General features: G+C 70.7%; 202 protein-coding genes, 1 tRNA gene and 16 pseudogenes (1 of these 219 only partly in view). 114 read left to right on the top strand and 105 right to left on the bottom strand.

The features are described 5' to 3' along the window. Positions 1-45 precede the first annotated feature (45 nt). Positions 46-810 (top strand): SDR family NAD(P)-dependent oxidoreductase, encoded by a 765-nt coding sequence (locus BLV72_RS28605; RefSeq protein ID WP_093465817.1) that lies wholly within the window; start codon positions 46-48, stop codon positions 808-810. A gap of 81 nt (positions 811-891) precedes the next feature. On the opposite strand, the gene BLV72_RS28600 is transcribed toward BLV72_RS28605, so the two are convergent. After that, positions 892-1,095, bottom strand: a complete 204-nt coding sequence (locus BLV72_RS28600) for a hypothetical protein (protein ID WP_244321045.1) — start codon at positions 1,093-1,095, stop codon at positions 892-894. Positions 1,096-1,143: 48 nt separating this feature from the next. Between BLV72_RS28600 and BLV72_RS48860 the strand changes: the two genes are divergently transcribed. The 3 genes from BLV72_RS48860 to BLV72_RS51580 all read left to right on the top strand — a co-directional run bounded on the left by BLV72_RS48860 (position 1,144) and on the right by BLV72_RS51580 (position 2,674). After that, positions 1,144-1,557 carry a hypothetical protein gene (locus BLV72_RS48860; RefSeq protein ID WP_208906122.1) on the top strand — a complete coding sequence of 138 codons (414 nt, stop codon included), beginning with the start codon at positions 1,144-1,146 and terminating at the stop codon, positions 1,555-1,557. Further along, the gene (locus BLV72_RS48855; RefSeq protein WP_244321044.1) at positions 1,554-1,826 is read left to right on the top strand and encodes a hypothetical protein; all 273 of its coding nucleotides are present in this window, start codon (positions 1,554-1,556) and stop codon (positions 1,824-1,826) included. The genes BLV72_RS48860 and BLV72_RS48855 overlap by 4 nt, the downstream gene beginning before the upstream one ends. A 320-nt stretch (positions 1,827-2,146) precedes the next feature. Next, positions 2,147-2,674 carry an alpha/beta fold hydrolase gene (locus BLV72_RS51580; protein WP_342030679.1) on the top strand — a complete coding sequence of 176 codons (528 nt, stop codon included), beginning with the start codon at positions 2,147-2,149 and terminating at the stop codon, positions 2,672-2,674. Here BLV72_RS51580 and BLV72_RS28585 read toward each other — a convergent pair. The 3 genes from BLV72_RS28585 to BLV72_RS28575 form a co-directional block, all read right to left on the bottom strand. Beyond that, a complete protein-coding gene (locus tag BLV72_RS28585) occupies positions 2,577-3,377 on the bottom strand; it encodes an HD domain-containing protein (RefSeq protein ID WP_093465815.1) in 801 nt (266 codons plus the stop codon). The genes BLV72_RS51580 and BLV72_RS28585 overlap by 98 nt on opposite strands. Before the next feature lie 111 nt (positions 3,378-3,488). After that, the gene (gene budC / locus BLV72_RS28580) at positions 3,489-4,043 is read right to left on the bottom strand and encodes a meso-2,3-butanediol dehydrogenase (protein ID WP_244321042.1); all 555 of its coding nucleotides are present in this window, start codon (positions 4,041-4,043) and stop codon (positions 3,489-3,491) included. Between the two features lie 23 nt (positions 4,044-4,066). Then, positions 4,067-5,029 carry a zinc-binding dehydrogenase gene (locus tag BLV72_RS28575; RefSeq protein WP_244321040.1) on the bottom strand — a complete coding sequence of 321 codons (963 nt, stop codon included), beginning with the start codon at positions 5,027-5,029 and terminating at the stop codon, positions 4,067-4,069. A gap of 174 nt (positions 5,030-5,203) precedes the next feature. On the opposite strand from BLV72_RS28575, the gene BLV72_RS28570 reads away from it, so the two are divergent. After that, positions 5,204-6,103, top strand: coding sequence for a LysR family transcriptional regulator (locus BLV72_RS28570; protein ID WP_093465813.1), 900 nt, complete (start codon positions 5,204-5,206; stop codon positions 6,101-6,103). Positions 6,104-6,142: 39 nt separating this feature from the next. On the opposite strand, the gene BLV72_RS50195 is transcribed toward BLV72_RS28570, so the two are convergent. The 8 genes from BLV72_RS50195 to BLV72_RS28530 all read right to left on the bottom strand — a co-directional run bounded on the left by BLV72_RS50195 (position 6,143) and on the right by BLV72_RS28530 (position 14,235). Next, on the bottom strand, positions 6,143-6,343 hold the full coding sequence (locus BLV72_RS50195; RefSeq protein WP_342030678.1) for an SDR family oxidoreductase: 201 nt from the start codon (positions 6,341-6,343) through the stop codon (positions 6,143-6,145). 208 nt (positions 6,344-6,551) lie between these two features. Further along, entirely contained in the window at positions 6,552-7,112 is a 561-nt protein-coding gene (locus BLV72_RS28560; RefSeq protein ID WP_093465809.1) for a DNA-3-methyladenine glycosylase I, read from the bottom strand. Beyond that, a complete protein-coding gene (gene zwf / locus BLV72_RS28555) occupies positions 7,109-8,563 on the bottom strand; it encodes a glucose-6-phosphate dehydrogenase (protein ID WP_093465808.1) in 1,455 nt (484 codons plus the stop codon). Before zwf ends, BLV72_RS28560 begins: the two co-directional genes overlap by 4 nt. Next, positions 8,560-9,594 carry a phosphogluconate dehydrogenase (NAD(+)-dependent, decarboxylating) gene (gnd, locus tag BLV72_RS28550; RefSeq protein ID WP_093465806.1) on the bottom strand — a complete coding sequence of 345 codons (1,035 nt, stop codon included), beginning with the start codon at positions 9,592-9,594 and terminating at the stop codon, positions 8,560-8,562. Before gnd ends, zwf begins: the two co-directional genes overlap by 4 nt. Before the next feature lie 27 nt (positions 9,595-9,621). Continuing rightward, on the bottom strand, positions 9,622-10,413 hold the full coding sequence (locus BLV72_RS50190) for a transketolase-like TK C-terminal-containing protein (protein ID WP_244321448.1): 792 nt from the start codon (positions 10,411-10,413) through the stop codon (positions 9,622-9,624). Beyond that, a complete protein-coding gene (locus tag BLV72_RS50185) occupies positions 10,356-11,669 on the bottom strand; it encodes a transketolase family protein (RefSeq protein WP_244321037.1) in 1,314 nt (437 codons plus the stop codon). The genes BLV72_RS50190 and BLV72_RS50185 overlap by 58 nt, the downstream gene beginning before the upstream one ends. 839 nt (positions 11,670-12,508) lie before the next feature. Next, positions 12,509-12,736 (bottom strand): hypothetical protein, encoded by a 228-nt coding sequence (locus tag BLV72_RS28535; RefSeq protein ID WP_093465803.1) that lies wholly within the window; start codon positions 12,734-12,736, stop codon positions 12,509-12,511. A gap of 101 nt (positions 12,737-12,837) precedes the next feature. Continuing rightward, a complete protein-coding gene (locus BLV72_RS28530; RefSeq protein ID WP_093465801.1) occupies positions 12,838-14,235 on the bottom strand; it encodes an FAD-dependent oxidoreductase in 1,398 nt (465 codons plus the stop codon). Between the two features lie 246 nt (positions 14,236-14,481). On the opposite strand from BLV72_RS28530, the gene BLV72_RS28525 reads away from it, so the two are divergent. Continuing rightward, entirely contained in the window at positions 14,482-15,156 is a 675-nt protein-coding gene (locus tag BLV72_RS28525) for an HAD family hydrolase (protein WP_093465800.1), read from the top strand. A gap of 42 nt (positions 15,157-15,198) precedes the next feature. Here BLV72_RS28525 and BLV72_RS28520 read toward each other — a convergent pair whose 3' ends face one another. After that, on the bottom strand, positions 15,199-15,600 hold the full coding sequence (locus BLV72_RS28520) for a winged helix-turn-helix transcriptional regulator (protein WP_093465798.1): 402 nt from the start codon (positions 15,598-15,600) through the stop codon (positions 15,199-15,201). A gap of 236 nt (positions 15,601-15,836) precedes the next feature. On the opposite strand from BLV72_RS28520, the gene BLV72_RS28515 reads away from it, so the two are divergent. From BLV72_RS28515 to BLV72_RS28500, 4 genes are all read left to right on the top strand, one after another. Further along, the gene (locus tag BLV72_RS28515; RefSeq protein WP_093465796.1) at positions 15,837-16,697 is read left to right on the top strand and encodes an SDR family oxidoreductase; all 861 of its coding nucleotides are present in this window, start codon (positions 15,837-15,839) and stop codon (positions 16,695-16,697) included. Positions 16,698-16,798: 101 nt separating this feature from the next. Further along, a complete protein-coding gene (locus BLV72_RS28510) occupies positions 16,799-17,503 on the top strand; it encodes an ROK family protein (protein WP_244321036.1) in 705 nt (234 codons plus the stop codon). Positions 17,504-17,751: 248 nt separating this feature from the next. Further along, positions 17,752-19,254: a sensor histidine kinase gene (locus tag BLV72_RS28505; protein WP_093465793.1), complete on the top strand. Its 1,503-nt coding sequence runs from the start codon at positions 17,752-17,754 to the stop codon at positions 19,252-19,254. Between the two features lie 128 nt (positions 19,255-19,382). Then, positions 19,383-20,375 (top strand): LacI family DNA-binding transcriptional regulator, encoded by a 993-nt coding sequence (locus BLV72_RS28500; RefSeq protein WP_244321034.1) that lies wholly within the window; start codon positions 19,383-19,385, stop codon positions 20,373-20,375. 25 nt (positions 20,376-20,400) lie between these two features. Here the strand turns inward: BLV72_RS28500 and BLV72_RS28495 are convergent, their stop codons facing one another. Beyond that, positions 20,401-21,282, bottom strand: coding sequence for a LysR family transcriptional regulator (locus BLV72_RS28495; RefSeq protein WP_093470595.1), 882 nt, complete (start codon positions 21,280-21,282; stop codon positions 20,401-20,403). 79 nt (positions 21,283-21,361) lie between these two features. On the opposite strand from BLV72_RS28495, the gene BLV72_RS28490 reads away from it, so the two are divergent. Next, positions 21,362-22,315: an EamA family transporter gene (locus BLV72_RS28490; protein WP_093465791.1), complete on the top strand. Its 954-nt coding sequence runs from the start codon at positions 21,362-21,364 to the stop codon at positions 22,313-22,315. Beyond that, complete coding sequence (locus BLV72_RS28485) at positions 22,312-22,944, top strand: NAD(P)-dependent oxidoreductase (protein ID WP_093465790.1); 633 nt, start codon at positions 22,312-22,314, stop codon at positions 22,942-22,944. The genes BLV72_RS28490 and BLV72_RS28485 overlap by 4 nt, the downstream gene beginning before the upstream one ends. An 18-nt stretch (positions 22,945-22,962) precedes the next feature. Here the strand turns inward: BLV72_RS28485 and BLV72_RS28480 are convergent. Both BLV72_RS28480 and BLV72_RS52105 read right to left on the bottom strand, forming a co-directional pair. Next, positions 22,963-24,530, bottom strand: a pseudogene (locus tag BLV72_RS28480) (amidohydrolase). 524 nt (positions 24,531-25,054) lie between these two features. Then, positions 25,055-25,189 (bottom strand): annotated as a pseudogene (locus BLV72_RS52105) (SDR family NAD(P)-dependent oxidoreductase); the annotation flags it as partial. A gap of 99 nt (positions 25,190-25,288) precedes the next feature. On the opposite strand from BLV72_RS52105, the gene BLV72_RS28475 reads away from it, so the two are divergent. Further along, entirely contained in the window at positions 25,289-26,155 is an 867-nt protein-coding gene (locus BLV72_RS28475; RefSeq protein ID WP_093465788.1) for a helix-turn-helix transcriptional regulator, read from the top strand. A gap of 73 nt (positions 26,156-26,228) precedes the next feature. Here BLV72_RS28475 and BLV72_RS28470 read toward each other — a convergent pair whose 3' ends face one another. From BLV72_RS28470 to BLV72_RS28455, 4 genes are read right to left on the bottom strand one after another with little or no spacing between them, the layout of a single operon-like run. Continuing rightward, positions 26,229-26,789: a GNAT family N-acetyltransferase gene (locus BLV72_RS28470; protein WP_093470594.1), complete on the bottom strand. Its 561-nt coding sequence runs from the start codon at positions 26,787-26,789 to the stop codon at positions 26,229-26,231. A 13-nt stretch (positions 26,790-26,802) separates the two neighbouring features. Further along, positions 26,803-27,639, bottom strand: coding sequence for a MerR family transcriptional regulator (locus BLV72_RS28465; protein ID WP_093465786.1), 837 nt, complete (start codon positions 27,637-27,639; stop codon positions 26,803-26,805). A 31-nt stretch (positions 27,640-27,670) separates the two neighbouring features. After that, positions 27,671-28,477, bottom strand: coding sequence for an alpha/beta fold hydrolase (locus BLV72_RS28460; RefSeq protein ID WP_244321032.1), 807 nt, complete (start codon positions 28,475-28,477; stop codon positions 27,671-27,673). A 54-nt stretch (positions 28,478-28,531) separates the two neighbouring features. Continuing rightward, complete coding sequence (locus tag BLV72_RS28455) at positions 28,532-30,814, bottom strand: serine/threonine-protein kinase (RefSeq protein WP_167746411.1); 2,283 nt, start codon at positions 30,812-30,814, stop codon at positions 28,532-28,534. A gap of 187 nt (positions 30,815-31,001) precedes the next feature. Here BLV72_RS28455 and BLV72_RS28450 point away from each other — a divergent pair, with 187 nt between their 5' ends. From BLV72_RS28450 to BLV72_RS28410, 9 genes are all read left to right on the top strand, one after another. Next, complete coding sequence (locus tag BLV72_RS28450; RefSeq protein WP_093465782.1) at positions 31,002-32,366, top strand: ATP-grasp domain-containing protein; 1,365 nt, start codon at positions 31,002-31,004, stop codon at positions 32,364-32,366. A 97-nt stretch (positions 32,367-32,463) separates the two neighbouring features. After that, entirely contained in the window at positions 32,464-34,503 is a 2,040-nt protein-coding gene (locus tag BLV72_RS28445) for a CocE/NonD family hydrolase (RefSeq protein WP_093465780.1), read from the top strand. Positions 34,504-34,561: 58 nt separating this feature from the next. Then, positions 34,562-35,215: a HemK2/MTQ2 family protein methyltransferase gene (locus BLV72_RS28440; protein ID WP_093465779.1), complete on the top strand. Its 654-nt coding sequence runs from the start codon at positions 34,562-34,564 to the stop codon at positions 35,213-35,215. Positions 35,216-35,252: 37 nt separating this feature from the next. Beyond that, positions 35,253-35,423, top strand: coding sequence for a CDGSH iron-sulfur domain-containing protein (locus BLV72_RS28435; RefSeq protein WP_093470592.1), 171 nt, complete (start codon positions 35,253-35,255; stop codon positions 35,421-35,423). Positions 35,424-35,594: 171 nt separating this feature from the next. Then, complete coding sequence (locus BLV72_RS28430; RefSeq protein WP_093465777.1) at positions 35,595-36,617, top strand: Ppx/GppA phosphatase family protein; 1,023 nt, start codon at positions 35,595-35,597, stop codon at positions 36,615-36,617. A gap of 254 nt (positions 36,618-36,871) precedes the next feature. After that, entirely contained in the window at positions 36,872-37,624 is a 753-nt protein-coding gene (locus tag BLV72_RS28425; RefSeq protein ID WP_093465776.1) for an SDR family NAD(P)-dependent oxidoreductase, read from the top strand. A 185-nt stretch (positions 37,625-37,809) separates the two neighbouring features. Further along, positions 37,810-38,733, top strand: a complete 924-nt coding sequence (locus BLV72_RS28420; protein ID WP_093465774.1) for a DMT family transporter — start codon at positions 37,810-37,812, stop codon at positions 38,731-38,733. A 96-nt stretch (positions 38,734-38,829) separates the two neighbouring features. Further along, complete coding sequence (locus BLV72_RS28415; RefSeq protein WP_093465772.1) at positions 38,830-41,175, top strand: glycoside hydrolase family 65 protein; 2,346 nt, start codon at positions 38,830-38,832, stop codon at positions 41,173-41,175. Positions 41,176-41,769: 594 nt separating this feature from the next. Continuing rightward, complete coding sequence (locus BLV72_RS28410) at positions 41,770-43,809, top strand: glycoside hydrolase family 97 protein (protein WP_167746410.1); 2,040 nt, start codon at positions 41,770-41,772, stop codon at positions 43,807-43,809. An 8-nt stretch (positions 43,810-43,817) separates the two neighbouring features. Here the strand turns inward: BLV72_RS28410 and BLV72_RS28405 are convergent, their stop codons facing one another. Both BLV72_RS28405 and BLV72_RS28400 read right to left on the bottom strand, forming a co-directional pair. Beyond that, on the bottom strand, positions 43,818-44,801 hold the full coding sequence (locus BLV72_RS28405) for an NAD(P)H-dependent flavin oxidoreductase (protein WP_093465768.1): 984 nt from the start codon (positions 44,799-44,801) through the stop codon (positions 43,818-43,820). A gap of 26 nt (positions 44,802-44,827) precedes the next feature. Then, positions 44,828-45,940: an integrase core domain-containing protein gene (locus BLV72_RS28400; protein WP_093465766.1), complete on the bottom strand. Its 1,113-nt coding sequence runs from the start codon at positions 45,938-45,940 to the stop codon at positions 44,828-44,830. 104 nt (positions 45,941-46,044) lie between these two features. On the opposite strand from BLV72_RS28400, the gene BLV72_RS28395 reads away from it, so the two are divergent. Beyond that, positions 46,045-47,004 carry an NUDIX hydrolase gene (locus BLV72_RS28395; RefSeq protein ID WP_244321031.1) on the top strand — a complete coding sequence of 320 codons (960 nt, stop codon included), beginning with the start codon at positions 46,045-46,047 and terminating at the stop codon, positions 47,002-47,004. Between the two features lie 518 nt (positions 47,005-47,522). Continuing rightward, positions 47,523-48,224: an integrase core domain-containing protein gene (locus tag BLV72_RS50175; RefSeq protein WP_244321029.1), complete on the top strand. Its 702-nt coding sequence runs from the start codon at positions 47,523-47,525 to the stop codon at positions 48,222-48,224. A gap of 49 nt (positions 48,225-48,273) precedes the next feature. Here BLV72_RS50175 and BLV72_RS28385 read toward each other — a convergent pair. The 3 genes and pseudogenes from BLV72_RS28385 to BLV72_RS28375 all read right to left on the bottom strand — a co-directional run bounded on the left by BLV72_RS28385 (position 48,274) and on the right by BLV72_RS28375 (position 51,114). Further along, positions 48,274-48,881 (bottom strand): annotated as a pseudogene (locus tag BLV72_RS28385) (LuxR C-terminal-related transcriptional regulator). A gap of 68 nt (positions 48,882-48,949) precedes the next feature. Next, entirely contained in the window at positions 48,950-50,275 is a 1,326-nt protein-coding gene (locus BLV72_RS28380; protein WP_093465765.1) for a sensor histidine kinase, read from the bottom strand. Next, a complete protein-coding gene (locus BLV72_RS28375; RefSeq protein ID WP_093465763.1) occupies positions 50,272-51,114 on the bottom strand; it encodes a CPBP family intramembrane glutamic endopeptidase in 843 nt (280 codons plus the stop codon). The genes BLV72_RS28380 and BLV72_RS28375 overlap by 4 nt, the downstream gene beginning before the upstream one ends. 282 nt (positions 51,115-51,396) lie before the next feature. Here BLV72_RS28375 and BLV72_RS28370 point away from each other — a divergent pair. The 5 genes and pseudogenes from BLV72_RS28370 to BLV72_RS28345 all read left to right on the top strand — a co-directional run. After that, positions 51,397-52,481 (top strand): annotated as a pseudogene (locus tag BLV72_RS28370) (integrase core domain-containing protein). 796 nt (positions 52,482-53,277) lie between these two features. Further along, complete coding sequence (locus BLV72_RS28360) at positions 53,278-53,478, top strand: hypothetical protein (protein WP_244321028.1); 201 nt, start codon at positions 53,278-53,280, stop codon at positions 53,476-53,478. A gap of 101 nt (positions 53,479-53,579) precedes the next feature. Beyond that, positions 53,580-53,897: a PIN domain-containing protein gene (locus BLV72_RS28355; RefSeq protein ID WP_244321026.1), complete on the top strand. Its 318-nt coding sequence runs from the start codon at positions 53,580-53,582 to the stop codon at positions 53,895-53,897. Between the two features lie 17 nt (positions 53,898-53,914). After that, the gene (locus tag BLV72_RS28350; protein ID WP_093465757.1) at positions 53,915-54,223 is read left to right on the top strand and encodes a helix-turn-helix domain-containing protein; all 309 of its coding nucleotides are present in this window, start codon (positions 53,915-53,917) and stop codon (positions 54,221-54,223) included. Between the two features lie 184 nt (positions 54,224-54,407). Further along, positions 54,408-55,117, top strand: a pseudogene (locus BLV72_RS28345) (transposase); the annotation flags it as partial. Positions 55,118-55,268: 151 nt separating this feature from the next. Here BLV72_RS28345 and BLV72_RS52485 read toward each other — a convergent pair. The 4 genes and pseudogenes from BLV72_RS52485 to BLV72_RS28330 all read right to left on the bottom strand — a co-directional run bounded on the left by BLV72_RS52485 (position 55,269) and on the right by BLV72_RS28330 (position 59,542). Continuing rightward, entirely contained in the window at positions 55,269-55,934 is a 666-nt protein-coding gene (locus BLV72_RS52485) for a transposase (RefSeq protein ID WP_483153934.1), read from the bottom strand. Further along, positions 55,931-56,713: a transposase gene (locus tag BLV72_RS52480; protein WP_483153943.1), complete on the bottom strand. Its 783-nt coding sequence runs from the start codon at positions 56,711-56,713 to the stop codon at positions 55,931-55,933. The genes BLV72_RS52485 and BLV72_RS52480 overlap by 4 nt, the downstream gene beginning before the upstream one ends. Positions 56,714-56,932: 219 nt before the next feature. Next, positions 56,933-58,033 (bottom strand): annotated as a pseudogene (locus BLV72_RS51575) (integrase core domain-containing protein); the annotation flags it as partial. A 513-nt stretch (positions 58,034-58,546) separates the two neighbouring features. Then, a complete protein-coding gene (locus BLV72_RS28330; RefSeq protein WP_093465756.1) occupies positions 58,547-59,542 on the bottom strand; it encodes an amidohydrolase family protein in 996 nt (331 codons plus the stop codon). A gap of 97 nt (positions 59,543-59,639) precedes the next feature. Between BLV72_RS28330 and BLV72_RS28325 the strand changes: the two genes are divergently transcribed. Next, complete coding sequence (locus BLV72_RS28325; protein ID WP_093465755.1) at positions 59,640-60,266, top strand: TetR/AcrR family transcriptional regulator; 627 nt, start codon at positions 59,640-59,642, stop codon at positions 60,264-60,266. 247 nt (positions 60,267-60,513) lie between these two features. Here the strand turns inward: BLV72_RS28325 and BLV72_RS50160 are convergent, their stop codons facing one another. The 4 genes from BLV72_RS50160 to BLV72_RS28310 form a co-directional block, all read right to left on the bottom strand. Next, positions 60,514-60,966, bottom strand: a complete 453-nt coding sequence (locus tag BLV72_RS50160; RefSeq protein ID WP_342030723.1) for a zinc-binding dehydrogenase — start codon at positions 60,964-60,966, stop codon at positions 60,514-60,516. A 33-nt stretch (positions 60,967-60,999) separates the two neighbouring features. Continuing rightward, positions 61,000-61,449, bottom strand: coding sequence for an alcohol dehydrogenase catalytic domain-containing protein (locus BLV72_RS50155; protein ID WP_244321020.1), 450 nt, complete (start codon positions 61,447-61,449; stop codon positions 61,000-61,002). Positions 61,450-61,610: 161 nt separating this feature from the next. Beyond that, a protein-coding gene (locus BLV72_RS28315; protein ID WP_425288537.1) for an IS5 family transposase occupies positions 61,611-62,374 on the bottom strand; the annotation gives its coding sequence in 2 pieces (ribosomal slippage) (positions 61,611-62,071 and positions 62,071-62,374; 765 coding nt in all). A 254-nt stretch (positions 62,375-62,628) separates the two neighbouring features. Further along, positions 62,629-63,558: an alpha/beta fold hydrolase gene (locus BLV72_RS28310; RefSeq protein WP_093465753.1), complete on the bottom strand. Its 930-nt coding sequence runs from the start codon at positions 63,556-63,558 to the stop codon at positions 62,629-62,631. Between the two features lie 156 nt (positions 63,559-63,714). Between BLV72_RS28310 and BLV72_RS28305 the strand changes: the two genes are divergently transcribed. Then, on the top strand, positions 63,715-64,482 hold the full coding sequence (locus BLV72_RS28305; RefSeq protein ID WP_093465751.1) for an IclR family transcriptional regulator: 768 nt from the start codon (positions 63,715-63,717) through the stop codon (positions 64,480-64,482). A 223-nt stretch (positions 64,483-64,705) separates the two neighbouring features. Here the strand turns inward: BLV72_RS28305 and BLV72_RS28300 are convergent, their stop codons facing one another. Further along, positions 64,706-65,032 (bottom strand): hypothetical protein, encoded by a 327-nt coding sequence (locus BLV72_RS28300; protein WP_093465749.1) that lies wholly within the window; start codon positions 65,030-65,032, stop codon positions 64,706-64,708. A 152-nt stretch (positions 65,033-65,184) separates the two neighbouring features. Here BLV72_RS28300 and BLV72_RS51570 point away from each other — a divergent pair. After that, positions 65,185-65,286, top strand: a pseudogene (locus BLV72_RS51570) (hypothetical protein); the annotation flags it as partial. Between the two features lie 56 nt (positions 65,287-65,342). On the opposite strand, the gene BLV72_RS28290 reads toward BLV72_RS51570, so the two are convergent. Next, entirely contained in the window at positions 65,343-65,771 is a 429-nt protein-coding gene (locus BLV72_RS28290; RefSeq protein ID WP_093465748.1) for a MarR family transcriptional regulator, read from the bottom strand. 14 nt (positions 65,772-65,785) lie between these two features. On the opposite strand from BLV72_RS28290, the gene BLV72_RS28285 reads away from it, so the two are divergent. Together BLV72_RS28285 and BLV72_RS28280 are read left to right on the top strand one after the other, a co-directional pair. Next, a complete protein-coding gene (locus tag BLV72_RS28285) occupies positions 65,786-66,595 on the top strand; it encodes an SDR family oxidoreductase (RefSeq protein WP_244321018.1) in 810 nt (269 codons plus the stop codon). Between the two features lie 176 nt (positions 66,596-66,771). After that, positions 66,772-67,998 (top strand): cytochrome P450, encoded by a 1,227-nt coding sequence (locus BLV72_RS28280; RefSeq protein WP_093465746.1) that lies wholly within the window; start codon positions 66,772-66,774, stop codon positions 67,996-67,998. A 430-nt stretch (positions 67,999-68,428) separates the two neighbouring features. On the opposite strand, the gene BLV72_RS50145 is transcribed toward BLV72_RS28280, so the two are convergent. Both BLV72_RS50145 and BLV72_RS28270 read right to left on the bottom strand, forming a co-directional pair. Next, positions 68,429-68,875 carry a hypothetical protein gene (locus BLV72_RS50145; RefSeq protein WP_093465744.1) on the bottom strand — a complete coding sequence of 149 codons (447 nt, stop codon included), beginning with the start codon at positions 68,873-68,875 and terminating at the stop codon, positions 68,429-68,431. A gap of 41 nt (positions 68,876-68,916) precedes the next feature. Further along, positions 68,917-69,915, bottom strand: a complete 999-nt coding sequence (locus tag BLV72_RS28270; RefSeq protein WP_244321016.1) for an integrase core domain-containing protein — start codon at positions 69,913-69,915, stop codon at positions 68,917-68,919. A gap of 583 nt (positions 69,916-70,498) precedes the next feature. Between BLV72_RS28270 and BLV72_RS28265 the strand changes: the two genes are divergently transcribed. The 5 genes and pseudogenes from BLV72_RS28265 (at position 70,499) to BLV72_RS28245 (ending at position 74,298) form a co-directional block, all read left to right on the top strand. Further along, positions 70,499-70,768, top strand: a complete 270-nt coding sequence (locus tag BLV72_RS28265) for a hypothetical protein (protein WP_093465743.1) — start codon at positions 70,499-70,501, stop codon at positions 70,766-70,768. After that, the gene (locus BLV72_RS28260; RefSeq protein ID WP_093465741.1) at positions 70,765-71,118 is read left to right on the top strand and encodes a hypothetical protein; all 354 of its coding nucleotides are present in this window, start codon (positions 70,765-70,767) and stop codon (positions 71,116-71,118) included. The genes BLV72_RS28265 and BLV72_RS28260 overlap by 4 nt, the downstream gene beginning before the upstream one ends. Before the next feature lie 219 nt (positions 71,119-71,337). Then, on the top strand, positions 71,338-71,802 hold the full coding sequence (locus tag BLV72_RS28255) for a PLP-dependent lyase/thiolase (protein ID WP_244321014.1): 465 nt from the start codon (positions 71,338-71,340) through the stop codon (positions 71,800-71,802). 78 nt (positions 71,803-71,880) lie between these two features. Then, positions 71,881-72,325, top strand: a pseudogene (locus tag BLV72_RS50140) (integrase); the annotation flags it as partial. Positions 72,326-72,465: 140 nt separating this feature from the next. Next, positions 72,466-74,298, top strand: coding sequence for an IS481 family transposase (locus BLV72_RS28245; protein ID WP_107417457.1), 1,833 nt, complete (start codon positions 72,466-72,468; stop codon positions 74,296-74,298). Between the two features lie 216 nt (positions 74,299-74,514). Here the strand turns inward: BLV72_RS28245 and BLV72_RS28240 are convergent, their stop codons facing one another. Continuing rightward, positions 74,515-75,189 (bottom strand): lytic polysaccharide monooxygenase auxiliary activity family 9 protein, encoded by a 675-nt coding sequence (locus BLV72_RS28240; RefSeq protein WP_483153933.1) that lies wholly within the window; start codon positions 75,187-75,189, stop codon positions 74,515-74,517. A 144-nt stretch (positions 75,190-75,333) separates the two neighbouring features. Then, a complete protein-coding gene (locus tag BLV72_RS28235; protein ID WP_244321011.1) occupies positions 75,334-76,017 on the bottom strand; it encodes an integrase core domain-containing protein in 684 nt (227 codons plus the stop codon). A 97-nt stretch (positions 76,018-76,114) separates the two neighbouring features. Here BLV72_RS28235 and BLV72_RS28230 point away from each other — a divergent pair, with 97 nt between their 5' ends. Continuing rightward, positions 76,115-77,206, top strand: coding sequence for an integrase core domain-containing protein (locus BLV72_RS28230; protein WP_093465735.1), 1,092 nt, complete (start codon positions 76,115-76,117; stop codon positions 77,204-77,206). Between the two features lie 327 nt (positions 77,207-77,533). Here BLV72_RS28230 and BLV72_RS28220 read toward each other — a convergent pair whose 3' ends face one another. From BLV72_RS28220 to BLV72_RS28200, 5 genes and pseudogenes are all read right to left on the bottom strand, one after another. Further along, complete coding sequence (locus tag BLV72_RS28220) at positions 77,534-78,130, bottom strand: hypothetical protein (protein WP_093465733.1); 597 nt, start codon at positions 78,128-78,130, stop codon at positions 77,534-77,536. Then, positions 78,130-78,666: an RNA polymerase sigma factor gene (locus tag BLV72_RS28215; protein ID WP_342030677.1), complete on the bottom strand. Its 537-nt coding sequence runs from the start codon at positions 78,664-78,666 to the stop codon at positions 78,130-78,132. Before BLV72_RS28215 ends, BLV72_RS28220 begins: the two co-directional genes overlap by 1 nt. A 115-nt stretch (positions 78,667-78,781) precedes the next feature. Further along, on the bottom strand, positions 78,782-79,567 hold the full coding sequence (locus BLV72_RS28210; protein ID WP_093465731.1) for a hypothetical protein: 786 nt from the start codon (positions 79,565-79,567) through the stop codon (positions 78,782-78,784). Between the two features lie 32 nt (positions 79,568-79,599). Beyond that, complete coding sequence (locus tag BLV72_RS28205) at positions 79,600-80,280, bottom strand: hypothetical protein (RefSeq protein ID WP_244321010.1); 681 nt, start codon at positions 80,278-80,280, stop codon at positions 79,600-79,602. 136 nt (positions 80,281-80,416) lie between these two features. Next, positions 80,417-80,726 (bottom strand): annotated as a pseudogene (locus BLV72_RS28200) (transposase); the annotation flags it as partial. Between the two features lie 127 nt (positions 80,727-80,853). Here BLV72_RS28200 and BLV72_RS52100 point away from each other — a divergent pair. The 9 genes and pseudogenes from BLV72_RS52100 to BLV72_RS28155 all read left to right on the top strand — a co-directional run bounded on the left by BLV72_RS52100 (position 80,854) and on the right by BLV72_RS28155 (position 89,976). Further along, positions 80,854-81,162: a hypothetical protein gene (locus BLV72_RS52100; protein ID WP_208905759.1), complete on the top strand. Its 309-nt coding sequence runs from the start codon at positions 80,854-80,856 to the stop codon at positions 81,160-81,162. 1,143 nt (positions 81,163-82,305) lie between these two features. After that, positions 82,306-83,595: a helix-turn-helix domain-containing protein gene (locus BLV72_RS28190; protein ID WP_244321008.1), complete on the top strand. Its 1,290-nt coding sequence runs from the start codon at positions 82,306-82,308 to the stop codon at positions 83,593-83,595. A 14-nt stretch (positions 83,596-83,609) separates the two neighbouring features. Then, positions 83,610-83,798, top strand: coding sequence for a hypothetical protein (locus tag BLV72_RS50130; protein ID WP_244321006.1), 189 nt, complete (start codon positions 83,610-83,612; stop codon positions 83,796-83,798). An 86-nt stretch (positions 83,799-83,884) separates the two neighbouring features. Next, entirely contained in the window at positions 83,885-84,358 is a 474-nt protein-coding gene (locus BLV72_RS50125; RefSeq protein WP_244321005.1) for a hypothetical protein, read from the top strand. Further along, positions 84,355-86,343 (top strand): hypothetical protein, encoded by a 1,989-nt coding sequence (locus BLV72_RS28180; RefSeq protein WP_093465727.1) that lies wholly within the window; start codon positions 84,355-84,357, stop codon positions 86,341-86,343. The genes BLV72_RS50125 and BLV72_RS28180 overlap by 4 nt, the downstream gene beginning before the upstream one ends. 208 nt (positions 86,344-86,551) lie before the next feature. Then, entirely contained in the window at positions 86,552-87,418 is an 867-nt protein-coding gene (locus BLV72_RS48830; RefSeq protein ID WP_208905757.1) for a hypothetical protein, read from the top strand. A 114-nt stretch (positions 87,419-87,532) separates the two neighbouring features. After that, a pseudogene (locus BLV72_RS28165) lies at positions 87,533-88,347 on the top strand (integrase core domain-containing protein); the annotation flags it as partial. After that, positions 88,344-88,628, top strand: coding sequence for a hypothetical protein (locus tag BLV72_RS50120; protein WP_244321004.1), 285 nt, complete (start codon positions 88,344-88,346; stop codon positions 88,626-88,628). The pseudogene BLV72_RS28165 and the gene BLV72_RS50120, both read left to right, overlap by 4 nt. Positions 88,629-89,367: 739 nt before the next feature. Then, positions 89,368-89,976, top strand: coding sequence for a hypothetical protein (locus BLV72_RS28155; protein WP_093465725.1), 609 nt, complete (start codon positions 89,368-89,370; stop codon positions 89,974-89,976). Between the two features lie 480 nt (positions 89,977-90,456). Here the strand turns inward: BLV72_RS28155 and BLV72_RS28150 are convergent, their stop codons facing one another. Together BLV72_RS28150 and BLV72_RS51120 are read right to left on the bottom strand one after the other, a co-directional pair. Beyond that, positions 90,457-91,029 carry an integrase core domain-containing protein gene (locus tag BLV72_RS28150; protein WP_093470586.1) on the bottom strand — a complete coding sequence of 191 codons (573 nt, stop codon included), beginning with the start codon at positions 91,027-91,029 and terminating at the stop codon, positions 90,457-90,459. Positions 91,030-91,125: 96 nt separating this feature from the next. Then, a pseudogene (locus BLV72_RS51120) lies at positions 91,126-91,260 on the bottom strand (IS3 family transposase); the annotation flags it as partial. A gap of 160 nt (positions 91,261-91,420) precedes the next feature. On the opposite strand from BLV72_RS51120, the gene BLV72_RS28145 reads away from it, so the two are divergent. Both BLV72_RS28145 and BLV72_RS28140 read left to right on the top strand, forming a co-directional pair. Continuing rightward, positions 91,421-92,500 (top strand): integrase core domain-containing protein, encoded by a 1,080-nt coding sequence (locus BLV72_RS28145; RefSeq protein WP_093465723.1) that lies wholly within the window; start codon positions 91,421-91,423, stop codon positions 92,498-92,500. Between the two features lie 82 nt (positions 92,501-92,582). After that, positions 92,583-93,893 carry a recombinase family protein gene (locus tag BLV72_RS28140; protein WP_093465721.1) on the top strand — a complete coding sequence of 437 codons (1,311 nt, stop codon included), beginning with the start codon at positions 92,583-92,585 and terminating at the stop codon, positions 93,891-93,893. Here the strand turns inward: BLV72_RS28140 and BLV72_RS28135 are convergent. The 4 genes from BLV72_RS28135 to sucC form a co-directional block, all read right to left on the bottom strand. Beyond that, positions 93,858-93,942 (bottom strand) — tRNA-Leu (locus tag BLV72_RS28135). The genes BLV72_RS28140 and BLV72_RS28135 overlap by 36 nt on opposite strands. Before the next feature lie 144 nt (positions 93,943-94,086). Then, complete coding sequence (locus BLV72_RS28130) at positions 94,087-95,631, bottom strand: aldehyde dehydrogenase family protein (RefSeq protein WP_093465719.1); 1,545 nt, start codon at positions 95,629-95,631, stop codon at positions 94,087-94,089. A gap of 190 nt (positions 95,632-95,821) precedes the next feature. After that, positions 95,822-96,727 carry a succinate--CoA ligase subunit alpha gene (gene sucD / locus BLV72_RS28125; protein WP_093465717.1) on the bottom strand — a complete coding sequence of 302 codons (906 nt, stop codon included), beginning with the start codon at positions 96,725-96,727 and terminating at the stop codon, positions 95,822-95,824. A 12-nt stretch (positions 96,728-96,739) separates the two neighbouring features. After that, positions 96,740-97,879 carry an ADP-forming succinate--CoA ligase subunit beta gene (sucC, locus tag BLV72_RS28120; protein ID WP_280143058.1) on the bottom strand — a complete coding sequence of 380 codons (1,140 nt, stop codon included), beginning with the start codon at positions 97,877-97,879 and terminating at the stop codon, positions 96,740-96,742. A 175-nt stretch (positions 97,880-98,054) separates the two neighbouring features. Here sucC and BLV72_RS28115 point away from each other — a divergent pair, with 175 nt between their 5' ends. The 4 genes from BLV72_RS28115 to BLV72_RS28100 all read left to right on the top strand — a co-directional run bounded on the left by BLV72_RS28115 (position 98,055) and on the right by BLV72_RS28100 (position 104,636). Further along, entirely contained in the window at positions 98,055-99,770 is a 1,716-nt protein-coding gene (locus BLV72_RS28115) for a thiamine pyrophosphate-binding protein (RefSeq protein ID WP_093465713.1), read from the top strand. 12 nt (positions 99,771-99,782) lie between these two features. Further along, positions 99,783-101,030 carry a formyl-CoA transferase gene (gene frc, locus BLV72_RS28110; protein WP_093465711.1) on the top strand — a complete coding sequence of 416 codons (1,248 nt, stop codon included), beginning with the start codon at positions 99,783-99,785 and terminating at the stop codon, positions 101,028-101,030. A gap of 2 nt (positions 101,031-101,032) precedes the next feature. Further along, entirely contained in the window at positions 101,033-103,168 is a 2,136-nt protein-coding gene (locus BLV72_RS28105) for an acetate--CoA ligase family protein (RefSeq protein WP_093465709.1), read from the top strand. Positions 103,169-103,244: 76 nt separating this feature from the next. Beyond that, a complete protein-coding gene (locus BLV72_RS28100) occupies positions 103,245-104,636 on the top strand; it encodes an OFA family MFS transporter (RefSeq protein ID WP_093465707.1) in 1,392 nt (463 codons plus the stop codon). A 22-nt stretch (positions 104,637-104,658) separates the two neighbouring features. On the opposite strand, the gene BLV72_RS28095 is transcribed toward BLV72_RS28100, so the two are convergent. The 16 genes from BLV72_RS28095 to BLV72_RS28015 form a co-directional block, all read right to left on the bottom strand. Beyond that, positions 104,659-105,708 carry a sugar phosphate isomerase/epimerase family protein gene (locus BLV72_RS28095; protein WP_093465705.1) on the bottom strand — a complete coding sequence of 350 codons (1,050 nt, stop codon included), beginning with the start codon at positions 105,706-105,708 and terminating at the stop codon, positions 104,659-104,661. After that, positions 105,705-107,129 carry an alkaline phosphatase family protein gene (locus tag BLV72_RS28090; RefSeq protein ID WP_093465703.1) on the bottom strand — a complete coding sequence of 475 codons (1,425 nt, stop codon included), beginning with the start codon at positions 107,127-107,129 and terminating at the stop codon, positions 105,705-105,707. The genes BLV72_RS28095 and BLV72_RS28090 overlap by 4 nt, the downstream gene beginning before the upstream one ends. Then, positions 107,126-108,304, bottom strand: coding sequence for a metabolite traffic protein EboE (gene eboE, locus BLV72_RS28085; RefSeq protein WP_093470585.1), 1,179 nt, complete (start codon positions 108,302-108,304; stop codon positions 107,126-107,128). The genes BLV72_RS28090 and eboE overlap by 4 nt, the downstream gene beginning before the upstream one ends. 10 nt (positions 108,305-108,314) lie before the next feature. Continuing rightward, complete coding sequence (locus BLV72_RS28080; RefSeq protein WP_093465701.1) at positions 108,315-109,202, bottom strand: TatD family hydrolase; 888 nt, start codon at positions 109,200-109,202, stop codon at positions 108,315-108,317. Continuing rightward, positions 109,202-109,915 (bottom strand): EboA domain-containing protein, encoded by a 714-nt coding sequence (locus BLV72_RS28075; RefSeq protein WP_093470584.1) that lies wholly within the window; start codon positions 109,913-109,915, stop codon positions 109,202-109,204. The genes BLV72_RS28080 and BLV72_RS28075 overlap by 1 nt, the downstream gene beginning before the upstream one ends. Then, entirely contained in the window at positions 109,912-110,796 is an 885-nt protein-coding gene (locus BLV72_RS28070) for a sugar phosphate isomerase/epimerase family protein (RefSeq protein ID WP_093465699.1), read from the bottom strand. Before BLV72_RS28070 ends, BLV72_RS28075 begins: the two co-directional genes overlap by 4 nt. Then, on the bottom strand, positions 110,793-112,583 hold the full coding sequence (locus tag BLV72_RS52095; protein ID WP_107417454.1) for an SCO3242 family prenyltransferase: 1,791 nt from the start codon (positions 112,581-112,583) through the stop codon (positions 110,793-110,795). The genes BLV72_RS28070 and BLV72_RS52095 overlap by 4 nt, the downstream gene beginning before the upstream one ends. Then, positions 112,580-113,755, bottom strand: a complete 1,176-nt coding sequence (locus BLV72_RS28055) for an inositol-3-phosphate synthase (protein WP_425288404.1) — start codon at positions 113,753-113,755, stop codon at positions 112,580-112,582. The genes BLV72_RS52095 and BLV72_RS28055 overlap by 4 nt, the downstream gene beginning before the upstream one ends. Before the next feature lie 441 nt (positions 113,756-114,196). Continuing rightward, positions 114,197-115,624: a ThuA domain-containing protein gene (locus BLV72_RS28050; RefSeq protein ID WP_093465695.1), complete on the bottom strand. Its 1,428-nt coding sequence runs from the start codon at positions 115,622-115,624 to the stop codon at positions 114,197-114,199. 78 nt (positions 115,625-115,702) lie between these two features. After that, positions 115,703-118,156 carry a carbohydrate-binding protein gene (locus tag BLV72_RS28045; RefSeq protein ID WP_093465694.1) on the bottom strand — a complete coding sequence of 818 codons (2,454 nt, stop codon included), beginning with the start codon at positions 118,154-118,156 and terminating at the stop codon, positions 115,703-115,705. Positions 118,157-118,441: 285 nt separating this feature from the next. Continuing rightward, positions 118,442-119,449 (bottom strand): sugar phosphate isomerase/epimerase family protein, encoded by a 1,008-nt coding sequence (locus BLV72_RS28040; RefSeq protein WP_093465692.1) that lies wholly within the window; start codon positions 119,447-119,449, stop codon positions 118,442-118,444. A 14-nt stretch (positions 119,450-119,463) separates the two neighbouring features. Further along, positions 119,464-120,654 (bottom strand): Gfo/Idh/MocA family protein, encoded by a 1,191-nt coding sequence (locus BLV72_RS28035; RefSeq protein WP_093465690.1) that lies wholly within the window; start codon positions 120,652-120,654, stop codon positions 119,464-119,466. 60 nt (positions 120,655-120,714) lie between these two features. Further along, complete coding sequence (locus BLV72_RS28030; RefSeq protein ID WP_093465688.1) at positions 120,715-121,770, bottom strand: substrate-binding domain-containing protein; 1,056 nt, start codon at positions 121,768-121,770, stop codon at positions 120,715-120,717. Further along, entirely contained in the window at positions 121,767-122,753 is a 987-nt protein-coding gene (locus tag BLV72_RS28025; protein WP_244321445.1) for an ABC transporter permease, read from the bottom strand. Before BLV72_RS28025 ends, BLV72_RS28030 begins: the two co-directional genes overlap by 4 nt. A gap of 86 nt (positions 122,754-122,839) precedes the next feature. Further along, positions 122,840-124,369 carry a sugar ABC transporter ATP-binding protein gene (locus tag BLV72_RS28020; protein WP_093465685.1) on the bottom strand — a complete coding sequence of 510 codons (1,530 nt, stop codon included), beginning with the start codon at positions 124,367-124,369 and terminating at the stop codon, positions 122,840-122,842. Positions 124,370-124,728: 359 nt separating this feature from the next. Beyond that, on the bottom strand, positions 124,729-125,910 hold the full coding sequence (locus BLV72_RS28015; RefSeq protein ID WP_093465683.1) for an ROK family transcriptional regulator: 1,182 nt from the start codon (positions 125,908-125,910) through the stop codon (positions 124,729-124,731). Positions 125,911-126,141: 231 nt separating this feature from the next. Between BLV72_RS28015 and BLV72_RS28010 the strand changes: the two genes are divergently transcribed. Continuing rightward, positions 126,142-126,432, top strand: coding sequence for a hypothetical protein (locus BLV72_RS28010; protein ID WP_093465681.1), 291 nt, complete (start codon positions 126,142-126,144; stop codon positions 126,430-126,432). Between the two features lie 33 nt (positions 126,433-126,465). Here the strand turns inward: BLV72_RS28010 and BLV72_RS28005 are convergent, their stop codons facing one another. Beyond that, positions 126,466-127,143, bottom strand: coding sequence for a GntR family transcriptional regulator (locus BLV72_RS28005; protein ID WP_093465680.1), 678 nt, complete (start codon positions 127,141-127,143; stop codon positions 126,466-126,468). A 142-nt stretch (positions 127,144-127,285) separates the two neighbouring features. Between BLV72_RS28005 and BLV72_RS28000 the strand changes: the two genes are divergently transcribed. From BLV72_RS28000 to BLV72_RS27950, 12 genes and pseudogenes are all read left to right on the top strand, one after another. After that, a complete protein-coding gene (locus BLV72_RS28000; RefSeq protein ID WP_093465678.1) occupies positions 127,286-128,674 on the top strand; it encodes an L-lactate MFS transporter in 1,389 nt (462 codons plus the stop codon). Then, a complete protein-coding gene (locus tag BLV72_RS51115) occupies positions 128,671-128,793 on the top strand; it encodes an MFS transporter small subunit (RefSeq protein ID WP_280143017.1) in 123 nt (40 codons plus the stop codon). The genes BLV72_RS28000 and BLV72_RS51115 overlap by 4 nt, the downstream gene beginning before the upstream one ends. Before the next feature lie 313 nt (positions 128,794-129,106). Beyond that, the gene (locus tag BLV72_RS27995) at positions 129,107-131,056 is read left to right on the top strand and encodes a molybdopterin oxidoreductase family protein (protein ID WP_093465676.1); all 1,950 of its coding nucleotides are present in this window, start codon (positions 129,107-129,109) and stop codon (positions 131,054-131,056) included. A gap of 2 nt (positions 131,057-131,058) precedes the next feature. Then, positions 131,059-132,897, top strand: a complete 1,839-nt coding sequence (locus BLV72_RS27990; protein WP_093465674.1) for an NAD(P)H-dependent oxidoreductase subunit E — start codon at positions 131,059-131,061, stop codon at positions 132,895-132,897. Beyond that, positions 132,894-133,766: a 2Fe-2S iron-sulfur cluster-binding protein gene (locus BLV72_RS27985; protein WP_093465672.1), complete on the top strand. Its 873-nt coding sequence runs from the start codon at positions 132,894-132,896 to the stop codon at positions 133,764-133,766. The genes BLV72_RS27990 and BLV72_RS27985 overlap by 4 nt, the downstream gene beginning before the upstream one ends. A gap of 5 nt (positions 133,767-133,771) precedes the next feature. Beyond that, complete coding sequence (gene fdhD, locus BLV72_RS27980) at positions 133,772-134,647, top strand: formate dehydrogenase accessory sulfurtransferase FdhD (protein ID WP_093465670.1); 876 nt, start codon at positions 133,772-133,774, stop codon at positions 134,645-134,647. A 181-nt stretch (positions 134,648-134,828) separates the two neighbouring features. Continuing rightward, positions 134,829-135,413 (top strand): TetR/AcrR family transcriptional regulator, encoded by a 585-nt coding sequence (locus tag BLV72_RS27975; RefSeq protein ID WP_093465668.1) that lies wholly within the window; start codon positions 134,829-134,831, stop codon positions 135,411-135,413. A 196-nt stretch (positions 135,414-135,609) separates the two neighbouring features. After that, a complete protein-coding gene (locus BLV72_RS27970; RefSeq protein ID WP_093465666.1) occupies positions 135,610-137,022 on the top strand; it encodes an MFS transporter in 1,413 nt (470 codons plus the stop codon). Then, on the top strand, positions 137,019-137,777 hold the full coding sequence (locus BLV72_RS27965; protein ID WP_093465664.1) for an SDR family NAD(P)-dependent oxidoreductase: 759 nt from the start codon (positions 137,019-137,021) through the stop codon (positions 137,775-137,777). The genes BLV72_RS27970 and BLV72_RS27965 overlap by 4 nt, the downstream gene beginning before the upstream one ends. Before the next feature lie 210 nt (positions 137,778-137,987). After that, positions 137,988-139,274: a serine hydrolase domain-containing protein gene (locus tag BLV72_RS27960; RefSeq protein ID WP_093465663.1), complete on the top strand. Its 1,287-nt coding sequence runs from the start codon at positions 137,988-137,990 to the stop codon at positions 139,272-139,274. Between the two features lie 72 nt (positions 139,275-139,346). Continuing rightward, positions 139,347-139,712, top strand: coding sequence for a MerR family transcriptional regulator (locus tag BLV72_RS27955; protein ID WP_093465661.1), 366 nt, complete (start codon positions 139,347-139,349; stop codon positions 139,710-139,712). 330 nt (positions 139,713-140,042) lie between these two features. Then, positions 140,043-142,015: pseudogene (locus BLV72_RS27950) on the top strand (exo-alpha-sialidase). Positions 142,016-142,040: 25 nt separating this feature from the next. Here the strand turns inward: BLV72_RS27950 and BLV72_RS27945 are convergent. Further along, complete coding sequence (locus BLV72_RS27945; protein ID WP_093465660.1) at positions 142,041-142,499, bottom strand: VOC family protein; 459 nt, start codon at positions 142,497-142,499, stop codon at positions 142,041-142,043. Positions 142,500-142,592: 93 nt separating this feature from the next. Here BLV72_RS27945 and BLV72_RS27940 point away from each other — a divergent pair, with 93 nt between their 5' ends. Beyond that, positions 142,593-143,387: a class I SAM-dependent methyltransferase gene (locus BLV72_RS27940; protein WP_244321002.1), complete on the top strand. Its 795-nt coding sequence runs from the start codon at positions 142,593-142,595 to the stop codon at positions 143,385-143,387. Here the strand turns inward: BLV72_RS27940 and BLV72_RS27935 are convergent. Then, positions 143,326-144,438 (bottom strand): bile acid:sodium symporter family protein, encoded by a 1,113-nt coding sequence (locus BLV72_RS27935; protein ID WP_244321000.1) that lies wholly within the window; start codon positions 144,436-144,438, stop codon positions 143,326-143,328. The genes BLV72_RS27940 and BLV72_RS27935 overlap by 62 nt on opposite strands. 181 nt (positions 144,439-144,619) lie before the next feature. Between BLV72_RS27935 and BLV72_RS27930 the strand changes: the two genes are divergently transcribed. The 9 genes from BLV72_RS27930 (at position 144,620) to BLV72_RS27890 (ending at position 154,398) form a co-directional block, all read left to right on the top strand. Next, entirely contained in the window at positions 144,620-145,513 is an 894-nt protein-coding gene (locus BLV72_RS27930) for a LysR substrate-binding domain-containing protein (RefSeq protein WP_093465659.1), read from the top strand. Positions 145,514-145,698: 185 nt separating this feature from the next. Further along, a complete protein-coding gene (locus BLV72_RS27925) occupies positions 145,699-147,525 on the top strand; it encodes an AMP-dependent synthetase/ligase (protein WP_093465657.1) in 1,827 nt (608 codons plus the stop codon). Positions 147,526-147,544: 19 nt separating this feature from the next. Beyond that, the gene (locus BLV72_RS27920) at positions 147,545-148,225 is read left to right on the top strand and encodes a hypothetical protein (RefSeq protein WP_093465656.1); all 681 of its coding nucleotides are present in this window, start codon (positions 147,545-147,547) and stop codon (positions 148,223-148,225) included. Positions 148,226-148,277: 52 nt separating this feature from the next. Next, a complete protein-coding gene (locus BLV72_RS48060) occupies positions 148,278-149,093 on the top strand; it encodes an effector-associated domain EAD1-containing protein (protein ID WP_093465654.1) in 816 nt (271 codons plus the stop codon). 88 nt (positions 149,094-149,181) lie between these two features. Beyond that, complete coding sequence (locus BLV72_RS27910) at positions 149,182-150,012, top strand: aldo/keto reductase (RefSeq protein ID WP_093465653.1); 831 nt, start codon at positions 149,182-149,184, stop codon at positions 150,010-150,012. A 232-nt stretch (positions 150,013-150,244) separates the two neighbouring features. Next, the gene (locus BLV72_RS27905; protein ID WP_093465652.1) at positions 150,245-151,420 is read left to right on the top strand and encodes a S1 family peptidase; all 1,176 of its coding nucleotides are present in this window, start codon (positions 150,245-150,247) and stop codon (positions 151,418-151,420) included. A 196-nt stretch (positions 151,421-151,616) separates the two neighbouring features. Then, entirely contained in the window at positions 151,617-152,201 is a 585-nt protein-coding gene (locus tag BLV72_RS27900) for a sigma-70 family RNA polymerase sigma factor (RefSeq protein ID WP_059141979.1), read from the top strand. Next, on the top strand, positions 152,198-152,974 hold the full coding sequence (locus tag BLV72_RS27895) for an anti-sigma factor (RefSeq protein WP_093465651.1): 777 nt from the start codon (positions 152,198-152,200) through the stop codon (positions 152,972-152,974). Before BLV72_RS27900 ends, BLV72_RS27895 begins: the two co-directional genes overlap by 4 nt. 59 nt (positions 152,975-153,033) lie before the next feature. After that, positions 153,034-154,398 carry a cryptochrome/photolyase family protein gene (locus BLV72_RS27890; RefSeq protein ID WP_093465649.1) on the top strand — a complete coding sequence of 455 codons (1,365 nt, stop codon included), beginning with the start codon at positions 153,034-153,036 and terminating at the stop codon, positions 154,396-154,398. 46 nt (positions 154,399-154,444) lie between these two features. Here the strand turns inward: BLV72_RS27890 and BLV72_RS27885 are convergent, their stop codons facing one another. Then, positions 154,445-154,756, bottom strand: coding sequence for a 4a-hydroxytetrahydrobiopterin dehydratase (locus BLV72_RS27885; RefSeq protein WP_093465648.1), 312 nt, complete (start codon positions 154,754-154,756; stop codon positions 154,445-154,447). A gap of 79 nt (positions 154,757-154,835) precedes the next feature. Between BLV72_RS27885 and BLV72_RS27880 the strand changes: the two genes are divergently transcribed. Next, positions 154,836-155,639, top strand: coding sequence for a helix-turn-helix domain-containing protein (locus BLV72_RS27880; RefSeq protein WP_093470583.1), 804 nt, complete (start codon positions 154,836-154,838; stop codon positions 155,637-155,639). Here the strand turns inward: BLV72_RS27880 and BLV72_RS27875 are convergent. Further along, positions 155,626-155,997, bottom strand: coding sequence for a nuclear transport factor 2 family protein (locus tag BLV72_RS27875; protein WP_093465646.1), 372 nt, complete (start codon positions 155,995-155,997; stop codon positions 155,626-155,628). The genes BLV72_RS27880 and BLV72_RS27875 overlap by 14 nt on opposite strands. A gap of 167 nt (positions 155,998-156,164) precedes the next feature. Then, positions 156,165-157,628: a glycine betaine/L-proline transporter ProP gene (proP, locus tag BLV72_RS27870; protein ID WP_093465645.1), complete on the bottom strand. Its 1,464-nt coding sequence runs from the start codon at positions 157,626-157,628 to the stop codon at positions 156,165-156,167. A 252-nt stretch (positions 157,629-157,880) separates the two neighbouring features. Between proP and BLV72_RS27865 the strand changes: the two genes are divergently transcribed. The 3 genes from BLV72_RS27865 to BLV72_RS27855 are packed head-to-tail and all read left to right on the top strand — an operon-like array spanning position 157,881 to position 160,237. Next, entirely contained in the window at positions 157,881-158,744 is an 864-nt protein-coding gene (locus tag BLV72_RS27865; protein WP_093465643.1) for an isocitrate lyase/PEP mutase family protein, read from the top strand. Positions 158,745-158,760: 16 nt separating this feature from the next. Continuing rightward, a complete protein-coding gene (locus tag BLV72_RS27860) occupies positions 158,761-159,198 on the top strand; it encodes a hypothetical protein (protein WP_208905751.1) in 438 nt (145 codons plus the stop codon). Positions 159,199-159,202: 4 nt separating this feature from the next. Further along, positions 159,203-160,237, top strand: a complete 1,035-nt coding sequence (locus tag BLV72_RS27855) for a bile acid:sodium symporter family protein (protein WP_244321444.1) — start codon at positions 159,203-159,205, stop codon at positions 160,235-160,237. Between the two features lie 37 nt (positions 160,238-160,274). Here the strand turns inward: BLV72_RS27855 and BLV72_RS27850 are convergent, their stop codons facing one another. The 4 genes from BLV72_RS27850 to BLV72_RS27835 all read right to left on the bottom strand — a co-directional run bounded on the left by BLV72_RS27850 (position 160,275) and on the right by BLV72_RS27835 (position 166,016). Beyond that, positions 160,275-161,381: a PP2C family protein-serine/threonine phosphatase gene (locus BLV72_RS27850; RefSeq protein WP_093465640.1), complete on the bottom strand. Its 1,107-nt coding sequence runs from the start codon at positions 161,379-161,381 to the stop codon at positions 160,275-160,277. A gap of 65 nt (positions 161,382-161,446) precedes the next feature. Then, on the bottom strand, positions 161,447-162,850 hold the full coding sequence (locus tag BLV72_RS27845) for an amino acid permease (protein WP_093465638.1): 1,404 nt from the start codon (positions 162,848-162,850) through the stop codon (positions 161,447-161,449). 37 nt (positions 162,851-162,887) lie between these two features. Next, on the bottom strand, positions 162,888-165,230 hold the full coding sequence (locus tag BLV72_RS27840; protein ID WP_093465637.1) for a phage holin family protein: 2,343 nt from the start codon (positions 165,228-165,230) through the stop codon (positions 162,888-162,890). A gap of 165 nt (positions 165,231-165,395) precedes the next feature. Further along, positions 165,396-166,016, bottom strand: a complete 621-nt coding sequence (locus BLV72_RS27835) for a methyltransferase domain-containing protein (protein WP_167746409.1) — start codon at positions 166,014-166,016, stop codon at positions 165,396-165,398. Between the two features lie 79 nt (positions 166,017-166,095). Here BLV72_RS27835 and BLV72_RS27830 point away from each other — a divergent pair, with 79 nt between their 5' ends. The 3 genes from BLV72_RS27830 (at position 166,096) to BLV72_RS52090 (ending at position 167,811) form a co-directional block, all read left to right on the top strand. Next, positions 166,096-166,809: an AAA family ATPase gene (locus tag BLV72_RS27830; protein ID WP_093465636.1), complete on the top strand. Its 714-nt coding sequence runs from the start codon at positions 166,096-166,098 to the stop codon at positions 166,807-166,809. A 109-nt stretch (positions 166,810-166,918) separates the two neighbouring features. Continuing rightward, positions 166,919-167,317 carry a DUF3592 domain-containing protein gene (locus tag BLV72_RS27825; protein WP_093465635.1) on the top strand — a complete coding sequence of 133 codons (399 nt, stop codon included), beginning with the start codon at positions 166,919-166,921 and terminating at the stop codon, positions 167,315-167,317. 50 nt (positions 167,318-167,367) lie between these two features. Then, complete coding sequence (locus BLV72_RS52090; protein WP_425288403.1) at positions 167,368-167,811, top strand: transposase; 444 nt, start codon at positions 167,368-167,370, stop codon at positions 167,809-167,811. On the opposite strand, the gene BLV72_RS27815 is transcribed toward BLV72_RS52090, so the two are convergent. Beyond that, positions 167,808-170,219, bottom strand: coding sequence for an Orn/Lys/Arg family decarboxylase (locus BLV72_RS27815; protein ID WP_093465634.1), 2,412 nt, complete (start codon positions 170,217-170,219; stop codon positions 167,808-167,810). The genes BLV72_RS52090 and BLV72_RS27815 overlap by 4 nt on opposite strands. Positions 170,220-170,398: 179 nt before the next feature. Between BLV72_RS27815 and BLV72_RS51110 the strand changes: the two are divergent. Next, a pseudogene (locus tag BLV72_RS51110) lies at positions 170,399-170,506 on the top strand (Scr1 family TA system antitoxin-like transcriptional regulator); the annotation flags it as partial. A gap of 77 nt (positions 170,507-170,583) precedes the next feature. Here the strand turns inward: BLV72_RS51110 and BLV72_RS27805 are convergent. The 7 genes and pseudogenes from BLV72_RS27805 to BLV72_RS50095 form a co-directional block, all read right to left on the bottom strand. Then, complete coding sequence (locus BLV72_RS27805) at positions 170,584-171,753, bottom strand: HTTM domain-containing protein (protein WP_208905749.1); 1,170 nt, start codon at positions 171,751-171,753, stop codon at positions 170,584-170,586. A 1-nt stretch (position 171,754) separates the two neighbouring features. After that, entirely contained in the window at positions 171,755-172,342 is a 588-nt protein-coding gene (locus BLV72_RS27800; RefSeq protein WP_143059813.1) for a DUF5819 family protein, read from the bottom strand. A gap of 70 nt (positions 172,343-172,412) precedes the next feature. Continuing rightward, positions 172,413-172,691: a hypothetical protein gene (locus tag BLV72_RS47405; RefSeq protein ID WP_143059812.1), complete on the bottom strand. Its 279-nt coding sequence runs from the start codon at positions 172,689-172,691 to the stop codon at positions 172,413-172,415. A gap of 146 nt (positions 172,692-172,837) precedes the next feature. Further along, positions 172,838-174,052 (bottom strand): sugar ABC transporter permease, encoded by a 1,215-nt coding sequence (locus tag BLV72_RS27795; RefSeq protein WP_093465632.1) that lies wholly within the window; start codon positions 174,050-174,052, stop codon positions 172,838-172,840. A gap of 2 nt (positions 174,053-174,054) precedes the next feature. Continuing rightward, positions 174,055-174,837: an ATP-binding cassette domain-containing protein gene (locus BLV72_RS27790; protein ID WP_093465631.1), complete on the bottom strand. Its 783-nt coding sequence runs from the start codon at positions 174,835-174,837 to the stop codon at positions 174,055-174,057. Positions 174,838-174,849: 12 nt separating this feature from the next. Then, positions 174,850-176,210, bottom strand: a pseudogene (locus BLV72_RS50100) (sugar ABC transporter substrate-binding protein). A gap of 66 nt (positions 176,211-176,276) precedes the next feature. Then, a pseudogene (locus BLV72_RS50095) lies at positions 176,277-178,653 on the bottom strand (SpoIIE family protein phosphatase); the annotation flags it as partial. Positions 178,654-178,914: 261 nt separating this feature from the next. Between BLV72_RS50095 and BLV72_RS27775 the strand changes: the two are divergent. From BLV72_RS27775 to BLV72_RS27760, 4 genes are all read left to right on the top strand, one after another. Then, positions 178,915-179,403, top strand: a complete 489-nt coding sequence (locus BLV72_RS27775) for a GNAT family N-acetyltransferase (protein ID WP_093465629.1) — start codon at positions 178,915-178,917, stop codon at positions 179,401-179,403. 186 nt (positions 179,404-179,589) lie between these two features. Continuing rightward, positions 179,590-180,249 (top strand): cinnamyl alcohol dehydrogenase, encoded by a 660-nt coding sequence (locus BLV72_RS27770; RefSeq protein ID WP_093465627.1) that lies wholly within the window; start codon positions 179,590-179,592, stop codon positions 180,247-180,249. A 12-nt stretch (positions 180,250-180,261) separates the two neighbouring features. Further along, positions 180,262-180,870, top strand: a complete 609-nt coding sequence (locus tag BLV72_RS27765) for a hypothetical protein (RefSeq protein ID WP_093465626.1) — start codon at positions 180,262-180,264, stop codon at positions 180,868-180,870. Continuing rightward, positions 180,867-181,613 (top strand): fibronectin type III domain-containing protein, encoded by a 747-nt coding sequence (locus tag BLV72_RS27760; RefSeq protein WP_244320998.1) that lies wholly within the window; start codon positions 180,867-180,869, stop codon positions 181,611-181,613. Before BLV72_RS27765 ends, BLV72_RS27760 begins: the two co-directional genes overlap by 4 nt. Positions 181,614-181,647: 34 nt before the next feature. Here the strand turns inward: BLV72_RS27760 and BLV72_RS27755 are convergent, their stop codons facing one another. Further along, a complete protein-coding gene (locus BLV72_RS27755; RefSeq protein ID WP_093465624.1) occupies positions 181,648-182,394 on the bottom strand; it encodes a TetR/AcrR family transcriptional regulator in 747 nt (248 codons plus the stop codon). A gap of 145 nt (positions 182,395-182,539) precedes the next feature. Here BLV72_RS27755 and BLV72_RS27750 point away from each other — a divergent pair. Next, positions 182,540-183,716: pseudogene (locus BLV72_RS27750) on the top strand (FAD-dependent oxidoreductase). Then, the gene (locus BLV72_RS27745; protein WP_093465623.1) at positions 183,713-184,489 is read left to right on the top strand and encodes an alpha/beta fold hydrolase; all 777 of its coding nucleotides are present in this window, start codon (positions 183,713-183,715) and stop codon (positions 184,487-184,489) included. Before BLV72_RS27750 ends, BLV72_RS27745 begins: the two are co-directional and overlap by 4 nt. 77 nt (positions 184,490-184,566) lie before the next feature. Here the strand turns inward: BLV72_RS27745 and BLV72_RS27740 are convergent, their stop codons facing one another. From BLV72_RS27740 to BLV72_RS27730, 3 genes are all read right to left on the bottom strand, one after another. Next, positions 184,567-185,592: a dipeptidase gene (locus BLV72_RS27740; RefSeq protein ID WP_093465621.1), complete on the bottom strand. Its 1,026-nt coding sequence runs from the start codon at positions 185,590-185,592 to the stop codon at positions 184,567-184,569. A 160-nt stretch (positions 185,593-185,752) separates the two neighbouring features. Beyond that, positions 185,753-186,658: a DMT family transporter gene (locus tag BLV72_RS27735; protein ID WP_093465620.1), complete on the bottom strand. Its 906-nt coding sequence runs from the start codon at positions 186,656-186,658 to the stop codon at positions 185,753-185,755. Continuing rightward, complete coding sequence (locus tag BLV72_RS27730; RefSeq protein ID WP_093465618.1) at positions 186,651-187,214, bottom strand: MarR family winged helix-turn-helix transcriptional regulator; 564 nt, start codon at positions 187,212-187,214, stop codon at positions 186,651-186,653. The genes BLV72_RS27735 and BLV72_RS27730 overlap by 8 nt, the downstream gene beginning before the upstream one ends. A gap of 91 nt (positions 187,215-187,305) precedes the next feature. Here BLV72_RS27730 and BLV72_RS27725 point away from each other — a divergent pair, with 91 nt between their 5' ends. Together BLV72_RS27725 and BLV72_RS27720 are read left to right on the top strand one after the other, a co-directional pair. Next, positions 187,306-188,088 carry an MBL fold metallo-hydrolase gene (locus tag BLV72_RS27725; protein WP_093465616.1) on the top strand — a complete coding sequence of 261 codons (783 nt, stop codon included), beginning with the start codon at positions 187,306-187,308 and terminating at the stop codon, positions 188,086-188,088. Beyond that, on the top strand, positions 188,088-188,750 hold the full coding sequence (locus BLV72_RS27720) for a DedA family protein (RefSeq protein ID WP_093465615.1): 663 nt from the start codon (positions 188,088-188,090) through the stop codon (positions 188,748-188,750). The genes BLV72_RS27725 and BLV72_RS27720 overlap by 1 nt, the downstream gene beginning before the upstream one ends. A gap of 179 nt (positions 188,751-188,929) precedes the next feature. Here BLV72_RS27720 and BLV72_RS27715 read toward each other — a convergent pair whose 3' ends face one another. Next, complete coding sequence (locus BLV72_RS27715) at positions 188,930-190,573, bottom strand: FAD-dependent oxidoreductase (RefSeq protein ID WP_093465613.1); 1,644 nt, start codon at positions 190,571-190,573, stop codon at positions 188,930-188,932. 165 nt (positions 190,574-190,738) lie between these two features. Between BLV72_RS27715 and BLV72_RS27710 the strand changes: the two genes are divergently transcribed. The 9 genes from BLV72_RS27710 to BLV72_RS27670 all read left to right on the top strand — a co-directional run bounded on the left by BLV72_RS27710 (position 190,739) and on the right by BLV72_RS27670 (position 197,725). Continuing rightward, positions 190,739-191,917, top strand: a complete 1,179-nt coding sequence (locus tag BLV72_RS27710) for a SchA/CurD-like domain-containing protein (RefSeq protein WP_093465612.1) — start codon at positions 190,739-190,741, stop codon at positions 191,915-191,917. 74 nt (positions 191,918-191,991) lie between these two features. After that, positions 191,992-192,399: a cupin domain-containing protein gene (locus BLV72_RS27705; RefSeq protein WP_093470580.1), complete on the top strand. Its 408-nt coding sequence runs from the start codon at positions 191,992-191,994 to the stop codon at positions 192,397-192,399. Next, positions 192,396-193,664 carry a beta-ketoacyl-[acyl-carrier-protein] synthase family protein gene (locus BLV72_RS27700; protein ID WP_093465610.1) on the top strand — a complete coding sequence of 423 codons (1,269 nt, stop codon included), beginning with the start codon at positions 192,396-192,398 and terminating at the stop codon, positions 193,662-193,664. Before BLV72_RS27705 ends, BLV72_RS27700 begins: the two co-directional genes overlap by 4 nt. Further along, complete coding sequence (locus BLV72_RS27695; RefSeq protein ID WP_425288402.1) at positions 193,661-194,911, top strand: ketosynthase chain-length factor; 1,251 nt, start codon at positions 193,661-193,663, stop codon at positions 194,909-194,911. Before BLV72_RS27700 ends, BLV72_RS27695 begins: the two co-directional genes overlap by 4 nt. After that, positions 194,911-195,168: an acyl carrier protein gene (locus BLV72_RS27690; protein WP_014055766.1), complete on the top strand. Its 258-nt coding sequence runs from the start codon at positions 194,911-194,913 to the stop codon at positions 195,166-195,168. The genes BLV72_RS27695 and BLV72_RS27690 overlap by 1 nt, the downstream gene beginning before the upstream one ends. Before the next feature lie 2 nt (positions 195,169-195,170). Next, entirely contained in the window at positions 195,171-195,635 is a 465-nt protein-coding gene (locus BLV72_RS27685; RefSeq protein ID WP_014055765.1) for an SRPBCC family protein, read from the top strand. Then, the gene (locus BLV72_RS27680) at positions 195,632-195,967 is read left to right on the top strand and encodes a TcmI family type II polyketide cyclase (protein ID WP_014055764.1); all 336 of its coding nucleotides are present in this window, start codon (positions 195,632-195,634) and stop codon (positions 195,965-195,967) included. The genes BLV72_RS27685 and BLV72_RS27680 overlap by 4 nt, the downstream gene beginning before the upstream one ends. A gap of 320 nt (positions 195,968-196,287) precedes the next feature. Continuing rightward, positions 196,288-196,860 (top strand): hypothetical protein, encoded by a 573-nt coding sequence (locus BLV72_RS27675; protein ID WP_093465609.1) that lies wholly within the window; start codon positions 196,288-196,290, stop codon positions 196,858-196,860. Between the two features lie 139 nt (positions 196,861-196,999). Beyond that, on the top strand, positions 197,000-197,725 hold the full coding sequence (locus BLV72_RS27670; RefSeq protein ID WP_093465607.1) for a class F sortase: 726 nt from the start codon (positions 197,000-197,002) through the stop codon (positions 197,723-197,725). Positions 197,726-197,819: 94 nt separating this feature from the next. On the opposite strand, the gene BLV72_RS27665 is transcribed toward BLV72_RS27670, so the two are convergent. The 4 genes from BLV72_RS27665 to BLV72_RS27650 form a co-directional block, all read right to left on the bottom strand. Beyond that, entirely contained in the window at positions 197,820-198,893 is a 1,074-nt protein-coding gene (locus BLV72_RS27665) for a methyltransferase (protein ID WP_093465606.1), read from the bottom strand. A gap of 11 nt (positions 198,894-198,904) precedes the next feature. After that, positions 198,905-199,981, bottom strand: coding sequence for a right-handed parallel beta-helix repeat-containing protein (locus BLV72_RS27660; protein WP_093465604.1), 1,077 nt, complete (start codon positions 199,979-199,981; stop codon positions 198,905-198,907). An 84-nt stretch (positions 199,982-200,065) separates the two neighbouring features. After that, positions 200,066-201,154 carry an MBL fold metallo-hydrolase gene (locus tag BLV72_RS27655; RefSeq protein WP_425288535.1) on the bottom strand — a complete coding sequence of 363 codons (1,089 nt, stop codon included), beginning with the start codon at positions 201,152-201,154 and terminating at the stop codon, positions 200,066-200,068. 336 nt (positions 201,155-201,490) lie between these two features. Further along, a complete protein-coding gene (locus tag BLV72_RS27650; protein ID WP_093465602.1) occupies positions 201,491-202,714 on the bottom strand; it encodes an aminotransferase class I/II-fold pyridoxal phosphate-dependent enzyme in 1,224 nt (407 codons plus the stop codon). 103 nt (positions 202,715-202,817) lie between these two features. Between BLV72_RS27650 and BLV72_RS27645 the strand changes: the two genes are divergently transcribed. Next, positions 202,818-203,228: a hemerythrin domain-containing protein gene (locus BLV72_RS27645; RefSeq protein WP_244320996.1), complete on the top strand. Its 411-nt coding sequence runs from the start codon at positions 202,818-202,820 to the stop codon at positions 203,226-203,228. Between the two features lie 54 nt (positions 203,229-203,282). On the opposite strand, the gene BLV72_RS27640 is transcribed toward BLV72_RS27645, so the two are convergent. After that, a complete protein-coding gene (locus tag BLV72_RS27640; RefSeq protein WP_093465601.1) occupies positions 203,283-204,071 on the bottom strand; it encodes an ANTAR domain-containing response regulator in 789 nt (262 codons plus the stop codon). A 146-nt stretch (positions 204,072-204,217) separates the two neighbouring features. On the opposite strand from BLV72_RS27640, the gene BLV72_RS27635 reads away from it, so the two are divergent. From BLV72_RS27635 to BLV72_RS27615, 5 genes are all read left to right on the top strand, one after another. Continuing rightward, a complete protein-coding gene (locus BLV72_RS27635; protein ID WP_093465599.1) occupies positions 204,218-205,414 on the top strand; it encodes a PAS domain-containing protein in 1,197 nt (398 codons plus the stop codon). A gap of 258 nt (positions 205,415-205,672) precedes the next feature. Then, positions 205,673-206,638: a TIGR03557 family F420-dependent LLM class oxidoreductase gene (locus tag BLV72_RS27630; RefSeq protein WP_093465598.1), complete on the top strand. Its 966-nt coding sequence runs from the start codon at positions 205,673-205,675 to the stop codon at positions 206,636-206,638. 108 nt (positions 206,639-206,746) lie between these two features. Next, positions 206,747-208,552: a thiamine pyrophosphate-requiring protein gene (locus tag BLV72_RS27625; protein ID WP_093465596.1), complete on the top strand. Its 1,806-nt coding sequence runs from the start codon at positions 206,747-206,749 to the stop codon at positions 208,550-208,552. A gap of 101 nt (positions 208,553-208,653) precedes the next feature. After that, a complete protein-coding gene (locus BLV72_RS27620; RefSeq protein ID WP_093465595.1) occupies positions 208,654-209,208 on the top strand; it encodes a type 1 glutamine amidotransferase domain-containing protein in 555 nt (184 codons plus the stop codon). Next, the gene (locus BLV72_RS27615) at positions 209,205-211,304 is read left to right on the top strand and encodes a catalase (RefSeq protein WP_093465593.1); all 2,100 of its coding nucleotides are present in this window, start codon (positions 209,205-209,207) and stop codon (positions 211,302-211,304) included. The genes BLV72_RS27620 and BLV72_RS27615 overlap by 4 nt, the downstream gene beginning before the upstream one ends. A gap of 117 nt (positions 211,305-211,421) precedes the next feature. On the opposite strand, the gene BLV72_RS27610 is transcribed toward BLV72_RS27615, so the two are convergent. From BLV72_RS27610 to BLV72_RS27600, 3 genes are all read right to left on the bottom strand, one after another. Beyond that, positions 211,422-211,604, bottom strand: coding sequence for a hypothetical protein (locus BLV72_RS27610; RefSeq protein WP_093465591.1), 183 nt, complete (start codon positions 211,602-211,604; stop codon positions 211,422-211,424). A gap of 1,291 nt (positions 211,605-212,895) precedes the next feature. Continuing rightward, positions 212,896-213,471 (bottom strand): TIGR03086 family metal-binding protein, encoded by a 576-nt coding sequence (locus BLV72_RS27605; RefSeq protein WP_093465590.1) that lies wholly within the window; start codon positions 213,469-213,471, stop codon positions 212,896-212,898. A 6-nt stretch (positions 213,472-213,477) separates the two neighbouring features. Continuing rightward, the gene (locus tag BLV72_RS27600; RefSeq protein WP_093465588.1) at positions 213,478-213,966 is read right to left on the bottom strand and encodes a phage holin family protein; all 489 of its coding nucleotides are present in this window, start codon (positions 213,964-213,966) and stop codon (positions 213,478-213,480) included. Between the two features lie 290 nt (positions 213,967-214,256). Here BLV72_RS27600 and BLV72_RS27595 point away from each other — a divergent pair, with 290 nt between their 5' ends. The 5 genes from BLV72_RS27595 (at position 214,257) to BLV72_RS27575 (ending at position 217,824) form a co-directional block, all read left to right on the top strand. Next, positions 214,257-215,456, top strand: a complete 1,200-nt coding sequence (locus BLV72_RS27595; protein WP_093465586.1) for a baeRF2 domain-containing protein — start codon at positions 214,257-214,259, stop codon at positions 215,454-215,456. Positions 215,457-215,533: 77 nt separating this feature from the next. After that, the gene (locus BLV72_RS27590; RefSeq protein ID WP_093465584.1) at positions 215,534-215,917 is read left to right on the top strand and encodes a DUF2795 domain-containing protein; all 384 of its coding nucleotides are present in this window, start codon (positions 215,534-215,536) and stop codon (positions 215,915-215,917) included. A 147-nt stretch (positions 215,918-216,064) separates the two neighbouring features. Next, entirely contained in the window at positions 216,065-216,448 is a 384-nt protein-coding gene (locus BLV72_RS27585; RefSeq protein WP_093465583.1) for a CBS domain-containing protein, read from the top strand. Between the two features lie 183 nt (positions 216,449-216,631). Continuing rightward, complete coding sequence (locus BLV72_RS27580; RefSeq protein WP_093465581.1) at positions 216,632-217,447, top strand: class I SAM-dependent methyltransferase; 816 nt, start codon at positions 216,632-216,634, stop codon at positions 217,445-217,447. Between the two features lie 23 nt (positions 217,448-217,470). After that, positions 217,471-217,824, top strand: a complete 354-nt coding sequence (locus BLV72_RS27575; protein ID WP_014055744.1) for a VOC family protein — start codon at positions 217,471-217,473, stop codon at positions 217,822-217,824. Positions 217,825-217,856: 32 nt separating this feature from the next. On the opposite strand, the gene BLV72_RS27570 is transcribed toward BLV72_RS27575, so the two are convergent. The 8 genes from BLV72_RS27570 to BLV72_RS27535 form a co-directional block, all read right to left on the bottom strand. Beyond that, a complete protein-coding gene (locus BLV72_RS27570) occupies positions 217,857-218,309 on the bottom strand; it encodes a DUF5709 domain-containing protein (protein WP_093465579.1) in 453 nt (150 codons plus the stop codon). 396 nt (positions 218,310-218,705) lie between these two features. After that, entirely contained in the window at positions 218,706-220,943 is a 2,238-nt protein-coding gene (locus tag BLV72_RS27565) for a DUF5107 domain-containing protein (protein ID WP_093465578.1), read from the bottom strand. Between the two features lie 117 nt (positions 220,944-221,060). Further along, positions 221,061-221,615, bottom strand: a complete 555-nt coding sequence (locus BLV72_RS27560; protein WP_093465576.1) for a GNAT family N-acetyltransferase — start codon at positions 221,613-221,615, stop codon at positions 221,061-221,063. Beyond that, on the bottom strand, positions 221,608-222,351 hold the full coding sequence (locus BLV72_RS27555) for a 4'-phosphopantetheinyl transferase family protein (protein WP_093465575.1): 744 nt from the start codon (positions 222,349-222,351) through the stop codon (positions 221,608-221,610). The genes BLV72_RS27560 and BLV72_RS27555 overlap by 8 nt, the downstream gene beginning before the upstream one ends. Continuing rightward, entirely contained in the window at positions 222,348-224,426 is a 2,079-nt protein-coding gene (locus BLV72_RS27550; protein ID WP_244320994.1) for a S9 family peptidase, read from the bottom strand. Before BLV72_RS27550 ends, BLV72_RS27555 begins: the two co-directional genes overlap by 4 nt. A 15-nt stretch (positions 224,427-224,441) precedes the next feature. After that, on the bottom strand, positions 224,442-225,782 hold the full coding sequence (locus tag BLV72_RS27545) for a M20/M25/M40 family metallo-hydrolase (protein WP_093465573.1): 1,341 nt from the start codon (positions 225,780-225,782) through the stop codon (positions 224,442-224,444). Further along, the gene (locus BLV72_RS27540; RefSeq protein ID WP_093465571.1) at positions 225,775-226,608 is read right to left on the bottom strand and encodes a M55 family metallopeptidase; all 834 of its coding nucleotides are present in this window, start codon (positions 226,606-226,608) and stop codon (positions 225,775-225,777) included. Before BLV72_RS27540 ends, BLV72_RS27545 begins: the two co-directional genes overlap by 8 nt. 182 nt (positions 226,609-226,790) lie before the next feature. Beyond that, on the bottom strand, positions 226,791-227,112 hold the 3' end of the coding sequence (locus BLV72_RS27535; protein ID WP_093465570.1) for a class I SAM-dependent methyltransferase. Its footprint extends 398 nt past the window's final position; the window shows 322 of its 720 coding nt (coding positions 399-720); its start codon lies off the right edge, out of view; it ends in the stop codon at positions 226,791-226,793.

Here is a 227,112-nt window from a genome sequence, read left to right as displayed (position 1 = left end):
GCGGGACCTCGATGGTGCGGGTAACGAGCGTGGCAGGAGCGCGTGATGAGTGGACGGCTGCAGGACAAGAGGGCTCTGGTCACCGGTGCGACCAGCAACATCGGACGGGCGATCGCGGAGATGTTCGCCGCCGAGGGCGCGCATGTGATCGTGTCCGGGCGCAGCGCCGAGCGGGGCGCCGAGGTCGTCGGCGCCATTCGCGCGCGGGGCGGCCGGGCCGACTTCGTACAGGCGGATCTGGACGGGAGCGCCGCGGCGTCCCGCGCCCTGGCCGAGGCGGCGACGTCCGCTCTGGGCGGGAACATCGACATCCTGGTCAACAACGCCGGTGTCTACCCCGGTGACAGCACCGTGGACACCGATGAGACGGCCTTCGACCGGGTCTACGCGGTGAATGTGAAGGCGCCGTTCTTCCTGACCGCCGCGGTCGCTCCGGCCATGGCCGAGGCCGGTGGCGGGGCGATCATCAATCTGGGGTCCTGGATCGCGCGGCTGGGCATCCCCGTCGGCGCGCTCTACAGCTCCTCCAAGGGCGCGGTGGAGACCCTGACGCGCGCCTGGGCGGCCGAGTTCGGCCCGCGCGGCGTGCGGGTGAACGCGATCTCTCCCGGAGTGGTCCACACGCCCGTACCCGGCGAGGTGCACCCGGGCGACGTCATGATGAACGGCACCCCGGCCGGGGGCGTCGGAAGTCCGCAGGCCATCGCGCACGCCGCGGTCTACCTCGCCGGTGACGAGGCCGCGTTCGTCCACGGCATCGTGCTGGACGTCGACGGGGGTCGCACCACGGCGGCCGTCATCGCGGCGTAGCGCCGCACGGTCGCGGCCCGGCGTACGCGCAGTGCCGCGACCCCGGTCCGACGAGTGGGCCCGGACCCACGGGGCGCCGCGCTAACCCCGCGCGGCGCCCTCGCTCGCTGTCCGGGCGAGGGTGTCCGCCACCGTCGCGCACGCGAGCCGGACCACGGAGCGCAGTTGCGCGTCCGGCGTACCGGCGCGGCTCAGCACGGCCAGCGACCGATTGACGGCGACGACGTACGTGGCGAGCTCGTCCAGCACCTGAGGGTCGGCCGAGGCCGCCAGCGCCTCGCGCACCCGACGCTGGTCTTCGCCGTCTACGCGTCGGGGACGGTGCTCGCCCTCATGGTGTTCGCCTCGCTGTCCGATGCCGCGAGCCTGGCGCCGGCCCTCCTCGCCCTCGTCGTCACCCCGGAGACCGTCACCGCGCGGCGCCGCCCCACGGTGTCCGTGCGCCGTCCGACCGTCCCCGGCCGACCGGCGGCGCGGGCCGAATTCCTGCGGGCCGCCACGGCCGTCCTCGCCGCGTTCGCGGTCAGCGGGCTGTTCTCGTCGCTGGTGCCGTCCTTCCTCCGGGAACGACTGCACGTCCACAACCTCGCGGCCGTCGGCGCGGAGGTCGGGCTGCTGTTCCTCATCGCCCTGGCCGCGCAGTGGCCGCCCCGGCACGGTGGATCTCCGGGCGCTGGGCGGCACCGGCGTTCCTCATGGCGGGCGGCGCGGTGTTCGAGACCGGGCTGTGGACACGGTCACTGGTGACGTTCGTCGTCGGCACGCTCCTCGCGGGTACCGGCATCGGCCTGGCGTTCCGCCGCGGCATCGCCGTCACCCAGCGGCCGGCCGATCCGCGGCGCAGGGCGGATCTGCTCGCGACGTACTTCCTGTCCGCCTACACCGGCACGATCGCGCCCACGCCGGCCCTGGGCCTCCTCGACCAGGCCATCAACCAGAACGTGGCGACCCTCATCCTCGCCATCGCCGTCGTCGCGACGACCCTCGGCGCCGCGCTGAGACGCCCCGCCACCTGAGCGACGGTCACCCCGCACACCCCCTCCCGTGCAAGGAATCATCGTGAGTTCCTCCCCCACTCCCCGGCCCACGCCCGAGGGCCCCCGCTCCGCCGCCCGGGCGCCGGGCCTTCCGGACGGCTTCACCGACACCTTCACCAGCCGCTACGTCGACACCGGGCGCGTGCGTCTGCACGCCGTCACCGGCGGTGAAGGACCCGCGCTGCTGCTGCTGCTGTGCGGCTGGCCCGGCTCGACCGGCTGGCCGTCGCCGAGGCCGCCATCCCGGGACTGTCCCCCTCACCGCCGCTTTTCGGCAGCGGGGACGCCAACGACCGCCTGTGGCACTTCGGCTTCAACCTCCTCCCCGACCTCAACGAGCAGTTGGTCAGCGGCCGGGAGAGCTCTACTTCGGCCACCAGTTCGCCACGAAGGCCGCGAAGGCACTGCCCGACCACACCGTCCGGCACCACGTCGACACCCTCGCGGCCGACCCGGAGGTCCTGCGCTCCAGCTTCGCGTTCTACCGTGCGCTGGACACGACCATCGCGCAGAACCAGCAGCGCAAGGCCCGGCGGCTGACCCTCCCCGTCCTGACCCTCGCGGGCGCGGAGAACCTGGGCGAAGCGGTCGGCAACACGATGCGGCTCGCCGCGGACGACGTGGAGAGTCATGTTCTGCCCGGCTGTGGCCACTACCCCGCCGAGGAGGTCCCGGAGGCGATGCCGGCCGCGCTGACCGCCTTCCTGGCGCCGTACCGGGACAGCTCCATCACTCCGCAAAGGGCGCGGCGAGCACCAGATCCTCCACGGTGGGCACCGAGAAGTCGGGGATATGACGGCGGCCGACCTCGGCGAAGGGATGCATGAGCTCCGCCATGGGCTTGGTGCGGCACAGCGAGAGGATCGTGTCGATCGCGTTCTTCTTGAACCCCTTCCTGGGGAAGGTGGTGAGCACGTCCTCGAGAGCGTCGGACGGGATCTGCTGGAGGTCGTTCCCGGCGAAATCCATACCGGAGCCGACGGAGACCATGGCGATCTCCGGCCTCTTCCGCGTCGCGATGCCGACGTTGGTGTGCAGGGCGATCGCGTCCCAGACCAGTTCCGCCCGCTCGGCCGGCACATGACGTTCCGTCAGGAACTTCCGTGCGGCGTCGGCGCCGTCGACCTCGAAGCGCTCGGTCGGGGTCCGGAACGCCTCGATCAGTCCGAGGTCATGCAAAACCGCGGCGACGAATACGAGTTCCCGGTCGTAGGTGACGCCGCGCCGGTCGAATACCAGAGCGCCGAAGAGATACGTCCGCAGGGAATGGTTGAAGATCGTCTCGGAGCACACTTTCTGTGCGTAGGCCGCGACTTCCCGGGCCAGTTGGCTGTCGGGAATGCGGACCCCGGCCACGGTCGAGGGCAGGGTGCGCGGGGTCGACTTCGCCCCCGTGGTGCGTGCGGCGGCAGGCGCGGTGGATACCGCGGTGGCGAGCGCGGATATCGCTCCCACCGCGGCGATACCGGCGCCGTGTTGCAGCATCGTACGCCGGGCGAATTTCTTTGCGCTCTTGTTCTCGTCGGTCATCCGAGGCGCTCCCTCATCGGCGGTTGATTAACCGAGAGCCTACGAATGCGTCGTCGAGTCACACAGCGGCGAGAATGCCAAACAGCTCCCGATTCTCGCCACCTGGGGTGCTCAGAACATGCGGGGCTGGCCCGAGGAGGCCCGGAGTCCGCCGTCGACCGGGATCTGGACGCCGTTGACGAACCGGGCATCGGCACTGGCCAGGAAGGCGATCACGTCGGCGACCTCCTCGGGCTCGGCCGCGCGCTGCATGGGGATGCGCTGGCGGAACGCGGCCATGGCGGTCTCGCTCTCCACCACGGGCGTGGCCATCTCGGTGGCGGTGAGGCTCGGGTGCACCGCGTTGACCCGCACACCTTCGGCGCCGTGGTCGAGCGCCATGGCGTGGGTCAGGTTGACCACCGCGCCCTTCGCGGCGTTGTAGGCGGCCAGACCCCAGTCCCCGCCGAGGCCGGAGACCGAGCCGACGTTCACGATGTTGCCGCCGACGGCACGCAGATGCGGCAGTGCGGCCCTCGACATGAAGAAGGTGCCGTCGGCGACGACGCTCATGACCTGCCGCCAGTCGGCCGTGCCGATGTCGCCCACGGTGCCGACCGCGGCCACCGCCGCGTTGTTGACCAGCACATCCAGACGGCCGTACTCCCCCGCCACGCCATACTTCATACCTAGTCCGCACACGGCGGCGGTCAGTCGAGGACGACCACCATCTTGCCCTTGCCCTCGCCCGCCTCCATCACGCGATGTGCTTCGTGGATGTCCTCGAAACGGAACACACGCGAGGGCTTCGCCTTGAGGCGGCCCGCCGCCACCTGCTCCGCGATTGCCTGGAGCGGCACATCGGAGAGCGGGAAACCGGGCGTCCCGAACACAAAGCTGCCGAAGAAGGTCAGATAGACGCCGCTTGCCATCTGCAGCAGCGGGTTGAAGTCCCCGATCGGGTCGAGCCCGCCGAGCCAGCCCGCCAGGCAGGCACGGCCGCCCCGGCGCAGCATGGCCAGCGAGTCGAGGATGGTGGTGTTGCCCACCAGGTCGAGCACCGCGTCGAGCCGCTTGGCTTCGGGGATCCGCTCGGAGAGGTGCGGCTCCTCCAACTCGGCTCGCTCCACGCCGAGTTCCTCCAGCAGGACGAAGCGCTCACGGTTGCGCGAGGTGCCGATGACGCGGGCACCGGCGTTCACCGCGAGGTTGACGGCGGCCTGGCCGAAGGCCGAGGTCGCTCCCCGGATGACCAGGGTCTGCCCCGGGGTGATCTCCAGATTGCGGAACAGGCATGTCCAGGCGGTCGCGTAGGTTTCCGGGATGACGGCCAGCTCGGCCCAGGGCAGGTCGGATTCGATGAGTGCCACATTCGACGCCGACGCCCGGGTGTATTCCGCGTAGCTGCCGTTGATGGTGCGTCCGAGGCCGCCCATCAGCGCGGCGACCTTCGCCCCGACGGGGAACTCACCGCCGGGGCACGATGCCACCAGCCCCACGCATTCGATACCGCTGACCTTGGCGGCCTCGGCCCACTCGCCCCTGCGCATATGCATCTCGGCGTGGTTGAGGCCGAAGGCCTTGATGTCGATGACGACCTGACCGGCCTCGGGCTCAGGATCCGGTAGCTCCGTGTAGACGAGGCTCTCCGGTCCTCCGAACTTCTCGATCACGATGGCACGCACCATATGGCTCCGGGTGTCGGCGAGACCCCTTTTCACCGTAGCCCCGCGGATGGCCGCTGGCGATCGGGCAAAACCCGGCGCGGTGGCGCCCCTTATGGGGCCCATAAGGGCAGGCTGTGGCCGGTCGTGGATCGAGCGTTCCCACCGTGGTGCGATAGGCACATGGACCTGCGGGAGTTGCATTCCTTTGTGGCAGTGGTCGAAGAGGGCGGTTTCTCGGCCGCGGCGCGGCGGCTGCACGTCAGCCAGCCGGCGCTGTCCCAGACGGTCAGCGCTCTGGAGCGGGAGCTCAGGGTGAAGCTGCTGGTGCGCAGCAGCACCGGGGTGCGGCCCACGGACGCGGGGGCCGCCCTGCTCGGGGAGGCGCGGGCGATGCTCGCCCGGCGTGATCAGGCGCTGCGGACGATGGCCCGGTACACCGGCGGGGGCGGAGGGGTGCTGCGGATCGGCATTCCGCTGGAGTTCCCCTCGCGCCTGCTCGGTCCCGCGCTCACCGAGCTGGCCGAGGCATGCCCCGACACCCGGGTCCAGGCCCGGCATCTGTCCACCTCCGAGCAGCTGGCCGCGCTGCACGCCGGCGAGCTCGAACTGGGGTTGCTGCGGGAGCGCCCCACCGGGCAGGAATTCGACGCGATGGTGGTCAACAAGGAACGGCTGGGCGTGCTGGTGGCCGCGGAGCAGGCGGCGGAGCTGGCCGGGCCGGAGGGCATCCCCCTGGAGGCGCTGGCCGGGCTGGAGTGGGTGTCCTTCCCGCGTGCGGACAGCCCCGCCTGGTACGACGAGCTGACGGCGATCCTGCGCAGCCACGGCCTCGATCCGGGAGTGCAGGCGCCCAAGGGACAGCGGCTGATCGCGGAGGTGAAATTTGCGGCCGTCAGCGCCGGGCGGGCCTTCGCGATGGCTCCACCGGACTGGTCGCAGCCCATTCCCACGGGAGTGGCGTGGTCGCCGCTGGTCGGCCATCCGCTCCTGCGCCGGACGTGGGCGGTGTGGTCGGCCGATTCACGGCGCCAGGATCTGGGGCGGCTCATCGCCGCGTTCGAGCAGCCGGCCGCCGGTTAGCCGACCCCGGACAGCGCCGACAGGGACCGGTGCCCGGAGTCAGACGGCGACGCGGCCGCCGTCGACGGGCACAACCGCGCCCTGGACGAAGCTGCTCGTCTCGTCGTCGGCCAGGTACACGATCGCCGCCGCGATCTCGGCGGCGGCCGCAGGCCGCCCTGCGGGCGCCTGGGCGGCCAGGCGCTGCAGGTTCTCCTCCGTCTGGGCGGTGGTCTCGGTCCGTGTGGGAGCGACCTGCACGGCGTCATAGCCGGATCCCTCCGCGACGGGCCAAGGGCGTTGCACACGCCCCGGCGGGCGCACACCGGCCGGGCCCCGCAGGGCCCCGGACGGCGCTCTGGTCCGCGCGGCCTTCTCCTCGGGGGCACGCCCACGATGGCCGCACGTCCACAGCAGCATCCGCGACCGGGGACCGCAACCGGTGTGGTTCAGGGCAGGACGGGCCGCTCTAACGGGATTTCGCGGGGCAGCCGTCGACATGGTCGTCGACGACCCCCACCGCCTGCAGATAGGCGTAGACGATCGTGGTGCCGACGAAGGTGAAGCCGCGGCGCTTGAGGTCCTTGGCGATGCGGTCGGACAGGTCGGTGCTGCTCGGCAGCGGATCGCCGGGCGCCGGGTGGTTCACGATGGGGGTGCCCTTCACCCAGTCCCACAGATAGGTGTCGAAAGAGCCGAAGACTTCCCGGATGCCGAGGAAGGCGCGGGCGTTTTTCACCGTCGACGCGATCTTCAGTCGGTTGCGGATGATTCCGTCGTTCGCGAGCAGGTCGTCCAGCCGTGACTGGCCGTAGGAGGCGATGATCTCGGGGTCGAATCCGTCGAGGGCGCGGCGGTAGTTCTCGCGCTTGGTCAGCACGGTCGACCAGGACAGCCCGGCCTGGGCCCCTTCCAGGAGCAGCATTTCGAACAAGTGCCGGTCGTCGTGCGCGGGACGGCCCCACTCCCTGTCGTGGTAGGCCGCCATCGCGTCGGAGCTCAGCGCCCACGCGCAGCGGCGGTCGGTCATGTGCCGGTTCCGGGGAACATCTGGACGGCTTCCGGCAGATGCCACGGGTGGGGTGCGATCAGGTCGCTGACGGCCGGTTCGGGGCCCCATGAGCCGGGGGCGTACGGCTGGACCGGCGGTGGGTTCTCGAGGAGGGGCGTCGCCGCCCGCCAGATGTGTTCGATGCCGGCGGACCGGGTGAACAGCGACTGGTCGCCCAGCATGGCGTCCAGAATCAGGCGTTCGTAGCCTTCGAGTCCGTTCTCCTCGCAGAAGGAGCCGGCGTAGCCGAAGGTCATCGTCGCCGGTTCGAGCCGCATGGCGGGGCCGGGCTCCTTGGCGAGGAAGGCGGCGGCGATCCACCCGGGGTCCCCGAAGTCGATCACGATCTTGTTGCCGCAGTCCTGCCGCTGATCGGCGGGGTCGGTGGCGAACATCCGCAGGGGCGGCTCGCGCAGTCCGAGGGTGATCACCTGGCGGCGCTGTGCGAGGCTCTTGCCGGAGCGCAGGTGGAACGGGACTCCGGCCCACCGCCAGTTGTCCACCTCCATCCGCAGCGCGGTAAAGGTCTCGGTCGACGAATCGGGGGCGACCCCCGGTTCGTCGAGGTAGCCCTCGTACTGGCCGCGTACGACATGCGCGGGTTCGATGGGGCGCAACGCCTCGAAGACCTTGTCCTTCTCGTCGCGCAACGGCTTGGCGGCGAGCGAGACCGGTGGGTCCATCGCCACGATGCCGAGCACCTGGATCAGATGCGTGACGATCATGTCGCGGAAGGCCCCGGTGCCTTCGTAGAAGTGGGCGCGGCCTTCGAGTCCGAGCGTCTCGGGCACGTCGACCTGCACATAGCTGATGTGGTCGCGGTTCCAGATGGGTTCGAACATCCCATTGGCGAAGCGGAGGGCGAGGATGTTGTCCACCGACTCCTTGCCGAGGAAGTGATCGATGCGGAAGACCTGGGACTCGTCGAACACGGTGTGGATCGTCTCGTTGAGCGCTTGTGCCGACGCGAGATCGGTGCCGAAGGGCTTCTCCACGATCACCTTCGCGTCCTTGGCCAGGTCCGTGTCGCCGAGCATGCCGATGATGGACGCGAACGCCGAGGGCGGGATGGCCAGGTGGAACAGTCTGCGTGACGGCCCGCCGAGGGAGTCCTCGGCCGCCCGTACGGCCGCGAGCAGCGGGCCCGGGTCCTGGGGGTCGGCCGCGCCGAAGGACAGCGACTCCTCGAAGGTCTTCCACACCGGCCCGGTCGGCTTGGACCGCCCGAAGGTGGCCACCGCGTCGTGCGCGAGGGTGCGGAAGGCGTCGTCGCTCATGGCCGAGCGAGCCGGTGTCGAGCCCACGATGCGGTAGCCGCCGGGGAGGAGGCCCGCCGTGGCGAGGTGGAACAGCCCGGGCAGGAGTTTGCGCTTGGCGAGGTCCCCGGTGGCGCCGAAGAGCACGATCACATGGTCGTCCGGCCCGCTCATCGCCCGCTCCGCTTCTCGGCGTGCCCACCGAACTCGCTGCGCATGGCGGACAGCACCCGGTCGGCGAACTCGCCGAGGCCCCGGGACGCGAACCGGTCGGTGAGCGCCGTGCTGATCACCGCGGCGGGTACGCCCTCGTCGACCGCGGCCAGTACCGTCCAGCGCCCTTCACCGGAGTCCGAGACGCGCCCGGTGAACCCGTCCAGCTTCGGCGACCGGGCCAGTGCGTCGGCGGTGAGGTCGACGAGCCAGGAGCCCACGACCGAGCCGCGACGCCACACTTCGGCGACCTCGCCGACGTCGATCTCGTACTGGTACGCCTCCGGCTCGCGCAGCGGGGTGGTCTCGGCGTCCGCGGAGCGCTTGCGGAGCCCGGCGTCCGCGTGCTCGATGATGCTGAGCCCCTCGGCGATCGCGGCCATCATTCCGTACTCGACCCCGTTGTGGACCATCTTCACGAAGTGGCCGGCCCCGCTGGGACCGCAGTGCAGATAGCCTTCCGGGGCCGACCCGTTGGCGTGTCTGCTCGGTGTGGGCTCGGCGGTGCCGGTGCCGGGCGCGATGGTGCGGAAGATGGGGTCGAGCCGGGTGACGGGCTCCTGCTCGCCGCCGATCATGAGGCAGTAGCCGCGTTCAAGTCCCCAGACCCCGCCCGAGGTTCCGCAGTCCAGATAGTGCAGCCGGTGCGGAGTGAGCTGTGCCGCGCGGGTGATGTCGTCGCGGTAGTAGGAGTTGCCACCGTCGATGACCGCGTCGTCCGGGTCGAGGAGGTCGGTGAGCTGATCGAGGGTGGACTGTACGACGGCGGCGGGCAGCATCAGCCAGACGGCCCGTGGCCGCTCCAGCTTCGTCACCAGGTCGCCGAGCGAGTGGGCGGCGATGGCGCCCTCGCCTTCCAGCTCCCTCACCGCGCTCTCGTTGACGTCATAGACCACACAGTGGTGGCCGTCGCGCGTCAGCCGGCGTACGAGGTTCGCGCCCATCCGGCCGAGCCCGATCATGCCGAGCTGCATGGGGGTGTCGGTAGCCATGTGCTCTCCTGTCACGTCATGGCCCGCTCAGCCCGAAGCCACCAGCTCGCGCGCCACGTGCGCGACGCGCTCGGGGGTGAATCCGAACTTCGTGAGCAGTTGTTTGAGGGGTGCGGAGGCGCCGAAGGTGTGCATTCCGACGATGGCCCCGCCGTCACCGACATACCGGTCCCAGCCGAAGGTGGAGCCCTCTTCCACCGCGACCCTTCGTGTCACCGCGGGTGGCAGCACCTGGTCGCGGTACTCCCGCGGCTGACGGTCGAACAGCTCCCAGCACGGCATGCTCACCACCCGGGAGGCGATGCCCTCGGCGGTGAGTTCCTCGTGCGCGGCCAGGGCCAGCGCCACCTCGGAGCCGGTGGCGAGCAGGATCACCTCGGGCTCGCCCCGATCCGCGTCGGCCAGCACATAGGCACCCCACGCGACACCACTGGCCGCCGCGAGCCGATCTCGGTCCAGGGTGGGCAGGGGCTGGCGGGAGAGGACCAGCGCGGCCGGTTCCCGGCGCAGGGCGGCGACCACCCGCCAGGTCTCGACGACCTCGTTCGCGTCGGCCGGGCGGAAGACCAGCAGCCCTGGCGTCGCGCGCAGCCCCGCGAGCTGCTCGACGGGCTGGTGGGTGGGGCCGTCCTCGCCGACCCCGATGGAGTCGTGGGTGAAGATGTGCACGGTGGGGATCTCCATCAGCGCGGAGAGGCGAATGGCCGCCTTGGCGTAGTCGGAGAAGATCAGGAACCCGGACCAGTACGGACGGAGCTTCGTCAACGCCATTCCGTTGGCGACGGCGGCGGACGCGTGTTCCCGGACGCCGAAGTGCAGATTGCGCCCGGACCGGGCCCCGGGCTGGAAGTCGCCCGTTCCCCGAAGGTCAGCCGGGTCTTGGTCGACGGGGTGAGGTCGGCGGACCCGCCGAGGATCCAGGGCACCGCCTTGGCCACGGCGTTCAGCACCTGGCCCGACGAATCGCGGCTGGCCAGGCCCTTGGGATCGGCCGGGAAGGTGGGCAGCGCGGTCTCCCAGCCGTCCGGGAGCTCACGGCGCTGGACGCGCTCCAACTCGTCGGCGAAATCGGGGTACGCATCGCGGTAGGCGTCGAACATCTTCTCCCAGCCGGTGCGCAACTCGGCGCCCCGGGCGCCGATGCCCCGCGCGAACCAGTCGGGCACACCGTCGGGTATGTGGAAGTCGGCGTCCGGCGGAATGCCGAGGACGCGCTTGGTGGCTCTGACCCCCTCCGGCCCGAACGGCGCTCCGTGTGCCTTCGGCGAGTCCTCGACCGGGGAGCCGTAGCCGATGTGGCTGTGCACGAGGATCAGGGTCGGGCGCGCGGCCTCGGCCCGGAAGGTGTGGAAGGCGCGGCTGATCCGGTCGAGGTCGTTGGCGTCGGCGATGCTGGTCACGTTCCAGCCGTAGGCCAGGAAGCGGGCGGCGACGTCCTCGGTGAAGGTGATGTCGGTGTGGCCCTCGATGGTGACCCGGTTGGAGTCGTAGATCCAGCACAGGTTGGACAGCCGCAAGTGTCCGGCCAGCGACGCCGCCTCGGAGGCGACGCCCTCCATCATGCAGCCGTCCCCGGCGAGCGCGTACACATCGAAGTCGAAGAGCGGGAAGTCCGGGCGGTTGAACCTCGCCCCCAGCCACCGGCCGGCGATCGCCATGCCGACAGAGGTGGCGACTCCCTGGCCGAGCGGGCCGGTGGTCGTCTCGACACCGCTCGTCCACCGGTACTCGGGGTGTCCTGGGCAGCGCGAGTCGAGCTGCCGGAAGGACTTGAGATCGTCGAGGGTCACCGCCGGACGGCCCAGCACCTCGTACTCGGGATCGACCGTACGGACACCGGTCAGGTAGAGGAGCGACCAGAGCAGGGCGGAGGCGTGGCCCTCGGAGAGCACGAAGCGGTCGCGGTTCGGCCAGATCGGATCGGCGGGGTCGAAGCGCAGAAACCGCTGCCACAGGGTGTACGCGACGGGCGCCATCCCCATCGGCGTTCCGGGGTGCCCCGAATTCGCCTTTTGCACCGCGTCCATGCACAGTCCGCGGATCGTGTTCACCGACAGCGTGTCCAGGTCGGTCATGGCTTCGCCGCCCTCCGTGCGCTTGATGGATGTCTGCGCTTGTGCACTGTGTCCACGGGCCTGGCCAAGAGGGGCCGGAGCTGAGCGGCGGCCGTGCGTTGGGCCGCGTCCGGTTCGGAAGCGACCGCCGTGCCAGACACGATGGTGGGGCGTTCGGCCGAGTGTGGGCCATCTCGTTTGCCCACTTCCACCAGCCTAGGCTCGCCCGTATCCACCCTCAACTTCGGCCGCCGGGGCTCCGGTGTGTCCGCGGGCGAATCCGGTGAGCCACGAACGGGGCGGGCACTGCTCCGAGGCCGCTCGTGCGGGCCCCAGGAGCACGGCCTGGAGGCGCTGGACGGCGTCGATGTGGGCCGCGGAACATTCCGATCGCCGCCGCGGCTCCGTGTGCGCCTGCGGTGGTTTCCCCGGCGTCCGTCGCGGTTCCGCCCGCGTCCGCCGCGCCGAGGTCGCGGTTCACCGCCTCGACGAGGCGGCCGGTCGCGAGCCCGGTGTCGACCGGGTCAGGGACCGGGCCCTCCCCGGCGAGCGCTCGGGCCGTCCGCTCGTACCAGTCCACCAGCGCCCCGCCGGCCCGGAGGAGCTCCGCGCGCGCCGCGGTGTGTTCCGCTGTGGGCGCGCGGGCGGCGCTCTGCCACAGCCGGAGGATGGCATCCGCCGTGAACCGGAGGACCACGACCGCGTTGACCAATCGCGTCATGCCCGCCGGCTCTCCTCGCGCGGTGCGGGAGCCGACGGAAGGGGCGCCTCTCCGCGGGTGAGCCCGTACGTACTCGACCTCCGCCCGCAGCCGTCTGGCCAGCAGCGCACACGCCCGGGCGGTCGAGCGGCGCAGTGGCTCACGAACCGGTGCGGGCCACAGGACGGTGATCGCGATCAGCGATGCCGCACCGGCCGGCAGCCGGCCCCCCGACCCGGTCCGGGAGGGACCCCACCGAGCCGGGCAGGGTGACCGGCAGGACAAAGCTGACCAGCAGCGATGTCGACGCACCGGCCGGCACCGAGCTGATGACGCCGGTGCACAGCACGAGCACCGCGATGACGAAGGTGGCGCCGCAGCGCCGCATGGCCGACGTCGCGCCCCCGCCACCAGCGGCTGCGCACGCTCACGTCCGGCGTCCCGGGGACGGCTGCCCGCCGGTACACGCCGGCAGCCTGGTCGGGGTGATCAGGTGTCGGATCGGACGATGGTCGCGAGGACGTCGTTGAAGGCTTCGGTGGAGCTGGGGTGGGTGTAGACGGCGTTGCGGAGCTCGGCCGCCCTGATGCCGTGCCGCATGGCGAGCGCGACGGTGTTGATGCTTTCCTGCGCGTCCACGCTGAGCAGGGCGGCGCCCAGGATCTCGTCGGTCTCGGCGTCGAGCACGAACTTCATCATCCCGCGGGTGTCCTCGACGATGTACGCACGCGGCATGGCGGCGATCTCGGCAACCGGCTGGCTTGCGACCTTCACCTGATGCCCCGCGGCCCGGGCCTGCTTCTCGGTGAGCCCGACGGAGGCCAGTGGCGGGGTGATGAAGACCGTGTACGGGATCGCGACCCGGTCGTCGGTGGAGCGCTTGCCCTCGCCGAGAAGCTGGTCGAGGACGATACGGCTGTCGTCGAGGGAGACATAGGTGAACTCCGGCCCGCCGTTGACGTCTCCGAGGGCGAAGATATGCGGCCGGCTGGTGCGCAGGTGTTCATCGACCTCGACCGCCCCGCGCTCGGTGGTGCGCACACCGGCGGCCTCCAGCGCCAGATCGCCGATGACCGGTGCGCGGCCGGTGGCGGCCAGGACCGCGTCGGCCTCCAGAGTGTGCTGTCGGCCGTCCTTTTCGTAGACGACGGTCGCCGAGCTTTCGCCGTCCCGGACTTCCGTGGTGTTCGCACCGGTCACGATCTCGATGCCCTCGTCCACCAGGATGCCCTCGGCGACGGCGGCAACGTCGTCGTCCACCAGGCCGAAGACCTTCGGGGCCGCCTCGAGCACGGTGACCTGGGATCCGAACCGGCGGTAGATCGAGGCGAATTCCATGCCGAGATAGCCTCCGCCGATGATCGCCAGCCGTCCCGGGAGGATGGTCGTGTCGATCAGGTCGGTGCTGGTCACGGTGTACTGGCTGGACCGCAGGCCGGGGATGTCGAGGACGATCGGCTCCGATCCGGTGTTGATCAGGATCGTCTCGGCGGTGATCGTCATGGGTCCGTCGGCGCACTCGACCCGCACGGTGTGCGGATCGGTGAACGCCGCGGCTCCGGTGAGCACCGTGACGGTGTCCATGCCGTCCAGCGCCTCGTAGTTCTCGCCGCGGAACAACTTGGTCAGCGCCTGCACCTCGGCGACGGAGCGCTCGTACCACTCCTGTGGCGCGTCCTCCGGCCGACGTTCATGGGAGTGGTGGACCAGTGCCTTGCTCGGCACACAGCCGACGTTCGGGCAGGTGCCGCCGTACATCTTCGCCGACCGCTCGACCATCACCACGCGCCGGCCGAGCTTGCCCAGCGTCGCGGCCACCGTCTTGCCGCCCTTGCCAAAACCGAGCACGAGCACGTCGGCTCGCAGGCTTCGGTTCGTGGTGCTCATGTCCGCTCCCCTTCTCGCCATGGAGGTGGAATCTCGAGGTGGAGTCTCGAGGTGGAATCTCGAGGTGGAATCTCGAGGTGGAATCTCGAGGTGGAATCTCCTCGCCATGGAGGCCATGGAGATGAAATCGGTTCGGGGGCGCTACCTCCGTCATGTCAACCGCACCACCAACACCGCGGTAACGCAACTGGCCGCCCCCGGCGCCATCGCGCACCCTGGAGGCAGGCGGAGCCGGAGGAGAATGCCATGGCCGGACCGATAGCAGCGCTCTTCGACATCGACGAAACGCTGGTGCACACCGGGGGCGCGGGAAAACGGAGTTGGGCCTGGGCGTTCGACCGGTTGCACGGTGTGGCCGCCGATATCGGGGACCACACGTCGGCCGGGGAGACCGATCCGCAGGTCGGCCGGAAGACCTTCCGGGCCGTGCTCGGCCGCGAGCCCAGTCACGATGAGATGGCCCGTCTCTACGCCGCGTATCTATGGCATCTGTCGGAGGACATCCGGGCGTCGGAGGGGTATCGCGTCCTGGACGGTGTCGAGGACACCCTGCGGCGGATCACGGACGCGGGGATCATCCTCGGGCTGATCTCCGGCGCGATGGAGGGCGCGGCCAGGCTCAAGATGGAACCGGGCCGGCTCGGCCGCTACTTCGTCTTCGGCGCCTACGGCTCGGACTCCCCGGACCGGGCGGAGATCACCCGCCTGGCGATGGCCAAGGCCGCCCGGCTGCACGGACACGAGCTGGGCCGCTCCGACGTCTACGTGGTCGGGGACACCCCTCGCGACATCGAGGCCGCGCGCGCGGCGAACGCGACCGCGGTCGGGGTCGCCAGCGGCCACTACACCGCCGAGGAACTGCGGGCCGCCGAGGCCGACCACGTACTCACCTCGCTGACCGAACCGTTCCCGCACATCTGAGCCGGGAACGAGCGGCCCGACCGTCGCTCCCCGCCCCCCGGTTCAGCCCGCCGACTCGTGCGCGGCTTCCTTGCCCTGGTCGTAGGCGGCCCGTGCCTCCAGCACCTCGTTCATATGCCGCATCGACCAGTCCGTCAGCGCCAGCAGCGGCCCGCGCAGGGTCACGCCCAGTTCGGTGAGCTCGTACTCGACCCGGGGCGGGATCTCCGGATGGACGGTCCGACGGACCAGGCCGTCCCGCTCCAGGGCGCGCAGCGTCTGCGTGAGCATCTTCTCGCTCACCCCGTCCAGCCTTCTGCGCAGCGCCGTGTACCGCTTGGCGCCGGAATTCGCCAGTTCACCGAGGACGAGCACGGTCCACTTGTCGCCGATGCGGTCGAGGACGTCGCGGGACGGACAGCCTCCGGCGTACGGGTCCCACTCGGTGCGCGGTGCTTTCGCCATGCCCGTGTTCTCCTCAACCTCGTTCACTGCCTCGTCTCGCTTCTCTCCGGCACGCCTCGTCTCGCTTCTCTCCGAGACGCCAGCCTACTCAGAGCGAGCAACCCGCCCGAAGGATAGCGACTCTCCATAAGGGAGTTGCCCAACCAAAAAGTGGTCACTTCCCAACGGGGAGTCTCTCGGATGTACTTCTGACGGGCGTTCGCCCCCTCTCGGAACTACGTACCAGGAGTAGAGACATGTCCATCGCCGTTACCGGAGCCACCGGCCAGCTCGGCCGACTCGTCGTGGAGGACCTGCTGCGCCGCGGAGTGGCGCCGCACGACATCATCGCCACCGGGCGGGACACCGACCGGCTGGCCGATCTGGCCGAGCGGGGCGTCCAGGCGCGGCGGGCCGACTTCGCCGACTCCGCGGGCCTCACCGAGGCGTTCACGGGTGCGCGGAAGGTCCTGCTCGTGTCGACGACCACCGTCGGCGAGCGGTTCGACAACCACACCCGTGCCATCGACGCGGCCAAGCGGACCGGTGCCCAACTGATCGCCTACACCAGCACGCTCAACGCACACTCCGCGAACATGATCCTCGCCGATGCCCACTCGAAGACCGAGCGGTATCTGCGCGACAGCGGCGTGCCCTGGGTCGTGCTGCGCAACGGCTGGTACCTGGACAATTACACGTCCCAGGTCCCGCTCTATCTGCAGACCGGAGCCGTGCCCGGCAGTGCCGGTACCGGCCGGGTCAGCGCCGCCTCGCGACGCGACTACGCGGAGGCCGCGGCCACCGTCCTGACCTCCGAAGGCCACGCCGGCTCCGTGTACGAACTGGGCGGGGACACCGCCTTCACCCTCGCGGAGCTGGCCGACGCGCTGTCCACCGCCTCGGGCCAGGGGGTGGTCTACCACGACCTCCCCGTCGAGCAGTACCGGAGTGCGCTGCTCGGTGCCGGGCTGCCCGCCGAAATGGCCGAGGTCCTCTCCGACTCGGACCTCGGGCTGGGGCGGGGCGAGCTCTTCACCGGCTCCTCGGACCTGCGCCGCCTGATCGGTCGGCCCACGACCACCCTGGCCGACGCACTCACCGAGGCTCTCCGCTCCTGACGCAGAGTTCCCACAAGAACGACTCCTCCGTTCCTGCCCCGAGCCTTCAAGCCTCCGGGAAGATCAGAGAAGGGAATGCGTCTTCCGCGATGTTGACACAGATGACGCGCCCTTCCGCCTCGGTCGGCAGGCCACGGCAGCCCGACCCCCTCCCCCGAACCCGCAGCGGCCACGAGGCGCTGGTGCCGCGTCTGCTGCGCGAGCACGATCCGCTGACGCGCGGTCAGTTGGGGCGCTGTGTTCTGCGGCTGCCCCATGGTGTCGGCGGCGGTCTCGTGATGGCCGGCACGCTGCACCGCGGCGCGCACGGGGTCTCCGGGATGTTCGGCCACATCACGGTGGACCCGGACGGAGCCCCCTGTGAATGCGGCGGGACCGGGTGCCTGGAGACGGTGGCCTCCATCGGGGCCGTACTGGACGCCTACCGGAACGCGGGAGGCGTGGCGGCAACCCAGATGGCGGAGCTGATGGCCGCACTGGCCGCGGGCGATCGGACCGCGCACGCGGTTCCGGCGCGGGTCGGTGCGCGTATCGGCAAGGTGCTCGGCGATGTGTGCCTCTCCCTCGGACCTGATGTGATCGTGGTGGGCGGTGAGCTGGTCGATGCCGGTCCGGCCCTGCTGGAGCCGATCGAACGCGAGCTGAACGCGGAGGTGAGGCGCGCCTCGTGGCCGCCATTGAGGGTGCGTCCGGCCGGGCTCGGCCACGCGGCCACCGCCCTCGGCGCCATCTCCCTGCTCCAGCGGCAGTCGCCGGTGCCGCCCCGCTACTCCGTCCATCGCACGGGGGTGGCCGCGCCCGGGTGAGGGCGCGGCGTGGTGGTCGCGCGGGCGGGTGCTCCGCATACGTCGCTCCGGGCGGTCCGTTCGGTGTGGAGACACGCGTCATGACGATGATTTGATCGGTCTCCTCGGACGGACTCGTTCGGACGCCGCGAGACAGGGGTGAGCATGGCAGGCAGGGGCGGGCGAGTGCCCATGGCCTACGACGACGCGGCCAGACGGCGGTGGCCGCAGCGCGCGGACGGCGAGCGCCCGCCTGCCGGGGAGGCGCCGTGAAGCTGTCCACCCGCATCGCCCTCGCGGTGGGCGTGAGCGTGCCCCTGCTGGTGCTGGCCTCCGGCTGGCTGCTGCTGCATCTGGTCACCGATGATCTGCGTGCGCGCCAGGACTCCCAGTTGCGCGCCCGCGCGACGGTCCTCGCCAAGAACGCCAAGGCGTACCTGGAGGTGGCCGGGAGCGACCGCCCGGTCATGGAGCAGGCCCGGCAGCGGCGGCTGGTCAACTCCGCGCGGGACGTGGGCGTCCGGCTGACCGCGCCCGGGGCCCCCGGGGGCACGATCACGGCCGGCCCGCAGCCCGATCCGTTCCCCTCGCTGCCCCGCAGTGCGCCGAAGCCGGTCACCGTGACCTCCGGCGACACGGACTGGCTGGCCCTGTCGCTGCGTGTCGGTGCCGCGAAGAAGGGCAACTCGCCGCCGAATCTGTGGCTGTTCTCGCCGGACACCGCCGAGGAGGAGCTGGCGCTGGTGCGCCGGCGGGTCGTGCTCGGGGCGCTGCTGGCCGCGCCCTTGGCCGGGGCCACCACCTGGGCCATCGCCACCCGGGCGGTCCTGCCGCTGCGGCGGCTGCAGCGGCGTACCAGCGGCCTGGACCCCAGGACCAGCGCCGCGCGTCTGGAGCACACCCCGACCCGTATCGCCGAGGTCGACGACCTGGCGTACACGGTGCAGACGGTGCTCGCCCGCTACGACGAGCAGGTCCAACGCACCGGGGAGGCGCTGGCCACCGCCCGGGCGTTCGCCGCGACCGCGTCCCACGAGCTGCGCACCCCGCTGATGAGCATGCGCACCAACATCGACATCCTCACCGACCACCCCGGTCTGGAACCCGGCGACCGGGCGGAGGTGCTCGAGGACCTGGGGCGCGAACACGCCCGGCTGCTCGGGTTGCTGGTGATGCTCAGGGCGCTCGCGCAGGGCGACCTGGTCGAGGCGGACGCGTTCGCGTCGCTGGACCCGGCGGAGCTGGTGGACGCGTCGGTCTCCGACCTGCGGCGCACCCACCCGGGCGCCGAGGTGTCCGTGCGCACCACCACCGGGCTGCTGGTGCACGGCTGGGAGGAGGGGCTGCGCTCGGCGGTGGACAACCTGCTGACCAACGCCTGGACCCACGGCCGCGCCGCCGACGGTACCGCCCGCATCGAGGTCACCCTGCGCGCGTCCCGCGACCCGCAGGAGCCGGCCGCGGTACTCACCGTGGACGACCACGGCCCCGGCATCCCTCCCGAGCGTCGCGAGGAGATCTTCCAGCGGTTCCGGCGGGGCCCGGACAGCCCCGGCTCCGGCCTCGGCCTGACCCTGGTCGCCCAGCAGATCGACCTGCACCGGGGTCGGATCGCCGTGCTGGACCGACCCGACGGACGGCCCGGCACCCGCTTCGAGGTGCGGCTGCCGGCCACCGACGTCCGGGACGTGGAGAGCACCCTGCTGCTCCTGCGCCGGGACTGGCTGACCGGCCGCCACCAGCCGGCGCCGTCCTCCGAAACCCAGGTGTGAGCCCGCCGCGATACCGAGCGCGGTCCCGATCAGGGCCGTACGGCCGCCATCTGCCGCCTCATGTCGAGGTCGGCGGCTCCCTGCGCCGGAGGCAGTCGAGGGTGGCGCGGGAGCGTATTCTGCCGGGCGTGTCCAAGGTGACGATCGCGGACGTGGCACGGGCGGCGGAGGTGTCGACCGCGACGGTGTCCAACGTGCTCAACGGCACGGGCCGGGTCTCGGAGCCGACGCGGGCCCGGGTGAAGGCGGTGGCCGGTGCGCTCGGCTACGGTCCGGCGGGTGGTGGCGCGCGCACCCTGGGGCTCGCGGTGACCGCTCATGGTGAGAGTGCGTGGGACTTCGCGAGCGTGCCGTACTTCGCCCAGGCCATCAGCGCGGCCACCATCGCCGCCCATCGGCGTGGCTACGCACTGATGGCGATGCCCTCGGGTCCCGCCGAACACATGTGGCGCACCCTGCCGGCCGCCGGGGTGGTGCTGGTGGACAGTCCGCCCAGCGACCCCGTGGTGCGGCTGCTGCGCGCTCGCGGTCTGCCGTTGGTGTTCGACGGCCGTCCCGGCGAGTTGCGGGCGCGGGAGACCTGGGTCGACACCGACCACGAGGCCATGACCCGCCGTGTCCTGGAGCATCTGGCCGGGCAGGGCGCGGAGCGGATCGCGCTGATCGCCGGGCCCACGCGGGAGTACTACACCCGGGCGAGCGTGACGGCCTATCGGCGATGGTGCTCGAGCGGCGGTGTACGGCCGTGTGTTGTCCCGTTCGCCGAGGACGGTTTGGCAGGACCGCGGCTGGACGCCCTGTTGACCGGGGACGGCAGGCCGGACGCGGTGTTCGGCCTGTACGACCCCTGCGGGCGTCAGGTCCTGGAGGCGGCCGCGCGATGCGGTCTTTCGGTGCCGGACGACCTGATGGTGGTGTGCAGCAGCGAGGATCCGGCGTACGGGCGCACCGCCCCGCCCGTGTCGACGGTGTCGCTGGCCCCGGAGCAGGCCGGTGCGGCGGCCGTCGACGCACTGGTGAGCCTGGTGGAGAAGCCGCCGCACACACCGCCGCCCGTGGTGATCGAGACCCGTCTGGAGGTTCGGGCCTCCTCGATGCGCCGATCCCGCCGGCACACGTGATGACGCAGGCGCCGCGCCCCGAAGGTCAGGCATCCGTTGCCGTGATGTCGAGGGCGGCGAGGAAGGCGGTCGCCGCCGGTGTGCGGCTGAAACGGCTCCAGATGACGTACTCGACGCGGGCCGGGGCGTCGGCGACCTCGATGGTGACCACACCGGCGAGATGGGGCACATAGGCGGAGGGGAGCATGGCCACGCCGAGGCCCGGCCCGACGAGTCGGGCGATGAAGTGCGCGCTGGTCACCTCGAACGCGACATCACGGTCGAGCCCGGCGGCCTCGAAGGCCAGGTCGGACTGGGCACGTCCGGCCGTTCCGGCCGGAAGGTCCACGAACACCTCGCAGGAGAGCCTGCGCAGGTCGACCTCCGATTCCCCGGCGAGTGGATGGTCCGGCGCGACCACGGCGACGAGCCGGTCCCGCGCGAGTTCGTGGGCGGCGACGCCTTGGGGTCGCGCCGTCGTGGGCAGCCCGAGGAACGCCACGTCGATGGCGCCTTCCTTGACCTGTTCGACGAGGTCGTCGCTGGCGGCCACCCGCAGGCTGATGCGCACCTGTGGGTAGCGCTCGCGGAAGTCGCGCAGCGCGCTCGGGATGTCGACCGCGGTGACAGTGGAGATCACGCCCACGGCGAGCCGTCCGCGTACCTCCCCGACGGCCGCGGCGACCTCGGCGGCCGCGCGCTCGGCGGCGTCCAGACACTGACGGGCGGCCGGGAGGAACGCCTCACCGGCCGGTGTCAGCCGCACCCGGCGGCTGGTGCGCTCGAAGAGTCTGGCGCCGAGTTCCCTTTCCAGGCGGGCGACTTGGTGGCTGAGGGCGGACTGGACGACCAGACATCGTTCGGCGGCCCGGGTGAAGCTGTTCGTCTCGGCGACGGCGACGACGTACCGCATCTGCTGAAGCTCCATGGATCCATCGTGAATGAAGATGGATGAGGTGAAAAACATGTATTGGACTCATTGATTGCCGCTCGACGAAACTCCAGGCATGACACGTCACATCACACGGGCGGTCTCCGGGGGAGCCGGCGGTATCCGCCACGGAAATCTGCCACGCACCGCCCTGACGGCGCTCGCGCCCTCGGTGTGGGGCACGACCTATGTCGTCACCACCGAGCTTCTCCCCCACGGCCACCCACTGTTCGCGGGACTCCTGCGCGCGTTGCCCGCCGGCCTGATCGCGCTGGCGATCACCCGCACCCTGCCGCGCGGAGCCTGGTGGGGGAAGGCCGCGGCGCTCGGGGTGCTGAACATCGGGCTGTTCCTCCCGCTGCTGTTCATCGCGGCCCAGCGCCTGCCGGGCGGCGTCGCCGCGACCCTGGCGGCGTCCCAGCCGCTCGTCGTCGCCGTCCTGGCGGTCACCGTGCTCCACGAGCGGCTGTCCGCCCGGCGGCTGGTGTGGGCTGTGGCGGGCGTCGTCGGCGTCGGCCTGGTGGTGATCGGACCGGACGCGGCACTCGACACCGTCGGAGTCGTGGCGGGCCTGGCCGGCGCGGTCACGATGGCGCTCGGCGTGACGCTCACCAAACGCTGGGGGCGCCCCGCCGACGTCGGTCCCACCGCTTTCGCCGGCTGGCAACTCACCGCCGGTGGTCTGTTCCTGCTGCCCCTCGCCTTCCTCCTCGAGGGATCACCTCCCGCGATCGACGCGGACGCCGCCCTCGGCTACCTCTGGCTGGGGCTGGTCGGCGGTCTGATCACCTACGCCCTGTGGTTCCAGGGCATCACCACCCTGCCCGTCTCCGCCGTCGCGGTTCTCGCCCTGCTCTCTCCGCTGGTCGCCGCCGTTCTCGGCGCCGCCCTGCTCGGCCAGACACTCGGCCCGATCCAACTGGTGGGGTTCGCGCTCTCACTCGCCGCGATCGTCGCGGGACAGCTTCCGCCCCGCGCCCGTTCGCACGACTCCGTTTCCACCCCCACACCGGAAGGGACACGTCAATGAAGATCGCCGTCGTCGGAGCCGCGGGCATGGTCGGCTCGCGCGTCGTCACCGAAGCCACGCGCCGGGGCCATGACCTGGTCGCGGTGTTCCGCAGAAAGCCGCCCGCCGCCCTGCCGCCCGGGTCGACCGCCGTCGAGGGCGACGCGAACGACCCCGGCCATATGGGCCGGCTGTTCGCCGGAACCGACGCGATCGTGGCCGCGACCCGCCCCGCCCCCGGCCACGAACACACCGCCGTCACGACCACGACGGCGCTGCTCGCCGCGGCCGAGGCGGCCCGGACCCGCATACTCGTCGTCGGCGGCGCCGCACCCCTGCGGATCCCGGGACACCCCGACCGGCTCGTGGTCGACAGTCCGGACCACGTGCCACCGGCGTACCGCGCCATCGCCGCCGCCAGCGCGGCGCAGTTGGACGCCTGCCGAGCGCACCCGGCCAACGGGGTCTACCTCAGTCCGCCCGCCGTCCTCGAACCCGGCGCGCGCACCGGAACCTACCGACGCGGCACCACGACCCTCATCACCGGCGTCGACGGCGCGTCCCATATCTCGGCCGAGGATCTCGCCGTGGCCGTCCTCGACGAGCTCGAGAACCCGAGCGAGGACGAACACTTCACCGTCGGCTACTAGTGACAGGTGGACAGGTGGTCAGTCCTGGCAGCCGCAGGCGGCATGGCGGCCGTGCACGGAGGCGAGGGAGGCGGGCCGGGCCGCGAACGAGGTGGCGGAGGCCGGGGCGCCCGGCTGATCGGCGTCCCAGATGCGCCTGCCGCCCGCCAGTGTCAGACGCACCTTCGTGCCGGTGATGTCCTTGACCGGCACCCGGGTCACATCCCGGTCGAGCACGATCACATCGGCGGCCCGGCCCGGGGTGAGCACACCGGTCTCACGGTCGATACGGAGCTGATGGGCCGAGCCCGCCGTGTGCATGCGCAGGCTGGTGGCGCGGCTGATGCCCTCCCGCTCCGGGTACAGCGCCCCGTCGTCGCCGTTGCGGTCGATGGCGGTGCGGATCTGGTTGAAGGAGTCGAGCGGGTCCACCGGCCAGTCCGACCCCCGGCCAGCGCCGCGCCGTGCCGCTCCAGGCTGCGCGCCGGATACATCAGCCGGTGGCGCTCCGGGCCGATGTAGGGCAGGAGGGCGTCCACCGTCCACACATCGCGCATCGCCCACTGCAACTGCATGCAGGCGACCACGCCCAGCGGCGCGAAGCGCCGGTAGTCGTCCGGGTGCACCAGCTGCAGATGGGCGATGGTGTGCCGGTTGCCACGGCGGCCGTTGGCCCGTATCGCCGCCTCGTAGCCGTCCAGCGCGGTGCGCACCGCGCGGTCACCGATGGCGTGCGCGTGCAACTGCCAGCCGGCCCGGTCCAGTACGGCCGCCAGACGTCCGTACTCGGTGGAGGTGACGTACAAGTCGCCGCGGTTGTCGGTGGGTTTGCCGTGGCCGTCGAGGTACGGCTCCAGCAGCGCGGCGGACTGCGCGGGGTTTTCGATCACCCCGTCGAGGAAGACCTTCGCGGTCCCGAAGCACAGGCCCGGCACCTCCGCGTACTTGGCGCGCTGCTCGTCGACGTAGGCCAGCGCGGCCTTCGGGTCGCGGATGAGGTCGAGGTCCAGGCGCAGCGCCGGGATGACCCGCTGGAGCAGCCGGCCCGATTCGGCCAGATCGGCATAGCTGCCGAGTCCTTCGGTCTGGGCGGCCGCGTCCATGTACGTGGTGATCCCGCTGGAGGCCGCCTGGCGGAGGGCCTTCGCCTCGGCGGCGAGCAGCCTGTCCCGGTCGGGCGGCGGAATCACCCCCTCGACGATGTCCTGCGCGGAGTCCTTCAGCAACCCGGACGGCGCTCCGGCCGAGTCGTGGACGATGCGGCCCCCGGCCGGGTCCGGGGTGCTCGACGTGATCTTCGCCAGCTCCAGGGCGCGCTGGTTGACCCAGGTGTTGTGGGCGTCCGAACCCCTGAGCGCGATCGGCCGACGGGTCGGCAGCGCGTCCAGGACGCGGTGGTGGGTCTCGGTCCCGGCGGGCAGGCCCACCGGGTTCCAGTCCTCCACCACCAGCCATCCGTCCGGCTCCTGGTCCTTGCTCGCGTTCAGGAACTCGGTGAGCTTCGCCTGGAGTGCGGCGACGGTGAACGACTCATTGCCCAGGGACGGGTTGAGGGTGCGCGACCCGGCCTCCAGGCAGTGTGCGTGCGCATCGATGATCCCCGCCATGACGGTGCCACCGCGGGCGTCGACGAAGTCGGTGTCCCTCCCGGCCAGCCGGCGCACCAGGGACGCCGGGCCGACCGCGAGGATCTTCCCGTCCCTCCCCAGGGCGATGGCCTCCTGCTGCGGCACATACGGCAGACCGGTCAGCACCCGCCCACCGTGGATGATCGTCGCGGCCGAACGGCGGGATCCCGACGAGCCACGGGATCCGGACGCGGGGCGGCCGGAGGCCGCGAACGCGTCGGAGGTACCCAGGCCGAGGGCGCCCGCGACACCCGCTGCGCCCACGGCCGACAGAAGACGACGGCGCGCCAGGTCAAAGCCCATGCTCACTCCCTGAGTGTGATGAGGTAATGACGCGTCAGCCTTCGTGATTAAGCACATAAGCACCAGCCGCCCACCACTGCGGATATGGCCCGTGGACGGGGGCATCGACAACGAATTCCGTCGTAGTCCGCCCGGTCGGACACACTGTTATGGCTGTTTCAGGACCAGGCCAAGGCGGTGTACAGCGGTGCGACGACGCGCGACACGCCCCGCTCGCGGTCGCGGGATCCGACGAGCACGGTGTGGCCGCACTCGATCAGACGGCGGGCGGTCTCACGGCCGAGACCCTTGTTGGCTCCGGTGATGAAGGTGATCGTCATGCGTTCGATCCTGATCCCGGCGGAGGAGGCGGGCCAGGGAGGCTTCGACGGTAGGAAGACCAGTACCACCCTCACGCCGAGCCACACGACCGGGGATGAAGGAGGATGGCGAGCATGCCGACGACCCCCGGAACCGGACTGGGCGCGATGATCCGCACATGGCGGGACCGGCTGCCTCCGTCGGCCGCCGGGCTGCCGGTGGCCCGCGGGCGCCGGGCGGCCGGGCTGCGGCGCGAGGAGCTGGCCGATCTGGCCGGGGTGTCGGTCGACTACATCGTGCGCCTGGAGCAGGGGCGGGCCACGACACCCTCGGTGTCGGTGGTGGCGTCCTTGGCGCGCGCCCTGCAGTTGTCCACCGCCGAGCGGGATCATCTGTACCGGCTGGCCCAGCTCGCCCCGCCGGAGGACGGCGCGATCTGCGACCACCTTCCGCCCGGTGTGCAGCGGGTGCTCGCCCGGCTCGGGGACGTGGCGGTTGCCGTGTTCGCGGCGGACTGGCAACTGATCTGGTGGAACGATGGGTGGGCCGCCCTCCTGGGCGACCCCTCCGCCTCGCCGCCGCGGCTGCGCAACTTCGCGCGCGACAGGTTTCCGGTGGACGCCGGTCCCGCCCACCTCGCGCGATGGCCGGTGACCGAGGCGGACCGCGCCGCCACCGACGCCGCCGTCGTCTCCGACCTGCGCCGCGCCACCGGCCGCTTTCCCCGGGACAGCCGCTTGGCCGCGCTGATCCGCGAGCTGAACGCGGGCAATCGGAGGTTCGCCGAGCTGTGGGCGACCGGAGAGGTGGCCGCGCACCGCGAGGACCACAAGACGATCGACCACCCGTCGGTGGGCCCGGTCACGGTGGACTGCGACACGCTGACCGACGGCGACTCCGAACTCAAGATCGTCATCATGACCGCCATGCCCGGCAGCGAGGACGAGACCAAGCTCCGGCTCACCACCATCGCCGGCCCACCGGCCACCACGCAGAGCTGATCCGGCCTGCGCGTCGACCGGCCGACCGCATGGGCGCGGCCGACCGACTGCATGTGCGCGGCGGGGCTGACGGCTATCGACGTTGCTCCCAGGCGGCCCGCGTGAGTTCGTACTCGACTTCGCCGTGCTCGGAGCCTTCGATCGCCTCCGGCCAGTCCCCGGTGAAGTTCCGGAGGAACGACAGGCCCGCCTTCTCCATCACCCGCCGCGAGCGGGTGTTCACCGCCATGGTGTCCGCGGTGACCCGCTCCACCCCGAGGTCCGTGAAGCCCTTGTGGATCAGAGCCCGCGCTCCTTCCGCGGCGTAACCCTTGCCCCAGGCGGCCTTGTTCAGCCGGTAGCCGAGTTCCACCACGGCGGGGCTGTGGTCGTCCAGGGGGCGGAACTCGAACCAGCCCAGGAAGGTTCCGGTGGCCTTCTCCTCGGCGGCCCAGTAGCCACGGGTGCCGAAGCACGGGTGGTCGTGGAGAAGGCGTGGCAGGATCTGGGCGTGGACCGTCTCGCGGCTCGTCGGCTTGCCGCCGTTGAGGAAGCGCATGACGTCGGGGTCGCCGTCCAGCGCGAAGAGGTGGTCGGCGTCGGCCTCGGTGAACGGGCGCAGCACGAGCCGTTCGGTCTCCAGGAAGACATGCATGCCGCGATCCTCATCACCGGTGGCCGGGCCCGCCACCGGATATTCGTGACGGGCTGCCTGCCGCCCGACCGTGGTCACGTGGCGCGGCCACGCGCTCGAGCTTGGTCCAGCCGGTCCAGCCCCGCTGCTTCAGCAGCTCGATCAGCCGGCGGGCCGATGGCACGGCGTCGAAGGCGAGGGTGTCCATCACCTTGGCGAGCGGTGGCTCGATGTCGGCATCGTCGATGTAGTCCTCGCCCCGCTCCTCGGCCATCTGCGTGAGGTAGGCGGCCAGTTGGTCGGCCAGCTCGACCAGCCGCGGGTCGTCGTCGGTACGGTCGAGTGCCTGGCCCAGGGTGAGATAGAAGGCGTTGAACCGCGGGTCGGCCATCTGCTCCCGTTTGCGTGCCATCCACTCCGGGACCCGCTCGGGGGCGCGCGCGGCCAGCGGGATCCAGCCGTCGCGTTCGACCTGGACGATCCGCTCGTCGACCCCGAGCGCCCGCAGTCGGTCGAGGAACTCGACCACCTCCAAGGGCAGCGCCAGACTGTCCCCGGAGGTGAGGCGGGCGATGCGCTCGCGGTGCCGCTGCCGCTGCCGGATCTCCGCCCACAGCCGCTTGTCGATGTCCGTGACCGCCGTGGCGAACTCCTCCTCGTCGGCCCGTAGCAAGTCCCGTACGCGCGCCAGCGGTACCCCGGCCTCGGCGAGGGTCCGGATCCTGATCAGCTCGACGACGGCGTCGGCGCCGTACCGCCGATAGCCGGAGTGGTCCCGCTCCGGCTCCGGCAGCAGCCCCTTGGCGTGATAGTGCCGCACCGCGCGCACTGTCACTCCGGCGTACGACGCCAGCTCGCCGATGGTCAGCATCGGGTCAGTCTCCTCGGAGTCGTTCGCGAAGTCAGCCCGTGGGCGGGGGGTGCGCGCTTCGGACGATCTCCGCGATGTCGGGGGCGTGGGTGAAGGCCAGGCGGTGGTCGGCGTCGAGCCAGGACGTGGAGATGTGCGGGCGCTCGCGGACGAGGCGGTCGATACCGTCACGCCAGAGCCGGTTGTGCCGCGGCGCACGCCCCTCGGTGCTGTCACCGGCGATCGACGTCGACATGATCATGTTGATGGGGCAGTCGATCTTCCGGTATCGGTCGAGGATTGCGGACCGCACCACATCCATCTCGAGCTGCAGGTCGAGGACGTGCCGGGCGGTGAGCAGCACCTGCCGCGCGGTGCCCATGGCCCGCTCGATCTCCCGTCGGGTCGCCGGATCCTCCGCCATGGCGCAAAACTCCGGCAGGTCGGCGTCGGTGATGAACGGTTCGGGCAGCGGGTTCGCCCCGTCGATGAGGACGAGCCCGGCCACGGCGTCAGGACACTCGGCCGCATAGTGCACGGCCAGGTCCGCGCCCAGCGAGTAGCCGACGAGCACGGGCGGCGAGGGCAGGTCGAGGCGTTCCCGTTCCGCCAGCACGGCGAAGAGATCGCTCAGGAACGCGTCGAAGGAATACCGGTCGGCGGCTGAGGCGAGGCCATGTCCCCTGAGGTCGAAGGTCACCACATCGTGGTCGCGTCGAAGGAGCCCGGTCAGTTCGTGCAGATCGGCCTGGGTGGAGTTGAGGCCGGGGCACAGGACCAGCGGTCGTCCCCGGCCGCCGCGGGACACCGGGATGGTGACCCCGTCGTGGTGGACCGTGAAGTGGCGCGTCGTCGTCATGCCGCCCATGCTGCGGGGTTGCCCCCGCGTCAGGGTCAACCGCCGCGGCGACTCTCACCGCGCGCTCTGTTTGGGGTTCTTCCACAGGTACACCTTGTGGTGCTCGGTGTCGTTGCCCGCGATGAGGCGGCCGTCCCGGCTGAAGGCCACGTCCCGGACCGTGCTCTCCGGCCCCTGCGCCCCGGTCACCAGGATGGCGCGTGGTTTGCGGGTGGCCACGTTCCACAGCAACAGTCCTCGTCCGGCGGGGGCGGCGAGTGTCTTGCCGTCCGGACTGAACGCCAGGTGGTCGACCCTCGCCTGGTAGGAGTCGCCGAGGGTGGCGCGCTGCCGTCCGGTCTTCGCATCCCACAGCCGCACCTTGTCGTCGTAGCTGCCGGTGGCGATGGTCTTGCCGTCCGGACTGAACGCCAGGCTCAGCACTCCTTGTGCGGGGGAGATGGTGAGCCGTGGATCGTCCTGGCCGTAGGGTTCCGGATCGCGGTGTGCCACGTCCCACAGCCGCACCGAGTGCTTCGGGGTGAGGTTGCTGCCGGAGTCGTCGCTCGCGGAGGCCAGCGTCCGGCCGTCCGGGCTGAAGGCCACGCCCGTGACCTTGGCCTCCTGGTCGTAGTAGGCGAGCTTGTCGTCCTTGCGGCTGTTGGTGCCGAACAGGAACACCGAACCGGCCTGACTGCCGGTGGCGAACAGCTTGCCATCCGGGCTGAAGGCCACCTTTTCGCCGCCATCGACCGTGGTGCCGAGGAAGCGAACCTGCCGGTGCTCGGCCACGTCCCACATGGTCAGCCAACCGGTCATATTGGTGGCCGCGAGGAGCTTGCCGTCGGGGCTGAACGTCACACTGCGGCCCCCGAACCCGTCATTCCCGACGCTGTCGCGCTGGATGAAGGTGGCGCGTGGCTTGCGGTCGGCGACATTCCACAGTCGCACCTTGCCATCGTCGCTGTTCGTGGCGAGCGTCTTGCCATCCGGGCTGAACGCCATGCCTTCGGTGTCCCTGGACTGCCCGGTGGGGCCGATGGCGGCCGTCGGCTCGAACGAGCGATAGGGGTAGCTGGGGCCGCGGTCGGGGGAAGAGCCGGGGAGGTAGACGGCGATCAGGACGACGGCGAGGACGAGGATCCCGACTCCACTGAGCAGCACGGGCAGCCCCGGGGCGGGCGTGGTGAGCGGGTCCGGGACCGGCGGGTTCGGCGAGGTGTCCGCGCTCGGTGGGGTCGCGGGACCGCCGGGGGCGGCGCCCCGTGCCGGGTCGTGCGCGGCCGGAGCGGACGGCGGCGGTACCGGGGCGGCGGGCCCGGACCCGCGCGGCGACAGTGATGTGCGTGTCTCGGCGTCGGGCAAGCCCAGGGCGCCCGGCGAACCAGGGGCGTCGAGCGGACCGGGTGTCACACGCTCGGGCCCTGACGGGGCCACCACGGTGCGTGGGTGGGCGTCGGCGATCCCCGCCGTGGAGGCCTGGCGGCACTGCTCGATGACCTCGGCGGGGGTCGGCCGCCGCTCCGGGTCCTTCTCCAGGCATCGCGCCGCGATGGCCCGGAGGGGCTCGGGGCAGCCGTCGAGGTCGGGCGTCTGTTCCAGGATGCGGTAGACCACGCCGTGGTCGGTGCCGCCGCCGAAGGCGAGCCGGCCGGTGGCGGCGAAGTGGGCGACGACTCCGAGGGCGAACACATCACCGGCCTCGGTGACGTTCTGCCCCCTGATGTATTCGGGCGCCATGTAGGCGGGCGTTCCGGTGCGCATTCCGGTAGCGGTCACCGTGGTGACGTCCGCGGCCCGGGCGATACCGAAGTCGATGACCTTGGGGCCCTCGGCGGTGAGGATGATGTTGGAGGGTTTCAGGTCACGGTGGATCACATCGGCGGCGTGGATGGACTGCAGGGCTTCCGCCACCCTGGCGATCAGCCCCAGCGCCGCGTCGGCCGCCAACGGCCCGCTGTCGGCGACCGCGTGCTGCAGGGACGGCCCGGGCACGTAGGCCGTGGCCAGCCAGGGCTCATCGGCCCGCAGATCCGCGTCGACGACCGGCACGGTGTACAGCCCCTGCACCCGCCGGGCCGCCGCCACCTCCTGCTCGAAGCGCTTGCGGAACGTCGCGTCGCCCGCGTATTCGCGGTGTACGACCTTGACCGCCACCGCACTGCCGGCCGGTGTCCGCCCCAGATAGACGCGGCCCATCCCGCCCGCGCCCAGAATCGCCTCCAGCCGGTACGGACCGGCCTGGGGAGGATCGGCATGCCCAAGTGGGCTAGGCGGTGGCGGAGATATCGGCCACCCCGGTTGTCCCCCCGCGTCAACAGGCGGTATCGCCGGTCGACCATGGTCCGATCGGGACATGCTCCCCGTCACCCCGTCTCTCACCGTTCGAGCGAGCGACAGCGTAAACGAACGCACCACCCCGTAACAGCTCTCCCCCTCGAGGCGGCGGGAAGTCGCTCCGGACTGCCACCTCACATCGGGATTGGCCGCCCGCTGGGGGGTACTCAGGACGCCGGAAAACGACGGACCAGGGAGGGACCACGCAGTGGACGAGAAGAACACGGCCGAAAAGAACACGGCCCGGAAGAACATCTTTGTGATCGGCCTGGACGAGGCCAATGAGCCCATTCTGGAGAGTGGCCCCGGTGCCGACCGGTACCGGTTCCACCGCCTGCTCACCATCGAGGATCTGCAGACCGGCGAGGTGTCCGTGGCGGATCTCCTCGCCAAGGCGGAGGGTGTGCTGGATACCTTCGAGGGCAGCATCGACGCGATCGTCGGCTACTGGGACTTTCCGGTGAGCACACTCATACCGATTCTCAGCGAGCGCTACGGCACCCGCAGCACGAGTCTGGAGTCGGTGGTCAAGTGCGAGCACAAGTACTGGAGTCGGCTGGAGCAGCAGAAGGTGATCGATGAGTGCCCACGGTTCGGCCGGGTGGATCTGGAGGCGCGGGACCCACAGCCACCGGAGGGTGTCCGCTTCCCGATGTGGCTCAAGCCGGCCCTCGCGTACTCCTCGGAGCTGGCCTTCTCCGTCAAGGACGAGGAGCAGTTCCGTAGGGCGGTCGGCGAGATCCGTGAGGGCATCGGCCGCGTCGGCAAGCCCTTCGAGGCCGTCCTCGAACGGCTGGAACTCCCCCCGGAGATGGAGGGTGTGGGCGGTCAGGTGTGCCTGGCGGAGGAATCGCTGAGCGGAGTGCAGGTCGCCGTGGAGGGATACGTCCACGACGGCGAGGTCACCGTCTACGGGGTGCTGGACTCCATCGACTACCCCGACAGCCCCTCTTTCCTGCGCCACCAGTACCCCTCGGCCCTGCCGGAGCCCGTGATCCAGCGGCTGCATGACGTCTCCCGGCGGGTCATGCGGCAGATCGGCATGGACGGGGCGACGTTCAGCATCGAGTACTTCTACGACGCCGGGACGGACGAGATCAATCTCCTGGAGATCAACCCCCGGCACTCCCAGTCGCACGCCGAACTCTTCGCCTATGTCGACGGGGTGTCCAATCACCACTGCATGCTCAGCCTCGCCCTCGGCGAGGACCCCGCCCTGCCGTACCGCGCCGGCCCCTACCGGATGGCCGCCAAGTGGTACTACCGGTGGTTCGCCGACGGCGTGGTCCATGACACCCCCGTGGACGAGGAGATCGAGCGGATCGAGCGCGAGATCCCGGGCGTACGGATCGACGTGGTCCCCGAGGAGGGGCAGCGGCTGTCGCAGATGGACCAGCAGGACAGCTACAGCTTCGAACTCGCCCACATCTTCACCGGCGGGGACAGCGAGGAGGACCTGCGCGAGAAGTACGACCGCTGTGTCGCCGCCCTGAACCGCCTCTTCGACGCCACCGCCCCGGACGGCCGGCAGGAGGAGAAGCGGAAGAAGGAGCAGGAGGGGGAGCGGGGCTGAGCCCCGGCTGCGACCGCCCACGGACACGGCCGGTGTGCCGGTGGCGTCCGTGGGCACCCGTGCATCTCCGCCACCAGGGAAGGAGCAGATCGGCCCTATGCGCCTCGTGAGCAATCTGCCGTGCGCGACAAAGGAAGAGGAACACGTCACGATCCCCATGTCCGACGGCATTCGCCTGTCGGCGCGCATCTGGCGTCCCACGTCCTCGGACGAGGAGCCGGTGCCCGCGGTGCTGGAGTACATCCCCTACCGGAAACGGGATCTGACCTCCGTACGCGACTCCATCCACCATCCGTACATCGCCGGTCATGGCTACGCCTGTGTCCGCGTCGATCTGCGGGGCACCGGGGAGTCGGAGGGAGTGCTGACGGACGAATACCTGGGACAGGAGCAGGCGGACGCCGAGGAGATCCTGGCGTGGCTCGCCGAGCAGCCCTGGTGCGATGGCGCCACCGGCATGATGGGCATCTCCTGGGGTGCCTTCGCCGCCCTGCAAGTGGCCGCCCGGCGGCCGCCGAGTCTGCGCGCCATCGTCATCGCCTCCTTCACCGACGACCGGTACGCCGATGACATGCACTACATGGGCGGTGCCCTGCTGTCCGACAACCTCGCCGAGGCGGGCACCATGTTCGCCTACGCCACATGTCCGCCGGACCCGGCGGTGGTCGGCGAGCGCTGGCGCGAGATGTGGCACGAGCGGCTGGAGAACGCCCGCCCCTGGGTGCTGGAGTGGCTGCGCCACCAGCGCCGCGACGACTACTGGCGGCATGCCTCGGTATGCGAGGACTATCAGGCCGTGCAGTGCCCCGTGCTGGCCTCCAGCGGCTGGGCGGACGGCTACTCCAACGCCGTGACACGGCTGCTCGGCGAGCTGGACGTACCGCGCAGGGGTCTGATCGGCCCGTGGTCGCACAAGTACCCGCACCTGGGCGAGCCGGGTCCGGCCATCGGCTATCTCCAGGAGGTGGTGCGGTGGTGGGACCACTGGCTGAAGGGCGTGGACAACGGCGTCATGGACGGGCCCATGCTGTGGACGTGGATGCAGGACAGCGTGGTGCCGTCCACCGCCTACGAGGAGCGGCCCGGCCGCTGGATCGCCGAGCCCCGGTGGCCCTCCCCCAACGTCGAGCCCGCCGTGCACCCGCTGACCGGCCGGCGCATCGGCGCCCCCGATGACACATCGTCCGGGCAGGAGGCGCAGGGCGAGCCGCTGACCGTGCAATCGCCGCTGTCCGTCGGCCAGTTCGCCGGCAAGTGGGCCTCCTACAACGCGCCGCCGGACCTGCCGTACGACCAGCGGGAGGAGGACGGCGGCTCGCTGGTGTTCGAGACCGATCCGCTCACCGAGCGGGTGGAGATCCTCGGCTCGCCCTCCGTCGAACTGGACCTGTCGGTCAATGAACCGGTGGCCATGGTGGCCGCCCGGCTCTCCGATGTGGCTCCGGACGGCCGCGCCACCCGTGTCACCTACGGTCTGCTCAATGTCGCCCACCGCGAGACCATCGGCGACCCCGAGCCGCTGGAGCCCGGACGGCGCTACCGCGCCCGTGTCCGGCTCAACGGCGTGGCCCAGGCGTTTCCGCCCGGTCACCGGATCCGGCTGTCGCTGTCCACGTCGTACTGGCCGCTCGCCTGGCCCCCGCCGAGGCCCGCGCTGCTGACCGTCTACGAGGCCACCAGCGCCCTCACACTGCCGCTGCGCCGGGCCTCGTCGGGCGAGGATCGGCCCCAGCGCCCGTTCGGGGAGCCCGAGGGCACGCCCCCCGTCGCCACCACCGCGCTCACCCCCCGCGAGGAGCGCTGGGACGTCAAGCGCGACCTGGTCGGCTACCGGTCCGAGCTGGAGATCGTCAAGGACGCGGGCACCCAGCGCTTCGAGGACATCGGGATGGATGTCGGCCGCCGGGCGTACGAGCGCTACACCGCGGTCGCGGACGACTTCACCTCGGTCGGTGGCGAGTCGACCTGGACCATGCGCTTCCACCGCGACGACTGGGACGTACGCGTGGTGACGAGCACGGTGCTGCGCTCCAGCGAGACAGAGTTCTTCGTCGATGCCACGCTGGACGGCTACGAGGGCGACCGGCGGGTGTTCTCGCGCACCTGGAACGAAACACTGCCCCGCGACTGTCTGTGACCGTCCTGCCACCGCACCGCACGCGCACACCACGGCCCTGTGGGGGTACTCGCCGCTGATGATGTTCAAGACGCCGCCGGGTGTGTACGCCCCGCAGGACGACACGTGGCTGCTGGCCGAGGCATTGCTGCGGGAGCGCATCACGGCCGGCACGGCCGTCCTGGATGTGGGGACCGGCAGCGGGGCCCTGGCCCTCGTCGCGGCCGGGCGCGGTGCGGCCCAGGTGACCGCGGTGGACGTCTCGCCACTCGCCGTGGGCGCCACCTGGCTGCGGGCCCGCCTGAGGGGGCTGCCGGTGCGTGTCCTCCACGGCGACCTGCTGACACCGGTGGCGGGCCGCGGGTTCGATCTCATCGTCGCCAACCCGCCCTATGTGCCGGCGGCGGGGCGAGGGGCCCGCCGGGGCCGCGGTCTGGCCTGGCGGGCCGGGGCCGACGGACGGGCGGTGCTCGACCGGATCTGCCGGGACGCGCCACCGTTGCTGCGTCCCGGCGGCGTACTGCTGCTGGTGCACTCGGCGCTGAGCGGGACGGAGCGAACCGTGGCGCAGTTGACTCAGAGCGGTCTGCGGGCGGCCGTGGCCGACCGCCGCACGGTCCCGTTCGGGCCGGTGCTGCGCGCGCAGGCGCCCTGGCTGGAGGCCCAGGGGCTGATCGCCCCGGGCGAGACGAAGGAAGAGCTGGTGGTGATCCGTGCCGAACGACGAACGTGACAGCGCGGTGCGGGTGCGGCTGGGGACCGACGGCCCGATGCTGATCGAAGGGCCGGTCGAGATCACCCTGCCCGACGGCAGCGTGGTGCGCTCCGACCGCTTCACGGTGGCCGTATGCCTGTGCGGCCGCAGCGCCCGCTACCCGTGGTGCGATACCAGCCACCGCCGCAGGCCGCCGAGGTCGCGGCGCGGATCGGAGGCGACGTAGCGGATCGGAGGCGACGTAGCAGAGCGCCGCCCGCCTCACCCGCGCCCCGCCGCTTCGCCGTCACCCCGCCGTCGCCTCCGGAGCATCGCGCAACCCCCTGTGCAGGTGTTCTCCAGGTGAAGCGCGATCAACGGAGGTCTGAACTCGCGGCGGGTGGGGCACTCAGGGCATATGCGCTGTGGAGTGATCGACATCGGATCCCGTACGGTCCACCTCATGATCGCCGAGCTGGCTCCGGGCAGGCCCCCGGAGTCGGTGGCCTCGTGGAAACAGCCGGTCCGTGTGGCCGAGGCGACCGATCGCCAGGGGGTGATCCGGCCTGACGCGATCCGGTCCCTGGTCGGCGCCGTGACCGCGAGTGCCGCGGCCGCTCTCGCCCACCATGTCGACCGCCTGATCCCCTTCGCCACATCGGCGGTGCGGGACGCCACCAACCGGGACGCCGTGCTCGGCGAGATCGAGGCCGCCACCGGTATCCGCGTGGGTTTCATGACCGGCGAGGAGGAGGCACGACTGACGTTCAGGGCGGCACGCGGCTGGCTCGGCTGGTCGGCGGGGCGGATCCTGCTCCTCGACATCGGCGGTGGCTCGCTGGAAATCGCCTGCGGCCCCGGCAGGTACCCCGACCTCGCCGTCTCGCTGCCCCTGGGCGCCGACCGGCTCACCCGACACCATCTGCCCGATGCCACACCGGTGAAGAAGCGGGACGTCCAAGCGTTGCGCCGGCACGTACGCTCCGTGCTCGGCCAGTGCACGGCCGAACTGCGCGCCCAGCCCGCGCCCGCCTCCTGCGTCGCCACATCGAGGGCCTTCACGCAACTGGCCCGCCTCGCCGGAAAGCCACAGCCCCACAACGGCCTGCCCGCGCCCCACATGCTCAGCCGGAAGGACCTGGGGCCCTGGGTGCCCCAACTCGCGGCCAAGACGGACGAGCAGCGAGCGAGGCTGCGCGGCATCTCCGCCTCCAGGGCGCATCAGTCCCTGGCCGGGGCGATCGTCGCGGAGGCCGTCATGGAGGTGATGGAGGTGGAGCGGCTCACCACGTGCCCGTGGGGCCTGCGCGAGGGCGTCCTGCTCGACTACGTCTCCGGTCTCGAAGGCGAGCCTCCCGCTCCCCCGGCACTCACCTCGCTCCCGGCCCCCGCCGACCACCGGCGGCTCCACGGGATCGAGGCGGTGTCGGCCGACGTATGAGAGATCGAGGCGGTGACGGCCGACGCATGAGAACGGGAGGCCGCGGCATCACCCGGACCGGCCGATCGGGCACGGGTTCCGGACCGGCCGATCCACGGATGATGGCCGCCATTGGCTTCTCCTATGGCCGAGCGACATCATCGGCAGACCACCCGCGCTTGTAACGGACATCGCCACGGCAATGAGCCGGCGATCGGCGGGGGAAGCGATATCGCTCCCGTGGAATACCCGTGATACAAGCGAAGGATGGGCTGATGAGTTCTGCATACCTTGCCGGGAGCGTCGCGTTGGTGACCGGGGCGACCAGCGGTATCGGTGCGGCCACCGCGGCGAAGCTGGCCGAACGGGGCGCGCATGTGCTGGTCGCGGGCCGGGACAGGGCGCGGGGTGAGGCAGTGGTCGGCTCCATCCGCGGCCGTGGCGGCAAGGCGGACTTCGTCGCCGCTGATCTGCGGGACGCCGAGTCCGTGCGCAAGCTGGCCCGCGAGGCCCGGGAACTGGGCGGCGGCCGGGTCGACGTCCTGGTCAACAACGCCGGGATCTTCCCGTTCGGGCCGACGGACCAGACGCCGCAGAGCGATGTCGACACCGTCTACGCGCTGAATGTGAAGGCGCCGTTCTACCTGGTGGCGGAGCTCGCCCCGGCGATGGCGGAGCGCGGCTACGGGGCGGTCATCAACGTGAGCACCATGGTCGCCGAGTACGGGGCGCCGGGAATGGCGCTGTACGGATCGAGCAAGGCGGCGTTGAACCTGCTCACCAAGTCGTGGGCCGCCGAGTACGGCCCGCGCGGGGTCCGGTTCAACGCCGTCGAGCCGGGGCCGACCCGCACGGAGGGCACCGCCGGTATGGGTGAGGATCTGACGGCTCTCGCCGCGCAGGCGCCCACCGGACGGCCCGCCGCGCCCGAGGAGATCGCCGAGGCCATCACCTTCCTGGCGAGCGAGGCGGCGAGCTTCGTCCAGGGCGCGGTGCTGCCGGTCGACGGCGGCCGCGTGGCCGTCTGACCCGGCGCGGGCGGTCGCCGCACGGCCCTGGGCCTCGCCCACCGGGAGGATCCAGGGCCGGTGTCCCTCTGATGGCCTCCGCCGGCAATCGGCGGAGGCCATGGCCGCGCGCGATCTGTGTAACCTGGCGGAAGGGCCCAGGGAGCGCACCAGGAGAGAAGCACGCGAGCCCAGGAGTGGTGCCCATGGTGACGATGACGATCGTGCTGTCGATCGTGTTCGCCCTGCTCGCGGCCGGCAGCAACGCCCTCGGGACGGTGTTGCAGCGCCGCGCAGCGCTCACCGTTCCCGCGTCACGATCATTGCGCCTCGGGCTGGTCCGCGACCTTCTGCACACTCCGGTCTGGTTCGGCGGAATGCTCGGAGTCGTCTTCGCCGCCCTCTTTCAGGCCCTCGCACTGGCCACCGGATCGCTCGCCACCGTGCAGCCCATCTTCATCCTCGAACTTCCGCTGGCGCTGGTGATCGGAGGGATCGTCTTCCGGGTCGGTGTGACGCGCAAGGCATGGATGTGTGTGGCCTGCATCGTCGGTGGGCTGGCTCTGGTCCTCTTCTCCCTGGCCCCCACCGGAGGGCGCGACCAGGTGCCCGGGATCTGGTGGGTGCCGGGGCTCGCGGTCACCGGAGGGATCGGCGCCGCCCTCGTTCTCGCCGGTCTGCGACGCCCCACCGGTCTGATGCGAGCGGCCTGCCTGGCGGCAGCGGCGGCCATCGGAAACGCCGTCACCGCCGCGCTGGTCAAGTCGGCCATGAACATTCTTTCCGATCAGGGCGCCGTCGCCTTTTTCGCCGCGTGGCAGACGTACAGCTTCGCGGCTGTCGGCGCCTTTTCCCTGTTCCTGCTGGGGGTCGCCATGCAAGGGGGCCCGCTGATCGGCTCGCAACCCGCTTTGACGCTCGGCGATGCCACGGTGAGCTTCTGTCTCGGTGTGACGCTCTACGGCGAGCAGCCGCGCGCCGGATTCTGGCTCGTACCGGCGCTGCTGGGACTGAGTGTGCTGCTGTACGGAATCTTCGGGCTGTCCCACACGCGGTGCCTCGCCCAGTGTGTCGACCGGAGCAGGGATGAGCTCGGTGGTCTCGGGGAGCCTGCGGCGGCGCGCGGGTGACGTCACCAGTAGAATCGTGGATACGGCGAAGTTGGGCCTCCCGGACACAATGAGCGTCGTGGCGTCGGACCTCTACGAGCTGTTGGAGGGTCGAAAGTGATCAGCCACCATGCCTACGCCGTCGAGCCGTGGTGCTTGCGCGAGACCGAGCTCAACCTGGACGTACTCGCGCAGAGCGAATCCGTTTTCTCCGTGTCCAACGGGCATGTCGGCTGGCGCGGCAACCTCGACGAGGGCGAGCCGCACGCCCTGCCCGGCAGCTATCTCAACGGAGTGCACGAGCAGCATCCGCTGCCGTACGCGGAAGCCGGCTACGGATTCCCCGAGTCCGGCCAGACGGTGATCAACGTGACCAACGGCAAGCTCATCCGGCTGCTGGTCGACGACGAACCGTTCGACTTGCGCTACGGGCGGTTGCGTTCACATGAGCGCGTGCTCGATCTGCGCACCGGCCTGCTCCACCGCGTCTGCGAGTGGACATCGCCGGTCGGCAGGACGGTACGGGTGCGCTCCACCAGGCTGGTCTCCTTCACTCAGCGCGCCATCGCCGCGGTCGCCTACGAAGTGGAGCCGGTGGACGCCCGGACGAGCGTGGTCGTCCAGTCGGAGCTCGTCGCCAATGAGCAACTGCCCGCGCTCGGCGGCGATCCCCGGGTCGGCGCCGCCCTGAAGTCGTGCCTTCGGCCCGAGGAGCACGCCGCGGTCGATACGCGGTTGCGCCTGGTGCACCACACGGCGGCGAGCAATCAGCGGATCGCGGCCGCGGCCGACCATGTGGTGCGGGGCCCCGGATCCACCCGGAGCTCCAGTGAGAGCGCGGACGACGTGGGGCGCTTCACCGTCAGCGCGGTCCTGGACCCCGGCGAGACGCTTCGCATCGAGAAGTTCGTCTCCTACGGCTGGTCCGGAATCCGCTCGCTGCCCGCCGTCCGGGACCAGGTCGAGGCGGCGCTCACCGGTGCGCGCAACACCGGCTGGCAGGGCCTGGTCGACCAGCAGCGCGAGTATCTCGACGGCTTCTGGCACCATGCCGATATCGAGGTCGACGGGGACGCGGAAATCCAGCAGGCCATCCGCTTCGCCCTCTTCCATGTGCTGCAGGCGGGCAGCCGAGCCGAGCAGCGGTCGATCCCGGCCAAGGGCCTGACCGGCTCCGGATACGACGGACACGCGTTCTGGGACACCGAGACGTTCGTTCTGCCACTGCTCACCTACGCCTCGCCGAACTGCGTCGCGGAGGCCCTGCACTGGCGGCAGAGCACCCTGCCGGCGGCGCGGGCGCGCGCAAGGCAGCTCGGACTGCGGGGCGCGGTCTTCCCCTGGCGCACGATCGACGGGGCGGAATGCTCCGGGTACTGGCCGGCCGGAACCGCGGCCTTCCACATCAACGCGGATATCGCCGCCGCTGTCGTGCGCTACATCTGGGCCACCGGCGACACCGACTTCGAACGCCGCACCGGTGTGGAACTGCTGGTGGAGACCGCCCGATTGTGGCATTCCCTCGGCCATCACGACTCCGGGGGCCGCTTTCACATCAATGGCGTCACCGGCCCCGACGAGTACAGCGCGCTCGCGAACGACAACACGTACACCAACCTCATGGCCGGGGCGAATCTGCGGGCCGCCGCCGATGTGGCCGAACGCCACCCGGAGCAGGCCGCGGCGCTCGGCGTCGACAAGGAAGAGGCCGCCGGATGGCGTGACGCGGCCAAGGCGATGTCCGTGCCGTATGTGAGCGCACTCGGCCTGCACGAGCAGTCGGCCGGCTACACCGGCCTCGACGTATGGGATTTCGCGGACACGCCACCCGAGCTGTACCCGCTGATGCTGCATTTCCCGTATTTCGACCTGTACCGCAAGCAGGTGGTCAAACAGGCGGATTTGGTGCTGGCGATGTATCTGTGCGGCGATGCCTTCGAAGCCGACCAGAAGGCGCGCAACTTCGCCTACTACGAGCCGCTGACGGTCCGGGACTCCTCGCTGTCGGCCTGTGTCCAGTGTGTGATGGCCGCCGAAGTGGGCCATGTGCGGCTCGCCTTCGACTACCTGGGCGAGGCCGCGCTGATGGACCTGGCGGATCTGGAGAAGAACACCCGCGACGGCCTGCACATCGCCTCCCTGGCAGGCACCTGGGTGGGACTGGTGGCCGGCTTCGGCGGCATGCGCGACCACGGGGACGTCCTGTACTTCGCGCCCCGGCTCCCCGAGAGCCTCAGCCGGCTGGCCTTCTCCGTAATGATCCGGCAGCGCTGTCTGCGGGTCGACATCACGGGCTCGCAGGTCAGCTACACCTTGCGGGACGGCGAGCCGCTCCGGATCAGCCACGGCGGCGAGGTCATCACCCTGTCCAAGGGCTCGCCCCAGACCCGCCCCGTCGAGCGCCCAGCGGCCCTGCCCGAGCCCGTCCAACCGCCGGGCAGACGACCCGAACCACGGCGCTGACCGCGCCGGTACTACCCGGGCTGCTGCGTGAGGGGCTGCTGCGTGAGGGGCTGCTCGGTCCAGACGGTCTTTCCCTGCCCGTTGTAGCGGATGCCCCAGTTCTGGGTGAGTTGGGCGCAGATGAACAGGCCAGCTGGCGAGTTGGGAGCGGGCGTGCCGGCGCGCGATCGCCGGGGCGGTCGCGTCGTCGTCCAGGGGCCAGGCGGCGGTGCGGTCGGCGGGGAAGGCTGCGTGCGGGCGAGGAGGACCGACCGCGCCCAAGCGGTGGGCTACGCCTACCTACCGGAACGACCTGGTGGCTGGCGGCTGAACCCGGGGCGCGTCCCATGGCGGGGCTCAGAGCCGGATACCTGAGGCACGCACATCCGGTTCGAGGCGGTGGCTCGGGGAAGGGAGACGACGGCACCGTCCTCACCACATCCCGAGCCATGGAACAACCCCGCACATCCGATCAGAACTCCTGACGCGCAAGACCGGCCGCGCAGCGCGGAACGTCAGGAGGCGCCTACGAAGCCAACGCCGGGCAGCCATGATCCGGGACAGGACGTATCCCGTCTGTTGTCCACGCCCCGGCCAGCCTTAATGGAGGGTGAAGTGGTCAGCAAGCCAGACCGTCGTACGGTTCTTGGCGCCACCGCCGGCGCCGCACTCACCGGGGCGTTCAGCGCCACCGCCACCACCTCGTTCGCCGAGACGCCCGGCCAGGTCACGGTCCACTCGCCCCATGGCCGGTTGCGGGTAACCGTCCTCACGGCGAACGGATCTCTTCGGTATCGGGTCGTGCGTGACGGCCGGGTCCTGGTCGCGCCCTCCGGGCTCGGGCTCGACCTGGCCGGCCGGCCATCGCTCACCGGCGGCCTGGTGGTGGAATCCGTCAGGCGCAGAACCATCAAGGAGTCATGGCGTCCGGTGTGGGGCCCCGACGCGCTCGTCCGCAACCATGCCAGGGAGTGCGTGCTGCGGACCGTGCAGCCGGCGAGTGGAATACGGCTGGACCTGGTCATCCGGGTCTTCGACGACGGCGTCGGATTCCGCTACCACCTGCCGGCGCAGACCGGGCTCGACACCTACACGGTCACCGCCGAGCGCACCGAGTTCGCGCTGCCGCCGACGGCCACGAGCTGGTCGCTGAAGGCGGGTACCGACTGGCGGGCCGACGAACAGCATTACCGGCGGGCCCCCTTGTCCGACGTGGACACCGCGCAGTCCCCGCTGACGTTGGCCACGACGGACGGTCAGTACGTCGTCGTGCACGAGGCGGCGCTGATCGACTATCCGAGCATGACCCTCGCCGCCGACACCACCCGGCCGGGTACGTTCACCAGTGAACTGATCAGCCTTCCCGACGGCACGAAGGCCCGGCTGTCGGGCGAGTTCTCCACCCCGTGGCGCACGCTGACCATCGGTGACCGTCCCGGTGATCTCGCCGAATCGCACCTGATCGAGAACCTGAACGAGCCGTGTGCGCTCACCGATACGTCATGGATCTCGCCCGGCACCTACGTCGGCGTGTGGTGGGAACTGCAGCGGCGCCACACCACCTGGACCGCGGGGCCACACCATGGGGCGACGACCGAACGTGTCAAGCAGTACATCGACTTCGCCAGGGAGGCGGGCGCGAGCAGCGTTCTCGCCGAGGGCTGGAACACCCATGCCGGCGGCCAATGGACCGGCCAGGACTTCCTGACGCCACAGCCGGACTTCGATCTGCCCGAGGTGCTGGGCTACGCACGGGCCAATGGCATCGGGTTCACCGCTCACAACGAGACCCGCGGCTTCGTCGACTACTACGAGCAGCACCTGGACACGATCTTCGCGCGGTACGCCGAGCTCGGCATCCACTCGGTCAAGACCGGCTATGCCACCAGGTTCGAGCTGGGCGGGGTGAACCGCAGCCACTTCGACCAGGAAGCCGTGCGCCACTATCAGCGGGTCGTCGACACCGCGGCCCGCTACAAAATCATGGTCGTCGCGCACGAGGCCATCAAACCGACCGGACTGGCCCGCACCTACCCGAACATGATGACCGGTGAGGGGGTGGCCGGGATGGAGCAGCAGAACTACATGGGGAAGCTCGGGAATCCGCCGGAGCAGGCCACCATCCTGCCGTTCACCCGGTTCATGGGCGGGCCGGCCGACTACACCCCGGGCGTGCTCAACGTGACGTGGGACCCGGCCGGACTCGGCACCCGCGTACAGACCACATCGGCCGCTCAACTCGCCCTGTACACACTGTTCTTCAGCCCGCTGCAGATGCTGGCCGACACCCCGGAGAACTACCGCTCCCACCCGGGTTTCGCCTATCTGAAGGACCTCCCGGCCACTTGGGACGAGACCCGGTTCCTCGACTGCGTGATCGGCGACTACACGGTCGCCGCCCGCCGCAAGGGCCACACCTGGTATCTCGGCGCGATCACCGACGAGCAGGACCGGATCCTGCGGGTGCCGCTGCGGTTCCTGGGACCGGGTCGGTACCGAGCCGAGATCTACCGCGACGCCGCTGACACCAGCTGGCACGACAACCCGCTCCCGATCGATGTCGAGACAACCACGGTGCGAACGTCCACGGTGCTCACCCTGCGACTCGTCGCCGGCGGCGGCACCGCGATCCGGTTCCGCCCCGCGCGGCATTAGCCGTCCATTCAAGAGCGGTCGTTCGGACGGAGCCTTCCGGCCCGGAGCAGTGCGTCCTCGGCCTGGGCCGCCAGCTCGGTGACGAGGTCGGCCGCGGACGGCACATCGGTGATCAGGTCGACGCCCTCGCCCGCCCAGATCGGCAGGGGCGGAATCACCCCTCGTGCCACATCGTCCTGGTAGTCCTGACGCGCCCGGGAGTCGCCGGCCAGCTCGGCCTCCCGGCCGCGCCAGCGGTCGAGATAGGGATGGCCGAGCGTACGGGCGGTGTACTTCTCGAGGGGCCAGCTCGCGCCGCGAGCGATGTCCAGCACGCTGTTGCGTTCGGTGTCCTGGCCGCGCCCTTCGACAAGGGCCTTGCTGACGGAGCGGTCGACCAGGGCTTCGGTCGTGGCCTGGAAGCGGGTGCCGATGAGAGCGCCGGCGGCGCCCAGGGCCAGGGCCGCGGCGACGCCGCGGCCGTCGGCGATACCGCCGGCGGCCAGGACCGGCACCGGTGCCGCGAGGTCCACCACGAGCGGCACGAACGGCAGCGTGGACCGCCCGCGACGGGCCCCGTGGCCACCGCTCTCGGTTCCCTGCGCCACGATGACGTCAGCGCCCACGTCCAGGGCCCGCTCGGCCTCGTCCAGATCGGTGGCCTGAACGATCAGAACCGCACCCGACCGGCGGATCCGGTCGGCGAACGGGCTCGGGTCCCCGAAGGACAACATCACCGCCGCGGGATGGAACTCCAGCGCCCGCTCCACCGCGCCGACATCGATCGCCCAGGTCAGAAACCCGACACCCCACGGCTGGTCGGTGCCTTCCGCGACGATCGCCAGCTCCCGCTCCAGCCAGGCCCGATCCCCGTACGCACCGCCCACCAGCCCGAGCCCGCCCGCCCGCGAGACGGCCGCGGCCAGCGCGCCCCCGGCCGCACCCCCCATCGGTGCCAGCACGATCGGATGCCGCAGGCCCAACAACTCCGTCAACTCCGTCGACAACGCCATGCCCCTGAAGGGTGTCAATATTCCATTTAGGCTGCTGAGCTGGGCGTTTCCTGTGGATGGTGAGGCAGCCGGGGTGACGTGCTGTGGTACTCGTTGAGCAGTCCGCCAAGTACCTGGCGGCGCCTGACCGCGGCAGCGGGCAGGGGGATGACGTTCGGGTCGTCGTCGGGTGCTCGTAGGCCAAGGCTTCGGTGGGCCCGTCCCGTGTTGTAGTGCTCTGCGTACAGGTTGAGGACCGTACGCAGGTGTCGTTCACCGGTGATCAGGAGTCGGTCGGTGCACTCGGCGCGGGCTGTACGTATCCATCGTTCGGCGCACGCGTTGGACCGGGGACTTTGCGGCGGAGTCGGTATGACGGCTGTGCCGTTGCCGACGAAGACGGCGTCGAACGCGGCGGTGAACTTGCTGTCCCGGTCACGGATGAGGAACCGGAAGCACCCAGCCCTGTCGCCGAGGTCCATGAGCAGATTGCGGGCGAGCTGAGTGACCCATACGCCGGTCGGGTGGGCGGTGACGCCCAGGACGTTCACGCGCCGGGTGGCAGTCTCCATGACGAAGAAGACGTAGAGACGTTTGAGGAAGACAGTGTCCACGTGCATGAAATCGCAGGCCAGAAGCGTATGGGCCTGGGCTCGGAGGAAGGTACGCCAGGTCTGCTGGGATGCGCGCTGCGGTGCAGGCGGTAGACCGGAGCGGCGCAGGACGCGCCGAATCGTGGCGGCGGCAACCCGATGGCCAAGCCGTCGCAGCTCACCTTGGATCCTGACGTACCCCCAGGTCGGGTTCTCTCGCGCCAGGCGCTGGATGAGCGCCGCAATCTCTTCTGCCAGCGGTGGCCGACCGGGTCTGACCGTCGTCTGACGCCACTTCCAGCGCACCAGACGACGGTGCCAGGCCAGCAGCGTCCCGGGGGTAACCAGCCGATGGCGGCGCACGACGGATGGCAGGTGCCGGGCGAGAGCGGAGAGCACGGCACGATCAGCCCATGAAAGCCGCGGCCGCACTACTTGCCGGCGAAGCACAGCGACCTCATGACGAAGCGCGAGGATCTCGGCGTTGTTCGCGGCGGTCGACCGGCCCAGCAAAAGAAGGCAGCCCAGTAGCCGGCAGAAGATCAAGTAGAGCAGTCGCAGACCCACAATCAGTGATCATGCCCATACGTGGACGATCACAAAGCCCCAGGTCAGCGACCGTGCGGCAATAAAGACACCCTTCAGGCATCGAGTGGCGTCCCGTGGACCGGGTGACCTCCCCGGCACTGCGCGAGAAGTTGCTTAAACTGCCGCTCCAGGTCGAACCGGAGACGGCCAACGCCTCGGCCCTGATCTACAACGACCGCGGCGAGTACCTGCTCCATCTCCGCGACTACTTCCCCGGTCAGATCTGGGAGCCGGGCATGTGGTCCCTGCTGGGCGGCGGCCGAGAGCCCCAGGACGCCACCCTGGAACACACCGTGCGGCGCGAACTGGCCGAGGAAGCCGGCCTCGATCTCGCCGACCTGTCCCCGTTCGGCACCGAGTACGCCTCCCACGACGACGGCACGACCGTACCCATTGCCATCTACGCAGGCCGCTGGAACGGCGACCCGCGCGAACTCCGCCTGACCGAAGGAGTAATGCTCGCCTGGTTCGCCCCCGACGACCTCCACCGCCTGCGCATCGCGGACACGACCAGCGACCTCGTACGGCGCCACGCCGCCAGCCTTCCGGCGGCGCAGAGCGGGCCGGAACCCGAGGAGGAACGTCTGGCTTCGCCGCACGGCACGGTCTCCAACATCATCGGCGTCCACCTCTACCTGGAACGCCCCGACGGGACGGTGCTGCTCGGGCTGCGCCACCCCGACTCCGCGTTCGCGCCATCCACCTGGCACGTCCTGGCTGGCCACTGCGAGCAGGAGAACGCCATCGCCTGCCTGATCAGGGAGGCGAGGGAGGAAGCCGGGCTGCACATCGAGCGCCAGGACGTGGAACTCGTCCATGTCGTCCACCACATCGGTAAGCCCAGGAACCCTCCCCTCCTGGGCCTGTTTTTCCGCGCCCGTACCTGGAGTGGCGAGCCGGTGCTGCGCGAGCCGGACAAGTGCACCCAGTGGAAGTTCTGGGATCCCGCCGCCCTTCCCGACGACCTCGTCCCCTATACCCGACTGGCTATCGCGAAGATCCAGAACGGCGAACTGTACAGCGAGACGGGCTGGCCCACATGACCGGCGCATCGACCGATGCATCCAGTCGCGTGCCCGCTGCGACAGCGGCCGGGCGTCCAGATACCCCGTAGCGTTCCAGAATGGCTTCACCGGACCTGACCTGGGGCAACATACGTGGCCACCTGGTGTCCAGCATGATCAGTCCTCATGCTGGTACGGCTTACCTACCTGATCGCCACGCGGATCTTCGCGTGGCTGTTCCTGATGACTCGATCCGCTGCGACCAAGAATGTAGAGATACTGATCCTGCGGCACGAGCTCGCGGTTCTGCGTCGGCAGGTCACCTCGCCCAAGCCCGGATGGCCGGACCGTGCACTGCTCGCCGCCCTGTCCCGACTGCTCCCCCGCCCCCTGCGCGAACACCGGATCGCCTCACCGCGCACCCTGCCGGCCTGGCACCAGCGTCTGGTGAAGCAGAAGTGGACGCAGTCGCCGTCTACCGGGCGGCCTCCGCTGCCCGAGGAGATCCGCGACTCATCCGGCTCGGCGCCGAGAACTCCCGATGGGGTTTCCGGCGCGTGCACGGCGAACTGCGCCGCCTCGGGTACAAAGTTAGCCCCACCACCGTCCGTCGGGTGCTGCGTGCTGCCGGTCTCGGCCCCGCGCCGCGCCGCCAGCCGGCGCGCGGTGAGTGGGCTGCCTTCCTCAAGGCCCAGGCCAACGGCCTGCTCGCCACCGATCTCTTCCATGTCGACACCATCAGCCTGCAGCGCCTCTACGCACTGTTCGTCATGGAGGTGCATACCCGCACCGTCCATATCCTCGGCGTCACCGCTCACCCCACCGCCGCATGGGTCACTCAGCAGGCCCGGCAGTTCCTGTGGCAACTTGGTGAGCACGCAGCAGAATTCACTCACCTCATCCGCGACCGGGACGCGAAATTCACGGCCGCTTTCGACGCCGTGTTCGCCAGCGAGGACATCACTGTGACCAAGATCCCTCCACGCAGCCCCAACTGTAACCCACACGCAGAACGCTTCATCCGCTCGGTGAGGGAAGAGTGCACCGACCGTGTCCTGCTCTTCGGCCGTGGTCACGCCGAGAAGATCCTCCACGACTACGCACGCCACTTCAACAGCCACCGACCCCTGAAGGGTGTCAATATTCCGATCAGGCTGCTGAGCCGTGCGTTTCCTGTGGATGATGAGGGGGACTGTAAAACGCTCGGCTGGGAAACCCCAGCCGAGCGCCTCGCTAAGCTACTGACAACAGCCGCATGACCAGCGGTGTTGCCACGACCGCTTGAATTCGCCCCAGGCCCGTGGGGGCTCAGCTCGCCAGGCCGCGACGGAACGCGTAGACGACCGCCTGGACGCGGTCGCGCAGGTTCAGCTTGGTGAGTATGCGGGAGACGAACGTCTTCACCGTCTCCTGGCTGATAACGAGGGCGGCGGCGATCTCGCTGTTGGACAGGCCGTCCGCGATCAGCCGCAGCACCTCCAGCTCGCGGGGGTGAGCGGAATGTCCTCGGGGGCGCTGTCGGTGGGGCGGATGCGGGTCGCGTACCGGCCGACGAGCTGGCGGGTGACCTCGGGGTCGAGGAGCGCCGCGCCCATGGCGACCGTGCGCATGCCGTGCAGCAGGTGGTCGGGCGGGGCGTCCTTGAGGAGGAAGCCGCTCGCTCCGGCGCGCAGCGCCTCGTAGACGTATTCGTCGAGGTTGAACGTGGTGACCACGAGGACCTTGACGGGATGGGCGACCCCGGCCCCCGCCAGCAGGCGGGTGGCTTCGAGGCCGTCGAGGACCGGCATGCGGATGTCCATGACCACGACGTCCGGGTCGAGCTCGCGGGCGAGGTCGACTCCTTTCCGGCCGTCACCGCACTCGCCCACCACCTCCATGTCGGGCTGGGCGTCGATGATGGTGACCAGGCCCATGCGGATCAGCGCCTGGTCGTCGCAGACGAGCACCCGGGTCGGCGCGGACCCGGACGGCGGAGGTGTGTTCACGAGCGGCCCCCGGCCGGTATCCGCGCCCGGACGACGAAGCCGCCGCCCGCGACGGCGCCCGCGCTGAAGTCCCCGCCGAGCACGTCGACCCGCTCGCGCAGACCGGCCAGCCCCCGTCCGCTGCCACCGACGGCGGCGGCCCGTGAGCCGGTGCCGTCCGTGCTGACCTCCACGGTGGTCTCCCTCTCGCCGTGCCGCACGGTGACCGAAGTGCGGCTGCCGTGAGCGTACTTGAGGGCGTTGGTGAGTGCTTCCTGCACCACCCGGTAGGCCACGAGGTCGGAACTGCCGGTGGACTCCGGCGGGGCGCCCTCCTCGGTGAACTCCACCGGCTGGCCCGCCCGGCGGGTCTGCTCCACGAGGGTCAGGACGCGGCCGACGGCCGGTGTCCTCGGCTCGGCCGCGGCATCGCCGCCATTCCCGGTGCCGTGATCGGGATTGAGCAGGTCCAGCAGATGCCGCAGATCGGTGATCGCCCGGCGCCCGGTATCGGAGACGGCGCTCAGGGACTGCTCCAGCCGCTCGGGCGCGGCGGTCAGATAGCGGGCAGCCTCCGCCTGCACCACCATCGCCGTCACGTGGTGGGTCACGACGTCGTGCAACTCCCTCGCTATCCGGGTGCGTTCGGCGTTCCGTGTCTCCACCGCGACCCGCTTGCGACGTTCGGCCTCCGCCTGCCGGGTGGTGCGGAGCCAGCTTCCGGCGCCCCAGGCCAGGCCCAGCGCCATGTAGAAGGTCGTGAACTCCGTGGCGGTCTCGCCCGTGCTGAGGTGGGAGAGGCCCACCGACAGCGCCACGTACGCCACGGTGAGGCCGGCCACGAAGCTCCGGCGGTGCCGTTCCAGGTGCGAGCCGGTGCTCACCAGCACGACGCCCATCGCGGTGGCCGCGAAGGTGTGGTAGCCGAGGAGCTGGTCGACGGCGAACCCGCCGGACACCAGGGTCAGGGAGAGGGCCGGCCACCGCCGGCGCACCGCCAGGGGCAGGGTCTCGAGGAGGATCACCACGACGGCCACCGCGTCGTGCGGGCGATCGGGGACACCCCCGATGACCGTTCCGTTGCTGCGGAGCGCCGGGAGGAAGGAACCGATCAGGAGGAGGAGTGCGAAGGGAAGGTCCCGGACGACGACGTCCAGCCGGTACCAGACTCCACCGAGCCGCTTCCGGGTGCTGTTCAGACGGTGTCGGATGCCGTCCAGGCGGGCCCGGTTCACCAACGGCCGGAGCCGGAGCCCGGTCGGCCGGTGCCCGCCACCGCTCTCGCGGTGTCCGGCTCCGTCCGTCCAGTGCTCCGGCGAACCGGCGGATCGCTGTTCCGTCATCGGGCGAGCGCCGCGAGGGTGTCGACGCGCTCGGCGCGGCGCCGGGGGACGATGTTGCCTCGGCGGTGGGCCACGACCAGGAAGCAGACCGCCAGCAGCATGCCGAAGACCACCGAGTAGATGCTCGCCTCGGGACCGAACTCGCCGCCCGTGATCAGATGGCTGCCCGACAGGGTGGCGTCCAGCAGACCGTGGGTGTCGCCGTTGCCCGAGACCTGGGTGCTGAAGACGCCGGACTCCATGAAGTTCCAGGCGAAGTGCACGCCCATCGGCAGCCACAAGTTGCGGGTGGCGGTGTAACCAGCGGCGAGCATGGCGCCGGCCTCTACGGCGATGGCCAGGGCGCCGGCGACGGTGGCGTCGTCGTTGAGGAGGTGCATGGCGCCGAACACGAGGCCGGAGAGTACCAGGGCGATGTACGTGCCCGTGCCGCGTTCCAGCAGCCGGAACAGCAGTCCGCGGAAGATGATCTCCTCCGTCGAGGCGGCGGCCGCCATGAAGCCGATCAGCCCGATGGCCCCGCTCACCGAGTCGATGCCGTGGACCTTGTAGTCACCGAGGAAGTAAATGTTGCCGATGACGCAGAGGAACATCAGCGTGCCGAAGACCAGGCCCCAGAAGGTCGCGCTCGTCGCTTCCTTCCCCCGCAGTTCGGTCACCTCGCGGTTCTCGGTGCGCCGCACGGCCCACCGGTAGACGAAGGTCATCACGGCCACGGTGAGGGCGCCCACCAGGAGCGAGAGCCAGGGGTTGTCCTTCACCCCGTTGGTGAGACCGCCGCACACCGCGTAGACCCCGAAGACGACGACTACCTGCAGGACTACCTTCCAGGCTTTCATGACGTGGACTCCCTTTGCCGGTTCCGACTCCGGTTCCTTCTCCGGTCCGCGGCCCGGCGTTCCGCGGCGATTCGAACACTACGGATTCGATGTTGGGGAATCGTCACCTTGCGGTGGACACTCGCTTGTCGCTCTCACGGGGGACAGAGGGGCGGGACGTCACCCAGAAGAGGCCCCAACCAATCGCTGGGGGGCTCCAGTTGGGCTTGCCGTTCGGAAACTCGTCCCTCCTGCTCGCGGGTGGTCTGGCGCGCCATCACCGTCTGCTGGAACCCTGTCCGGGTGATCGTTTCGCTCGTATACCAGATGACTCGGAAGCTGTTCAGGGTCCCGGCGGTGCTGCTACGCCGGGACACAGCCAAGAACGCGGAATTGCTCGTGCTCCGGCACGAGAATGCGGTGCTGCGCAGGCAGCTCACGAGGCCAGTGCGCTACGAGCATGCGGACCGGCTGTGGTTCGCAGCGCTGTCCTCGCTGGTCCCCCGGCGCCGGGGGGCGCAGGTGTTCCCGGTGACGCCCGCGACGCTGTTGGCGTGGCACCGCAGGCTGATCGCCCGGAAGTGGGACTACAGCAAGCATCGGCGCAGGCCCGGGAGACCTTCGACGGCGGGTGCGGTGAAGGCTCTGGTGCTGCGGCTCGCCAGGGAGAATCCGCGTTGGGGCTGTCGAAGAATTCAGGGCGAGCTGGTCCGGCTCGGACACCCGGTTGGCTCGACGACGATCTGGGAGATTCTCACCGCGGCGGGCATCGATCCAGCCCCACGCCGCAGCCGTCCGACATGGCGCGATTTCCTGACCGCGCAAGCCCAAGCCATCATCGCCCGCGACTTCGTCCACATCGACCTGGTCGATCTGCGCCGGGTGTACGCGCTGGTGTTCCTCGAGCACGGCACACGCCCACTGCACATCGCAGGAGTGACCGCCCATCCCACCGGACCCTGGACGGTGCAGCAGGCAAGAAACCTCGCCGTCGAGTTGGGTATCCGGGTGGACTCGCCGCGTTCCTGCTCCGCGACCGGGACGCGAAGTACACCGAGTCCTTCGACGCGGTCTTCAAAGCCGACGACATCCAGGTCATGAGGACCGCGCCACGGTCCCCACGGATGAACGCGCACCGCGAACGTGTCATCGGCACCATGTGCCGCGAGGCCCTCGACCACCTCTTGATCTGGAACGAGACGCACGCTCGGCAGGTCCTCGATACCTACGCCCAGCATTACAACGGTCATCGCCCCCACCAAGCTCGTGGGCAGCTCTCTCCCCTCCTCCAGGAGCACCCGACGTCCATGGTCGGCCTGTCCGCTCACCGGGTTCTGCGCACCCGAATACTCGGCGGCGTGATCAACGAGTACAGATACGCCGCCTGACCAGGAACGACGAGTTTCCGAACGGCACAGGGTGCAGACCTGCAGACACGAGCTCCTGGACCGGACCTTGATCTGGAACCAGCGCCACCTCCTCCACGCCCTACGGGAGTTCGAGGAGTTCTACAACTCCCATCGCCCGCACCAGGCCATCGCGAACGCCCGACCGCTACACCCACTACCCACACCAATCGACGACCCGGACAAGCTCAGCCACCTCGACATACGACGCCACGACCGCCTTCGCGGCATCCTCCACGAATACAGACGGGCCGCGTGACCTGCATGGACGAGGTATTCGGCAAGCGCAACCCTGGCGGCACCGCCCCAACGCTCACCGACTGTCATCACGTCGCCATCACGTGTCACACGAACGCAATCAGCGGGTCTGCCATCACTGGCAAACCCGCTGGTCACACCGCCGGGACGACAGGATTTGAACCTGCACCCCCTTGACCCCCGGCGGCAACTCTCCGCGACCATCCGTACCACTCTGTAGCAGTCCATTCAGGGCCATACGCCGCCGCACGAAGCCCGAGAAGTACGCACCCCGCACACTACGCGCCAGCCGGCGTCGCCCGGGGCGCAGTCGGGCGACGCATCTCTTCTTCAAATGACGCGGACCACGGTCCGGCGACTTCGACCGCGTGGGCCCGAGCCCCCTCCCCCGCCCATGGGAGCCGACGCGGAGCATCCCAGCCGAGGCGCCTTGACGTCGACCGCGCGACACCTGCGCCAGCACCATCGATAAGGGATTTATTATCATTGGTAAGGTGCCCAGGAATTCAGGGCGGACATGATGGCCAAGATCACCATTGAGATCGACGAGGAGCGCCTCGCCGAGGCCAAGCAACTCCTGCACACCGAGGATGACACCGAGGTCGTGGCCAAGGCGGTGGATATTGCGGTCGGTGCGATCTACCAGCGTCGCGCGGCCCGGCAGCGGCTGAGCGGGCTCGCGGGTGAGGGCGGCGCCTTCGGCGAGGCCCGCCCGGCGTGAGCGAGTCTTATCTGATCGACACCAGCGCCTGCAACCGCCTGTTCCGCAGCCCCGCCGTGGAACGACACTGGGCGGGCATCCTGGACGAGGGTTGAGTGGCCGTGCGCGAGATCACCGAACTCGAACTGGTCCGCGCCACCGGCGGCCGCGACGAGCGGGCCGTACTGGAGCGCTACCTCCACGACGCCTTCGGCTGGACCCCCGTACCCGACCGTGCACTCACCCGGGCCCGGCAGGTGCAAGATCTCCTCGTCGCCACAAGCTGGCACCAGGGACCAGGAACAGTCGACCTGATGACCGCCGCCACCGCAGAACTATGCGGACTGACCTTGCTGCACTACGACGCGGACTTCGAAACCATCGCCAAAGTGACCGGACAACCCCACCAGTGGACCGCCCCACGCGGCAGCGTCGACTGACAAGGACAACGGCCACCATGGACCACGCCACACACCCGGCCAAGCACACCGACACGGCACCGCCCGACAAAACCACCACCCACACCTGGGGGGCATTCCTGAAAAGAGCCCGGCGCAGCCGCGGGATGAGCCAGCGCGCGCTGGCCCGGGAACTGGGCGTCAGCCAGGCCCGGATCGCACAGATCGAAAACGGAGCCAGCACCCCACAGATCGACACCATGGCCGCTTACATCACCGCCCTCGGCGGCGAGCTGACCCTGCGAGCCGACTTCCACGACCACACCACCCACACCACATGGCCCGAACAACACCCCACAGAAAGCTGACACGCACACAGGCAGGCCTCTTCACGTGACGGTGGCACTCTCCACGCTGACGACCCTCGCACCCTGCCCGATCCTGTTGCCCATTTACTGTTTGTGCTGGTCGGGGTATTGATCGTTGCGGCAGGCTGGTCTGGTGGCCGGTCCTTTTCGTTCCCGGTCACGGAGCGGGAGGGGTTGCGTGTCGATGGAGCCGCGGTCGTGGCCGGAGCCGGCGCCGGAGGTGGCTCGGGCGGTGCGGGCAAAGTACCGGGGACGTCAGGTGCCACTGCCGGTCGTGGTGCGTGATCGGCTCGGTGAGTTGTTCGGGGATGCCGAGTTCGCGGAAGCGTTCGCGGTGACGGGGCCGCGTGGCTGGTCACCGGGCCGCTTGGCACTGGTCACGGTGCTGCAGATGGCCGAGAACCTGACCGACCGGCAGGCTGCCGAGGCGGTGCGGGACAAACTCTCGTGGTCCTACGCGCTCGGACTGGGCCTGGAGGATCCCGGCTTCGATTTCAGCGTCCTGTCCCAGTTCCGTACCCGGGTCGCCGCCCATGGCCTGGAAGAGAAGGTGCTGGACTTGTTGGTGGCCAGGCTGGTCGAACAAGGCCTGCTGGCCGCGGGAGGCAAGCAGCGCACGGACTCCACCCACTGCCGGACAGCAAGACTCTCCCCGCAGTCCACCACCGTCTCCAGCAACGCGGGCTGCTGCCCGATGAGCACTATCTCGACTCCGGCTACGCCACCGCCGAACTCATCCACGGCTCAGTGAAGACCTACGGCATCGCACTGATCACACCGGTCCTGCTCGACACCTCCCCGCAGGCCAAAGCCCAGACAGGCTTCGCCGCCACCGACTTCACCATCGACTGGGAAACCGAGAAGGCCACCTGCCCCGCCGGACATACCAGCACCTGAAGGACTCTGTTGGTCGATGTGATCTGGGCTTTTGTCGATCAGGCCGCGTGGCTGAGGGCAAGTTGTTCGTAGTGGGAGATTCGTGTCGTGCCCAGCGGGGTTCCGGTCCACCAGGCGTCGAGTCGGTAGAGGTTGAGTGCGGCCGCGGTCAGGACCTGGGCCAGAGAGGTTTTGGCGAGGCCGCGGTAGCGAGTACGCCGGTGCGCCGCACTGCCTGCGAGATGGTGCCCTCCACCCCGGCCCTGGTGTGGTAGCGCTTCTTCCATTCCTCGGTCTGCTGTTCTGCCCGACGTTGTTGGAGGAGTTCGTGCTCTTCGCGCGGGAGCAGTGTCAGGACGCGGTAGGCGGCCGTGGTGCAGGTGTCTTTGGCCGGGCAGCTGGTGCATCCGGCGCCGGAGAAGTCGATGTGGACGCGGGGTTCGCCGCCGATGACGGTGTCGCTCCAGCGGGTGCTGATCCGGCCCTGCGGGCAGGTCGCCTGCCGGGTCTGCCAGTCGATACGGAAGTCGGTGGCGGCGTAGCCGCTGGTGTGCAGGGCCGGTCGGCCGCCGGCCTGCTTGACCGGCCCGATGACCTCGACGCCCAGTGCCCGAGCCTCGAGGATGATTTTCGCGCTGGTGTAGCCGCTGTCCACGTAGTGTTCGGTCGGCTTCAGGCCCCGCTCGGTCAAGGACTGGTGGACGGCGGCGGTGAGCTGGTGGTCGTCTGTCGTGGCGGGTGTGGTGGCCGTGCATGTGATCAGGTGGGGGAGGTCGTCGTCGCAGCTTTCGGTGAGATGGGTCTTGTAGCCGTCCCAGGCGGATCCCCGCTTCACCCCGCAGCGCGCGTCCGCATCGTGTGGGGAGACGATGCGTGCCGCTCCCGGAGGGCGTTGTCTGTTCCCGCGCCAGCGCACTCCGCGGGCGTCGCGCTGGTACTCCTGGGCCCACACGGTGCGCAGGAGCACGACCGCTTCGAGGCGGGCGAGGTGGGCGGGGGCCGTGGGATCATCGAGGGTGTCGAGGAGTTCGTAGCCGTCGCCCCCGACGTTCTCGGCGACACGGTGCGCTCGGTCTCGCCTTTGGGCAGCCGGTAGGAGTCGGCGCGCTGCCGGTAGCGCGCGAGCCAGTCCGCGTTGAGCGCGTCGGTGCCGGCCAGCCAGGCGGGGGCGGCCACCGCCAGAGCCTCCAGGGCGCAGCGCATGGTCTCGGTGACGAACTCCAGCCGGTTCAGGTCACGGATGCAGGCGATGACGTGAGTGGAGTCGGTGCGCGCCCGGCCGCCGGCCCGCAGCAGGCCCCGCTCGTTGCACTGCACGAGGATGGCGTCGAGGATCTGCTGTTCCAGTCCGTGGGCGATCAGCCGGTCGCGGAACTCGCTGAGCACCGAGAAATCAAAGCCAGGATCGGCGAGTTGGAGGCCGAGGGCGTACTTCCAGTCGATCCGGCCACGCACGGCATCAGCGGCCTGCCGGTCGGTCAGCCGCTCGGCGTACTGCAACACGCTCACCAGCGCCAGCATCCCCGGAGACACGGACGGACCACCTCGATGTGCGAACGCCGCCACGAACCGCTCGCTTTCAAACACCGCCCCGAACTCGTCCCTGATCCGCATGGCCAGACACCCGCGCGGGAACGCAGCACGGGCGACCCTCGCCGTGGACTCAGGCACCGCGGGCGCAGGCAACGAACGCATCGACATGATCTCCCTCTCGCCCCCAGGAAACAGACCCGACAACGAGCAGTGTCCACCGCACCCGAAGGTCATTTCAGGTGAACCATCACATCGACCAACAGAGTCCTGAAGGGTGTCAATATTCCGATCAGGCTGCTGAGCTGGGCTTTTCTGCGGATGATGAGGCAACCGGGGCGACGTGGTGCGGTACTCGTTGAGCAGTCCGCCGAGTACCTGGCGGCGCCTGACCGTGGCGGCGGGCAGAGGAATGACGTTCGGGTCGTCGTCTGGGGCACGTAGGTCCAGGCCGCGGTGGGCTCGTCCGGCGTTGTAGTGCTCGGCGTACTGGTCGAGGACCGTCCGCAGGTGTCGTTCACCGGTGATGAGGAGTCGGTCGGTGCACTCGGCGCGGGCTGTCCGTATCCATCGTTCCGCGTAGGCGTTGGCCCGTGGGCTTTGCGGCGGAGTCGGGATGACGGCTGTGCCGTTTCCGGCGAAGACGGCGTCAAATGCGGCGGTGAACTTGCTGTCCCGGTCACGGATGAGGAACCGGAAGCGCCCCGCTCTGTCGTCGAGGTCCATGAGCAGGTTGCGGGCCAGTTGGGTGACCCATGCGCCGGTCGGGTGGGCGGTGACGCCCAGGACATGGACGCGCCGGGTGGCGATCTCCATGACGAAGAAGACATAGAGGCGCTTGAGGAAGACGGTCTCCACGTGCATGAAGTCGCAGGCGAGCAGCGTGTGTGCCTGTGAGCGCAGGAAGGAACGCCAGGTCTGCTGGGAGGCGCGCTGCGGGGCGGGCGGTAGACCGAGGCGGCGCAGGACGCGCCGGATCGTGGCGGCCGCGGCCCGATGACCGAGCCGCCGTAGCTCGCCTTGGATCCTGACGTACCCCCAGGTTGGATTCTCTCTCGCCAAGCGCTGGATGAGCACGACCGTCTCTCCCGGCAACGCTGGCCGACCGGGTCCGACCGCCGCCTGGCGCCACTTCCAGCGCACCAGACGCCGGTGCCAGGTCAGCAGCGTGCCCGGGGTGACCAGCCGATGGCGGCGCAAGGCGGAGGGCAGGTGCCGCGCGAGAGCGGAGAGCACGGCACGATCAGCCCACGAAAACCGCGGCCGCTCGACCTGCCGACGCAGCACAGCGACCTCATGACGAAGCACGAGGATCTCAGCATTGTTCGCGGCGGTCGACCGGCCCAGCAAGAGCAAGGAGCCCAGTAGTCGACAGAAGATCAGGTAGAGCAGTCGCAGACCCACAATCACTGATCATGCCCGTACTCGGGCGATCACAAAGCCCCAGGTCAACCACAGTACGGCAATAAAGACACCCTTCAGGCCTCATCCACGAATACACGCAGGTCGCATAGGGGTGACACAGTTTCCGGCACCCACAGGCCGTCGAGGACCAGAGCTTCGGTGCAGACCGCGAACACATCCGCGATCGGCCCTCTGCCCTGCCGGCAGAATCCTCCGCGGTCCACGGCGGACGCCCGGACTCGCTCACCACCAGCGATCAACTACTGGCGCAGGACACCAGCGAGTACGAGGCCTGCCTCGACGTGTTCCGCTGGCTGCACCGCTGCATCGTCGACGCCATTGTTCCCGTCTCGGACACCGCACCCCAATCGCTTGTGAAGCAGAGTTCGAAGCAACACTATTCTCGCTGGTGGCAGCCGCCTCACCAGTGTCCTCACTCGAGGCCAAGCCCTGGTGTCCATTCGTGATTCATGTCCCCGCCGCGGGTGCCCGCGTCATTGCGCAGGCGACGGATCACAGGCCCAGGAGCCGTTCGGCGGTACCGTGGGCTATGCGGTTCTTGTCCTCGATACTCAGGTCCGCCTCCTCGAGGAACGCTGCGGCGCCTTCGTTTCCCACGAACGGATAGTCGACCGCGAGGACGATGCGCTCGACGCCAAGCGTCTCCGCACAAAACCGGAGCTGCGCCTGGTTCCACATGCCACTGGGCGTGATGTGGACATTGTGCTTGAAGTAGTCCGCGAACGGTCGGTCGAGTTTCGTGATCCCCTGAGGCAGCAACTCCTCGATCCTGTCGAGATAGAACGGGATCATCTCTCCCCAGTGACCGAGAATGACCTGGAGGTCCTGGTACTTGTCGAAGACACCGGAGAGCACCATGTGGATGAAGTGCTCTGCAGTCTCCACGTGCCACCCCCACGCTGCGGTCTGGAGTCTGCTGGTCACAAGCGGGGGGAGGCCCTCGTAGCTGACCTCGGTGACCGCACGCGGCGGCATCGCGGGGTGCAGGTAGATGGGCACACCAAGGCGGTTGGCCGTAGCCAGGACGGGGTCGAATCGCGGAGTGTCCAGGAACTCGTCCTCTGTGCGCCCGTTGATCAGCGTGCCGACGAAGCCCAGTTCGCCGACGCAACGCTCCAGCTCACTCGCGGCGGCCTCAGGAGCGGCAGTCGGCAGAGCGGCGAACGCGGCGAAGCGCCCGGGGAACGCGTTGACCGCTTGTGCGGCGGTGTCGTTCGCGGCACGGACGAGTTCCGGCGCCACGCCGGCGGGGGCCTGCTGCGCCCAGAGGCAGGACAGGACCTGGGTGGTGATGCCGTTCCGGTCCATGTTCGCGATCCGCTTCTCGCCGAGGTCCAGCAGCATGGACTCACTCTGCAGCGAGCCCGCGAACCCGGTTCCGGCTGCGTAGGCCGCAGCGAAGTTCGGGGCGAGTCGGTTGATGGTCGCACTGCTCGCCGCCGTGAGCGCAGGGTCTGCGAAGTGCTCTTCAAGCGTGATGATCTCCATGCAGCCACCCGGATAGAGGACAATGTTGTTTCTTAAATCGACGGTACAGGAACGCTTGAGCTGACGCCATGCCGAGTGAGCGGCTATAAAGGACACGATGAGCCGCTCCTCAGCCACCCGTTCGAAGGTCCGCGCCCCTGTTGCCACGGAACGGCCCACGCGTCGGCGTGGCACGGAACTGACTCAGGCGATCTATGAGGCGACACTGCGGGAACTTGCGGACACGAGTTTCGAGGAGTTGAGCTTCGAGTCGGTGGCGTCGGCCGCAGGCACCGGTAAATCCGTGCTCTACCGTCGCTGGAACACCACCGCCGAACTCGTCCTGGCGGCGCTCAAGGACTGTGAGGTGGGTCTGGCCAAGCCCGTGGTGCCGGACACCGGCACGCTTCGCGGAGATCTGATCGTGATCCTCTCAACCCTCGCCCAGGTTCTGGACGAGCCGCGTGGACGTGCCCTGTGGCCGCTGCTCATCCAGCGTGCCCGCCATCCCGAACTCTTCCACCAGATCATGGACCAGGTCAGCCGTCCCCACCGGATCGCCCTCTTCGAGTGCATCCGCGGGTTCGCTGACCAGGGCGAAGTCAGCCCGGCCAGGGCGACGGAACGCATCGCAGCCGCAGGCCCGCGCCTGATCATCGCCGAGTGTCTCGAGACGGGGAGCGTGGCCTATGACGACGTGGTGTCCATCGTGGACGAGGTGCTGCTGCCTCTGCTGACGTCGTGACAGCCTCGAGATCGAGCTCTCTACCCGCTCAAGAGCTGCAGAAGGCGCTGCTGCCTGGCGGCCGTACCCGCCTCGTGTCACGCCGTCTCGGCAGGTGCGGCGGTTATTGGCTGCATACACACGGACGAAATGTGCCCAGCACAGCGAGGCGCATCCTCCACCGCCGCGCTGGACACGCTGCATGGGCCCGCCGCAGGGGAGCGAGGTCAGCAGCTTTGAGCCCCGGGCGCTCCTTCTGGTCCCGTTCCTATGTCGTGACGACGATCTTGCCGGTGTGAAGCCCCTTTTCGAGGTGGCGATGTGCCTCGACGACATCGTCGAGCGTGAACACCTTGTCGATGGCGGGCTGTAGGGCCCCAAGGCGCACACCGGCGTTCAGGAAAGCCGACATGCGCTTGACCACGACATCGTCGAGTGTGTGCTCGAAGCTCTCGTAGCTGAAGATCGTCAGAGGTGCGCCCGTCGGGAAGGGTACGGGCTGAGGGTCCAGGAAGCCCGCGGCGACCAGTGTTCCACCGGGGCCGGCCGCAGTCAGGAGATTTTGCTGGCCGGGGCTCATGACGAGATCGAGGAGGATGTCGGCGCCGGTTCCGCCGGTGCAGTGGTGGACGGCTTCGGCGATGTCCGTCTGATCGGTGGCGATGGCCGCGGCCGCGCCCGTTGCGAGCAGGTCGTCCTTCTTCGCGGCGCGCCGGGTGATGGCGATGGGAACAGCGCCGATCTGATTGGCGATCTATACCGCGGCCCGTCCGACGCTGCCGGACGCGGCTGTGATGAGGACGTGGTCGCCGGGCCGCATCCGCGCTTTCTCGACGAGCGCGCCGAAGGCGGTGGAGAAGGCTACCCAGATCGCCGCCGCCTCCGTGACCCCGAGTGAGGCAGGCCGGACGATGACCCTGCTTGCGGTGACCGTGGTGTAATCGGCGTAGCTGTCCCTGACGCTGGCGTCCGGGATGGCCGTGAGGATGACCGGGTCGCCTATTTTCAGCCCGGTGACCTGCGGACCGAGTGCGTCGACGACGCCGGTTCCTTCGATACCGAGGCGAGCATGTGGCAGAGGGATAGGTACGGGCGAGGTACCGGAACGCACCATCTGGTCGAGCGGGTTGACGGCGCAGGCTTCGATCCTGATCCTTACCTCGCTGGCATTGGGCTTGAGGACTGGCTCTTCGACGATGTGCATGGCTTCCGGCCCGCCGACTCATCGAAGACGACGACTCTTGGCATGTGACTCCTCCACTTTCCATGCTGGTTTGTTGCTCGCGGACGATGTTACGGAACCGCTGGTTACCTTTTGGTACCTTCGGTGTCATGCAGAACGTGGCCGGATCAGCCTTAAAGGCGCTAACAAAGACGTCTGACGTGTCGGTGGGTGATCAGGCAGGTGGCGAGGCCGAGGAAGGCCTCGTGGATGTCATCGCGCCGCTCCCATCGGATCCGAAGCCGACGGAAGCCGTGGAGCCAGGAGATCGTGCGCTCGACGACGTAGCGGAAGATGCCCAGGCCGGAGCCGTGTGGCTGGCCGCGCTCGGCGATCACGGGGCGGATCCCGCGCTGCCAGAGCAGGCGCCGGTACTTGTCATGGTCGTAGCCTCGGTCAGCCAGCAGCGCGTCCGGCCGCCGGCGCGGCCTGCCGACCCGGCCCGCAACCGCAGGGATCTTGTCGAGCAGGGGCAGGAGTTGGGTGACGTCGTTGCGGTTGCCGCCGGTCAACGACACCGCGAGCGGGATGCCCTGGGCGTCGACGATGAGGTGGTGCTTGCTGCCCGGCCGTGCGCGGTCGACCGGGCTGGGTCCGCTTTGGGGCCCCTTCGGGCAGCCCGCACGTGCGAGGAATCGATCACCGCCCGGGACCAGTCCAGCTGGTTCTTCGATCGCAGCTTCTCCAGCAGCACCACGTGCAGCTTGACCCAGGCGCTGGCCTCGTTCCACGCGGCCAGCCGCCGCCAGCGGGTCATGCCCGAGCCGAAGCCCAACTCCTGCGGCAGGTACTCCCACTGGATACCGGTATGCAGCACGAACAGGATCCCGCACAGCGCCTGCCGGTCCGGCACCCGAGGTCTGCCCTCCACCAGCTTCGGACCCGGCTCGGGCAGCAACGGCTCGATGAGCTACCACAGTTCATCCGACACGATCCACGGCCGCGACTGGCGCTTCCCCATAACCGGACCAACGAGCAGACAAGCCAACAGTCACATGATCAACCGCTTTTGTTAGAGCCAGTAAGAGACCCGCCATCTCCTGGCTGCGGGCCTGAGGCCCCGGCAGAGCGGCGGCCCGCTCGGTCACGCGTATCCGCCACCGGCCGGCCGTGGAGCTCCGGCGCTCGAGGCCCGACGGCGCCTGCCCGCGCGGCGCTCAGTCATGGGGCCAGTGCGGCCGCCCACCGCGTGAAGATCTCGGCGTACCGCGCCGGGTCGGACTGGTGCATCATGTGCGACGCGTCCGGCACCGACTCGTAGTCAACCCTCACCCCCGCCGACTCCATCAACAGCCGGGCCTGCGCGGCCTGCTCGTCGGAGAGTGCCCCGAGCAGGTTCCCGGTCTCCGGGTCGGTGCCGCGCATGTGGTGCGTGAGGAGCACCGGCGTGTTGACCCGGGCCAGCATGCGCTCGTGCGGGCAGTTCAGCCCGACGGTCCCCTCGTGGAAGGCCCGGGCCCATTCCGGGTCGTACTCCTTCAGGTGCTGCGGAATCCCGTCGGCCACGAAGGACCGCGCCATCGGCGACGCCGAGGCGCCGGCCGCGCGGCAGAACCCCTCCCAGTCACTCACGCTCCACTGGTCGCCGAGATACGTGCGGAACAGTTCGAACACCGGACCCGCCCCCTGCCGGACCGAGTGACCATGTGCGGGGACGAGTTCGGACGCGAAGAACGGCGGGTCCTCGCACAGGACGCCGCGGAGCTGACCGGGCATGGAGTACGCCGACAGCCACGCCGCGAGGACGCCGCCGGAGGAATTGCCCGCGACGACGACGGGCCGCTTCACCACCAGGGCGATGAACCGGACCAGGTCGTTGCCGAAGTTGTCGAGGCTGTACCGCTTCGGGGTCCAACTGCTGCGCCCCTGGCCCCGCAGGTCGACGGCGTAGACGTGGAAGTGCTCCGCGAGGAGGCCCATCGCCTCCTCGTACGACCACCAGGATCCCGTCTGCTCGGGGATCAGCAGCACGGCGGGCCGGTCCGGGTCACCGGCCTCGGCGTAGTTCATGGTGATCTCGCCGAGATCGACCTGCTGTTCGGGGTAGGCGTGCGGGACGTGGACGTCGCGCAGCGCGGGGCTGGTTACCATTGTGGTCTCCTCGGTCTGTGCTGCCCGTCGTTACGGGCGGACGGCGCTTCCCGCGGCCCGGCGCCGGTGATCAGAGCCGGCGCCCGCCCTCACCGGGTGGGCACGTCACTGAGCTATTATTCGAACCGTGGCAGACGACGCGCACCGACGATTCCGATGAGTGGAACACCGGTACAAGTCCCGCGCTCGGGCAGGCCGTTGCGCGGCGAGCCGGTCCTGGAGCGAGCCTTCCGGGTTCTGGGTGCCTTCACCGAGGCCGGCGAGGGCCTGGCACTCCACACACTCGCGGCCCGGGCGGGCCTTCCGAAGAGCACCATGTCCCGGATCGCGGCCCAGCTGACGGAGGTGGGAGCCCTCGAACGCCTCGACAACGGCGACTTCGTCGTCGGCCTGCAACTGCTCGAGATCGCCTCGCTGGCACCCCGCGGTCACGGACTGCGCGCCGCCGCTCTGCCGTTCATGCAGGACCTGCACCGGGTCACCGGCCAGCACATCCTCCTCGCCGTGCGCGACTGCGACGAGGCCGTTCTGGTCGAGCGGCTGTCCGCACGGGGCGCGGTGGCGGTCAAGTACCGGGTCGGCGGACGCCTCCCCCTCATCGGGACCGGCATCGGCATCGCCCTGCTGGCGCACGCCCCCGGGCGCATACAGAAGGAAGCGCTGGCCGGCGCGGACAACGCGGCCTGCGTCCGCCGGCTCCTGGCCACCGTACGCACGGACGGCGTCTGCGCCGTGACGGTGCCCAACCCACTGCGCTCCGGGCCCACCGCAATGTCGACCGTCGCCGCCCCGATCCTGAACCGCCGCGGCGACGCACTGGGCGCGTTGTCGTTGGTCGCACCCGATGAGGGCGGGCCCCGTACCGCGGCCGTGACGGCGCTGCGCAGGGCGAGTCTGGCGATCTCCCGGGCCGCGAGGCCGTGAACCACGCCTGCGCCGGACAGCAGACCGGCGCCCGTCGGCGGGAACGCCCACGGCCCGGTCCCCTGTCACCGTTCCGGCCGTCCACGGCACCACCACCGTGGACGGCCGGAACGGCACACCGCCCTCCGCCTGCTTCGGCCGCGCAGCTGCCGGCGCCTTAGTGGTCGGCTCCGTAAGCCCTTCGGGGGTTGACTGCGGAGGCGGTGCTGTGGGCTGCGTCTGGTCAGATGTCGGGGGCGGCGAGGTGGAGTCGGCAGGCGCGGTCGAGTGCGTCCGCGGGGGTGCCTGTGGCGCTGCCGGTGGGCAGCAGGGAGTCTTTGTAGCGGTCGCTGCTGGCCAGGTAGAGGGGGAAGCCCCACCTGCCGACGGCACCGGCATAGCGCAGCCGCATCAGCTTGCCCCGTGTGCCATGGGCCAGTTCCGCCTCGACGTAGGCGAAGGCTCCGCGATGGCGGACGTGCAGCTGATCGATCTGCGGCCAGGTGGTACGGGCGCGCTCGCCGAGGCGCGCCTCCACGGACAGGCGGGTGTGTTCCGAGGGCGTAAGCATGGCACCCATCCTGCCCGGCAAGCCGGGCCCGGGGACGCGGCAGGCTACGGCCTGTCCTTGATCCGCTTCTCTCGATCGGCCTGTCTGCCGTGCCTGTTGCCGCTGCCCGTCCAATCACCTTGCGTGCTGCCGAGCGCGAGCGGCTGGAACTGATGGCCTACGGCCACAAGACTGAGTACCGGCTGCGGATGCGCGCGCAGATCGTCCTGCAGGCCGCACGCGGACGCTCCAACGCGCGCATCGCCCGGGAGACCGGCCTGCATCCGGACACGGTCCGGTGCTGGCGCGGCCGGTTCGCCGACCAGGGCCATCAGTGTTTCGAGTTCGGTGCTGTTCCGGGGGTGAGTGCGGTTGCCAGGGCGGCGAGGCGGTCATGTTCCTCGGGTGTGAGACGGCTGAACCGGTCGGCGACCGATTCGGCGAAGCGCTCCCGTAGGCGCACAATCAGCTGTTCGCCCTCCTGGGTGGCCGTTACGCGATTCACCCTGCGGTCCTCGCTGTCGCGCTCTCTCGCCAACAGCCCCCGCCTCTCCAGCCGGTCGATCATGCCGGTGACATTGGTCCTGTCGCAGCCGAGAGTGGTGGCCAGTTCACTGAAGGACGGCCGATCGGACGTCAGGACGCACAGCAGCTGGGCCTGCTGAGTGGTCAGGCCGAACTCGCGCCCGATGAGCGCGTAGAGGGCGGCGGCCTCGCGGTGCAGCGTGGTTACGGCGGCAGCAAGGGCATGCGAGGTCATGAGGGACAGTCTAGATGATTGACCTCATCGACTATTTAGGAGAGCATCTCGCCTATCGATATCACCACCTTTTGAGGGGCTCGGACATACGCATGAACAGCAAGATCGCAGTCGTGACGGGAGCGTCCCGGGGGATCGGGCGCGCTGTCGCCGAACGGTTGGGGACGGATGGAGCGCGGGTGATCGTCAACTACCACTCGGACGCGGTCGCGGCGAAAGACGCCGTGGCCGCCGTCGAGCGTGCGGGCGGACGGGCCACCGCAGTGCGAGCCGATGTGCGCGACGCGACGCAACTGAGCTCTCTGGTCAAGGCGGCCGTTACGGAGTACGGCGGGCTGGACGTCCTCGTCAGCAATACCGGGATGGCGCGCCCCACATCCCTGGCGGACGCCACGGACGAGGACTTGGAGCGGCACTTCGCCATCAACACCCGGCCCGTCTTCAGAGCCCTGAAGGAGGCCGCACTCCACATGCGCCACGGTGGGCGGGTCGTCGTGATCTCCAGCGGTGCGACCGTCGTGGCGCATCCTGGCGCGGGCCTCTACGCCGCGAGTAAAGCGGCAGCCGAGCAACTGGCCCGGGCGGCGGCACACGAGCTCGGACCGCGCGGAATCACGGTGAACAGCGTGTTGCCCGGCGCTACCCGCACCGATGCCCTGCAAGCTCAGATGCCGGCTGACGTGGCCGCATCCATCCGTAGCCAGACGCCCCTCGGCCGCCTGGGCGAGCCGGCCGACATCGCATCGGTGGTCGCGTTCCTGGTCTCGGACGAAGGCGCATGGATCAACGGCCAGACCATCCACGCAAGCGGTGGCCTCTTCTGAGGTGCCCTGGCAGCTGTTGTCCTTCCGTGCCTGATGACGGCGTCTTCGCTGGTCAGGCACGGAGTCGCTGAACCGTGGAAGTCGTGGCCTGTGCGGCTTCACGGCGCAGCAGCACGTTCCCGCGCTCCGGCTCACCGACCCGCCCGCTGGAGTACTCCCTACCATCAAGGAGAGTCATGTCCGACCCCCTGGCCGGAAGCCCGGCCGAAGCGACCGCGTCGGTCCCTGCATACCCGATGCCCAGGGCGACGGGCTGCCCATTCGACCCGCCCCCGGCACTCAAAGCGATGCAGCGGAAAGGACCCCTCACCAGGGTTCGCACCTTGGACGGCAGTACCCCCTGGCTCGTGACCGGCTATGCCGATCTGCGTGCCCTGTCCCTCGATCCGAAGATCAGCGCCGACAACACTCGGCCCGGATACCCGCAGACCGTTCCCAGCGACGGCGAGGACGCCCTCAGCTTCATCGTGATGGACAACCCCGAACACGCTCGGCTGCGACGCATGGTGACCGCGCCGTTCACGGCGAAGAAGGTGGAGAAGCTGCGGCCCTCCGTGCAGAGGATCGTGGACGGCCTGATCGACGACATGCTCGCCGGGCCCACCCCGGTCGACCTGGTGGAAGTGTTCGCGCTGCCCGTGCCGTCGCTGGTGATCTGCGAGCTGCTCGGTATCCCCTACTCCGACCACCATTTCTTCCGAGAGAACACCCACGTCATAGCCAGGCGGTCGACGTCCCCCGAGGACCGGACGTCCGCCCTGGCCAGGCTGACCGACTACCTCGGCGACCTGATGGGTCAGAAGCTGTCCCACCCCGCCGACGACCTGCTCTCCGGTCTCGTGCCCAGGGTCAAGGCGGGCGAGCTGACCCGGCAGGACGCCGCCCAGATGGGCGTCTTGCTGCTGCTCGCCGGGCACGAGACCTCCGCCAACATGATCGCGCTCGGCACGCTCGCCCTCATGGAACACTCCGAGCAACTCGCCCTGCTGCGTGAGTCCGACGACCCGACGTTCATCGCGGCGGCCGTGGAAGAACTGCTGCGCTATCTGACCGTCGTCCAGGACCGTCCTCGGGTGGCGCGGGAGGACATCGAGATCGGCGGGCAGCTGGTCCGGGCCGGCGAGGGCCTGTTCATGTCCTACGACATGGCCAACCGCGACCCGGAGAAATTCCCCGACCCCGACCGCCTGGACCTCCGCCGTGACGCCCGCCGCCACGTCGCCTTCGGCCATGGGGCGCACCAGTGCCTCGGTCAAACACTGGCCCGGATCGAGCTCCAGGTCGTCTTCGGCACCCTGCACCGCCGCATCCCCACATTAGAGGTCGCAGCGCAGCTCAAGAAGCTCCCCTTCAAGCACGACGCGCTGATCTACGGCGTCCACGAACTGCCCGTCACCTGGTGACCCCCAGTCCCCCGTAGCCGACACGACGACACCTTCCGGCCCTGTCCGACCATCAACGAGTTGAGAGGTGCGTGTGGAGCTTGCCGAGCCGAGAGGCGAAGCGCCAGGGCAGTGTGCGATGGCGGCCCCCGAGGCGTTCGGCCAGCGCCAAATCGGCGTCGCCTTTCCTGCCAAATGAGGTGCCCGGCGCAGAGTGCGAGGTGGCCCTGGGCGGCCCGGCAAGCCTCACGAGAACACGGGCCACGAGTGAATCCGTATCGAGGCCGAAACCGCTGTCCAGGAGCCCGTTGCCCACCGCAACGTGAGTGAAGCCCAGATCTACGGCATGGCGTGCAGCGCTGAGCATGCTGGCTCCGTCGTCGAGCGGCCAGCGAGTTCACCCCGACCGGCTCATCTTAGTGGTCAGCTCCAGAAGCCCTTCGGGGGTTGATCAGGCTGCCAGCGCGACGGAGGATTCTTCCCGGTGATCGGTGGTGTGCCGGTCGAGTCTGGCCAGCAGATCGTCCAGGTCGGAGGCGGTGAACTTCCACTGGAACGGCTGTGCCGTGGCGTTGTAGCGGTCTTCGAAGGCGCGGAGCCGGTCTGCGACCTCGGTGAGGTCGGCGAAGTCGTTGGGCGAGACGACCTTGCGCTGGACGACGGAGAAGTAGATCTCCACGATGACCAGCTCTGCTTCGGTCCGCCCGGTGTGCAGCCGCCAGTAGGCGTCGGCGATCGTCTGCGGCTGGGAGTCGTGGCCCCCTTGGCCGATGTAGGCGGCGATCGCCACGTGCGCGGCGTAGACGCCGGTACCGGAGAGCGCCGCGTGCAGGTTGAGGATCCAGTTGCGCATCCCCCCGGTGGCGATCTGGACGTTCGCCACGTGCGGGGCGATCACCGGCCCCGATCCTGTGCCGCTCGAAAAGTCATCGCGGCTAATCACGCGGCATAACGGTACTCGTTGATGAGACCGCCGAGGATCCGAGTACGCAGGACTTTGTGAGTATTGAGGTCATGCGCCACGGCAGGTTGTTCAGGGACGTCGGGTGGTAACTGATTGCGCGCTTGGTGGGGCCGGTGCTCGTTGTAGTGCCGCTCGTAGGCCGCGAGGACGTGGCGGGCATGGGCCTCGTTCATGATGAGGACGTGGTCGAGGGCTTCACGTCGGATGCTGCCGATGATGCGTTCGCAGTGCGCGTTCATACGGGGAGCCTGTGGCGCACTCTTGAGGATCTTCATCTCCTCGGCCCGAAAGACGGCGTCGAAAGCCTCGCCGTACTTGCCATCGCGGTCGCGCAGCAGGAAGCGCAGAGTCTGGATGCGTATGCCCAGGTCGGCGGTGACATTTCGCGCCTGCTGCACCGTCCAGTCCCGTGTGGGGCGGGCGGTGACCCCGGTGATGTGCAGTCGCCGGGTGGCGTGCTCGAGGAACACCAGTGCGTACAACCGCCTGCCGAGGGCGGTGTCGATGTGGAAGAAGTCTGCCGCGATGATGCCCTCGGCTTGCGTGGTCAGAAACTCGCGCCAGGCGGGGCCTGAGCGACGTGGCGCGGGATCGATGCCGGCCGCGTTGAGGATCTCCCAGACCGTCGAAGCAGCGATCCGATGCCCAAGTCGGGTCAGCTCCCCTTGGACCCGCCGGTGTCCCCAATTCGGATTCTCCCTGGCCAACCGCAGGACGAGCTTCTTGACCGCTGCGGGGGTGTGTGGGCGTCCGGTGCGCCGGCGCGCGGTGTAGTCCCATTTCGCGGCGGTGAATCTGCGGTGCCAGGCGAGCAGGGTGCCGGGGGCGACAGGGAAGATCTCGCGCCAGTGGCGTCGGGGTATCAGCCCGGACAGGGCGGCGAACCAGAACCGGTCGGCAGGCTCGTAGCGGACCGGTCCGGTCAACTGGCGGCGCAGGACCGCGTTCTCGTGCCGCAGCACCAACAGTTCCACGTCCTTTACCGTCCCCACGACGGAGGAGTACCGACGGAACAGTGAGCAGCTTCCGGGTCACCTTGTACAGCAAGGACACGATCACGGAAGGCATCATCCCAGCGAACTGACTGCACCCCGCTCACCTGCGGCGATGACTTTTCGAGCGGCACAGGTTGACGGCACCGCGCAGGGGCGCGGTACGGCGCTGTAGGTCTACCGGATCGGGTGACGGACGAATCGGGCACCGTTGACACATGTGCGAGTTGGGAGCACGAGGGCTCCCAGAGGGCTCCCCATTGCTCCCAGCCCGGAAATGGTTAAGGCCGCCCACGCTACCCGCGGAAACGGCCTTCGACCTGCGAAAACGCTGGTCGGGACGACAGGATTTGAACCTGCGACCCCTTGACCCCCAGCGGCGTGGCAACTCTCCGCGACGATCCGTATCGCTCTGTAGCAGTCCGTCGGGGGCCGTAACCGGCCATACCAGGCAGGAGCGCGACGTCGTCAGTCACCACCCCAGAGAACGCCCATACCGCCAGCACACTCCTATATTCTGGCCACTGCCGACCCTGGTACCCAAGATCAAGAAGGAGGATGAGCTATGAGGCCAGCCACCGCCGCGAAGCTCCGCGCCAATGCCGCGACCATCCACCAGCTCGGGCGTCAGCACGGCTTGCACTCCTTCGCGCTCAGCACCGAACCCGGGGAACTCGTGGCAACCCTGGACGCCGACCGCTCTTATTTCGACATCACCAGCTTCGAAACAGATCTGTCCACCATCCTCGGCGCCCTCGTGGAGGTCGTCCCCCGAGGCCCCGGCGTGGACATCAACGAAACCGAACCTCTGAACGATCTGCGCGGGGCAGCGTGACCACACGCACCGACCGGGAGCGCCAGGAACTGCTTCGCCTGACCGACGCAATGGCAGCGCTCGACCAGGCTCGCTCAATCATTCGCAACGGAACACCCAAACCAGGCGACCAAGGCCTCCTCGCCCTGGCCTATTGCATGCTCACCTTCGGCGAAATGCTGAAACAGGCATCTCACGGCCTTGTCACACAGACATACAGCGGCCCCATCGCACTGCGCGACAAACTCGCTCACCTACCGCACCGCAAGCTCAACGCCGAAGTGCTCGCCGCCTCCGTCGAACGAGCCACCGCCGAGATCCTCCCCCTGATACAAGCCCGCATCCAGGACCTCAGCAATACCAGCGCCTGAGAGACCGTGAGTTCACAGTTGAGCATTCAGCCACGGGTCCCCCGTGGGCGACTCGCGACGCCTGCCGAAGCTGTATGAACTGCGCGGATGAGGTGTTCGGCAAGGGCAGGGGCCGCATGACCCTGTCGTCACCGCAGTTTCCGGAGACGAACGCCCGCAGGTTCGTCTCCCCTCCTATGGTGAGGGTGAGGTGCTGCCTTACGCCGAGGAGTAACCGACATGACGTACACGGATGACCGTGCGACGCGGGTGCTCGAGGTGCGTCGCCGACTCGCACGGGAGGGGCCGCCGCGGACGCGAGACCGAGGGGGAGACTTCGAGACCGTCACGGTGCCCGAGAAGCATTGCGACCAGCGGCGCGATCTGATGGTCTCCGAAGGGGCCGAGAAGGTTGTCGAGGTCGGTCTCGCCTACACCAGCTCTGCGCTCGCCATCGGTGAGGCCCTGGCGACCGTCAACCATCCGCTCCCCCGACACGTCATCACCGACCCGTTTCAAGGCCGCGAGTACTCCAACGCCGGCTGGGATCTGCTGCGCTCTGCGGGACTGGACTCGATCGCGACGCTCATGCTCACTCCTTCATCGATCGCGCTCCCGCGGCTCCTCACCGAAGGCTTCGTCGCCGACGCGGCATTCGTGGATGTGCGGGTGCCGATGCATCATCCACGCAGGTCGGGAGCCTGATCACGGATCTTCGGTTCTCCTCGACATTCGCCCAAGTGTCTTCACCTGCGCAGGGACCCGGCGGCATCATCGTCTGTCGTGCTGCTGCGCCTGGCCTACCTCGCCGCGACCAACGCCCTGGCGTTCCTACGCCTCCTGCCGATGAGCGACAGAGACAAGGACATCGAGATCCTCGTACTCCGGCACCAACTGCTGGTTCTACAGCGCCAGGTTGGCAAGCCGACCCTCACCGACAGCGACCGTGCCATCCTCGCCGGCCTGCTCCACCACCTCCCCAAAGGCAGACTGCGGCACCTTCTGCCGCTGGTCCGCCCCGACACGGTGTTGCGCTGGCATCGCGACCTGCTCAAGCGGCGCCATGCCGCATCCTGCGTACCCAGGCGACGCGGACGCCCACGCACCATCCGATCGATACGCCCTGGTCCTGCGCCTGACCAGGGAGAACACCTCATGGGGATACCGACGGATCCACGGCGAACTCACAGCGTTGGGAATCAAGATCGCCGCCTCCACGGTCTGGGAGTCTCAATGGCCGTTGAGTGCTGGAGTGTCGGTGTGAGGTCTCAGGAGATGCTTGACCGTTTGTGCTCAGGACATGGGTGACACGTTCGGCTGAACGTCCGCCGTCTCCCGTCCCTCGGCGGGGCACAGGTGCTTCGGTCGGTGGTCGTGGATATACAGCAGCTGGCCGAGTACCGCTACCGGGCCGTCCGCGAGGTGCTCGGCGGGTCTCCGATCGGGGAGGTCGCCGCCCGGTACGGCACCTCACGTCAGACCCTGCACACCTGGCGGCGGAGGTTCGAGAAGGAGGGCATGCCCGGTCTGCTGGACCGCTCGCGGCGCCCGCGGAACAGCCCCACGCGCCTGTCCGCCGAGGTGGAGGCCGAGATCTGCGGGCTGCGCCGTCGGCATCCGCGGTGGGGTGCCCGCCGGATCGCCCATGAACTCGTCGGCCGCGAACTGGAGTCGGCGCCGTCGCGGGCCACGGTCCACCGGGTGCTGTCCCGCAACGGCTTGGTCCGCGCCCAGGAACAGCAGCATTCGCGCAAGTACCGCCGGTGGCAGCGTGAGGCGCCCATGCACCTGTGGCAGATGGACCTGGTCGGCGGGGTTCCGCTGGCCGACGGCCGGGAGTGCAAGATGGTCACCGGCATCGACGACCACTCCCGGTTCGTCGTGATCGCTTCCGTCGTGGCCGTGCCCAGTGCCCGCGCGGTGTGCTCGGCCTTCACCGCCGCGATGCGCCGCTACGGCGTGCCCTTCGAGGTGCTGACGGACAACGGCAAGCAGTTCACCGGCCGGCATACCCGCCCCCAGCCGGTGGAGGTGCTCTTCGAGCGCATCTGCCGGGAGAACGGCATCGCCCCGCGGCTGACCAAGCCGCGGTCACCCACCACCACGGGCAAGATCGAACGCTTTCACCGCACGCTGCGCGAGGAGTTCCTCGATCACGTGGTGCCGTTCGAGTCGCTGGCCGCGGCCCAGGAAGCGATCGACGGCTGGGTGCACGCCTACAACCACCAGCGCCCGCACCAGGCCCTTAACATCGTCACCCCCATCAGCCTCTTCCGGCCCCACACTGCCGTCCACGTCCGCGGTGGTGATGAGCATCCTGCACAGGCAGTCGCGGAGTCGGAATTGTCCATCGAGGTCGTCGAACCGCCCGTTCTGCCGCCGCAGGGCACCGCGGTCGAGTTCAAAGTGCGGGTGCCGCCCAGCGGCGAGATCACCCTGGTGACGGGCAGACAGCGGGTGGGCATCCACCAGGCACTGGCCGGCAGGACGCTGACGGTCTGGGCGAACCACCGCAGCGTCCATTTCCTCCTCGACGGGCACCTCGTCACCACGGTCCCGTCCCGGCTGCGGCCGGAGGATCTTGCCTACCTGACCATGCGCTATGGCGCTCATCCGGCCGGTCCCGAGCCCGCACCCGCCGCCCTGCCCAGGGCCCGCAGCGGCACGGCCATCCTCGCCGCCGACGAACCGGTCGAGGTCGAGCGCAAGGTCCATCGAGACGGGATCGTCTGCCTGGCCGGAGGCCGCTACCAGGTCGGATTCGCCCTCGCTGGCCGCACGATCGCCCTCCGCCTCGACGGGCACCTCATGCACGCCATCGCCGACGACGCCCTGATGGGGACGTGGCCCTGCCCGGTTCCAGCCGACCGTCTCGGGCAGATCGACGGGGCACGGACGGCGACGTCCCCGCTTCCGCCTCCGCCCCTGCCAGCCGGTGCCATCCGGGCCCAGCGCAAGGTGCATGCGAGCGGCCGCTTCATGATCAACGGCCAGTTCATTAAGGTCGGTCCGCGGCATGCGGGAAAGATCGTCACCGTCGTCATCGAGGACACCCACTACCGGATCCTGCATGGCGAGGACGAACTCGCCGTCCGGCCGCGCAAAAGCCTCGGACCGATCACCAGGCTCTACGTCAAAGGCATGGGCACCCAGAAGGACCGTCAAGGATCTCCTGACGACAGACCGTCAAGGAAGTCCTGAGACCTCACACCGACACTGGAGTCGTACGATGGGATGGTGGGGAGCCGGCTACCGTGCGACTGCCGTGCGATCGGGCGCGTTCACACCAGGAGCGAAGGGAGCCCCCGTCGGGGCAGGGTGACCAAACGGGTCCCCTGCCCCGCCGGAGCTCGGCCGGCCGGGCGGCGGGTTACCGGCGCCCGGCAGAGACCGGTGCCGTGTGCGGCGCTCCCCTGCTCAGCCGAAGTTCACGTCGCTGCACCACATGTAGGCCTGGTCGAGGTGCGAGGCCTGCCAGATCACGAACAGGATGTGGTGTCCGGTGTAGCCGGAGGTGCTGACGTTGAACGTGTAGTCCGTCGCCGGGCCGAAGCGGCCGGTCTGCGTGATGAAGTCGAGGTTGCCCCAGCCCAGGGTCTGGGTCTTGGGGTCGAAGCCCTGCTTGCTCACGTAGGCCGTGAAGTAGTCGGCACCGTGGGACGCCTGGTCGTGCACGTGAACCGAGAAGTTGTTGCCGACGGTGGTCGTCTTCCACTGCCCGGGCTTGTTCAGACTGGCGTTCCTCGAGAGGTTGTTGCTGCAGAGCGTCCCGTTGGGGGTCTGCGACTGGAACTGGCCACCGAGGCCGTCACGGAGCGCGCTCATCCAGTTCCACATGGTGTCGGGGTTGGCCTGGAAGGCCTGCCAACACATGGGGTCTTCGGTCTGCATGGCCGGGTTCATGTGGTCGTTACCCCACCTTTCCCAGCAGTGGTACGCGCGGGAGGCGGGGCCGACGACGGAGCCGTGAGCCTGGGCGGGGGCCGACCAGGCCAGCGCGCCGACAACCACAGCGAACAGCATGGCGAGCGCCTGGAGAGGCCGGCGGAGGGCCGACCGGGAACGCCCGGTTAAAAAGCTCTGTTTGCGCATGTGGGAGGGAACTCCTTCCAGTTGAAAGGCACCGTGGGAGCGCTCCCAACGTACGACTTTTGAGTGAAATGTCAATGAAACAAACGGAGTTGATTACAGGGGTGGGCGGCGATCAGGGAATCTTGAAGGGTGTCAATATTCCGATCAGGCTGCTGAGCTGGGTGCTTCCTGCGGACGGTAAGGCGGCCGGGGTGGCGTCGAGTGGTAATCGTTGAGCAGTCCGCCGAGTACCTGGCGGCGCCTGACCGTGGCGGCGGGCAGGGGGATGACGTTCGGGTCGTCGTCTGGGGCACGTAGGTCCAGGCCGCGGTGGGCTCGTCCGGCGTTGTAGTGCTCGGCGTACTGGTCGAGGCACGTCCGCAGGTGTCGTTCACCGGTGATGAGAAGTCGGTCGGTGCACTCGGTGCGGGCTGTGCGTATCCATCGTTCCGCGCAGGCGTTGGACCGTGGGCTTTGCGGCGGAGTCGGGATGACGGCAGTACCATTGCCGGCGAAGACGGCGTCGAATGCCGCGGTGAACTTGCTGTCCCGGTCCCGGATGAGGAATCGGAAGCACCCAGCTCTGCCCTCGAGGTCCATGAGCAGGTTGCGGGCGAGTTGCGTGACCCATGCACCGGTCGGGCGGGCGGTGACGCCCAGGACATGGACGCGCCGCGTGGCGATCTCCATGACGAAGAAGACGTAGAGACGTCTGAGGAAGACAGTCTCCACGTGCATGAAGTCACAGGCGAGCAGCGTGTGGGCCTGGGCGCGGATGAACGTGCGCCAGGTCTGCCGGGAGGTGCGCTGCGGTGCGGGCGGCAGTGCGGGTGCCGATAAATCATCCACGCAGGTCGGACAGACTGATCACGGATCTTTGGTTCTCCTCGACGTTCACCCCCAGGGTCTTCACCTGCACGGGGCCCCGGCGGCATCATGATCTGTCGTGCTGCTGCGTCTGGCCTACCTCGCCGCGACCAACGCCCTGGCGTTCCTACGTCTCCTGCCGATGAGCGACAGAGAAAAGGACGTCGAGATTCTGGTGCTCCGGCACCAACTGCTGGTCCTGCAACGCCGGGTCGGCAAGCCGACCTTCACCGACACAGACCGTGCCACCCTCGCCGGCCTGCTCCATCACCTCCGCAAAGACAGACTGCGGCACCTTCTGCTGCTGGTCCGGCCCGACACGGTCCTGCGCTGGCATCGTGACCTGCTCAGGCGGCGCCATGCCGCGACCTGCGTACCCAGACGACGCGGACGCCCACGCACGATCCGATCGATCCGCGCCCTGGTCCTGCGCCTGGCCAGGGAGAATGCCTCGTGGGGGTATCGCCGGATCCACGGCGAACTCGCGGCGCTGGGTATCAAGGTTGCCGCCTCCACGGTCTGGGAGATCCTCCGCGAGCACGGCATCCCACCCGCACCCGAACGGCAAAGCACCACCTGGGCAGACTTTCTCCGCAGCCAGGCCAAAGCTCTACTGGCTTGCGATCTCTTCGAAGTCCGCACGCTGACCGGGGCACGCCTGTACGTCCTCGCCGTCATCGAGCACACCACCAGGCGCATCCGGATCCTCGGCGTCGCCGCACACCCCACCGCGGACTGGATCCTGCAACTCGGACGCAACCTCCTCATGGACCTCGATGACGCGGGCAGCAGGGCACAGTTCCTGATCCGCGACCGGGATTCCAAGTTCACAGCCGCCTTCGACACCCTGATGACCGATGCCGGTCTCAAGGTCGTCACCACCGGCATTCGGATGCCGCGGATGAACTCCCTCATGGAGCGCTGGATACAGAGCTGCCGCAGGGAGCTGCTGGACCGGACCTTGATCTGGAGCCAGAACCACCTTCTCCACGCCCTGCGCGAGTACGAATTTTTCTACAACGAGCACCGCCCGCACAGGGCTCTAAAGCAAGCCGCCCCCCGCCGCCCGCTACCCACACCCATCACCCAACAAGCCCGACTCGCCCACCTGGAAGTCCACAGACGAGACCGACTCAGCGAAACCCTCCACGCGTACCAGCACGCCGCCTGAGCTGCGTGGATGATTTATCGGCACCCGCACTGCCGAACGACCTCGACTGATTGCAATCCGGGCCAACTTGCGAGACCGCATCTCCTAAGCAGAGCGTGAAGGGTGGCTAGGAGAAGCAGAAGGACTGCGCGTCAGCCTCACTGCAGCCGATGAAAAAATCACCCAACTGGACGCCCGGAAAGAACGCAAGAAATCTCCAATATTTCTTGGAGTTCCCTCATTTGATCAGGTAGTCGGCCGCACAAGTGAAAGCTAAGAGTTTCACAAAACCAGTGATCCAAATAAGCGCCGAGTGACCAAACAACCCTGCCGGGACAACATTCTCTTTCACGTGTCCCCGCGGGGGCTCGCGGTCGGAGTGCGCCAGAAGTCCGGGCACGTGGAGCGCGAGGGCTTGGCCAGTTCATGCCTGATCTGGGAGCGGTAGTCGGTGAGTTCCCGTCCGGAGAAGTAGTCGACATCTCCCTCGGGGTCGTTGGCGTCGACCACCAGCAGCCGCTGGCCGACCTTCAGCGGCTCGCGCACCTTCGCCCATGCGGGGTCGACGGTCTCGATGTCGACGCGCTCGGCCCCGCTCGCCGGTTTGAGCCATTCCTCGACGGAGAGGGTCATCACCACTCGGTGTTCCTGCGGTGCGTCACGCACGGCGGTCACCTCACCGACCACGATCAGCTGGGCGCAGGCCACCCATTGCGGCACGGTCAGACCCTGACCGTCCGCATCGGCGGAGGGTCGCGATCCGCCCCCCAGCCCGAGTGTCAGGAACGCGACGCAGGCGGCGGCGAGCACGGCGGCGGCGACAAGCGGAAGGCGGCGTCGCCGCCAGGATGTGCCGGAGGCGGCCGGCCCTGGCCCGGGCATCGCCGCCTCGTCACCAATGAGCCGCAGTGCCCGGCGCAGCCGGTCGTCGTCAATCGCTGGCATCAGATCACCTCCGTGTCGTGCAGCCGGGTGCGCAGCGCCCCCAGCGCGTGGTGCAGCCGGCTCTTGACGGTGCCCGGTGGGATGCCGAGCAGTTCGGCGATGTCGAGCACGGTCAGGTCGGCGTAGTAGCGCAGGGCCAGTACCTGCCGTTGGGCGGGGGACAGTGCGCCGAGCGCATCGGCCACCGCGAGGGCCAGGGCACGGTCGTCGGGCTGTGCATGCGGCGGATCGCGGAGCCAGCGCGCTGCCAGGCGGGCGCGCAGACCGGCGTCCTTGGAACGCTCCCGCTGCCAGTCGGCGGCCACCCGGGAGGCTACGGTCGTCAGCCAGGCCAGCGGCTCGCGGATCGCGGTGCGGTCCGGCCGAGCCTGGTTTTCCAGCAGCTTCAGGCGGACCTGCTGGACACCATCGTCGAGCTGGTCCCAGGGCACGCCGCCGAGCACCAGCATGGCGCGGATCCGCCCGAGGTGCGCGGGGTCGGTGAGCGGTGCGGCCTGCCCGACGGGTCGGTCGCCTCCGGACGCCGTTGCCTCCATGCGTCTCCCCTCCTTGTCGCCTTACTGACGGAGCAGCGGTTCAAAACGTTCACCTCGCACCGAAGTTGATCTCACGGGCGGGCCGCACGACCCGCCCGTGAGAGGCGGCGTCAGGTCAGTCGCACACCGCGGTGAGGCCGGCCGGTGCCGGGTCGTCGTACGCCACCCGCTCGACGGGCTGTGCGGTGCCGAGCACCGCGGCCACCGCGGAGGCGTCCCGCCCGGCCAGCGCGTCCTCCAGGGCGGTGCCCCCATCGGCCGCGGCAGCGGTACGGGCTTGTCGGACGGCCTGCTGCGCGGACCTGACCTTTCCTTCGTACTCGCCGACGCCGATCGTGTCGTCGTCGTACGGAACCGTGGCGCCCTCGCCGAGCCCCAGCCACTCGCCGCCCACGGGCAGGCACGCATCGGGCTGCCAGTAGACGGCCATCAGATAGCTGTGTCCGGTTTCGACGCGGGGGCTGTCGGCCCGGACCATCTTCATCCGGTTGTCCGTGTCACCGTCGGTGAACTGCCAGCCGACCGAGGTCCGTTGCCATTGCGCAGGTGCCGGCGTCGGGGCGTCGTCCCGGGACCAGACGACCCGGTCGACGCGGAGCGTCACCTTGCGGGCGATCAGCCCCTCGCCACGCTCTACCTCCGTGTCGGTGGGCGGGCTCTCCGTCTCGTTGACGGCGGTGACCGCCAGGACGTGATCGGCGTAGGTGACCCAGTCGGTCGCGGTGCGGTTGGGCAGGTTGTCGCTGCCGTGGGCCACGATGACCTGCTCCGACAGGTGCTGCGGCCGGTCGACGGCGGCGATCACCGCGGTGGTGCCGACGGCCGCGCCAGCCAACAGTGCGGCCAACGCGGACCAGCGGCGGCGCCAGGTGCGCCGGCCGTTCTCGGTGGTACGTGCCATGTGCTGCTGCCCCCTCTGTTGCGAACGGCCGGTCACGGCGCCGGGTAGACGGCGTTGATGTGATCCTTGTTGTTGCTTCCGAGGTGGTCGCCGGGTGCGCTGGGCGTCTGGAGACAGCCGAGCCTGGTGTCCTGGTTGCCCAGACTGGGCTGAGAGGCTGAGCCGTGCTGCAGCCCCACGGCGTGCCCGGTCTCGTGGCAGACCCGGCCTTTGGTGTACGCGTCGTACCCGCGGATCCGGATGTACTGCTGATCGCAGTCGTAGCGACCGCTGCCGACTCCGTTGCACCAAGTGACGCCCGCCGAGTCGGCATCGAGGTTCTTGGAGCCTTCCTGGTAGACGATGTCCGTCTCGGCGGATCCCGAGAACACCGGGTCGGCGTCGTAGTGGATGGCCAGGTGGGTGGGGGAATACTCGGTGCTCAGCGCGGAGCGCACATTGGCCTTGTCCACGTCCTCGAGCCTGAATTCGCCGCCGGAGTCCATGTAGTAGTAGACGTTCGAGTTGTCGGTCCAGCAGTCGGTGCTGCCGTCGCCGCCGTCGGGGTCGACCCGGCAGCCCCAAGCACCGGCTCCGTCGGTGCCCACCGGCACCATGTTGTCGGTGACGATGGCGGCCCAGCTGATGCCGACCGCTGTCATCAGGCCCGCTACCGCCAGCGCGAGCAGGGTCAGTAATCGGTTGCGGGTGGTGCGGGGGTGGGGTCTTCGCATGGCGTCCTCCTGCGGATGCGATGTCCGTGAAATCGGCGTAAGCCCGGATTCCGGGTCGTGTGTCGACGTATATGTTGCAACAACTCGCCTACGGGGCACGGTTGTTTACTGTGTAAGGTCGTTTCATCCTGGTGTTTCATTCCTGGACGCGGCTTTGATGTACTGGTGTCGAGTCGCGCCAGGAGATGGGTTTTCTCGCCGGTGAAGCGGCTGGCCATCAGGTCGGTCATGGCGAGGTGGATCATGGCTTCTGAGCGGGCGGGCAGGGTCTCGTAGTCGCGGGCCAGGCGGCGGTGGAGCATCAGCCAGCCGTAGGTCCGCTCGACCGCCCAGCGTTTCGAGATCGGAGTGAAACCCCTGGTTGCGGGGGTGCGTTGGCTGATTTCGAGGTCGATGCCGAGGATGGCGGCGTGGTTGATGAAGTGTTTGCGGTAGCCGCCGTCGACCCTGCGTTTGCCGAGAATGCCATCCGCCCTGATGGGGCCAGTGCATGGGGTGCGGCGTGCATCGGTCGCGATGGCTCGAGTCGGCGCTCTCGCGCGCCCGACAGTCTGCGCGTCATGGTGATCGACCGTGCTGCTGCAACTGGCCTACCTGGGCATGACGGACGCGTTCGCGATGCTACGTCTGCTGCCGGTGAGCGACCGGGACACGGATGTGGAGATCCCGACCCTGCGCCACCAGCTCATGGTGGTGGCGCGGCAACTCGGCAAGGACAGGGTTCGGTGCACTCCGAGCGACCGGGCCTTCCTGGCCGGCGGCGCTGCTGCATCGGCCGCCACGGGAGATGCTGCGCGAGCCGCGTCTGGTGGTACGCCCCGTCACGGTGCTGCGCCAGCATCGCGGCCTCATGGAGCGGTGGATGCAAACCTGCCGGCGTGAACTGCCGGACCGGACGTTGATCTGGAACCAGCGGCAACTGCTCTACGCTCTGCGGGAGTTCGAATAGTTCTATCACTCTCATCGCGCGCCCACCAGGGCATCGCGAACGCCCGGCCGCCGCACCCGTTGCCCACGCCGATCACCGATCCGGAACAGAACACCGGCCCCGACATACGAAGACCCGACCGCCTCGGCGGCACCCTCCACGCATACCGGCATACCCCATGACCTGCACGGATGGGATTTCCGGCAAACGCTCGTTCGCTTGGCGCACTATTTTTCGCCGAGAAACCCCCGCCGACTGTCTCGCCACAGCGCTCCAGAGCCGGATACGGCACTCGCGCCCTGGGAGTGACCTATCTGCCAGCGGACGCCAAGGGGCATTGCCTCGCCTTGACGCAGGTCGCTCGCAACGACCAGGACGCCCGCGTGCGACCTGCCTGCGAAAACCGACTCAGCGACATCACCGACAGTCCCCCCATCCCTGTCGCATGGGGAGCGCGACTCCGTGCTCCCACCCTGAAAGGAGGTCGAGAGCCGACAAGGGTCCTTATGCCTCTCGATGCAAAGAGCATCCGAATCGACCGGGTGACCCCAGGGGCCTACGGTTGACAACGGCACACAGGGGCGCGGTACGGACCGCACGTCTACCGGATCGGGTGACGGACAAACCGGGCGGCGTTGACACGTCTGCGAGTTGGGAGCACGAGGGCTCCCAGAGGGCTCCCCATCGCTCCCATCCGGGAAACGGTTAAGGCCGCCTCCGCTACCCGCGGAAACGGCCTTCGACCTGCGAAAACGCTGGTCGGGACGACAGGATTTGAACCTGCGACCCCTTGACCCCCAGTCGCGCGGCAATTCTCCTTGTTTGCTCCACTTTAAGACTCTCGGGGACCTGGCGCGCCGTCAAGCTCCCAACGGCGCCATACACGACAAGCGCCAAGTGTCCTCGTTCGCCATGTAGGACGTGCCCTCACACGAGCCTGCCAGCTGGCGATGCCGTCTCGACACGTTGGACCGCTTCCGGTTGCCTCCAGAAGAGGAAACGGGAAACACCCGTGTTCGCCTTGTCCGTCCGATGAGCGCTGCCGCAGTCTGTGGTGCGGCATCCACGTTCACCGGGTGGGCGGTACGGAGGTGCCTGTGAGTAAGCCGTCCATTCCGTTCGCGCGAGAACTCCGGCAGCGACGCCTCGATGCCGGCCTGACCCTCACGGAACTGGCCCTGAGGGTCCACTACAGCAAGGGGCAGCTGAGCAAGGTCGAGCGTGGGATCAAGGCTCCCAGCCGTGACCTGGCTCGTCTGTGCGATGCCGTCCTCGAGGCCGGGGGCGCACTCGTGGCACTGCTGCCGGACCCGGCCACCGACGCCCGTACTGAGGAGCCAGATGGTTTCGAGGAGGAGGTATGGCTGATGCAGCTGTCCACTGACGGCGGGAGCTGGTTCAAGCCCGTGCCCCGCAGGCAGGTGGTGAGCGCGGGCGCCGCCTCACTGATGAGTCTGGGTGCGGGCAGCTCGGAAGCCTTGTCCACACCGGGTGGCGCGCAGGTGCTGGAGGTGTCCCGTTCGCTGTTCGACCACTATCGGCGCCTCGGCCAGACGGTCGGTCCGGGGTTCCTCCTCCCCGGTCTCATCGCGCAGACGCACACATTGCGTGAGACGTCCACCCACGCCGACCCTCGGACCCGCCAGCAGCTGCTCGCGCTCGGCTCCCGGTATGCGGAGTACGTCGGTTGGCTGGTGCAGGAGTCCGGCAACGAACGGGCGGCGTTGTGGTGGACACAGCATGCTGTCGACCTGGCGGCCGCTGGTGGTGACCGGCATCTGGCCGGGTACGCCCTGGTGCGCCGGGCCCTGATCACGCTGTACCGCGAGGACGCGAACGAGACCATCGCGCTGGCGCGGCAGGCCCAGGACAGCAGCCTTCCCCCACGCATTCGGGGGCTTGCCGCGCAGCGTGAGGCCCAGGGACATGCGATCGCCGGCGACCGGGACGGTTGTCTGCGCGCCCTCGACCGAGCCCGCGAGCTGCTCGACCGCCATAGCCCGGACTCCGGCACACCCGTCATCGGAACCATGCATCTACCCGATCCGGTAGGCATGATCACAGGCTGGTGCCTTTACGACCTGGGGCGTCCACGCGAGGCAGCCGAGACCCTCGACCAACGGCTGGCGCGAGTTCCCCCACACGCTCTGCGCACTCAGGTCCGCTACGGGGTGCGCCGCGCTCTCGCCCATGCGGCGGCTGGCGACATCGAGCATGCCTGTGACCTGACAGCTCAATTGCTCGGCGGTGCCGCCGCGGTGAGTTCCGCGACCATCTCAGCTGACCTGCGTCGTCTCGCACACACTCTGGGCCGCCATCCACGCAATCCGTCGGTCCGCGCGCTGGCACCGCAGCTTGGTACTTCCTTACGACTGATCGCCCCATGAGAGAGGAGACGATCATGGCCGAGGTATTCATCAACTACCGTACGGGCGACGGGGAGAAGACTGCCGCCCTGATCAAGAGGGAGCTGTCGTACCGCTTCGGGGAGGACAGCGCATTCCGCGCCTCGGAATCCATCCCACCCGGCATGCGCTACCCGAGGAGTTGCTCCGAAGCGTTCGGCGCAGCGCTCTGTTGCTGGCTGTGATCGGGCCGGCCTGGACACGTTTCTCCGAGCTGCGTCGGCAGGACGACTGGGTCCGCAGGGAAATCCTCGAGGCGTTCGAGTGCGGAGTGCCCGTCGTCCCCGTACTCGAGGGACGGAAGACGGAACGGCTGAATGGAGCCGATCTTCCACCCGAGCTGGAGCGGCTCGCTGAGGTGCAATCCGTCCGGCTGGACATGCAGAACGCCGTGGCGGATCTCAGGCGCCTCGGCGACGTGGTCGCCGACATGGTGCCATCGCTCAAGGCACACGAGCGCCACGACCGACCCTCCCCCGGTGCCGGCGCGGTAAGCAATGCGACGGGGGAGGTCAACGGCCCGGTGGTACAGAGCCGGGACATCACCGGGGATGTGGGCACCGTGATCAAAGACAGCGCGGGCCCGGTTCACACGGGGAAAGGCGACATCTACAACAACTCACGCCACGTCTCCGGCGGGCGGCACTTCTCCGGCGACGGTATGACGTATTTCGAGGGGGACAATCAGGGAGGCATTCACCAGCGCTTCGGTGAGGGCCCCCGCCGCGAGGACGACGACCGGTGAGCGATTCCGCCGCGTCGCGGATCCACAACCCACGCGGCCCGGTCCACAGTGGTTTCGGAGACCAGATCAACCTCATCTTCGAAGCGTTCGGGAAGGACCGCCAAGGCCGCGGTCCACGGCGCCTCGCCGAAGACCAACTTCTGTGGCTCTGGCAGCGGTTCGTCTATCCGAGTGGATTCGGCGAGGCACGCCGAATGCTGGCCGAGACCAGCACCGTACTGCTGGATGGCGCCCCTGGTAGCGGGAGAACGTCAGCGGCCCGCGTCCTTCTCCACGAGCTGCGCCGCGATGTCGGCTCATTCCACGAGCTGCTGCCCGATGAGGAGGGCGAATCCCTCCTCGATCCCGACCTGGTCGGGGATGAGGACCGACTGCTGCTGGACCTGGCGTCCGCGGACGAACCGCGATGGACGGAAGTGCTGGAGGAACTTCCGTCCTTCCGCAAGACGGTGCTCGACCACCGCGCTCACCTCGTGGTCGTCCTGCCCTTGCGTCGGACGGACCGCTTGCCGGTGGAGCTCGATCGGCACCGCGTGGAGATTATTCGCCCGCGAGGCATGGAGGTGCTGCTGCGCCACCTACGCCAAGACGGCCTTCCGCAGGCCGACCGGGTCCGTTCGGTTCCGGCCGTATCCGACTTCCTGGACATACCACGGCCGATGAGAGAAATCGCCGAATTCGCCGGCTTAATCGTGCGGGCACAGGCGGCCGCTCGAACCGGGGACAGCTTCATCGACTGGTGTGAAATCGCCCGCGGAGCCATGGCCGACCGAGGTCCGCAGGTCGCGAAGCATGTCGCCGCCATGACCGGAGGACCGCAGCGGGCACTGCTGCTGACCACGGCCATGCTGCACGGAGCCCACGCCGATGCCGTACACAGCGCCACCACCCTCCTGCTGCGTGCCGTCGACCATCCCAAGGACGACCGCCCGCTGCTGGAACACGCGGACCTGGCCATGCGGCTGGAAGAAGTGTCCGCCGGCCTCACCCAGCACGGGTCGGTGCACTTCAAGGAACTCGAGTACGACACCGCGGTCCGAACCCATTTCTGGGACCACAGGCCCGACCTCCGCGAGCACCTGGGTACCTGGGTAGGACGGGCCGTAGAGCTCACCGACCCGGTGCTGTCCCCGGACGACCGCCACCACGTGGTACGGCGCCTATCGGACCAGTACTTGCGCACCGGCCGGTGTGAGGAGTTGGCGTCACTCGCGGAGCAGTGGACTGCGGTGCCCATCACTGCGCAGCGGCTGCGGGCAGCCGCACAGGCACTGGAGCGCGGTCTTCTCGACGAACGGCACGGCCGCTCCTTCCGGGAGAAGATCTATGACTGGTCCAGAAACGACCGGCTGGGCGAACCACTCGCGCAGGTCCTGGTCGAGGTATGTGCCGAAGTGATCGCGGTACAACACCCAGACCAGGCGCTGGTCCGCCTCCATCACCTGGCCAGGCGGGAGCGCCGCACCACTCGCGCACGTGATGCTCTCTGCCGGCTGATGCAGGAGGACCACCGTCTGCGCCGACGCATGCTGCACCGGCTTGTCAACAGGCCCACCTCCTGGCCGGCAGACATTGACCTCTTCCTGCAGACTTCTGATCCCGCAGCCCTGACGCACCTGGGCGGACGCACCCGCTCCCTCCTTGATGAAACGGTCGTCCGTGATCAGCTGATCGCAGGATGGGGCATGGTGTTCGACCGACTCCCGCTATCCGCATGGGAGAAGCATGTGCGGCACTGGCTGCACACTGCATGTTCCGACGGACATCACACAGACCCACTCCTCGACATCCTGGTCAGCGGCGCAGCCGGTCGAGGAGAGGTGTTCGGAGCCCTGTACGCGACCGCACGGAGGGCAGAACTCACGGCTCCCGGTGGCAGAAAGCACGGCTCTGCCCTCACCGATCTCCTCCTCTGGAAGATCTCAACAGCTCAGGGCATACAGCAGCAGCCACCACGACACAACTCCGAGGAAACAACATCATGACATCCGGCGCCAAGACAGTGACCGTCTTCCTCACCGTCCTCTGTGGCCTGCTACTCACCATCGTCGCCATATGCGGCAACTGGCCATGGTGGGCCTGGTCCGCACTGGTTGCCCTGCTCCTCGGTGTCCCTCTGCTGATCACAAAGATCGCAGGCATCCGCCGTCGGTCCCTACCCCCGAGCTGACGCCCTACCTCCCTCCGATACCCGTGGAACGCAGGGAGGAGCAGATCTCACACGTCTCACTGCCGAGTGCTTGGGAGGACTACGACTTCCTGTTCTCTGCAACCGTCCGCTGGTGCCCTACGGGAAAGCCAGCGGAAGAACCGATCGTCAATCCTGCCGGACTGGCGGTCGAAGCAGTCCTCAAGCGCGCCCGCGCGATAACCAAGGATCGTGAACCCGGTTGGGCCTCGTTCGTCCAGCACGAACTCAGTGGTGCACTGAGCAGGATGCAACCGGAGCCCACGGGACACCTCCAAGCCATGGCCGAGGCCATCACGCTCACTCTCTCCGAACACGATCAGGAACGTCTGAGCAGTCTTGCCTCGGTACGCAAGGACAAGGCCGTCTGGGAGCATCAGAGGAAGTACGAGCAGAGCAAACGCGAATACTTGGGCGACGACGTGCTCAAGGACACCGGCAGCGCCGTCGTGTGGTGGCTGGCCAAGAACGACGATCAGGTGCACAAGGCCGTGGAGGACCTTGGTCTCCTCGCCCAGCTGACCTCAGCGGCCAATGACACCGACGTTCCTGAGCGCCTCCTGCACCTACTGTCACCGCCGAATGCCGAAGACGCGGAAACTGAAGAGGCAGACAGCCTTGGAACAGCCGGCCAGCCGCTGGGACAGACAGGCTCTACAGCAGACCACTTCGACACGTTTCTCCAGGGAATGGGGCTGGATGCCGACGATGTCCGGCGCGGAATCCTCACCCGGCAGATCGCCGAAATCCTCGTCACCCAAGGTCGCAACGAAACAGCGGAAGAGTTGTTACGTCGCTTCGACGCGCCCACGACCCCATTCAACGATGACTTCGACATGGACAGCGCAACGGGTGACAGTTCCGGACCCTGAGAGCGTTGCTTTGCCCACATCCCCCTCCCATGGGCACGACGATGCAGGCCATACCTGGAGGATATCGATGGAAGAGCTGGCCGCCCTAGCGGCATCCGGAGCCACATCCCTGGTCGGACTCATGCCGCCTCCTGCTGGCCCAAACGCCCGGGACGGCCACGCACCGTGCGCTCGATCCGCATCCTGGTGCTGCGGCTGGCGAAGGAGAACCCGAGCTGGGGTACAGGCGCCTGCACGGCGAGCTGCTTGTGCTGGGGGTGAAAGTGGGCGCGTCCACCGTCTGGGAAATCCTGAAGGAGGCAGGCATCGACCCAGCGCCCGAGCGGATCCAGTACCTGGGCCACCTTCCTCCGCTCCCAGGCTGATGCCCTGCTGGCCTGCGACTTCATGGAAACAGTCACCCTGTCGGGGATGCGGATGTACGTGCTCGTGGTGATCGAACACGGCAGTCGCCGGATCCGCATCCTGGGCACCACCACGCATCCGAGCGCCTCCTGGGTGGCGCAAGCGGCGAAGAACCTCGTCATGGACCTCGAAGACCTCGGCTGCCGGGCACGGTTCATGATCCGAGACAGAGACGGGAAGCTCCCCGACCTGTTCGATGCCGTCCTCAAGGACGCGGGGATCAAAGTCGTCCTCAGCGGCATCCAGATGCCAAGGATGAACTCGATCATGGAAAGGTGGATACAGACCTGTCGCCGCGAGCTCCTGGATCGGACGTTGATCTGGAACCAGCGACACCTTCTCCATACCCTGCGCGAGTTCGAGCAGTTTTACAACGGACACCGACCACACCAGGGCATCGCCAACGCCAGACCGCTGCACCCCTTGCCCCGTCGATCGACGATCCGGACACGTTAGCCCGCCTCGACATACATCGATGCGATCGCCTCGGCGGCATCCTCCACGAGTACCGGCATGCCGCGTGACCAGCACGGATGAGGTTTCCGGCAAGGGCAGGGCCCCGGCCGTCGGTGTGCAGGAGGTTCCGGTGCACGAGTTCGGTCCGCGGCAGGATCCGCGCCGTAGGGATCTCACCGACACCGTGCAGCACGTCCTGGCGTCACGAGGCATCGTCGAGCTGGAACGCGATGCCGTGATCGGCGGACACCTGGTCGACCTGCTGTTCACCTCGCTCGACGGCAACACAGCGGTCCTGGTCGACACCGGCCCCCATCCGGCCGTGACCCGGCACGACACCTCCGCCTGACGCACGGACGAGCCGGTCTGCTCATCGGGTTGCCCTCCGGCGGCCGGGGCACGAAGGCCGGACCCATCGCACGAGTCGTGCGTATCCCCGCCTGGCGCATTCTGGCCGGGCCGAACGCACTGGCGCCGCTGTTCGACTGAGTGACCCGGGTAGGTCAGAGATGATGCGTCGGCAGGCACGGGCAGTCCAAGGTCACAGAGCGTAGAGAACTCCATGATCGCGGACGTCCGTGCCTGCTGTGTACCGAACCCCGCCCAACATGACGAGACGTCAGCAATCGGGCGTCAGCCGACTACGCCGAAGTCCCGACCGAAGAGACCGCGGTAGTACGCGACTTCCGGTTCGCGCTCCATCCAGATGTTGCCGATGGGGGTCTCCGTTGTTGCGCTGTCGGACCATCCGGTTGGTTTCCGCTGCGCTCTTCGAGATGCACGACGAATAGATCGCCTTACCTCGCCGCCACCTCCCCGAAGGGGATATGGGTGATATCTGCCGTGAACTCTCTTTTAGTTCCTTCGTGCTACCCAACCCACCGCAATGCAACCGCCAGTTGATCCCCAACAGCATGACGAGGGACACTACCTGGCGGATGCGTGTTCCCGACCGAGTGGCACTCGCTTCGGCATCCTCCCGCGCAGGTCATCGAGGCCATTTACCCAAAGATTACTGGGCAGTTGGCCTCAGGGGTTTCGTGGTAGCGTCCTTGTTCGGAGGGACAGTGCAAGCTGAAAGAGAAATCGTGAACACGGAGAAGATCACCGCTCGCCGCCTCTCGCTGGAAGAGGTGACGAAGCTCGGCGTGAAGGACAGGCTCTTCATTTCCGCCGACACGGCAGAACTCAAGCTTCCCGACTGCTATGTCCCTGCTTTTCTGACCAAGTCCGGTGAGGATTTCGAGGGCGGCTCGATCACGGCGAGAACCGTATTCCAGGAAGAGGTCTCCTGCCTTCCCGACGACGAGAATGAAGCCGGAATCTACTTGGCTGACGAGAACGGCTCGGTGACCATCGAGGTCCTCCAGTCCGCCGGTCTCGTGCTGGACCTGGCACTTTTCGTCCCTGGTGGGGACAAGGGAGCCCTCACAGCCCTTTACGCTGCGGCCCGGCAGGCCTTCGGCGCCGACACCGTACAGATCTGGCGCCAGGGCCTCAAGGAGGTTCCCGACGTGAAGGTCGACATCTTCGAGGAGCAGATTCCCCGGGGGCGCAAGGGGACCGACAGCCCCAAACGTGACCGTCGCGCGTTCGACACCTACCCCACCCGTGCAGACTTCATCGAGTTCTCCGCGGGGTGGAAGCCGGCCATTGAGATTCACAGGCCGATTGTTGACGACACCCCGACCATCTGAGGCGGCGTTACCTCTCGTTCTCGGCCTGAGAGAACGCCGAGAACGCATGCGCCGGACCCGGTCGACCCCTGAGCGGCCCAGGGAGCCGTCGGAAAATAACTCACGAACGACGAAGCGCCGTTGCACTCGATGACCTCGCGAGACAGACCGCCTGACCAAAATCAAAGCCTGAAGTTATTCTGCGACAGCCCTCAGGGCTTCGCCGTAGTCGAGTGACGTCCACTTCGTGCTCAGGCGAGGCTTAGGAGCATGAGGGGGCAGGGCTTCGGCGTAGTGCCGTGACGTCTGGTTCGTGATCATCCGAGGCCGAGTAGCGCGAGGGGGCGCCGAGGGTCGCGGGCACTGTGGCGGAGGCCGGCCGCGATGTTCCTCACTCCGGCCGTGCGGAGGGCTCCGATGGCGAGGTTGCTCCAGGTGGCCATCGTGCGGGGCGCGTTGCCGGTCCGCAGCTGGGAGGCGTGAAGGGTGTCAATATTCCGATCAGGCTGCTGAGCTGGGCGTTCTCTGTCGATGGTGAGGCAATCGGAGTGGCGTGGTGTGGTACTCGTTGAGCAGTCCACCGAGTACCTGGCGGCGCCTGATTGTGCCAGCAGGTAGGGGGATGATGTTCGGGTCGTCGTCTGGGGCTCGTAGGTCCAGGCTGCGGTGGGGCCGTCCCACGTTGTAGTGCTCGGCATACGTGGTGAGGACGGTGCGCAGATGTCGTTCGCCGGTGATCAGGAGTCGGTCGGTGCACTCGATGCGGGCTGTGCGTATCCATCGTTCGGCGAACGCGTTTGACCGGGGGCTCTGAGGCGGTGTTGGGATGACGGCTGTGCCGTTGCCGGCGAAGACGGCGTCGAACGCGGCGGTGAACTTGCTGTCCCGGTCACGGATGAGGAACCGGAAACACCCGGCCCCGTCGCCGAGGTCCATCAGCAGATTGCGGGCGAGTTGGGTGACCCATGCGCCGGTAGGGCGTGCGCTGACGCCCAGGACATGGACACGCCGAGTGGCAATCTCCATGACGAAGAAGACGTAGAGACGCCTGAGGAAGACCGTCTCCACGTGCATGAAATCGCAGGCAAGCAGCGTGTGGGCCTGTGAGCGCAGGAACGAGCGCCAAGTCTGCTGGGAGGCGCGCTGCGGCGCGGGCGGTAGACCAGAACGGCGCAGGACGCGCCGGACCGTAGCGGCGGCAACCCGATGACCAAGCCGTCGGAGCACGCCTTGGATTCTGACGTACCCCCAGGTCGGGTTCTCTCGCGCCAAGCGCTGGATGAGCGCGACCGTCTCTTCCGGCAACGGTGGCCGACTGGGGCCGACCGCCGTCTGGCGCCTGTGGGTGCCAGAAACGCTGTCAACCTTGTGGGTGCCGGAAACTGCGTCACCCGAGGTGACCTGCGGGTTCGGAGCTACCCGAGCGCGGGAGGCTGGCGGGTGCTGTGCGGCATCATGCTGGGTCGTGGCGATACGTCTGATCTATCAACTAACGTGCCAGCTCTTCGGATGGCTTGTGCTGCTTGCCCGGTCGAGTGCGGCGAAGGACGTCGAGATCTTGACGCTCCGGCACCAGCTCGCTGTCGCGCAACGCATCCAGCCACGACCTCGCTTTTCCTGGAGCGATCGGGCTGTCATGGCAGCGCTGCTCCGGATGGTGAACAAGAAGCAGCGTGCACGGCTGGCATTGCTGGTCACACCGCGGTCGGTCCTACGCTGGCACGCACGCCTCGTCGCCCGAAAGTGGACCTATCCACACCGCCGCCCGGGCCGACCTCCGAAGCCGGAAGCACTGCGGCACCTGGTCCTGCGCCTCGCGCGGGAGAACCCGGGGTGGGGATATCGACGGATCCACGGCGAACTGCTTGGTCTGGGACGCAAGGTCGGCGCCTCCACCGTCTGGGAGATACTGAAGAAGGCTGGGATCGACCCATCACCGCAACGCGCGGACCGCTCATGGGCTGCTTTCCTCAAAGCCCAGGCCTCCGCAATCGTGGCCACCGACCTCTTCCACATCGACACCGTCCTCTTGCGGCGCTGGTTCGTACTGTTCTTCATCGACCATGGCGCCCGCCGCGTGCACATCGCCAGCATCACTCGACACCTGACCGGCCCCTGGATCACCCAGCAAGCGCGGAACTACCTCATGGACCTGGGCGACGGCGCAGAGTCGATCAAGTTCCTCATCCGGGACCGCGGCGCCTACTTCACCGACAGCTTTGACGCCGTCTTCCAAGCAGCCGGCGTACGCGTCATCCCCACACTGCCCGCTGTGCCACGGATGAACGCGATCGCCGAACGCTGGATCGGATCATGCCGACGCGAGGCCACCGACCGCATCCTGATCACCGGAGAGCGCCACCTCCGCCTCGTCCTCGACGAGTACACGGAGCACTACAACAGTCACCGGCCGCATCGATCCCTCGGACAACGGGCGCCAGGCCGACTCACCGAGTCCGAACCAATTATCGCCACTGGCAAAACCCGCATCTCCCGACGCGATCGACTCAGCGGCCTCATCCACGAATACTCGCAGGTCGCGTAGGGGTGACATAGTTTCCGGCACGCACAGGGTTCCGGAAATCGGCGGGCCGATCGATCCCGACAACGAGGCCCACGATCTCGTCATGTCCGTCTTCGGCGGCATGAGCAAAGGCGAACGCAATCGCGTCAAGATCCGCGTACGCACCGCCATGGGCTCTCAAGCCAAGATCGAAGGCCGCTTCCTCGGCGGCAGACCCCCATACGGCTACCGGCTCGCCGACGCCGGCCCACACCCCAACCCGGCCAAGGCCGCCGACGGCAAACGCCTCCACCGTCTCGAACCCGACCCCCAAGCCGCGCCCATCGTGGTCCGCATCTTCACCGAGTACCTTCGCGGAACCGGCCTATACGCCATCGCCGAAGGCCTGACCCGCGACAACATCCCCTGCCCCTCAGCCCACGACCGCGCCCGCAATCCGCACCGCGACGGCCGCGCCTGGTCCAAGAACACCGTCCGCGCCATCCTCACCAACCCCCGCTACACCGGCCACGAAGTATGGAACAAACAACGCAAGCAGGAAATCCTCCTCGACATCGACGATGTCACCCTGGGCCACCGCACCCAACAGACCTGGAACACCCCCGAACAGTGGATCTGGTCTACCCAACCCGTCCACGAACCCCTGGTCAGCAAGACCACCTTCACCCGCGCCCAAGCCAGGAGACACGACCGCCGCCAGCACCACCCCGCAGAACGCAGCCCCCGCACCACACCACGCACCTACGCCCTACGCGGACTCATCCGCTGCTCCCTGTGCGACCGCAAGATGCAGGGCACCTTCAACCACGGCCACCCCCACTACCGCTGCCGCTATCCCTACGAATACGCCAAGAGCAGCCCCCTCGACCACCCGCTCACCGTCTACATCCGGGAAGCCGCCATTCTCCCGGAACTCGACCGGTGGATCGCACAGGTCTTCGCCCCCGGACAGCTGAAGACCACGCTACAGGCCATGCAGCGATCCCAACGGACAGCAGCCACCCCCTTGCCCGGCCTCGAGGCAGCCCGCCGCACCATCACCGACTGCGACCGGCGACTGAACCAATACCGCGCCGCACTCGACGCCGGAGCCAGCCCCGCAACCGTCGCCAACTGGATCGGCCAGGCCGAGGCCGACAAAGCCGCCGCACAGCAACAGCTCATCACCGCCGGCGCAGCCCGGCGCACCGTCCTCACCGACGAACAGATCCACGGCATGATCAAAGACCTCGGTGACCTCACCGACCGGCTTGTCACCGCCCCCGCCGACCGCAAAGCCCCTCTCTACCAGGCTTTCGGCCTCACGCTCACCTACAACATGAAGAAGCGGGTCGTAACCGTTGAGTCACAACCCGCATCATCCGTGTACGTAAGAACGTGTCCGAGGGGGGACTTGAACCCCCACGCCCGATAAAGGGCACTAGCACCTCAAGCTAGCGCGTCTGCCATTCCGCCACCCGGACCAGGTGTGTCTCCGCGGCCCGCCGCGGCGACATGGACCACGATACCAAGGTTTCGGAGTGCGTTTCACCTGCGTACTCCGGGCGCCCGCCCCCGCGCCGACCTGGGGGGACGCGGGGGTGGACACGGAGGGTGACTGGTGGTGACTAGGTGGGCATCAGGTGGTAGTCGGGGAAGTTGCCGGGGAGGCGTTCGGGGGCTGGGCCCTCGGTGACGGCGCGGATCAGGAGGTCGCCGCCGACGAAGGCGCCGCGCCAGGAGGCGCCGAAGCCGCCGAAGAGTTCGTCGCGGTCGCCGCGGGAGCGGGGCCTGCCGTGGCCGGTCTTGAAGGCGCGGATCTGGGGGGCCAGGCGGGCATAGGTGGCGGGGTCGTCGCAAGAGAGGGTGGCGACGAGGGCGCCGTTGCTGGCGTTCATGGCGGCGAGCAGTTCGGCCTCGGTGTCGACCAGGACGAGGGTGTCGACGGGGCCGAAGGGCTCGGCGTGGTGGAGCGGGGAGGTGGAGGGCGGGTTGAGGAGGGTGACGGGGGGCGCGTAGGCGGAGAGGTCCTGGCCGGGGAGGAAGTGGCCGTCGGCGAGGTCGCCGCGGTGGAGGGGGACGGCGCCGCGGTCGATGGCCTCGGCCACCTGGTCGGCGAGCTCCTTGGCCTTGGCCGCGTTGATCAGGGGGCCGAAGTCCAGGTCGGGGACCTGGTCGGTGGGGTGCTCCACGGCCAGGGGGTGGCCCACGCGGATGGCGCGCACCGCCGGGAGGTAGACGGAGAGGAAGGCGTCGAAGGACGAGCGCTGGACGACGAAGCGCGGATAGGCGGTGCAGCGCTGCTTGCCGTAGTCGAAGGTCGTGCGGATCAGCGGGGCGAGGGCGTCCCAGTCGGTGAAGTTCCAGATGCCCCAGGCGTTGAGCCCCTCCTGCTCCAGAATGTGGCGCTTGCCGAGGTCGGCGACGGCGGTGGCGACCCGGGCGCCGGTGTCGCGGCCGCCGACGAAGGAGACGCAGCCGATCTCGGGCGAGCGGACCAGGGCCTCGGAGAGCTCACCGCCGCTGCCGCTGACGAGGGTGACCGGGATGCCCTCGCGGGCGGCGAGCGCGCAGGCGAGGGTGAGGCAGGCCAGCCCGCCGTCGGTGGGGGTCTTGGCGATGACGGCGTTGCCGGCCAGCGCCTGGACGAGCAGGGCGTGGGCGAGGACGCTCATCGGGTAGTTCCAGCTCGCGATGTTGGAGACCGGACCGGGCAGCGGGGTGCGGCCCTCGGCCATGCGGTCGATCTCGTCGACGTACCAGCGGACGCCGTCGATGGCCCGGTCCACATCGGCCTGGGCCAGCCGCCAGGGCTTGCCGATCTCCCAGACCAGGAGGAGGGCGAGCAGTCCCCGGTGCTCGCAGAGCGCGTCGAGGGTGGCGGACACCCGCGCCCGGCGCTCCGGGAGGGCGATATGCCGCCAGCCGCGGTGCTGGTCGAGGGAGGCGCGTACGGCCTGGTGGGCGGTGGTGGTGTCGAGCCGTGGCGGGCCCGCGATCGGGGTGCCGTCGACGGGAGTGGTGGCGGGGAGGGCCCGGCCGTCGCGGTGCCAGGTGCCGTCCCAGAGGTTGAGGACGCGGTCGTCCTGGAACGCCTCGGGGGCGGCGGCCAGACAGCGCTGCCAGGTGTCGCCCCAGGAGGTTCCGGGCTTGAGGGTGAGGGTGGGTGCCATCGGCGATCTCCGCTCTCGTTGCACAGGCGCGGGGCGGGATGTGGCGGGGTGTGGGTGTGCCGGGCTATGGCGGTCCGTACGTCACCCGCCACGTACGCGGCGTGGCTGTGCGTGGCGGGTGTCGCTACGGCGAGGAAGGTCGCGGTACGGAGCGTGACCGTGATCGGGTCGCGGAGCGGGTACGGTCACCTCACGCGACGTTGCCGGGTGTTTCGGCCAGATCGGCCAGCAGGCCCACCACCAGCCCGGCGGTCTCCGTGGGGGTCGCTCCCACGCTCACGCCCGCCGCCTCCAGCGCCGCCTTCTTGGCCGCGGCGGTGCCCGAGGAGCCGGAGACGATGGCGCCCGCATGGCCCATGGTGCGGCCCTCGGGGGCGGTGAAGCCGGCGATGTAGCCGACGACCGGCTTGGTGACGTGGTCGGCGATGTACCGCGCGGCGCGCTCCTCCGCGTCGCCGCCGATCTCTCCGATCATCACGATGAGGTCGGTTTCGGGGTCGGCCTCGAAGGCGGCCAGCGCGTCGATGTGGGTGGTGCCGATGACCGGGTCGCCGCCGATGCCCACGCAGGTGGAGAAGCCGATGTCGCGCAGCTCGTACATCAGTTGGTAGGTGAGCGTGCCGGACTTGGAGACGAGCCCGATCCGGCCCGGTTTGGTGATGTCGGCGGGGATGATGCCGGCGTTGGACTGGCCCGGGGAGATCAGCCCGGGGCAGTTGGGGCCGATGATCCTGGTGGCGCGGGCCCGGGCGTACGCCTGGAAGGCGACCGCGTCATGGACCGGGATGCCCTCGGTGATGACGACGGCGAGCGGGATCCGGGCGTCGGCGGCCTCGGTGACGGCGGCCTTGGCGTGGGGCGGCGGGACGAACAGGACGCTCACATCGGCGCCGGTGGCGTCCATGGCCTCGCGTACGGAGCCGAAGACGGGCACCGTACGGCCGCCGATGTCGACCCGGGTCCCTGCTTTGCGCGGATTGACGCCCCCGACGACATCGGTGCCGGCGGCGAGCATCCGCCGGGTGTGCTTCATGCCTTCCGCGCCCGTCATGCCCTGGACGATGACCTTGCTGTCCTTGGTGAGGAAGATGGCCATGATGTGCGCCCCCTACGCGGCGAGTTCGGCGGCGCGCGCGGCGGCGCCGTCCATGGTGTCGGCCTGGTGGACGAGTGGATGAGCCAATTGGTCAAGGATGGCCCGGCCACGTGCGGCGTTGTTGCCGTCGAGCCGGACGACCAGTGGCTTGGTGAGGGCGACGGTGTCCAGGGCGCGCACGATGCCGTCGGCCACCGCGTCGCAGGCGGTGATGCCGCCGAAGACGTTGACCAGGACGGAGCGCACCTCGGGGTCGTCGAGGACGAGGGACAGCCCGTCGGCCATCACCTGCGCCGAGGCGCCGCCACCGATGTCGAGGAAGTCGGCGGGGCGGGCGCCGCAGCCCGCGACGACGTCCAGGGTGGACATCACCAGACCCGCGCCGTTGCCGATGACGCCCACCCGGCCGTCCAGTTTGACGTAGGCGAGGCCGGCGGTCGCGGCGCGGGCCTCCAGCGGGTCCCGGGCGCGGTCGCCTGAGTCGTCCCATGACGGCTGCCGGAAGCGGGCGTTGTCGTCCAGCGTGACCTTTCCGTCCAGAGCCACGATCGCGCCCTCCCGGGTCACCACCAGCGGGTTGATCTCGACCAGGAGGGCGTCGTACGCGGTCAGGACGGTCCACAGCCGGCTGATGGTCCCGGCCGTCTCCGGCGGCAGTCCCCCGGCGACGGCGATCTCGGCGGCCTTCGCCTCGGTCACCCCCTCGGCGGGGTCGATCGCGATCCGGGCCACCGCCTCCGGGCGGCGCGCCGCGACCTCCTCGATCTCCATACCGCCCTCGGCGGAGGCGATGGCCAGAAAGCGGCCCGCGGCCCGGTCCAGGGTGAAGCCGAGGTACATCTCCCGTTCCACCTCGACCGGTTCGGCGACCATCAGCCGGTGGACGGTGTGGCCCTTGATGTCCATGCCGAGGATCCGTCGTGCGGTCCGCTCGGCCGCCGCCGGGTCGTCGGCGAGTTTCACCCCGCCCGCCTTGCCCCGGCCGCCGGTCTTCACCTGGGCCTTGACGACGACGCGGCCGCCGAGCCGCTCGGCGGCGGCGCGGGCGGCTTCGGCCGTGGCCACGACCTCGGCGCGCGGCACCGATACGCCGTTTTCTTCGAGGAGTTCCCGTGCCTGGTGTTCGTACAGGTCCATTGCCTGCTCCCTGATGACCGGTCAACAGCGCTTGATCCAGCGCTGGATCGAACGAGTGGCGCACGCCCCCTGGACATCGCTCGGCCGATGGTGGGATAACAAAGTTCATACAGGATAACGTCGACTGTATGCAATCCAGCGATCCACCTGCGAAGCACGCACCGACCCCTACGAAGGGACGCGATTCGCCATGCCCGACGACAGCCAGGACGTCATCTCCGGCGGGCACTTGGTCGCCAAAGCACTCAAGGCAGAGGGCGTCGAGGTCATCTACACCCTCTGCGGCGGCCACATCATCGACATCTACGACGGCTGCGTCGACGAGGGCATCGATGTCATCGACGTACGCCATGAACAGGTCGCCGCCCACGCCGCCGACGGCTACGCCCGGATCACCGGCAAGCCCGGCTGCGCCGTCGTCACCGCCGGTCCCGGCACCACCGACGCGGTCACCGGCGTCGCCAACGCCTTCCGCGCCGAGTCACCCATGCTGCTCATCGGCGGCCAGGGCGCCCACAACCAGCACAAGATGGGATCCCTGCAGGACCTTCCGCACGTCGACATGATGGCGCCGATCACCAAGTTCGCCGCCACCGTCCCGGACACCGCCCGCGCCGCCGACATGGTCTCCATGGCCTTCCGCGAGTGCTTCCACGGCGCCCCCGGGCCCTCCTTCCTGGAGATCCCGCGCGATGTGCTGGACGCCAAGGTGCCGGTGGACAAGGCCCGTGTCCCCCAGGCCGGGCACTACCGCGCCTCCACCCGCAGCGCCGGCGACCCCGAGTCCGTCCAGAAGCTGGCCGATCTCCTGGTCCAGGCCGAGAAGCCAGCGATCCTGCTGGGCAGTCAGGTGTGGACCACCCGCGCCACCGACTCGGCCATCGAGCTGGTGCGCACGCTCAATGTGCCCGCGTACATGAACGGCGCGGGGCGCGGCACACTGCCGCCCGGCGATCCGCACCACTTCCAGCTCTCCCGCCGCTACGCGTTCTCCAACGCCGACCTCATCGTCATCGTCGGCACGCCCTTCGACTTCCGGATGGGCTACGGCAAGCGGCTCTCCCCCGACGCCACCGTGGTCCAGATCGACCTCGACTACCGCACGGTCGGCAAGAACCGGGACATCGACCTCGGCATCGTGGGCGACGCGGGGCTGGTGCTCTCGGCCGTCACCCAGGCCGCGTCCGGGCAAGGGGGGTTTGGGGGGCTTCCCCCCATAAGGCACAGCAACGGGGGCGCGGGCAAGCGCAAGGAGTGGCTGGACGAGCTGCGCGCCGCCGAACAGAAGGCGATCGAGAAGCGGCTGCCCAACCTCCGGTCCGACGCCTCCCCCATCCATCCGTACCGCCTGGTCAGCGAGATCAACGACTTTCTCACCGAGGACTCGATCTACATCGGCGACGGCGGCGACATCGTCACCTTCTCCGGTCAGGTCGTCCAGCCCAAGTCGCCCGGCCACTGGATGGATCCGGGGCCGCTGGGGACGCTCGGCGTCGGTGTGCCGTTCGTGATGGCCGCCAAGCAGGCCCGCCCCGACAAGGAGGTGGTGGCGCTCTTCGGCGACGGCGCGTTCTCCCTGACCGGCTGGGACTTCGAGACGCTGGTCCGCTTCGACCTGCCGTTCGTCGGCATCGTCGGCAACAACTCCTCGATGAACCAGATCCGTTACGGCCAGAAGGCCAAGTACGGCGAGGAGCGGGAGCGGATCGGCAACACCCTCGGCGATGTGCCCTACGACCAGTTCGCGCGGATGCTCGGCGGCCACGGCGAGGAGGTCCGCGACCCGGCGGACATCGGCCCGGCGCTGCGGCGCGCCCGGGAGTCCGGCAAGCCGTCGCTGATCAACGTCTGGGTGGACCCGGACGCGTACGCCCCCGGAACCATGAACCAGACCATGTACAAGTAGGGAGCCGCCACCATGTCCCAGGCTGCCCAGGCCAATCAAGCTCTGACGGGCATCCGCGTCCTCGACATGACGCATGTGCAGTCCGGTCCCTCCGCCACCCAGCTGCTCGCCTGGCTCGGCGCGGATGTGATCAAGCTGGAGAACACCACCGGGGACATCACCCGCAAGCAGTTGCGGGACCTCCCCGACGTGGACTCGCTCTACTTCACGATGCTCAACTGCAACAAGCGGAGCATCACCCTCAACACCAAGTCCGAGCGCGGCAAGGAGATCCTGACCGAGCTGATCCGGCGCAGCGATGTGCTGGTGGAGAACTTCGGTCCGGGCGCCGTGGACCGCATGGGGTTCTCCTGGGAGCGCATCCAGGAGATCAATCCGCGGCTGGTCTACGCCTCGATCAAGGGGTTCGGCGAGGGCCCGTACACCAAGTTCAAGGCGTACGAGGTGGTCGCGCAGGCCATGGGCGGGTCGATGTCCACGACCGGCTTCGAGGACGGCCCGCCGCTGGCCACCGGCGCCCAGATCGGCGACTCCGGCACCGGGGTGCACTGCGTGGCGGGCATCCTCGCCGCGCTCTACCAGCGCACCCACACCGGGCGCGGCCAGCGGGTCAATGTGGCGATGCAGCACGCGGTGCTCAACCTGTGCCGGGTCAAGCTGCGCGACCAGCAGCGGCTGACGCACGGTCCGCTCGCCGAATACCCCAATGAGGACTTCGGCGACGAGGTGCCGCGCAGTGGCAACGCCAGCGGTGGCGGCCAGCCCGGCTGGGCGGTCAAATGCGCGCCCGGCGGGCCCAACGACTACGTCTACGTCATCGTGCAGCCGGTCGGCTGGGAGCCCATCACCCGGCTCATCGGCCGCCCCGAGCTGGCCGAGGACCCGGAGTGGGCCTCGCCGGAGTCGCGGCTGCCGAAGCTGGCCAAGATGTTCCAGCTGATCGAGGAGTGGTCGAGCACCCTGCCCAAGTGGAAGGTGCTGGAGCAGCTCACGGCCCACAACATCCCGTGCGGGCCGATCCTGTCCACCAAGGAGATCGTCGAGGACGCGTCGCTCGCGGCCAACGAGATGATCGTCGAGGTCGACCACCCCGAGCGCGGCTCCTTCACCACCGTCGGCTCCCCGCTGAAGCTCTCCGACTCCCCGGTCCAGGTCGAGCGCTCCCCGCTGCTGGGTGAGCACAACGAAGAGGTGTACGTCGGGGAGCTGGGACTCGGCGACGAGGAAGTGCGGCTGCTCAAAACGAACGGAGTGATCTGACGGTGACGTATGACAACGATGCCGTGCGCGCGGTGCTGGACGCCGCCCGCGCCGAGGGGCGCACGGCGCTGACCGCTCCCGAAGGGAAGCGGATCACCGATGCCTATGGCATCCCGACCCCGGCCGAGGGGCTGGCGGAGACCGTCGACGAGGCGGTGTCGCTGGCCGACCGGATCGGCTTCCCGGTCGTCCTCAAGATCGTGTCGCCGGACATCCTGCACAAGACCGACGCGGGCGGGGTCCGGGTGGGGCTGAGCTCCTGCGCCGAGGTGCGGGGCGCGTTCACCGCGATCGTCGACAACGCCCGCTCCTACGACCCGAAGGCCCGCATCCAGGGCGTCCAGGTGCAGCAGATGATCCCGGACGGCGGGCAGGAGGTCATCGTCGGCGCGGTCACCGATCCCACCTTCGGCAAGGTCGTGGCGTTCGGCCTCGGCGGGGTGCTGGTGGAGGTGCTGGGGGACATCACCTTCCGGCTGGCCCCGGCGACCGAGGACGACGCGCTGTCGATGCTGGACGGGATCCGCGCCGCCGAGGTGCTGCGCGGGGTGCGCGGCGGACCGGCGGTGGACCGCGCGGCGCTCGCCGATCTGATCGTCCGGGTCTCCCGGCTGGTGGCGGACTTCCCGGAGATCACGGAGGTCGACCTCAACCCGGTGTTCGCCACCGCGAGCGGGGTGCTCGCCGCCGATGTGCGGCTGCTGATCGGGGATCCCGCCCCGCAGGAGCGCCGCCGCTACTCGCGCGAGGAGATCCTGAGCGCGATGCGCCGGCTGATGCAGCCACGCTCGGTGGCGGTGGTGGGCGCATCCAACGAGCAGGGCAAGATCGGCAATTCGGTGATGCGCAACCTCATCGACGGCGGCTTCCCCGGGGAGATCCACCCGGTGAACCCCAAGGCCGACGACATCCTGGGCCGCAAGGCGTACAAGAGCGTCACGGACGTCCCCGGCGAGGTGGATGTCGCGGTCTTCGCGATCCCCGCGAAGTTCGTGCCCGCCGCGCTGGAGGAGGTCGGCCGCAAGGGCATCCCGAACGCCGTGCTGATCCCGTCCGGCTTCGCCGAGACCGGTGAACACGAGCTGCAGCGGCGGATCGTGGAGATCGCCGAGGAGTACGGGGTGCGGGTGCTGGGGCCCAACATCTACGGTTACTACTCCACCTGGCAGGACCTGTGCGCCACCTTCTGCACCCCGTACGACGTCAAGGGGCCGGTGGCGCTCACCTCGCAGTCCGGTGGCATCGGGATGGCGATCCTCGGCTTCGCCCGGACGACCAAGACCGGTGTCTCGGCGATCGTCGGGCTCGGCAACAAGTCGGATGTGGACGAGGACGATCTGCTCACCTGGTTCGGTGAGGACGACCGCACCCAGTGCATCGCGATGCATCTGGAGGACCTCAAGGACGGCCGCGCCTTCGTGGAGGCGGCGCGGGCCACGGTGCCCAGGAAGCCCGTGGTGGTGCTCAAGGCGGGCCGTACGGCGGCGGGCGCCAAGGCGGCCGGCTCCCACACCGGCGCGCTGGCGGGGGACGACGCGGTCTACGACGACATCCTGCGGCAGGCCGGGGTGATCCGGGCGCCGGGCCTGAACGAGATGCTGGAGTACGCCCGGGCGCTGCCCGTGCTGCCCACGCCACAGGGCGACAACGTCGTCATCATCACCGGCGCCGGTGGCTCGGGGGTGCTGCTGTCGGACGCGATCGTCGACAACGGGCTGTCGCTGATGGAGATCCCGGACGACCTGGACGCCGCGTTCCGCCGCTTCATCCCTCCGTTCGGCGCGGCCGGGAACCCGGTGGACATCACCGGCGGCGAACCGCCGTCCACCTACGAGGCGACCATCCGGCTGGGCCTGGAGGATCCGCGGATCCACTCGCTGGTCCTGGGCTACTGGCACACCATCGTCACCCCGCCGATGGTGTTCGCCGAGCTGACCGCGCGGGTCGTCGAGGAGTTCCGCGCCCGGGGCATCGCCAAACCGGTGGTGGCCTCGCTCGCGGGCGACACCGAGGTCGAGGAGGCGTGCGCCTACCTCTTCGAGCGCGGGGTCGTGGCTTATCCGTACACCACCGAGAAGCCGGTGGCCGTTCTGGGCGCCAAGTACCGCTGGGCCAGGTCAGCGGGGCTGCTCAGGTAAGCCACCACGTTTCCCGGAGCACGAAGAGTTTGGACAGGGGGCGCTGGCCGGGTTCCTTCGAAGCCAAGGGGACGACATGAGCACAGCAGAACGACCGGAGGGGGCCCTCCCCTTCCGTGAAGTGCAGGACAGCAAGGGACGCATCTATCGCATCGGTGAGTCGGACCGCGACATCCTGGGCCACAGCCGGAAGCTGATGGTCTATCTGCCGTGGATCGCGATGATGGCCATCAGCGTGTCCGAGTACGCGTACGGCTCGGCCGAGGACACGCTCTCGGAGGCGCACGGCTGGACCCAGAGCAACACCTTCTGGATCCTGAGCGTCTGGGTGTTCTTCCAGGCCGGGATCGCCTTCCCGGCCGGGTGGCTGCGGGAGAAGGGGATCCTGACCGCCCGCGCGGCGATGTTCGTGGGGTCGGGGCTGTGTCTGATCGGGTTCGTGGCCCTCGCCCACCTGGACAACGTTTTCGCCGCCATCGTCGGTTTCGGTGTCATCGGCGGGCTCGGCTCCGGATTCATCTACGCCACCTGCATCAATATGGTGGGCAAGTGGTTCCCGGAGCGGCGCGGGGCGAAGACGGGGTTTGTCAACGGCGGGTTCGCCTACGGCGCGCTGCCGTTCATCTTCATCTTCAACTACTGGTTCGACACGGGTAACTTCGACGAGGTCCTGGACCTCATCGGGGTCTATGTGCTGATCATCGTGGCGATCTGCGCCTGGTTCTTCAAGGACCCGCCGAAGAACTGGTGGCCCGCCGACATCGACCCGCTGAGCTACAGCGGCAACGCCAAGAGCGCGGCGAGTCTGGCGAAGAACCCGCCGGCGGCACGGCAGTACACGCCCAAGGAGGCGATCAAGACCGGGATGCTGCCGCTGATGTGGGTGTCCCTGGTGCTCACCGCCGGGGTGTCCATCTTCGGCATCTCCTTCCAGGTCGACTACGCCAAGGAGGTGGGCTTCGGCCCACTGGTGGCGGCCTCGTCCATGGGCATCATGTCCGTCATCAACGGTGTCGGACGCGGTGTGGTCGGCTGGCTCTCGGACCTGTGGGGGCGCAAGACGACCCTGGTGTTCGTCATCGTGGTGCTGGGCCTCGCCCAGTTCGGGGTGATCTGGGCCGGCAACATCCACAACGAGGTGCTGTTCCTCTTCTTCGCCTTCCTCTCCGGATTCGGCGGCGGCGCCTTCTACCCGATGTTCGCGGCGCTGACCCCGGACTACTTCGGGGAGAACTACAACGCCACCAACTACGGCCTGGTGTACAGCGGAAAGCTGATCAGCGGGCTGTTCGGCGGCGGGTTGGGCTCGATGGTGGTCGACTCCTGGGGCTACGACGGCGCCTACGCGCTCGCCGGAGGCATCTCCATGCTGGCGGCCGCGGTGGCCCTGCTGCTGCGGCAACCGGGTCGGCCACGGGTCCGGGGTATCGCCCCGAACCCGCAGCCGATCAGTCGCGAGGCCGTCTAGCTCCGCCCCGAAGGGCCCTCGCTCAGCCCCGTCCGCCGCACCGCAGTGACCGCAGATAGCGGGCGGAGCGGCGGGCGGTGGTGAGCGAATCGGCGGGCTCGTCGTGCTCCACCATCCAGTGGTGGCGGCGGCCGCCATGGGTCCTGCCGACCGCGGTCAGGAAGCGGCGGTAGTCGATGTCACCGTCACCGACGTCCACCATCCGGTAGCCGTCGGTGGCGGTTTCGTCGTGTTCCCCGTCCTTGACGTGGAAGAGCGGATAGCGGTGCGGGGCGCGCAGGACGTAGTCGAGCGGCTCGAAGGGCGCCGGGGAGCCGTCCACCCTCTTGCCGAAGCGGTACTGGCCCACATACGCCCAGTAGATGTCCATCTCCAGATGGACCAGCTCGGGGTCGGTCTCGGCGAGCAGCACGTCGTAGAGGCGGACGTCCGGCCGGTCGGTGGCGAAGGAGAACTCCTCGGCGTGGTTGTGCTGGTAGAACTTCATCCCGCGCGCCTTGGCCGCCGCGCCGTAGGTGTTGAACTCCTCCGCACAGCGCTTCCAGCCGTCCACCGTGGAGCCGTAGCGCCAGGGCCCGGAGGCGGTGCCCACATGCGGCAGGCCCAGCGCCTCGGCGTCGTCCAGCACCTGGGTGAGGTTGGTGGCGAAGGTGTACGCCTTCGGGTCGTCGGAGTAGTAGCCGACGTGGCTGCCGATACCGCGCAGCCCGTGGTCCCGCATCAGCCGCGTGAGCTGCCCCAGGGTGATGTCGCCGGTGCCCTGGGTGTATCCGGCGAACTCCACCTGGTCGTAGCCGTACCGGGCCAGCTCCTTGAAGACCCCGGCGAAGCCGATGGACTGCACCTGGTCGCGGAGGGTGTAGAGCTGGATGCCGAGGTGGCCGCGGGGCACCAGCGGGCCGCCCCGGCCCTTCTGGGCGGCCGTGCCGCTCTGGGCCGAGGTGCCGGTCTGGGCGGCGTTGGCGGTGGCCGTGCCGACCAGGGTGGCGGCCGTGGCACCCGCGGCGACGCCGAGGAATCTGCGGCGGCGGAGCGTCTCGGCGAGTTCGGGGTGTTCCTGAGCCCTCTTCACGGGGTGTCTCCTTCGGTGGTTGCGTTCGTCAGGCCGGCGAGGCGGAGGAGCAGGGTTTTGACGTCGGTGGCGGCCACTTGGCCGCTCACCGCGCCGGGCTGGGAGCAGAGGAGGACGGGCCCGTCCTCCTCGCGGTCCGGGAGGCGGCCGTGGCTGCCGCGCACCGGGGACGGATCGAGCGGGACGACGGCCATGCGGTAGCGCATCCCGGTCTTCTTGCGGGCCAGCGCGGTGGCGGCCCGCACCCGCACATAGGGGTCCTTGGGGTCCATGAACAGCTCGGCCGGGTCATAGCCGGGCTTGCGGTGGATCTCCACGAGCTGGGCGAAGTCGGGGGCCCGGGCGTCGTCGAGCCAGTAGTAGTACGTGAACCAGGCGTCCGGCGCGGCGACCGCGACCAGCTCCCCGGAGCGTGGATGGTCCAGCCCATGGGCCTTCTTTCCCTCGTCGTCGAGGAGTTCGGCGATGCCGGGCAGACCGGCCAGGGCGGCGCGGGTGGCGTCCAGGTCCTCGGCGCGGCGCACATACACATGGGCGAGCTGGTGGTCGGCGACCGCGAAGGCCCTGGAGGCGCCGGGGTCCAGATACTCCATGCCGTCCTGGGTGTGCACCTCCAGCAGCCCGGCGCGGCGCAGCGCCCGGTTGATGTCCACGGGCCGGGAGACCCGGGTGATGCCGTACTCGGACAGCGCCACGACGGTGCGCCCGCGGGCGGTGGCATCGTCGAGCAGCGGGCCGAGGGCGGTGTCGAGCTCGGTGGCGGCGGCGTGGGCGCGGGGGTCGTCGGGGCCGTACCGCTGGAGGTCGTAGTCCAGATGCGGAAGGTAGGTCAGCACCAGATCGGTGGGGCTGGTCCGCAGGATGTGGCGGGTGGCGTCGATGATCCACTGCGAGGAGACCAGATCGGCGCCCGGTCCCCAGAAGTGGAAGAGCGGGAAGGTGCCGAGCTGCGCGGTGAGTTCGTCGTGCAGCGCGGGGGGCCGGGTGTAGCAGTCCGGCTCCTTGCGGCCGTCGGCGTAGTAGACGGGGCGCGGGGTGACGGTGATGTCGGTGTCCGAGCCCATGGCGTACCACCAGCAGATGTTGGCCACCGTGTAGCCGGGGTGGGCGCGGCGGGCGGCGTCCCACAGCTTGTCGCCGCCGACCAGCCCGTTGTGCTGCCGCCACAGCAGCACCTCGCCCATCTCGCGGAAGTACCAGCCGTTGCCGACGATGCCGTGTTCGGCGGGGGTGGTGCCGGTGAGGAACGTGGACTGGGCGGCGCAGGTGACGGCGGGCAGCACGGTGCCCAGTGCGGCGCGGGAGCCGGAGCGGGCGAGCGCCTTCAGGCGCGGCATATGGTCCAGCAGCCGTGGGGTCAGCCCGACGACATCCAGGACGAGGAGGGGGGTCGGGCCGCCCCTGCCGCTCACATCGCTCATGGCAGCTCCTTGAGGCCGAGGTCGGTCAGCAGGTCGCGGGCGAGGGCGAGTTCGGCGGCGATGCCGTCGGCGAGCCGTTCGCGGGTACGGGGGCGCAGCTCGGGCGGAAGCGCCTGCCAGGTGTACGTCTCCACTTCGAGGTGGCGGGTCAGCGGGGCGGGCTCGCCGACGAGCCGGGCGAGGGCGTCCGCCAGCACCGGGAGGGTGGAGGTGAGCGGGGGCTCCGGCGGGGCGTGCAGCGGCACATGGAAGTGGGACCGCCAGGGCGCGGTGTCGCCGAGACCGCCCGCGAGCGCCTCGTCGAGGTCGTCGGTGCCGTGGACGCCGCCCTCGGGGGCCCGGGTGCGGGTCTGGTGGAGGAAGCGGGGCTCGGCGAACGCCGCGAGGGCCTCCCGCACCCCGGCCCGCGCCGGGTCCTCGGCGTGCAGCGCGGCGGACAGCTGCGCCTTGACGACCGGGACCCCGGCGGCGGTGAGCGCGTCTGTGGCCGTCTGGGGGTCCTCGAACTGCGTCGCCAGATGGCAGGTGTCCAGGCACACGCCGATCCGGTCCAGGGGCGGGCCGCCGGGTGCGGTGAGCGCCTCGATGGCCTGCCCGGTCGTCTCGACGGTGCAGCCGGGCTCGGGCTCCAGGCCGATGCGGATGGAGCGGCCGGTGAGTTCCTGGATGGCGTCGAGCCGCTGGGCGAGGGTGGTGAGGTGGCGGCGGGCGGCGCGGGCCCGTTCGGGGTCGAAGGGGGTGCGCCAGGCCAGCGGCAGGGTGGAGACGGAGCCGTCGGCGATGTCGTCGGGGAGCAGCGCGGCCAGCAGCCGGGCCAGATGGGTGGTGTGCTCCAGCCGCTCGGGATCGGTCCAGTCGGGCTTGTAGACGCGGTACTTGACCTCCTGGGCGCCGAACCCCTCGTACGGGAAGCCGTTGAGGGTGACCACTTCCAGGCCGCGGGTGTCCAGCGCGGTGCGCAGCTTGCGCAGTTCGGCGGGGTCGGCGCTCAGGGTGCGGGCGGCGTCGCGGGCCAGCCACAGGCCGATGCCGAGCCGGTCGCGGCCCAGCCGGCGGCGCACCGGTTCGCAGTACAGCCGAAGCTGCTCCACGACGCCGTCGAGGTCTTCGGCGGGGTGGACGTTGGTGCAGTAGGCGAGGTGGACGGTGGAGCCGTCGGGGTGGCGGAAGCGCATGGTGTCCTCCTCACCGTTCCGTCGGCGCGGCGGCCGGGGCGCCGCCACCGCGCAGGATGGAGTTGCCCTCGTGGGTGGCGGTGGCCTCGGTCTCCGCGCTGTCGAGGTCCAGGTCCAGGCGGCCGCTGAGCCCGTAGAACGCGACCGGGTTGCGCCACAGCACCCGGTCGACGTCGTCCTCGGTGAAGCCCTCGGCGCGCATCAGGTCGCCGACCTTGCGGGTCTTGAGCGGGTCGCTCCTCCCCCAGTCGGCGGCGGAGTTGACCAGGACCCGCTCGGGCCCGTACTCGCGCAGGATCGCGACCATCCGCTCCTCGTCCATCTTGGTGTCGGGATAGACGGAGAAGCCCAGCCAGCAGCCGCTGTCCTCGGCCTCCTTGACGGTGGTCTCGTTGAGGTGGTCCACCAGGACGCGGTCCATGGGCAGCGCGGACTCCTTGACGACGTCGAGGGTGCGGCGCAGTCCGGCCAGCTTGTCGCGGTGCGGGGTGTGCACGAGGGCGGGCAGGCCGTGGTCGGCGGCGAGCTGTAGCTGGGCGGCGAGGGCGGTGTCCTCGGCGGGGGTCATCGAGTCGTAGCCGATCTCGCCCACGGCCACGACGCCGTCCTTGACGAGATAGCGCGGCAGCTCGTCCAGGACGGGGGCGCAGCGCGGGTCGTTGGCCTCCTTGGGGTTGAGGGCCAGGGTGCAGTGGTGGGCGATGCCGTGCTGGGCGGCCCGGAACGGCTCCCAGCCGAGGAGGGAGTCGAAGTAGTCGTAGAAGCTGGCGGGCGAGGTGCGCGGCTGTCCGAGCCAGAAGGACGGCTCGACGACGGCGCGCACCCCCGCGGCGTACATGGCCTCGTAGTCGTCGGTGGTGCGGGAGGTCATATGGATGTGCGGGTCGAAGATGCGCATCAGGACTCCTCGCGGGTCAGGGCGCGGGTGGGGGCCGTCGTGGCGGTCGGGGACGTCGCGGCTGGCCGGGAGGTCAGGGCCAGTACGCGCTCGAGATCGGCGGGCACGGGGCGGCCGGCGGCGGTGCGCTCGCGGGCGTAGTCGGTGAGCATGCGGGCCAGCTCGCCGTCGCCGCGCGCCCGGCGCTCCCATGCGGCGACGGCGGTGAGCGGGACGCCGGTGAACAGGCACTTGAGCACGGCCTGCCGCCAGCTGTGCGGCGAGAGGTGGCGGGCGGCGTACGGGCCGACGGCGGCGGCCACGAGCCGGGTGTCGTTGGTCCGCAGGGCGTCCTCGACGAGCGGGACGGCGTCCGAGGCGTCGAGACGGAGATGCGGCAGCGCGAGGAGCACGGCGCGACGCTCGGCGCCGGTGCCCTGCGCGTACAGCCTCGCGGCGGTCGGCGCGTCCGCGTCGGCGGCGTGGAGGAGCAGGATACGGGCGGCGTCGGGGAGGTCGTGGGGGAGGTCGTGGGGGGTGGGGTCGCCGGGGGCGGGTCGAGCGCTCCGGACGTGGCGGCCCGCGGAGGCGAAGTCCAGCTCCCAGCGGGCGAAGCCGGAACCGTCTGCCTGAGGCCCGGTGTTCGCCGCCTCCGCCAGGGCCCTGTCCAGCCAGGCGCGTCCTGCCTCGTCCAGTCGCCGCTCCACGGCGGCGCGCAGCTCGGTCGCGGTCAGCACCGGACGCCTCCCTCGATCGCGGCCCGTTCGGCGTCCTGGAGGAACCGCAGGGAGGCGCGGGCCAGTTCGGGGCCGGCGTGGGAGTGACGGGGCAGCTCGACACCGACGAGCCCCCGGTACCCGGCGGCGCGCAGCGCCTCCAGGACCGGCGGGAAGTCGATCTCCCCCGCGCCGAACGGCAGATGCTCGTGCACCCCGCGCCGCATGTCCTCGATCTGCACATGCCGCACCCAGGGCGCCGCCGCGCGCACGCATTCGGCGGGCGGGTCGGGCTCCAGGCACTGGCAGTGGCCGATGTCGAGGGTGAGACCGAGGGCTGCCGGATCGCCGAGCGCCGTGCGCAGCCGGTGGAATCCGGCGAGGTCGGCGAGGAGATGCCCCGGCTCCGGCTCGATCGCGAGGGCCACGCCCGCCGCCTCGGCGGCGACGACCACCGGCCCGAGGGCGTCCGCCAGCCGCCGCCACGCCGTCTCCTCGGACTCGCCGGGCGGCAGCACTCCGCTGAAGCCGTGCACGGCCGGTGCCCCCAGGTCGGCCGCCACCCGTACGGCCCGCAGCAGCAGGTCGACACGGGCGCCGCGGGCCTCGGGGTCCGGGTCGAGCAGGGTGGGGTGGTGCTTGCGCCGGGCGTCGAGAACGTACCGGGCGCCGGTCTCGATCGCGACGCCGAGGCCGAGCCGCTCGAGGTCGCGGGCGACACGGCGGGTGCGGGCGGCGAGGTCCGGGGCGAGCGGGTCGAGATGCATGTGGTCGAGGGTCAGCGAGACGCCGTCGTAGCCGAGGTCGGCGAGCAGCGCGAGGGCGTCGGTCAGGCGGAGGTCGGTCAGACCGTTGGTGCCGTAGGCGAAGCGCAGGGGTTCCGGGCGGGGACGGCTCATGTCGCGCTGACCTTTCTCGACAGCCGTCGGGCGACGGGCATCAGCGCGAGCAACCCCGCCGCCGTCCGGTGCGCCCCGGCGCGGGAGGCGAGCACGGCCTGAAGCGGGATCATCGCGCGGATGCCGCTGCCGACGGCACGCTGGAGGAAGTACGGGGAGGGGTTGAGCGCGGCATGCGCCAACGGCCGGGCGACCGTGGCCACATAGCCTCCGGCGAGCACGACCCCGGCGACGGCCGCGAAGCGGCCGGCCGCCGCGCCGGGCGAGGCGATGGTTCCGATGCTCCGGGTCGGCGCGGCTCCCACGACGGCCGCGAAGCGGCTCGTCGACCGAGTACGGCCGGTCGCCGTGGCCACGCCCACCGTGGCCGCTGTCCCGGGCACGGCGATGCTCCGGGGCAACGCGGCCCCGGCACGGCCGCCCACGAGGCCGACTCCGGCGACAGCCGCGCGGCCGGACGGACGCGCACGCTCGGCCGCCCCGCCGCGCGAGGCGATGGTCAGGGGCAACCCTGCCCCGGCCCGCGGCCCGCCCGGCGGACCGCCACCGGTGGCCGCCGTAACCAGCCGCCTCGCGGCACCACCGCGCCGTGACCCGAGTCCGCCGGGCGGGCTGCCATGCCCGGTGCCCGCCGCAACCGCCGCGCGTCGGCCCGCCACGAGCGCCACGACGAACCGCCTCGCCGGACTGCCGCGCCCCGCCCGTACGCCCTTGCCCCGAGCGAGCTCGTGGGCAACGGCGGCCGTGGCGCCCTGGACGACGGCCGCCGGGCTGGGCACGGCGGTCCCGGCCGGGGCGGCCGCCCGGACCGTGGTCGCCGCGCTCCGGCTCCACCCGTTGGCCGGGGCCCGGCCGACGGCGCCGCCGACAACCGGACCACGCCCCGCGCCGGCCCCACTACCGAGCGCCGCACCTACGGCAGGGGCGCGGCGAAGGACCCACCGCCGACCAAGTCGGTTGCCCTGGCCCGGGGAAGGCGGGGCGGACAGGGCTCTGGCGAGTCGCCGAGCCGGACCACCGCGGCGCGGCCCCGTCCGGGAGAGCTCCGTGGCGAGGGCCGCCGTGGCGGCTCCGGCCGCCAGGCCACCTGGCGTGGTGGTCTCATTCGCAGCCGCGAGCGGTGCACGGTGGCCTGCGGCGGGGGCCGGGCGTCTGGTCGCGGCCCAGGCGATCGCCGCGCCCACCGCGAGGGCCCCGAGCGGGGCCGCCGAGGAGCCGCCGACGGCCTCCCTGCGGGAGACCGTGGTCACCGCGAGGGTGTGGGCGCCCAGGAGGGCGGCCGGGGGCAGGGCGGAGCGCAGGGCGGCGGGGGCGGAGGCGGTGGCGCCGAGGAGGAGGTCCAGCGCGCGGGCGGCGGCCATGGCGGGCGGTCCCGCGGAGGTGTTCTTCAGCCCCAGGTCGTACGCCCACACCGTGCCCGCCAGGGCCGTCGCCATGGTGAGGGCCGGGCGGCCCGCGGCGGCGGCGCAGAGCAGCCCGGCGGCGGTCAGCCCGGTCGCGGCGGTCAGTGCGGCGCCCGGGGCGATACGGCCCGACGGTAGCGGGCGGCCGGGGCGTTCCACGGCGTCGATGTCCCGGTCCGCCCAGTCGTTGAGCGCCATGCCCGCCTCGTAGAGGCACAGCGACGAGCAGACCGCGAGCGCGGTGCCCCGGTTGGGGCCGGACCGGGCCGCGGCCGCGCCCGCCAGGGCGTCACCGGGCACGGTGAACAGGGCCGACACCCGGAGCAGTTCGGCCCAGTCGCCCCAGTTCCCCCAGCCTCCACGCTCCCCCGCCGCCCGCGTCATGAACGGCCCCGCAGCCGTCCGGCGAGGCCGACCAGCGCCGCGTACTGGTCGGCGAGGGCGGCCGGGCCGCCGTCCGGGTCCTTGAAGTAGAAGCCGAGTTCGGGGAGCGGCCCGGTGCGGCCGATCTCGTGGGCGCGGGCGGTCAGCCGGGCCAGGTCGAGGACGAGCGGTGCGGCGAGGGCCGAGTCGCAGCCCTGCCAGATGGTCTGCAGAACCATCCGGGAGCCGAGGAAGCCCTCGAAGGCGACGTGGTCCCACGCGGTCTTCCAGTCGCCGAGCGCGGGCACGTTGTCGATGTGCAGCTCACCGTCGGGGAGTTCGCCGAGGGTGTCGGAGAGGACCCGCGCCTTCCCGGCGTTCTTGGCCGCCGCGGCGCCCGGGTCGGCGAGGGCGGCGCCGTCGCCGCCACCGAGGAGGTTCGTACCGGACCAGCTCCGTACGGCCAGCGCCCGCTGCGCGAACATCGGCGCGAGAACGGACCGCAGCAGCGTCTGCCCGGTCTTGCCGTCGCGGCCCGCGTACGGCAGCCCCGAGCGCTCGGCGTGCTCGCGCAACCGGGGGTGGTGGAGCCCGGTGGAGGGGGTGAAGTTGACGTACGGGCATCCGGCGCGCAGCGCGGCGGCGGCGTAGAGGGAGCTGGGCGGCAGGGTCCCGGGGTCCTCCGGGGCCGCTTCGGTGGAGGCGACGTTGACGACGACGGCGCGGGCCAGCCCGTGCGTACGGAGGAAGTCGGTGAGGTCGGCCGCGAAGGCCGCGATCAGTTCCTCCTCACCGCGGCCGTCGCCGGGCTGCGGCCCGCCGGGGCGGACGGCCGCGTCGGCGGCGGCGAGTTCGGCGCGTACGGCGGCGGGCAGCCCATGCGGCAGCACCCCGTCGGCGGCCAGCGCCTCGGCCCGCTTGGGCAGCGGGGTCGTGGCGGTGTCATGGCCGCCGAAGACGAGGTCGGCGAGCGCGGGAAGGCCGCTGTCCGCGAACGGCGCGGTCTCGGTGACCATTCCGGTCGCCGGCTGCAACCCCCCGGCGACGGCGGCACAGCCCGCCACGGCGGTGGTGGCGACGGAGCCGCGCGCGCCGATGAGCCAGACCCCCGTACGGGGTGCGTCGCGGGGTGGGGTGATGTCGTCGGGGCGGGTGGTCACTGGCTGCCTCCCGGGTGGGCGTGGGTTGCGCATGTGGTTCGGGTGCCGCGCATTGGCGTTCGCGGCGGCGGTACGTGGGCGGCGCCGGTTCGCTCGTGTCGTACGGGAGTCGGGGGCGGAGGGGCCGAGGCCGAGGTCAGGTGGTCGGGGTCGGGCGGGTCGGGGTCGGGCGGGTCGGGGTCGGGCGGTCGGGGCGCGGAGCCCTTGTGCGGTCGGGAGCTCCCCGCGGAGTCCCGGGGTCAGCGGCCCACCGGGCCCGGGCCCCCGGTCCGGAGCCCCGGGGTGGCCGGGACCCGGACGGGCGGCCCGGGCAGACCCCGGCCCGGGGGCCGGAGCCGGGGCGGGTGGGCCCCGGAGTCCTGCCCCCGGGTGGGTGATTGAGGTGGCGGCGGGAAGGAGGCGGCGTACTCCTGCCCGCCGCCACGCCGCCCCCACGGCTCCCCTCGGGCCGTCGGGACGGCGAACCGGGGGCGCCTAGCCGTCGTGGTGGTGCTGGTGGTGGCCGCCGCCCTTCGCCGGCAGGTCCTTGATCCGGATGTCGCGGAAGGAGACCTCGTCCCCCTCCCCGTGGTTCTGGATGCCGACGTAGCCCTGGAGCAGGCTGCGCGCCGGGTCCCGGTTGGTGAAGTCGTTGATCTTCACGCCGTTGAGCCAGATCCGCAGCCGCTCGCCCTGCACACGGATTTCGTACGTGTTCCACTCCCCCGGCGGGTTCAGCGCCGCGTCCCGCTTGGCGAGGTCGGCTGACTGGAAGCCGTAGACCGAGCCGGTGGTGTGATCGGGGGTGTCCGTAGCGTCGATCTGCACCTCATAGCCGTTGTCGACCGCCGACCAGGGGTCGTCGGAGGCCGGGAAGCCCACGAAGACGCCGGAGTTGTCGTCGCCCGCCATCTTCCAGTCCAGCTTGAGCGAGTACGAGCGCAGCTCGCGTGCGTCGTACCAGAGCATCCCCATGCCGCCCGTCGAGGTGAGGGTCCCGGACGCGGTGTCGAGGGTGAAGCTCCCGGGGCCCGCCTGCTTCCAGCCGTCCGTCGAGGTACCGTCGAAGAGCGGGCGATAGCCCTGCTCGGGGCGGCAGTCGGCGTGGGCGGCGCCGGTGGCGTAGCGGATGCCGCCGAGCAGGTGCTGCCGGAAGGCGGGGTCGGCGTAGGACTCCTTGGTGTGGCCGAAGCCGGTGTAGAAGGCGCGTCCGCCCCGGTACTCCTTGCACCACGAGATGGGGTGGTCCTCGCCCATCGCGCCGCCCTGGTACGAGGATTCGTCGAGCGTGGCGAGGACCCGCACCCGATCCCTCGGGTTGGTGCGGTAGTTGTACCACTCATCCGTCCGCTCCCACGTCGGCGCCAGATGCGCGGTCGCGGGGTTGGCCCGGTCCTCGACGTTCACGGTGGCCCGCTGGATCGCGGGGTGGGACTGGAAGTACGCCCCGGCCAGGCCCTCGTAGAAGGGCCAGTCGTATTCGGTGTCGGCGGCCGCGTGGACGCCGACGTAGCCGCCGCCCGCCCGCACATAGCCCTCGAACGCGGACTGCTGGGCGGCGTCCAGGACGTCGCCGGTCGTGGAGAGGAAGACGACGGCGTCGTAGCGGGCGAGGTTGTCGCGGGTGAAGGCGGCGCCGTCCTCGGTGGCGTCCACGGCGAAGCCGCTTTGCGCGCCGAGTTCCTTGATGGCGGCGACCCCGTCGGGGATCGAGTCATGGCGGAAGCCCGCCGTCTTGGAGAAGACCAGGACCCGGTCGTCGTCGCCGGCCGATGTGGCAGCCCCGGACGCGGCGGCGGGCAGGGCCGTCAGGGCGAGCAGCAGCGTGGCCCCGACGGCGGCGAGGCGCGCCCCACGCCGGGAGCGGGTGCCGGAGTCGCGTCCGGAGTCGCGTCTGGAGTGCGGAGAGGTGTGCGGGTGCATATCCGTCGTGCTCCTTCCTCCCGGGCCGGGGGCGGCGGCCGCGTACGGCCGCCACCCCCGACCCCGGGCGTCAACTCGTCAGCCGGTGCCGATGGTGAAGTCGTCCACGTCGAAGAGCGCTCCCGCACCGCCCTTGAAGACGAGGGACAGCGTGGTGCTGCCGCCAGGGGGGTTCTTCAGCGTCGTCTTGACGTCCTGGAAGGTCTCCCAGTCGCCGGTCACCGGCACGGTGACGGTGCCGAGCAGCCGTCCGGTCGGGGAGCCGCTGTGGATCTCCAGCGTGCCGCCGGCGCCCGCCGAGGAGACCCGTGCGGTGAAGTCCTTGGCGTTGCCCAGCACATACGGGGTGAAGGAGATCCAGTCCCCGTTCTCGATGTTGCCGACCGTCTTGCCGCCGTTGGCCGGGGTGTGGGAGATGACCGAGACGCCCTGGCTGTCGTCGTAGTGCTCGGCCTGCCGGTGCTTGGGCTGGACGATGGACTGGTCATGGGTGGTCAGCGGCGGCTGCCCGCCCCCGCCGCCGTCGGTGTACTCGGCGTCGAAGACCCCGAAGATGTTGGCGTTGGGGTCGTGCTCCCCGTCCGCGTTGGTCTTGATGGTGCCGGAGCAGCCGTTCGCCGTGGTGACGGGGTGGCCGTGGCTGTCATGGCCGAGGATGTAGGTGACCTTGACCTTGGCGCAGTCGACGGTCCCGTCCTCCGGGTCGGTCACCTTGACCTTGAACGGGACCTCGTCGCCGAAGCTGAACAGCTGGCCGTCGGCGGGCAGTTGCAGCGTCACCTTGGGCGCGGTGTTGCCCACCGTGAGGTGGACATTGGCGCTGGCGGTGCGGCCGGTGGGGTCCTTGACGGTGAGGGTGGCGGTGAAGGTGCCGTTCTTCTTGTACGTGTGGGTGGGGTTGGTGGCGGCGGAGGTCGTGCCGTCGCCGAAGTCCCAGCTGTAGGCGAGGGTGTCGCCGTCGGCGTCCGAGGTGCCCGCCGAGGAGAAGGCGACCTTCATGGGCGCCTTGCCGGAGGTGCGGTCGGCGCTCGCCTCGGCGATGGGCGAGTGGCCGCCGGTGGCGTTCTCGATCCGGTAGAGCGCGGAGTGCTCGTCGCCGTTGAAGTAGCCGAGGCCGTAGTCGAGGACGTACAGCGCGCCGTCCGGGCCGAAGGCCGAGTCCATGACCTGGGTGCCGGACCACGGGAAGTCGTTGATCTTCTGCACGGCCCCGTCGGCGCCCTGCTCGATCCGCTTGATCCACTGGCGGCCGAACTCCCCCGCGAAGAAATTCCCGTTGTACGACTCGGGGAACTTCACCGGGGAGTCGAGCGAGGCGTCATAACGGTAGACCGGCCCGGCCATCGGGGACTCGGAGCCGGAGCCGAACTCGGGCACGGAGTCGTTGTCGTACGGGATCCAGGCGGGCTGGGCGGGCGGCAGATCGGTGAGCCCGGTGTTGTACCGCGAGGTGTTCTTGGGCGCGGCGCAGTCGAAGGCCGGGCCGGAGGTGCCGGTGGCGAAGTCGTAGTCGCGGTACGGCTTGTTGTCGGCGATGCAGTACGGCCAGCCGTAGTTGCCGGCTTTGGTCACCCGGGCGAACTCGACGGCGCCACCCGGTCCGCGCTCGGGGTTGGCGGCGCCGGCGTCCGGTCCGTAGTCGCCGACGTAGACCGTGCCGGTCGGCTTGTCGACACTGATCCTGAACGGGTTGCGGAAGCCCATCGCGTAGATCTCGGGACGGGTCTTCTCGGTGCCGGGCGCGAAGAGGTTGCCGTCCGGGACGGTGTACGAGCCGTCGTCGGCCACCTTGATGCGCAGGACCTTGCCGCGCAGGTCGTTGGAGTTGCCCGCGGAGCGCCGGGCGTCGAAGGCCGGGTTGCGGTTGTCCCGCTCGTCGATGGGGGTGAAGCCGTCGGACTCGAACGGGTTGCTGTCGTCGCCGGTGGACAGGTACAGGTTGCCCTCGGCGTCGAAGTCGATGTCCCCGCCGACGTGGCAGCAGATGCCGCGGGACGCGGGGACGTCCAGGACCTTCTTCTCGCTGCCGGTGTTCAGGGTGCCGTCGGCGTTGAGGGTGAAGCGGGAGAGGCGGTTGACGCCGTCGAACTTCGCGAAGTCGGCGGCCGTCCCCTGGGTGGGGGCGTCACCGGCGGGGGTGTCGAGCGGCGGCGCGTAGTAGAGGTAGATGGCGCGGTTGTCGGCGAAGCCGGGGTCGATGCCGACGCCCTGGAGCCCTTCTTCGTCGTGCGAGTAGACCGGCAGCTTGCCGGACACCTTGGTCTCGCCCGTGGCATCGGTCAGCCACAGGGTGCCGTCGCGCGAGGTGTGCAGCACGGAGCGGTCGGGGAGCACGGCGAGCGTCATGGGCTCACCGGTCTCCTCCACGCCCTTGGCGAGGGTGACCTGCTGGAACTGCTCGGCGGCCGGGGCGGGTTGATCCGCTTGATCCGCGCCCGCCTGGGGAGCGGTGAACGCGAGCCCCGCGCCGACGAGCAGAGCGCTCGTGACGAGCGCGAGGGGCCCGCGCAGTCGAAGCCTTTTCCTGTGCACGCTGATCCTCCGTGGAAAGAGGGGGGGTGTACGGGCGGGCCGTCAGGCCGCCGTGACTGGCACAGGCGCGCGCCGTCGCGCCGGGATGACCGGTCCGGGGCGAGGGGCCCTATGTGACCGGTACATCTCAAGGACCGTAGCGGTGTTTGTCCGGTCCGGAAACCCCTTTGACGCAAAGTAGCCCCTGCTTCATCCACGGGCAGGACAAAGCTGGGTGGGGGCGCGGTGTGCGGTCCCCCACCCAGGGGCCCTTCGGGCGGGTCCTCGATCGCCGGACGGGCCGGGCTACTTCTCCCCGCCTCCGAAGGCCGCGTCGAACGACGCCGTCGGCGGGTCGAAGTCGAAGTGCTTCAGCCGGGCCAGCGCCTCCGGGGCGCCGGTGAGCCGGTCCATCCCGGCGTCCTCCCACTCGACCGACACCGGACCGTCGTAGCCGATCGAGCGCAGCATCCGGAACACGTCCTCCCACGGCACATCGCCATGGCCCGCCGAGACGAAGTCCCAGCCGCGGCGGGGATCGCCCCAGGGCAGATGGGAGCCGAGGCGTCCGTTGCGGCCGTCCAGCCGCTTCCGGGCCTCCTTGCAGTCGACGTGGTAGATCCGGTCCCGGAAGTCCCACAGGAAGCCGACCGGGTCCAGGTCCTGCCAGACGAAGTGGCTGGGGTCGAAGTTGAGCCCGAAGGCGGGGCGGTGGCCGAGCGCCTCCAGGGCCTGGTGGGTGGTCCAGTAGTCGTAGGCGATCTCACTGGGGTGCACCTCGTGGGCGAAGCGCACGCCCTCGGCGTCGAAGACGTCGAGGATCGGGTTCCAGCGCTCGGCGAAGTCCTCGTAGCCCCGCTCGATCATCCCGGGCACCACCGGCGGGAACATCGCCACCAGATGCCAGATGGAGGAGCCGGTGAAGCCGATGACGGTGCGGACCCCGAAGGCGGCCGCGGCGCGGGCGGTGTCGGCCATCTCCGCGGCGGCCCGCCGCCGGACGCCCTCGGCCTCGCCGTCGCCCCAGATCCGGCCCGGCAGGATGGCCTTGTGGCGCTCGTCGATGGGCGAGTCGCACACGGCCTGGCCGACCAGATGGTTGGAGATGGCGAAGCACTTCAGGCCGTACTTCTCCAGCAGGCTGTGGCGCCCGTCCAGATAGCCGGGCTCGCCGAGCGCCCGGTCCACCTCGAAGTGGTCGCCCCAGCAGGCGAGTTCCAGGCCGTCGTAGCCGAAGTCGCGGGCCAGCCGGCAGACCTCCTCCAGGGGGAGGTCGGCCCACTGGCCGGTGAAGAGCGTGAAGGGTCTGGGCATTCCGGCCTCCTGTCTCAGACGGGTACGGGGGTGTAGACGCAGTTCTTCTCCGCGCTCTCCTCGACGGCGGCGAGCACCCGCTGCACCTGCAGCCCGTCCTCGAAGGACGGCTCGGGTCCGGTCCCCTCGGCGACCGCGAGCACCATGTCCCGCGCCTGGTGGACGAAGGTGTGCTCATAGCCGAGGGCGTGGCCCGGCGGCCACCACGCGTCCAGGTAGGGGTGCTCGGGCTCGGTCACCAGGATCCGGCGGAAGCCGGAGTCGGCGGCGGGCTCGGTGTGATCGTGGAAGGACAGCTCGTTGAGCCGTTCCAGATCGAAGGCGAGCGAGCCGTGATCGCCGTTGAGCTCGATCCTGAGCGAGTTCTTACGGCCCGCGGCGAAGCGGCTGGCCTCGAACGACGCCACCGCACCGGAGCCGAACCGCCCGGTGAACAGCGCCGCGTCATCGACCGTGACCGGTCCGCGCGCCGCCCCGCCCGTCCCGGAGCCGCCGAGCCCCGCCACCGCACCGGCGGGCAGCGGCCGCTCCCGGATGAACGTCTCGGTGAGCGCCGAGACGCCGATCAGCCGCTCCCCCGCCAGATACTGCGCCAGATCGACGATGTGCGAGCCCAGGTCGCCGAGCGCCCCGGAGCCCGCGTACTCCCGCCGCAGCCGCCACACCAGGGGGAACTCCGGGTCGACGATCCAGTCCTGCAGATAGGTGACCCGTACGTGCCGCAGCACGCCGAGCCGCCCCCGCTCCACCATCCGGCGGGCGTACGCGATGGCGGGGGCGCGGCGGTAGTTGAAGCCGACCATCGCCACCTGTCCGCGCTCCCGCGCCCGCCGCGCCGCCTCCACCATGGCCTGCGCCTCGGTCACGGAGTTGGCGAGCGGCTTCTCGCACAGCACGTGCTTGCCCGCCTCCAGGGCCGCGATGGCGATCTCGGCATGGCTGTCGCCGGGGGTGCAGACGTCCACGAGCTGCACATCGTCCCGGGCGATCATCGACCGCCAGTCGGTCTCGGCCGTGGCCCAGCCGTGCCGGTCCGCGGCGGCCCGTACGGCCTCCGGGTCGCGTCCGCAGACGGCGGACATCACGGGGCGCGCGGGCAGGTCGAAGACACGGCCGACGGTACGCCAGCCCTGGGAGTGTGCGGCGCCCATGAAGGCGTAACCGACCATGCCGACGCCGAGCGTCTTCGCTTCAGGACTTTCCATGGGACTCCTTCTGACGATCGCAAACCGACGCGAGGTGGGGGGTCTGGCCCTCCAGCGGGCTCAGCTGAATCCCGTGGGGAGGTATTCGTCCACGTTGTCCTTGGTGACGACGGCGGAGTAGAGGGTGAGGGAGGCCGGGATCTCCAGCTCGGCGAGGCCGCCGACGCCCTTGCCCTGGCCGAGCGCGCGGGCGAGGTCGATGGCGGAGGCGGCCATGGTCGGCGGGTAGAGCACGGTGGCCTTCAGCACGGTGTTGTCGGCCTTGATGGCGTCCATGGCGTGCTTGGCGCCCGCGCCACCGACCATGAGGAAGTCATCGCGCCCGGCCTGCTTGATGGCGCGCTCGGCGCCGACGCCCTGGTCGTCGTCGTGGTTCCACAGGGCATCGAAGTCGGAGTGGGCCTGGAGGAGCTGGGCCATCTTCGACTGGCCCGACTCGACGGTGAACTCGGCGGCCTGGCGGCCGACCTTCTTGATGTTCGGGTAGTTCTTCAGGGCAGCGTTGAAGCCCTCGGTGCGCTGCCGGGTCAGCTCCAGGTTGTCGATCCCGGCCAACTCGATGACCTTGGCGTTCTTCTTGCCCTTGAGCTGCTCGCCGATATAGCGCCCGGCGTTGAGGCCCATGCCGTAGTTGTCGCCGCCGATCCAGCAGCGGTACGCCTGCGGCGAGGCGAAGATGCGGTCGAGGTTGACGACCGGGATGCCCGCCCGCATCGCCTTGAGCCCGACCTGGGTCAGCGCCTTGCCGTCGGCGGGCAGGATGACCAGGACGTCGACCTTCTTGTTGATGAGGGTCTCGATCTGCCCGATCTGCTGGGCGGTGTCGTTGGAGCCCTCGGTGATCTCCAGCGTGACGTCCTTGTATTCCTTGGCGCGCCGCTTGGCCTGCTCGTTGATGGCGTTGAGCCAGCCGTGGTCGGCCTGAGGCCCGGCGAACCCGATGGTGACCGCCTTACCGGGCTTGTCATTGGCGGTGTTCGCGGCCTGTTTGCTGTTCTCGTCGCTGTCGTTGTTCTCGTTGCTGGTGCACCCGGCGGCGAACAGCGCGCCCGCCGCGGCGGTGCCCAGGAGCAGGTTTCTGCGACTGGTGGGGGAGGAGCTCTGTGGGAACCTCATGGCGTCGAACGACCCTTCTGTACCAGGACGGCGGCGACGATGATCGCGCCCTTGGCGATCTGCTGGACATCGCTCTGAAGGTTGTTCAGGGCGAACAGATTGGTGATGGTGGTGAAGACGAGGACGCCGAGGACGGAGCCGGTGATGGTGCCGCGGCCGCCGCTGAGCAGCGTGCCGCCGATGATCGCGGCGGCGATGGCGTCGAGTTCGTACAGGTTGCCGTTGGTGTTCTGGCCGGAGCCGGTGAGGACGACCAGCATGAAGGCGGCGACACCGCAGCACAGCCCGGAGAGCAGATACAGCATCAGCCGCTGGCGTTTGACGTCGATGCCCGCGAGCCGGGCCGCCTCCGCGTTGCCGCCGATGGCGACGGTGCGCCGGCCGAACGTCGTGCGGTTGAGCACCAGCCAGCCCAGGACCGTGACGGCGGCGAAGATGATCACCAGCGGCGGTATGCCGAGGATGTAGGAGTCCGGGAGCCCGAGGTCCAGGACCGGGTCGACGGTGACGACCTGGGTCCTGCCGTCGCTGATCAGCAGGGCGAGACCGCGGGCGGAGGCGAGCATCGCGAGGGTGGCGATGAACGGGACCAGCCCGCCGTACGCGATGAGCACCCCGTTGACCAGTCCGCAGCCGAGCCCCACCAGGACCGCGCAGAGCAGGATGCCGCCGAGTCCGTACTCCTGGGTGGCGATCGTGGTGGCCCACACCGAGGCGAGGGCGACCATCGCGCCGACCGACAGATCGATGCCGCCGCTGGTGATGACGAAGGTCATGCCGACGGTGACGACGCCGATGACGGATGCCTGGGTGAGCACGAGTTGGAGGTTGTCGGTGCTGAGGAACTCATCGGGCTTGGTGAAGCCGCCGACGGCGATCAGCACCGCGAGCACCCCGACGAGGGAGAGGTTGCGCAGGTCGGCCAGGCGCCGCAGCCTGCTCAGCGGATCGGTGCCGGTGCGGCCGGCCGGCGGTTTGCCCACCGGGCCGGCCGTCAGCGTGGCGCCCGCGCCCGGCACCGGGGCGGAGTCGGCCGAGGGGCTGGACGCCGGCGTGCTCCCAGGTGAGTTCACGACGGGCTCCCTTCCATGACGAGATCGAGGACGCGGTGCTCGTCCAGCTCCCGCGCGGGCGCCGTATGCACGACACGGCCCTCACGGAGCACCAGCACCCGGTCGGCGAGGCCCAGGACTTCGGGCAGTTCGCTGGAGACGAGAAGGACGGCCATGCCGTCGTCGGCGAGTCGGCGGATCACGGCGTACAACTCGGCGCGGGCGCCGACGTCCACCCCGCGCGTCGGCTCGTCCAGCAGCAGCACCCGGCAGCCGCGCAGCAGCCAGCGGGCCAGTACGGCCTTTTGCTGATTGCCGCCGGACAGGGTGCGCACCGGCCGCTCCGGGTCGTCGGGGTGCAACGAGAGGTCGCGTACGCACCGGCGGGCCGCCGCCCGCTCCGCGCCGCGGTCCACCCACCCGGCGCGGGAGAAGCGGGACAGCGAGGAGACCGAGACATTGCGGGTGACGGACTCCAGCATCAGCAGCGCCTGCGCCTTGCGCTCCTCGGGGGCGAGCCCGAGCCCGGCGCGCACGGCGGCGGTCACGCTGCCGGGGCGCAGCGCGCGGCCGTCCACCAGGACCCGGCCCGAGGTGGGACGGCGGGCGCCGTAGACGGTCTCCAGGATCTCGGACCGCCCGGAGCCGACGAGTCCGGCGAGCCCGACGATCTCGCCGGGCGCCACTTCGAGGTCGATCGGCTCGAACTCCCCCGCCCTGCCGAGGTTCTCCAGCCGCAGCACGGGCTCCGCGCTCGCGGCCGGAGGCGCCGTGGTGCGGCGCGGGAACGCGTACTCCACATCCCGGCCCGTCATCAGGGCCACGACCTCGCGGGTCGGGGTGGTGCGGGCGGACAGCCCGCGGGCCGCGGCCCGGCCGTCCTTGAGCACGGTGACCCGGTCGCCGATCCGGCGGATCTCCTCCAGCCGGTGCGAGATGTACACGACGGCGACCCCGGCGGCGGTGAGATCGCCGACGATGCGGAAGAGGTTGTCGACCTCGTCGGGGTCGAGGGCCGCGGACGGCTCGTCCATCACGATGAGCTGGACGTCGTGGGAGAGCGCGCGGGCCATCGAGACGATCTGCTGCCCGGCCGCGGACAGCTCCCCGACCAGCCGCCCCGGGTCGATCTCGGGGTGGCCGAGCCGGGCCAGGAGCGCGGCGGCGGCGGTGCGGGCCGCACGGGAGCGGACGAAACCGGCGGTGGCCATCTCATGGCCGAGGAAGACGTTCTCGGCGACGGACAGCCCCTCCACCAGGTCGAGTTCCTGGTAGATGGTGGCGATCCCCAGCCGCATGGCGGCGATGGGCGACTTGAGGGTGACCGGTGCGCCCCGCCAGAGGATCTCGCCGCTGTCGGGCTGATGCGCCCCGGCGATCACCTTGATCAGGGTGGACTTGCCCGCGCCGTTCTGGCCGAGCAGACAGTGCACCTCGCCCGCTTCGACATCGAGGTCGACGCCGTCCAGGGCCCGTACGCCGGGGAAGGACTTGGTGATCGCGGACATGGTGAGGAGCGGGCGCGGGTCGGGTGGTGCCGGTGCCATGGCTGGCCTCCTCGGCGGGTTCGCTCGATGCGGTGCGGGTCGCTGGGCGTGCCGGAGCCGCTGCGGGCGCGCGGCGGGGCTGGGGATGGGGCTGGCTGGAGCTGGGTGGAGCGGTGATGTGGTGCCGTGGTGGGGTGCGGGGCGCGCCGGGGTACGGCGCGCCGCCACGGTGGTGCCGGGTGGTGCGGCTCGGTGGTGCCCTGGGGTTGCGGCTCAGGTGGTGCCCGGGTGGTGCGGCTCAGTGGTGCCGGTCGTGCGGCTCATGCCTCGACATGGCGTATGTCGAGGGGCGGTGCGGGTGCCGTGCTGCTGCGCTGTGCCGAGGTATGGACCGGCCGTGGCCGGGCTGGATCAGGCCGTCAGGCCGGGGAGAAGAGGTGGTCGCTGATCAGGCGGGCCGCGCCGGTGACCCCGGCGGCCGGGCCGAGTTCGCCCAGCACGATGGGGAGGTTGCCGGTGGCCAGGGGCAGGGACTGGCGGTAGACCTGGGTCCGTATGGCGGCGAGCAGCGTATGGCCGAGCCCGGTGACACCGCCGCCGATGACCACCAGACCGGGGTTGAAGAAGCTGACGAGCCCGGCGATGACCTGGCCCGTACGGGTGCCGCCCTCCCTGATGAGGTCGAGGGCGGTCGCGTCGCCCGCCGACGCCGCCGCGGCGACGTCCGTGGCGGCGAGGCCGCCCACCTCCTCCAGCCGGGCGGCGAGTTCGGCGGACCGGCCGTCGCGGGCGGCCGCCTCGGCGTCGCGGGCCAGCGCCGCGCCGCCGAAGTACGCCTCCAGGCAGCCGTGGTTGCCGCAGGCGCAGGGGCGGCCGTCGGGTTCGGCCTGGATGTGGCCGATGTCGCCCGCGCTGCCCGTCGTACCGCGGTAGACCTCACCGCCGACGACGATCCCGCAGCCGATACCGGTGCCGATCTTCACGCAGAGGAAGTCCTTGACGGAGCGGGCGACCCCGGCGTGCTGCTCCCCCATCGCCATGAGGTTCACATCGTTGTCGACCATCACCGGGCAGCCCAGCTCCTGGCTGAGCGCCTCCCGTACGGGGAAGCCGTCCCACCCCGGCATGATCGGCGGCGCCACCGGCACGCCCTCGGGGAACCGCACGGGGCCGGGCACTCCTATGCCCGCCCCGTCGAACCCCTCGGCCACCCCGGAGGCCCGGAGCTTCGCGGCCATGTCCAGCACCTGCTCGAAGACCGCGACCGGTCCCTCACGCACATCCATGGGCTGGTTGAGATGGCCGAGAATCTCCAGTTCGGCATTGGTCACCGCGACATCCACGGAGGTGGCGCCGATATCGACGCCGAGCAGCCGCAGTCCGGGCGCGAGACGGATGTTGTGCGAGCGCCGGCCACCGCGCGAGGCCGCGAGCCCGTCCGCGGCCACCAGCCCGGTCTCCAGCAACCGGTCGATCTCCACGGCGAGCTTCGAACGCGAGAGGTCGATCTGATCGCCCAGCTGAGCACGGGAGTTGGGGCCACCGTCGCGCAGCAGACGGAGCAGTCGCGCCTGATGCGCGTTCGCCGGTCGTGCCGTCATGCGCCTCACGCTGCCCCTCCCGCCGTCATCGGCATCCACGTCACCGGGCTTTCACGGGGAACGTAGCAGCGGTTGTCGGGGGTGGGAAGAACTTGCGCCGCAATTGGCTACGACTTTCTCCTGTCGCAGGACAAAGCCGAGTTGATTTCGGGACACCACGGAGAGGCAACGACTCGGGAGCGCGGGATCGGCGAAAGGGTTCGGCCACTGCGACCACTACGATCGGCGGTCATGGAGATAGCGGCGGCGTACATCTTGCTCTTGGTCCTCGTCATGCAGTATCCGCTGCTGGAGTCGAGGATCAAGAAGATCCAGCGCAGGGCGGACCGTATCGAGCACAAGCTGGACCTGATCCTCGACCACCTGGACATCGAAGTGGTCGGGCCCGACCTGCGGGGGGTGACGGCCCTGCTGCGGGAGGGCAAGAAGTTCGAAGCCATCAAGGCCTACCGGCAGCTCACCGACGCCGACTTGAAGGAGGCCAAGGAGGCGGTCGAGCGCATCGACGCCACGCGGGGATGACGCCACCCGGCGACGGCCGGTGCGACGGAGGGGTCAGGACCGCTCGCGGTCGTGGTACGTGCGGCGGGTGTGCTCGGTGTGGGTGCGCATGACGGCCGTGGCCCCGTGTTCGTCACCGGCGGTGATGGCCGCGATCAGCTCGCGGTGCTCGATCCAGGACTGCTTGCCGCGCTGGCGGGCGACCGGGGTGTAGTACCAGCGGACCCTGCGGTCCACCTGGGCGGCCAGCTCGGACAGGACCGCGTTTCCGGCCAGCTCCATCACCTTGGCGTGGAATTCGGCGTTCGCCGCGACCGCGCCGTCCACATCGTCGTCCAGCACCGCGCGCTCGCCCTTCGCGCACAGGTCCTCCAGCGCGGCGATCCCGGCCGCGTCGGTGCCCGCGGCGGCCAGCCGGGCGGCCTCGGCCTCCAGGAGGGTGCGCACCGTAAGGAGCTGATCGGCCTCCTCCTCGGTGGGCTCGTGGACGAACGCGCCCTGCGCGGGCCGCAGATCGACCCAGCCTTCGGTGTTGAGCCGCTGGAGGGCCTCGCGCACCGGCTGGCGGGAGACCCCGAGCTGCCCGGCGAGCTCGCTCTCCACGAGGTGCTGGCCGGGGCGGAGGGCGCGGGTGGTGATGAGTTCGAGCAGCGCCTCGTAGACGCGCTCGCGGAGTGGGCCGGGCCGCTCCAGCTTCGGTACCGCGCCGTTCGGCAGTCCCCTGGACAGCATCGCGCCCCCTCTGGCTCGCCGTTCACCGGATGCCCCGGATTGGTTATTGTCTACAGTTTACCCATCCCGTCCACGCGGTCGACACATCCCGGGCGCTTCGACGTCTAGTCATTGACTCGTTGAATCCTTAAAGTCCGGGCACATGCTCACCAATGATCGACTCGGTCCGTTGCATCGCTCGCGCACCCTGGCCCCACCGGGCTGGAGCCGCTGGCTGGTGCCGCCGGCCGCCCTAGCCGTCCACCTCTCCATCGGCCAGGCGTACGCCTGGAGCGTGTTCAAGCCGCCCCTGGAGTCCTCCATGGACCTCTCGGGCACGGCCAGCGCACTCCCCTTCCAGCTCGGCATCGTGATGCTCGGCCTGTCCGCCGCCTTCGGCGGGACGCTCGTCGAGCGCAACGGCCCGCGCTGGGCGATGTTCGTCTCTCTCGTCTGCTTCTCCTCCGGTTTCCTCGTCGCCTCGCTCGGCGCCGCCACCAGCCAGTACTGGCTGGTCGTCCTCGGCTACGGCTTCATCGGCGGGATCGGTCTCGGTATCGGATACATCTCCCCCGTCTCCACGCTCATGAAGTGGTTCCCCGACCGGCCCGGCATGGCCACCGGCATCGCCATCATGGGCTTCGGCGGCGGCGCGCTGATCGCCTCGCCCTGGTCGAGCTGGCTGATGGAGCGCTTCGGCACCGACAACGGCGGCATCGCCGCCACCTTCCTGGTGCACGGCCTGACCTACGCGGCCTTCATGACCCTCGGCGTGGTGCTGGTGCGGGTGCCGGCCGACGGCTGGCGGCCCGCCGGCTGGGAGCCGCCGCAGGAGCAGGGACACATGGTCAGCGCGGCCGACGTCTCCGCGCGCAATGCCATCCGCACCCCGCAGTTCTGGTGTCTGTGGGTGGTGCTGTGCATGAACGTGACGGCGGGCATCGGCATCCTGGAGAAGGCCGCGCCCATGATCGGCGACTACTTCAAGGACACCGACGCCCCCGTGACCGCCACCGCGGCGGCCGGTTTCGTCGCCCTGCTGTCGGCGGCCAACATGGCCGGGCGGCTGGTGTGGTCGTCCACGTCCGACCTCATCGGGCGCAAGAACATGTACCGGATCTATCTGGGCGTGGGCGCGCTGATGTATCTGGCCATCGCGCAGCTCGGGGACTCCTCCAAGCCCCTGTTCGTGGTGTGCGCGCTGGTGATCCTCTCCTTCTACGGGGGCGGCTTCTCGACCGTTCCGGCGTATCTGAAGGACCTGTTCGGCACCTATCAGGTGGGCGCGATCCACGGCCGACTGCTCACCGCGTGGTCGGTGGCCGGGGTCCTCGGCCCGTACATCGTCAACAAGGTGGCCGACCACCAGGAGGAGGCGGGGAAGACCGGCCCCGGGCTGTACTCGCTCTCCCTCACCATCATGATCGCGCTACTGATCGTCGGCTTCATCGCCAACGAGCTGGTGCGGCCGGTCCATCCGCGCTTCCACGAACCGGCCTCCGCGACGGCCGATACCGAGGCGGCGCCCGCCGAGAAGGGAGCGGACCGATGACCGAACCCACCAACAACCGCACCGCGCTGACCGTGGCCGTCTGGGCCTGGGTCGGGCTGCCCTTCGCGTACGGGGTCTACGAGCTCATCCGCAAGGCCACACAGCTCTTCACGGGCTGAGCTCGCCCTACCGGCCTCACCGGCCTCACCGGCCGAACTCGCGGTACCGGCTTCACCGGCCGAGCTCGCCTCCCCCGTGAGCTCACTGCACCGGCTTCACCGGCCGAGCTCGCCTCCCCCGTGAGCTCTCTGCACCGGCCGACGTTCCATCACCGCCCGGGGCCTTATCACCGGCGGACGGGAGGGGGTTGAGGTGTCGTTCGACTCCTTGACCCCCTCCTCGGGCATACTGTATTCAATATTCTGTCGACGATACCCGAACGTTCGGTTCCCTCACGTCGCACCGCGGCGTGACCGCCGTAAGGAGCCCGTCGTGGCCCGTAACCGCCAGCGCAACCGACAGCAGAAGCAGTACCCCCGGCTGACCCACCCCCTGGTGCGGGACTCGGTCAGCGGTGAACTCCGCCGCGCCTCCTGGGACGAGGCGCTCAGCCGGGCCACCGCCGGGTTCCGGGCCGTGACGGCGGCCCACGGGCCCGACGCGTTCGGCATGTTCTCCTGCGCCCGCGCCACCAACGAGATGAACTACGTGGCCCAGAAGTTCGCCCGGGTGGTGATGGGCACCAACAACGTCGACTCCTGCAACCGCACCTGCCACGCGCCCAGCGTCGCGGGGCTGTCCGCCGTCTTCGGCTCCGGCGGCGGCACGTCGTCGTACGCGGAGGTCGAGGACACCGATCTCATCGTGATGTGGGGCTCCAACGCCCGCTTCGCGCACCCGATCTTCTTCCAGCACGTCCTCAGGGGCATCCGCAACGGCGCCCGGATGTACGCCGTCGATCCGCGCCGCACCTCGACCGCAGAATGGGCCGAGAGCTGGCTGGGGCTCAACGTCGGCACCGACATCCCGCTGGCCCACGCCGTGGGCCGCGAGATCATCCACGCGGGGCTCGCCAACCGCTCCTTCATCGAGCGCGCCACCAGTGGCTTCGAGGAGTACGCGGCCCATGTGGAGCCCTGGACGCTGAGCGTCGCGGAGAAGGTCACGGGCGTCCCCGCGGACGCCATCCGCGATCTCGCGCACGCCTACGCCACCGCCGAGCGCGCCCAGCTGTGCTGGACGCTCGGCATCACCGAGCACCACAACGGCACCGACAACGTCCGGGCGCTGATCAATCTGTCCCTGCTGACCGGCCATGTCGGCCGGTACGGCTGCGGACTGCAGCCGCTGCGCGGCCAGAACAACGTCCAGGGCGGCGGCGACATGGGCGCCATCCCCAACCGGCTGCCCGGCTTCCAGGACATCCTGGACCCGCCCACCCGGTCCAAGTTCGAGCGCGCCTGGGACGTGGTCATCCAGCCGCGCTACGGGCTGAACCTCACCGAGATGTTCGAGGCCATGGAGGCCGGCGAACTGCGCGCCGTCTACTGCATCGGCGAGAACCCGGCCCAGTCCGAGGCCGACACCGAACAGGCCGTCCGGCGGCTGGAGTCGCTGGAACACCTGGTGGTCCAGGACATCTTCCTCACCAGGACCGCCGAGCTGGCCGATGTGGTGCTCCCGGCGACCGCCGGCTGGTGCGAGACGGAGGGCACCACCACCAACAGCGAGCGCCGCGTCCAGCGGGTGCGCAAGGCCGTGGAGCCGCCGGGCGAGGCGCGCGAGGACATCGACATCATCTGCGAGCTGGCGCGGCGGCTCGGCCACGACTGGAAGTTCGAGGGCGCGGAGGAGGTCTGGAACGAGCTGCGCGCCGTCTCCCCGGACCACTTCGGCATGACCTACGAGCGGCTGGAGGAGCACCAGGGCATCCAGTGGCCCTGCCCCAGCACCGACCGCCTCGAGCCCACCTACCTGCACGGCCGGCTGTGGGAGAACGATCCGGCGCGGCGCGGCGACCTCGCCCCCTTCGGCCCCGTGAAGCACGATCCGCCGGTCGATCTGACCGATGACGCCTATCCGATCCGGCTCACCACCGGACGGCGCCTGGACTCGTACAACACCGGGGTGCAGAGCGGGGGTTTCGCCTCTCCGCTGCGGCGCGGCGAGTACATCGAGCTGTGCCCGGAGGACGCGGCCCGCTACCGGGTGGAGACCGAGGAGCGGGTGCGGGTCACCTCGCGGCGCGGCTCCGTGGTGGCGCCGGTGTGGATCGATCCCGGGCTGCGGCCGGGGCTCGCCTTCATGACCATGCACTTCCCCGACGAGGTGGACACCAACTCCCTGACGATCGAGGCGAACTGCCCCATCGCGGGGACGGCGGAGTTCAAGGCGTCGGCCATAAGGATCGAGAAGATTCCCGTGACCGCCGTAAGGAGCTGACCGTGGATCTGCGCTTCGGTGCCGGCAAGCCCACGGACGAGGAGCGGGCGGCGGTCGACGCCCTGCTCGGCCCGCCCGAATCCGCCTGGGAGGGCGCGGACGACCGCAATGACACGGATCTGCGCTGGGCGCGCGGCGGCCGCGAGGCACGTGAGCGGCGCGAGCTGCTGCTGCCGGGGCTGCATGCCCTCAACGACCGGGTGGGCTGGATCAGCGAGGGCGGCCTGGACTATCTGTGCCGCCGGCTGACGGTCCCTCCGGCGGAGGGCTACGGGGTCGCGACCTTCTACGCGATGTTCGCGGTGAAACCCCGTCCGGCGACCGTCGTCCACGTCTGCACGGATCTGGCGTGCGCGGCCCGGGGCTCCGCGCGGGTGTGCACGGAGCTCGAACGGGACCTGGGCCCGGCGGGCTCGGCCGGATCCGGAGCCGTCTGGCAGCCCAGTCCCTGTCTGGGCCTGTGCGAACGCGCCCCGGCGGTCCTGGCGATCCGCGCGGGGGAGGCCCCGCAGGCCGCGGTCGTCGCCCCCGCCACGGCCGAGGCGGTGGCCGACGCGGCGTCGGCGCCGCACGACGCGCCGGCCGAACCCCCGGCGGCCGTCGCGGTCCCCCAGACCGGCGCCGACGGCCTGGTGCTGCTGCGCCGGGTCGGGGTGGTGGACCCGGGGTCGCTCGACGACTACCGCACCCACGGCGGATACGCCGCGCTGCGGCGCGCGTTCACGCTCGGGCCCGCCGGGGTGATCCGGGAAGTGACCGAGGCGGGGCTGGTCGGGCGGGGCGGGGCCGCGTTCCCGACCGGGCGGAAGTGGTCGGCCACCGCCCAGCAGCCCGACCATCCGCACTATCTGGTCTGCAACGCCGACGAGAGCGAACCGGGCACCTTCAAGGACCGGGTCCTGATGGAGGGCGATCCGTACGCCCTGATCGAGGCCATGACCATCGCGGGCTATGCGACCGGGGCCCACCGCGGCTATCTGTATCTGCGCGGCGAGTACCCCCGTGCGCTGCGCCGGCTGCGCACCGCCATCGACCGGGCCCGGGCCCGCGGCTTCCTCGGCGAGGACGTCATGGGGCAGGGGTTCGCGTTCGACATCGAGATCCGGCGCGGCGCGGGCGCGTACATCTGCGGTGAGGAGACCGCCATCTTCAACTCGATCGAGGGGCGGCGCGGTGAACCGCGCAGCAAACCGCCGTTCCCGGTCGAGAAGGGGCTGTTCGGCAAGCCGACCGCGGTCAACAACGTGGAGACGCTGGTCAATGTGTTGCCGATTCTGATCGAGGGTGCGCAGGCGTATGCGCGCACCGGCACCGGCACCTCCACCGGCACCAAGCTGTTCTGCGTCTCCGGCACGGTCGCCCGGCCCGGCGTCTACGAGCTGCCGTTCGGGGCGACGCTGGGCGAGCTGTTGGAGCTCGCGGGGCCGCCCGAGACCCTGCGCGCGGTGCTGCTCGGCGGCGCGGCGGGCGGCTTCGTACGCCCCGACGAGCTGGACGTCCCACTGACCTTCGAGGGCACGCGCGCCGCGGGCACCACCCTCGGCTCGGGAGTGGTGCTGGTCCTGGACGACAGCGTCGACCTGCCCCGCGTCCTGCTGCGCATCGCGGAGTTCTTCCGCGACGAGTCCTGCGGCCAGTGCGTCCCCTGCCGGGTGGGCACCGTACGGCAGGAGGAGGCGCTGCACCGGATCAAGGACCTTACGGGCGCCGCCGCGGCCGGGGACATCGCGCTGCTGCGCGAGGTCGGCCAGGCCATGCGGGACGCCTCGATCTGCGGTCTGGGCCAGACCGCCTGGAACGCCGTGGAGTCCGCCATCGACCGCCTGGGAGCCTTCAAGTGACCGCGATACCGCTGCGACCCCCGCGCCGTCTGGTCGACCTCACCCTGGACGGCGAGCCGGTCCGCGCCCCGGAGGACAGCACCCTGCTGGACGCGTGCCGCGCCGCGGGCAAGGACGTCCCGACCCTGTGCCAGGGCGACACGCTCACCCCGAAGAACGCCTGCCGGGTGTGCGTGGTGGAGGTGGAGGGCGCCCGCACCCTCGCCCCGGCCTGTTCCCGCCGGGTGGAGCAGGGCATGGAGGTGCGCACGGACACCGAGCGCGCCCGGCACAGCCGTAAGGTCGTCCTGGAGCTGCTGGCCTCCTCGACCGATCTGTCGACGACCCCGCGCGCGGCCGAGTGGATCGAGGAGTACGGAGCCGAGCCGGACCGCTTCGGCGCGGACGCCGCCCGGGTGGACGAGGAGCCGAAGGTCGACAACGACCTGTACGTCCGCGACTACGACAAATGCATCCTCTGCTACAAGTGCGTGGACGCCTGCGGCGACCAGTGGCAGAACACCTTCGCGATCGCGGTCGCGGGCCGCGGCTTCGACGCCCGGATCTCCACCGAGCACGACGCGCCCCTCACCGACTCCGCGTGCGTCTACTGCGGCAACTGCATCGAGGTGTGCCCGACCGGCGCGCTGAGCTTCAAGACGGAGTTCGACATGCGGGCGGCCGGGGCGTGGGACGAGTCGGCGCAGACGGAGACGACGACGGTATGCGCCTACTGTGGTGTGGGGTGCAACCTCACCCTCCATGTGCAGGACAATGAGATCGTGAAGGTCACCTCGCCGCACGACAATCCCGTCACCCATGGGAACCTGTGCATCAAGGGCCGTTTCGGGTACCAGCACGTACAGAACCACGCACAGAACCGGGACTGATCGACATGGGACGGGTCACCGAGCGACGCCGCGTCATCCGCATCCGGGACGGGGCGGTCAGCACCCGGCCGGACACCCTGGTGGCGGAGGAGCCGCTGGAGATCCGGCTTAACGGCAAACCACTGGCGATCACCATGCGCACACCGGGCGACGACTTCGCCCTCGCCGCCGGATTCCTGGTGAGCGAGGGCGTCCTCGGGCGCGCGGACGAGCTGGCGAACATCGTCTACTGCGCGGGCGCCACCGAGGACGGCTCCAACACCTACAACGTGGTGGATGTGACGCTCGCACCGGGCGTGCCGGTCCCGGACATCACCCTGGAGCGCAACGTCTATACGACGTCCTCCTGCGGGCTGTGCGGCAAGGCCAGCCTGGACGCGGTGCGGACGACCGCGCGCTGGCCGCTCGCGGATGGCCTCGGCGACGGAGCGGACGGCGGGAGCTCTCCCGTCCGGATCGAGCCGGAGACGCTCTCCGTGCTCCCCGACCGGCTCCGCGCGGCACAGCGCGTCTTCGACCGGACCGGCGGGCTGCACGCGGCGGGGCTGTTCACCCCGGACGGTGAGCTGCTGGACCTGCGGGAGGACGTGGGCCGGCACAACGCGGTGGACAAGCTGGTGGGGCGGGCGCTCCAGCAGGGTCTGCTGCCGCTGTCGGGGTCGGTGCTGATGGTTTCGGGCCGCGCCTCCTTCGAGCTGGCGCAGAAGGCGGTGATGGCGGGGATCCCGGTGCTGGCGGCGGTGTCGGCGCCCTCCTCGCTGGCGGTGGATCTGGCGGCGGAGACGGGGCTGACCCTGGTCGGCTTCCTCCGCGGCACCTCGATGAACGTGTACGCGGGCGAGCGGCGACTCGCTCTGCGGACAGCGGTCGGCGGGACCTGAGAAGCGGTCCGCCCGCTGCACGGGTTGGCGGGCCGGCCGGCGAGGAGCGCCCCCTGCGTCGGCCGGCCCCTACCGGGGTCTCGCGCATGCGTCACCGGGTCCCGTACGCGCGTTCCAGATCCGGGCCTTCACTCGAAAGTGTTCTTGACCGCTCGTTCTGTTTAGGTGCTATGGTTGGGTCATGGCCAGAACGAAGGAATTCGACCCGGAGGCCGCCCTGCAGTCGGCTCTCGAGCTGTTCTGGCAGCGCGGCTATGAAGCGACCTCGATGGCGGACCTCGTCGACTATCTCGGCATCGGCCGCGCCAGCATCTACGCGACCTTCGGCAGCAAGCACGAGCTGTACCTGAAGGCCATGGACCGCTATGCGGAGACGCGCGACCCGTCCCTGCTGACCGAGCTGTCCCAGCCGGGTCCGGCGCTGCCCGCGGTGCGGGCGGTGGTGCGCCGCTTCGCCGAGGAGGCCGCCTCTCCGGAGAAGCGGCTGGCCGGCTGCCTGGTGACCAACACGGCGGCCGAGCTGGCCCCGCATGACCCGGCGGCCGCCCGCCGGGTGGAGCTGAGCTGGGACCACGTGGAGACCCCGTTGTGCTCCGCACTGATACGAGCCCAGGCCCAGGGGGAGCTCCCCGAGGACCGCGACCCCCGTGCGCTGGCGCGGATGCTGTTCGTGCTGATGCAGGGGCTGCGGGTGGTCGGCAAGGCGTCGGACGACCCGGCCCGGGTGCGGGACGCCGCGGAGCAGGCGCTGGCGCTGCTCGATTGACCTCCATGGCCTGACGCTTCCGACCCGACCTCTCCGACCCGACCTCTCCGACCCGACCTCGGCGGCCCGACGCACCTGCCGGGCCCGCCCGGCCCGGGCCGCACCACATCACGATCAGGATCACGATCACGGGAATGAGACAGAGCCCATTCGCATGCCCGCATATTAAAACGATCGGTCTAATATTGGGGGACAGATGACCGTCACCGACACCTCGCGCGGCACCGGCGCCGCCGCCACCAGTACGACGCACCATCGCCACGCCTTCGCCCTGCTCGGCTCCGTCCAGATCACCCTGATCTTCACCCTCGCGGCGATCGCCGTGCCGCTGCCCGAGATCGGCCGCGCCTTCGGCCTGGAGCGGGCCGATCTGATCCTGCTCAGCGCCGCCTATGGGCTCACCTTCGCCGGGCTGCTGCTCTTCGGCGCGCGCCTCTCCGACCGCTACGGCGGGCGGCGCGCCCTCACCGCCGGGCTCATCGTCTTCGCCGCCGCCTCGGCCGCGGCCCCGTTCTCCCCCGGCATCGGGACACTGCTCATGGCCCGGTTCGCCCAGGGCGCGGGGGCGGCCCTGATCGCACCCGCCGCCATGGCCGTGCTGCGCGCCGTCTTCCCCACCCCCACGGCCTATGGCAGGGCGATGGCCACCTGGGGCGGGCTCTCGGTACTCGGCGCGACCGCGGGCAATCTGGTCTCCGGCGTCATAGCCGAATTGCTGTCCTGGCGGTGGAGCTTCGCCGTGCCCCTTGCGGTGGCCGCGGCCGCCCTCGCCCTCGCGCCCCGGCTGCTGCCGGACACCGCGCCGAGCCGGGGCCGGACGCTCGATCTGCCGGGTGCGCTGCTGGCCACGGCCGGTATCACGCTGGCCAGTTACGGGCTCGTGGTCACCGACGCCCTGCCCTGGTCGTCGGCCGGGGTGCTGGTGCCCCTGCTCATCGGGGCCGCGCTGCTCGTCGCGTTCTGGTACGCCGAGCGCCGGGCCGGCGATCCGCTGCTGCCGCCCCGCTTCCTGCTGAACCGGCGGCGGGCCCTCGCCCTCGCGGCCATCGCGCTCAGCGCCTGCGCGACCGCGATGACCTTTGTGACCCTCTCGCTCCATCTCCAGCAGGACCGTGACTGGTCACCATTGGCGACCTCGGCCGCCTTTGTGCCGTTCGCCATCGCCCTGCTCGCCTCGGGGCGGGCGGCCGGGCCGCTGATAGCCCGCTTCGGCCCGCGCGTCGTCACCGCCGCCGGGCTGGCCACGGCCGCGGCCGGGCTGGTCCTGCTCGCCCTCACCGGGCTCGACCCGCACGCCCCGTACGCCTCCGCGCTGTTGCCGGGGCTGGTGCTGCTGCCGGCCGGCGCCGCCGCCTCCTTCGCCGGGGCCGCCGTGCTCACCACCCACGGGGTGCCGCCCGAGCGGACCGGGCTCGCGGGCGGGGTGCTGAACACGGCGATGGAGCTCGGCCCGACCGTGGTCTTCGCCATCGTGCTCACCTTCGGCAGCGATGCCGTCTCCCTCGCCGCGACGGGGGCCGTGCTCGCCCTCGCCGCCGCCTTGAACCTCCGCGTCCAGCGGACCCGTCCATCCCGTCCCTCCTCGCTTCCTCAAGGAGCCATGCAGTGAACCGCTTCACCGGAAAGACCGCCCTCGTCACCGGAGCGGGCACCGGCCTCGGCCGTGCCATCGCGCTCGCCTTCGCCGCCGAAGGCGCCTCCGTGGTGGCCGCCGGGCGCACCGCGGCCACCCTGGCCGAGACGGTCCGCCTGATCGAGGCCGCCGATGGCCGGGCCGCCGCCGTGCCCGCCGATGTCACCGACTCAGGGCAGCTGCGGGAGCTGGTGCACCAGGCCGTCACCCGCTTCGGCGGACTGGACATCGCCGTCAACAACGCCGGGATCATGCGTGGCCAGGGGCCCCTCGGAGAGGTCAGCGAGGAGGACTGGGAGGCGGTGCTGCGCACCAATGTCACCGGTGTCTGGCTGGCGATGAAGCACCAGATCGCGCATATGAAGGACCACGGCGGCGGGGCGATCGTCAATGTCTCCTCCAACCTCGGCGCCCACCTCCGCGTCCCGGGCCTCGGCGCGTACAGCACCTCCAAGGCGGCGGTCGCCACACTGACCCGGGCCGCCGCGCTCGACCACGTCCACCAGGGAATCCGGATCAACGCGGTCAGCCCCGGCGCCTCCGACGCCCCCATGTCCCTGCGGCCCGGTGAGACCGAGGCCGACCGCGCCGAGCGGATGAAGTCCGAGAATCCGCTGGGCCGGATAGCGGAGGCGGGGGAGATCGCGGCGGCCGTGCTCTACCTCGCCTCTCCGGCGGCGGGCTCCATGATCGGCACGGATCTGGTGGTGGACAGCGGCTCGTCGGCCTGACCCGCCACGAGCGCCTGACCGGCCCCGAGCGATCGATAGGCCCCGAGCGATCGACCAGTCCCGAGCGCCCGACCCGGCCGGAGCAGCCCGGCCATGGAGCTCCGGCCGCGGGGGCTCCTGTCAGGGGCTCCGGCCATGGGGCAGCCCCCACTCTTACGCGGGGGCTTGCCGCATGGCCGGGGCGCCGCCGCACCCGGAGGCTGGTGCGACATGAACGCACCCACGAAGCGCCCTCGTTTACGCCTCGCCGCGGCCGCCGCCGTCACCGCCGCCCTCCTCGGTGGTGCGGCCGCGGTCCCGGCCGCCGCCACCCCCTCTGCACCCGGAGCCCGCACAGCACCCCAAGCGCCCGTAGCGACCGGCTCCGACTCCCCCGACCACCGGCTCACCGAGGACGAGCTGCGCCGCGAGGTCGCCCGGACCCTCGAAGACGCGGGTTTCATCGGCCTCACCGTGGAGGTGCGCGACGGCCACCGCCGGATCCACGCCCGCACGGGCGAGGCGGAGCTGAACACCGGCCGTCCCGTGCCGTACGGGGCGCACTACCGGGCCGCGAGCGTCACCAAGTCCTTCGTGGCCACGGTCGTCCTCCAACTGGTCGCCGAGGGGCGGCTCTCGCTGAGCGATCCGGTGGACAAGTGGCTGCCGGGTGTGGTGAGCGGCAACGGCAACAACGGCCGCCGGATCACCGTCAGGAATCTGCTCCAGCACACCAGCGGCATCCACAACTACGACTACAGCGATGACACCGGCGACACAGCGGCGGACTTCGATCGGACCCGGTTCGACCATGTCTCCCCCGAGCAGGTGGTCGCCGGGGCGATGAAGCACCGGCCCGACTTCCCGCCCGCCCCGGCCGATGACCCAAAGCCCGACTGGAACTACTCCAACCCCGGCTATGTCCTCGCCGGAATGATCATCCAGAAGGTCACCGGACGCGTATGGCCGGAGGAGGTCCGCGAGCGCATCATCCGCCCGCTGGGCCTGACCGGCACCTATGAGCCCGGGGACGATCCACGGCTGAAGGCCCCGTACGCGCATACGTACCAGCGCTTCCCGGGCTCCGGCAGCTGGACGGACACGACACTCCGGAACGTCTCCTGGGGTGGTGCGGCCGGTTCGCTCATCAGCACCGACCGCGATCTGGACCGGTTCTTCAGCGCGCTGCTGGGCGGCCGCCTGCTGCCCCCGGCGCAGCTGGCCGAGATGCGCCGGACCGTCCCCGTCGGACCGGCCTTCGAGGTGGCCTTCCCGCATGCCCAGTACGGGCTCGGGATGATGCGGCAGCCGCTGAGCTGCGGCGGCTACCGCTGGGGCCACGGCGGCGACCTCGAAGGCGCCACGGTGCGGACCGGCTTCACCGAGGGCGGGCGGCGCTCGGTGACCATCAGTTCCAGCGGCAAGACCGACGACGACAAGCAGTTGCTCCGGGCCGAGGCGGCCCTGCAGAGCCTCACCGATCGCGTCCTGTGCGATGGCGTGCGCCCGAAGCCGTAAACTCTGACATCCGTTGGAGTGTTTCGGGGCGTGAAGAGAGTTCCGGGCGTGAGAGCGTGAGGAGGAGGGCCCATGCGGATCGGCGAGCTGTCCCGCCGTACCGGGGTGAGCGAACGGCTGCTGCGCTACTACGAACAGCAGGGCCTCCTCCAGCCCGAGCGGCTGCCCAGCGGCTATCGCGCATACCGCGCGTCCGATGTGGCGGTGGTGCGGCGCATCCGCGCACTGCTGGCGGCCGGGCTCTCGACGGCGACCATCTCCCAGGTCCTGCCCTGCCTCCGGGACGACGACGGTGAGCACCTCGTGCCCACCTGCCCGGATCTGCTGGGCGAACTGCGGGCGGAGCGGGAGCGGATGACCGCGGCCATCGAGGAGCTCGAGCTGTCCCGGTCGCTGCTGGACAGGGTCATCACGGCGGGCCAGTCGGCCGTGAGCTGACCGAAGAGGGGGGCGACCGGGGGCCGTGGGGCGGCCGGGGAGCGGGGCGCGGCCCGGAGCAGTGGACGGCCGGGAGGCGGGGCGCGGCCGGGGGCGGGCGCCGCCCCCTCACGCCCCGCCTCGCCTCAACTGGCCCAGTGTCACGAGGATATGACGCACGGTCCTTGTCCCGGACGACCGCAGGACGAGACACTTTCTGCCGCAGTCATGTGTGAGACATGGGATGTCTTGATGTCCTGACGGTGTGATGCCTCCTGGCGTGATGCCCGACGGCCTTGACGTCCAGATGCCGATGCCTCCATGAGGCAGTCTGAAGGGCAGGCCGTGACCATGGCGTCAGTTCTCCGCACACGTCCCCGCACCAGACCACCCCACCCCCGTGCCAGACCATGGCGGCGCCGCGCCTCCGTGCTCCTCACCGCCGCGGCGCTGGCCCTGATTCCGCTTCCGGTACGGGCCGCGGACACGGATTCCTCCGCGTCCGCGGCCCGCGCCGACTCCGGCTTCGAACAGCAGGTCCTCTTCAAGTCCGCCCAGGAACAGGGCTACTCGTGCTTCCGGATCCCGGCGATCGTCAAAGCCAAGGACGGCTCCCTGCTCGCCTTCGCCGAGGGCCGGGTCGACAACTGCGGCGACGCCGGGGACATCGATCTGGTCCTCAAGCGCTCCACCGACGGCGGCCGCACCTGGGGCCCGCTCCAGGTGATCAACGAGGGCGGCGGTGACACCCACGGCAACCCCGCGCCCATCGTGGACCTGCGCACCGGCCGCATCGTGCTCGCCAGCACCTACAACACCGGCCGCGACGACTCCCAGAGCTGCGACGTCCCCTGTGACCGCTCCCCGCATCTGCAGTACAGCGACGACAACGGCGCCACCTGGTCGGCCCCGCGCGATCTGAGCTCCTCGCTGATGCCGCCCCAGTGGAACTCCTGGTACGCCACCGGCCCCGTCCACGGCATCCAGCTCCAGCACGGCCGGCACAAGGGACGGCTGATCTTCACCCTCAACACCGAGAGCTACAGCGACGGCCGCATCACCGACAACCATGCCGCGCTCGCCTACAGCGACGACGGCGGCAACCGCTGGCGCATCGGCGCGATGGACACCTACCCGCTCGCGGCGGACGGCACCTTCCGTCAGAAGCCGTCCGAGATGACGTTGGTGGAGCGCGCCGACGGATCGGTCTACGTCAGCGGGCGGGAGCAGGACGGCACCGATCTCGGCCACCGCGACTACGCCATCAGCCGGGACGGCGGCCAGAGCTTCGCCGGGCCCTTCCGCACCATCCCCGATCTGCCCACCCCCAGGTGCAGGGGTCGATCCTGCGGCTGCGCGATCCGGCCCGCGACGGCCACAGCCGGTTGCTCTTCTCGGCCCCCGCCGACCCCGACCGCCGCCGCACCATGATGGTCCGCTCCTCCTGGGACGAGGCCCGCACCTGGGACGGTGTCGAGCGCGGCAAGGTCGTCACCACCGACTGGTCGGGCTACTCCGACATGGTCGCGATCTCCGGCGACACGGTGGGGCTGCTGTACGAGGGCGGTGCGGTGGACGCCCGTGACGAGATCCGCTTCGCCCGCTTCACCGAGGACTGGCTGGGCCCCCGTCAGGCGCCCGCCCCCACCACCGACGACCGCGCGCCCGGCGCCCGGTCCGCGACCGTGCTCGGCGGCGCGGCGGCGCGCGGCGACGGCCGGTTCGGCGGCGGGCTGTCCTTCGACGGCACGGACGACGCGGTACGTGTCCCGTACCGGACCGCACTGCCGCTGGGCACCCGCGACTTCACCGTGAGCCTGTGGTTCCGCTACTCGGCCGCCTCCGGGCAGCATCCATTCCTGTGGATGGGCGGGATCGGCACCAAACAGCCGCAGGTGTGGCTGCGCGGTGAGCCCGGGAGCAACCGGATCCGGGCGCTGATGACGACGGTCAACGGCTTCTCCACCTTCACCAGCGCCTCGGTGTCCACCGACGCCGCGTACAACGACGGGCAGTGGCATCACCTCGCCCTGACCCGCAGCGGCGGACGGCTCTCCCTCACCGTGGACGGTGGCACCGCCGTCACCGCCCCCGACGCCCCGGGCACCGTGAGCCGCACCGCGCCCTTCGGCCTCCACCTCGGCCAGGCCGTGGACGGCCGCTCCCATATGACCGGCGACCTCGATGAGTTCCGTCTGTACGGCCGCGCGCTGACCGACACCGAACTGCGGCGAGTCCGCGAGTTCAACGCCCCGCTCGACGACCACCACTCCGGCGCCCTCGTCCGCCTCCCCCTGGACCGCGTGCGGTCATCTCACGACTAGCGGCCATCCACGATCAGACACCCGACTAGACCACGCAGAACTCATTGCCCTCCGGGTCCTGGAGCACGATCGCGTAATACTCCATCCCCGGCTCGTCCATGATCCGCTGCACCGTGGCTCCGGCGGCCTTCAGCCGGTCCACGGTCGCGGTGACCCGCTCGGTGCGGACCGCCAGGGGCACATCACGCCCGCCGCCCACCTTCAGATCCAGATGCAGCCGGTTCTTGGTGACCTTCGACTCCGGAACCTGCTGGAACCACACCCTCGGCCCCTGCCCCTCCGGATCCACGATGGACTCCGGGGTCTCCCCTACCCCGGAGGGCAGCTCCTCCGCGGGCACGCCCATGTCCGCCCAGTACTCCCGCCAGGTGGCATGGCCGCCGGGCGGGGGCTCGGGCACATAGCCCAGGGCCTCGGACCAGAAGGCCACCATCCGGCGTGGCTCGGCACAGTCGATGGTCAGCTGCAGCGTCAGCGTCGTCATGTCCGAAGCGTCCCAGAGGGGTCTGACAACACCCTCCCGAAGGGATCTGAAAACGAGACCCGCCGCGGCTGCGTCCCGCTAGGGTGAGCGGCCGTGACCGAAGCCGACTTCCTTACCTCCACCCGGGCGTCCTACAACGCCATAGCCCTCGACTACGACAAGCAGTATCGCGACGAACTGGCGGCGCAGACGCTGGAGCGGGCGGTGTTCGCCGGGTTCGCCGAGCTGGTACGGAACGCCGGGGGCGGACCGGTGGCCGATGTGGGCAGCGGACCGGGCCGGGTGACCGCGCACCTCCATGAGCTGGGGCTGTCCGTGTACGGGATCGACCTGTCGCCGGCGATGGTGGAGTTGGCCCGCCGGGAGCATCCCGGGCTGCGGTTCGAGGAGGGGTCGATGCTGTCCCTGGACATCGCGGACGGCACCCTCGCCGGCGTGGTGGCCTGGTACTCGACGATCCACATCCCGCAGGAGCGGCTGCCGGATGTGTTCGCCGAGTTCCACCGGGTGCTGGCGCCCGGTGGATACGCGCTGGTGGGCTTCCAGGTGGGCGATGAGCCGAAGGTCTACACGGAGGCGTTCGGCCATGAGGTGTCTCTGAGCTTCCGCCGGTGGCAGCCGGACCGGATCGCCGAGTTGCTGGCCGGGGCCGGACTGCCGGTCCGCGCCCGGACCTTCCGGGAACCGGAGCGCTGGGAACCCACCCCGCAGGCGTTCCTCATCGCCCGCAAGCCGCCGCTGCCGCTGCCGCCTGCCGACGACCAGACCGCCGGAGACCAGACCGCCGGAAACCAGACCCCGAAAGCCAGACCCCCGAAAGCTGACGTCAGACGCGGGTCAGCGCGGCGTCGTCCGCGCTGTCCGCGTTATCCGCGTTATCCGCGCTGACCGCGCTGTCCGTACGAGCCCGAGCGGCCCCCGCCCCCGTCTCGGCCCCCGTCACCGCCGCCTCCGGCGCCCGCGCCGCATAGCGGCGGGCCAGCACCGCGCAGACCATCAGCTGCATCTGGTGGAAGAGCATCAGCGGCAGTACCGCCAGGCTCGCCTGGGCGCCGAAGAGCACGCTCGCCATCGGCAGCCCGGCGGCCAGGCTCTTCTTCGACCCCGCGAACACGATGGTGATCCGGTCCTCGCGGACGAAGCCCAGCTTCCGTGAGCCGTACGAGGTGAGCGTGAGCATCACCGTGAGCAGGACCGCCTCGACGCCGAGGAGGATGGCCAGCCGGGCCGGGGTGACCTGGTGCCAGATGCCCCGGGTCATGCCCTCGCTGAACGCCGCGTAGACCACGAGCAGCACCGAGCCGCGGTCGACCAGGCGCAGCACCGCCCGGTGGCGGGAGATGAAGCCGCCGATCCAGCGGCGCAGGAGCTGACCGGCGAGGAAGGGGGCCAGCAGCTGGAGCCCGATCTTGACCATCGAGTCGGCCGAGAAGCCGCCGCCGCTGCCGCCCAGCAGCAGTGCGGCCAGCACAGGGGTGACGACCACACCGAGCAGGCTGGAGAAGGAGCCCGCGCAGATCGCGGCGGCGACGTTGCCCCGGGCGATCGAGGTGAAGGCGATGGAGGACTGGACCGTGGAGGGCACCAGGCACAGGAAGAGCAGCCCGGTGTAGAGGGGATGCGTCAGCACGTACGGCACCAGGCCGCGGGCGGCGAGGCCGAAGGCCGGGAAGATGACGAAGGTGCACACCAGCACGGTCAGGTGGAGCCGCCAGTGGCGCACTCCGTCCAGCGCCTCACGGGTGGAGAGCCGGGCGCCGTAGAGGAAGAAGAGGAAGGCGACCGCGACCGTGGTGGCCCCGTCGGTGACGGTGGCGGCCCGGCCGCTGACCGGGAGCAGCGCGGCGAGCGCCACGGTGCCGATGAGTCCGAGGATGAAGCTGTCCAACGGGAGCCAGGAGGGAAGGGCGATCTTGCGGAGGTGCGGGCGGTGCGGCATTCGTTCTCTTTCTCGCTCTTTCTCATCGGCGTGGACTGGCGTGGACTGGCATGGACCGGCATGGCCACGGACGGAGCCCCGTCCATAGTGCTCCTGATCAAGGCCATCGGGAATCCTGCATACCGCTCTGACTGCCATCGCGTTCCGTGATGGGCCTGTGGTCTCGGCATACAGTGGCTCCATGTACGACCCCGCCCAGCTCCGGACGTTTCTCGCGGTGTCCCAGACCCTCAGCTTCACCCAGGCCGCCGACCGCCTCGGGGTGCGCCAGTCCACCGTGAGCCAGCAGGTGCGCAAGCTGGAGGCGGCCGTGGGACGGCAGCTGTTCGCCCGCGACACCCACGGGGTGGAGCTGACCGAGGACGGCGAGGCGATGCTGGGGTTCGCCCGCTCGATCCTGGAGGCGAACGAGCGGGCGGCGAGCTGGTTCCGAGGCACCCGGCTGCGCGGCCGACTGCGCTTCGGCGCCTCGGAGGACTTCGTGGTGACCCGGCTGCCGGAGATCCTGGAGGGGTTCCGCCGCGATCACCCCGAGGTGGACCTGGAGCTCACCGTGGAGCTGTCGGGCACGCTGCATGAGCGGCTGGAGGCGGGCAAGCTGGATCTGGTGCTGGCCAAGCGGTCCGAGGAGAGGCCGGGCGGCCAGCTCGTGTGGCGGGACCGGCTGGTGTGGATCGGCGCCGAGCGGCTGCGGCTGGATCCGGACCGCCCGCTCCCCCTGATCGTCTTCCCGCCACCCGGGCTGACGCGGGCCCGCGCACTGGATGTGCTGGAGCGACACGGCAGGTCATGGCGGATCGTCTGCACCAGCGGCAGTCTCAACGGCCTGGTCGCGGCGGCGCGTGCCGGGCTCGGGGTGATGGCACACACCCATGGCCTGATTCCGCCCGGCCTCGCTCCGGTCCCCGAACGGGCCGGGCTGCCCGACCTCGGCCCGGTGGATTTCGTACTGTTGTACGGAAAGCGGCGGCAGGACGGCGCCTCGCACGCCGCGGCGGAGCGACTCGCCGCCGCGATCCTGGCGGGGCCTGTGCCACGATCGGAGAGATTTCGTGCAGAAGACCGTTACATATAAGCCACACACGCGGCGCATAGGACCAGACTCCACACAATCCGCCCTCGTCGGCGCCTGATTGACCCCCTTTCACCTTACTGGCGGCCCGGCATTCCGTGCGTTCCGGGCACAAAACACCTCTCCCGCATCGGGGCTGGATCGGGTACGGTCGCGGCGCTGTGCCCAGCGGCTTCAAGGAGCAGGTATTGCGCGAGTTCACCGTCCCCCCGATGGCGACGGCGCCCCAGGCCGGAGGACTGGCGGATGCCGTCTTCGACCATGCGGACACCGATCCCCACCGGGTGGCCCTGGCACGCAAGACGGCGGATGACCGCTGGCAGGACGTGACCGCGGGCCAGTTCCGGGACGAGGTGACGGCGCTCGCCAAGGGGCTGCTGGCCCAGGGCGTCCGGTTCGGCGACCGCGTCGCGATCATGTGCCCCACCCGCTACGAATGGACGCTCTTCGACTTCGCGCTGTGGACGCTGGGCGCCCAGAGCGTCCCGCTGTATCCGACCTCCTCCGCCGAGCAGGTCTGCTGGATGCTGCATGACGCCGGGGTCTCCGCCTGCGTCGTGGAGCATGAGGACCACGCGATGACGGTCGGCTCGGTGGTCGGCCGGCTGCCGCATCTGAGGCGGCTGTGGCAGCTCGACGCGGGGGCGCTGGAGGAGCTGCTGGCGGCCGGGGAGCCGGTCGAGGACGATCTGGTCGAGCGGCACCGGCTGGCCGTGACCCCCGAGCAGCCCGCGACCATCATCTACACCTCGGGCACCACCGGCCGCCCCAAGGGCTGCGTGATCACCCACGCCAATCTGATGGCCGAGTGCGACAACATCGTCGAGCGGTACGAGGAGGCCTTCCACTCCAAGCGCGGCGACGAGGCCGCCACCCTGCTCTTCCTCCCGCTCGCCCATGTCTTCGGCCGGATGGTCGAAGTCGCCTCCATCCGCGGCAAGGTCAAGCTCGGGCACCAGCCCCGGCTCTCGGCCGCCGCGCTGCTGCCCGATCTGAAGACCTTCCGGCCGACCTTCATCCTCGCGGTGCCGTACATCTTCGAGAAGGTGTTCGCGGCGGCGCGGCGCAAGGCCGAGGCGGAGGGCAAGGCCGGGGTGTTCGAGAAGGCCGTGGACGTGGCGGTGCGGTACGCGGAGGCGCTGGAGGCCAAGGCGTTCGGCACCGGGCCGGGTCCGGGCGCCGCGCTGCGCATGCAGCACCAGTTCTTCGAGAAGGCCGTGTACGGCAAGGTGCGCGCCGCGATGGGCGGCCGGGTCCGGCACGCGATGTCGGGCGGTTCCGGCATGGAACGGCGGCTCGGGCTGTTCTTCGCGGGCGCGGGCGTCACCATCTACGAGGGCTACGGCCTCACCGAGTCCACCGCCGCCGCCACCGCCAATCCGCCCGAGCAGACCCGGTTCGGCACGGTCGGCGTGCCGATCCCGGGCACCACGGTGCATCTCGCCGACGACGGCGAGGTGTGGGTGCGCGGCGGCCAGGTCTTCGAGGGCTATCTGGGCGACCCCAAGGCCACCGACGCGGTGCTGCGCGACGGCTGGCTCGCCACCGGCGACCTGGGCACGCTGGACGAAGACGGCTATCTCACCATCACCGGGCGGAAGAAGGAGATCCTGGTGACCTCCAGCGGCAAGTCCGTCTCCCCCGGGGGCCTGGAGGAGCGGGTGCGGGCCCATCCGCTGGTCGCCCAGTGCATCGTGGTCGGCAACGACCGCCCGTATATCGCGGCGCTGGTCACCCTGGACTCCGAGGCGGTGGCGCACTGGCTGACGATGCGCGGCAAGCCGGAGCTGCCGCCGGGCGAACTGGTCCGGGACCCCGATCTGGAGACCGAGATCCGGCGTGCGGTGGTGGCGGCGAACACCACCGTCTCCCAGGCGGAGTCGATTCGTACCTTCCGCATACTTGCCGCGCAGTTCTCCGAGGAGCATGGTCTGCTGACGCCGTCGCTGAAACTGAAGCGAAAGGCCATCGAACAGGCGTACGCCGTCGAGGTCGAGGCGCTGTACCACTCCTGAGCCGCGAAGGGGGCACGAAATGATCGATGTCATTCTCCCCGAACTTCCCGAACGTGAACTGTCCCTGTTGTCCGAGGAGACACCTCAGCCCGGCGGCCCGCGGCTGGCCGGGCGGGTGATCCTGGGCGGGCCGGTGGCCTTACCGGTGACGGCGGAACTCGTCGAACCGGATCCGGAGCTGCTGGACTTCCTGCGCACCGAGGCGGACAACGCCGTCTACCACCTGGTGCATCTGTCGGTGACCTGCGCCCGGGACGCGCCGGACCCCGCCCTGCACTCGGTCCATCTCGATGTCACGCTCACGGCCGAACCGGTGCGGCGGGGCACCACGGTCTTCCAGCCGGTGGCCTGGTCGATGACCCCGCGCCAGCTCACCGCGGAGGCGAAGGCCGCGGCACCGGCGCATGCGGCCCATCTCGGCCCGCGGCTGGGATTCCGGGAGGTTCTCCACACCGCGTACGGCGAGCGGGCCTTCCTGGAGGCGCGGCGGGAGCTGCGCTCCGACCCGGGCTGGGAGATCCGGCACACCTCGGCGGTGCGCATCGGCGGGACCTACCGGCTGGCGATGGTGGTGCGGGCACCGCGCGGGGCGGTGAGCCGGGCGGCGGTCGCGGTGGGCGCGACGGTGCGCGAGGGGCACACCCTGCACCGCTTCCGGCAGGAGCTCGAGGAACCGCTGCACCTCACCGCGCTTCAGTAATGACGAGGCGGGGACACGAGCGGTACGAGCACAGGCAAGGAGCGACGGAACGGTGGACGGTCAGGACGGGGACGGACATCCGGCGCTGACGACCGAGGAGATCCGGGAGTTGGCGCGGGTCTTCCCGCCCGGCCCGTCCGCCGTGGCGCTGCTGCGCAGGGCGGGCCTGACCGCCGAGCACATCCCGGCGGCCACCGGCACCACCGCCGGGGAGTTCTGGTCCGCGGTGGCCCGCGCGGTGGCCGCGGACCGGATCGCGGACGGCAGGCTGCGCGTCCTGGCCGCCGCCTGCGTCACCTATCCGCACAACGCGGTGTTCCGCGCCGCCTTACGGGAGCCGGGCGGTGGCGGTCTGCGGCGGGTGCTGGTGACCGGCGCCGCCCCGGGGTCCCAGGAGTTGGCCGCGGTCCAGCGGGCCGCCCGGGGCGTGCTGACGGTGGACCGGTGCCCCGCCGCGGCCGCCACCGATCTGCGGCGGATCCTCACCGTACGCCCGGATGTGCTGCATCTGGTCTGCCGCCGCGAGGGGCGCACGCTGGTCTTCGAGGACGGCGACGGCCAGGCACATCGCACCCCCGCCCCGCGCCTGGCCGAGCTGCTGACCGCCTACCGCCGGCTGATCGGCGCCCCGCTGCCCGGTGTGGTCCTCGGCTGCCCCGACGGCGCGCCTCTCGCCGCGCTCTTCGCCCGGGCGGCCGAGGTGGTGGTCGCCCATCGCGGACCGCTGGACGGCGCGGCGGCCTTCGCGGGCGGGCTCTACGGCCTCCTGGGCGAGGTGCCCACACTGGCCCAGGCGGCGCGACGGGCGGCGGAGCGCATCGGGCCGGACGGAGGCGGTGTGGTGGTCCTGCGCGGACGACCCTGGTGAACGGGTCCTGGCGGGAATGCCTGCCGCTTGTTGATCGTTGTACCTACGGAAGCATGCAATCCACATCCGACGTAAGGATCGACTGCCCGTGAGCAAGGTCCCGTTCATCACCCTCAACAACGGCGTCCGGATGCCGCAGCTCGGCTTCGGTGTCTGGCAGATCCCGGACGACGAGGCGCAGGTCGCGGTGCGCACCGCGCTGGACGCCGGGTACCGCAGCATCGACACCGCCGCGATATACGGCAACGAGGAGGGCACGGGGAAGGGGCTCGCCGCGTCGGGCATCGCACGCGACGAGCTGTTCGTCACCACCAAGCTCCAGAATGCCGACCAGGGCTACGACTCGACCCTCCGCGCCTTCGACGCCTCACTGACCAGGCTGGGCCTGGAGTATGTGGATCTCTACCTGATCCACTGGCCGCTGCCCGGGGTCGACAAGTACGTGGACACCTGGAAGGCGTTCGAGAAGATCTACTCCGAGGGCCGCGCCAAGGCCATCGGCCTGTCCAACTTCCACGCCGCCCACACCCAGCGGCTGCTCTCCGAGACCTCGATCACCCCGGTGATCGACCAGATCGAGCTGCACCCGCAGCTCCAGCAGGCGGAGCTGCGCGCCTTCAACGCCCGTCATGACATCGCCACCGAGGCGTGGTCCCCGCTCGGCCAGGGCAAGGGCCTGCTGGACGACCCGAAGCTGGCGGCGATCGCCCGGAAGCACGGGAAGTCCCCGGCCCAGGTGGTGCTGCGCTGGCATCTGGACCTCGGCAATGTGGTGATCCCCAAGTCCGTGACCCCGTCCCGGATCCAGGAGAACATCGACGTCTTCGACTTCCGGCTGGACTCCGAGGACCTGTCGGCGATCGACTCCCTGGAGACCGGCAACCGGCTGGGCTTCGACCCCGAGACCTTCAACGGCTGAGCCCCGGCGCTCCACCGTTCCACGCTCCGCCCCGTCGCGTCCCCCCGCGGCGGGGCGGACCCTTGTCCGCCCGCACCCCGTGTCCCCGCACCCCGTGTCGTGGCATATCCCGGGCGCATGGCCCCTCATCCGGGGCTCATGCGCCCACCGAGCGAGGCACCTCCCCGGCAATTACGCTTGGCGCCCAGATGGGCACGTAGCGTGACCATGTCCCGAGCCGAGGAGACCGAAGATGTCCCGCAGACGCCGTCACGGCCTTGAGCTGGCCGCCGGTTGCACCGTCGCGATAGCCGCCCTCTTCCTGGGGAGCGGCATACCCGCGGTGGCCGATCCCGGTGAACCCTCCCCCCGCCCCCGGAGGGAGGTGCCCCCCGAGATGCTGGCCTCGATGCAGCGCGATCTGGGCCTGACGGCCGATGAGGCGCGGATGCGGATATCCAACGAGTACCGGGCCGGGGCCACCGAACCGGGCCTGCGCAAGAGCCTGGGCGGCAGCTACGGCGGCGCATGGGTGACCGGCAACACCGCCGAACTCACCGTCGCCACCACCGACGAGGAGCAGAGCGGCACCATCACGGCCGGCGGCGCCAAGGCCGCGGTCGTCAAGCACAGTCTCAAGGCCCTCACCGACGCAAAGCAGGCCCTGGACCGCACCGCCTCGGAGCGCCCCCCGGCGGCCGATGTCGCCTCCGCCTGGTACGTCGACGTCAAGACCAACAGCGTCGTGGTGCAGTCGGCCAAGCCGAGCGAGGCGGCCGCCTTCGTCGCCACCAGCGGCGCGGACCGCGAGGTGGTACGGGTGGTGGAGTCGGCCGAGCGGCCGAGCCCGCTGTACGACCTGCGGGGCGGCGAGGCCTTCTACATCAACGACTCCGCCCGCTGCTCGATCGGCTTCCCGGTGACCCAGGGCGAGCGGAACGGCTTCGTCACCGCCGGCCACTGCGGCAGCCAGGGCGACACCACCACCGGTTTCAACCGGGTGGCCCAGGGCAGCTTCCAGGGCTCCAGCTTCCCCGGCCATGACTACGCCTGGGTGTCCACCAACGCCGACTGGGTTCCGCAGCCGTGGGTGATCGGCCCCGAGGGCACCAATGTCACCGTCACCGGCTCCCAGGAAGCGCCGGTGGGCTCGTCCGTCTGCCGCTCCGGCTCGACGACCGGCTGGCACTGCGGCACCATCCAGCAGCACGACACCAGCGTGCAGTACCCGCAGGGCACGATCAACGGGGTCACGCGCACCAACGTCTGCGCCGAACCGGGCGACTCCGGCGGCCCGTTCATCTCGGGCAGCGAGGGGCAGGGCGTCACCTCCGGCGGCTCCGGCAACTGCACCGTCGGCGGCACGACGTACTACCAGCCGGTGAACCCGATCCTGACGACCTACGGGCTCACCCTCACCACCGGCTGACGCCGGGGTGCCGAGGCCGTCGCGGTCGAGCGGACCGGCGGCGGCCTCGCGCGTGCGCCCACGGCCTGTTCTCGGGCTTGCCCCCACGCCCGCCCTCGCGCGTGTTCGGAGCACCTTGACCAATCCGCACCCCTCCGGGCGACGAATGAGGTACGACACCTCCGTGTGCGCCGCATCGTTCCCGGAAGGACGGCCTGTGAGAGAACCCGTGTACATCGGCGGACCGGCCGCGCGCGGACCGGACCTCGAAGAGTTGCTCCAGATGGTGGCCCGGGGGGACCAGAACGCGTTCGGAGCCCTCTACGACGCCGTCAGCGGGCCGGTCCTGGGGCTGACGCGCAGTCTGCTGCGCAACCCGGCGCAGGCCGAGGAGGTCACCCAGGAGGTCCTGGTCGAGGTGTGGCGGTCCGCGGCGCGGTTCGAACCGGGCCGGGGCAGCGCCATGGCCTGGATCATGACGGTGGCGCACCGGCGCGCCGTGGACCGGGTCCGCTCGGCGCAGGCCGCCTCCGACCGTGAGGAGCGCGCCGCGCTGCTCTCCCGTACCCCGGCGTTCGACGAGGTGACCGAGCAGGTGGAGGCCAGGCTGGAGCGCGAGCAGGTGCGCCGGTGCATGCGGACGCTGACCGAGCTGCAGCGGCAGTCGGTGACGCTCGCCTACTACCGGGGCCGCTCCTACCGTGAGGTGGCGGAGCTGCTGTCGCTGCCGCTCGGGACCGTGAAGACCAGACTTAGGGACGGGCTCATCCGGCTCCGGGACTGCATGGGGGTCGGCGCATGACCAGGGCGGATCTGCACACCTTGACCGGGGCCTACGCGGTGCACGCCCTGTCGGGGCGGGAGTTGACCGAGTTCGAGCGGCATCTGGCGGTCTGCGACGCCTGCCGTCAGGAGGTACGGGAGCTGCGGGAGACCGCCGGGAAGCTGGCGGTGGCCACGGCCCTGACCCCACCCCCGACCATGAAGGACGATGTGCTGCGGCGGATCGCCACGGTCCGCCAGGAGCCGCCCCGGGTGGCGGCGCGGGAGGCCCGGGAGTCCCACGCCGGCCCCCGGCGGCGCACCGGGCGGCGGGCGCTGAACGTCGCGCTGGCGGCCTGTGTCGCCGCGGCCGTCGCGTTCGGCGGGGCCGCGGTGTGGCAGTACCGGCAGGCGTCCGACGCCCGCGACACGGCCCGCCGCTCCGAGCAGCGGGTGGCTCGGGCGGAGGAGGTGACCCAGGTGCTGGCCGCGCCCGACGCGCGCAGCCGCAGCGGCCGGATGACGGACGGCTCGACCGGCACGGTGGTGGTCTCGCGCGGGCTGAACCGGGCGGTGTTCCTCGCCTCGGGGCTGCCCGAGCCGCCCGCCGGGCGGATCTACCAGCTGTGGTTCAGCGACGGCGGCACCATGCGCCCGGCCGGTCTGATGGACTCCTCGGGCGCGAGCGCGGCGGCGGTCCTGAGCGGTGCGGTCGGGAAGGCGTCGGCCATGGGGGTGACGGTCGAGCCCGCCGGAGGGTCGAAGGCCCCGACGACCGATCCGCTGGTCCTGCTGACATTCCCCTCGGCGTGACCGGGCGACATCGGGCGTAATTCACCGATCTGCGGTGCCACGTGGGGTAAGGGAGAGGGATGAGCACGTCCCTCTCCGTCTTCACCTCCGATCTGCGGCTGTCCGACAACCCCGTGCTGCGTGGCGCGGCGCGCTCCGCCGAGCGCGTCGTTCCGCTGTTCGTCGTGGACCGCGGCCTGGCCGGGACGGGGTTCGCCGTCCCCAACCGGGTGGCGTTCCTCGCGGACGCCCTGGCCGATCTCGACGCGGGGCTGCGCGAGCGCGGCGGGCGGCTGGTGGTCCGCCGGGGCGACGCGGTGGCGGAGGTCCTGCGGGCGGCCCGGCAGGCGGAGGCGGACGAGGTGCATATCGCGGGCGGGGTGAGCGGCTACGCCATCCGCCGCGAACAGCGGCTGCGCGAGGCGCTGGAAGCGGACGGACGGCGGCTGCGGGTGCACGGCGCGGTGGTGACGGCGGTGGAGCCGGGCGAGGTGACCCCGGCGGGCAAGGACCACTTCGCGGTCTTCACCCCGTACTTCCGCGCCTGGCAGCGGGCCGGGCTGCGCAAGGCGCTCACCGCGCCGCGCACCGTGAGCGTGCCGTCCGGGCTGCGCTCGGAGCCGGTGGCGGCGATCACCTCGCTCGCCCCGGGCAGCCCCTCCCCCGGGCTGCCCGAGGGCGGGGAGACGGCGGGCCGCCGCCGTGTCCGCTCCTGGTGGCGGTCGGGGCTCGGGAGTTACGCCGACCGGCAGGACGATCTGGCGGCCGACGCCACCTCCCGGCTCTCCCCGTATCTGCACTTCGGCTGTCTGTCCCCGGTGGAGCTGGTGCACCGGGCGCGGGAGGCGGGCGGCGCGGGCGCCGACGCCTTCGTACGGCAGCTGGCCTGGCGGGACTTCCATTACCAGGTGCTGGCCGCCCGGCCGGACGCCGCGCACGCCGACTACCGCCCGCGGGGCGACCGGTGGCGCCACGACGAGGCGGAGATCGCGGCCTGGAAGGCGGGGCGCACCGGCTATCCGCTGGTCGACGCCGGGATGCGGCAGCTGCGCCACGAGGGCTGGATGCACAACCGGGCGCGGCTGCTGGTGGCCAGCTTCCTCACCAAGACGCTCTACCAGGACTGGCGGATCGGCGCCCGGCACTTCCTGGATCTGCTGGTGGACGGGGATCTGGCCAACAACCAGCTCAACTGGCAGTGGACCGCGGGCACCGGCACCGACACCCGTCCCAACCGGGTCCTCAATCCGCTGGCGCAGGCCCGGCGGTTCGACCCGGACGGCGCGTATGTGCGGCGCTGGGTGCCGGAGCTGGCCGAGGTGGCCGGCTCCGGCGTCCATACGCCCTGGCGGCTGCCGAAGGCCGAGCGGGACCGGCTGGACTACCCCGGCCCGATCGTGGACCTCCAGGAGGGGCTGGCCCGCTTCCGGGACGCCCGGGGGTGACGTCGGATCCTGTCGGGCCGGTCAGTCGGCGACGCGCGCCCGGCCGTCAGTCGGCGCGGGCGCCGTGCCGCGGGGCGATCTCCTCGATCCGTCCGGCGAGCTCGACGTCGAGCGCGGTCACCTTGCCCCCGGCGCTGTGGGTGTTCACCGAGACGCCGACCTTGTTGTAGCCGAGGGTCAGCTCGGAGTGGTGGTCGAGCTCCACCTGGATCGTGGCGATCTCCGCCACCATCCCGGCCGCCTGTGGATGCCCCTTGAAGACATACGTCCGTGAGAGCCGGTCGTCCGCGAACGACCAGCCGGGGAGCTGCCCCAGACGCTGCTGGATCTCCTGGTCGGTGAGCGGCTGGACTGCCATGACACATCCCTTCGTCGCGGGTGACCGGTGGCCCTTCCACCCTGCCATGCGAGCACCCGGCGTCGGCTACCTTCAGCTCATGACGACTGCCGCGCCGCCCCGGGTGGGCACACTGCTGCGCGAGTGGCGGGACCGCCGCCGGTTGAGCCAGCTGGAGCTCGCGCTGCGCGCCGACTCCTCCGCCCGCCACATCAGCTTCATCGAGACCGGCCGGTCGCGGCCCAGCCAGGAGATGGTGCTCCGGCTCGCCGACCATCTCGACGTCCCCGTCCGCGAGCGCAACGCCCTGCTGATCGCCGCCGGTTACGCCCCGCACTATCCGGAGCGGTCGGTGGACGACCCCTCGATGAGCGCCCTGCGCGCGTCGCTGGAGCGGCTGCTGACGGGCTACGAGCCGTATCCGGCGCTCGTGGTGGACGGCACCTACGGGGTGCTGGCGGCCAACCGGGGCATCGCGGCGCTTCTGGAGGGGGTGGCGGAGCATCTGCTGAAGCCGCCGCTGAACGCGATGCGGCTCACGCTGCACCCCGAGGGTCTCGCCCCGCGCATCCGCAACCTCCGCGAATGGCGTGGCCATCTGCTGGACCAGATGGACCGGCAGCTCGCGCTGATGCGCTCCTCGCCGCTGCGCGCGCTCTACGACGAGGTGGCCGCTTATCCGCTGCCCGAGACCGGCGGCCGGGAGACGGCGACCGCCGGTGACACCCCGCCCTTCGCCCTGCCGATGATGATCGAGCACGGCGGACGGGTGCTGTCGTTCATCTCGACGATCGCGACCTTCAACACCCCGATGGATGTCACGGTCTCCGAGCTGGCCATCGAGACGTTCCTCCCGGCCGACCCGGAGACCGCCGCCGCCCTGGGGCGGTTCAGCCGGTCGTAGGAACCCGGTCCAGGAAGCCGAGGACGGAGCGGATCCGGCCGTCCTCGGCCAGGGTGATCACATCGGTCGCGGCGACCGGGGCGGAGCCGTCGGTCGTGGAGACCAGCTCCCAGCTGAAGCGGGCCATGTGGTGGTGGCCGTCCACGGCGCCGGTGAGCCGGAACTCATGGCCGGGGAACTGCTCCTGGGCCCCGGCGATGACGGCGGCCAGCCGCTCATGACCCCGCGCCTCGGCCAGCGGGTCGGTGTAGTCGCCGTCCTCGGTCCAGGCGGCGGCGACGGCCTTGGCGCGGGCCTCGGGGCCGGTGGCGTTCCACGCCTCGAAGTAGCGGGCGACGGCGGTTTCGTACTGCGTCATGTGGTTACTCCTCCATGAAATCCCCTGGTGGCACCGGGTCCCGGACCGGAGGGCGCCGGCCCGGAACCCGATGGCTCAACCCTGCCGCCGTCGCGCGCGGGGGTCGATTACCGCCGAGGTAATGGAGGTGCGGAAGCCTTGGCGCACACCGCCCGGGGAAGGGGAACTCAGGAGCGCTGGGACTCCACGAGCGCGATGGCCTCCTCCTTGGTCGCCACGGCGGGCGGCGAGCCCTCCAGCGGCTTCCGCGCCGTCTCCTTCATCACGGCGGCGGCGATGATGCCGACGACGGCGGCGAGCATCGTGTAGTAGGCGGGCATCAGATCGTCCCCGGTGCTGCTGATCAGACCCTCGGTCACCAGCGGCGTGGTGCCGCCGAAGAGCGAGACGGAGATGTTGAAGGCGATGGAGAGCGAGCCGTAGCGCACGTTCGTCGGGAAGAGCGCGGGCAGCGAGGCGGACATCACGCTCACATACGGCAGCAGACACAGCCCCAGGAGCAGCAGCCCGGCGAAGACCGGGACCACCCCGCCCTGCTTGATGAGCAGGAAGCACGGCACGGCGAGCACCAGGAAGCCCACGGACCCGGCCATCAGCACGGGCTTGCGGCCGATGCGGTCGGAGTACCGGCCGACGAAGGTGATGGCCGCCATGAGCACGAGCATCACGATGATGATCGAGACCAGGGCGCTGGTGCTGCTGTAGTGGAGGGTGTCCGACAGATAGGTCGGCATGTAGGACAGCAGCATGTAGTCGGTGATGTTGTACGCGGCGACCAGCGCGATGCACAGCGCCATCGCGCGCCACTGAGTACGGAACACCTGCCAGAACGGCAGGCTCTCGCGCTCTCCCGCGTTGGTGGCGCCCTCGTCCTCCAGCTTCTGGAAGGCGGGGGTGTCATCCAGCTTCAGCCGCAGATACAGACCGACCAGACCGATCGGCGCGGCGGCCAGGAACGGAATGCGCCAGCCCCAGGAATTCATCGAGGAGTCGGCGAGGGTCACGGTCAGGATGGTGACCAGTCCGGCCGCCGCGGTGTAGCCGATCAGCGTGCCGAACTCCAGAAAGCTGCCGTAGTACCCACGGCGCTTGTCGGGCGCGTATTCGGCGATGAAGGTCGAGGCGCCGCCGTATTCCCCGCCGGTGGAGAATCCCTGGAGCATACGGAAGAGGATGAGCAGTGCCGGCGACCAGAAGCCGATGGCGGCATAGCCGGGGATCAGTCCGATGGCGAGCGTGCTGGACGCCATCATGATCATGGTGAAGGACAGGACCTTCTTACGGCCGATTCGGTCGCCCAGTGGCCCGAAGAACATGCCTCCCACCGGGCGGACCAAAAAGGCCACCGCGAATGTCGCGAGGGAGGAGAGCACCTGGGCCGTGCCATTACCGGACGGGAAGAACACTTTGCCGATGGTGACCGCGAGATAGCTGTAGATCCCGAAGTCGAACCATTCCATGGCGTTTCCCAGCGCGGCGGCCTTCACCGCTTTCCGGACGGTCTTCTCTTCGGTGACCGTGATGTCGCTCCGGCGCAGGCGAGGGTTCTTGCGTCGCTGGACAGCGCGCCAGAGCAGGTGGTGCCGGGAGGGCGCGGACGCGGAGGCTTCGACATCGGTTGGGACAGGCACGAGCAACTCTTTTCAGCGGACAGGCTTGTTGCGCATACCCCGCGAAGGCCGGGGCATGCCAGGCGTGTCGCAGACCACCCGGGAACGCGGGCCAGAGCGCTCAAGGGGTGTTCGACCCCAACCCGAGCCGGGCCGGGCATCTTCAGGGAACCCGGCGGGTTGCTTTACTGGTTTTTGGCCTTCCGTAAACCAAACCGCGCGGGCACATAACCATCACCCAACGCCAAAAGGCACCGAACTCAAGGGGACATCATGCTCTACGGCAATGCCCTCCGAAAGGCCATCAGTTCATCCGACACCACACCTCTCATCGGCATCTACGACATGTACTCGGCGTCCATCGCCGCACAGCACTACAACGGCTTCTTCGTATCCGGATTCGGGTTCGCCGCATCGCATTACGGGCTGCCCGACATCGGCTTCATCGCCTGGCCCGACATGCTCGCGTTCGTGGAGCGGCTGCGTCTCGCCTTCCCCGAGCACCATCTGCTCGTGGACATCGACGACGGCTATGTGGATCCCGAGGTCGCCTGTCATGTGGTGCAGCGGCTGGAGCGCACCGGGGCCTCCGGGGTGATCCTGGAGGACCAGCGGCGCCCGCGCCGCTGCGGCCACGCGGACGGCAAGCTGACCCTGCCGCTCGAGGAGTACCTCGACAAGCTCCAACTGGTGCTGAGCAGCAGGAAGGACATGGTGGTGGTGGCGCGCACGGACGCCACCGAGGAGCCCGAGATCCTGCGCCGGGCGGCCGCGCTCGCGGAGACCGACGCGGATGTCGTCCTCGTCGACGGGGTGCGCAGCGTGGAGTGGATCCGCAAGGTCCGCAAGGTCATCGGCGACAAGCCCCTGCTGTTCAACCAGATCGCGGGCGGGAAGTCGCCGCGGCTCTCGCTGTCCGAGCTGTCCGAACTGGGGGTGAATGTCGCCATTTACAGCACCCCTTGTCTGTTCGCCGCCCATGGGGCGATCGACGGGGCGCTGAGCGACCTCAAGACGGCGGACGGTCGGCTGCCGGACACCCGGGAGGCCGCGGCCATCGGGGTCAAGGGCGCCACGGAACTGCTGGAGAGGAACATCAGCAGGCACCACGGCCGCCGTCAGCCCGCCAGGGTCTGAGCCGGGGCCGCGCGGTATGCCCTCGACATTCCTCGGGCCCGGCCCCGGCCGGCGCCGTAAGCCCGGAAGAGACACCGGCTCGTCCCGTCCGTCCACGGCCGGGCTCATCCTCGCGGCCACCGCGGGCGTCCTGTGCGCGGGCGCCGCGGTCTCCGCCAAGGCGACGCCCGTGCCCGCGGGCAGCACCCCGCGGGACGACTGCGAGCCGGACGACACCCCCACGGTGGTCACCGGGCCGCACAACGGCCTCGTGGTCATCGACAACTCCGGTGCGGACTCCTGGCTGGAGGTCGACCGCACCCTCAACACCCTGCTGCTGAGCCGTGGCACGGCGGGCAGCGACCACGACGGGGGCGGCGGCGCCATCGACGTCGTGACCGGCGGCCTCACCGGTGCCAATCCGGTGCTGCCGCAGATCGGCCACCCGCCGTGGCAGGCCGGGAGCGGTGATTGACGTGATGCGGAAGTCCTGGCCGCTGTCGTGGCCGGGCCGGCTCGGGAGGGTGGTCGACCCCTATGTCGCCGCCCTCCTCGGGACGGTCGCGCTGGCGGCGCTGCTGCCCGCGAGCGGGGCGGCGGCCACGGCCGTCGGCGATGCCGCGGACATCGCGATCGGGCTGCTCTTCTTCCTCTACGGTTCGCGGCTGTCCACCCGCGAGGCGCTGAACGGCCTGCGGCAGTGGAGACTGCACCTGGTGGTGGGCGCGAGCACCTTCGCGCTCTTCCCGCTGCTGGGGCTGGCCGCGGGCGGCCTCGCCCCGTTCCTCCTCACCGACCGGCTCTCCACCGGGCTGCTCTTCCTGTGTGTCGTGCCCTCGACCGTCCAGTCCTCGGTCGCCCTGACCTCCACGGCCCGGGGCAATGTCCCGGCCGCCATCTGCGCGGGTACGTACTCCAGCCTGCTCGGCATGATCGCCACCCCGCTGCTCGCGGCGTGGCTGATCGGCTCGGACGTGCGCTTTTCGGCCGAGGGGCTGCTGGCCATCGCCACCCAGCTACTGCTCCCCTTCCTCGCCGGGCAGGCGATGCGCCGCTGGACCGCGACCTTCATCGGCCGCCACAAGAAGGCGCTCGCCCTCCTGGACCGGGGCTCGATCCTGCTCGTGGTCTATACGGCGTTCAGCCGTGGCATGACGGAGGGCATCTGGAACCAGATCACCTTTGCCCGGCTGTGCGCGCTGCTGGGGCTGGCCGCGGCGGTACTGGGGCTGGCCCTGACCGCGACGTCGTTCACCGCGCGGCGGCTGGGGTTCAGCCGGGAGGATCGCGTCACCATCGTCTTCTGCGGCTCCAACAAGTCCCTGGCCACCGGGCTGCCGATGGCCGCGGTGCTGTTCGGCGACGCGGCCGGGCCGGTGATCCTGCCGCTGATGCTCTTCCATCAGCTGCAACTGATGGTGTGCGCCGTCATCGCGGGCCGCTGGTCCCGCCGGATGCCGGAGGCCGAACCCGCTCCCGGCGGGCAGGTCCAGGTCACCGAGGCGACGGGGTAAGGGGGAGGGCGAGAGCGAGGGCGAGGAGGGCGGTGGCTCAGGCGCTGCGGGCGATCACCACGATGGCCGCGTCGTCGTTGACGACCCCGCCGGTATGCCGGAGCAGATCGGCGTGGAGATAGTCGACCAGCGCCTGTGGGCCGCCGCCCTTCCAGGCCGCGAGCCGTTCCGGGAGCGGATAGAAGGCCCCGCTGTCGTCACGGGCCTCGACGACCCCGTCGGTGTGCAGCACCAGCACATCGCCGTACTCGAAACGGAATATCTCGACCGGGTAGTCCCGCTCCGTCAGCACCTCCAGGCCCAGCGGCACCGCGGGGTCGCGCACGTCCAGCATCGCGACCTCGCCCCGGTGCAGCAGCAGTGGCGAAGGGTGCCCGCAGTTCACCATCCCGGCCACCGGGCCGTCGTCGTAGACGTCCAGCACCACGGCGGTCACGAAGGACTCCAGGAAATTCCGCTCGGCACCGCCGGTGTGGTGCCAGTTCCAGCACATGGCGCTGTCGATGTGGTCGACGATGCCCGGCAGTGAGAGGTTGCGGTACGCGGACCCCCGGAAGGCCCCGATCAGCACGGCGGCGTCGCCGATCGCGGCCATCCCTTTTCCCCGTACGTCCCCGATGACCAGCCGGGTCGCCCCCTCGGTGCGGACGGCCGCGTACAGATCACCGCCGATCTGCGCCTCCTCGTCGGCCGCGAGATAGAGAGAGGCGATCCTCAGCTTCCCGACCTGTTCGGGCAGCGGCCGCAACAGCACCTCCTGCGCCGCCACGGCCACCGTACGCACCTGGCTCAGCTTGCGTCGGTGCCGGTCGGTGACATAGCGGAAACTCGTCACCAGCCCCGAGATCACGATCAGGGCGAGGATCTGCGCCTGGTGGTTGGCGGTCGTCAGCCCGCCGTGGAACACACCGATCACGACCTGAGCCGCCACGGCGAGGGCGCCGATGGCGGCGGTTCCGCCCGCGCCCGCGAAGGACGCGGTGATCGCGGGGGCGGCGATCAGAAAGGGGCCGAGGTGCACGGTGGGCGGCGCGTGGAGGTCGACCACCGTGACCGCCAGGATGATGACGAGCGGGACGCCGAACAGCGCCCGACTCGATCGCGTTTCCCCACCGATGCGGGTGAGGTCTGGCGAAACGCGCATATCTCTTGCTTACACCCGATACGCACGTAACGCTGACCCGGACCGCGAGACGATCGCGGGTGCGCTCAGGCGACGCCGTCGGCCGTGACCGCCGGACCGGCTGCCGCGACCTCCGGACCTGCCGCCGCGACGTCGACGGCCTCCGCGTCCTCCGCCCGGCTGGTGCGCCGCGCCGCCATCCACACGTACACCAGCACACCGGCGAACAGGAACAGCACGCCCTGGTACACCGCCGCGTATCCGGCGCCGGCGACCAGCCAGAACGAGAAGCCGAAGCCCGCGAGCGCCAGCACCAGGTCCCGGACGAAGCGCCCGGTCCGCACCTCCTCGCGGCGCCCGGACAGCAGGAAGTACAGCTGCGCGCCCGCCGCCAGCAGATACGGGACCGTCGCCGAGAAGGTGGTGATCAGCACGAGGATCTCGAAGAGCCCGCTCGAACCCGAGGTGTAGTTGACCACGGTGAGCAGGGACGCCAGGAGCACGCCGACGACGACGCCGAAGGTCGGCACCCCGCGCCGCCGGGTGGCGAACGCGGCCGGAAAGAGCCCGTCCCGCGCGGCCGCGTACGGGGCCTGCGCGCTCATCAGGGTCCAGCCGTTGAGCGCGCCGACGATGGACACCACGGCGGCCAGCGCGATCAGCGTGGGGCCCCAGCCCCCGCCGAACATCGCGTCGACCGCGTCCGAGAAGGGGGCGGTGGAGCCGACCAGGTCCTTGTGGGCGACGGTGCCGAAGACCGACACCGTGCCGAGCAGATAGACCACGGCCGCACCGACCGTGCCCAGCACACTCGCCCGCCCCACATTGCGCTCCGGGTCCCGGACCTCGCCCGCGCTCATCGAGGCCGACTCCACGCCCACGTAGCTGTAGAGCAGGATCGCGGCCGCCGCCGACACACCGCCGAGCGCGCTGCCGCCGCTCGCGTTGAACGAGCCGAGGTTGTGCGGGTCGAAGAAGAACAGCCCGACGATGGCGACGAAGAGCAGCGGGATGAACTTCAGCACGGTGGAGACCAGCTGCACCGCCCCCACCCAGCGCGTCCCCGCGAGGTTGGCGAGCGCGGGGAGCCAGAGCGCCAGCAGCGCCACGGCCAGGTTCATGCCCTTCGTGTCATGGCCGGGGACCAGCACATGCACATAGCCGACCGCCGCCACCGCGAGCGCCGCGTTGCTCACCCAGGTCATCGTCCAGTACGACCAGGCCGACAGGAAGCCGGCGAAGTCGCCGAAGGCCGCGCGGGCGTGCACATACGGTCCGCCGGTGCGGGGGTCGCGCTCCGCGAGCCGCCCGAAGACCAGCGCGAGCGCGATGGCGCCCAGCGTCAGGACGACGAAGGAGAGGAGACTGAGGGTGCCGAACGGGGCGACGGAGGCGGGCAGCAGAAAGATGCCGCCGCCGATGATGTTTCCCATGACGAGTGCGGTCGCCGTGGGCAGGCCGAAGCGGCGGGAGTGGGGCTGGTCGTGCATATGAGTATGGTCACCGAGCGTGTAGGGTGCACCCAAATCACCGGGTTTTGTTCGGCACAACCGGGCTGACCGCGGTAAATGGTGCGGCGGGGGCGCCGTCCCACCGGGAATCCTGCACCGTGCGCGGCGCGCCGGACGCCCTCGGCAGCCCGGTGTCGACCGGTACCTCCACCTCCGTCGGACCCTGCGCGGCCGGGGCCTGCACCGCCGGGCCCGCTCCCGTCAGCGCCTCGGCCGCCGTCGGCGCATACGTCTCCCCCGTGGCCGCTGTCTCCTTCTCCGGCACCTGGGGCCCGTCCGCCTCGTCCAGCCAGCGCCGCAGCACCCGGTGCACCCGCTCCGCCCCGACCAGTTCCTCCCCCGCCGCCACCGGCGGGGTCAGCTCGGCCGGCCACAGCAGAAAGGGATGCCCCTGCTCCCCGCCGAGCCCGCCGTGCGAGCCGATCTGCTCCTCGAAGGCGTGCACCGTGCCGCGCGCCGGGTCGTAGGCGGAGTTGACCATGATGTCGGGGGTGTTCCGGAAGTGCGCGGTGCGCCGTACGGCGGCCTCGGCGCCGGGCCCGAACACCGTGAGCGGGCTCGCCCCGAAGACCTCCCCGGTGTCCAGACGGTGCTCGGCGCCCTCGGCGCCCAGCACCACCGCGCCATGTGCCTCGGACCGTACGAGCAGGAAGCCCACCCCGGGGTGGTCGGCGAGCGTGCGCAGCAGCGCGGGGTGGCGGGCGTCGATCTGCTCGCGGCTCATCCGCCCCGGCACATCGGGGAAGGAGACCAGGCCCAGATTTCCGGACGCGAGCACGATCGGATCGGACGCGGGGGCGGCGCCGCCCGCGACACCGGCCGTGTCGCCGACCCCGCCGACCCCGGCGCACCGCCCGTCCCCGTCGACCTCGGGCTTCTCCGGCCGGTGCAGCGCCGCCCGCCCCGCCTCGCGCGCCTCGGCCCCGCTCGGGGTCCGCCCGGCCTTCCGCGATACGGGCAGACCGCAGCCGACCCGCACCAGGTCCTCCAGCGTCAGCCCGTACGCCCCCGCGAAGGTCTCGCCGGGGCTCTGCCCGTGGTCGGACAGCAGCACGATCCGGTAGTCGCGCGGGGCGCGGTCGGCGACCTTGGCGATCAGCGCGATGGAGCGGTCGAGCCGGGCGAGCACCTGCCGGGCGTCCCGGCTGCGCGGCCCCGAATGGTGGGCCACCTCGTCGTACGCCACCAGATCGGCGTAGATCGCGGTACGGCCCGAGAGGATGTCCCCCATCACCGCCGTCACCACGACGTCCCGCTCCACGACCGTGGCGAACGCGCGGATGAACGGATACAGCCCGCCCCGCTTGACCCGGGGCGTCTCGCGGCGCAGCTTGGCGCGCGTGGACTGGCAGATCTCCCGGACGACCTCGGCCAGGAACGACACGGCGGTGCGCGTCGCGTTGGCAGGGTCGGCGAAGTAGGCGAAGTATCCGGAGCGGGAGCGGTTGTGCGGACCGCGTCGCGCCGCGACCGAGAGGACCAGGGCCAGCTGATCGGCGCCGCCGGTGAAGAGGTTGCCCCGGCTCGCCCCGTCCACCGTGAGGAGTCCGTCGTGTCCGGCCCGGGCGGCGGCGCGGCGCTGGAGCACCGCCGCGCTGGTCGGCCGGTTGCTCACCATCACCTCCCCGCTCTTCTTCTCGTACCAGCGGAAGGCGGGCACATCCTCGTTGGAGCCGTGCAGGATGCCGAGTTGGCTGGCGCCGGTCTGGCTGGACCAGTCGGTGCGCCAGGGCGTGACCTTGTGGGTGCTGCGGATCAGGCGCGCGACGGTGGGCATCACCGCGGGCCGGTTGTCGCGCTCACGCAGCGCCTCCCGCAGCACGGCGTGCCCCACCCCGTCGAGCTGCAGAAACACCGTCCCCGGGGGCGCTTCGCTCCCGCCGTCCTCACCGAGCCGCCGCCTGCGCCGCCCGGCCAGCCGGGCCAGCCGCCGCCGGTACGCCCCGTCGTCCCGCACGGTCAGGAAGGTGCTCGTCGCCGACGACGCGGCGGACATCACGGCCGCGACCACGACGGCGGTCTCCGGCTCGACGGTGCCGCGCCCGTCCGGGATCAGGCTGATCGCGATCAGCAGCATCGAGCCGTTGAGCACGAACACCAGCAGCCCCAGCACCAGCGCGGGCATCAACAGCAACGCCCGTACGAGCAGCGGCCACACCAGCGCGCTGAGCACGCCGAAGGCTCCGGCGCCGATGGCCGCCGTGATCGCGATCCGCGTCGCGCTGTCACCGCCGTCGGACTTCAGGCGAAAGTCGGGGAGGATCCCGGCGAGCGCCAGCATCGTGAGCGTGGACACCGCCCACACCGCCGTCACCCGCAGCAGGGCTCCCCCCACCGTCTTCCATCGGGGCTTCTGCACGCCGCGGCCTCACTTCACGTCACCGGCCCGCACCATGCGCGCGAACCGGCTTCAAGCGTGGCACAGCGCCCGCGCGACCCGGCGGACGGCGGGTTACCAGGACGGATCGATTCCACTTACGGCAGCCCATGAGTCGGCCAGGAGCACGCCTCCTCACGCCCCGCTCTACGGAAACCAGGAATCGGCCGGATCGTCCAGCCACACCCGCTGAGGGTGTGGTCCGGCCCGCCGCAATGCGGTACCCGGAGCCCCAGCACGAAGGGGAGGGCGGCGTACGGCGGGGTGATGAACTCCCCCTCGGGGATGCCGGTGGTCGAGGTGTCGGCGCCGCCCTCGCCCCCGCGCGGGGACGTAGGCATGGTGCGGCGGCAGCGACAGCCGCCGGCCGCGCAGCTTCATGAACTCGACGGGGCCGGTGAAGCGCCCCGATGCCGTCCCGTCCTCACGCACCATCAGCCGGGCCACGGCGTCCGCAGGGGTGTAGTGCGTGCCCCAGGGGGCGACGATCAGGCCCCCGGGCCGCGTCTGCTCGATCCATGCCCCGGGGATCTCCCGAAGCCCGACGGTGGCCAGGACCCGGTCATACGGCGCGCCGCCCGCACAGCCCTTCGCCCCGTCGCCGACCACGGCCTCCGGCCGCGACCCCGCTGCGGCCGGCCGTTGGCGTGCGTGACGCGACACGGCGGGATCCACCTCGACCGTGGTGACCTTACGGCCGCCACAGCGATGCGCCAACGCCGGCGCGGGACACGCGGCCCGGCCGGGCCGGCCGCCCTCGAACGTCATGCGGCCTCTCCCTAGGGCGAGCCGCCGGAAACGCGCTCGAGCCCGGCCCTGCCTGACAGCCCTGTGAGAGACTCGGCCGATGATTATCGAACGTGCGTACGCACACCTCGACGCCGACTCACGCGAGGAGGAGAGGTGGCCCTGGTCCGTGCCCTGTGTACGCGGGCTGCTGGCGGACGGGCTGCACTTCACCGCGCCGGTGACGTTTCTCGTCGGGGAGAACGGGTCGGGCAAGTCGACGCTGGTGGAGGCGCTCGCGGAGGGGTTCGGGCTGGACCCGTACGGCGGCTCGCACGACTGGCAATACGCCAGCCACCGCCCCAAGTCGGCGCTCGGCGAGCGGATCCGCTTCGACGCGGCGCCGCGCGGGCGGCGGATGCTGGGGAGTTGGGCGGCGCGCAAGGGGTTCTTCCTGCGGGCCGAGACCGCGTTGGACGCGCTGGACCGGGAGGGTTTCGCCCCGCATGCGGTCAGCCACGGCGAGGGGTTTCTCGCGGCGTTCCGGGATAAGTTCCTCCAGCCCGGGCTGTACGTCATGGACGAGCCGGAGGCGGCGCTCTCCTTCGCCTCCTGCCTGGAGCTCATCGGCCACCTCAACGAGTTGGTGAAGAACGGCGCCCAGGTCATCTGCGCGACGCATTCGCCGCTGCTGACCGCACTGCCCGGTGCGGACATCGTCGAGGTCGGCGAGCACGGGATGCGGCGGGTGGCCTGGAGCGAGCTGGCCCTGGTCGACCACTGGCGCCGCTATCTCGCCGATCCGCGGAGCTATCTGCGGCACGTCCTGGATTGACAGCGTGCCCTCTGCGGTGAGGCGGCAGGAACCGCGACAACTCGGCGCATCGTCCATTCCCGTAACGGGAGACCCATGAAGAGCCGTACGACGCGGAGGGAAGGCGACCGTGTGGTTGCTGTGGCTGTTTCTACTCACAGGTCCCGTCATCATCGGGATCGGTATCCGCGAGGCCGCGCTCCAACGCCGCCTGCTACGCGAGGGGATCCGCACCGATGGCCTGGTGGTCCGCCACCGCGTCACGCACAGCGTGGGCAAGAAGCCCGTCTACTTCGCGGTGGTCAACTTCCAAGACGCACAGGGCAATCAGCATGAGTTCGAGTCCAACCTCTCCGGAGTCGGGGGCCTGCCCGTGAGCGGCCGGGCCCCGGTGCGCTACCTCCCCGGCGCCCCGAAGAGCGCACGGCTCGACCTCTCCTCGAAACGGATCGGGGGCATCGCGCTCGTTCTCGCGATCGGCATCGTGTGGACGGTCCTCCCGATCTGGTTGCTTTCCAGCGGCCGTTGACCGCTAGGGTCCGTTGCGAAAGTGGATCTTGGTCGTGGTGATCACGTTCCGTGGGGTGGGGTGATCTGACGGATGGCCAGTGGGCCCGGCTGGAGCCGTTGTTGCCGCGGGGCATCAAGCCGGGCCGTCCGCCGGTATGGACTCGGCGGCAGCTGATAGACGGCATACGGTGGCGGACCCGGACCGGTGCTCCCTGGCGTGATGTGCCAGAACGCTACGGGCCGTGGGACCGGGCCTACGACCTGTTCCGGCGCTGGCAGCGCGATGGCACCTGGGCCCGGATCGTCACCCAGCTCCAGGCCGAGGCCGACGTGAAGGGCCTGATCACCTGGGATGTGAATGTTCGGGCCGGTCCTGGAGGCGATTCGGGTGCCCCGACTCGGTCCTGGCCGGCCTCGCAGTCGACCGGAAGCTCGCCGTCCGCTGCGAGGCGACAGTGCTGGTCGCAGTCCTCAACGAGTGGCTGTGACCAGCACTTTCCCAAGAGACCCTAACCAACACGCCCGGGCGAGTGCCCCGGCATCTGCCCCGCGCCCTGGATCAGGCACTCGATCAGGTAGTCGCCCGTGTCCTCGTCGTTGGTCACGCCGTGGGTCTCGCTGCGGAAGCCGGGGAAGCGGCGGTCGAAGGACTCCAGGGCGGTGAGATAGCGCAGCAGCGGGCCGTCGGGTGCGCCGATGGACTCGCCCGGCATCAGGACCGGGATGCCAGGCGGGGTGACCGTCACCATGGCGGCCGCTACCCGGCCCGCCGCCTCCGAGATCCGGACCCGCTCGGTGTCACCCCGCACCAGCCGCTGGTAACAGTGCTGAGGTGGCGCCACGGGCTGCGGGAGCTGCTGGAAGGCCGTGTCCAGAAGCTCCACCAGGCGCACCGAGCGCAGTTGCTCGTGCATCTCCTGGCACAGCCCGCGCAGGGTCAGGCCCGCGTACCGGCGGGGATGCGCGGCGACGGCCTCCGGCAGGACCCGCTCCAGTGGGGCGTCGGCGTCGTAGAGGGCCTTGAAATCCGTCAGGGCGTCCAGCAGGGTGCCCCACTTGCCCTTGGTGATGCCCATGGAGAACAGGATCAGCGTGGTGTAACTGTCGGTCTTCTCCACCACAATCTTCCGGGTGGCCAGATAGGCGGTGAGCACCCGGGCCGGGATGCCCTCCTCGGCCATCTCGCCGGTGGCGCTGATCCCCGGACAGGTCAGCGTGACCTTGACGGGGTCCAACATGCAGTGGCCCTCGGTCAGCCCGGGGAAACCGTGCCAGTCGGCGCCGGGCTCCAGCAGCCAGCAGGACTGCTCGGTGCGCAGCAGCTCCGGCGGAGCTTCCTCGAACGGCAGCCGTTCGCCGGTCGCCGGGTCGGTGACCGTGTCCGGCTGCCACACCCCGAAGAACCACGGCGGCCGGTCCCCGGCGCTCTCGATCCGCCGTCGCAGGCGCACCATCTCCTGACGGAAGCGGATCGCCTCGGTCACCGCCTCGTCGATCAGCCACTCGCCCTGCGGGCCGTCCATCATCGCCGTCGCCACGTCGAGCGAGGCGATCATCGGGTAGAGGGGCGAGGTGGTGCCGTGCATCATCAGCGCCTCGTTGAACCGGTCATGCTCCACCGGTGCCCGCGGTGCGGATCGCATGTGCACCATCGCGCTCTGCGACAGCGCCGCCAGCAGCTTGTGCGTGGACTGGGTGGCGAACACGGTCGGGCGGTCCGGGCCGGGGAAGGCATCCTCGTCCACCGACATGCCGTAACGGCCGGCGTAGAGCGGGTGGAAACGGGCGTACGCGAACCACGCCTCGTCGAAGTGCACCCGGGGCGTACTGGCGGCGAACGCGCGAGCGGTGGCTACGGCGTCGTAACTCAGGCCGTCGTAAGTGGAGTTGGTGAACACCGCGTACTGCGGGTGCGGGGACACCGCGCCCTCGGTGAGCGGATGCGCGGCGATCCGGGCCGCCACCGCGTCCGCGGCGATCTCGGCCGGGGGCAGCGGTCCCGCCAGGCCGTAGCCGTTACGGGTGGGGACCAGGTAGATCGGCCGGGCACCCGAGACGACCAGGCCGTGCAGCACGGACTTGTGGCAGTTGCGGTCCACCAGCGCGATCTCGTCGCGGGTGACGCTGAAATGGCCTACCAGGCGATTGCACGTCGAGTCGCCGTGCAGCACGAAGTAGGTGAGTTCGGAGCCGAACACACGGGCCGCGTTGCGCTCCGCCTCGCCGATCGGGCCGGTGTGCTCGAACAGCGAGCCCAGTTCCTCGACCGAGATCGACAGGTCGCTGCGCAGCAGCCGCTCTCCGAAGTAGTCGTGGAAGGCGCGTCCCGCCGGCGACTTGAGGAAGGCGACACCGCCGGAGTGGGCCGGGGTGTGCCAGGAGTATTCGTGGGCGTCGTCGAAGCGGCGCAGTGCCCGGAAGAACGGCGGCAGCACGGATTCCCGGTAGGCGTGGGCGGCGGTGGTGATGCGGCCCGCGATGAAGCCCGGGGTGTCCTCCAGCGGCCAGACGTAGCCCACGACCGACTCGGACACCCACAGCGGCAGGTCCCCCAGGCCCTCGTCGGCCATCACCAAGAAGACCGGCAGGTCCCGGAATCGGCGGCCGATCCGGCGCAGCACAGCGCCGCCGCCTGGGGTCCCGTCGAGGGTGCTGCCCGGCCGGGCGAGTGTGCCTCCCGGCGCGGCGAGCGCGGCGCCGGGCCCGTCACCGGCGGCCCTGGGAAGGTCCCAGGTCACCAGCGCCGCCGCCAGACCAGCCTCGGTGCGCAGTACCGCGTCCGCGTCCTCCGCCGTTACCGCCCACCGGACTTCGAAGCCGCCCGCCTCGATCGCGTCCCGGATCTTCCGTAACTGCTGGGCCTCGGCGCCCTCACCCCGAGGGTGTTCCGGTACCGCGACCAGGATCCTGCTGTCGGCCATGCGCTCTCCCGCCCTCCACGGCGGCGCCCCGGCCGCCCCGGCCAGTGTCCTGGCGGCGCACCGGGCAGAACGGCGGCCGGGACGGCAAACCACCGCTATGGCGGAAACCGCCGTCCCGACGTTGACTTTCGCAATACGCCCTACCGGCTGGACCGCAGGCCCTTTTCGACCGCGAGCCGATGGCAGTGGTGAGTGTGATCCTCGACGAGCCCACGCTTCGACGTCAGCTCGGCGGGCCGGAAATCATGCGCGCGCAATACGCATATTTCGTCGAGTGCGCAGCCCGGCCCAATGTGGTCATCGATCAGGTCCCAGGCCCTCGGCCCGGATCAAAACCCCGACGGTCCCCGCCTCCACATACCCGCTACCGCCTGGGCCGACTTCCTGAGCTTCGCGAGGGCTTGAGAAGCGCCGTCGGCAGGAACACCGCGTCACAGACGACCATGGCCGCCGACAGGAAGGGCAGGCCGAGCAGGACGGCGATTCCGGCATGTTCGAGGATCATCACCGCCAGTAGCGTGATCTTGAGGCGGCGGTAGCCGAGCACGAAGGGGAAGGCCACCTGCATCACCACGGTCCCGTAGCCCAGCAGGACGATCAGGAGCATATGGCTCGCGAGGAGGCTGCCGAGTCCGGGCCAGGGGCTGAAGTAGTCGAGGTGCAGGGCGTAGTGGAGCCCGCTGCCGTCCTGCCAGCGGGTGCCTTGGACCTTGTACCAGCCCGCTGTGGCGTAGATGAGGCAGACCTGGGCCGCGATCACCAGCATCGCGCAGTTGTGCAGCATCGTGGTCATCGCGTCGAGCAGTTCACGCGACCACGCTCCCCGCGACCATCGGCGGGCCGCGTACCAGAGCCCCTGGCAGCCCCAGAACGTCCACAGCACCGCCGCCCAGGCGGTCCCCTGAAAGCCGTCCGACACCCACAGGAGGGCGACCCCGAGGATCTGCCACATCACGAACCCGGCCCTGTCGACCCGGCCGTTCCTGCGGTTGCGGCGGTCGCGGCGCGCGTCGAGGGACCAGACGGCTCCGCATCGGGTGAACGCGAGGTAGATGGCCATCACGCCGATCACGTTGTCCCCGCCGTCCCCGATGAGCGGATTGCGGTTCTGCAGCGAGAGAACGGCGATCAGGAACAGAACCGAGGTGGCCCGGGTCCGCCAGCCGAGCATCAGCAGGGCCGCCACCAGGATCGCGCCGTGGTAGACGGCTTCGAACCACCAGCGTCCGGGGCTCCAGGTCAGCACGGTGAAGGAGTGGTTCTCCGTGAGCAGGCGGGCCGCCATGTCCAGCGCCCAGGGGCTGCGGTCCCCGTACAGCACCCGCCGATGCGGCCACTCCCGCAGCAGAAAGGCCAGCACGAGTCCGGCCAGGCCGATCCGGAACAGGGCGCACTGATACCGCGCATGCGAAGCGCAGGCGAAGGCGATCGCCCTGGCCGTCGCCGCCCGCCATCGGCCTTCGCCGGAACCCGGGTCCGCCGAGGGGACGGCGACAGGCCGCGTCGGGGGGTGGGTGCGGTGGTCGATGCTCATGTCACAGCCCCCTGCGGTCCTGGTCCTTCACCGGCCACCACGGCAACGTACGGTGGCGGGCCCTTTGCGCGGACGACGTCCGGTCGCTCCAGCTCGGTGGAGGCACCGGCCTGGCGGTGACGCGCACTTGTACGGAGACGGCCCGCTCCCCGTGGAGTCGCCCCGCAAGGCGCTGAAGCGCGATCCGCTTGAGATAGTCGGCGAAGAGGATTCCCCGCATGCCGAGCGGAACGTCCCGCCGGCTGTGGGAATTCTGGTAGAAGTTCCACGCCAGACGCAGCATGTTCTGATGCGTATGACTGGGAACGGGGTTGTGCCGGATGGCCTCGACGTCCCGAGACGTCAAATCGGCCCATTGCCCCGTACGGGGATTTCCGGATTCCCGGGCAGTCCGCACCCTGGCCTTCACGACGACGTTCTCATGGAGCGGCTCGGGCGCGAACAATTGCCAGCCCTGGCTGAATTCCGGATAGACATGCCCGTTGATCACATGGGCATACCGGCTCTTCACCGGATTGTCCGGCGTAACGGCCAGAAAGAGCGTGGCGAGGTGCCAGCACGCGGCGGCGAGCAACACGACGGCGGCCACCGCCAGAACCACGAGGGACCGGAGGGACCGGCCGGGGCCGGTCCCTCCCATGTCGGCCACGGGCGGTCCCCTAGCCGCGGGTGTTCTGGCAGTCGGAGCCCAGACCGCCGGCCGGCGCCGGCTGGGCCGGGGTGCTGCTGCTGCCTCCACTACTCGTTCCGGGTGCTCCCAGTGGCCCGAATCTGGATTCGCACGCATTGCGCTGATCCGTTCCCGAACCGGTCAGACCGCCGAAGAACTCCATGGGAAGGACCGGCCACTTCTGGGCCTGTGCCACGTTGACGCCGCCGAAAAGCAGGGCGCAGGCAACGGAAGCGCCCAGCACCACCACGCGAATAGCCTTCTTCACCAGACCACCTTTCTCGAAAACTCATAACTCGGTCGGCCAATGCTGCCCCGCAGCCTGCCGAACGGCCGCGATCAGCGGCAAGAACGACACGAGCGCTTAGTGCGAATGGCCCGCCGGACGCTTGATGGGAAGGGGACCGCCGGATATCAGGCCCGGCCGTGTGCCCGTTGTGCGCGGCGGGACAGGGAGTCGACGACGACGGCGAGCAGCAGCACCCCGCCGGTGATCATGAATTGCACGGCGGTCTGGATGTCCATGAGTGCCACGCCCGAGGCGATCGACTGGATGACCAGCACGCCCAGCAGGGCGGACCAGGTGCTGCCGCGGCCGCCGAAGAGACTGGTGCCGCCGATGACGGCCGCGGCGATGGCGTTCATCAGCAGGTCGGTGGAGACCGATGTCTGGCTGACCGAGTTGATCCGGGAGGCCAGGAACAGGCCGCCGATGGCGGCCATCGTGCTCGACATCATGAACGCCGAGGTCCGCACCCAGACCACATTGACCCCGGCGCGGCGGGCCGCCTCGACCCCGCCGCCCAGCGCGAAGATCATCCGCCCGTAGGTCGTACGGCGCAGGACGTAGTCGAGGATGACGAGGACGACCAGGAAGACCAGGAGGGCGAGTGGCAGGCCCTGGAACTGGTTGAGCACATACGCGGCGGCGAAGGCGATCACCGCGAGCAGCCCGGTGCGCAGGGCGATCTCGACCGGGGAGCGGGAGGGCACTCCGGCGGCGTGGCGGCGGGTGCCGTCCCGCCAGGCGGTCAGGAAGTATCCGGCCGTGCCGAGCGCCGCCAGGGCGTAGGCGGCGGCGACATCGGAGAAGTAGAAGTTGGTCAGCTTGGCGACCAGGCCCTGATCGTCGAGGTTGATGGTGCCGTAGGCGCCCATGATGGCCAGCATCAGGCCATACCACCCCAGCAGTCCGGCGAGGGTGACCACGAACGCGGGGACGCCGACCACGGCGGTGAAGAAGCCGTGGACGAAGCCGACCGCCGTACCGCAGAGCGCGGCCAGGACGATGGCGGGTGGCTCGGGCATGCCGTAGTTGACGTTCAACACGGCGAACAGGGCGGAGGCCAGGCCGCTCACCGAACCCACCGACAGATCGATCTCACCGATCAGCAGAACGAAGATCACGCCGACCGCGATCATGCCGGTGCCGACGATGTCCACACTGAGGTTGGAGAGGTTGCGCGGGGAGAGGAAGTGCGGGTTGAGGATCTGGAAGATCAGCCAGATCGCGAGCAGTCCGAGCACGACCGGTACGGAGCCGAGCGCTCCACCGCCCAGTTTGCGCCCGAACGCGTCGGCGAAGCGTTCGGCACCGTGCGCGCTGGGTCCGCCGATCCCGCCGGGCACGCTCACAACTCCCCCTCCCGTGTCACACGCCGGGTCACCGCGTTGTCGGACGCGCCGGTGATGGAGGAGACGATCTGCTCCTGGGAGGTGGTGGTGACGTCGAAGAACCCGTTGTTGCGGCCCAGGCGCAGCACCGCGACCCAGTCCGCGACGGCCTTGACGTCGCCCAGGTTGTGGCTGATCAGCAGCACCCCGAGGCCGCGTTCGCGCAGCCGTTCCACCAGATCGAGGACCTGGGCGGTCTGCTCGATGCCGAGGGCGGCGGTGGGCTCGTCCAGCATGACCAGGCGCGGCTCGCCGAGCAGGGCCCGGGAGATGGCGACGGTCTGCCGCTGGCCTCCGGAGAGGGAGGCGACGGGCCTGCGCACATCGGGGATGCGGATGGCGAGGGTGGCCAGCAGATCGCGGGTACGGCGCTCCATCTCCACCTCGTTGAGGACGCCGATCCGGCTGATCTCACGGCCGAGGAAGAGGTTGCCGACGACATCGAGGTTGTCGCAGAGCGACAGGTCCTGGTAGACGGTGGCGATCCCCAGATGCTGGGCGTCGTGCGGGCGGCCGATGTGGACGGGGCGGCCCCGCCATTCGAGGACGCCCGTGTCGGCCGGTTCGACCCCCGCGATCACCTTGACCAGGGTGGACTTCCCCGCGCCGTTGTCACCCACCAGGGCGATGACCTCACCGGCGTGGATCTCCAGATCGACGTCCGTGAGCGCCTCGACCGCGCCGAAGCGCTTGAAGACGCCACGCAGCGCCAGCAGGGGCGGGGCCGACGGTCGGGCCATCCGCTCCTCCCTTCATCCCGCGTCGTGCGATGAGCCGTTCCGGCCGATGAGCCCGGCTCTGCGGCAGTCATCCACATACTTCTTGGTGCATATCTGATCGACGCGATACAGACCGTCCTTGATGACGGTGCTCTTGATGTTGTGCACGGTCACGGCCACCGGCGTGAGCAGCACCGCGGGGATGCCACGGGCCGTGGCGCTGTTGACCCGCTGCCCCGCGATCCCCTTGAGCGAGGTGCCGTGTCCCAGCGCGATGGCCATCTCCGCGGCGGTGTACGCCTCGGGCTTGAACGGCTTGTAGACACTCATGTACTGCTCACCCTTGACGATCCGCTGAATGCCCGCGAGCTCGGCGTCCTGGCCGGTGACGGGGGCATCGGATGGATCCGGGCCGTCTTGAGGGCGGTGATGACACCCGAGGCCAGGCCGTCGTTGGCGGCGAGGACGCCGTCGATGGCATGGGGGCCCAGGGCGGCGATGGCGGCGGACATGTTGCGGTTGGCGTTCTCCGGCCGCCAGCCGACGGTCTCGTAGGACTTGACGATCTTGACCTTGCCCTGGAGGACCGAGCGCGCGCCCTGTTCGAACCAGTCCGCGTTGGGGTCGGTCGACGAGCCGTTCATCATCACGACCTGGCGGTTCTCGGGGTTCGGGCCGAGCGCCTCGAGCAGCGCCTCGCCCTGGAGCCGGCCGACGCGTGCGCCGTCGAAGGAGACATAGCCGGAGATGGGCCCCTCCGCGAGTCGGTCGTAGGCGACGACCGGGACGTTGGCGCGGCGGGCCTGGATCACGGAGTGGCGGACGGCCTTGGTGTCCACCGCGTCCAGGATGAGCACATCGACCCCGTTCGTGATCATGGCTTCGATCTGGTTGCGCTGGGCGGCCGGATCGTGCTGGGCGCTGGAGTAGCTCACCGTGCAGCGCGGGCACAGCTGCTCGACCCGCTCCTGGATCAGGGGCTTGTCCATGCTCTCGAAACGGACGATCTCGTTCTCCGGGAGCAGCAGGCCGATCCGCAGCGGCCCGCGGTGCGGCCCGGTCGCGCCGACCGGCTGGCCGACCTGGGCCGCGTTGCCGCATGCGGCGAGGGACACGGCAAGGCCCAGGCCCGCCGTGACGGCGATGGCCGCGCGCAGGCGAGCGCGCGCCCGGGAGCGGGTCGGGGCGTCCGTCCGGGCACGCGTCGGAGTGTGTCTCCGGAAGCGCGTAGGAGCGTGCGTCCGGAAGCGCGTCGCAGCGTGCGTCCGAAAGCGCGCCGGAGCGTGCGTCCTGGAGCGCATCGCAGCGTGCGTCCAGGCGGTCGTACGGGAGCGGCTCATCGCCTTGTCCTCCTCCCTCTCCTCCCCTCGTCCCCTCCGCCCGCGGTGCGTCATCCGCGTCGGTCGGCCCTTCCGGCGGCTCCTCCGGGGCGGCCCACTCCCGGGCTCCTCCCGCGGGGACGACAGGGAGAGCTCGCCCCAGACCTGCTTGCCCCCGCTCAGCGGCACCGAGCCCCAGGTCTGCGACATGGCCTCGATGAGCAGCAGCCCCCGCCCGCCGGTCGCCTCCCAGTCCACGGTCGCCGGTTTGACGGGGGTGCGCGGCGAGGGGTCGTTCACCGCGATCCGCAGCCGGTCCGCGGTCAGCGTCAGATTCAGCCGCACCTCGCCCCGGGTGTGCACCAGGGCATTGGTGACCAGCTCGGAGGTGACCAGCAGCGCCACGTCCAGCTCGTCCGCCAGGCCCCAGTTGCGCAGGGTGCGCGCGGTGAAGCGGCGGGCGTGCATCACGGCGTCGGGCAGCCGCCACACCGTCCAGCTCGCCCGGGTGGGCCGCACCCGCATCCCGTCGTAGCGCAGCAACAGCAGCGCGACATCGTCGTCCCGGCGACTGTGTCCGCCGAGCAGCTCGTCCGCCACCCCTCCGGGGTCGGCCGGGTCGGCCCGGGCGAGCGCCTGGCGCGCCCGGCGCACCCCGTCGTCCAGGTCGAGCCGGGCGGACTCGACCAGACCGTCGGTGACCAGGGCGAGCAGGGTGCCGGAGGACAGCCCGGCCGCGGTCATCGGGAACTCGGCGTCCGCGACCACGCCCAGCGGCGGGCCGCCCTCGACGTCGAGCTCCTCGGTGGTGCCGTCCGGGTGGCGCAGCAGCGGCTGGATATGTCCGGCCCGGACGAACCACGCCTCGCCCTCCTCCATGTCGAGGTCGGCGTAGCAGCAGGTGGCGAAGAGGTCGGTCTCCATGCCGACGAGCAGGCGGTTGGCGTGCGCCACGACCACATCGGGCGGATGGCCCTCCACGGCGTAGGCCCGGATGGCGGTGCGCATCTGGCCCATGATGGTGGCGGCCGCGGCGCTGTGGCCCTGCACATCCCCGATGACCAGGGCCACATGGCCGTCGGCCAGCGGGATCACGTCGTACCAGTCGCCGCCCACCTCCAGGCCCATCGTCGCGGGCAGATAGCGGGTGACGGCCACCCCTCCGGGCAGCTCCGGCAGCTTCCGCGGCAGCAGGCTGCGCTGGAGCATGGTGGCCAGCTCGTGCTCGGCGTCCAGGGCGTGGGCGCGCACCAGGGCCTGCCCCACCAGACCGGCGGTCGCGGTCAGCAGCGAGCGCTCCTCCGGGCCGAACTCATGCCGCCGCTCCCAGCCGATCAGGCACACCCCGACGATCCGGCCGTCCGCCGGGAGCGGGAGGACGGCGAGGCCGCCGGGGCCGATACCGGCGAGCCCGGGTTCCAGGGCGGAGCCCTCGGGCCAGATGCTGACCTGGCCCTCCCGCAGCGCCTCCGCCAGCGTGGGCAGGGCATGGCTCGGCGGCTCGGGCCATTCGGACCGCCAGGCGGACCGCCACACTTCGGGCCAGGCGGCGGGCTCGGCGGGCGCCAGGACGGCGACCACCAGCTGCTCGGCCTGGACCTCGGCGACCGCGACCCGGCCCGCCCCGAGCGGATCGCGCAGCGCGCCGACCACCGCCCGGCCCACGTCCCGGACGGTGGTGGCCCCGGCCAGGGCGGCGGACAGCCGCTGCACCAGGGACACCTCGTCGGCGCGGGGCCGCAGATACGAGGTCTCCGCGGCCACCCCGAGCATGCGCCGGGGCGTGCCGTCCGGCCCCGTCTCCACCTGGGCGCGCAGGCCCAGCCAGCGCAGCTCACCGTTGGGCCGCCGGATCCGGAACTCGAGCTGGGCGGTGCCGGAGGTCAGCACATCGGGCTCCAGGACCGACATCAGGGCGGGTACGTCGTCCGGGACGGTGACCGACAGCAGGGTCTCCACCCGTCCGTCGAAGTCCTCCCCGCGATGCCGAAGAGGTCGAGCACCTGGGTGTCGGCGGTCAGCCGCCCGCTGCCGAGGTGCAGCACGAACGAGCCGACCCGCAGCCGGTCCAGGGTGGGGCCGGGGAGGTCGGGATGCGGCTGGGTGAGCGCCTCCGGCCCGGCCGCCTCGACCCCGGCGGCCACATGGTGGGCGTAGAGCTCGATGAAGCCCCGGCGGTCGGCGTCGATGCCGCCGGGTGACTCGTCCACGACCACCAGACACCCCAGCCCCTTGCCGTCCCCGCCGAGCGGCAGCACCCCAGCGAGACGCCGGGCGTGGTGGGGGTTTCCGGAGTGGTGGGGCCGGTGGGGCCGTAGGCGGCGAGTTCGCTGGGGTTCAGCCACAGGGGGCGGCCGGCGCGGAGGGCGTCGGTGACGGGCGAGCGCCCGGACAGCCGGTAGCTTGCCGGCAGCGCGTACGACCGTCCGGCGCTGCGCACCGTCTCGGCCAACCGCAGCTCGGCACCTTCCGCGTCCAGCACATAGACAGCCACCACCGCGGTCCCCGTGAACGTCAGCACATGCCCGGTCACAGCACGCCTGCACCGCCTCCGTGCGCGGACCGCCGGTCGTGTGGGGCGTACCCGGGCCCTTGATCGGCCTTCGCGCGGCGACCGGTCACGACCACCGGCGGGGCCTTCGCTGCCGCGCCCCCCTCGAAAGGGTTGGCGCCTCTCCTCAAAGCATGGCACAGCGGGCTGAACCCGGCCATCTCCCCTCGGAATCGGCGGCACGCGACGGCGATCGGTGGCGTACGACGATGCGGGAGACTCGGCCGCATGGTGGAGCTGCGCGTGGTCACGACGGACGACTGGCCCCTGTGGCGGGATGTCCGCCGGGCCGCGCTGGCCGAGGCGCCGCACGCCTTCAAATCCCGGCTCGCCGACTGGCACCGCGGCGGCGAGGAGCGGTGGCGCGCCCGGCTGGAGGTGCCGGGCGCCCACCACATCGTCGCCCTGCTGGACGGCCGGGCCGTCGGAATGGCGGGCGGCCTCCCCGGGGACGGCGGGCCGCCGGAGCTGAGGTCCGTCTGGGTCAGCCCCGAGGCACGCGGCCAGGGCGTGGGCGGCCGGCTGATCGCGGCGGTCGAGACCTGGGCCCTGCGGGCGGGCGCCACGGCGCTGCGGCTCGCGGTGCTCCCGGGCAACGCCCCGGCGATCGCCCTCTACGAGCGACACGGTTTCGTCGCCACCCAGGAGCCGGGGGATCTGCTGGCCGACGGTGTGACCAGGGAGCTGGTCATGGTGAAGGCGCTGCGGCGGAGTTGACCGCCACCGACCCACAGTCGTGAATTCCGTTCATTGATATGGACACGCCCTGATCCTTGCCCTACGTTGACTCTTGGTCTAGACCATGATCCATCCAGGGAACGGAACAGACCGGAGGTGGGCCCGATGATGCCCGCGTTACGCACCACCAGACGCGCCAGACGCTCCCCACACACCAGGACGGCCATGGCCGTCGCCGCACTCATGGGGATCCTGACAGCGGGAGTCGCGTCCGGAGGGACGGCCACGGCGAAGGAGGCCGCGGCGTCACCGACGGACGGATGGACGCAGACGTCGTTCACATACTCGATGCACAAGCCGTGGAATCTCGACCTGAGCGAGCGCTACCGCTACGACTCGGGCTCGAAGACCCACACGATGTGGGTGAATTCCACCGATGAGCCGCTCGAAGAGGGCAGCGGCACCGATCCGCGCACCGAAATGCGGTGGAAGCAGGAGTACACCTCGGGGCGGCACATGTGGGACGCCGATGTGTATGTGCCATCCGGTACGAACGGCGCGGACATCATGCAGATCCTGCGGGTCAAGCACCCGAGCGGAACACCGGCCACCGACATCATGTTCCGGGCCTCCAGCGAGAACGGAGGAACGCTCAGGCGCTATACGGACACCGTCATCAAGTCCGGTATCTACAACAAGTGGTGGAACCTGAAGGTGGCCCATGACGCGGGCACCGGAAAGATCCAGGTCTACGCCGACGACAAGCTGGTGCTGACGGTCGACGACCGGGGCCCGGCGACCCGCCACTTCAAGAACGGCGTCTATCACCACGGCAACGGCCGGGCCGAGGCCCGGTTCCGCAACATCCGCTATTGGGTCAAGTAGAGGAGTCGGACGGTGTCCACGAAATACCGCGTCATTGCCGGAATCTCGGCCGCCTGCGGACTGCTGCTGGCGGCTTCGGGCGCCGCGCACGCCGAGGTCGAGCCGGGCGGCTGGTCGTCCGAGTCGCCGGGGTTCAAGGTGCAGGAGCGGGGGTGCGGGCAGGTCGACAACCTCACCTTCACCCTCACCTGCTCCACCGCGAGCGGGGACCAGCGGGCCGAGCGGCGCTATGACACCTACAACGGGGGAACCCACCAGTTCGAGGGGTACTTCCGGGTCACCAGCATGGGCGGCACCCGGATCAGCCTGAAGCAGACGTTCAACGACACCGACGGCGACGCCGGTCCGTACTTCATGCTCGCGGTCGAGCGGGGCGGGCGGCTGTACGCCGTGCACGGCGGGGACACCCTGTCCAACGCCGGGACGGTCGGGGCCACCGTGCGCGTCAATACGGTGCACGACGTGGGCGAGGAGCACCGTACGTACATCAACGGCTCGCTCAAGCACACCGTGGACAGCCCCGGTGGCAGCTTCTACGACAAGTTCGGGGCGTACCGCACCAGCAGCGGCAACGGCCCGGCCACCGTGGTGTGGAGCAACGTGAAGTTCTGGCGCAAGTGAGCGGCTCGGTACGCGCCCTGGCGGCGGCGGTTCTCGCCGTCGCCGGGCTTTCCGGAGTCAGCGGGTGCGCCTCCCCGGAAGCCCCCCGGGAGCCCCGGACCGGCACCGTGCTCACCGTCACCCGGGTCTCCCCCGTCGACGCGAAGCTGAGCTGGCACGGGAGGGCGCCGGGCGCCGCGGGGCGGATCGTGGAGTTCGCGACCGAGCTCCGGGGGCCCTGGACGATCCTCACCTACGCCCCGCTCGGCCAGACCACCTACCGGCACCCGGATCTGATACCGGAGACCCACTTCTACTACCGGGTGCGGCCGTACTACGGACCCGCGTCCCGGCCGGTGGACGTCACGCTGCCGAAGGGGTCGTTCACCAAGGCGGAACAGCGCGAGGCGCACACCTGGGCGCCGCCGCGCACCATCCGGCGGGCCGGTGTCCGCACCAGCCCCGCCCGGCGGCCCGCCGCGACCCCGACCGAGTTGCGCGCGAAGATCATGCACGCCAACGGCATCCGGTTCACCTGGACCGACCACGCCGAGGGCGAGCGGGGCTATCTGCTGGAGGACCGGCCGCGGGGCGGCGGCTCCTTCCGTCCGGTCGCCGTGCTCGACCCGGACATCAACTCCTTCGGGCTGATCACCCTGCCGAACGAGAAACGGGCCTCCTACCGGGTCCGGCCCGTGACCTACGGCGAGCGGTCCAACATCGCCCGGCTCACCACCGGCGAGCGGCCCGCCGGGCGCGGCTGATCGCCGCCGCCTCGGTCCCCCGAGCGCCGCCGCCTCAGGGCTCGATGTCCGCCGGGTCCCCGAGGTCCGCCGGGGACGGGGAGAGCACCTCCGGCACCGGGGTGTGCCGCGCCCCGGCGATCAGGACGTCGAACCCCCAGGCCAGCCGGTCCTGCGGGGACCCGGACAGCAGCCGCGGGCCGAGCGCGGCGATATGCGGATGGGTCCGCGGTGAGACGTCCCGCACCACCGTGGCGAGCGCCTGCCAGTCCGCCTGGTCCTGGGGGGTGTCGCCGGGGACCCGGTGGGCGTGCTCGGCCGCGGTCGCGGTGCCGTACTGCAGCAACAGATCGATCAGCCACGCGGCCCGGTCGGACTCCAGGCCGCCCTCGTCCAGCAGCGTCAGCATCGCCTCCACCAGCCGCAGATAGTGCTTCCCGAAGGGGCGGGCCACCAGCGCGGACTGGGCGAGACCGGGGTACTCGAACAGCACCGCGGTGTACGAGGTGAGGATCCGCACCAGCCGGTCGTGCCAGTCGCCGCTCGCCCCGGCCGGGCTGAGGTCGACCTCGCCGAGCAGCTCGTCCAGGACGGCCGCGTGCAGCTCGGCGATATTGCGGACGTAGACGTAGAGCGAGGCCGGCCCGGTGTCCAGCTCCTTGGCCAGGCGGCGCATCGTGACCCGCTCCAGGCCCTCGGCTCGCATGAGCCCGACCGTGGTGGCGATGATGCCTTCCCTGGTCAGGGCCGGTTTGGCCGGACGTTCCCGGCGGCTTTGCGGGGCGGTGGGATGCGCTGTCATGACGCCATCGTACCTGTTCACGAACGCGTTCGTCCCAGACGTGTTCGCCACAGACGCGTTCGTCACGAACGCGTTTGCCACGAACGCGTTCGTCGCCCTACGCTCGTCTCCATCCGCCGCGCACCGGCGCCGAGCCTGGGAGGCATTGCCATGTCCGGAGCACCCCGTATCGCCATCGTCGGAGGAGGTCTTGGCGGGCTGACGCTGGCGCGCGTTCTGCACGTCCACGGCATCGCCTCGACCGTCTACGAACTGGACGCCTCGGCGACCGCACGCGACCAGGGCGGCTCGCTGGACATGGATCCCGAGTCCGGCCAGCGGGCGCTGCTGCACGCCGGTCTGCTGGAGGAATTCCGGCCGCTCAGCCGCCCCGAGGACGGGGAGCTGCGGCTGCTCGACAAGGACGCGGCCGTCGGCTTCCGCATCCCCGCGCCGGAACCGGGCGCGCGAGACGAGGGAGAAGAACGGCCCGAGATCGACCGCAGGGCGCTACGGGATCTGCTGCTGGGCGCGCTGCCCGAGGAGACGGTCCGCTGGGGCCACAAGGTGCGGGCGGTCTCGCTCGGCGCGGCGGGGCGGCCCACGCTCACCCTGTCCGGCGGCCGCACCGTCGAGGCGGATCTGCTGGTCGGCGCCGACGGGGCGTGGTCCAGGGTCCGGTCCCTGGTGTCCGACGCCGACCCGGTCTACTCCGGAATCTCGTTCGTGGACTGTCTGCTGCACGACGTCGACGCCCGGCACCCCGCCGTCGCCGAACTCGTCGGCCGGGGCACGATGTTCGCCCTGGCCGACGAGAAGGGGCTGATCGCCCAGCGCAACGGCGGCGACCGCATCCGCGTCTACGCCGCGGTCAAGGCCCCGGAGGAGTGGAGCCGTTCGGGCCTGATCGATCCGGCGGACCCGGCGGCGGCCAGGAAGCGGCTGCTGGACCTCTTCCCCGACTGGGACGAGGGGCTGCGCGCGCTGATCGCCGACAGCGACGGCCCGCTGGTCCCCCGGCCCATCCACGCCCTGCCCATCGGCCACCGCTGGGAGCGGACGCCCGGCGTCACGCTCCTGGGCGACGCCGCCCATCTGATGTCCCCCTTCGCGGGGCGGGCGCCAACCTCGCCATGCTCGACGGCGCGGAACTCGCCCTCGCCCTCGCCACCCACGACGACCTGGAGACGGCTCTGAACGCCTACGAGACACCCATGTTCCCGCGCGCCGAAGAGGCGGCCGCGCAATCCGCCGACAACCTCACCGGCTTCTTCCACCCGGACGGCCTGCGGATCGCGTGCGACACCTTCACCGCGGTCACCTCCGGCGGTGAGGCCCGATGACCACCCACCAGACCACCGGATTCACCATCGAGCCCTACGCCGGCCTTCCCCTGACGGTGCGGGACGTGGGCGCGGGCCGGCCCGTGCTCGTGCTGCACGGCGGCGGCGGACCCGCCTCCGTGACCGACATCGTGGACCACTTCGCCGCCACCTCCCGGGTGCTGGCGCCGACCCATCCGGGCTGGGAGGACACCCCGCGGCCCGCGTGGTTCTCGGGCGTGGGCGACCTCGTCGAGACCTATCTGGACCTGCTGGACGACCGCGATCTGCGCGATGTCCTGGTCGTCGGCGTCTCCTTCGGCGGCTGGATCGCCGCCGAGATGACCGTGCGCGACCGGGCCCGCCGCATCGGCGGACTGGTCATCATGGGCGCCTTCGGCCCGCATGTGGAGGGGCACGAGCCGCAATTCCCCACCGCCCCGCCCGGTCCGCCCGGCCCGCCGCCCGGTCCGGGCTCCGGCGCACCGGCACCGGCATCGGCACCGCGCCGGGGCCCCTCGCCCGCGGCCCTCCAGGCGCTGGTGGCCTACGCGGGCCCGACGAGGTCCGATCCGAAGCTGCTGCACCGGCTCGCCCGGGTGAGCGTGCCCGCCCTCGCGGTGTGGGGGGAGCAGGACACCGTCGTCCCGCCCGACTTCGGCCGTGCGTACGCCGCCGCCATCCCGGGGGCGCGGTTGGAGCTGATCCCGGGCGCGGGTCACATCCCCACCCGGGAGGCCCCGGAGGTCACGTTCGCCGCGATCGACGCCTTCTCGGCCACCATCGGGGGGTAGCGGCCGTTCTCGGGCACCGGTCAGGTCCTCGGGCACCTGTCAGGTCCTCGGGCCCCTGTCAGGTCCTCGGGCACCGGTCAGGCGGGGCGTCCCAGCTCCTTGCGGAAGAGCTCCAGCACATTGCCGCCGAGGATCTTCTCGACGTCCCCCTCGGGAAGGCCCCTTCGGACCAGCGCCTCGGTCACCAGAGGCAGTCCGCGGGGGCCTTCCAGGCCGGGGACCAGCAGCCGGGCGTACTCGACGTCCTCGCAGCAGGGCGGGGTGGTGTCGTCGCTGACCTCCTTGATGAAGTCCGGCCCCAGACCCACCCGGTCGACGCCGATCACCTCGGCGATATGGACGATGTGGTCGGCCAGCCGGTCCACCGTGCGGTCGGCCTGGGCGGTGGCCAGGAACTCGCCGAGGAAGTTGACGCACACCATCCCGCCGGTCGCGGCGATCCCGCGCAACTGCTCATCGGTGAGGTTGCGATGGTGGTCCAGGAGCGCGCGGGCGGAGGAGTGGGTGGCCAGTACGGGGCGGGTGGCCAGCTCCAGCACATGGGCGACTCCGGAGGCGCCGAGGTGGGAGACGTCGAAGAGGATGCCGAGACGCTCCATCTCCCTCAGCGCCAGGACCCCGGCCTCGGTGAGCCGGCTTCCGGTGGCGTCCTCACCGCTGCCGTCGGCCAGGGCGGTGCGGCCCCAGTGGGCGAGCGAGGCGATGCGCACCCCGAGGCGGTGGAGGGTCGGGAGGAGTTCGACGTTCGCGTCCAGCCCGGGGGCGCTCTCCAGCGCCAGCACCAGGGCGATCCGGCCGTCGGCGAGCGCGGCGTCGATGTCGTCGCCGTCCAGGCACAGCCGTACCTCGTCGGCGTTGCCCTCGGCGAGGGTGTGGGCGCACTCGATCATCCGCAGCGTCTCGCGCAGCGCGCCCTCGGGGCGGAACTGCTCGTCGATGAAGACCGGCAGCACCTGCACATTCACGCCGCCCTCGCGGAGCTGCGGCAGCCAGCGCTCCCGGAAGTAGCCGGCCCAGCGGTGCGGTGGGCGGGCGGTGACGGCGATCAGCAGGTCGTTATGGGCGTCGGCGACGACGGCGCGCTGGTGGAGTGCACGGCTCATAGGGCACGGCTCATGAGGACGACGGTGTCCTTTCGTGGGACGGGAAGCGGCGTCGGTCATCGTGACGTACGCGCCGTCCACCGGGCCATGGGTTTTCGCCCGGCGCCGGTCTCGCGCGGGCAGGCGCCGGTCCCCGTGGTCGGACGCCCATCGTCGGCGGTCAGTTGAGGGCGATCAGCCCGATGGCCACTCCCGCGCCCAGCAGCCCGACGGCCTGGGGCCGGGTGATCCGCTCCCGCAGGAACGTCAGCGCGAGCAGCACCGGCACCGCCGGATAGAGCGCGGACAGCACCACCGCCACGGACAGCAACTCCTGCCGGGTGGCCAGCAGATACAGGACGGTCGCCACCGTGCCGAGGACGCCCGCCACCGCCGCCACGGCGACCTCGCGGCGGGGCAGCCGCAGCCGGGCGCCGGTCGCGGGAAACAGCGCGAGGATGACGGCCACCGACACGGCCCGGCTGACCACCACCGGCCACCATCCGGCCGTGGCCGGTATCCGGGCCAGCGCGAAGAAGTGCACGGCCAGGCCCACCCCGGCCACCAGCGCCATGACCAGGGCCGGGGACAGATGGTCGGCCCCTTGTGCCCGCCCGGCCCGGGCGGCGGCCGGTGTCTCCGCCGGACGGGCCTCGCCGCCTTCGCCGCGCTCGCCGCGCTCGCCGCGTGAGACCAGCCAGAGGGCGGGCAGCCCGAGCGCGATCCCGGTGAGCGCCGGGGGCGAGGGCCGGTCGCCGAGGAAGGCGATCCCGGCCAGCACCGGCAGGCCCACCGCCGTGACATCGCTGACCGGCACCACGACGCTCATCGGCCCTTTGTTCATCGACCAGTAGAGGCAGGCCACCCCCACACCGGTGCCGAGCCCCGAGAGCGCACCCCAGGCCAGGGCCGGGGCCGGGGCGGTGGCGCCCTGGGTGAGCAGCACCGGGACGAGGCTGACCACCGTGCCGGCCAGCTGTGCCCAGGCCGCGACCGTCACCCCGTGCCGGCGGCGGGAGACCAGGCCGCTCAGGAAGTGGGTGGTGCCGAAGCAGAGCGCCGAGGCGAGGGCGAGCAGTTCACCCATGGTCCGTACGGGCCTCGTCCTCGGCCGCCGCCCGAGCGGCCGCCCGGTCCGCGGCGCCGACCGGGCACTCCACGCCGTCCGGGGTGCAGGCGGCCCGGTCGCACAGCCGGCACATCCGGTCGGCCGAGCCACTGCCCTGGTAGAGCCCCTCGAGCAGCTTCGCCAGGAGCGTGCCGAGGTGGCGGATCTCCGTATCGCCGAGGCCGTCCAGCACCCCGGTGAGCTGGGAGGTCCGCGAGGTCAGCAGCTGGCCGGCGGTCCGCCGGCCCTTGGCAGTGGGGTGGACCCCGGTCCAGTTGCCGATCGTGCGGCGCCGCTCGACCAGCGCCTCCCGCTCCAGCCCGTCGACCATCCGCACCGCCGCGGACTGGGTCAGCCCCACCCGGCGGCCGAGCTCGGTCACGCTCACGCCGGGGTCGGCGCGGAGCACGATCAGCGCGGCGGCCGCGCTCATGCTCAGGCGGGACGCGGAGGCCGGGGCGCTGAGCAGATCGTCCGTGATCGCCAGTGCCGTGGCCCCCAGCAGGTTCGCCACTCGTTCCGTGTCATCATGCATGACTCATGCATACCCCGGTCGGGCGGATGCCATGCCCCGGCCGGCGGGGTGAGAGGATCGGACGGACGGGCCCGAGGGACGGAGGCGGGAGATGTCGGTGGAGATCACCTGGTGGGGGCACGCCACCGCGACCGTGCGGGACTCCGGGGTGCGGGTGCTGACCGACCCCCTGTTCGTACGGCGCCTGGCCCATCTGCGGCGCCGCCGGGGGGCCGTGCCACCGGCCGCCGCGGCGGTGGCCGACGTGGCGCTGGTCTCGCATCTGCACGCCGACCATCTGCACCCCGGCTCGCTGGCCAAACTGCTGCCCGGCACCCGGCTGGTGGTGCCGCGCGGGGCCGGACGGGCGGTGCCCGGGCTGCGGCGGGTGGTGGCGGCGCGGGGGCTGCGGGTGACCGAGATGGCGCCGGGGGATGTGTGCACGGTCGGCGAGGTGCGGATCCGGGCGGTACCGGCCGAGCACGACGGACGGCGGCTGCCGTACGGGCCGAGCCGGGTGCCCGCGCTGGGGTATGTGCTGAGCGGCGAGTCGACCACGTACTTCGCGGGCGACACCGGGCTGTTCGACCGGATGGCCGAGGCCGTGGGCGCATGCGATGTGGCACTGCTTCCGGTGGGCGGCTGGGGGCCCTACCTCGGCCCCGGCCATCTCGACGCGGGCCGCGCGGCCCAGGCACTGGCGCGGCTGGGGGCCCGTTGCGCGGTGCCGGTGCACTACGGGACGTACTGGCCGATCGGGATGGACGCGATCCGTCCGCATGAATTCCACGCCCCCGGCGACGACTTCGTGCGCCACGCCGGGCGGCTGGCCCCCGACACGGTGGTGCACCGGCTGGGCCACGGGGAGTGCGTCCGGCTGGAGCCCGCCAGGTGATGGGGGATCTGGCGGAGCTGGTGGACCTGGCCCGGAGCGTGCCCTCCGAGTCGACCCAGCAGGCGGTGGGGTATCCCTCGCTGTTCCTGCTGGTCGTGTTCGGGTCGCTGGTGCCGGTGGTGCCCACCGGTGCGGTGGTCTCCTCGGCCGCGGTGGTCGCCATCCACCAGACCGCTCCCCCGCTGTCGCTGCTGGTCGTCTTCGGGGTGGCCTCGCTGGCGGCCTTCTCGGGCGACGTGATGCTCTACTGGCTCGGGCGGCGCGGGGTGGCTTCGAAGAACGGCTCGCGGTGGCTCGAGCGGATCCACGACCACGCCGCGCCGGAACGGCTGGACCAGGCGCAGGCGCGGCTGGAGGAGCACGGCGTGGCGGTTCTGGTGCTGTCCCGGCTGATCCCGGCGGGCCGGATACCGGTGATGCTGGCCTGCCTGCTGGCGCGCTGGCCACTGCGGAGATTCGCCCACGGCGCCGCGCCCGCGGCGCTGGCCTGGGCGCTGACGTATCAGCTCATCGGGATCCTGGGCGGCTCGCTCTTCCCGGAACCGTGGGAGGGCGTGGCGGCGGCCGTGGTGCTGACGGTAGTGATCAGCACGACCCCCGCACTGTGGCGCCGACTACGGCGCCGCAGTGCGGGCGACGCCCGGAGCGAGGCCGCGGGCTGACCCCGCGTACCGGGCCCGGGGGCCCGGGGGCCGGGGCCCGGAAGCCCGCAGGTCCCGCGCCCGCCCGGGCGCCGCCGTCCGGGGTCGCCACCCGGTCGGCGGAGCGTCCCGCCGACCACGGGCGGGCGGCGCGCGGGAAGGCCGGGGCGCCCGGAAGGCGGGGCGCCCGGGAACGGGCGTCAGCCGTCCAGGCTCAGTACCTCGCGCAGGGCACGCGTCAGCGCGGCCTCCGGATTGGGCACCGAGCGCTCCACTCGCCAGGCGACGAAGCCGTCGGGGCGGACCAGGACCGCCCCGTCGGGGGCGGTGCCGTGCAGTTCGGCCCAGTCGGCGCCCGGTTCGGGGGCGAGTTCATGGTCCGGTCCGTCGCCCACCCGGTAGCAGTCCAGCGGTACGCCGAGGGCGTCGGCGGCGCGGTGGCCCGCCTCGTACCAGGAGGATCCGCCCGGCCCGGTGAGCAGCACACAGGTGCGCTCGTACAGGTCGAGGGTGGACAGCCGCACCCCGCAGCGGTGCACCCACATATGGGGCGCGCGGCTGCCGGGCTCGGCCGAGACCGTGAAGTGGTCGGGCACCGCGGGCGCGGCGGCGTCGGCGCCGACGACCGCGCCGCGCACATAGCGGTAACCCATGGCGACGGCCATGACATTGCTCTGCGGGCCCCGGTCCTCGCTGGCGGGCGCCGAATAGCCCGGGTGGCTGTGTTCGGCCGAACGGGCGGCGGCGCGGGCGCTGGTGGCCTGGGCGACCGGGCGCCGCTCCATGCCGTAGGTCTCCAACAGCCCGGGGCCGGCCCAGCCGCCCATGACGGCGGCGATCTTCCATGCCAGGTTGTGGGCGTCCTGGATACCGGTGTTGGAGCCGAAGGCGCCGGTGGGCGACATCTCGTGCGCGGAGTCCCCGGCGAGGAAGACCCGGCCCTCGGAGTAGCGGTCCGCCACCCGCTCGGCCGCGTGCCAGGGGGCCTTTCCGGTGACCTCGACCTCCAGGTCGGGCATGCCGACGGCGGTACGGATGTGCTGCGCGCAGCGCTCGTCGGTGAACTCCTCCAGCGCCTCGCCGTGCTCGGGGTGCCAGGGGGCGTGGAAGACCCACTGCTCCTGGTTGTCGACGGGCAGCAGCGCCCCGTCCGCCTCCGGGTTGGTGAGGTAGCAGGCGATGAAGTGGCGGTCCCCGACCGCGTCCGCGAGCCGCTTGGCGCGGAAGGTGATGGACACGTTGTGGAACAGCTCGCCGCGTCCGCTCTGCCCGACGCCGAGCGCCTCGCGTACCGGGCTGCGGGGGCCGTCGGCGGCGATGAGGTAGTCGGCGCGGACCGTGAAGCGCCGTTCGGACCTGCGGTCCAGGAGCACGGCGGTGACCCCGTCCGCGTCCTGCTCGAAGGAGATCAGTTCGGTGGAGAACCGCAGATCGCCACCGAGGCCCTGGGCCGCGCTCAGCAGCACCGGCTCCAGGTCGTTCTGGCTGCACAGGCACCATCCGGCAGGGCTGATCCGGGCGGCCTTGCCACCCGGATCCATCTCCCGGAAGAGCCAGTTGCCCTCCGTGCCGGTCAGCGACGGGGTCTGCAGGATTCCATGGTTGTCGGCCAGGACGGACGCGGCCTCGCGGATCGCGGGCTCCACTCCGGCGGTGCGGAACAGCTCCATCGTCCGGATGTTGTTCCCCCGTCCGCGCGGGTGGTGCGAGGTGCGCGGGTGTTTTTCGACCAGTAGATGACCGATCCCCAGTCGGCCCAGGAACAGTGAGGCGGACAGGCCCACCAGGGAGCCGCCCGCGATGAGGACGGGCACACGCTCAGCATTGTCGGCAAGACGGTTCATTGTGCTGCTATGCCCGGTGTTTCCGGGCTCTTCCGGGACGCTGACGAGGCGTTCGCTCGGATGGCTCACATATCTCGCGCCATTGGTGGGAGCACCCCACGATCGTCTAACGGGCGGGTGTCCTCGATGCCCGGAAGGACGCGTCCGCGAAATAAGGAGTGGAATATGAGCACCCTGTCCGACATTCCGGAGTCCACGGTGAACCCATCACCGACCACCGTGGAATCCGCTCTCACCGACACCAGATTGCGCGTCGTCTTGCTGGTGCAGGTCAACAGCGGTGCCGAGCAGCGCTTTCTGCGTGCCTATGACCAGTTGTCCCAGCAGGTGGCCGCGGTGCCCGGGCACATCAGCGACCAGCTCTGCCAGTCGATCGAAAACCCCTCCCAGTGGCTGATCACCAGCGAATGGGAAAGCGCCCCTCCGTTCCTTGCCTGGGTGGACTCTCCCGCGCACCGGGAGATGGTCAAGCCCTTCCACGGCTGTGTCGAGGACACCCGCTCGCTGCGGTTCAGCATTCTGCGGGAGACCCTGACCGCCGGATCCCCGCCGGTCGATGTCACCACCCGGGGTGTCGACGCCGCGCTGCGGGTCGGCGACGGGCTGGTCCGGCAGGCGCTGACCTTCACGGTGAACCCCGGCAGCGAGGACACCGTCGCCAAGATCCTCGCCGACTACGCCTCACCGGATGCACGCGTCGATGAGACCACCCGGCTCTCCCGCACCTCCGTCTTCATGAGCGGCAACCGGGTCGTACGGGCCGTGGAGGTCAAGGGCGATCTGACCGCGGCGCTGCGCTTCGTGGCCCGGCAGCCGGAGATCAAGGCCGTCGAGAGGGCCATCAATCCGTATCTGGAGGAGGACCGCAACCTCGACGACCCCAGCTCGGCACGGGAGTTCTTCGCCCGGGCCTCGCTTCCGGTGGTCCACCACATGACGGCCGGCGGCCCGCGCCCCGCCCAGGGCGTCCACCGGCACGCGCTGCTCTACCCGGTCAAGGCCGGCTGCGGACCGGCGGTGGCCAGTCTGCTGGCCCGGCAGGACGAGCTCGCGGTGAACAAGGAGATGACCGCCGAGCAGTCCGCCAAGACCCTGCTGAGCAGCACCATCTTCCAGCGTGACGACATCGTGGTCCGGCTGGTGGACCTGAGCGTGCCGCTGGACCGGCACCCCGCCATGGCGGCCGGTGTGAGCGGACGCCGGGCGGCCGCGGTGCTGGGCCGCCTCCTGGACCTCGGGGCGGACGGGGCGGTGATCGACCTGTCCGTGGACGACGGGCTGCGCCGCTTCCTCGCCGACTGCGACATGACCCCGATCACCGACCGCCAAGCGGCCGACCACTGACGTCCCCTCTTCCCCTTCCCCCCTTCCCACCCCCTGTGGCGCGGACCGCGCAACGCTACCTGGAGGAACTCATCATGACCACGCAGTCCCCTCTCGTCGTCGACCTCGCCGCGGTCGCCCCCAACCGCCGGCGCGGTGGCGATGTGCGCGCCATGCTCACACCGCCGCTGGTGGGCGCCACGAGCGGCTTCATGGGGATGGCCATCGTGGGGCCCGGTGAACGCGTCACCGAGCACTACCACCCGTACTCCGAGGAGTTCGTGTACGTCGTCAGCGGCGACATGGAGGTGGACCTGGACGGCGAGGCGCATCCGCTCCGCCCCGACCAGGCGATCCTGATCCCCATCAATGTGCGGCACCGGTTCCGCAATGTGGGCAGCACCGAGGCCCGGATGGTCTTCCACCTCGGCCCCCTGGCGCCGCGGCCCGAGCTCGGCCATGTGGACACGGAGTCCGCCGAACCCGCCGAGGCGACGTCGTGACCCGACGGGTGGTGGTCACCGGGCTCGGTGTCGTCGCCCCCGGGGGTGTGGGCGTTCCGGCGTTCTGGGACATGCTCACCGCAGGCCGTACGGCCACCCGCAACATCACGCTCTTCGACGCGGAGCGGTTCCGCTCCCGGATCGCCGCCGAATGCGACTTCGATCCGCTGGCCGGTGGTCTGACCTTCGAGCAGATCGAGCGCTCGGACCGCTATGTGCAGTTCGCACTGGTGGCGGCGAAGGAAGCGGTCCGGGACTCCGGGCTGGACCTCCAGGCGCTCAACCCCTGGCGGATAGGGGTCTCCCTGGGCAGCGCGGTCGCCGCCTCCACCCGGCTGGAGCAGGACTACGTCAAGGTCAGCGACGCCGGGGAGCACTGGGATGTGGACCACCGCAAGGCGGGTCCGCATCTGCAGCACGCGTTCTCACCGAGCGCGCTGTCGTCCGGGGTGGCGGAGCTGACCGGTGCGCAGGGCCCCGTGCAGTCCGTCTCCACCGGCTGCACCTCCGGTCTCGACGCGATCGGGTACGCCTTCCAGGCGATCGAGGAGCGGCGGGCCGATGTGTGCATCGCCGGGGCCGCGGACTCGCCGATCACCCCGCTGACCGTGGCCTGCTTCGACTCGATCAAGGCCACCTCGGCGAACAACGACAACGCGGCCACCGCCTCGAGGCCGTTCGACGCCCACCGGGACGGCTTCGTGCTCGGCGAGGGCGCCGCCGTGCTGGTCCTGGAGGAGCTGGAGCACGCCCGGGCCCGAGGGGCGCGGACCTACTGCGAGTTCCGGGGCTTCGCCACCTACGGCAACGCGTACCACATGACCGGTCTGACGCGGGAGGGGCTGGAGATGTCCGAGGCGATCGACCACGCGCTCGGCCACGCCCGCGTCAACAGCGACGAGATCGACTACGTCAACGCGCACGGCTCGGGCACCAAGCAGAACGACCGGCATGAGACCGCGGCCGTGAAGCGGTCCCTGGGCGAGCACGCGTACAAGACCCCGATGAGCTCGATCAAGTCCATGGTGGGCCATTCGCTGGGGGCGATCGGCGCCATCGAGGTGGTCGCCTGCGCCATGGCGCTCGCCCATGGCGTGGTGCCGCCGACGGCCAACTACGAGACCCCCGACCCCGAATGCGACCTCGACTATGTCCCGCGCACCGCCCGCGCCCTCCCGCTGCGCAATGTGCTCTCGGTCGGCAGCGGGTTCGGCGGCTTCCAGTCCGCGGTGGTGCTGGGCCGGACGGACGGGAGGGCGGTATGAACGCGGCGATGAACACCCGGAACCGGGGCGCGGCCATCACGGGCATCGGGGTGATCGCCCCCAATGGGGTGGGCACCGACGCCTTCTGGAAGGCGACCCGGGAGGGGATCCCCTGCCTCGACCGGATCTCCCGCGAGGGCAGCGAGCACTTCCCGGTCCGGATCGGCGGCCAGGTCCGCGGCTTCGATCCGGGGTCGATGATCGAGGAGCGCTTCCTCGTCCAGACCGACCGCTTCACCCACTTCGCGATGGCCTCGGCGGATCTCGCGCTGGACGACGCCCGGCTGCCGGTGGACGACATGTCGCCGTTCGCGATCGGCGTGGTGACCGCCTCCGGTTCCGGGGGCGGCGAGTTCGGCCAGCGCGAGCTGCAGCAGCTCTACGGCAAGGGGCCGCGCTATGTGGGCCCGTACCAGTCCATCGCGTGGTTCTACGCGGCCAGCACCGGCCAGGTCTCCATCCGGGGCGGGTTCAAGGGCCCCTGCGGAGTGGTGGCCAACGACGAGGCCGGCGGTCTGGACGCGCTCGCGCACGCCCGCCGGTCCATCCGGCGGGGGGCGGACGCGATGGTGGCCGGCGCCTCCGAGGCATCGCTGGCGCCGTACTCCATCGTCTGCATGCTCGGCTGGGACGAGCTGAGCCGGGCCCGCGACGCGGGCCGGGCCTATCTGCCGTTCACCGAGGACGCCTGCGGATTCGCGCCCGGCGAGGGCGGGGCGATGCTGGTCGTGGAGGAAGAGGGGGCCGCCCGGCGCCGCGGGGTGCGGATCCGGGGCTTTATCGCCGGGTACGGCTCGACCTTCACCGGGGCCTCCCGCTGGGAGCGGTCCCGGGAGGGGCTCGCCCAGGCCATCCGCGTCGCCCTGGAGGACGCCCAGTGCGCGCCGGAGGAGATCGACATGGTCTTCGCCGACGCGCTCGGCGTGCCCGAGGCCGACCGCGCCGAGGCGCTGGCCATCGCCGACGCCCTCGGGCCGCACGGCACCCGGGTCCCGGTGACCGCGCCGAAGACCGGCTTCGGCCGGGCGCACTGCGCGGCCCCCACGCTCGACGTGGTGGCCGCGGTGCTCTCCATGGAGCACCGCGTCGTGCCCCCGACCCCGTACGTCACCGACGTCTGCCATGAGCTCGACCTGGTCACCCGCAGCTCCCGCCCCGCCGAGCCGCGGACGGCGCTGGTGCTCAGCCGAGGGCTCATGGGTTGCAACGCGGCGCTCGTGCTCCGCGGACCGGAAGGAGATTACTGATGTCCAGTCAACTGTCCTATGGGGAACTGGCCACGCTCATGAAGCGCTGCGCCGGGCTCACCGTCGATCCGGACACGATGCAGACCCGGCCGGACTCCACCTTCGAGGAGTACGGCCTGGACTCGCTTGGCCTGCTCGCCATCGTCGGTGAGCTGGAGAACCGGTACGGCACCCCGATCGAGCCGGGTGCCGAAAGCTGCAAGACCCCCGGGGACTTCCTCGACGTCATCAACACCTCACTTACCTCAGGAGCATGAAGATGGCAGGCCACACCGACAACGAGGTCATGATCAAGGCGCCGTTCGACCTCGTCTGGAACATGACCAACGACCTGGAGAACTGGCCGCAGCTCTTCAGCGAGTACGCCTCGGTCGAGGTGCTCCAGCGGACCGGGGACACCACCACCTTCCGCCTCACCATGCACCCCGACGAGGACGGCAAGGTCTGGAGCTGGGTCTCGGAGCGGGAGACGGCCCGCGATGTGCGCACGGTATGGGCCCGCCGCGTCGAGCCCGGCCCCTTCGCGTACATGAACATCCGCTGGGAGTACGAGGAGGAGTCCGAGGGCACCCGCATGCGCTGGACCCAGGACTTCGAGATGCGGCCCGACGCGCCGGTCGACGACCCCACGATGACCGACCACATCAACCGCAACTCCCGTATCCAGATGGATCTGATCCGGGACAAGATCGAGCAGCGGGCCCGGGAGACGGTGAGGGCATGAGCGTGTACCGCACCATGATCGTCGCCAAGATGCAGCGGGACGCGGCCCCCCAGGTGGCCAAGATCTTCGCGGAGTCCGACCGCGGCGAACTGCCCAAGCTGATCGGCGTCACCGGCCGCAGCCTCTTCCAGTTCGGCGATGTGTATCTGCATCTGATCGAGGCCGACCGGCCGCCGGCCACCGAGGTCACCAAGTACGCCAAGCACCCGGAGTTCCGTGACGTCAGCGCCCGCCTCCAGCCGTATATGCAGGCGTACGACCCGGCGACCTGGCGTGAGCCCAAGGACGCCATGGCGCATGAGTTCTACCGCTGGGAGCGCGACGCGGGCTAGCGGACGCGTCCCGCCGCACGGGGCCGCCGACGGAGTTCACCTCCCGGCGGCCCTTTCCTTATGCCCCGTCAGCGAAAATCTCACACTACTGGGCTCATCGGAATGTTGTCTGCCGAAAAGGTGAAAGGGCATCAGTCCATTCGCGCGGCAAATGAGTGATCATTGCGCTTATCTACACCCAGAGGGCTTACAACAGGGCAGATCACAGGCCGCGCCGAGTGGCAGGGGGAGCCCTCTTCGCTGACGGTGGACAAGACGCCGATGCGATCCCTTTATCTGGCAAATAGTCAGTATCGTGACGGCGCCGGAAGGAATGACTCATGCGATCTACTCGCGCACTCTTCACCGGGGCGGCGATTGCCGCCACCCTGACCCTGGGCGCCCCCGCCGCCGCGTTCGCCGCCGACGTCTCGGACCCGGGCGGTCACGGTGGGTACTCGAGCAGCCAGGAGTCCTCCGAGGACGGCTACGGCCAGGGCGGCAGCTCCTGGAAGGACAAGGACGACCATGGCCGCGAGGACGGCCGGGAAGACCACGGCAAGGAAGAAGAGCAGGGCAAGGAAGAGATGAAGGGCAAGGACGAGGGCGGCGAGCGCGACTGGTCCTCCTCCCAGGGCAAGGACGAGGACCGCGACTTCGACCACGGCAAGGACGAGGGCCGGGAGCACGACAACCACGAGTGGAACGGCAAGAAGGACGACCACGAGTGGAACGGCGGTTCCTGGAAGGACCACGAGAAGGGCGACAAGCCGCGCGGTGGCGTCCACACCGGTGGTGGCGGCATGGCCACCACGGGCAGCGGCATGGCCGCCGGCTCCGTCCTGCTCCTCGGTGGTCTGGGCGCCGGCGCCTACGCCCTGCGTCGTCGCAAGCCGACCGGCACCGCGATCTGAGCCTGACGCTTTCGTAATTTCGTGCTGCCGTGGCACCTCCGCCGAGCGGTGGTGCCACGGCAGCGCCACGAGCGCTGTGAAAAAGCGGCTGTGAGAAAAGCACTGTAAGAAAGGCGCTGTGAGAAAGGCGAACACCCCTATGGGAAAGCCGGCCAAGCAGGGCGCTGCCGACAGCAACACCCGCATCCTCCGCTGGGCCGCCGCGTCGGCCCTCATCGGCGTATTCCTCATCTACAATTCCGTCGACGCCGCCTCCCAGAACACCCCGGCGTCGGCCCGGCCCACGGCCAGTGCCCCGGCGTCCATCTCCGAACCGGAGAGCGACACTTCGGCCGAGGACGACTACGCGGACTCCTCGGAGTCGACGGCCGCCCCCGAGTCCCGTCCGGGACCCGCGCTGCCGCGCTCCCCCGCGTCCCATCTGGACATCCCCTCGATCGGCGTGAGCGCGCCCTTCACCCCCCTCGCGCTGGACGCGGCGGGTGTGCTGGTGCCGCCTCCGGACACCGAGCAGAACCTGGTGGGCTGGTACGAGGGCGGCCCCTCCCCCGGTGAACGCGGCAACGCCATCGTGGCCGGGCACGTGGACACCAAGATCGGCCCGGCGGTGTTCGCCACCCTCAGCCAGCTCAAGCCGCAGGGCAAGGTGGCCATCACCCGCGAGGACGGGATCGTCGCGACCTTCGTCGTCGACAAGATCAAGACCTTCAAGAAGAACGCCTTCCCGGACCAGAAGGTGTACGGGGACACCCCCAACGCCCAGCTGCGGCTGATCACCTGCGGCGGGGCCTATGACCACACGGCCAAGGACTACACGGCCAATGTGGTGGTGTTCGCGCACCTCAGCTCGTACCGCTACAGCTGACGGCACAGCCAACAAGCCGAGCACACGCCACGGTGCCCGCGTCGTCGAGGACGGACGACGCGGGCACCGTGGTGTGCTTTCCCCGGGAAACCCCCTAGCGGCGGCCCGTGGCGGGCACCGTGGAGTCGAAGGCGTGCAGCGCGCCGTTGACCGGCCGGATGTCGGTCACGTTCAGACCGGCCTCGGTCATCCGCGTCACCATGCTGTCCTCGGTGTGCTTCCGGCCGCCCACATTGAGCAGCAGGAACAGGTCCATCGCCGTGGTGAAGGAGGAGGGGCTGTTGTCGACGAGGTTCTCGATGACGACCACCCTGGCGCCGGGCCGCGCCGCCGCGACCACGTTCGCGAGCGTCCGGCGGGTGCTCTCGTCGTTCCATTCGAGGATGTTCTTGATGATGTAGAGGTCGGCCTCGACGGGGACCTCACGACGGCAGTCGCCGGGCACCAGCGTGGCCCGCGAGGCCAGTGGCCCGCCGTCCCGCAGCCGCGGATCGGCGTTCGCCACCACCTGCGGCAGGTCCAGCAGCGCGCCCTGCAGCGCCGGGTGCCGCTCCAGCAGACTGGCCAGCACATGACCCTGGCCGCCGCCGATGTCCACCACGTCCTTGACCCCGTCGAGGTCGAGGAAGGCGGCGACATCGGCGGCGGACTGCCGGCTGGAGGTGGTCATCGCGGCGTCGAACACCCGGGCCGACTCGGGGGCGTCCTCATGGAGATAGGCGAAGAAGTCCTTGCCGTAGATCTCGTTGACGACACAGCCGCCGCCGCGCACCGCACGGTCCAGCAGCGGCCACGCCTCCCAGGTCCACGGCTCGGTGCACCACAGGGCGATGTTCCGCAGACTGCCCGGGGTGTCCTCGCGCAGCAGCCGGGACATCTCGGTGTGCCGGAAGTGGCCGTCCTCGGTCTCGGCGAAGACCTGACAGCAGGCCAGGGAGCGCAGCAGCCGGCGCAGCGGATCGGGCTCGACGTCCACGGCGGAGGCCAGTTCGCCGATGGAGGCGGGCTGCTCCCCCAGCGCGTCGGCGATCCGCAGCCGGACCGCGGCGCGCACGGAGGCCGCCCGTGCGGCGCCGAAGACGATCTCCCGTAGCTGCATGGGCGGCGGGAGGGCGGCCGGTGGGGGCTGTGCCGCGGCCGCGGGGGTGGTGGTGTCCACAGTGGTCATGACGTCGCCTCTCAGCACCGGCCCGTGGGCACGGACAGCTCGCACACGTTGTCGGTGAAGGTGTTGTCGGGGCCCTTGTCCCGGTCGGCCAGGTCGGCGGGCTTGTTGCCGCTCATCACATTGCGGCTGACGGCGTTCTTGGCGTTGGGGGCGCCCACGACGCTGGTGAACAGCACGATCCCGCCGGACATGGGCGAGGTGCCCACGTTGTCGGTCACCTGGTTGCCCGTCACCCGGGTGCCCTCGGTGCCGGTGAGCACGATACCGGCGCCCTGGATGAAGGGGAGCCGGTCGGTGGCCGCGCAGTAGGCGTTGTTCGCGTACACGGAGTTGTGGCGGACGTTCAGGTCCCCGGCGCGCGGGGTCGATTCGTCGCCGACGACGAACACCCCGGCGCAATTGGCCGTGATGGTGTTCCGCTCGACGGTCATGTCGCGCAGCCGGCGGACCACGACACCGGTCCGGTTGCCGCTGAGCTGGTTGCCGGTGACCAGGGTGCCCAGGGCGTCGGTGGCGCCGCCCTCGGCGTCGATGGTGTTGGCCAGGAAGATGCCGGACTGCTTGTTGCTCCGCGAGACGTTGTCGGCGAAGGTGCCGCGGGTGGACATCTCCTGGCCCATGCCCTGCTGGCCGTTGTCCTCGGCGACGGTGTCCCGCACGGTCATCCGGTCGGTGCCGGAGCCCCAGATGCCGTTCTTGGCGAAGCCGGTGACCTTCAGTGAGCCGATCCGTACATCCGAGACGGGGTCTTGGGCCGTCCCGGTGACGCAGATGCCGTGGCCGGCCGCGCCACAGGCGTTGTCCGACGGCTTCGCGGCCGGGGAGAGCACGGTGCTCTCGCCCGCGCCGAGCAGGGTCAGCCGGTCGGTGGTGATCTGGATGTTCTCCCGGTAGGTGCCGGGCCGGAGCTCGATGGTGTCGCCGGGCTCGGCGGCGTCCACGGCGGCCTGGACGGACTGGCCCGGCTGCACCACATGGCGGGTCCCGGCCTGGTCGACGGGGGCGGCGTGGGCTCCGGGGACCTGGGCGAGTTCGATGACGAGGACGGCCGTGAGGCCTGCGAGGTGACGAAGTTTCGGAGTGCGCATGAACAGGAAGCTAGGTGCGCTCCGCCCCACTCGCCACTTATGATCTGCCTGTCACCTATGCACCGTATTCCCCCACTTGGCCCTCTATTCGAGCACGCGCGAGGCCCCGACCGGCAGATCCCACAGCTCCTCGCGCGGGCGGCCGGTGGCCTCCCAGGCGGCGCGGATCCGGTGCAGCGGCTCCAGGGGCGGCTCGGCCGAGAGCAGGAAGGTCGACCAGTGCATGGGCGCCAGCACCCGCGCCCCCAAATCCTGATGCGCCCGTACGGCGTCCTCCGGATCGGTGTGCACCCCGCCCAGCATCCAGCGCGGCTCATAGGCGCCGATGGGCAGAAGTGCCAGGTCGATGCCCGGGTAGCGGCGGCCGATCTGCCGGAACCAGTGGCCGTAGCCGGTGTCCCCGGCGAAGTACACCCGGCGGCCGCCGGGCGCGGTGATGACCCATCCGCCCCACAGCGAGCGGCAGGTGTCGGTGAGGGTGCGCTTGCTCCAGTGGTGGGCCGGGACGAAGTCGAAGCGGACCGGGCCGTCCTCGCCGGGCAGTTCGGCCGCCTCCCACCAGTCGAGCTCGGTCACCCGGGTGAACCCGCGGGTCCGGAACCAGCCGGCGAGCCCGGCCGGGACGAAGACCGGCGTCGTCCTCGGCAGCCGTTTGACCGTGGGTGCGTCCAGATGGTCGTAGTGGTTGTGGCTGATGACGACCGCGTCGACCGGCGGCAGATCCTCCCAGCGGACCCCCACCGGGGTGACCCGGGCCGGGGTGCCGAGGATCCTGCGGGCCCAGACCGGGTCGGTGAGCACGGTGAGCCCACCGATCCGCACCACCCAACTGGCGTGCCCCGCCCAGGTGACCGCGGTCCGGCCGGGGACGGGGAGCGGCAGCGGCCCCGGCTCGAAGGGCAGCTCGGGGATCTGGCGGAGCGTCTTCACGGGCGGCCTGAGCTGCCCCTCCCGCGCCAGCCGGGCCACCGCCCGCACCCCGGGCAGCGGCGAGGTGAGCCGATCGGCGAACGACCGCGGCCAGCGGCGGACCTCATACAGAGGGCGGGGGGCGGCGGGCTGGGGGGCGGCCAGGTCGGAGGTGGCCGACCCGGGGGCGGCCGACCCTGGGGCGGCCGACCCGGGGGCGGCCGGATCGGCGGTGGCCGGATCGGGGCCGGCCGGCTCGAAGATGACCGACTCGGAGGCGACCGGATCGGAGATGGCCGACTCGGGGGCCGCCGGATCGGAGGTTGTGGCCGGATCGAGGCCGGCCGGATCGGGGCCGGCCGACTCGGTCGTGGCCGACTCTGGGGCGGCAGGCTCGGAGGTGGCCGACCCGGGAACGGCCGGATCGGGGGCAGCCGGATCTGGGCCGGCCGACTCGGTCGTGGTCGGGACCGGCCGGGGCCGGTCGGCCGGTTCCGCCGGGTCGGCCTGCTCGGCGTGGTCGGTCATGGCCTGGCTCCCTTCCCTCTCTGGTCCGGCCCTTCCGTGCCGGCGCGTCATATGGCGGCGGTCCCGGGCGGCTCAGGCCACCGGACCGTCCTCGATCAGGTCCCGGAAGGCCGTCTCGAAGGCGGCCAACGCCGCGGCCACATGGGGCAGTTCCAGCGGATCGGGCGCCTGGAGCGCCCGTAGCCGCGACTCCTCCGCCGCCCCCAGCAGCGGCAGGGTCGCCAGCCGGAGCCGCAGGGTGTGCGGGGGGTCGCCGAAGCGATGGCCGCCGGCCACGCTCCGGCCGATCCGCCGCACCAGCTCGCGCTCCAGCTCCACCGAGTCGGTGATGCCACGGGCGGCGAGCACCCCGCGCAGCTCGTCGAGGTCGGCGTAGAGATGGCGGCCGGCCTGCGGCGGGCGGGCCAGCGCCCCGACGGCGGTCAGCGCGCGGTAGGCGGCCGCGGCCACGGCCCCGTGCGCCCGGGCCGCGGCGGCCATCCGGCCCCGGACCGGCTCGGGCTCGCCGAGTGCGTACTCGGCGGCCGCGGTGATGGACGCGGGCAGCCCCGAGCGTACGGCGGTGAGCAGGGACAGCACCCGGCCGCGCAGCTCCACCCCGCGCTCGGTGGCCGGGAACCGGGCCATCGCGGCGGGCCAGCCCGCCGGGGTGAAGGCGCCCACCAGGTCGGAGAGCACGATCACGTTCTCCGGGCTCATCTCGGCGGGGCTGAGCAGCACCGTCCCATGCGGATGGTGGACGGTGTCCCGCCAGGTCTCATCGCTGACGATCAGCAGCCCCTCGGCCACGGCCGCCTCGCACACCTCGTGCAGCATCTCGGGCGGGGCCACGGTGCCGGTCGGGTCGTCGGCCACCGACAGCAGCAGGACCCGGGGCACCCCGCCCTCGGCGCGGATCCTGCGGACGATCTCCAGCAGCGCGAACGGATCGGGCAGCCCACCGCATTCGGCCGGGACGGGCGCGTGGTGGGCGCGCCGGTTCACCAGCCGCACCAGCGGTGCGTACCAGGCGGCGCAGGGGCGGGGCAGCAGCACATCGCCGCCGGGGCCCGAGGCGAGCAGCGCCAGCAGAAGCGGCTCGGCGCCGGGAGCGACCACGACATGCTCCGGATCGGTCCACAGCCCGCGCCGCGACCAGTAGCCACAGGCGGCCGAGCACAGCCCGGCCGAGCCGCCGACCGGCTCCGGCGCGGTGTGGCCGGCCGTCGCGACGAAGCTGTCGAGCAGCTCCGGGAGGACCGGCAGCCCGCCGTCGTCCCGGTCCGCCGGAGCCGGGGCGGTCCACTGCCGCTGCATTCGTCCACCTCCGCCCGTGCCGGACGCGTCGCCGCCTGCGTATGTCCACCTTCGCAGATCTCCGGCGCCGTTTCGCGGAAGGCGGCCGGGGGACCCGGGCGCCATGACAGCCATGCCGGAACAGCACGATGTGGTGGACGTCCTCACCGCGGACCACCACGTGGTGCGCAACCTCTTCGAGGGGTACCGCGCCACCACCGACCCCGACCAGGGGCGGCAGCTCGTCGACCGGATGACGGTGGAGGTGGTGCGGCACTCGGTGGCCGAGGAGACCTATCTGTACCCCACGGTCCGCAAGGCGCTGCCGAACGGCGACCGGATCGCCGACGAGGAGATCGAGGAGCTGACCGAGGCCGAGCGGATCCTGTCCGATCTGGACGCCGTGGACCCCCGGGACCGGCGGTTCGACCCGCTGGTACGCGATCTGATGGACGTGGTGGCCATGCATATCCGCGGCGAGGAGGACCTCGTCTTCCCCGAACTGCGGGAGCGGCTCACCCCGAGGAACGGATGATGCTGGGCCTGCGCGTCGGCGAGGCGACGGCCGCCGCGCAGGGCGTGCCCCCGGTCAGCCCGGAAGGTCCCGGTCCGGGCCGGACGCTGGCCGACCGGGTCCGGGAGCGGCTGACCGGTCGAACGCGATGAGCTCCTTCTCCAGACCACGGCCGCGGGTGCGCACCACGGTCTCGGCGAGCTCCGCCAGCTTGTTGTTGGTCCGCTGGGAGAGCCGGCGCAGCAGATCGAACGCCTGGTCCGCGTCGCACCCCAGGACGTACATGACGATGCCGCACGCCTGGTCGACCACCGGCCGGGTGCGCAGCGCCGTGTCGAGCTGGTCGACCTGGACGAGGGCGGCGCGGTAGAGCCGGTCCCGGGCCATGCTCTCGGTGGCCAGATCGCCGAGCCGCTCGGTGGCGCCCTGGGCGGCCTTCTTCAGGGGCCCGGGGCGCAGCCCGTAGACCGAGACGGTCACGGTGAGCCCGTCGCAGGCGAAGGGCAGGGTGGCGGTGGACCGGACGCCCGCGTCCAGCGCCCGGGCCCGGTAGCTCGGCCAGCGGTCGTCGTGGAGCAGATCGTCGGCGCCCGCCGGGCGGCCGGTGTCGAGCGCCGCGAGGATCGGGCCCTCCCCGGCGCTCATCTGGACCGACACCAGCGCGGACAGATCGGGGTGGGTGGCCGCCGTGGTCCGGTCCGCGGCCTCGGCGCCGGAGGACTCCTCGGCGAGCACGGCGGTGGCGGTGGCCCCGCAGCTGTCGGGCGTGCCCGCGGCGGCCTGCTCGGCCAGTTCGGCCAGGCCGCGGCCGAGGGATGGCGCGTCGGTCTGGCAGGCCGTGCGGATGTGCGTACGGTCGGGCATCGCCGGGTCCGCTCCTCTCGCTCCGGTGCGATCTGCTTTATGGCCCCGTCCCCGTTCGGGGCCCCGATTTCTTCGCCTTCCCACGGCATTGAGCGGAAAACGGCACCCATGCCGCCCGCCGCGTCCGGTCAGGCTACGGTGTGCCCATGCCAGGCGCTCAGGAGTTTGGTGCGGAGCTCACAGACTTCCGCAGACGGGTCGACGAATTGCGGACCGCGCGGGCCTCGCTGCCCTCGCAGGAGCGGCTGTCCTTGCTGGACGCCGCTCTTTTCGAGCTCCAGCACGTGGTCGACGTGCTGTGGCCGCGGTACGAGGAGCTGACGGCGGCCTCCCGGAGCCCCGGCGGGGGCCGGGCCGGCCCGCAGGAGCAGCAGCTGCTGCGGGCGCTGTTCCAGCGGCTGCCGGTCCCCGCGGTCCTGCTGGACCGCGACACCGTGGTGCGGCGCATGAACTTCGCCGCCACCCAGCTCTTCCACACCCGCGCCGGGTACGCCACCGGGCGCCCGCTCGCCGCCTCGCTGCGGCGGGACGGGCAGGCGGCGCTGCGCTCGCAGGTCGCCGCGGTCGCGCGCGGCGAGGGCGACCGCAGTCTGACGGTGCGGCTGTCGCAGCCGTCGGCCGACGGCGAGGTGCGGGTGACCCTGGCCGCGCTGCGGCCGCCGGGCGAGCCCCATCCGGCGGTGCTGGCGGCGTTCCAGCCCGGGGTGATCGGCGCCCCGGGGGGCGAGGAGACGGCCGGGGCGCGGCGCCCGGAGTTCCGGCCGGACCTGGCGGAGGTGACCCGCCATGCCGAGCTGCTGGACCTGGCCGACGACATGGCGGCGGCGCTGCTGAGGGTGGCGCTGGCCGGGGGCGGTCCGGAGGCCGTGCTGGCCAGGGCCGCGGAGGTGCTGCACGGCCGGTTCGCGGACTGGGTGATCGCCGACCTGGCCCCGGAGAGCGGTCCCGGCGCCCCGCGCCGGGTGGTGGCGCTCGGCCCGCGGGACGCGGTGGGCGACCGTACGGCCTCCCTGGCCGAGCAGGACCCGGCCGGCTGCCCCCTGGTGGTGGACGCGCTGTCGGACGGGGTCTCCGCGCTGCGGGTGAGCCCGGCCGATGCCGACGCCTTCGGCCGGGACGCGACGGGTGCGCCCGTCTTGGTGCGGGAGGAGGTCACCTCGCTGCTGTGCATACCCCTGCGCGCCTCCGCCACGGAGCCGGTCCGCGGGGCGCTCACGCTCTTCCGTACGGGCGGGCGCGCTGCCTTCGAGATGGCGGAGGCGGGCGTGGCGGACCGGATCTCCCGCCATGTCGCCCTGGCCATGCCGCACACGGCGCCGCGCGCCCCGGCGCCGGGGGCCTGACCCGGCGGGGCCGCGAACCGTAAGGACACCGGGCGCGAGCGCGCGCTGGTCAGCACACCGGGCGCGGGTCCGCCCCCGGCCCCACACCGGGCGCGGACCCGCCGGCCCCGGGCGCCTGCCGTTCCGGCGCCGGGCGCATGCCCTCAGCGCACCACCACGTGCCCGTCCCGCGCCGGATCAAACGAGGTTTCCTTCCCCGGGCGCCGGTTACCCGTCGCATCTGCCGACACCCGCCGGCTCCGCGCGCGAGGAGGGCCCATGACCGAGTACGGCTATTTCCTGGCCGCCGAAGAACACGGGCCCGCGGACCTCGTCGAGCAGGCCCGGATGGCGGAGCAGGCCGGTTTCCACGCATTGTGGATCTCCGACCACTACCACCCCTGGAACGAAGCCCAGGGCCAGAGCCCCTTCGTCTGGTCGGTGATCGGCGCACTCGCGCAGGCCACCAGCCTGCCCGTGCAGACCGCGGTGACCTGCCCCATCATCCGTATCCATCCCGCCATCGTGGCCCAGGCCGCCGCGACCAGCTCGGTGCTGCTGGAGGGCCGCTTCCGGCTGGGCGTGGGCAGCGGCGAGGCGCTGAACGAACATGTGCTGGGCGACCGCTGGCCGCCCGCGGCGATCCGGCTGGAGATGCTGGAAGAGGCCGTGATGGTGATGCGCCAGCTGTTCGAAGGGCACCGCGTCACCCATCACGGCAAGCACTACACGGTGGAGAACGCACGGCTGTACACGGTGCCCGACGAACCGGTGCCCATCGACATCGCGGCCTTCGGATCGGCCGCCGCCGCGCTGGCCGGGCGGGTCGGCGACGGCTTCATCACCGTGGTCCCGGACGCGGAGCTGGTGGCGCGGTTCCGGCGCGGCAGCGGCGCCGGGGGCAACAGCAAACCGGCCCGCGGCGGGCTGAAGGTGTGCTACGGCCCGGACCCCGACGAGGCGCTGCGCACCGCCCACCGGCTGTGGCCGACCGAGGCGCTGCCCGGTGCGGTGCTGTCGACGCTGACCACCCCGAGCCAGTTCGAGCAGGCCGCCCGGCTCGTCACCCCCGAGCGGCTGGCCGAAGAGGTGGTCTGCGGGGATGACGCGGAGGCGCATGTCAGGGCACTCAACGCGTACGCGGAGGCCGGATTCGACACCGTCTACGTCAATCAGATCGGCCCCGACCAGCGGGGTTTCTTCGACTTCTACCGCACCAAGGTGCTGCCGCAGGTGGCCCGCTGAGAACCGCCGCAGGGGGCCGGGCCGACAACCGCCACGGGCGGCCGGCAGGGATCGGCTCGCCCCGAACCATGAGCACGGCTGAACTACCGAGAGGAGCGATGACCCACCATGACCATGAAAGTGGCCGACTACATCCTCGCCCGACTGTCCGAGTGGGGTGTCGAGCATGTCTTCGGCTACCCGGGGGACGGAATCAACGGCCTGCTCGCCGCATGGGGGCGGGCCGAGAACGAGCCCCGGTTCATCCAGGCCCGGCACGAGGAGATGGCGGCCTTCGACGCCGTCGGCTACGCCAAGTTCAGCGGCCGCCTCGGGGTGTGCGCGGCCACCTCGGGCCCCGGCGCGATCCACCTGCTGAACGGGCTGTACGACGCCAAGCTGGACCATGTGCCGGTGGTGGCGCTGGTCGGCCAGACCCACCGCAGCGCGATGGGCGGCTCGTACCAGCAGGAGGTGGATCTGCACAGCCTCTTCAAGGACGTGGCCTCCGACTTCCTGGAGACGGTCACCGTCCCGGAGCAGCTGCCCAACGTCCTGGACCGGGCGATCCGCACCGCCTACGCCCGCCGCGCCCCCACCGCCGTGATCATCCCGGCGGATGTGCAGGACCTGGACTACTCCCCGCCCACCCATGAGTTCAAGATGGTGCCCTCCAGCCTGGACCGCAGCGGCTGGTCCGCGGTGCCGTCCAGCACCGCGGTGGAGCGGGCCGCGGAGGTGCTGAACTCGGGCGAGCGGGTGGCGATCATGGTCGGCCAGGGCGCCGCCGGGGCGCGCGAGGAGGTCCAGCGGATCGCCGAGACCCTCGGCGCCGGTGTCGCCAAGGCGCTGCTCGGCCTGGATGTGCTCAGCGATGAACTGCTCTATGTCACCGGGTCCATCGGGCTGCTGGGCACCCGGCCCTCGTACGAGATGATGCGGGACTGCGACACGCTGCTGACGATCGGCTCCAGCTTTCCGTACGCCCAGTTCCTGCCGGAGTTCGGCAAGGCGCGCGGCGTTCAGATCGATCTCGATCCGCACATGATCGGGATGCGCTATCCGTACGAGGTCAATCTGGTCGGCGACGCGCGCGAGACCCTGCTGCGGCTGCTGCCCCAGCTGGAGCGCAAGAAGGAGCGCGGCTGGCAGGAGGAGATCATCTCGGGCGTACGGCGCTGGCGCGAGGTGACATCCCAGCGCGCGGAGGTGTCCGCCGACCCGATCAACCCCGAGTATGTGGCCCACTGCCTGGATCCGCTGCTGCCCTCCGACGCCATCATCACCTGCGACTCCGGCTCCGTGGCCAACTGGTACGCCCGCCATCTGCGGATGCGCGGCGAGATGCGCGCCTCGCTGTCGGGCACGCTGGCCACGATGGGCTGTGGGGTGCCGTACGCGATCGGCGCCAAGTTCGCCCATCCGGACCGGCCGGCGGTGGCGCTGGTCGGGGACGGCGCGATGCAGATGAACGGCATGGCGGAGCTGATCACGGTGGCCAAGTACCGCCAGTCGTGGGAGGACCCGCGGCTGGTGATCGGTGTCTGGAACAACCAGGACCTCAACCAGGTCACCTGGGAGATGCGGGCGATGGGCGGGGCGCCGCAGTTCCTGCCCTCGCAGGAACTCCCCGACGTCTCCTACGCGCGATTCGCCGAATCGCTCGGCATGACCGGCATCCGGGTGGAGAAGCCCGAGCAGGTCGAGCAGGCGTGGCGCGAGGCGCTGGCCGCGGAGGGTCCGGTGGTCGTGGAGTTCCTCACCGATCCGGCCGTACCGCCGATCCCGCCGCATGCCACCTGGGAGCAGATGGAGGCCACGGTCGAGTCGATCATCAAGGGCGACTCGGACCGGGCGGGCATGGTCCGCCAGGGCCTGAAGGCGAAGGTGCAGGAGTACCTGCCGCACCGGAAGAAGGCTTCGGACGACACCTGATGCGCCCGTCGCCCCTGATGTATCCGTTTCGACCCCGTCCGCGCTGGCTACCCGCCGCACCGGACGGATGCGATTCCCGGACCGGAAGGACGTGAGCAGCAATGAAGGTCGCCTTTCTCGTCGCCCCGGAAGGCGTGGAACAGGTCGAGCTGACCGACCCCTGGCAGGCGGTCCGGGATGCCGGGGGCACCCCTCGTCTGGTGTCCACCAAGCCCGGCCGCATCCAGGCGTTCGACCACCTCGACAAGGCGGACACCTTCGAGGTCGACCAAGTGGTCAAGGACGCCACGGTCGGGGAGTACGACGCCCTGGTGCTTCCCGGCGGGGTCGCCAACCCCGACTTCCTGCGCCTGGACAAGGCGGCCGTCGCCTTCGCCAAGGGCTTCTTCGACGCGGGGAAGCCGGTGGCCGCGATCTGTCACGCCCCCTGGACGCTGGTGGAGGCCGATGTGGTGCGCGGCCGCACCCTGACCTCGTGGCCGAGTCTGCGCACCGACATCACCAACGCCGGCGGGACTTGGGTGGACGAGCAGGTCAAGGTCTGCACCAGCGGTCCGGCCGCCCTGATCACCAGCCGTAAGCCCGATGATCTCAAGGCGTTCCGTGAGGCGTTCCTGGAGGAGTTCTCGAAGACGACGAAGGGATCGGCATCATGACGGAGGACCGCAAGGAGCGGCAGCGCGACCACTACCGTGCCCCCGACCCCGCCGAGGGACCGCTGACCACCGACCAGGGCGTGGCGGTCGACCACACCGATGACTCCCTCACCGTGGGCGAACGCGGCCCGACGCTGATGGAGGACTTCCACTTCCGCGAGAAGCTGACCCATTTCGACCATGAGCGCATCCCGGAGCGGGTGGTGCACGCGCGGGGCGCGGGCGCGTACGGCTACTTCGAGCCGTATGAGTCCTGCGCGGAGTTCACCCGTGCCGCCTTCCTCCAGGATCCGTCCGTGCGCACCCCGGTCTTCGTACGGTTCTCCACCGTGCAGGGGCCCCGGGGCTCGGCGGACACGGTGCGGGACGTGCGGGGCTTCGCGACGAAGTTCTACACCTCGGAGGGCAACTACGACCTGGTCGGCAACAACATGCCGGTCTTCTTCATCCAGGACGGGATCAAGTTCCCCGACTTCGTGCACGCGCTCAAGCCGGAGCCGCAGAACGACATCCCGACCGGCGCCTCCGCCCATGACACCCTGTGGGACTTCGTCTCCCTGCAGCCCGAGACCATGCACATGATGATGTGGCTGATGTCGGACCGGGCGATTCCGCGCAGCTTCCGGATGATGCAGGGCTTCGGGGTGCACACTTTCCGCTTCGTGGACGCGCAAGGGCGCGGCACCTTCGTGAAGTTCCACTGGAAGCCGAAGCTGGGCGTCCACTCGCTGGTGTGGGACGAGGCCCAGGAGGCCGCGGGCCGCGACCCGGACTTCAACCGGCGCGATCTGTGGGAGGCGATCGAGGCGGGTCAGTACCCCGAGTACGAGCTGGGGGTGCAGCTGATCCCGGAGGAGGACGAGTTCAACTTCGACTTCGATCTGCTCGACGCCACGAAGATCGTTCCGGAGGAGCAGGTGCCGGTGCGGCCGATCGGCCACATGGTCCTGAACCGCAACCCGGACAACTTCTTCGCGGAGACCGAGCAGGTGGCCTTCCACACCGGGAACGTCGTCCCCGGTATCGACTTCACCAACGACCCGCTGCTGCAGGCCCGGAACTTCTCGTATCTGGACACCCAGCTGATCCGGCTGGGCGGGCCCAACTTCTCGCAGCTCCCGGTCAACCAGCCGGTCACCCCGGCCCGCACCAACCACCGGGACGGCTACCACCAGACCATGCTCCACAAGGGCACCAACTACTCCCCCAACTCACTCGGCGGCGGCTGCCCGGCCCTCGCGGGGGCGGACGGCTATGCCTTCTCCCACTACGCGGAGCGGGTCGAGGGCCACAAGATCCGCAAGCGGAGCGAGTCCTTCAAGGACTTCTACAGCCAGGCCGCGCTGTTCTGGAACAGCATGAGCGACTGGGAGAAGCGCCATATCGTGGACGCCTTCCGCTTCGAGCTGGGCAAGGTCGCCGCGGTGCATGTGCGCGAGCGCACCGTCGAGCAACTGGCCCGGGTCAACTACGACCTGGCCTCGCAGGTGGCCCAGGGCATCGGCGTGGCGATGCCGGGGCCGGGCGCCAACAACCACAAACCGCAAGCCTCGCCCGCGCTGAGCCTGGAGAACCTCCAGGGCGACGGCTCCATCCGCACCCGCCAGATCGCGGTGCTGGTCACGGACGGGGTGGACACCGCCCAGCTCACCCAGGCCCAGGAGGCGCTCACCGCCCAGGGCGCCGTCGTCGAGGCCCTCGCCCCGCACGACGGCAAGGTGGTCGGCGCCGACGGCAACGGCTACGCGGTCGACCGCGCCCTCCCCACGGTCGCCTCCGTCCTCTACGACGCCGTCCTCCTCCCCGGCGGCCCCACCGGCACCCCCGACCTGGCCTCCGACAGCGCGGCCATGCGCTTCGTCCGCGACGCCTACCGCCACGGCAAACCCATCGGCGCCCTGGGCTCGGGCGTCGGCGTCCTCTCCACCCTCGACCCGGAGGGCCTCCACATCGCCTCCGGCCACGGCCACGTCTGCGCCGACCGCGGCGTGGTCACGGACGCGACGACGGGCACGGCGAGCGAGGAATTCACCAGGGCCTTCACCGAAGCGATAGCGGCCCACCGGCATTGGGACCGCCCGCGGGTCCGCTGCTGAATTCCGCGGGGCGCGGTAGGCGGGTCATGGGGTGGGGGTGTGAGCGGAGCTTCCTCCGCTCACACCCCCACCCGCCTGTGGGCACGCCTGGCGCCTCCTCCCCCCACACCTCGGCGGTCAGTGGGAGCTGGTCGAGTAGTTCCTGACGATGCACGGTGGCCCAGCCCACGAGCTGAGGTGGACGGGCTCGCGGCCGAGCAGATCCCGGACGGTGCTGCTGGTCACCGCGGAGTAGTCCATGCGGCCCTCGTAGGGCTGTCGCACCCAGGTCGGCGCACTGGCCGCGTACGCGGTGTCCATGGTGGGAGGCGCGGACCTCGCTACCAGCAGCAGATCATCGGCGACCGTACCGCTCTGTTCTCGCGGTACCTGTCCCGCTGGCCGCTGGCCGCTGGCCGCTGGAACTGCGATCCAAGGTCAGCGACCCCACAAGGGCCGCGCACGTCTTCTCAGCACTCCTCCAGACGGGGATCGTGAACACCGCGCTGCTCGGAGGACCGGTTCCCGACGCGGCCGGCATCCGCACGCGTTCCCCAGGAGGCTGCGGAGGACCTGTTGCTTCTCATCGAGGCCGGGCGGCTGTAAGGGGTGCGACCCTGCTCATGACCCGCCGCCTGGTCCGGCCAGGCCCGTCACGAGCGTGAGCCGACCCGGGGGAGGCTTGGCCCGCCACCGCGCGGGGCCAGGCGTTCCGCCTCCGCCCATGCCAAACCCTGCGGCCATCTCCGAGCAGATCAACGGGCCCTGCCCCAGCCGGGGTCCGGGGCGGGGCCCGGCGGGGGCGCGAGGGGCAGAGCCCAGCCAGAGGCCGAGGGGCAGAGCCCGGCCAGGGGCGCGAGGGGCAGAGCCCAGCCAGAGGCCGAGGGGCAGAGCCCGGCCAGGGGCGCGAGGGGCACAGCCCAGCCAGAGGCCGAGGGGCAGAGCCCGGCCAGGGGCGCGAGGGGCAGAGCCCAGCCAGAGGCCGAGGGGCAGAGCCCGGCCAGGGGCGCGAGGGGCAGAGCCCAGCCAGAGGCCGAGGGGCACAGCCCAGCCAGAGGCCGAGGGGCACAGCCCAGCCAGAGGCCGAGGGGCACAGCCCAGCCAGAGGCCGAGGGGCACAGCCCAGCCAGAGGCCGAGGGGCACAGCCCAGCCAGAGGCCGAGGGGCACAGCCCAGCCAGAGGCCGAGGGGCACAGCCCAGCCAGAGGCCGAGGGGCACAGCCCAGCCAGAGGCCGAGGGGCACAGCCCAGCCAGAGGCCGAGGGGCACAGCCCAGCCAGAGGCCGAGGGGCACAGCCCAGCCAGAGGCCGAGGGGCAGAGCCCAGCCAGAGGCCGAGGGGCAGAGCCCGGCCAGGGGCGCGAGGGGCGGGCCCCAGCCGGGGCCGAGGGCGGAGCCCCGGCAAGGGAGCGAGGGGCAGATCCCCAACCAGGGACGCGACAGGCAGAGCCCCAGCCAGGGGTCGAGGGGCAGAGCCCCAGCCGGGGGTCGAGGGGCGGAGCCCCCTCGTTTCGGGAAGGGGCGGGGTGGGGGACTCTCCGCCGGAGGCGCCCACGCCCCACGCCCCGCACTCGGGGCACGCGCCGCGCCCCCAGATCCCGCCCCCGTCCCCGCTACGGCTCGCGCCCGAGCAACGCCAAGAGCCGGGCCTGCGCATCCGCCCCCGGCGGTGGCTCCACGGGCGCCGCGAAAAGCCCGCTCTCCTCCAGGTCCGCCGCATACGGCGCGACTTCCCGCACCGAAAAGTCCACCAGCGGCTTCGGAATGCGCTCCTCCGCGCCAATGGCCCGCGACAGATCCCACGCGTGGACGGCAGCGTCAGCCGTCATCTGGGCGCAGTAATGCGTGGCGGGGCTCTCCCCGTACGAGAGCTCGACCGTCCGGTCGAGCGCCCCCGGCTCGCGGAAGGCGTCCCGCGCCGCGGCGACCACTACGTCCCACGTCGCGACCGGGTCGTCACCGAGCAGATCGCCCTCCAGCGCATTGTTCTGGTCGGCGACGCTCGCCCCCTCCCGGACCAGCGGCGGCACCCACATCTGCTCGACCGCGAGATGGTTCACCAGGTCGCGTACGGTCCACTCGGTGCAGGGCGTCGGGTCGTCCCACTGGTTGGGCCGGATCTCGTGCACCCGTTCGGTGAAGAGGTCCAGCGCCTCGCCGTGCCTGGCCAGCAGCGGATTCTCCGCCATGGCCGATCACCCCGTGTGAGGAGGCTGAGGGGGCTGAGGGGGCGCCCCGGACCCCGGCGCCGGAGGCATCGGGGGCGTGGGAGGCGCGGAGGGCCCAGCGGGGCCCGAAGGGGCGGAGGGGCCCGAAGGAGCTGTGGGGCCCGAAGGAGCTGTGGGCGGGGCAGGACCCGAAGGCGCCGAAGGCGCGGTCGGCCCCGACGCCTGCGCCGCGGAGTTCTTCAGCCACCCGGCCGCCACCAGCAACAGCGCGAAAACGATCAGCGCCGCCGCCCACGCCGGAAGCGCGAGGGCGAGGAGCAGCACCAGGCACGCCGTCAGCGCACCCCCCGCGTAGAGCGCGGCCGCCGCCGCGCCGCCGTAGAGGCGGACCGCGCGCCGTCCGGACTGCTCGCGCAGCTCCCTGCGGACTTCGTCGCGGACGGCCCGGGCGACCGGCTCCGCCAGGTCCCCGGCCGAGGGTATGCCCGCCTTCGGGTAGCCCGATTTATCAGTCATGCGCCGCCGGGTACCCGTGCCCCCTCCTCGTTAACAGTCCCAGTCAGCACGGGCGGTGCATGGGACGGAAAACGGACGGGACACGGATACGCGGGCACATCCGCAGGGCAGGGCACGGCGTCGAACGCGGGCCCCTGATCTCCCACGTCCGACGCCGCTCCTCACTCCCTACGGGCCGCTCGGCCACAGGACGGGTCCCCGCCCCCGGGGCCCCCAAACGCGCCCGGCTACCTCGTGTCGATGCCATCGTGACGGGTACGCGTGGGGGACGCGAAATCTGGAGGGAGTACATGCGACTCGGACATCTCCAACCGCTCTACGAGCGCCCCGGCCGCCCGGGCCCCTGGGCCAGCGTCTACTTCGACACCTCGCACCCCGACGAGTCCGCGGCCCAGGAGCGGGAACGCGCCGCTCGCGAGGCCGGTCGCCGGCTGGAAGGGCAGGGCGCCGACCGGGCCACCTGCCGTGCGGTGTACGAGCGGCTGACCTCGACGCCTCCCGGTGCCAGGCCGGCGGCCGGCCGGGCCGTCTTCGCCACGGCCGGTGAGGTGGTCGTCGACACGCCGTTGCCGACCCCGCCGCCGATGGGCGAAGCCCCGTGCTGGTCGGCGCTTCCGCACGTGGGGCCGCTGCTGGAGCTGACCGGCGAGGACCCATCCTGCCTGGTGGCGTACATCGACCGCACCGGCGCGGACGTCGAGCTGCGCGACGGCCACGGTCTGCGCGACGGCCACGGTGGCGACCGGGTCGGCTCGGTGCACGGACGGCAGTGGCCGGTGCACCGCACCGCCGGTGCCGACTGGTCGGAGCGCCACTTCCAGCTCAAGACGGAGAACACCTGGGAGCACAACGCCGCGCTGATCGCCGATGAACTGCGCGCCTGCCAGGAGGAGACCCGGGCGGATCTGGTGGTGCTGGCCGGGGACCCGCGCGAGCGGCGTGCCGTCCGCGACCAGCTGCCCAAGGCGCTGCGCGCGGCGGCGGTGGAGACCGTGCGCGGGGGCCGTGCCCCCGGTTCCGCCTCGACCGGCACCCATGCCGCCCGGCTGCTGGATCAGGAGGTGGACGGCGCCCGCGCCCGGCATGCGCAGGAGCGCGGCGAGGCGGCGATGGAGCGGTTCCGGGCCGGACGGATGCCCTCGGACGGGCGCGTGGAGGCGGCCGAAGGAGTTCCGGCACTGGTCGACGCGGCGCGCGAACACCGCATAGGCTCGTTGCTGATACGCCCCGACGGGCCCGATCTCTACCGTGAGGTATGGGTGGGCACCGAACCGGACCAGCTGGCCTTGCGCCGCACCGACGTCCAGTATCTGGGCGACGCCCGGCCGTCCCCGGCCCGCGCCGACGACGCGCTGATCCGCTCGGTCGCGGTCACCGGCGCCGAGGTGCTGACGGTGGCGTCGGCCGACGGGGAGACCTACGGCGCCGACATTCCGGTGGGCGGCCTCGGCGCACTGCTGCGCTGGCCGTACGAGGGCGGCGCGGACTGACCATCCCATGAGACGACCATCCCGGGAGACGACCGACCCGGGAGACATATACGGACCCGCTGAGGAAGGGGACCGACATGCAGCGAGGCAGCGACCGGCTGAGCGTCCACAAGGACGACGAGATGAAGCACGAGCTCCAGGGGCTGATCCGCTCCGGGCACCCGACCCGTGCCGAGGAGTGGCACGACCCGGAGCCGGCCGCCGACGACGACCCGGACGTGACCATGGGGCCGATCCCGGCCCGGGGGACGACCGGTGAGGCCGAGGTGGTGCGGTTCGAGTTCGCGCGCCGGCTGGGACGCACGTCGTTCCCCGCCGATCGTGAGGAGCTGTTGCACGTCCTGGAGGAACGGCACACACCGGACGGTCTGATCGCTCTGGCCGAGGAACTGCCCGCGGACCGGACGTTCCACACGGTGCAGGAGGTGGTCTCGGCGCTGGGACTGCGCCCGGCCTCGTAAGCCACGGACGGACAGCGAGTCATGGAGCGACGGCGAGACACGGTGGGACGGCCAGACGGGGAGGGCCGGGCGCACACCGGCACGCATAGCCCCCGCCCCGCGCGGGTACTGCGGGCAGCACATCACCCATGAAGGGGAGGTGGACAGATGTCCCAGGACCCACCTCGCTATGTGCGGGAAGTCATGACGCGGCCCGTGATCTGGGTGCACCCCGATGCCTCGCTGGTGGAAGCCGCTCAGCTGATGCGCGCACAGGGCATCGGCGATGTGCTGGTCGCCAGTGACGGGAAGCTGCTCGGTGTGCTCACCCACCGTGACATCACCCTCCGCGCCGTCGCCGAGGGCATCGACCCCCTCGCCGTCACCTGCCACGCCGTGTGCACGCCGGACCCGGTGACCATCGGGCCGGACGAGGAGGTGGCCGAGGCGGCCGCGCTGATGCGGAGACATGCGGTGGGGCGGCTTCCCGTCGTCGAGGCGGGGCGTCCGCTGGGCGTGATCAGCCTGGGCGATGCGACGGAGCCGCCCTGAATGCCCGCGGCACGTTCTCCCGAAGGGGCGGTGGGGGCCCCTCCCCCGCCCCCTCCGCCATGCCGCCATGACCCTCACGACGCTCATGACGCTGCTTGCATAGTGAGACGGTTCTTCTCGTGATGCGAGATGCCTTCTACCGTGGAGCCACCCGTTCACCGGTCCCGAAGGGGGAGTTCCGCCATGTCGAAGGACGCCGCCGTCTACACCCACGGCCACCATGAGTCGGTGCTGCGCTCGCACACCTGGCGCACGGCGGCCAACTCCGCCGCATATCTCACCGGCCATCTGCGGCCCCATATGCGGATCCTGGACATCGGCTGCGGCCCCGGCACCATCACCGCCGACCTGGCCGAACTGGTCCCCCAAGGGCAGGTCACGGGCGTCGACGCCGCGGACTCCGTCCTGGAGCGGGCCCGCTCGGTGGCCGAGGAGCGCGGACTGGCGAACGTGTCCTTCGCGCTCGCCGACGTCCACGCGCTGGACTACCCCGACGACTCCTTCTGCGTGGTCCACGCCCATCAGGTGCTGCAGCACGTCGGCGACCCGGTGGGGGCGCTGCGCGAGATGCGGCGGGTGTGCGCGCCGGGCGGCATCGTCGCGGTGCGCGACTCCGACTACGCCGCCATGACCTGGTATCCGTCCGTCCCCGGCCTGGACGGCTGGCTGGATCTCTACCGCCGGGTCGCGCGGGCCAACGGCGGTGAGCCGGACGCCGGTCGCAGGCTGCGCTCCTGGGCGCTGGAGGCGGGGTTCACCGACGTCGACATCACCTCGACCGCCTCGGCGTGGTGCTACGCCACCGAGGAGGAGCGGGCGTGGTGGAGCGGGCTGTGGGCGGACCGCACGGTCGCCTCCTCCTACGCCCGGCGCGCGGTGGACGGCGGCCATGCCACCGAGGAGGAGCTGCGGTCGATCGCGGAAGCGTGGCGGGCGTGGGGCGAGGCCCCGGACGGTTGGTTCGCCGTCCTGCACGGTGAGATCCTCTGCCGCGTCTGAGCAGTTCAACTAGGCTCGCCCGCATGGATATTCTGGGGACTTCACTCCGCGTGTGCGTCGACGATCTGGACTCGGCGATCGCCGTCTACGAACGGCTGACGGGCGCCGAGGCGGTGCGCTTCCAGCGCGGGCCCGTCTCGGTCGCGGCCGTCGGTTGCTTCTTTCTGATGAGCGGTCCGGAGTCGGAGCTGTCGATTCTTCGCAAGATCACGGCGACGATCGCGGTGAAGGACGTGGACGAGGCGATCGCCGATCTCACGGCCGTCGGCGGGCAGATCGTGGCCGGTCCGCTGCCCGCCCCCGTGGGCCGGACCCTGGTGGCGCGCCACCCCGACGGCTCGATCTTCGAGTACGTCGACCGGAATCCGATGGCGTGACCCGCCCGTGAACTCACCGTCCGGCAGACCCGTCAGGAGGGCGGTCCCGGATCCTCGGTGAGCTCCCCGTCGTCGAACTCCTCGTACCCCTCGTAGAGATCGTCCACGTCACGGAGCTCATCGCTCTTGATCCGGACCGCCTCCTCCTCGGCGGACAGCCCGCTGGTCGAGCCCTCCTGGGAGTAGACGTCCTGCTCACGCGGGAAGTCGGGGTCCGGCTCGTCGTACAGCAGCCCCGCCCGTTCCGCCTCGGTGCCGACCGGCTCCCCGGCCTCCGGCTCCTCATCGGTCAAGCGCTCCTCGAGCGACTCCCGCTCATGCGTCTCCGCGCTCGTGGTGTCCCGGTACGCGGCGATCGTCGGCTCATCCCCGGGCACGGGCAACTGCTCAGGATCCTCGGCCCGCTGCTGCTCGGGCGTACCGTCCTGCAGATCGGGGATCCCCTCGTCCTCGGGATCCGCGCCGGGGTCATGCGGTGTCCTCACGGTCGCGGCTCCTTCCGCTCGCTCATGCGCTATGCCGACATCCGCGCCCGGGTGCCCCCATAGCCCAGCCCTATGCGGACCCCGCCGCCCGCCGCGAACGCGGGCGCGGCCGCGCAGGCATCCATGGGCATGCAGCCCAGATGCAGGCGGCGACCGCTCGCCTCCGCGCCCAGGGCAGGCCGGCTCGCGGGCACGGCCGCTGTCGGGCGAGGCCGCCTGCGGGCGCAAGCCGATCAGGCCGCTATGCGGGCCGCGAGCCAATTGGAGGGGCAGGTCGCCCGCGGGCACGACGCTGACAGGCCCGCTTCCTGGCGAAGCCGACTGAGGGCGCACCCCGGGCGCGCCGCGGCTGCTCGCGGGCGCACCCGGACCGACCCAATGCGGGCCGTAGGCCCGCTATGTGGGGCGCATTCGGAACTCGTAGCGGCCGGGCAGCGGGTGCGCGGTCCTGGCCCGGGCGCGTGCTTCCTCGGTCAGGGGCTCATCGGTCCCCGCCACCAGCCGTTCCACGATCGCGTACCAGGTGTCGCTCAACGCCTCGTCGCCCTCGCGCAGATCGCAGACCTCGAAGCCCTCGTCGAAGACGGCGCGGGCGGCCGGGGCGTCGCCCTGGGCCAGCAGCACCTGGGCGCGCAGCAGCCGGAAGCGGCCGCGGGACCGGATGGTGGGGCGCAGTGCGTCGAGGACCGCTCGTGCGTCGTCGGCGCGGTCGGCCGCGAGCAGCGCGACGATCGCCTCCCGGCCGAGCGCCGCCTCGGCCGCCTCCAGGGCGACCGGGTCGGCGGTGGCAGCGACGGGCGGTGCGGCCAGCGAGAGGGCGGTCGGCGCTCCGGCCGCCTCCGCCCCCTGCCCCGCGGCCCCTCCAACTCCCGGCCCCTGCCCCGCTCCCGCCGCTTCGAGCACCGGATCAGCTTCGAGCACCGGGTCCGCTTCGAGCACCGGGATCGCCTCTCCCGGCGGGACGGCGCCCGCGGCGAGGAGGAGCTGTACGGCGCGCAGCAGCCGGTCCGCCGCGCGCGCCGGATGGCCGGAGGCGGTGTCGGCGACGGCCAGACAGCGCAGTGCCCAGGGCGTCTCGGCGCACCGCAGCGACCGCTCCCAGCTGCGCTCGGCCTGTGCGCGGTCGCCCGCATGCCACTGGGCGACGCCCAGGTGGTATTCGGCGGCGGCGGTCGAGGGGGCCGCTTCGAGGAGGTCGCGCCAGGCGGGCGCGACCAGGGAGGCGCCGGGGTCGGCCTGGGAGGGGCCCGGCTCCCAGTCGGGGAGGGCGCCGGTGCGCAACAACCGGCGCCACGGCTCCTGGTCCTCCCCCAGCGTGCCGGGGTCGAACGGCGTACCGGGCAGCTCGAACCCACCGCGCTCGGCCTCCAGCGCGCCCCAGCCGGAGCCGGTCGCGAGGTGCTCCGCCGGTTCCGTGTCGGCGTACGGGCGCCAGGCGGCGTAGGCCGCGTCGACCGCGGCGCGCGGCAGCGCCGCCTCCAGCCGGGTCTCGGTCTCGCGGCGGGCGGCCGCCCAGTCCGCGCCGTGCACGGCGGCCGGGTCGGCGGTCAGCGGACCGTACGCCTCCAGCCAGGCGAACTCCTCGCCCGCCTCCAGCGGGATGTGCTCGAGCTGGGTGCGGGCGAGCCCGGCCTGGATCTCGGCGTAGCCGCCGGTGCCGGGCTCGGTCAGCCACTGCTGCCAGCGCCGACCCCCGGGGCCCGCGCCCCAGACGAAGAGCTTGCGCCCGCGCAGCAGATCGGTCGAGGTCTGGACGAGGCCGCTGCCGTCGGCGTCGAGGGAGGCGATCCAGCGGCGGGCGCCGTCGGGCACCTCGTAGAAGTAGTCGGCGGGGTAGGCGCCGCGCAGCGGATAGGTGCGGTCGGCGCCGTCCCACTCCGGGACCGGAACCCTGCTGAGGGTGCGGGCGTAGCCGAAGTGCCAGGCGTCGTCGGCGGGGGCCAGGACGCGGGTGTGCTCGTCCTCGGGGACGGCGATGTTGGACCACCAGTAGACGGGGGCGGGGAGGTGGTGGGGGTTGCGGATCCTGACGCCCACGTAGAGGAACGCGGAGTCGGCGGGCAGCCACAGATCCACCTGGAAGGGCAGATCGCGCAGCCGCTCCCACTCCCACAGCCGCACCATCGCGCCCCCTTCGGCGGCGTCGGGTGCGGGGACGCGGGCGGCGTGCAGGGGTGCGCAGGACAGGGTGGTGTGGCCGGTGGCGCCGATGTTCCACTCGATCCCGCCGGAGAACCAGGCGCCGTTGAGGGCGAAGTCGGCGGGCTGGAGCACCGGGTTGCGGTACAGCAGCTCGGTGTCGGCGGAATCGCCGGTGGTCTTGTGGATCAGCGAGTGGACCCGGCCGCCGAGCCCGGGCAGCACCGTGGCCCGCAGCCGGTCGTTCTCCAGGACGATGGCGTCGAGCGTGGCGGGGGCGCGGTCGCGGCCGTAGCCGTCGCGCAGCCGCACCGGCAGCACCGACCGCAGGGGGGCATGGGCGACCTGGCGGGCCATGTCGGCGGGGAGCGTGGCCCGGACGCGGTCGTCCACGCGGTGCACCTCGTCGAGGGGGCGCAGCGCGGGCAGGGGGTTGTCGGGCCCGACGGGGGCGGTGGGAAGGGTCAGGGTGGTACGTCGCACACTCGTGGCCACGGGCTGCCTCGCTCCGACTGCCTTGGGTCACCTCGGTGCGGCGACCGTCCGATGACCATGGAACAACGTCGCGGGGCCCGCTGAACAGAGCCGCTTCGGACCGATCATGGTGCCCCGTCAGCCAGGACCGGTCCCCTGGTCCAGCATGTCGCTGGTCATGGCCCAGCGCTCATGGTCACGCCACGCGCCCTCGATATACAGGAAGTCTGGGGAAAACCCTTCCAGCCGGAAGCCATGGCGCTTCACCAGCCCCAACGAGGCCTTGTTGCCCGGCTGGATGTTGACCTCGACGCGGTGCAGCCCCAGCGGCCCGAAGGCATGGCGCAGCACGAGCCCCAGCGCCTCGGACATATAGCCCCGTCCGGCGGCGGGCGGAAAAGCTCCGTAGCCGATCGAGCCGCACTGGAAGGCGCCGCGCACAATGTTGTTGATGTTGATGAACCCGGCCATCTCCCCGGTTTCCCGGGCACAGACGAGGAAGCCCTCGCGGTCCTCGCGCTCCAGCTGGGCGATGTAGTGCAGATAGGCCCGCTCGGTGGTGGGGAGGGTGAGCCAGGGGCGGTGGAACTCCATGCTCTCCCGGGCGCGCCTGACGAACTCCGCACCATCCGCCCGGGTGGTACGGCGGATGGCCACCCGGGTTCCCTCGGTGACATACCGGACGTCAGGCATGCGGCAATGATGACAGCAGCGCCATGGCCGCCGCATAGCCGGAGCCACCGGATATGGCCTCGTCCACGGGAATGTCGGTCATCGCCCATGGGCCGACGGGCACGGCGGAGAGCCCGGTGCCGACATAGTTGACCGCCGGGTCGCGGGACAGGCCGGTGCCCAGGCCCTTGAGATAGGCCTCCTTGCGGGTCCAGCAGCGGGCGAAGGCGGCGGGCCGGTCGGCCGGCGCCAGCGCGTCCAGCTCGGCGCGCTCCTTGGGATGCAGGCTCTCGGCGACCTGGTCGACCACCGAGGCGGGCTGCAGCTTCTCCACGTCCACGCCGACCGGGGAGCCCGCGAAGGCGAAGAGCACCAGATCACCGGCGTGCGACATATTGAAGTGCAGCGGGGTGCCGGACACGGCGGGGCGGCCGTGCGGACCGCCGCAGCCGGGGCAATCCTCACGGGTGAACGGGACATCGGCCGGGGACATGCCCAGATAGGCGCCGAGCAGCTCGCGCAGCCCCAGATGGGCCGCCGTATAGCGCTCGCGGTCCTCCGCCCGCAGGAACTTCCCCGCCCGCTCCCGCTCCCCGGCGTCCAGGATCGTGCCGGGCGCGCCCGGGTCCATGGCCGCGGTGTACCGGGAGACGCTGAGCAGCCAGGTCTCGGGCTCGCCGCCCTGCGGCCAGGCACCGGCGACGGCGGTGGGCAGCGGCTCGGAGCCGACGATGCGCGGGGCCGATGGGGGTGTCAACTCGCTCCTCCAGTGGAGATCGGGGCCGCCGAGGTCAGCAGCTCCAGGGTGGGCACATCGGATCTGATCAGCCCGAAGGTCTGGATGTACAGCGACAATTCGGCCTCCAGGGCGCGGATCATCGTATCGGCGCCGCGGAACCCATGGCCCTCGCCCGTGAAGGTGAGGTACGCGTGCGGGATACCGCGCCCGGAGACCGCCTCCAGGAACCGCTCGCACTGCTCGGGCGGGCAGATGGTGTCGTCCAGCCCCTGGAGCAGCACAAAGGGCGAGCCGATGCGGTCGGCCCGGTGCAGCGGGGAGCGCTCGCGGTAGCGGTCCGCCACCTCCGCGAGCGGGCCGACCAGCGATTCGGTGTAGCACGACTCGAAGTCATGGGTGCCGCCGGTGGCCCAGGAGACCAGGTCGAGGATGGGGTAGGTGACGGTGGCGCAGGCGTAGAGATCCGTGGCGGTGAGGGAGGCCGCCGCCGTCCAGCCACCCGCGCTGCCGCCGCGGATCGCGAGCCGGGCGCGGTCGGCGATGCCCTCGTCGGCGAGCGCCCCGGCGACGGCGGCGCAGTCCTCGACGTCGACCACGCCCCACTGCTCGCGCAGCCGCTCCCGGTAGGCGCGGCCATAGCCCGTGGAGCCCCCGTAGTTGACCTCGGCGACGCCGATGCCGCGTGAGGTGAAATAGGCGATCTCCAGGTCGAGCACGAGCGGGGCGCGGCCGGTGGGCCCGCCGTGGGCCCAGATCACATACGGCGGAAGCTCTCCGTCCGGCGCGGTGTGGCCGGGATGGTGCGGGGGATAGAGCTGGGCGTGGATCTCCCGGCCGCCCGGTCCGGCGAAGGTGCGGGCCCGGGGCCGGGGGTAGTACGCGGGGTCCACGGGGTCGGGGTGGGCGTTGCCGATGACCCGGGAGCGGCCGGTGCAGACATCCAGCTCCATCACCTCATGGCCGCTGTGCGGGCTCGCCGCGACGCCGACCACGCGCGTGCCGTTCACGGCCAGCGTCGGCTCCCATTCGGTCCAGGGGCCCGGCACATCCGCTGTCTCACCGGTCCGTGGATCGAGGATGCCGAGGGCGACGGCGCCCCGGCCGTGCAGCACCGCGATCAGACCGTCGGCCAGCGGGGCGAACCAGCGTTGGCCCAGCTTCCACAGCGGCCCGCCGAACTCCTCCTCGCGCGGGCACAGCGCCACCGGCCGCCCGGCCCGTCCCCAGTCCCGCGCACCGGCCGCCTCCTCCGGCGGCGCCAGACGGTGCAGATTCCACCAGCCGGTGCGGTCGGTGGCCGCGAGCAGCGCGCCGTCCTCGGCCCACTCGATCTGGGCGACCGACTCATCCGGCCCGCCCAGCACCGCCCGGGCGCCGGTGAAGGAGCCGTCCTCCGCGACGTCGGCCAGCATCACCTCCGTGCCGTCCCAGGGCATCCGGGGGTGGTCCCAGGCGATCCAGGCGGCCCGCCGGCCGTCGGGCGAGAGCCGGGGCCCGGTGAGGAAGCGGTGCCGGTCGTCGGTCAGCTCGCGCACCGCCGCGCGGTCCTCGGCGGCCAAACCGTCCAGCGGTACGGCGGCGATCACCCGCCGAACGTCCGTCGGCCCCTCGCCCGTGAACTCCTCCAGCACACACCACACCTCGCCGCGCTCCGGGTGCAGCACCGGATCCGCCCAGCGCAGCCCCTCCCCCACCGCCGACAGCGGGGTCAGCGGGCGCGGCGCGCCCCCGGCCGGGGCATCCGGCTCATGGAGGTACAACCGCTGGTCGGCGAAGTGGACGAACACCACGAGCGGGCCGCCGCGCGCGCGGTCCACCGCGGCCCAGGGCATTCCGCCGTACCCCATCACCTTGCTGCGCACATTCCACGGCGGGGCCAGCACCGTGACCTCCGCGCCGTCGGTGCGCCGCCGGACCAGGGCGCGGCGGCCGCCCTCGCCGGGGCGCGGCGCGGTCCACCACACCTCCTCGCCGACCGTGCCCACATACTCCGGATGGCCGTCGTACGAGGCGACGAGCGCGGCGTCGACCGGGGAACTCCAGGCTCCGTAGGGGGCCGTGACGGCCGTCTGCTGCTGCACCGTTCGCTGCACCGTTCGCACCGTTCTTCACGCTCTCTGCAGGAAGTGGTCGAGCACCCGGACGCCGAAGTGCAGGGCTTCCACCGGAACCCGCTCGTCCACGGCGTGGTAGAGCGCCTGATAGTCGAAGCCCTCGGGCAGCCGCAGCGGCGAGAAGCCGTATCCGGCGATGCCGAGCCGGGAGAACTGCTTGGCGTCGGTGCCGCCCGACATGCAGTACGGCACGGCGCGGGCGCCGGGGTCGAAGTGCTCGACGGCGGCGCGCATCGCCCGGTAGGTGGGGGTGTCGATCGGCGCCTCCAGCGGGCGTTCCCGGTGGTGGAACTCCCACTCCACGTCCGGCCCGGTGAGCCGGTCCAGGGTGTCGTGGAACTCCTGCTCGCCGCCGGGCAGCATCCGCCCGTCCACATAGGCGGTGGCGCTGCCCGGGATCACATTGACCTTGTAACCGGCCTCCAGCACCGTGGGGTTGGCGCTGTTGCGCACGGTCGGCTCGATCAGGGCGGCGGCGGGCCCGAGCTTCGCCAGCAGGGCGTCGACGTCGAAGTCCGCGGCGTCCACTTCGGCCGGGATGCCCTGGAGCGCGGCCAGTTCGGTGAGCGCGGCCTTCACCGTGGGCGTCAGCCGGACCGGCCAGCGGTGCTCGCCGATCCGGGCGACGGCGGCGGCCAGTCTGCTGACCGCGTTGTCCCGGTTGACCTTGGAGCCGTGTCCGGCGCGGCCGTGCGCGGTGAGCTTCAGCCAGGCCGTGCCGCGCTCCCCCGCCGCGATGGGGTAGATCCGCGCCCCGGGCCCGGCGTGGAAGGTGAAGGCTCCGGACTCGCTGATGCCCTCGGTGCAGCCCTCGAAGAGGTCGGCGTGGCGCTCGGCGAGGAAGCCGGAGCCCCAGGCGGCGCTGTCCTCCTCATCGGCGGTGAAGGCCAGCACGATGTCCCGGCGCGGCCGCACGCCCGTCCGCGCCCAGGCCCGGACGACCGCGAGCACCATCGCGTCCATGTTCTTCATGTCGATGGCGCCCCGGCCCCAGACGACGCCGTCGCGCACCTCCCCGGAGAAGGGGTGCACGGTCCAGTCGGCGGGCTCGGCGGGCACCACGTCCAGATGGCCGTGGACCAGCAGCGCGGGCGCGGACGGATCGGTGCCCTCGATCCGGGCCACGACATTGGTGCGCCCGGGCGAGCGCTCCAGCAAGGTGGGCTCGATCTCCACATCGCCGAGCATCTCCGCCACATACTCGGCGGCCGGGCGCTCCGAGCAGTCACCGCCGCCGCGGTTGGTGGTGTCGATCCTGATCAGCTCGGAGGTGAACCGCACCACCTCGTCGAGCGTCTGGGCGTCGATGGTCTCAGGACGGTCCGTGTCAGCCATATTGCTCCTCCACCGCGGCCGAGACGACCGTCGTGACGGCCTTGAAGCAGCGGATCCCCTCGTACATGGTCGGTGAGGTGTAGGCGACGCGCCGCTCGCCGCTGCGCTCCACGCCCGGCACGACGCTCGCCGCCCCCACCAGATGTTCGGCGTCGAATTCAAGCTCCACCGTGAACGGCACGCCGCGGGCGGGCTCATGGCGCACCGCCAGCACCGCCGCCTCCCGCGCCGCCGCCCGGATGTCGGCGGCCGTGCGGGCGGGGGTGCGGCAGACCGCCGCATAGCGCGAGACATAGTCCTTGACCGCGACCGAACGGGCGTCCGGCGCATAGTCCCCGGCGTCCTCGCAGGTCTTGTCGTCCCCGGTCACCAGCACCACCGGCACCCCGTACTCGGCGGCCACCAGGGCGTTGAGCCGGCCTTCGCTGGCCCGCGCGCCGTTCACCCACACTCCGGTGATCGAGTTGGCGAGGTAGGTGTGGGCGAGGACGCCCTCGGTGCCCGCGCCGGTGTGATAGCCGACGAACGCCACTCCGTCCACATCACCGTGCTGCACGCCCTCGACCATGCTCAGGCTCTTGTGCCGGCCGGTGAGCATCTGGGCTCGATCGTCCAGCTCTTCCAGCAGCAGATTGCGCATGGTCCAATGCGCCTCGTTGATGAGCACCTCGTCCGCACCGCCGTCGAGGAATCCGGCGACGGCCGCGCTCACATCGGAGGTGAACAGACGGCGGCAGCGCTCCCACTGAGGGGTGCCGGGCAGCACATCAGCCGGCCAGGTGACGCCGGTGGCGCCCTCCATGTCGGCGCTGATGAGGATCTTCATGCCTCGTCACGTTACGCGCCGCGCCCGACCCGAACCACCCCTGTGGATAACTGGTCCAGTCCACTATCGCGCCCGGCCCGTACCCGCCTCGTCCGGCGCATGCCCGCCGCGCCCGTGCCGCCCGCGAGCAAGGGGCCCAACCGCCCGCGGGCACGCGCCCCGGCCACCCGCGGGCAAGGGCCCTACGCCCGCGAGACCACGAACCAGCGGGCCGGCAGCTCGACCCGTGAACCGTCCGGCCACTGCTCCGTCTGGGCCAGCGCCGTCGGGCCCTCGGCGAGGATCTCCAGCCCGGCCTCCGCCAGCACCTCCGGCACCTCCTTGTCCGCCGCGTCGGCCGGCCGCAGCCCGTGGTCGAAGACCCGGCGCAGCTTCAGCGGCGGACCGCCCGGGCTCGCCGCCAGCTCCCCCAGCACGGCCTTGGACTCCGCCGTCAGCTCCACGACGAACCCCCGCCCGCGCCGCCCCAGCAGCGTGGCCACCGCCTCCGCGACCGGACGCCGG

Source organism: Streptomyces melanosporofaciens (assembly GCF_900105695.1).
GTDB classification, from domain to species: Bacteria; Actinomycetota; Actinomycetes; order Streptomycetales; family Streptomycetaceae; genus Streptomyces; species Streptomyces antimycoticus.
Note: the sequence above shows the minus strand (reverse complement) of the source record. Positions and strands in the feature narration are given on the sequence as shown.

Bases quoted from the DNA above. Each gene is read 5' to 3' on its own strand.
- BLV72_RS27710 (WP_093465612.1), top strand. From the start codon at position 190,739: ATGAGCACCCTGTCCGACATTCCGGAGTCCACGGTGAACCCATCACCG.
- BLV72_RS27960 (WP_093465663.1), top strand. From the start codon at position 137,988: ATGAACGCACCCACGAAGCGCCCTCGTTTACGCCTCGCCGCGGCCGCC.
- BLV72_RS27970 (WP_093465666.1), top strand. From the start codon at position 135,610: ATGACCGTCACCGACACCTCGCGCGGCACCGGCGCCGCCGCCACCAGT.
- BLV72_RS27615 (WP_093465593.1), top strand. From the start codon at position 209,205: ATGACGGAGGACCGCAAGGAGCGGCAGCGCGACCACTACCGTGCCCCC.
- BLV72_RS28350 (WP_093465757.1), top strand. From the start codon at position 53,915: ATGGACCACGCCACACACCCGGCCAAGCACACCGACACGGCACCGCCC.
- BLV72_RS27595 (WP_093465586.1), top strand. From the start codon at position 214,257: ATGCGACTCGGACATCTCCAACCGCTCTACGAGCGCCCCGGCCGCCCG.
- budC (WP_244321042.1), bottom strand. From the start codon at position 4,043: ATGAAGTATGGCGTGGCGGGGGAGTACGGCCGTCTGGATGTGCTGGTC.
- BLV72_RS27620 (WP_093465595.1), top strand. From the start codon at position 208,654: ATGAAGGTCGCCTTTCTCGTCGCCCCGGAAGGCGTGGAACAGGTCGAG.
- BLV72_RS27635 (WP_093465599.1), top strand. From the start codon at position 204,218: ATGCCAGGCGCTCAGGAGTTTGGTGCGGAGCTCACAGACTTCCGCAGA.
- BLV72_RS28515 (WP_093465796.1), top strand. From the start codon at position 15,837: ATGTCCATCGCCGTTACCGGAGCCACCGGCCAGCTCGGCCGACTCGTC.
- BLV72_RS27540 (WP_093465571.1), bottom strand. From the start codon at position 226,608: ATGAAGATCCTCATCAGCGCCGACATGGAGGGCGCCACCGGCGTCACC.
- BLV72_RS27590 (WP_093465584.1), top strand. From the start codon at position 215,534: ATGCAGCGAGGCAGCGACCGGCTGAGCGTCCACAAGGACGACGAGATG.
- BLV72_RS28470 (WP_093470594.1), bottom strand. From the start codon at position 26,789: ATGCATGTCTTCCTGGAGACCGAACGGCTCGTGCTGCGCCCGTTCACC.
- BLV72_RS52480 (WP_483153943.1), bottom strand. From the start codon at position 56,713: ATGCGGATCAGGGACGAGTTCGGGGCGGTGTTTGAAAGCGAGCGGTTC.
- BLV72_RS28030 (WP_093465688.1), bottom strand. From the start codon at position 121,770: ATGAGGTTCCCACAGAGCTCCTCCCCCACCAGTCGCAGAAACCTGCTC.
- BLV72_RS28510 (WP_244321036.1), top strand. From the start codon at position 16,799: ATGACGCGCCCTTCCGCCTCGGTCGGCAGGCCACGGCAGCCCGACCCC.
- BLV72_RS27880 (WP_093470583.1), top strand. From the start codon at position 154,836: ATGACGACTGCCGCGCCGCCCCGGGTGGGCACACTGCTGCGCGAGTGG.
- BLV72_RS27600 (WP_093465588.1), bottom strand. From the start codon at position 213,966: ATGACTGATAAATCGGGCTACCCGAAGGCGGGCATACCCTCGGCCGGG.
- BLV72_RS28520 (WP_093465798.1), bottom strand. From the start codon at position 15,600: ATGGCGAAAGCACCGCGCACCGAGTGGGACCCGTACGCCGGAGGCTGT.
- BLV72_RS27605 (WP_093465590.1), bottom strand. From the start codon at position 213,471: ATGGCGGAGAATCCGCTGCTGGCCAGGCACGGCGAGGCGCTGGACCTC.
- BLV72_RS28475 (WP_093465788.1), top strand. From the start codon at position 25,289: ATGCCGACGACCCCCGGAACCGGACTGGGCGCGATGATCCGCACATGG.
- BLV72_RS27575 (WP_014055744.1), top strand. From the start codon at position 217,471: ATGGATATTCTGGGGACTTCACTCCGCGTGTGCGTCGACGATCTGGAC.
- BLV72_RS27640 (WP_093465601.1), bottom strand. From the start codon at position 204,071: ATGCCCGACCGTACGCACATCCGCACGGCCTGCCAGACCGACGCGCCA.
- BLV72_RS27705 (WP_093470580.1), top strand. From the start codon at position 191,992: ATGACCACGCAGTCCCCTCTCGTCGTCGACCTCGCCGCGGTCGCCCCC.
- BLV72_RS28205 (WP_244321010.1), bottom strand. From the start codon at position 80,280: ATGCGAAGACCCCACCCCCGCACCACCCGCAACCGATTACTGACCCTG.
- BLV72_RS28455 (WP_167746411.1), bottom strand. From the start codon at position 30,814: ATGTCCCGATCGGACCATGGTCGACCGGCGATACCGCCTGTTGACGCG.
- BLV72_RS28430 (WP_093465777.1), top strand. From the start codon at position 35,595: ATGCGCTGTGGAGTGATCGACATCGGATCCCGTACGGTCCACCTCATG.
- BLV72_RS28495 (WP_093470595.1), bottom strand. From the start codon at position 21,282: ATGGAGCTTCAGCAGATGCGGTACGTCGTCGCCGTCGCCGAGACGAAC.
- BLV72_RS27975 (WP_093465668.1), top strand. From the start codon at position 134,829: ATGGCCAGAACGAAGGAATTCGACCCGGAGGCCGCCCTGCAGTCGGCT.
- BLV72_RS27815 (WP_093465634.1), bottom strand. From the start codon at position 170,219: ATGGCCGACAGCAGGATCCTGGTCGCGGTACCGGAACACCCTCGGGGT.
- BLV72_RS27790 (WP_093465631.1), bottom strand. From the start codon at position 174,837: ATGGCCCGACCGTCGGCCCCGCCCCTGCTGGCGCTGCGTGGCGTCTTC.
- BLV72_RS27670 (WP_093465607.1), top strand. From the start codon at position 197,000: ATGGGAAAGCCGGCCAAGCAGGGCGCTGCCGACAGCAACACCCGCATC.
- BLV72_RS27955 (WP_093465661.1), top strand. From the start codon at position 139,347: ATGCGGATCGGCGAGCTGTCCCGCCGTACCGGGGTGAGCGAACGGCTG.
- BLV72_RS27735 (WP_093465620.1), bottom strand. From the start codon at position 186,658: ATGGGTGAACTGCTCGCCCTCGCCTCGGCGCTCTGCTTCGGCACCACC.
- BLV72_RS28015 (WP_093465683.1), bottom strand. From the start codon at position 125,910: ATGACGGCACGACCGGCGAACGCGCATCAGGCGCGACTGCTCCGTCTG.
- BLV72_RS28530 (WP_093465801.1), bottom strand. From the start codon at position 14,235: ATGAGCACCACGAACCGAAGCCTGCGAGCCGACGTGCTCGTGCTCGGT.
- BLV72_RS27675 (WP_093465609.1), top strand. From the start codon at position 196,288: ATGCGATCTACTCGCGCACTCTTCACCGGGGCGGCGATTGCCGCCACC.
- BLV72_RS27545 (WP_093465573.1), bottom strand. From the start codon at position 225,782: ATGGCTGACACGGACCGTCCTGAGACCATCGACGCCCAGACGCTCGAC.
- BLV72_RS28490 (WP_093465791.1), top strand. From the start codon at position 21,362: ATGACACGTCACATCACACGGGCGGTCTCCGGGGGAGCCGGCGGTATC.
- BLV72_RS28080 (WP_093465701.1), bottom strand. From the start codon at position 109,202: ATGCGCATCTTCGACCCGCACATCCATATGACCTCCCGCACCACCGAC.
- BLV72_RS27805 (WP_208905749.1), bottom strand. From the start codon at position 171,753: ATGAGCATCGACCACCGCACCCACCCCCCGACGCGGCCTGTCGCCGTC.
- BLV72_RS28140 (WP_093465721.1), top strand. From the start codon at position 92,583: ATGTCCGTCTTCGGCGGCATGAGCAAAGGCGAACGCAATCGCGTCAAG.
- BLV72_RS27660 (WP_093465604.1), bottom strand. From the start codon at position 199,981: ATGCGCACTCCGAAACTTCGTCACCTCGCAGGCCTCACGGCCGTCCTC.
- BLV72_RS27920 (WP_093465656.1), top strand. From the start codon at position 147,545: ATGATCGATGTCATTCTCCCCGAACTTCCCGAACGTGAACTGTCCCTG.
- BLV72_RS27885 (WP_093465648.1), bottom strand. From the start codon at position 154,756: ATGGCAGTCCAGCCGCTCACCGACCAGGAGATCCAGCAGCGTCTGGGG.
- BLV72_RS27680 (WP_014055764.1), top strand. From the start codon at position 195,632: ATGAGCGTGTACCGCACCATGATCGTCGCCAAGATGCAGCGGGACGCG.
- BLV72_RS28210 (WP_093465731.1), bottom strand. From the start codon at position 79,567: ATGGCACGTACCACCGAGAACGGCCGGCGCACCTGGCGCCGCCGCTGG.
- BLV72_RS27835 (WP_167746409.1), bottom strand. From the start codon at position 166,016: ATGACGTTCGAGGGCGGCCGGCCCGGCCGGGCCGCGTGTCCCGCGCCG.
- BLV72_RS27685 (WP_014055765.1), top strand. From the start codon at position 195,171: ATGGCAGGCCACACCGACAACGAGGTCATGATCAAGGCGCCGTTCGAC.
- BLV72_RS27945 (WP_093465660.1), bottom strand. From the start codon at position 142,499: ATGACGACGCTGACGCTGCAGCTGACCATCGACTGTGCCGAGCCACGC.
- BLV72_RS27890 (WP_093465649.1), top strand. From the start codon at position 153,034: ATGAGCACGTCCCTCTCCGTCTTCACCTCCGATCTGCGGCTGTCCGAC.
- BLV72_RS28605 (WP_093465817.1), top strand. From the start codon at position 46: ATGAGTGGACGGCTGCAGGACAAGAGGGCTCTGGTCACCGGTGCGACC.
- BLV72_RS28150 (WP_093470586.1), bottom strand. From the start codon at position 91,029: ATGCACGTGGAGACGGTCTTCCTCAGGCGTCTCTACGTCTTCTTCGTC.
- BLV72_RS27650 (WP_093465602.1), bottom strand. From the start codon at position 202,714: ATGCAGCGGCAGTGGACCGCCCCGGCTCCGGCGGACCGGGACGACGGC.
- BLV72_RS27625 (WP_093465596.1), top strand. From the start codon at position 206,747: ATGACCATGAAAGTGGCCGACTACATCCTCGCCCGACTGTCCGAGTGG.
- BLV72_RS27645 (WP_244320996.1), top strand. From the start codon at position 202,818: ATGACAGCCATGCCGGAACAGCACGATGTGGTGGACGTCCTCACCGCG.
- BLV72_RS28000 (WP_093465678.1), top strand. From the start codon at position 127,286: ATGCTCACCAATGATCGACTCGGTCCGTTGCATCGCTCGCGCACCCTG.
- BLV72_RS28070 (WP_093465699.1), bottom strand. From the start codon at position 110,796: ATGAGCCGTCCCCGCCCGGAACCCCTGCGCTTCGCCTACGGCACCAAC.
- sucD (WP_093465717.1), bottom strand. From the start codon at position 96,727: ATGGCCATCTTCCTCACCAAGGACAGCAAGGTCATCGTCCAGGGCATG.
- BLV72_RS27860 (WP_208905751.1), top strand. From the start codon at position 158,761: ATGCCCTCGACATTCCTCGGGCCCGGCCCCGGCCGGCGCCGTAAGCCC.
- fdhD (WP_093465670.1), top strand. From the start codon at position 133,772: ATGGGACGGGTCACCGAGCGACGCCGCGTCATCCGCATCCGGGACGGG.
- BLV72_RS28040 (WP_093465692.1), bottom strand. From the start codon at position 119,449: ATGCCCAGACCCTTCACGCTCTTCACCGGCCAGTGGGCCGACCTCCCC.
- BLV72_RS27585 (WP_093465583.1), top strand. From the start codon at position 216,065: ATGTCCCAGGACCCACCTCGCTATGTGCGGGAAGTCATGACGCGGCCC.
- BLV72_RS50155 (WP_244321020.1), bottom strand. From the start codon at position 61,449: ATGCACATCGTCGAAGAGCCAGTCCTCAAGCCCAATGCCAGCGAGGTA.
- BLV72_RS28215 (WP_342030677.1), bottom strand. From the start codon at position 78,666: ATGGAGGCAACGGCGTCCGGAGGCGACCGACCCGTCGGGCAGGCCGCA.
- BLV72_RS28240 (WP_483153933.1), bottom strand. From the start codon at position 75,189: ATGCGCAAACAGAGCTTTTTAACCGGGCGTTCCCGGTCGGCCCTCCGC.
- BLV72_RS50130 (WP_244321006.1), top strand. From the start codon at position 83,610: ATGGCCGAGGTATTCATCAACTACCGTACGGGCGACGGGGAGAAGACT.
- BLV72_RS28435 (WP_093470592.1), top strand. From the start codon at position 35,253: ATGCTGATCGAAGGGCCGGTCGAGATCACCCTGCCCGACGGCAGCGTG.
- BLV72_RS27850 (WP_093465640.1), bottom strand. From the start codon at position 161,381: ATGCGCGTTTCGCCAGACCTCACCCGCATCGGTGGGGAAACGCGATCG.
- BLV72_RS27775 (WP_093465629.1), top strand. From the start codon at position 178,915: ATGGTGGAGCTGCGCGTGGTCACGACGGACGACTGGCCCCTGTGGCGG.
- BLV72_RS28375 (WP_093465763.1), bottom strand. From the start codon at position 51,114: ATGAAAGCCTGGAAGGTAGTCCTGCAGGTAGTCGTCGTCTTCGGGGTC.
- eboE (WP_093470585.1), bottom strand. From the start codon at position 108,304: ATGCGCTTCCGCCACCCCGACGGCTCCACCGTCCACCTCGCCTACTGC.
- BLV72_RS27730 (WP_093465618.1), bottom strand. From the start codon at position 187,214: ATGCATGATGACACGGAACGAGTGGCGAACCTGCTGGGGGCCACGGCA.
- BLV72_RS28305 (WP_093465751.1), top strand. From the start codon at position 63,715: ATGAGTGGAACACCGGTACAAGTCCCGCGCTCGGGCAGGCCGTTGCGC.
- BLV72_RS28560 (WP_093465809.1), bottom strand. From the start codon at position 7,112: ATGACCGACCGCCGCTGCGCGTGGGCGCTGAGCTCCGACGCGATGGCG.
- BLV72_RS27725 (WP_093465616.1), top strand. From the start codon at position 187,306: ATGTCGGTGGAGATCACCTGGTGGGGGCACGCCACCGCGACCGTGCGG.
- BLV72_RS28010 (WP_093465681.1), top strand. From the start codon at position 126,142: ATGGAGATAGCGGCGGCGTACATCTTGCTCTTGGTCCTCGTCATGCAG.
- BLV72_RS28020 (WP_093465685.1), bottom strand. From the start codon at position 124,369: ATGGCACCGGCACCACCCGACCCGCGCCCGCTCCTCACCATGTCCGCG.
- BLV72_RS28005 (WP_093465680.1), bottom strand. From the start codon at position 127,143: ATGCTGTCCAGGGGACTGCCGAACGGCGCGGTACCGAAGCTGGAGCGG.
- BLV72_RS27830 (WP_093465636.1), top strand. From the start codon at position 166,096: ATGATTATCGAACGTGCGTACGCACACCTCGACGCCGACTCACGCGAG.
- BLV72_RS27745 (WP_093465623.1), top strand. From the start codon at position 183,713: ATGACCACCCACCAGACCACCGGATTCACCATCGAGCCCTACGCCGGC.
- BLV72_RS28310 (WP_093465753.1), bottom strand. From the start codon at position 63,558: ATGGTAACCAGCCCCGCGCTGCGCGACGTCCACGTCCCGCACGCCTAC.
- BLV72_RS27845 (WP_093465638.1), bottom strand. From the start codon at position 162,850: ATGCACGACCAGCCCCACTCCCGCCGCTTCGGCCTGCCCACGGCGACC.
- BLV72_RS28585 (WP_093465815.1), bottom strand. From the start codon at position 3,377: ATGACCGACGAGAACAAGAGCGCAAAGAAATTCGCCCGGCGTACGATG.
- BLV72_RS27770 (WP_093465627.1), top strand. From the start codon at position 179,590: ATGGCCGTCGCCGCACTCATGGGGATCCTGACAGCGGGAGTCGCGTCC.
- BLV72_RS28485 (WP_093465790.1), top strand. From the start codon at position 22,312: ATGAAGATCGCCGTCGTCGGAGCCGCGGGCATGGTCGGCTCGCGCGTC.
- zwf (WP_093465808.1), bottom strand. From the start codon at position 8,563: ATGAGCGGGCCGGACGACCATGTGATCGTGCTCTTCGGCGCCACCGGG.
- BLV72_RS27560 (WP_093465576.1), bottom strand. From the start codon at position 221,615: ATGCCTGACGTCCGGTATGTCACCGAGGGAACCCGGGTGGCCATCCGC.
- BLV72_RS28425 (WP_093465776.1), top strand. From the start codon at position 36,872: ATGAGTTCTGCATACCTTGCCGGGAGCGTCGCGTTGGTGACCGGGGCG.
- BLV72_RS28405 (WP_093465768.1), bottom strand. From the start codon at position 44,801: ATGGCGTTGTCGACGGAGTTGACGGAGTTGTTGGGCCTGCGGCATCCG.
- BLV72_RS27895 (WP_093465651.1), top strand. From the start codon at position 152,198: ATGACCAGGGCGGATCTGCACACCTTGACCGGGGCCTACGCGGTGCAC.
- BLV72_RS28255 (WP_244321014.1), top strand. From the start codon at position 71,338: ATGACGTACACGGATGACCGTGCGACGCGGGTGCTCGAGGTGCGTCGC.
- BLV72_RS51115 (WP_280143017.1), top strand. From the start codon at position 128,671: ATGACCGAACCCACCAACAACCGCACCGCGCTGACCGTGGCCGTCTGG.
- BLV72_RS28285 (WP_244321018.1), top strand. From the start codon at position 65,786: ATGATTGACCTCATCGACTATTTAGGAGAGCATCTCGCCTATCGATAT.
- frc (WP_093465711.1), top strand. From the start codon at position 99,783: ATGTCCCAGGCTGCCCAGGCCAATCAAGCTCTGACGGGCATCCGCGTC.
- BLV72_RS27720 (WP_093465615.1), top strand. From the start codon at position 188,088: ATGGGGGATCTGGCGGAGCTGGTGGACCTGGCCCGGAGCGTGCCCTCC.
- BLV72_RS27695 (WP_425288402.1), top strand. From the start codon at position 193,661: ATGAACGCGGCGATGAACACCCGGAACCGGGGCGCGGCCATCACGGGC.
- BLV72_RS27740 (WP_093465621.1), bottom strand. From the start codon at position 185,592: ATGAGCCGTGCACTCCACCAGCGCGCCGTCGTCGCCGACGCCCATAAC.
- BLV72_RS28420 (WP_093465774.1), top strand. From the start codon at position 37,810: ATGGTGACGATGACGATCGTGCTGTCGATCGTGTTCGCCCTGCTCGCG.
- BLV72_RS28445 (WP_093465780.1), top strand. From the start codon at position 32,464: ATGCGCCTCGTGAGCAATCTGCCGTGCGCGACAAAGGAAGAGGAACAC.
- BLV72_RS27930 (WP_093465659.1), top strand. From the start codon at position 144,620: ATGTACGACCCCGCCCAGCTCCGGACGTTTCTCGCGGTGTCCCAGACC.
- BLV72_RS28380 (WP_093465765.1), bottom strand. From the start codon at position 50,275: ATGACGGAACAGCGATCCGCCGGTTCGCCGGAGCACTGGACGGACGGA.
- BLV72_RS28525 (WP_093465800.1), top strand. From the start codon at position 14,482: ATGGCCGGACCGATAGCAGCGCTCTTCGACATCGACGAAACGCTGGTG.
- BLV72_RS28535 (WP_093465803.1), bottom strand. From the start codon at position 12,736: ATGCGGCGCTGCGGCGCCACCTTCGTCATCGCGGTGCTCGTGCTGTGC.
- BLV72_RS28130 (WP_093465719.1), bottom strand. From the start codon at position 95,631: ATGGCACCCACCCTCACCCTCAAGCCCGGAACCTCCTGGGGCGACACC.
- BLV72_RS28115 (WP_093465713.1), top strand. From the start codon at position 98,055: ATGCCCGACGACAGCCAGGACGTCATCTCCGGCGGGCACTTGGTCGCC.
- BLV72_RS50185 (WP_244321037.1), bottom strand. From the start codon at position 11,669: ATGACCGACCTGGACACGCTGTCGGTGAACACGATCCGCGGACTGTGC.
- BLV72_RS28570 (WP_093465813.1), top strand. From the start codon at position 5,204: ATGGACCTGCGGGAGTTGCATTCCTTTGTGGCAGTGGTCGAAGAGGGC.
- BLV72_RS28090 (WP_093465703.1), bottom strand. From the start codon at position 107,129: ATGAGCGATGTGAGCGGCAGGGGCGGCCCGACCCCCCTCCTCGTCCTG.
- BLV72_RS27855 (WP_244321444.1), top strand. From the start codon at position 159,203: ATGCGGAAGTCCTGGCCGCTGTCGTGGCCGGGCCGGCTCGGGAGGGTG.
- BLV72_RS27905 (WP_093465652.1), top strand. From the start codon at position 150,245: ATGTCCCGCAGACGCCGTCACGGCCTTGAGCTGGCCGCCGGTTGCACC.
- BLV72_RS28265 (WP_093465743.1), top strand. From the start codon at position 70,499: ATGAGGCCAGCCACCGCCGCGAAGCTCCGCGCCAATGCCGCGACCATC.
- BLV72_RS27580 (WP_093465581.1), top strand. From the start codon at position 216,632: ATGTCGAAGGACGCCGCCGTCTACACCCACGGCCACCATGAGTCGGTG.
- BLV72_RS27610 (WP_093465591.1), bottom strand. From the start codon at position 211,604: ATGGACACCGCGTACGCGGCCAGTGCGCCGACCTGGGTGCGACAGCCC.
- BLV72_RS48860 (WP_208906122.1), top strand. From the start codon at position 1,144: ATGGTGTTCGCCTCGCTGTCCGATGCCGCGAGCCTGGCGCCGGCCCTC.
- BLV72_RS27865 (WP_093465643.1), top strand. From the start codon at position 157,881: ATGCTCTACGGCAATGCCCTCCGAAAGGCCATCAGTTCATCCGACACC.
- BLV72_RS28220 (WP_093465733.1), bottom strand. From the start codon at position 78,130: ATGCCAGCGATTGACGACGACCGGCTGCGCCGGGCACTGCGGCTCATT.
- BLV72_RS28035 (WP_093465690.1), bottom strand. From the start codon at position 120,654: ATGGAAAGTCCTGAAGCGAAGACGCTCGGCGTCGGCATGGTCGGTTAC.
- BLV72_RS28055 (WP_425288404.1), bottom strand. From the start codon at position 113,755: ATGCGCAACCCACGCCCACCCGGGAGGCAGCCAGTGACCACCCGCCCC.
- BLV72_RS27935 (WP_244321000.1), bottom strand. From the start codon at position 144,438: ATGCCGCACCGCCCGCACCTCCGCAAGATCGCCCTTCCCTCCTGGCTC.
- BLV72_RS27665 (WP_093465606.1), bottom strand. From the start codon at position 198,893: ATGACCACTGTGGACACCACCACCCCCGCGGCCGCGGCACAGCCCCCA.
- BLV72_RS28300 (WP_093465749.1), bottom strand. From the start codon at position 65,032: ATGCTTACGCCCTCGGAACACACCCGCCTGTCCGTGGAGGCGCGCCTC.
- BLV72_RS28440 (WP_093465779.1), top strand. From the start codon at position 34,562: ATGATGTTCAAGACGCCGCCGGGTGTGTACGCCCCGCAGGACGACACG.
- BLV72_RS27755 (WP_093465624.1), bottom strand. From the start codon at position 182,394: ATGACAGCGCATCCCACCGCCCCGCAAAGCCGCCGGGAACGTCCGGCC.
- BLV72_RS28360 (WP_244321028.1), top strand. From the start codon at position 53,278: ATGGCCAAGATCACCATTGAGATCGACGAGGAGCGCCTCGCCGAGGCC.
- gnd (WP_093465806.1), bottom strand. From the start codon at position 9,594: ATGGCTACCGACACCCCCATGCAGCTCGGCATGATCGGGCTCGGCCGG.
- BLV72_RS27715 (WP_093465613.1), bottom strand. From the start codon at position 190,573: ATGAACCGTCTTGCCGACAATGCTGAGCGTGTGCCCGTCCTCATCGCG.
- BLV72_RS28325 (WP_093465755.1), top strand. From the start codon at position 59,640: ATGAGCCGCTCCTCAGCCACCCGTTCGAAGGTCCGCGCCCCTGTTGCC.
- BLV72_RS28465 (WP_093465786.1), bottom strand. From the start codon at position 27,639: ATGCTGACCATCGGCGAGCTGGCGTCGTACGCCGGAGTGACAGTGCGC.
- BLV72_RS28290 (WP_093465748.1), bottom strand. From the start codon at position 65,771: ATGACCTCGCATGCCCTTGCTGCCGCCGTAACCACGCTGCACCGCGAG.
- BLV72_RS27875 (WP_093465646.1), bottom strand. From the start codon at position 155,997: ATGACGCAGTACGAAACCGCCGTCGCCCGCTACTTCGAGGCGTGGAAC.
- BLV72_RS27630 (WP_093465598.1), top strand. From the start codon at position 205,673: ATGACCGAGTACGGCTATTTCCTGGCCGCCGAAGAACACGGGCCCGCG.
- BLV72_RS52095 (WP_107417454.1), bottom strand. From the start codon at position 112,583: ATGACGCGGGCGGCGGGGGAGCGTGGAGGCTGGGGGAACTGGGGCGAC.
- BLV72_RS28100 (WP_093465707.1), top strand. From the start codon at position 103,245: ATGAGCACAGCAGAACGACCGGAGGGGGCCCTCCCCTTCCGTGAAGTG.
- BLV72_RS28280 (WP_093465746.1), top strand. From the start codon at position 66,772: ATGTCCGACCCCCTGGCCGGAAGCCCGGCCGAAGCGACCGCGTCGGTC.
- BLV72_RS28050 (WP_093465695.1), bottom strand. From the start codon at position 115,624: ATGCACCCGCACACCTCTCCGCACTCCAGACGCGACTCCGGACGCGAC.
- BLV72_RS28330 (WP_093465756.1), bottom strand. From the start codon at position 59,542: ATGGAGATCATCACGCTTGAAGAGCACTTCGCAGACCCTGCGCTCACG.
- BLV72_RS28460 (WP_244321032.1), bottom strand. From the start codon at position 28,477: ATGACGACGACGCGCCACTTCACGGTCCACCACGACGGGGTCACCATC.
- BLV72_RS27690 (WP_014055766.1), top strand. From the start codon at position 194,911: ATGTCCAGTCAACTGTCCTATGGGGAACTGGCCACGCTCATGAAGCGC.